Source organism: Nocardioides iriomotensis (genome assembly GCF_004168035.1).
GTDB lineage: Bacteria > Actinomycetota > Actinomycetes > Propionibacteriales > Nocardioidaceae > Nocardioides_B > Nocardioides_B iriomotensis.
Genome location: NZ_SDPU01000009.1, coordinates 1 through 186,524, shown reverse-complemented (window position 1 = coordinate 186,524; position 186,524 = coordinate 1). Strand labels below are relative to the sequence as shown.

Below are 186,524 nucleotides of genomic sequence, written 5' to 3'. Positions count from 1 at the left end.
CCACGGCGGCCGCCTCGGTGAATGCGACTCGTTGCACCGTCGTACCCGTCAGAAGAAGCCGAGGGCGTCGGGCGAGTACGACACCAGCAGGTTCTTCGTCTGCTGGTAGTGGTCGAGCATCATGGCGTGGTTCTCGCGGCCGATGCCGGACGACTTGTAGCCGCCGAACGCCGCGTGCGCCGGGTAGGCGTGGTAGCAGTTCGTCCAGACCCGGCCGGCCTGGATGTCGCGGCCCGCGCGGTACGCCGTGTTGGTGTCGCGCGACCACACGCCGGCGCCGAGGCCGTAGAGCGTGTCGTTGGCCGTCCTGATCGCGTCGTCGTAGTCGCTGAACGACGTCACGGCGACGACCGGGCCGAAGATCTCCTCCTGGAAGATCCGCATCTTGTTGTCGCCCTCGAAGATCGTCGGGGCGACGTAGTAGCCGCCCGAGAGGTCGCCGCCGAGGTCCACGCGCTCGCCGCCGGTGATGACGCGGGCGCCCTCCTCCACGCCGATCTGGATGTAGCTGAGGATCTTCTCGAGCTGGTCGTTGCTGGCCTGCGCGCCGATCATCGTGTCGGTGTCGAGCGGGTTGCCCTGCACGATCTTCTTGGTGCGCTCGGTCGCGGCGGACAGGAACGGCTCGTAGATGCCGTTCTGGATCAGCGCGCGGCTCGGGCAGGTGCACACCTCGCCCTGGTTGAGTGCGAACAGCGCGAAGCCCTCCAGCGCCTTGTCCTGGAACGCGTCGTCCTTGGCCATCACGTCGTCGAAGAAGATGTTCGGGCTCTTGCCGCCCAGCTCGAGCGTGACGGGGATGAGGTTCTGGCTGGCGTACTGCATGATCAGCCGGCCGGTCGTGGTCTCGCCGGTGAAGGCGATCTTGCGGATCCGGTTGGACGACGCGAGCGGCTTGCCCGCCTCGACGCCGAAGCCGTTGACCACGTTGAGCACGCCCGGGGGCAGCAGGTCCGCGACAAGCTCGACGAGCAGCATGATCGACGCCGGGGTCTGCTCGGCGGGCTTGATCACCACTGCGTTGCCGGCGGCCAGCGCGGGCGCGAGCTTCCACACGGCCATCAGCAGCGGGAAGTTCCAGGGGATGATCTGGCCGACCACGCCGAGCGGCTCGTGGAAGTGGTAGGCGACGGTGTCGTCGTCGATCTGCGAGAGGTGGCCCTCCTGCGCGCGGACGGCGCCGGCGAAGTAGCGGAAGTGGTCGACGGCCAGCGGCAGGTCGGCGGCCAGGGTCTCGCGGACGGGCTTGCCGTTGTCCCAGGTCTCGCCGACGGCCAGCAGCTCGAGGTTCTGCTCGATGCGGTCCGCGATCTTGTTCAGGATGTTGGCGCGCTCGGCGACCGAGGTCTTGCCCCAGGCCGGGGCGGCCGCGTGCGCGGCGTCGAGGGCCAGCTCGATGTCCTCGGCGGTCGAGCGGGCCACCTCGCAGAAGACCTTGCCGTTCACCGGCGACACGTTCTCGAAGTACTGGCCCTTGACCGGCGGCGTCCACTCGCCACCGATCCAGTTCTCGTAGCGGGGCTTGTAGGTGACCGGACTTCCCTCGTGTCCGGGCTGGGCGTAGACGGCCATGGGTCACTCCAACTCACTCACGTCCCGGCGCTCTGCTCGGGTCGGGTGTGACGGTAGGCACAGCCACGTTGCAGCAACGTTGCGCCGGCCGCGGGCTCAGTGCGGGCGGCCCAGCTCCCGCTCCAGCGCGTCCAGGTGTGCCTGGACGCCCGGCCAGCGCGACGACATCGGGTCGACGAGGCCGGCCGCCGCCTGCCAGACGTGCCAGTCGTCGCGGCCGTGCTCGGTGTCGCCGAAACGCAGCAGCGCGTCGGGGTCGCGGCTGCCCAGCACCGCGGCGCGCAGGTCCTCGTGCAGCCCGTCGCGGAGCCGGGCGACGCCGGGCGAGTCGGAGGCGGGGAGGAGGGGCCCCCGGTACGCCGCCACGGCCGAACCGACCATGCCGCGGGTGAGCAGCTCCTTCACGTGGTCGGCGTCGGTGCGCAGCGGGGCGTCGAGGCGGTACGGCCGGGCCAAAAGCCGGAGCGGGTCGAGCACGCCGCGCAGCCGGGACATCTCGGCGCGGACGGTGACCGGCGCCAGGTCGTGCTCGTCGAGGGCGACGGCGAGCTGCTCGCCGGTCAGGCCGTGCGGGTGGGCGGCAAGCAGGAGCAGCAGCTCGGTGTGCCGCAGGCTCAGCCGGACCGGTCCGCGCGGCGTCTCCAGCACGCCGGCGCCGCCGCCGAGCACCCGCAGGGTCGGCACGGCGGTGTCGTGGCCGGTGGCGAGGACGGCGCCGGCCGGTGTCATCAGGCGGTGCACGCGCAGCTGGCTCTCCACGGCGGCGACGGTCGCCCGGACGATCGACAGCGTGCGGGGCGCGGCGACGTCGTCGCCACCGGTCACGTCGAGGGCACCGAGGACCGCGCCGGTGTCGGGGTCGTGGATCGGCGCGGCCGTGCAGCTCCAGCCCGTGACCTGCCGGGACAGGTGCTCGGCGGCGAAGATCTGCACCGGCTGGTCGAGCGCGAGCGACGTACCGGGGGCGTTGGTCCCGGCCGCCGACTCCGACCACAGCGAGCCCTCCACGAAGTGGATCGACTCGGCCGCCGACCGCAGCCGCTGCTGGCCCTCGACCCACAGCAGGTGCCCCGCCGCGTCGCTGACCCCGACGAGCAGCCCGGTGTCGGTCGCGTCCTCGACGAGCAGCCGCCGGATCACCGGCATCATCGGCGCGAGCGGGTGGGCGTCGCGGTGCCGGCGCAGCGCGTCGTCCACGAGCGGCACGGGCGCGCTGCCGGCCTCGGGGTCGTGACCGCCCTCCAGCGCGCGCCGCCAGGACTGCTCCACCAGCGGTCGTACGCCGGACGTGGTGCGCCCGGTCGCCAGGAACTCGTCGTGCGCGGCGTGGAGCTGCCGGGCGCGCTCGAGCAGGCCGGAGGGCGCGCTCCACTGCTCCGACGACGGGGTCACCCGGTCACCGTACGGAGCCGCCGTCGCCCCCGGAACTCTCCGAACGGACGGGCGCGTACCCTGACGAACGATCGGCAACGGCGCCGGTCGACGCCACCTCCGGGAGGAACCGAAGTTGCTTCGTCAGCCCCTGCTGATGCTCGCGCGCAGCGACAAGGTCAAGAAGGCCGTCACCGCGATGCCCGTGTCCAGCGGCATCGTCCACCGCTACGTGCCCGGTGAGTCCACCGAGTCCGCGGTCGACGCCACGCGTGAGCTCATCGAGTCCGGTCTCCACGTCACGCTCGACTTCCTCGGCGAGGACACCTTCGACCGCGAGCAGGCCGACGCCACCGTGGCGGCGTACCTCGACCTGCTCCGCTCGCTGACCGAGAACGGCCTCTCCCGCAACGCCGAGGTGTCGGTGAAGCTGTCGGCCGTGGGGCAGGCGCTCCCCGACCAGGGTGAGAAGGTCGCGCTCGACAACGCCCGCAGCATCTGCCAGGCCGCGCGCAACGCCGGCACGACGGTGACCCTCGACATGGAGGACCACACCACCACCGACTCCACGCTCGGCATCCTGCGCGAGCTGCGCAAGGACTTCCCCGAGACCGGTGCCGTGCTGCAGGCCTACCTGCACCGCACCGAGGCGGACTGCCGCGACCTCGCCTACGAAGGCTCGCGGGTGCGGCTGTGCAAGGGCGCCTACAACGAGCCCGAGTCCGTGGCGTTCCAGGACAAGCACGAGGTCGACAAGGCCTACGTCCGGGCGCTGAAGGTCCTGATGGCCGGCCAGGGCTACCCGATGATCGCGTCGCACGACCCGCGGATGATCGACATCGCCGGCGCGCTCGCCACCCGCAACGGCCGCGCGCAGGGCAGCTACGAGTACCAGATGCTCTACGGCATCCGCCCCGACGAGCAGCGCCGCCTGGCCGAGGCCGGCGAGAAGATGCGCGTCTACCTGCCCTACGGCCAGGAGTGGTACGGCTACCTCATGAGACGTCTCGCCGAGCGTCCGAGCAACCTGACATTCTTCCTGCACTCGCTCGTGTCCAAGAAGTAACCACCAGACAGCACAGGGGGTCTCCCCATGACCGTCGCGATCATCGGAGCCGGCGTGATGGGGGAGACCCTGCTCTCCGGGCTCCTCCGCGCGGGCCGGCGCGTCGACGACCTCCTCGTCGGCGAGAAGCGGCGCGAGCGCGCGATCGAGCTCACCGAGCGGTACGGCGTCACCGTGGTGAGCAACGTCGAGGCGGCCGACAAGGCCGACACCGTCGCGCTCGTCGTCAAGCCGCAGGACATGCACGACGTGCTCACCGAGATCGCGCCGCACCTGCGGCCCGGACAGCTCGTCGTGTCGCTGGCGGCGGGCATCACCACGTCGTTCATCGAGTCGCGGCTGCCCGAGGGCGTCGCGGTCGTCCGCGTCATGCCCAACACGCCCGCGCTGGTCGACGAGGGGATGGCGGCGATCTCCCGCGGCTCGCACTGCGACGAGTCGCACCTGCAGGAGGCCGAGAGCCTGATGGCCTCGACCGGGCGGGTGCTGCGCGTGCCCGAGCGGCAGCAGGACGCCGTCACCGCGATCAGCGGCTCCGGCCCGGCGTACCTCTTCTTCGTCGTCGAGTCGATGATCGAGGCCGGCGTCCACCTCGGCCTGCCCCGCGGCACCGCGTCCGAGCTCGTCCTGCAGACCGTGGTCGGCTCCGCGAAGCTGCTGCGCGAGACCGGGGAGCACCCGACCGTGCTGCGCGAGCGGGTCACGTCTCCGGGCGGGACGACCGCCGCGGCCGTGCGCGAGCTCGAGGACCACAAGGTGCGCGCGGCCTTCCTCAGCGCGATCGAGGCCGCCCGCGACCGCTCCCGCGCCCTCGCCGAAGGTCTCGACTGAGAGGGCGCGTCCTCAGCTCAACCCGATGGCGGCGCGCGCTGCCGCCAGCACCGGCGCCGTCACCTCGCGGCAGCGCGCCGACCCCGCCTCGAACACCTCCTCGACCTGCCCCGGGTCGGCGGCGAGCTCGGCGTACCGCCGCTGCAACGGCTCCAGCACCGCCAGCACTGCGTCGGTCGCCACCTTCTTCAGCGCGCCGTAGGTCGGCACTCCCTCGGCGGCGTCCTCGACCGTCGTCCCGGTGCAGGCCGCGACCAGCTCCAGCAGGTTGCTGACGCCTGGTTTCGCCGTCCGGTCGAACCGCACCGCCGCGGGACCGGTGTCGGAGTCGGTGACGGCCCGGGCGATCTTGCGGCGGACCAGGTCCGGGTCGTCGAGCAGGCGGACCACCCCGGCGGCGTCCGCCTCGGCCGACTTGCTCATCTTCCGCGCGGGGTCGGCGAGGTCCATCAGCCGGGCACCGACCGGCGGCACCGTGATCTCCGGGACGGTGAACACCGGCCCGTAGGCGAGGTTGAACCGCTGCGCCACGTCGCGGGCGAGCTCGACGTGCTGGCGCTGGTCGTCACCGACCGGCACGTGTGTCGGCCGGTACAGCAGGATGTCCGCCGCCATCAGGACCGGGTACGTGTAGAGAGACGTCCGGGTCCCGCTGATGACACCGCCGGCCGTCCGTCGCTTTTCCTTGAACTGGATCATCCGGTTCAGCTCGCCCACGTACGTCGTGCACTCGAGCAGGTACGCCAGCTCGGTGTGGGCCGGCACCCGGCTCTGCTGGAAGACCGTCGCCCGCCCCGGGTCGATCCCCGCGGCGAGCACGAGCGTCCGGAACTCGCCGGTGAGCGCGCGCAGCCTCGCCGGGTCGTGGGTGGTCGTCATCGCGTGCAGGTCCGAGATGCCGTAGAAGCAGGTCGCGGCGTCCTGCGCCGCCGCCATCGGGCGCAGCGCGCCGAGGTAGTTGCCGAGGGTGAGGTGGCCGCTCGGCGTGAGCAGGCTGAGCCGGGTGTCGTTCATCGTCGTCCTCCTGGGGTGAGTGGGTGCTCGCCTTCGAGGGGGACCCGCGCCGGAACGCGGAACGGCCGCCCGAAGGCGGCCGTGGTCAGTGCTGGGAGCGCGCTGGAGGGTCCGCCTAGGAGGCGGGCCACCAGAGGTTGCGGGTCGTCAGCACGCGTCGAGTGTACGGCGAAACCCGGGTGCGCGGCAGCGGCCGTTGTGCGACCGTCGTCGCGTGGACCTGTCGTCGGTGCTCACCTTCGTGGTGGCCGTGCTGCTGATCTCCGCCTCGCCCGGTCCGGCGATGGCGCTGATCCTGCGACGCGGCGCCCTGCGCGGCTTCCGCAGCGCGACCGGCACCGTGCTCGGGCTCGAGCTCGGCCTGTACCTCTGGGCGCTCGCCGCGGCGGCCGGGTTCGCCGCGCTGGTGGCCGCGTCGGAGGCGGCGTACCTCGTGCTGAAGGTCGTCGGCGCCGGCGTGCTGCTCTGGCTCGGCGTGAAGGCCTGGCGCACCGCCTGGCGCGAGCGTGGCGCCGGGCCGGCGCCCGCGGCGGCGCACGAGCCGGACGGGACCGGCTGGTGGAAGGCGTTCGGCGAGGGCGTCGTCGTGCAGCTGGCCAACCCCAAGGCGGCCGTGTTCATGCTCGCCTTCTACCCGCAGTTCGTGCCGGCCGACCGCCCGCTGTTCGCGACCACGGCGTGGCTCGCGCTCGTGCAGGTCGCGATCGAGACGCTTTTCTACCTGGCGCTCGCGGCCGGGGTCGCCCGCGCGGGTGCGTGGTTCCGCACCCCGGCGGTGCGCCGCCGGATCGAGGCCGTGAGCGGCACCGTCCTGGTCGGGCTCGGCATCCGAGTGGCCGCCTCCGGACAGTAGGACGGGCGGTAGTGTCCGTCACATGACCGGTGCGGCGTGCGTGGTGTTCGACCCCAGCCTCACCCAGTACGACTTCGGCCCGACCCACCCGATGTCGCCGATCCGCGTCGACCTGACGATGCGGCTCGTGCAGGAGCTCGGGCTGCTCGACAAGACCCTCGTGACCGTGCCGGCGCCGATGGCCTCCGACGAGCTCGTCGGGCTGGTGCACACGCCCGAGTTCATGGCCGCCGTACGCCGGGTGGGGGCCGACCCCTACGACATCGACGAGACGTTCGGTCTCGGCACGACCGACAACCCGGCCTTCGTGGGCATGCACGAGGCGTCCGCGCACGTGGTCGGCGCGACCGTCGAGGCCTGTCGCCAGGTCTGGTCCGGCGAGCGCACCCACGCCGCCAACATCTCGGGCGGACTGCACCACGCGCTGAGGGACCGGGCCAGCGGCTTCTGCGTCTACAACGACGTGGCGGTCGGCATCCAGTGGCTGCTCGACCAGGGCGCCGAGCGGATCGCCTACGTCGACGTCGACGTGCACCACGGCGACGGCGTGGAGGCGATCTTCTACGACGACCCGCGCGTGCTGACGATCTCGCTGCACGAGACCGGCCAGATGCTCTTCCCCGGCACCGGCTTCCCCAAGGACACCGGCGGCCCGGGCGCGGAGGGCTCGGCGGCCAACCTGGCGCTGCCGCCCGGCACGTCGGACGCCGGCTGGCTGCGGGGCTTCCACGCGTTCGTGCCGCCGCTGCTGCGGGAGTTCAAGCCCGACGTCCTGGTCACCCAGCACGGCTGCGACTCCCACATCGAGGACCCGCTCGCGCACCTGATGCTCACGGTCGACGGGCAGCGGGCCAGCTACCTGGCGCTGCACGAGCTGGCCCACGAGGTGTGCGACGGCCGCTGGGTGGCGACCGGCGGGGGCGGGTACGCCGTCGTCGACGTCGTGCCCCGGGCCTGGGCGCACCTGCTGGCCATCGTCGCCGGCGAGCCGCTCGACCCGCAGACCCCGACGCCCGACGGGTGGCGCGCGCACGTGCAGACCCTCCTCGGCCGTACGGCGCCGTTCCGGATGACCGACGGCCGCACCCCGGCGTACCGCGACTGGAGCCAGGGCTACGACCCCGAGACCTGGCTGGACCGGTCCATCAATGCCGCCCGGGAGGCGGTCTTCCCGCTCAACGGGCTTGATCCGCTGCCCTGATTCGGCGACCGTGGCCGTAAGGCCGGAGAGACCGGCCGTAGGGCCGGTCCAGGCGACACGCGGGGTCCAAAGTTAAAACTGGACAAAGGGCAACCCCTTCCCCATTCGTCACACTAGGCTCTATTCTCACGAGAAGCACATACGCATGGTCTCCGGTGGGGAAGCCGGAGGCGGAATGTGCTGCGAGAGAGCGGTGCATGATGGCCTCAACCCCCTCCTCCGGGGACATCTCGGAGGTGAAGTTCCTGACGGTCGCCGAGGTGGCGACGGTCATGCGCGTGTCCAAGATGACGGTCTACCGTCTGGTCCACTCGGGCGAGCTGCCCGCCGTCCGCGTCGGCCGCTCGTTCCGCGTCCCCGAGGACGCCGTCAACGAGTACCTCAGGAAGAGCTTCTTCCAGACCGGCTGAGGCCACGCGCGCAACTCAGCAGGACTCAGCGGAGCCGCCCCTGTGGATCGGGGGCGGCTCCGCTGTCGTTGTGGCTCGTCGCTGCAGGGCCGGCCCCGGAACGCAGGAAGAGCCGCCCTCGTGGATCGAGGGCGGCTCTTCGACGTCCGGGGAGTGCCCCGGGTGCGTCGAGGCCGGACGTCGGGTGCGTCGGGGTTCGGCGCCGGTGCTGCTCAGAACTTGGTGAAGTTGGCGGCGGTCACCCAGGACCCGCTGCCGTCCATGTAGGCGCCGACGCCGATCCGCTTGGCGTACTTGCTCAGCAGCACGTGGCGGTGGGCCGGGGAGTGCATCCACAGGTAGACCAGGCGGTGCGGGCTGATCGCGCCCTTGCCCAGGGTCTCGCCCGCGTAGTAGGCGCGGCAGCGGTCGAGGATGTTGCCCATGCTCTGGTGGTAGAACTCGTTCGAGGCGGCCAGCTTCTGCGCCCACCGCTCGGCGGTGCCGTCGGTGCACGACTCGAAGGCCAGCTTCGGCAGGCCGTGCTCGGCGCGGCGCTTGTTGATGAAGTACTGGACCTTGGCTTCGTAGGTCTCGCTGCTCATCGACATCACGCGGCTGCTCGCGCCCTTGGCGTGGGCCGGGGCGGCCATCACGCTCAGGCCGGCGACGGCCATCAGGGCCACCAGGCCGGCGGCGACGGCGTGGACCAGGGGTCGCACGACAATGCTCGTAACGTTCATGTCCAAGACCCCTCCCAAGGCCTCGAAACCGTGACCGCCTCGTTCCTCCCAGAACTCCGGCGGCGGCCACCGAATATTGATGACATCCTGTCGCCGGGTCCTCCCACGGGTGCGGGTGACAGAAGCCGACACAGGGAGCATCGGTGGGCCGGGCGGCGGACTTGAGGCCCGATTTCGTCCTTTTTGCCTCGGGTTTGCCGCCTGCGGTCCGAACGGGCGGTCCCGAGTCGTCCGTCCGGGCACCGGCGGTTAGGCTGGTCCTTCCGCGCCGGGGGCGTCCATGCCCGTCCGGTCGGTGTCCGTCGTCCGGAGAGAACAGGTAGACCGTGGGTTCCGTCATCAAGAAGCGCCGCAAGCGCATGGCCAAGAAGAAGCACCGCAAGCTGCTGAAGAAGACGCGGATCCAGCGTCGCCGTCAGGGCAAGTAGGCCCGGATCAGGCAGGTCGCTGTGGGGCGCGTCGTGCTCGTCACCGGGGTCTCGTCCGACCTCGGTGGCCGCTTCGCGCGCCGCCTCAGCTCCGACCCCGCCGTCGAGCGGGTCATCGGCGTCGACGTCGTCCCGCCCCCGGGTGACCTGGGGAGCGTGGCCTTCGTGCGCGCCGACATCCGCAACCCGGTCATCGCCAAGGTGATCGCGGGCCAGGAGGTCGACACCGTCGTCCACCTGAGCGTCCGCCCCGGCGGCACCGGCGGCCGCTCCTCCGTCAAGGAGCACAACGTCATCGGCACGATGCAGCTGCTCGCTGCGTGCCAGAAGGCGCCGAGCCTCGAACGGCTGGTGGTGCGGTCCTCCGCCGCCGTCTACGGCTCGTCGAGCCGCGACCCCGCCATGTTCACCGAGGACATGGCGGCCAAGCGCATGCCCCGAAGCGGGTTCGCCAAGGACGTCCTGGAGGTCGAGGGCTACGTCCGCGGCTTCGCCCGTCGCCGTCCCGACGTGTCGGTGACGATGCTGCGCCCGGCCAACCTGGTCGGCCGTCGCGAGCGGTCGCCGCTGCTCGACTACTTCCGGCTGCCGGTGGTGCCGACGCCGCTCGGGTTCGACGCCCGGCTGCAGTTCCTCGACGAGGAAGACTTCCTGAGCGCCCTCGGCCACGCCACCGTCGGCGGCGTGCACGGCACCTTCAACCTCGCGGGGGACGGCGTGCTGACGCTGTCCCAGGCGGTACGCCGCCTCGGCCGGCCGAGCCTGCCGGTGCCCACCATGGCGCTCGGCTCCCTCGGCGGCGTGCTCAAGCAGGCGGGCGTCCCGGCGCCGTCGCGCGAGCTGACCGAGTTCCTGTGCTTCGGCCGCGGCCTCGACACCGACCGGATGCGGCGCGTGCTCGGCTTCGAGCCGCGGCACACGTCCGAGTCGGCCTTCGCCGAGTTCGCCGCCACGGTCACGCCGGGTGTGCTCACGCTGCCGCGACCGGTCACCCCGGTCGCCGGTACCGTCGGGACCGTGGGGAGTGGTGGACATGGCTGACGCCGAGGTGATCCCGCTGGGCACGCGCGGGAGGCCCGGGCGCGGTAGCGGCAGCCGCAACCCGTCGTCCGCCGCGCGCAGCCTGGCCGGCCCGTCCGCCGCCCGCCGTACCTCCGCGGAGCCGCCGTCCGACCCGAAGCCCGAGCACGCCGACGCGGCGACCGAGCCCACGACCGAGGCCTCCACCGAGGCGGCGACGGAGCAGGCAGCGCAAGCCGGGCAGACGGAGCCGCGCGAGGACGCCGGCACGGACGCTCCGCGCGTCGACGTGCGCGAGTCCGGAGCCGGCGCGCCGGGCGACGGCATCCCGGTGTCCGACTGGCTGGCGGCGTTCACGTCGGCCGCGGCCGAGGTGTTCGGCGACCGCTACGAGCAGCGGCTGGCGGAGTTCCTGGCGTTCCTGCGGCGACGGGTGACCGGCGACTACGCCGTCGACGAGTACGGCTTCGACGCCGAGGTCACCGAGCGGTTCCTACTGGCCGCCCTGCGCCCGATCGCCCAGAAGTGGTTCCGGGTCGAGGTGCGCGGCGCCGAGAACATCCCCACCGACGGCGGCGCGCTGGTCGTCTCCAACCACTCCGGCACGATCCCTGTGGACGGCCTGATGACCATGGTGTCGGTGCACGACAGCACCGGGCGGCACCTGCGCCCGCTGGGTGCCGACCTGGTGTTCAAGATGCCGGTGGTCGGCGAGATCGCGCGCAAGGCCGGCGCCACGCTCGCCTGCAACGAGGACGCCGAGCGGATGCTCCGCGGCGGCGAGCTCGTCGGCGTCTGGCCCGAGGGGTTCAAGGGCATCGGCAAGCCCTACTCCGAGCGCTACCGGCTGCAGCGGTTCGGCCGCGGCGGATTCGTGTCGGCCGCGATGCGCACCGGCGTGCCGATCGTGCCGTGCTCGGTGGTCGGCGCCGAGGAGATCTACCCGCTCGTCGGCAACGTGCCGTCGCTCGCCCGGCTGCTCGGCGTGCCCTACATCCCGATCACGCCGTTCTTCCCGCTGCTCGGCCCGCTGGGCCTGGTGCCGCTGCCGTCGAAGTGGCTGATCGAGTTCGGCGAGCCGATCCGCACCGACTCCTACGACGAGGGTGCCGCCGACGACCCAATGCTGGTCTTCAACGTCACCGACCAGGTGCGCGAGACCGTCCAGCAGACGCTGTACACGCTGCTGATGCAGCGTCGCTCGGTCTTCGCCTGACCGTCGGCGGGCCCGTCAGGCCCGTAAGCCCGTCAGGGCAGCAGACCGCCCGTGGAACCGCCGGTGGTGGGGTCGGGCAGGACCGTCTCGACCACGCCGGTGAGCCCGTCGGTGATCGAGCCGACGGTGTCGTCCAGGGTGCCGCCGACGCCGTCGACGGTGTCCTGCAGCGCGCCGCCGGGGCTGGTCACGTCACCGCCGCCGGTGCCGCCACCACCGCCGCCGCCACTGCCGCCGCCACCGGGGAGGCTCGGCGTGCCGGGCAGGGGGACTCCCGTGTCGCCGGCGTCGCCGGTGCCACCGCCGCCGTCGTCGCCGGCCGCGGGCTTCTTCCCGTCGTCACCCCGGCCGGCGGGCACGAGCGACTTCGGCACCACGAAAGGGTGGCTGTTGTCGAGCGCGCCGGCGTCCACGCCGTCGAGCGCCCGGTCGGCCTCGGCGGCGGCCAGGAAGACCGGCGGGAGGTCGAGCGTCGGGGTGCCGGCGGCGCAGGTGTCGCACAGCTGGCCGGCGCGGACGTCGATGTCGCGCAGCGCGAGCGCCGCGTTGCGCAGGTCGGGCTGGACCGACGCGGGTGCGGTGGTCGCGAGGTCGGCGAGGTCGTCGAGGGCGTCGGCGGTGAAGGTGCGTACGTCGGCGACGCGGGCGGGGTCGCGGTCGTCGCGGAACGAGTCCATGAGCAGCGCGGCGCCCTGCTGCGACTGGGCGACGAAGTCGTCGAGCGCCAGCGGCACGCGGGGCTCGCCTCCGAGCCGGTCGGCCGCGAGCAGGCCGCGCACCTCGGTGAGGCGGCCGCTGGCCTGGGCCAGCAGGTCGCGGCCCTTGCCGGCCTTGCTGACCGAGAGGCCGGCCTCGGCGCGCTCGATGCCGCGCTTGACGGGGTACAGGGCGTCGCCGGGCAGTGCGCCGGACGACGCGGCGGCCATGCCCGCCGTACCGCCGACGAGGAGGACGGCCGCGGCGGCCGCCACCAGGCGGCGCTCGCGCCGCCCGACCGGGCGGGGCGGCAGGACCAGGGGTGAGCCGGGCTCGAGCACGTCGACGGCCTCGGCCATCAGCCGCGCCCGCAGGTCGGCGGCGAAGTCGGCGCGCGGCGTCGCGAAGGGGTCGTCGTCGACCGCCCGGCGCAGGGTGCCCACGACACCGACCAGCTCGCGCAGCTCGGCGTCGACGTCCCGGTGCGGGTTGTCGAGCGCGGAGGCGAGCTCGTCGGCGCGCCGGCGCGCGCTGAACAGGGCGGTCATCGGTCTCTTCCGTTCGGCTGTGTGAACTGCATCGTCGCCAGCGTCAACGAGGCGAACCGCACGGAAGTTACGGGCGTGACCGGGCTCTCCTGGGGGCTCATCGCAGCCCCTCCGGCAGGAGCTTGGCCAGGTTGCGGACGCCGCGCAGCTGGAGCTGCTTGACGGCGCCGTCGCTGCGGCCGAGCACCTTGGCGGTCTCGGCGATCGAGAGCCCCTGCAGGAAGCGCATCACCAGGCAGTCCTGCTGCTCGGTGGGCAGCTGGGTGAGCGCCTGCAGGAGGGCCTCGTTGGTGAGCGAGGCGAGCACGGAGGTCTCGGGGCCCTCGGTGGGTGCGTCGTGGGCGCCCATGTCCTCGGTGGCCGTCTCGAGGCGGGTGCGTCCGGCCTTGAAGTGGTCGGCGGTGAGGTTGCGGGCGATGGTCATCAGCCAGGCGCCGAAGTCCTTGCCCTGCCAGCGGAACGAGCCCATGCTGCGCAGCGCCCGGAAGAACGTCTCGGAGGTCAGGTCCTCGGCGAGCGCCACCTGACCGACCCGGTAGTAGAGGAACCGGTACACCGACACGTGGTAGTGGTCGTAGAGCTGCCCGAACGCCTCGGTGTCGCCCGCGCGGGCCAGCTCGACGAGCGCGATCACGCGGGTGGCCTCGGCCTCGTCCTCCTCGGACGAGACGGCCGGGCCGTCGTCGCCGGGTCCGCTGCCGCCCGGGACGACCGACAGGCCCCCGCGGGTCTCGTCGAGCCCGACCGCCTCGCTCAGCAGCCAGGAGTACGACGGAGCAGAGCCGGCGGCGGGACCGGCCGCGATGAGCGCGGGAGCAGGGTCGAGGGCGTGCAGCACCGCCCGGCGCAAGGCCTCCAGGCCACGCCGGTACTGCGCGTCACGCGTCACCACTGCTTCGGACTCCCTCCCCGAACCACACGATCCGGGCTCCGTGATCCCCCTCAGGACCTTCCTGGCAGCGTAGGTAACCCGAGCCGGTTTGTGAACCGGTGAGTAACTACGAGTTGCAATATGAGCGGTGTGGATCGTGTCACAGGATCATCCCAATCGCCCCGGATCGTGAAACCTCGGGGGCGGGCCGGTGCAGACCGTTCGCTGACCGGTCAGCGCACCCGGCGCCGGATCGCGACGGCCGCCGCGGCGGACCCGGTCGCGGCGCCGGCCAGGCCGGCCACCAGGAGCCCGGCGCGGGCGGCCTTGCGGCCGGTGCGGTAGTCGCGGATCCGCCAGCCGTGCGCCTTGGCGTGGTCGCGCAGCTTGGCGTCCGGGTTGATCGCGCACGGGTCGCCGACCAGGCTCAGCATCGGCAGGTCGTTGGAGGAGTCGGAGTACGCCGAGCAACGGCTGAGGTCGAGCCCCTCCCGCTCCGCGAGCGCCTTGACCGCCTCGGCCTTCGCCGGGCCGTGCAGCATGTCGCCGACGAGCCGGCCGGTGTAGACGCCGTCCTCGTGCTCCGAGACCGTGCCGAGCGCGCCGGTCAGGCCCAGCCGTCGCGCGATGATCGTCGCGATCTCGATCGGGGCGGCGGTGACCAGCCAGACGCGCTGGCCCTGGTCGAGGTGCAGCTGGGCGAGGGCGCGGGTGCCGGGCCAGATCCGGTGCGCCATCGCCTCGTCGAAGATCTCCTCCCCCAGCGCCTCGAGCTCGGCGACCTCGTGGCCCTGGATGAAGGCGAGCGCCGACGCCCGGGCCTCCGCGACGTGCTCGGGGTCCTCGACGCCGACCAGCCGGAAGTACGCCTGCTTCCAAGCCGCGCCGAGGATGTCGCGGGTGGTGAAGAACCTGCGCCGGTACAGCCCGCGCGCCAGGTGGAAGATCGACGCGCCCTGCATGACGGTGTTGTCGACGTCGAAGAACGCCGCCGCCGTCGGGTCGGGCGGGGTGAGCAGCGAGGTCTCGACCTCGGCCGCCGCGGCCGACGCCTCGCCGGCCAGCACGGAGCGGCTGCGCAGGTCGAGGGGCGGTCGGTCGGCCCGGGACGTACGGCGTCCACTCCTGCGGTCGGCGCTCACGGAGCCACCCTAGTGCCGTCGTCCGGGCACTTGGCGAGAGCCAGGCGGGAGGGCGCCTGTGCCAGACTCCGGGTCGTGACCGCCCTGCTGCCGGACCTGCTGCGGCGCGCCGCCGAGGCCTCGCCCGACCGCACCGCGCTCGTCGAGGCCGGCGGCCGACGGGTCACCTGGGCCGAGCTCGACGCCGAGGTCGACGCCGTCGCCCACGGCCTCAACGCGCTCGGGCTCGTCGCCGGCTACCGCGTCGTCATCGCGATGGGCAACCGGGTCGAGCTCGTCGCCGCCTACCTCGGCACGCTGCGGGCCCGGCTGGTCGCGGTCCCGGTGAACCCGCGCTCCGCCACCGGGGAGATGGTCCGGGTGGTCGCCGACTGCGGCGCCCGGCTCGTGCTGGCCGACGCCGACACCGTCACCACGGTGCGGCAGGCCGTCGCTGGGCTCGAGGACGCGCTGGTCGGCGCCGACGAGGAGCTGCGCAGCCGGGCGTTCGTGCCCCGTGTGGTCGTGACGGGCGCGCCGACGCTGCCGGGCGAGACGTCGTACGCCGACCTGCTGAAGGCGCCCGCCGCCGCCCTGCCCGAGGTGGCCGACCCCGAGGCGCTGGCCGTCCTCCTCTACACCAGCGGTACGTCGGGCCGTCCCCGCGCCGCGATGCTCACCCACCGCGCTCTGACGGCCAACATCGAGCAGGCGGCCGCCGTCGAGCCGCCGATGATCCACGGCGACGACGTGGTGCTGGGCGTGCTGCCGTTGTTCCACGTCTACGGCCTCAACGCCGTGCTCGGGCAGGTGCTGCACCAGACCGCGCGGCTCGTGCTGGTCGACGGCTTCGACGTCGAGGGGTCGCTGGCCCTGATCGAGGACGAGGCGGTCTCGGTCGTGCCGGTGGCGCCGCCGGTGTTCGCGCACTGGCTGCCGGTCCCCGACCTGCGCGAGCGGCTGGCGGCCGTCCGGCTCGTGCTGTCCGGCTCCGCGCCGCTGTCGCCCGAGCTCGTCGCCCGGTTCACCGAGCTGACCGGGATCCCCGTGCACCAGGGCTACGGCCTCACTGAGGCGGCCCCGGTCGTCACCTCGACGCTGCGCAGCCAGACGCCCAAGCCCGGCTCGGTCGGCGGCGCCCTGCCCGGTGTCGAGCTGCGGCTCGTCGACGAGCATGGACGCGCGCCCGAGCAGGGCGATCCCGGCGAGATCCAGGTCCGCGGCGCCAACCTGTTCAGCGGCTACTGGCCCGACGGGGCCGACGGGCCGGGTGCGGAGGGCTGGTACGCCACGGGCGACGTCGGCATCCTCGACCCCGACGGCGACCTGTTCCTGGTCGACCGGCTCAAGGAGCTCGTCATCGTCTCCGGCTTCAACGTCTACCCGGTCGAGGTCGAGGAGGTCGTGGTCGAGCTCGACGAGGTGGCGGAGGCCGCGGTGATCGGTGCCGCCGACGAGCAGACCGGCGAGACGGTCGTCGCCTACGTCCGCCGTACCCCTGGTTCGTCGCTCTCCGATGCCGAGCTGGCCGACCGGGTGCGCGAGCACTGCGCCACCCGGCTCGCCCGGTTCAAGCGGCCGACCCGGGTGCACGTCGTCGACGAGCTGCCGCACACCGTCACCGGCAAGGTCGCCAAGGGTCGGCTGCGTTCCGCCCTGCGTCGCAACGCCAACCTCCTCGAGGGGCCGGCATGACCGCCCGCGTCACCCTCTACTCCAAGCCGGGCTGCCACCTCTGCGACGACGCCCGCGCGGTGATCGAGGCGGTCTGCGCCGACCTCGGGGAGTCCTTCGACGAGGTCGACATCACCGGCTCGCCCGACCTGATGACGAGGTACGGCGAGGAGATCCCGGTGACGCTCGTCGATGGGAAGCAGCACGACTACTGGCGGGTCGACGAGGCCCGGCTGCGGAGCGCGCTGACCGCTTCCTGACGGCTGGTCTGGTCCGCATACCACACAGTTGGCCCGCCGTTTCCCGTGGGGCAGGTCACAGCGGCGGGCGGTCGTTACCGCTCGGTTTGTTCCCACGTTCACAAACTCCTACAGTGAGCCCTGGTCGTCCCCCCGGAGCGGTTCCGCCCGGCGGTTCCGACGACCTGCCGACGACATCGTGAAGACGGCCAGGAGGAGACGCGTGACCTCTCGCGGCAAGCGGTTCGGAGCCCCCCACGACGGGGCGTCCCGGCCGACCGCCGACAAGAGCGAGCGCGGGATCCCCGAGGCCACGGTCGCCCGGCTGCCGGTCTACCTGCGGGCGCTGGTGACGCTGTCCGACCGCGGCATCGCCACCTGCTCGAGCGAGGAGCTCGCCACCGCGGCGGGGGTCAACAGCGCCAAGCTGCGCAAGGACCTGTCGTACCTCGGCTCCTACGGCACCCGCGGCGTCGGCTACGACGTGGAGTACCTCCGCTACCAGATCGCCCGCGAGATCGGCGTGACCCAGGACTGGCCGGTCGTTATCGTCGGCATCGGAAACCTCGGCCACGCGCTCGCCAATTACAGCGGGTTCAGCTCGCGCGGCTTCAGGATCGCGGCGCTGCTCGACGCGGACCCCGGACGCCAGGGCGAGGTCGTCGGCGACCTGCCGATCCTGGCGTTCGACCGGATCGAGGAGCTCGTCGCCGAGCACGGCGTCGCGATCGGCGTGATCGCCACCCCGGCCCCCGCCGCGCAGGCGGTCTGCGACCGGCTCGTCGCCGCCGGCATCACCAGCATCCTGAACTTCGCGCCGACCGTCCTGGCGGTGCCCGAGGGTGTCGACGTGCGCAAGGTCGACCTGTCGATCGAGCTGCAGATCCTCGCCTACCACGAGCAGCGCAAGGCCGGCCTCCTCGACCGGATCGACCCGGGCCTGCCCGACACCACCCCCGCGATGCCGGGGAAGACCACGACCGCCAAGGCGGTGGGCTGATGAGCGTCCTCGTCGTGGGCGTCTCCCACCGCACCGCGCCCGTCTCCGTGCTCGAGCGCCTCGCCCTCGACAGGGAGGGCGCCGGCAAGCTCGTGCACGACGTCGCCGCGTCAGAGCACGTCACCGAGGCGACGGTCATCTCGACCTGCAACCGGGTCGAGATCTACGCCGAGGTCGACCGCTTCCACGGCAGCGTCGAGGCGGTGTCGCGGATGCTCTGCGACCTCGCCGACGAGCGCCCCGAGGACGTCGTCCCGCACCTCTACGTCCACTACGACGACGGCGCGGTGTCGCACCTCTTCCAGGTCGCCGCCGGCCTCGACTCCATGGTCGTCGGCGAGGGCCAGATCCTCGGCCAGACCCGCGAGGCGCTGCGCATCGGCCAGGAGGGCGGCACGATCGGGCCGGCCCTCAACACCCTCTTCCAGCAGGCGCTGCGCGTCGGCAAGCGCGTGCACGCGGAGACCGACATCGACCGCGCGGCGCCGTCGCTCGTGTCCGTGTCGCTCGACCGCGCCACCGCGCACGTCGGCCCGCTCGACGGCAAGCGCGTGCTCGTCGTCGGCGCGGGTGCGATGGCCGGGCTGGCCGTCGCGACCGTGACCCGCGCCGGCGCCGGCCAGGTGGTCGTCGCCAGCCGCACCCACGCCCACGCCGTACGCCTGGCGGAGCAGTACGACGGGCGCGCGGTCCCCCTCGCCGAGGTCGAGGCCGAGCTCGCGGCCGCCGACGTGCTCGTCTCGTGCACCGGCGCGACCGGCGTCGTCCTCCCGCTCGCCACGGTCGCCGCCGCCCGCGCCGACGCCGGCGGGCCGCTCGCGATCATCGACCTCGCCCTCCCGCACGACGTCGACCCGACCGTCGCCGACCTGCCGGGCGTCGCGCTCATCGACCTGACCCGGCTCGCCGCCGAGCTCCAGGAAGGCGCGATCTCCGACGACGTGGACGCGGTCCGGGCCGTCGTGGCCGAGGAGGTCACCGCCTTCGTCGCCGCCCGCCGGTCCTCCGCGGTGACGCCGACCGTGGTCGCCCTGCGCACCATGGCCACCGGCGTCGTCGAGGCGGAGATGGCCCGGCTCGCCAGCCGGCTGCCCGGGCTCGACCCGGTGGTGCGTGCCGAGGTCGAGCACGCCGTGCGCCGCGTCGCCGACAAGCTGCTCCACCAGCCCACCGTGCGGGTCAAGGAGCTCGCCGACGAGGCCGGAGCCGTGTCCTACGCCACCGCCCTCGCCGAGCTGTTCGCCCTCGACCCCGATGCCGTCGAGGCCGTGACCCGACCCGTGGTCACCGAGGAGCCGAGGCTCGACCCGACCCGACGGGAGGAGTCGTCGTGACCGCTCCCTCTGTCATCCGGGTGGGCACCCGGGCCTCCCGGCTCGCCCGCACCCAGTCCGGCCACGTCGCCGACGCGCTGGCGGCCGCGCTCGGCCGCGAGGTGGTGCTCGTCGACGTGAGCACCGAGGGCGACACGTCCAGCGCGCCGCTGGCGTCGTTCGGCGGGGTCGGCGTCTTCGTCAGCGCGCTGCGCGAGGCGCTGCTGCGCGGCGAGGTCGACGTGGCCGTGCACTCCCTCAAGGACCTGCCGACCGCGCCGCACGACGGGATCGCGCTGGCCGCCGTACCTACCCGCGAGGACCCGCGCGACGTGGTGATCGCCCGCGACGGGCTGACCCTCGGCGAGCTCCCCACGGGCTCGCGCCTGGGGACCGGCTCGCCCCGCCGCGCCTCGCAGCTGCACGCGCTCGGTCTCGGTTTCGTCGTCGAGGGGATCCGTGGCAACGTGGACACCCGGATCCGCAAGGTGACCGACGGTGAGCTCGACGCGGTCGTGCTGGCCCGGGCCGGGATCGCCCGGCTCGGTCGGCTCGACGAGGTCACCGAGGTGCTCGACCCGCTCCAGATGCTCCCGGCCCCCGGCCAGGGTGCGCTCGCGGTCGAGTGCCGGGCCACCGACGCGGACCTGGTCGAGAAGGTGCGCGCCGCCCTCGACGACCCGCGCACCCGGGCGGCCGTGACGGCCGAGCGGACGGTGCTCGCCGACCTGGAGGCCGGCTGCTCCGCCCCGGTCGGGGCGCTGGCCGAGGTGGCCGAGGGAGACGACGGCGACGAGCTGTGGCTGCGGGCCGTGGCGCTGTCACCGGACGGCGGCCTGTCGGTGCGCCGCTCGGCGACGGGTACACCGGGGGATGCGAGCGAGGTCGGGCACCGGCTCGCGAAGGAGATGTTGGCCGACGGAGCGGGCTCGCTCATCGAGGAGAAGGTGTCGTGACGACTCCGAAGAAGACCACGCAGGCGACGACGGGTACGCGGCGGACCGCGCCCCTCAACCAGAAGAGCAAGAAGGCTGTGACCAAGACGGTGACCAAGACGGCGACCAAGACCCCCACCCGCACGCCCGCCAAGGCGCGCACGAAGGCGGCCCCCCCGGAGCCGACCCCGGCTGCCCCCTCCGCGCCGGCCGGGTTCGTGTCCTTCGTCGGCAGCGGCCCGGGCGACCCGGAGCTGCTCACGGTGCGCGCCGCCGACCTGCTCCGCGAGGCCGAGATCGTCGTCACCGAGGCCCCCGAGCACGCCGCGCTCGTCGCCCGGCTCGCCCCGGAGGCGGAGGTCGTCGACGGCGGCTTCGGCACCGATGGCCAGCCGCTGACCCACGCCGGCCGCGCCAAGGTCGTGGTCAAGCAGGCCAAGTCCGGCCGCCGGGTCGTGCGCCTGATGGCCGGCGACCCCTTCGTCTACGCGTCCGGTCCCGAGGAGGCGCAGGCCTGCGTCAAGGCGGGCGTCGCGTTCGAGATCGTGCCGGGCGTCAGCTCCGTCACCGCCGTCCCGGCGTACGCCGGCGTGCCGCTGACCGACAAGAAGCACCGCGAGGTCGCGGTCGTCAACTGCTCCGAGGCCAAGATCGACTGGGCCGCCTACGCCGACGACCGCACCCTGGTGCTGCTCTCCGCCGTCTCCGCGATCAGCGACGTGGCGAAGGCCCTCATCGAGGCCGGTCGCGCCCCCGAGACCCCGGTCGCGATGACCCGGGTCGGCACCACCACCGAGCAGGAGACGGTCGTCTCCACGCTCGACCGGATCGCCGCCGACGCGCGCGCCGCCCGGATGGCCCCGCCGGCCGTCACGGTCGTCGGCGACGTCGTCGACCTGCGCACCACGCTGTCGTGGTTCGAGACCAAGCCGCTGTTCGGCTGGCGCGTGCTGGTGCCGCGCACCAAGGAGCAGGCCGGCTCGCTGTCCGCGCGGCTGCGCGGCTTCGGCGCGGTGCCCGAGGAGGTCCCCACGATCTCGGTCGAGCCGCCGCGCAACCCGCAGCAGATGGACAAGGCGATCCGCGGTCTCGTCGAGGGCCGCTACGAGTGGATCGCGTTCACCTCGGTCAACGCGGTGAGGGCGGTGCGCGAGAAGTTCGACGAGTACGGCCTCGACGCCCGTGCCTTCTCCGGCCTCAAGATCGCCGCCGTCGGTGACAAGACCGCCGCGGCCATCGAGGCCTGGGGCCTCCGCGCCGACCTCGTGCCGTCCGGAGAGCAGTCCGCCCGCGGCCTGCTCGAGGACTGGCCGCCGTACGACGACCTGCTCGACCCGATCAACCGGGTCTTCCTGCCGCGCGCCGACATCGCCACCGAGACGCTCGTCGCCGGCCTGCTCGAGCTCGGCTGGGAGGTCGACGACGTCACCGCCTACCGCACCGTGCGCGCGACGCCGCCGCCGGCGCCGACCCGCGAGGCGATCAAGACCGGCAAGTTCGACGCGGTCGTGTTCACGTCGTCCTCCACCGTGCGCAACCTGGTCGGCATCGCCGGCAAGCCGCACGCCTCGACGGTCATCGCCGTGATCGGCCCGGCCACTGCCAAGACGGCCGAGGAGCACGGCCTCCGGGTCGACGTGCTCGCGTCCGAGCCGTCGGTGGAGGTCCTGGTCGACGCGCTGGCCGACTTCGGCGCCGCCCGCCGGGCGTCGCTGATCGAGGCCGGCCAGCCGGTGACCAAGCCGTCGGAGCGCCGCCCGTCGGCGCGCCGCAAGGCCACCTGAGCCGGCCGCGATGACGACCGAGCCCGGCTTCCCGACCACGCGGCTGCGTCGGCTCCGGCGCACCAGGGCGCTGCGCGACCTCGTCGCGGAGACCACCCTGGAGCCGCGGCAGCTCGTGCTGCCGGCGTTCGTCCGTGAGGGCCTCGCCGAGCCGGCCGCGATCGTCAGCATGCCGGGCGTCGTCCAGCACACGCGGGACACCCTGCGGAAGGCCGCCGCCGAGGCGGCCGACCTCGGGCTCGGCGGGATCATGCTGTTCGGCATCCCCGAGGAGAAGGACGCCCGCGGCAGCGGCGGCATCGACCCCGACGGCATCCTCAACGTGGCGATCGCCGACGTGGTCGCCGAGGTCGGCGACGCGCTGCCGGTGATGGCCGACCTGTGCCTCGACGAGTTCACCGACCACGGCCACTGCGGCGTGCTGACGCCGTCGGGCGAGGTCGACAACGACGCCACCCTCGAGCTGTACGCCGAGATGGCGCTCGCACAGGCGGCGGCCGGTGTCCACGTCGTCGCTCCCAGCGGGATGATGGACGGCCAGGTCGGCGTGGTCCGCGCGGCGCTCGACGGGGCGTCGCGGCAGGACGTCGCGATCCTGGCCTACTCCACGAAGTACGCCTCCGCGTTCTACGGCCCGTTCCGCGAGGCCGTCGCCTCCTCGCTGCAGGGCGACCGGCGCACCTACCAGCAGGACGGCCGCAACGTCGTCGAGGGCGTCCGGGAGGCGCTGCTCGACGTCGCCGAGGGCGCCGACCTGGTGATGGTGAAGCCGGCCCTGGCCTATCTCGATGTGCTGCGCGCCGTGCGCGAGGCGGTCGACGTGCCGGTGGCGGCGTACAACATCTCCGGCGAGTACGCCATGGTCGAGGCCGCCGCGGCCAACGGCTGGATCGACCGCGAGCCGGCCATCCTCGAGACGCTCACGTCCATCCGGCGGGCGGGCGCCGACGTGGTGCTGACCTACTGGGCGTCCGAGGCCGCCCGGTTGCTGCGCCGCTGACCGTCCGGATCAGCCGAGCAGGCCGCCGCCACCGCCCAGGCCAGGCAGACCGAGCCAGCTGAGCACGGCGGCGAGCGTGTCGGGGATCAGCGCCGCGGCTTCCTCGTTGGTCTTGCCGACCACGCGCTGGGCGCAGGCGTTGATCACCGTGGAGTCGCTGGTGATCCCGGCGAGCTGGTTGGCGCAGAACGTCGTCGCCTCGGCCAGGGTCTCGAGCGTCTCGACGGCCGGCTGGGCCGGGGGAGGCGGTGCCGGGGTCGGGGTGGGTGCCGCGGTCGGCAGGCCACCGCCGCCGCCACCCGTGCCGCCACCGTCGCCGGTGCCGCCACCACCGCCACCACCGCCGGCCGGGGCCGGGGCCGGGGCCGGGGCCGTCGTGGGGGTCGGGGTGCCGGCGCCACCGCCACCACCGCCGTTGCCGCCTCCGCCACCGTTGCCACCGGTGCTGCCGCCACCGCCGTTGCCGCCCTTGCCGCCGCGCGGGCCCTGGGCGCCCTGGCCCGGCGCGCCGGCGTCCTTGGGCGAGAAGACGGCGGGCGCGGCGCTGCCGTTGGGCACCGACGAGAAGTCGCCGTCGGCGTAGGCGCGCATGATCGAGAGGACGAGGTCGACGTACTGCTGGCTGTGGTTGTAGCGGTAGACCGCGGCCTGCTGCCCCGCGGCCGTGGAGAGGTCCTCGTCGCCGGAGCACAGGTAGACGGCCGTGGCCAGCGCGGCGTCGTCGATGTCCTGGGGGTTGCGCACGCCGTCGCCGTCGCCGTCGACGCCCACGACCGACCAGGTCGAGGGGATGAACTGCATCGGACCCACGGCGCGGTCGAAGACCGGGTCGTCGTCGAGCTCGCCGGCGTCGGTGTCGCCGATCCGGCTCGTGCCGCTGCTGCCGTCGAGCGGGATGCCGTAGATGCCGGGCCTGCTGACGCCCTTGTCGGTCAGGGTGTTGTTGCCGTAGCGGCCGTGGTCGGACTCGACCCGGCCGATCGCCGCGAGCAGGGTCCAGTCGACCCGGCAGCCCTTGTCGGCGGTGTCGATCACCTGGGCGGCGCGCTGGTAGGCGGCGAGGGCCGCGGCGGGGATGCCGTTGGCGGACGCGCCCGCGACGACCGCGGCAGCGGCGCCCTTCGGCACGCCCGGGGCGATGACGCCGGGCCGGGTGACGCTGGCCGGGGCCTCGATCGGGTCGCTGGGGAGCGCGGTCCCGTCAGGGAGCCTCGCCCCGTCGGCCGCGGCGGACGCCGTGGACGGCACGGTGAGACTCGCGGTCCAGCCGGCGGACAGCAGGGCGAGCGGGACCAGCGCGGTCGCGCGCTGCCACGTCATCAAGCCCTTCGAGCCCTGAGAATCGTCTGTTCTCGACACTTCCCTCTCCCGGTGTCGTAACCCCCCGTGCGCGGCCCGGGTCTGGCTCCCGTCATACCCGTGCCGCTCTCTCGTGACACCTTCAACGAGCGTGGGCGCCCCCAGGTTACGCACCGGTAGGCGACACCGGGTAAAGAGTTGCCGGATCAGCGGGCTGTCCCGGTGGGCAGCCTCACACGGTCCCCGTTCGATCCCTCAGGGGCGGTTCGACAGAATGGGGCGGTGACCCCAGACGACACCCGGCCAGAGACGGCGGAGTCCGCCGCGCTGTTCGCACGGGCGCTCGCGGTGACGCCGGGAGGCGTGAACTCCCCGGTCCGGGCGTTCAACGCCGTCGGCGGCACCCCGCGGTTCGTGCAGCGGGCCTCCGGCGCGTTCCTGTACGACGCCGACGGGCGCGAGTACGTCGACCTGATCTGCAGCTGGGGCCCGATGCTGCTCGGCCACGCCCACCCCGGGGTGCAGGCGGCCGTGCAGGAGGCGGTGAGCCGGGGCACCTCGTACGGCACGCCCACCGTCCCGGAGGTCGAGCTCGCCGAGGAGATCGTCGTGCGCACCCCGGTGGAGAAGGTCCGGTTCGTGTCCTCCGGCACCGAGGCGACCATGTCGGCCATCCGGCTCGCCCGGGGCTTCACCGGCCGGGAGCTGGTCGTGAAGTTCGCCGGCTGCTACCACGGCCACGTCGACGCGCTGCTGGCCGCCGCCGGCTCCGGACTGGCCACCCTGTCCGTCCCGGGCACGCCGGGCGTCCCCGTCGCGTCGACCGCCGCCACGCTGGTCCTGCCCTACAACGACCCCGCCGCCGTCGAGCGCGCCTTCGCCGAGCACGGCGACGAGATCGCCTGCGTCATCACCGAGGCCTCGCCCGGCAACATGGGTGTGGTCCCGCCGTTGCCCGGCTTCAACAAGATGCTCGCCGAGACCTGCGCCCGGCACGGCGCGCTCTTCGTGAGCGACGAGGTGATGACCGGCTTCCGGGTCAGCCGCTCCGGCCAGTGGGGCCTCGACGGCGCCCGCGAGGGCTGGACGCCCGACCTGGTGACGTTCGGCAAGGTGATGGGCGGTGGCTTCCCGGCCGCGGCCTTCGGTGGCCGTGCCGACGTGATGGCGATGCTCTCGCCCGAGGGCCCCGTCTACCAGGCCGGCACGCTCTCCGGGAACCCCGTCGCCACCACCGCCGGCCTCGCCACGCTGCGGCTCGCCACCGAGGAGGTGTACGCCGGGCTCGACCGCGCCGCCGGCCTGCTCGCCGACGAGGTCGACAAGGCGCTCACCGAGGCCGGCGTCGCCCACGTCGTGCAGGCGGGCGGCAACATGTTCAGCGCGTTCCTCCTCGACGAGCCGCCGACCACCGACTCGGTGCGCGACTTCGCCGCCGCCTCGGCGCAGAACGTCGCGCGCTACAGGGCGTTCTTCCACGCGATGCTGGACCAGGGCGTGTACCTCCCGCCCAGCGCCTTCGAGGCGTGGTTCCTCTCCTCCGCCCACGACGACGCCGTGCTCGACCGGGTCGTCTCGGCCCTCCCCGCCGCCGCGCGGGCCGCGGCCGCCGTACCTCCGGTGGAGAAGGAGGCCGGCGCGTGAGCGACACCCGGACCACCGTCCACCTGCTGCGGCACGGCGAGGTGCACAACCCCAACGGCGTGCTCTACGGCCGCATGGACGGCTACCACCTGTCCGACCTCGGCCGGCAGATGGCACAGCGGGTCGCCGACGCCCTCGCCGACCACGACGTCGCACACGTCGTCGCGTCGCCGCTCGAGCGCGCCCAGGAGACGGCCGCGCCGGTCGCGCGGTCGCACGGCCTGGAGGTCGGCCAGGACTCGCGGGTCATCGAGTCGACCAACTCGTTCCAGGGCAAGCGGTTCGGCATGGGCGACCACGTGCTGTGGAAGCCCAACGCGTGGCGCCACCTGTGGAACCCGTTCCGCCCGTCGTGGGGCGAGCCCTACGTCCAGGTGGTCGCCCGGATGAAGGCCGCGGTCGCGGACGCGCGCGACGTCGCGTTCGGGCGCGAGGCGGTCGTCGTCTCCCACCAGCTGCCGATCTGGATCACGCGGCTGCACGCCGAGGGCCGCCCTTACGTCCACCTCCCCACCCGGCGGCAGTGCACGCTGTGCAGCCTCACGTCGCTCACGTTCGAGGGCGACCGGCTCGTCACCGTGCGCTACTCCGAGCCGGCTGCCGACCTGATCCCGGTCAAGGACCGCGGCAAGCCGTACTCCTCGGGCGGCAGCCCCGGCCAGACCGACGAACCCACCTCCTGACCCGATGAACCACGCCCGCCGTACCGCTGTCTCCCTGCTCGCCCTCGCCGCGCTGGGCGGCACGGCCGCGTGCAGCAACGAGGTCGGCAGCTCCGGCGACCAGGGGTTCGTGTCCGGCAGCGGCATCATCACCGCCGTCGACCCGGCCGACCGCGAGGAGCCCGGCGAGGTTGCGGGGGAGACCCTCGACGGCGACCAGGTGTCGCTGGCCGACTACGCCGGCAAGGTCGTCGTGGTCAACGTGTGGGGGTCGTGGTGCGGGCCGTGCCGCAAGGAGGCCCCGATGCTCGCCGAGGCGTCGCGCGACCTCGCGAAGGACGACGTGGTGTTCCTCGGCATCAACACGCGCGACCAGAGCCAGGCCGCCGCCCAGGCGTTCGTGCGCCGCTTCGACATCCCCTACCCGAGCCTCTACGACCCCGACGGCCGCACCCTCCTGTCGTTCCGCGACTCGCTCGCGATGAGCTCGATCCCGAGCACGGTCGTCGTGGACGCCGAGGGTCGGGCCGCGGGCCGGGTGCTCGGCGAGCTGAGCCGTGGCACCCTCGACGGGCTGGTCGAGGAGGCGCAGGCGCGTGGGTGACTGGTTCGAGAGCACGGTGCTGTCCGGCTCGCTGCTGCTGGCACTGCCGGTCGCGGCGGTCGCCGGGCTGGTGTCGTTCTTCTCGCCGTGCGTCGTGCCGCTGCTGCCCGGCTACCTCTCGTACGCCACCGGCCTGTCCGGCGCCGACCTCGAGCGCGCCCGGCGCGGCCGCATGGTGCTCGGCAGCCTGCTCTTCGTGCTGGGCTTCACGTTCGTCTTCGTCGCCCTCGGCACCCTGTCGGGCGCGCTCGGCGACCTGCTGTGGGAGTACATGACCCCGATCACCCGCGTGCTCGGCGTCGTCACGATCCTCGTCGGGCTGGCCTTCCTGGGCCTGGTGCCGTGGCTGCAGCGTGACGTGCGCGTGCACCGGGTGCCGGCCGTCGGCCTCGCTGCCGCGCCCCTCCTCGGTGTGCTGTTCGGGCTGGGCTGGACGCCGTGCATCGGCCCGACGCTGGCCGCGGTGCAGACGCTCGCGCTGACCGAGGGCACGGCCGCCCGCGGCGCGCTGCTCAGCGTCGCCTACTCGCTCGGTCTCGGCATCCCGTTCGTCCTGGCCGGTCTCGCCTTCCGCCGGATGCTCGGCGCGGTCGCGTGGGTGCGCCGCCACCAGGTCTGGGTCACCCGCGCCGGCGGCGTGATGCTCGTGGCCGTCGGCGTCCTGCTCGTCACCGGCGTGTGGGACGTCTGGGTCGGCGACCTGCGCAACTGGGTCGGCGGTTTCGAGGTGGCCGTGTGACCTCCACCCAGACCGATCCGGTTGCCGGCGCCGGCGGCGCCGCGCCCAACCCGACGCCGCCGTCGCAGCCCCCGGCGCTGGCGCCGCTCGAGCTCGCGCGCTGGACCTGGCGCCAGCTCACGTCCATGCGCACCGCGCTCGTGCTGCTCTTCCTGCTCGCGCTGGCGGCCGTGCCCGGCTCGGTCGTGCCGCAGCGCGACATCGACCAGGTCGCGGTCGCCGACTGGGAGCGTGACCACCCCACGCTGGCGCGGGTGTACGACGCCCTCGGACTGTTCTCGGTCTACGACTCGGTGTGGTTCTCCGCGATCTACATCCTGCTGATGGTCTCGCTCGTCGGCTGCGTCGTGCCGCGGCTGCGGATCTACTGGCGGGGCATGCGGGCCCGCCCGCCGCGCGCCCCGCGCAACCTCGGGCGCCTCCCCGAGTCGCGCCGCTGGGTCGTCGACGCTCCGCCGGACGCCGTACTGCAGGAGGCGGCGGGGGTCCTCCGCAAGCGCCGCTACCGCGTCGACTCCGACCTCGCCGGGGACGGCGCGGTCGCCGCCGAGCGTGGCTACCTCCGCGAGGCCGGCAACCTGCTGTTCCACGCGTCCGTGCTGCTGGTGCTGGTCGCGTTCGCGTTCGGCCAGCTCTACGGCTACAAGGGCGGCGTCATCACCGTGGTGGGGCAGGGCTTCTCCAACGCGCTGAGCCAGTACGACGACTTCTCGCCCGGCTCGCTGTTCGCGCCCGACGACCTGTCCCCGCTGAGCTTCACCGTCGAGGACTTCGACGTCTCGTTCCTCACCTCCGGTCCCAACATGGGCCAGCCCGAGGACTTCTCGGCCAAGGTCAGGTACGCCGCGGAGCCCGGCGACGAGCCGCAGGACTACGACCTGAAGGTCAACCACCCGCTCACCCTCGACGGGGTCAACGTGTTCCTCGTCGGGCACGGCTACGCGCCGGTCGTGACGGTGCGCGACGGCAACGGCGACGTCGCCTACGAGGGCCCGGTGACCTTCCTGCCGCAGGACGCGTCGTTCGCGTCGTTCGGGGTGCTGAAGGTCCCCGACGCGGCGCCGGACCAGCTCGGCTTCGAGGGGCTGTTCCTGCCGACGTACGGCTTCACGATGGCGCGCGGACCGTTCTCGCAGTTCCCCGACGACCTCGACCCCGTGCTGTCGCTGGTCCCCTACCGCGGCGACCTCGGACTGGACGAGGGCAGCCCGCAGTCGGTCTACCAGCTCGACAAGGACGACCTGAGGACGTTCAAGAGCACCGACGCCTCGCGTGGCTCGGCGGCCCGGCTGAAGCTGTCGCCCGGCGACACCGTCGAGCTGCCCGACGGCGCGGGCTCGATCACCTTCGACCGCGTCGACCGGTGGGTCAAGCTGCAGGTGTCCGACACCCCCGGCAAGGGGCTCGCGCTGCTCGGCGTGCTGCTCGGCATCCTCGGGCTGATGGGATCGCTGTTCATCCGGCCGCGTCGCGCCTGGGTCCGGGCGTCGGCCGACCCCGAGGACGGACGCCGTACCGTGGTCGAGCTGGCCGGGCTCGACCGCAGCTCGGGCGGGGACCTGGCCGGCGAGATCGACGAGCTGGAGCGACAGCTCCGATCGGATCAGGAGGATTCATGACCACGGCCGACTTCGCGGCGTTCTCCAACAACGCCGTCATGTTCGCCTCGATCGTCTACGTGCTCGCGTTCGTCGCGCACGTGACGGAGTGGGCCACCGGGCGGGCCGTCACGGTCACCGAGGTCACCGAGGTCGCCGAGCCGGAGGCCGCGCTCGTCGGCGGCTCCCCGTCGCCCGCGCAGGCTGCCCCTCGACCGGTCGACGAGGACCACGAGGAGCGGGTCGACAAGTGGGGCCGGATCGGTCTCGCGCTCACCGTCGTCGCCGTGCTCCTGCACGGTGCCGCGCTGGTCACCCGGGGTCTCGGCGCGGACCCGATCCGGGTGCCGTGGGGCAACATGTACGAGTTCACGCTGGCCGGCTCCTTCGGCGTCGGCCTGATGTACCTCCTGCTCGGCCGCCGCTACCACCTGCGCTGGATGGGCCTGCCCGTCACGGCGTTCGAGGTCGTCGTGCTGATGCTGGCCGGGCTGCTGCTCTACGTGCCCGCCGGCCCGCTCGTGCCCGCGCTGCACTCCTACTGGCTGGTGATCCACGTCGCCGCGGCGGTCGTCGCCTCGGGCGCCTTCGCCGTCGGCGCGATCGCGGCCGTGCTGTTCCTCGTCAAGGACCGCGCCGGCCGTCGCGGCTCGCTGCGCCCCGGCGGCTACCTCGACCGGCTGCCCGAGCTGAACGCGCTCGACCGGCTGTCCTACCGGCTGCACGCCTTCGGCTTCCCGATCTGGACCTTCGCCGCCCTCGTCGCCGGGCCGATCTGGGCGGAGTACGCCTGGGGCCGCTACTGGAACTGGGACCCCAAGGAGGTCTGGGCGTTCATCACCTGGGTCGTCTACGCGGCGTACCTGCACGCCCGGGCCACCGCCGGCTGGCGCGGCAAGGCCGCGGCGGTGATCGCGCTGGTCGGCTTCGCGACCCTGCTGTTCAACTTCGTCGGTATCAACTTCTTCTTCGGCGGCGGCAGCCTGCACTCGTACGCCGGCTGACGCCGGATCGCCGAGTCGGCACGTCTTGCCCTCCCACGAGGGTCGAGTCGGCGCGTCTTGCCCTCTCGGACCCGTCGAGTCGGCGCGTCTTGCCCCTCAGGCCCCGGGGGCGTTCGCCGTACTTCCCCAGGCACGTGGACGCTTTCCCTAGGCGCATACGCCTTGTGAAGCGTGCATAACCCCGCGTCACAACCGGCGCCGGGGCCTCGCTGACAGCGGGCGGAGCGGGTCGAGGCGGGTCAGCCGTCGGTGTCGGGGCGCGGCTCGTCGTCGGGTTGGGACTTCTGGCGTCGGCGGCGCTTGCGCTCGAGGTCGCGGAGGAAGTCGGGGTCGTCGTCGGGTGCGACCACCCGGCGCGTCGGCGGCGGCGGGAACTGCGACGAGGGGGAGGGGCGCCGGCTGGCCCGGCGGCGCTCCCACAGACGGAGCAGGCCGTAGATGATGAGCGCCAGCAGCGCGATGATGAGAACGGCCTTGCCCATGTCCCCAGGGTAGGACGGCCCGCCAACTCCGTCAGCGTGTCTCACAACTACCCTGGAGGCGTGAAGGAGTTCGTCGTCTACACGCTCTCGCGCATCGGGATCTTCGTGGCGTCGTACGCCGTGATCGCGGGCGTCTACCTCGCCGTGACCGGTGGCGACTCGATCCCGCTGCTCTGGCCCCTTCTGCTCGCGGCGGTGGTGTCGGCGGTGGCGTCGTACTACCTGCTGCGCGGGCAGCGCGAGCGGTTCGCGGCCGTCGTGCAGCGGCGTGCCGAGCGGGCCACGGCGGCCTTCGAGGAGCGCAAGGCCCGGGAGGACGCGGAGTAGTGCACGTCAGGGCCGGCCGGCACGACCGCGCCTGGGTGCACGACGCGGTCCGCAAGGTCGAGGCCGACGCGAACCGCTCCGCCGACACCCACCTGCACGTCTTCCCGCTGCCCGCTCCGGTGGGCGACGCGGGGATCGACCTGTACCTCAAGGACGAGTCGGTGCACCCGACCGGCTCGCTGAAGCACCGCCTCGCCCGGTCGCTGGTGCTCTACGGCCTCTGCAACGGCTGGATCCGCGAGGGCACGACGCTCACCGAGGCGTCGTCGGGCTCGACGGCGGTCTCGGAGGCGTACTTCGCCCGGCTGCTCGGCCTCCCGTTCGTCGCGGTGATGCCGCGCTCGACGTCCACGGAGAAGATCGAGCTGATCGAGCTCCAGGGCGGCACCTGCCACCTCGTCGACGACCCGTCGGCGGTGTACGACGAGGCGCGGCGGATCGCCGAGGACACCGGTGGCCACTACCTCGACCAGTTCACCTACGCCGAGCGGGCGACCGACTGGCGCGGCAACAACAACATCGCCGAGTCGATCTTCCACCAGCTCTCGCAGGAGCGGCACCCGGTGCCGGAGTGGGTCGTCGTCGGCGCGGGCACGGGCGGCACGTCGGCGACGATCGGCCGCTACGTCCGCTACCAGCGGCACGCGACCCGCGTCTGCGTCGTCGACCCGGAGAACTCTGCCTTCCTCCCGGCCTGGTCCGGCGCCGAGCCCGACTGCACCCGCGAGGGCGGCTCCCGCATCGAGGGAATCGGCCGTCCGCGGGTCGAGCCGTCCTTCGTCCCGACGATCGTCGACGCGATGGTCGGCGTCCCCGACGCCGCGTCCATCGCCGCCGCGCGCTGGTGCAGCGCGGTGACCGGTCGCAAGGTCGGCGGCTCCACCGGTACGGCGCTGTGGGGAGCGCTGCAGCTCGTGGCGGGCATGCGCGACGAGGGCCGGGCCGGCAGCGTGGTGACGCTGCTCTGCGACGGCGGCGAGCGCTACGCCAACACCTACTACGACGACGCGTGGCTGGCCGCGCGCGGGATCGACATCGCGCCGTACACCGCCGCGCTCGAGGAGTTCTCGCGCAGCGGCGACCTCGTCACGCCGTGACGAGCGCCAGGAAGATGCCGGCGCCGTAGACGAGCTCGCTCACGCCGACGGCCTGCAGCACCGGGACCAGGTCGCGTCCCCGCGCGCCGCCGAGCACCGCACGCACGCCCGGGGCGACGGGGATCACGAACGCGAACGCGACCAGCACCCACGCGCTCGTCTCGAGCGCCAGGCCGAGCAGGAAGATGGCGGCGACCCCGATCAGGAACGCGAAGAAGTAGCGCGTCTGCGTGTCCCCGAGCGCGACCGCCAGCGTCCGCTTGCCGTGCTCGCGGTCCGTCGGCAGGTCGCGCAGGTTGTTGGCGACCAGGACGGCGCAGGGCAGCGCACCCACGCCGGCGCCGGCGAACCAGGCGGCGAGCGGCACCGTGCCGGTCTGCACGTAGGTCGTGCCCACGACGGCCACCAGCCCGAAGAACACGAACACCATGACCTCGCCGAGCGCGTGGTAGCCGTAGGGCCGTTTCCCGCCCGTGTAGAACCACGCCGCCGCCACGCAGGCCGCGCCGACCACCACCAGCCACACCGACGTGGCGAGCGCGAGGACCAGCCCCGCCAGGCAGGCGACGCCGAAGCTCAGGAACGCCGCCCGCTTCACCTCCGCCGGCTGCGCGGCGCCCGAGCCGACCAGCCGCATCGGGCCCACCCGGTCCGCGTCGGTGCCGCGAACCCCGTCGCTGTAGTCGTTGGCGTAGTTCACGCCGACCTGCAGCGCGACGGCGACGACCAGGGCGAGCAGGGCCTTCCACCACACGAGGCCGTCGTAGAAGGCCGCGACGCCGGTGCCGGCGAGCACGGGGGCCACGGCGGCGGGGAGGGTGCGCGGGCGGGCGCCGGCCAGCCACTGCTCAGGGGTTGCCACGAGCGGGGATTCTCGCACCACCTAGGTTGTTGAGCGTGAGCAGCCTCCGCCCGGTCTCCGGCACCGCCGACGAGCTGCTCGCCCTGCTGCGCGACTTCGAAGCCGCACGGGACCCGGCGCCGTTGGTCGTCGCGACGTCCGGGTCGACGGGCGAGCCGAAGCGCGTCGTGCTGTCGCGCGGCGCGCTCCGCGCCTCCGCCGACGCGACCTCCGCCCGCCTCGGCGGGCCCGGCCAGTGGCTGCTCAACCTCCCGCCGTCGTACGTCGCCGGGCTGCAGGTGCTGTTCCGCTCGGTCCGCGCCGGCACGACCCCGGTCGTGCAGGACGGCACGTTCGCGGACGCGGCAACGGCGATGACGGGGGAGCGCCGGTACGTTTCGCTCGTGCCGACCCAGCTGCACCGGATGCTCGACGACGAGGAGAACACGGCGGCACTGCGCACCTTCTCGACCGTGCTCGTCGGCGGGGCCGCGGTGCCGCCGGCGCTGCGCGAACGGGCCGCCGACGCAGGTGTGCGCGTGGTGGCGACCTACGGCATGAGCGAGACCTGCGGCGGCTGCGTGTACGACGGCGTCCCCCTCGACGGCGTCGCGGTCGCGCTGAGCGCGGAGGGCCGGGTGCGACTGACCGGGCCGGTGCTCTTCGACGGCTACGAGGGCCGCGACGACCTGACGGCCGAGGTGATGCGCGACGGCTGGTTCGTCACCAGCGACGCCGGCCGGCTCGACGAGGACGGCCGGCTGCAGGTGCTGGGCCGCGTCGACGACGTGCTGCTCTCCGGTGGCGTCAACGTGCCCGCCCCCGCGGTCGCCGCCCGGCTCCGCGAGCACCCCGCCGTGCGCGACGCCGAGGTGGTCGGCGTACCCGACGACGAGTGGGGCCAGCGCGTCGTCGCGCTCGTCGTGCTGGACGAGGGCAGGGACCTGGACCTCGACGCCGCGCGCGACTGGGTCGCGGCCGTGCACCCGCGCTCGTGGGCGCCCCGCGGGCTGCGCCAGGTCGACGCGATCCCCCTGCTGCACAACGGGAAGGTCGACCGTCTCGCCCTCCAGGACGCCGCCCGGTGACCTGGCACGTGTGGTCGGTGCCGATGCGCACGAAGTTCCGCGGCATCACCGTCCGCGAGGGCATGCTGCTGCGCGGCGACGCGGGCTGGGGTGAGTTCAGCCCCTTCCTGGAGTACGACGCCGTGGTGGCCGCGCCCTGGCTGCGCGCGGCCCGCGAGTCCGCCGACGAGGGCTGGCCCGCAGCCGTGCGCGACAGCGTGCCGGTCAACGTCACGGTCCCGGCCGTCGGCCCGGAGCGGGCCGCCGAGATCGTGCGCGCGTCGCAGGGCTGCCGCACCGCCAAGGTCAAGGTCGCCGAGCCCGGCCAGACCCGCGCCGAGGAGGAGGCCCGGCTCGAGGCCGTCCGCGACGCGCTCGGGCCCGACGGCCACATCCGCGTCGACGCCAACGGGCTCTGGGACGTCGACGAGGCCGTCGCCGCCATCGGAGCGCTCGACCGGGCGGCCGGGGGGCTGGAGTACGTGGAGCAGCCCGTCGCCGCGGTCGAGGACCTCGCGCTCGTGCGCCGCAAGGTCGACGTCCCCGTCGCCGCCGACGAGTCCATCCGCCGGGCCGAGGACCCCTACCGGGTGCGCGACCTGGAGGCCGCCGACGTCGCAGTGCTCAAGGTGCAACCGCTGGGTGGCGTCCGGGCCTGCCTGCGGATCGCCGAGGACATCGGCCTGCCCGTCGTCGTGTCCAGCGCGTTGGAGACCTCTGTCGGCATCGCGGCCGGCGTCGCCCTCGCGGCCGCCCTGCCCGAGCTGCACCACGCCAGCGGGCTCGCGACCGTGCAGCTGCTCACCGACGACGTCGCCGCGCACCCGCTGCTGCCGGTCGACGGAGCGCTCCCCGTCGGGCCGGTCACCGTCGACCCGGCCGCGCTCGACCGGCTCCGGGCCGCGCCCGCGCGCGAGGAGCACTGGCGTCGGCGCCTGGCCGACGTGGAGGATCTCCTCTCGTGAGTGCCCCCGCCAACGCCTCGACCGCGATGGCGCGCGCCGTCGTCGACGCGCTCGTCGCACACGGCACCACGCACGCCGTACTCGCACCGGGGTCGCGGTCGGCCGCACTGGCCTTCGCGCTGCACGCCGCGGCGGCCGGCGGACGGCTCACCCTGCACACCCGCATCGACGAGCGCTCCGCCGGCTTCCTCGCGCTCGGCCTCGCGGTCACCAGCCGCACGCCCGTCCCGGTCGTCACCACGTCGGGCACCGCGGTGGCCAACCTGCACCCGGCGGTGCTCGAGGCCGCGCACAAGGGCGTGCCGCTCGTCGTGGTCTCCGCCGACCGGCCCGCCCACCTGCGCGGCACCCAGGCCAACCAGACCACCGAGCACCAGCACGCGATGTTCGGCGACGCGCCCCTCGTCACGAGGGACGTACCGCCCGGCGACAGCGGCGCCGACCAGCAGGCCCAGGTGGCCGGCTGGCACCGGCTGGTCGCCGAGGCCCTGGCGGGGTCCGGTCGACGGGGCCCGGTCCACCTCAACCTGCAGATGGCCGAGCCGCTCGTGCCGGACGACCCCGACGGCTGGACCACCGACCTCCCGCCGGTGGAAGTCACCACCCCTGACGACAACGGACACGGACACGACCACTTCGACCAGTCCAAGCCGACCGTGGTGGTCGCCGGCGACGACGCCGGCCCCCCCGCCCGGGTGCTCGCCGAGGAGGCCGGCTGGCCGCTGCTCGCCGAGCCGACCAGCGGCTCCCGCACCGGGGCGCACGCGATCCGCACCTACCGCCTCCTGCTCGGCGACAGCGGCCCCGGCAACCTCCGCGGTCGGATCGAGCGCGTCGTGGTCGCGGGCCACCCCACGCTGTCGCGCCCGGTGACCCGGCTGATCAGCGACCCCGCCGTCGAGGTCGTCGCGATGCGCAACCGCACCGGCTGGACCGACCCCGGTCACGTCGTCTCCCGCGTCCTCGACGGGCCGGTCACCGTGGACCCGCCCACCGACGGCGCCTGGCTCCAGGAGTGGCTGGCCGCCGACGCCGCCCGCGGCCGCGACCTCGACGCGCTGCTGGCCGGGCGCGGCGCCCTCACCCCGCACCAGGTCGCCGGCGCCGTGGCCCGCGCCCTGCCGGCCCGCGGGCTGCTCTTCGTCGGCGCCTCAAACCCGGTGCGCGACCTCGACCTGATGGTGCCGCGCTACCGCGTCGGCGACCGGCGCATGGTGATCGGCAACCGCGGCCTCGCCGGCATCGACGGCTCGGTCTCGACCGCCGTCGGCGCCGCCCTCGGCCGGCCGCACAGCAGCCGGTCGCTGGCGCTGCTCGGCGACGTGACCTTCCTGCACGACAGCAACGGACTGGTGCTCGGACCCGAGGAGCCGTGGCCGGACCTGACGATCGTGGTCGTCAACGACGACGGCGGCTCGATCTTCGCGTCGCTCGAGCAGGGCGGTCCGGCGTACGCCGACTCGTTCGAGCGCGTCTTCGGCACGCCGCACCGCGTCGACCTCGCCTCCCTCTGCGCTGCCACGCGCACGCCGCACTGGAAGGTCGACTCGCTCCCCGAGCTCGAGCACGCCCTCGCCAACCCGGCCGGTGGCATCGAGGTGGTCGAGGCCGTCGTGCAGCGTGACGACCGGCGCGCCCTCGACGCGGCGATCCGGGCGCTCGGGTCATCGGCACAGGGCTCTTGACCCTGACACCGTGTCCGGCCGGACGTTGACGACGTCACGAATGCACCTCGGCTCGATGGCCGCGATCGGCGGCTGCAGCAGCCGGTGAGCTCACGGCCCCGGACGTGACCGACGCCCGGCAGGCGGGGGTTCCTGTCGGGCGCCGGAGTCTCGGGGTGCTGCCTCCATCGTTCCACCTGACCGGCCGGTTCGGCGTCCCGAGCGGCCGACGCTTCGGACAGAACTGGACGCCCCGCAGGGCTAGGGTCACGCCCATGTGGGTCAGGGGGTGCGTGGAGCGGCTGGGTCACCTTGCCGTGCCCCGTCCCGATCTCGCAACACGACGCGACGTCGCGCGGCCGGCGGCTGCACAAAATCGATCAGGCGCCGCGGGTCCGGAACGGGTGGACTGAACCCATGAGCGCCGCCGCCGACCACTTCACCGGCTTCCTCGACGCGCTGGCCGACCTCCTCGACGAGGACGCGGGCCACGACGCCGGGGACGTCGACGGAGCGTCGATGGCGGGGCGGCTCCACCTGTCGCGGTTCCACCTCGACCGGATCGTGTCGTCGGTCGCCGGCGAGCCCCCGGCCCGGTTCCGCCGCCGGATCCTGCTCGAGCGCGCGGCGTACCGCCTCCTCACCACCCGCAGGACCGTCCTCGACGTCGCCGTCGAGGCCGGCTACGGGTCGCACGAGGCGTTCACGCGTGCGTTCCAGCGGGCGTACGGCGTCGGGCCCCAGGCCTGGCGCGGGCGACCGACGCAGATCCGGATCGAGGCGCCCAGCGACGTCCACTTCCACCCACCCGGGAGCCTGCGGCTCCCTGCCCAGAAGAAGGTGACCTCCATGGACCTGCTCACCTCGATGGTCGAGCACCACGTCTGGCTGACCGGCGAGATGATCGAGTGCGCGTCGCGCCTGTCCGACGACCAGCTCGACCAGGTGATCCGTCTCGACGTCGACGACGACCAGCAGACGATCCGCTCGCTGCTCTCCCGGCTCGTCGGCCAGATGGGCATGTGGAACGCCGCCCTCGACGACCGTGAGTACGACTGGTCGGTCGAGGACCACGAGTCCCTCGACTCGCTCCGGTCGCGGCTCGCCGTGGAGGGGCCGACGTACCTCGGCCACGTCCGCGACGTCGTCGCCCGGGGGCGCCTCGACGACACCTTCGTCGACGCGCTCTGCGAACCCGCCGAGATCTTCACGTACGGCGGGATGATCGCCCATGTCCTGACGTTCGCCGCGCACCGGCGCACCCTCGTCGCGCTGGCGCTCGACGCGCACGGCATCACCGACCTCGGCTGGGGCGATCCCATGCGCTGGGTGGCCGAGCCGCGGGTGTGACCGGCGCGGCAGACTTGCCGCGTGCACCTCGTCCTCACCGTCGCGACCCTGGTCGCCGTCGTGGTCGCGGTCAGCGCGTCCTGCCGCCGCTACGACCTGTCGGCCCCGCTCGTGCTCGTCGCGGTCGGGATGGCCGCGTCGTTCACGCCATGGATCCCTGACGTCGAGCTCACCGCCGAGCTCGCCCTGGTCGGCTTCCTCCCGCCGCTGCTCTACACCGCCGCGCTGCAGACCTCACTGGTCGACTTCAACGCCAACCGGCGGCCGATCCTGCTGCTGTCCATCGGGCTCGTCGCGTTCACGACCGTCGTCGTGGGCGCGGTGGTGCACCTGGTCATCCCGGGCGTCAGCTGGCCGGCGGCGTTCGCCCTCGGCGCGGTCGTGGCCCCGCCCGACGCCGTCGCGGCGACCGCGATCGCCCGCCGGATCGGCCTGCCACGCCGGATCGTGACGATCCTCGAGGGCGAGTCGCTGCTCAACGACGCCACCGCACTGGTGGCGCTGCGCACCGCCATCGGCGTCGCCGGCGGAGCGGTCACCGTGCTGGACGTCGCGGGTGACTTCCTGCTCGCCGCCGGCGGCGGGGTGCTCGTCGGCATCGTCGTCTTCGTCGTCATCGGCAAGGTGCGCCGGCTGGTCACCGAGCCGGTCCTCGACACGAGCGTGTCCCTGGTCACCCCGTTCGTCGCCTACGTCGCCGCTGAGCAGGTCCACGCCAGCGGCGTGCTCGCGGTGGTCGTCGCCGGGCTGCTCCTCGGCCACAAGGCGCCGGTCCTGCAGTCCCCCTCGTCACGCATCTCCGAGCAGCTCAACTGGCGCACGGCCTCCTTCATCCTCGAGAACGTCGTCTTCCTGATGATCGGGCTCCAGGCCCGCGGCATCGTCGACGCGGTGGCCCAGGGCGACCTCGGACCGGGCGTGGTGATCTTCGCCTGTGTCGCGACGTTCGCGGCCGTGATCCTGAGCCGCATCCTCTGGGTCTTCCCGGCCCGGTTCCTCCTCGTCGGGCCGGGCGCGGGCGGGAGGTCCGGGGCGCACCCCTCCTGGGCCTCCACGGCTGTCCTCGGCTGGGCCGGGATGCGGGGCGTGGTGACGCTCGCGGCGGCGTTCGTCATCCCGGTGACCTTCGAGGAGCGCGACGTGCTGATCCTGATCGCGCTCGTCGTGACAGCCGGCACGCTCTTCCTGCAGGGCACGACCCTGCCCTGGCTGGTCCGGCGGCTCCGGCTGCCCGGCCCCGACCCGCGCGAGGACGCCCTCGCCCGGGCCTCGCTGTTCCAGGAGGCGTCGGCCGCCGGCCGGGCCTGGCTCGACGAGCACGCGCACGACGAGGACCCGCACGGCACGATGGACGCGCTTCGCCGCCGGGCCGAGCAGCGCGACAACGCCGCCTGGGAGCGGATCGGCGCCAACGACCCCGAGGTCGAGACGCCCAGCGAGGCGTACACGCGGCTGCGCCGCAAGATGCTGCGCGCCGAGCGCGGCCGGGTCCTCGAGGTGCGCAGCACCGGGCGGATCCCGCACGAGGTCGTGGCCGACGTGCTCGCCGCACTGGACGTCGAGGAGTCGATGCTCGACGATCTGAGCAGCCGTCGTGAGGAGCTGCGCGACGCGACGACCGGCGACCCGGGCAAGGTCACGGGAAGGGTGGGCACCATCGAGCTCTGCGAGCACCTCGAGCAGGCGCGGCCGCACGCACCGCGCGTCGACGGCGTGTGCGAGGACTGCGTCGCGATGGGCGAGCGGGCCTGGGTGCACCTGCGCACCTGCCTGACCTGCGGCCACGTGGGCTGCTGCGACTCCTCCCCGCGCCGGCACGCGTCCGGCCACTTCCGCGAGTCCACGCACCCGGTCGCGCAGTCCGCGGAGCCCGGCGAGCACTGGCGCTGGTGCTTCGTCGACGAGAAGGTCGGCTGAGCCGGGTAACTAGTCCCGAACGTCGGGACGGGGACTAGCCGAACAGGGACCGAGGATGACCGTTCGGGCGAGACCCATGACCGCCATTGGCTACAGACACGACGCGCCGGTGGGGGCAAGGATGGGTCCCGCACCGGAAACCGGGGGTGTGCGACCACGAGTTCTGCCGTGGGCGACGGGTGACCCAAGGGTCCGTTGCCCGCGGCAGTACCCCGGAGGGACCACACCCTCCTCGGGTGCGCACGGCGTGGCTGACCCCGCGGGGGAGGGTCAGCGACCCGCCAGCGCGTCTCGCACCGGGACGAACTTCGCCTGTGCCTCCGCCAGCTCGGCCGCCGGGTCGGAGTCCGCGACGATCCCGCAGCCGGCGAACAGCCGCACCCGCGCGCCGTCGATCTCCGCCGAGCGCAGCGCGATGCCCCACTCGCCGTCGCCCGCCGCGTCCATCCAGCCGACCGGCCCGGCGTAGCGGCCGCGGTCCATGCCCTCGATCTCGCTGATCAGCTCGCGCGCCACGCTGGTGGGCGTCCCGCCGACCGCGGCCGAGGGGTGCAGCGCCTCGGCGAGCGTGAGCGACGAGGCCACGTCGTCGGTCTCGTGGGTCACGCCGGCGACATCGGTCGCCAGGTGCATGACGTTGGGCAGGTGCAGCACGAACGGCGCCTCGGGCACGTTCATCGACGTGCAGTGCGGGGCGAGCGCGTCGGCGACCGAGCGCACGGCGTACTCGTGCTCCTCGAGGTCCTTCGAGGACCGCGCCAGGGTCGCGGCCAGGGCCAGGTCCCGCTCGTCGTCTCCGGTACGGCGGATCGTCCCGGCGAGCACCCGCGAGGTCACCAGGCCGCGCTCGCGGCGCACGAGCATCTCGGGCGTGGCGCCGAACAGCCCGTCCACGTGGAACGTCCAGCACATCGGGTAGCTCTCGGACAGCCGGTGCAGCGGCCACCGCACGTCGACGTCCTCGGACGCGGTGGCCACAAGGTCCCGTGCGAGCACGACCTTCTCGAGGTCGCCGGCGTTGATCCGGCGGACCGCCTCGGCGACCACCGACTCCCAGCCGGCTCCGCTCATCGCGCCGTCGGAGAACGTCACGTTGCTCGGCGGCGCGGGAGGCTCCACCGGCGCGACCTCCGGCGTCGTGGTCAGCGCCCCGGCGCTGGTCGTGGTCACCCACGCGCGGCCACCGCGCCGCCCGACGACGACCTCCGGGACCACCAGCACGCTGTCGCCGGTCTCGTCGGCGAACGCGAACGACCCGAAGCACACCAGGCCCGTGCCCGGCAGCCGCACCTCGTCGCGGACGACCGCCGTACCGACCTGGTCGACCCACCACGCGCGGGCCTGCGCGAACCGGTCCGCGCCGGCCGGGCGCAGCACGGCCGCCGCGCCCCAGCCCACGAGCCCGTCGCCGTTGCGGACCCAGGCCGTCACGTCCGGGGTGGTCGCGGAACCGGGAAGCAGCGCCAGCAGGTCGCCCGGGTCGTCGAGGGGGACGGTGCGCACGACCAGCGGGTCGGCACTCACCTGGGGCTGCGTCACGAGGCGTCAGCCTACGACCGTCTTCCAGCCCTTCCCACATCGAGCCCTAGGCTTCCCCCCGTGACCCGCGCCGACCTGGAGAAGAAGCCCGCCGAGGTGCAGGCGATGTTCGACGACGTCGCGCGCCGCTACGACCTGACCAACGACGTGCTGTCGCTGGGGCAGGACCGCCGCTGGCGCAGGCTGGTCGTCGAGGCGATCGACCCGCGCCCTGGCGAGAAGGTGCTCGACCTCGCCGCCGGCACCGGCACCTCCAGCCAGCCGTTCGCCGACCGCGGCGCGCAGGTCGTGCCGTGCGACTTCTCGATCGGCATGCTGCAGGTCGGCAAGCAGCACCGTCCGCACCTCGGCTTCACCGCCGGCGACGCGACCCGGCTGCCGTTCGCCGACGCGACCTTCGACGCGGTGACCATCTCGTTCGGGCTGCGCAACGTCGTCGACCCGGACGCCGGGCTGCGCGAGATGCGCCGGGTGACCAGGCCCGGCGGCCGGCTCGTGGTGTGCGAGTTCAGCCACCCGACCAACAAGGCCTTCCGCACGGTGTACGTCGAGTACCTCATGCGCGCGCTGCCGCCGGTCGCCCGCGCCGTGTCGTCGAGCCCCGACGCCTACGTGTACCTCGCCGAGTCCATACGCGCCTGGCCCGACCAGCCCGCCCTGGCCGAGCGGATCACCGCCGCCGGCTGGCGCGACGCCGAGTGGCGCAACCTCTCCGGCGGCATCGTCACGCTGCACCGCGCCACCGCCGGCTGACCCGGCTCGAACCTCCCGCGCCGTCCCGCCGACCCGGCTCGAACCTCCTGCGCCGATCCGCCGACCCGGCTCGAACCTCCCGCTGGGAGCGCGAGTCGGCGCGTCTTGCCCTTGCGAGGCGGTCGAGTCGGCGCGTCCTGCCCTGGTCGCCGGCGCCGCCGACCGCCGTACCGGCGGCTCTTCCCCAGGCATGTGGACGCTTCCCCAGGCGCATGCGCCTTGTGAAGCGTCCATAACCCCGCGTTACAGCTGCGGAGACGTTAATAACGCAACATGGACGTTGCGGAAATGGCCAGGTCAGACCCCGTTTTCCGGGGCGGCCGCACGGGCAGGGGGCCGGGTCGCGGGATGTGACCACGGCCTCTAGACTGAGCGACGGTCGGCATTAGTGAAGCAATTCACATAGTCACAAATGCCGCCCGGATACCGAGCTGAGGAGATCCCCCGCATGACCCGGACGCCCGCGGACACGCAGGCCGCCGACGTCATCGTCGTCGGGGCCGGACCGGCCGGATCGTCCGCCGCCTTCCACCTCGCGCAGGCCGGCGTCGACGTGCTCCTGCTCGAGAAGGCGGCGTTCCCCCGCGACAAGATCTGCGGCGACGGGCTCACCCCGCGCGCCGTCCGCCAGCTCGTCGCGATGGGCATCGACCTCGACGCGCCCGGCTGGGCGCGCAACCAGGGCCTGCGGATCGTCGGGGCCGGGCACCGGCTCGAGCTGCCCTGGCCCGAGCTGGCGAGCTTCCCGCCCTACGGCATGGTCCGCACCCGGATGGACTTCGACGAGCTGCTCGCGCGGCACGCCGAGAAGTCCGGCGCGCGGCTGATGGAGCGAACCGCCGTCACCGGTCCCGTCATCGACGAGGCCTCCGGCCGGGTCGTCGGCGTCACCGCCCGCCCGGTCGACGACCGCGGCCGCAAGGTCGGCGACGAGACGACCTACCGCGCCCCGGTCGTGATCGCCGCCGACGGCGTCTCGGCCCGCATCGCGATCGCGCTCGGCCTCGAGCGCCGCGAGAACCGCCCGATGGGCGTCGCGGTCCGCGCCTACTACGAGACCCCGCGCCACGACGACCCGTGGATGGAGTCCTGGCTCGAGCTGTGGGACGGCGCTCCCGGCCGCAGCAACCTGCTCCCCGGCTACGGCTGGATCTTCGGTGTCGGCGACGGTACGGCGAACGTCGGCCTCGGCATCCTCAACACCTCCAAGGCGTTCCAGAACGTCGACTACAAGGACGTCCTCCAGCGCTGGCTGTCCAACACGCCCGAGGAGTGGGGCTTCCGCGACGACGCCCACCGCGTCGGCCGGATCGGCTCCGCCGCGCTGCCGATGGGCTTCAACCGCAAGCCGCACTACACCCGCGGCGTGCTGCTCTGCGGCGACTCCGGCGGCATGGTCAACCCGTTCAACGGCGAGGGCATCGACTACGCCCTCGAGTCCGGCCACATCGCGGCCGAGACGATCGTCCAGGCACTCGCGACGCCGGCCGGCCCGGCGCGCGAGCGCGTCCTGGAGGGGTACGCCGCCGAGCTCGAGTCGGTCTACGGCGGCTACTTCACGCTCGGCCGGATCTTCGCCAAGATGATCGGCAACCCCACGTTCATGAAGCAGGCCACCAAGTACGGCCTGCCTCGCACCGCGCTGATGAAGTTCACGCTGAAGCTCATGGCCAACCTGACCGATCCCCGCGACGGGGACGTGTCGGACCGGATCATCAACGCGCTGAGCAAGGTCGCACCGGCGGCCTAGCCGTCCGGGACAGAGACGCACGAGAGGGAGACGACACGCATGGAGCTCTACGCACCGATCATCGGGCTGGGCCTGATCGCGTTCGGGTTCGCGGCGTTCTCGGTCGTGATGAGCGCCGTGGTCGGGCCGAAGCGCTACAACCGCGCCAAGCTCGACTCCTACGAGTGCGGCATCGAGCCGACCCCGCAGGCGCTCGGCGGCGGCAAGTTCCCGGTGAAGTACTACATCACCGCGATGATGTTCATCGTCTTCGACATCGAGATCGTGTTCCTGTACCCGTGGGCCGTGTACTTCGACGCGATGGGCCTGTTCGGCCTCGTCGAGATGGTGCTGTTCATCCTCACGGTGTTCGTCGCCTACGCCTACGTCTGGAAGCGCGGTGGGCTCGAGTGGGACTGACGACCGGACCGACCACCCAGAGCAAGGAGGCCTGACGTGGGCATCGAGGAGAAGCTCCCCAGCGGAGTCCTGCTGACGACCGTCGAGGGCGTCGCCGGCTACATGCGCAAGGCGTCGTTCTGGCCCGCGACGTTCGGCCTCGCCTGCTGCGCCATCGAGATGATGACGTCGGGCGGCCCCCGCTACGACCTGTCCCGCTTCGGCATGGAGGTCTTCCGGGCCTCGCCGCGCCAGGCCGACCTGATGATCGTGGCCGGTCGCGTGAGCCAGAAGATGGCCCCGGTGCTCCGCCAGATCTACGACCAGATGGCCGAGCCCAAGTACGTTCTCGCGATGGGCGTGTGCGCCAGCTCCGGCGGCATGTTCAACAACTACGCGATCGTCCAGGGCGTCGACCACGTCGTCCCGGTCGACATGTACCTCCCCGGCTGCCCGCCGCGGCCCGAGATGCTCATCGACGCGATCCTCAAGCTGCACAAGCAGGTGCAGACCAGCAAGCTCGGCTCCAACCGCCGCGACCAGATCGAGGCGCTGGAGACCGAGGCGCTCAACGCGCTGCCCACCTCCGAGATGAAGGGCCTCCTTCGGTGAGCGACGAGATCACTCCCGGCACCGACCCCGACGCGACGGACAACGCGCCCGAGAACACGCTTCCCGCCGAGCCGGAGCAGCTCCAGCCCGAGGTGGTCGGCGTGCGCACCGGCATGTTCGGCGTCCGCGGCAGCGGCGACACCTCCGGGTACGGCGGTCTCGTCCGGCCGGTGCTGATGCCGGGCGGCACGCAGCGGCCCTACGGCGGCTGGTTCGACGAGCTCGCCGACTCGCTGGAGGCCGCGACCTCCTCGCAGGGCCTCGACACCGCGATCGAGAAGGTGGTCGTCCACCGCGGCGAGATCACCCTGTTCGTGCGCCGCGACCACCTGCTCGCGGTCGCCCAGCTGCTGCGCGACGAGGCGTCGCTGCGGTTCGAGTTCTGCTCGGGCGTCAGCGGCGTGCACTACCCCGACGACACCGGCCGCGAGCTGCACGCCGTCTACCACCTGCTGTCGATGACCCACAACCGCAGGATCCGGCTCGAGGTCACCTGCCCCGACGCCGACCCGCACATCCCCTCGATCGTGCCGGTCTACCCGACCAACGACTGGCACGAGCGCGAGACGTTCGACTTCTTCGGGATCGTCTTCGACGGCCACCCGTCGCTCACGCGGATCCAGATGCCCGACGACTGGCCCGGCCACCCGCAGCGCAAGGACTACCCGTTGGGCGGAATCCCCGTCGAGTACAAGGGCGCCACCATCCCGCCGCCGGACACGCGGAGGAGCTACTCATGACAACCGACCAGGACCTCTACGCCGGATCCAGCGAGACCTCGCAGGGCCGCGTCTTCACCGTGACCGGCCAGGACTGGGACACGGTCGTGTCCGGCATCGCCGACGAGGGCGACGACCACGTCGTCGTCAACATGGGCCCGCAGCACCCGTCCACCCACGGCGTGCTCCGGCTCATCCTCGAGCTCGAGGGCGAGACGGTGACCGAGGCCCGCTGCGGCATCGGCTACCTGCACACCGGCATCGAGAAGAACATGGAGTTCCGCTCCTGGACGCAGGGCGTCACGTTCTGCACCCGGATGGACTACCTCTCGCCGTTCTACAACGAGGCGACGTACGTACTCGGCGTGGAGCGCCTGCTCGGCATCGAGGACGAGATCCCCGAGAAGGCCGAGGTCATGCGCGTGCTCCTGATGGAGCTCAACCGCATCTCCAGCCACCTCGTCTGCATCGCGACCGGTGGCATGGAGATCGGCGCGCTGACCGTCATGACCATCGGCTTCCGCGAGCGCGAGCTGGTGCTCGACCTGTTCGAGCTGATCACCGGCCTGCGCATGAACCACGCGTTCATCCGCCCCGGCGGCGTCGCGCAGGACCTGCCGCCCGGCGCGCTCGACCAGATCCGCGACTTCATCGCGCTGATGAAGAAGCGGCTTCCCGAGTACGCCGACCTCTGCAACGCCAACCCGATCTTCAAGGGCCGGCTGCAGGACGTCGGCCACCTCGACCTCGCCGGCTGCCTCGCGCTCGGACTGTCCGGGCCGGTGCTGCGCTCGACCGGCTACCCCTGGGACCTGCGCAAGACGCAGCCCTACTCCGGCTACGAGGACTACGACTTCGACGTCGTCACCTGGGACACCGCCGACGCCTACGGCCGGTTCCGCGTGCGCCTCGACGAGATGTGGGAGTCGCTGCGGATCGTCGAGCAGTGCGCCGACCGGCTCAGCGGCCTGGAGGGAGCCCCGGTGATGATCGGCGACAAGAAGATCGCCTGGCCGAGCCAGCTCGCGATCGGCGCCGACGGCATGGGCAACAGCCTCGACCACATCCGGCACATCATGGGCGAGTCCATGGAGGCCCTGATCCACCACTTCAAGCTGGTGACCGAGGGCTTCCGGGTGCCGGCCGGCCAGGCCTACGTGCCGGTCGAGTCGCCGCGCGGCGAGCTCGGCGCGCACGTCGTCTCCGACGGCGGCACGCGTCCGTTCCGCGCGCACTTCCGCGACCCGTCGTTCACCAACCTGCAGGCGACCTCGGTGATGAGCGAGGGCGGCATGGTCGCCGACGTCATCGTCGCCATCGCCTCGATCGACCCCGTGATGGGAGGCGTTGACCGGTGACCGAGCTCCACGAGGGCACCACGCTCGACGACACGACGCTCGCCGAGCTCCGCGAGATCGCCGGCCGCTACCCCCAGGCCCGCTCCGGTCTGCTGCCGATGCTGCACCTGGTGCAGAGCATCGAGGGCCGGATCACCCCGCGCGGGATCGAGGCGTGCGCCGACATCCTCGGCATCTCGGCCGCCGAGGTCTCCGGCGTCGCGACGTTCTACACGATGTACAAGCGCCGTCCCGTCGGCGACTACCACGTCGGCGTCTGCACCAACACGCTCTGCGCGGTGATGGGCGGCGACGCGATCTTCGAGCGTCTCAAGGATCACCTCGACGTCGGCAACGACGAGACGACGGACGACGGGAAAATCACGCTCGAGCACGTCGAGTGCAACGCCGCGTGCGACTTCGCCCCGGTCGTGATGGTCAACTGGGAGTTCATGGACAACCAGACCCCGGAGTCCGCCACGCAGCTCGTCGACGACCTGCGCGAGGGCAAGGAGGTCCGCTCCACCCGCGGCCCGCGCATCTGCACCTGGCGCGAGGCCGAGCGCGTGCTCGCCGGCTTCCCCGACGACCTCGCCGACGAGGGCCCGGCCGCCGGCCCGGCCAGCCTCGTCGGTCTCGAGATCGCGCGCGAGAAGGGCTGGAAGGCCCCCGCGTCCGGCCGCAAGCAGGTGGGCGGCCGCAAGGCCGACACCCCCGTCGAGGCGGCCAAGCAGGCCGACTCCCCGCGCGCCGAGTCCGAGACCCGCGTGGCGGAGTCCGACGCGAAGACCGTCGGCGAGGACGCCGGCGGCAAGAACGAGGAGGGCGGCGCATGACCGACACCCTGACCCCGGTCCTCTCCGACAACTGGGACGCCGAGCGTTCCTGGACGCTCGACTCCTACGCCGACGGCGGCGGGTACGACGCGCTGAAGACGGCGCTGGGCATGGAGCCCGGCGCGCTGATCGACCTGGTGAAGGACTCCGGCCTGCGCGGCCGCGGCGGCGCCGGCTTCCCCACCGGCATGAAGTGGGGCTTCATCCCGCAGGACAACCCCAACCCGAAGTACCTCGTCGTCAACGCCGACGAGTCGGAGCCGGGCACCTGCAAGGACATCCCGCTGATGATGGCCAGCCCGCACACCCTCGTCGAGGGCGTGATCATCTCGGCCTACGCCATCCGCGCGAACCACGCGTTCATCTACGTCCGCGGCGAGGTCCTGCACGTGATCCGCCGCCTCCAGCGCGCGGTCCAGGAGGCCTACCTCGCCGGCCACCTCGGCAAGGACATCCACGGGTCGGGCTACGACCTCGAGCTGGTCGTGCACGCCGGCGCCGGCGCCTACATCTGCGGTGAGGAGACCGCGCTCCTCGACTCGCTGGAGGGCCGGCGCGGCCAACCCCGCCTGCGCCCGCCGTTCCCTGCGGTCGCCGGTCTCTACGCCTCCCCGACCGTGATCAACAACGTCGAGAGCATCGCCTCGGTGCCGTCGATCGTGCGCAACGGCGCGAGCTGGTTCGGCTCGATGGGCACCGAGAAGAGCAAGGGCATGACGCTCTACTCGCTGTCCGGCCACGTCACCCGGCCGGGCCAGTACGAAGCCCCGCTCGGCATCACGTTGCGCCAACTGCTCGACCTCGCCGGTGGTGTCCGCGAGGGCCACGAGCTGAAGTTCTGGACGCCCGGCGGCTCCTCCACCCCCATCCTGACCGCCGAGCACCTCGACGTACCCCTCGACTACGAAGGGGTCGGCGCCGCCGGCTCGATGCTCGGCACCAAGGCGCTGCAGGTCTTCGACGAGACGACCTGCGTCGTCCGCGCGGTGCTGCGCTGGACCGAGTTCTACAAGCACGAGTCCTGCGGCAAGTGCACCCCGTGCCGCGAGGGCACCTGGTGGCTGGTGCAGACGCTGGCCCGGCTCGAGAAGGGCCAGGGCACCGAGGCCGACCTCGAGACCCTGCTCGACCAGTGCGACAACATCCTCGGCCGGTCGTTCTGCGCGCTCGGCGACGGAGCCACCAGCCCGATCACCTCGTCGATCCAGTACTTCCGCGACGAGTACGTCGCCCACTTCGAGCACGGCGGCTGCCCGTTCGACCCGGCCAAGTCCACCCTCTTCGCACCCGCGGGAGCGCACGCATGACGGTCACCAGCAAGGAGGGCCAGGAGGTCGCCAAGGCCGACCTGGTCACCCTCACCATCGACGGCGTCGAGGTCAGCGTGCCCAAGGGCACCCTGGTCATCCGCGCCGCCGAGCAGATCGGGGTGCAGATCCCGCGGTTCTGCGACCACCCGCTGCTCGCGCCCGTCGGCGCCTGCCGGCAGTGCCTGGTCGAGGTCGCGCTGCCCGGCCCCGACGGCGAGCCGCGCACGATGATGGGTCCGCCCGGACGGGTGAAGCCGCAGGCCTCCTGCACGCTCACCGCCTCCGAGGGCATGGTGGTCAACACCCAGATCTCCTCGCCCATCGCCGACAAGGCGCAGCAGGGCGTCATGGAGGCGCTGCTGATCAACCACCCGCTCGACTGCCCGGTCTGCGACAAGGGCGGCGAGTGCCCGCTGCAGAACCAGGCGATGAGCAACGGCCGCGGCGAGACCCGCTTCGTCGAGACCAAGCGCACCTTTCCGAAGCCGATCAACATCTCGGCGCAGGTGCTCCTCGACCGCGAGCGCTGCGTGCTGTGCGCGCGCTGCACCCGCTTCTCCGAGCAGATCGCCGGTGACCCGTTCATCGCGCTGATCGAGCGCGGCGCGCTCCAGCAGGTCGGCATCTACGAGAAGGAGCCCTTCGAGAGCTACTTCTCCGGCAACACGATCCAGATCTGTCCCGTCGGTGCGCTGACCTCGGCGGCGTACCGCTTCCGGGCCCGCCCGTTCGACCTGGTCTCCACCCCGTCGGTCGCGGAGCACGACGCCTGCGGCTCCGCCATCCGCGTCGACCACCGCCGCGGCAAGGTCGTCCGCCGGCTCTCCGGCGAGGACCCCGCGGTCAACGAGGAGTGGATCACCGACAAGGACCGGTTCGGCTTCACCTACGCCCGCCAGGACGACCGGCTCACCCACCCGATGGTGCGGGACGAGGAGACCGGCGAGCTGCGTACGGCGTCGTGGCCCGAGGCGTTCGTCGTGGCCGCCCGCGGCCTGCAGGCAGCCGGCGCGACCGGCGTCCTCACCGGTGGCCGGCTCACCCTCGAGGACGCCTACGCGTACTCCAAGTTCGCCCGCGTCGCGCTCGGCACCAACGACGTCGACTTCCGCGCCCGGGCGCACTCGGCGGAGGAGGAGGCGTTCCTCGCCTCGACCGTCGCCGGCACCGGCCTCGGTGTCACCTTCGAGGACCTCGAGAAGGTCGGCACCGTCGTGCTGGCCGGGCTCGAGCCCGAGGACGAAGCCGGCACGCTGTTCCTCCGGCTGCGCAAGGCGGCCCGCAAGGGACTCAAGGTGGTCAGCATCGCGCCGTTCACCTCGCGCGGCCTGGCCAAGATGCACGGCACCCTGATCCGCACCGCCCCGGGCGACGAGGCGGCCGCGCTCGAGGCGCTCGCCCACGACGGCGAGGTCGCGCTCGACGCGGGCGGGATCCTGCTCATCGGCGAGCGTCTCGCCGCCGTTCCCGGTGCGCTGTCCGCCGCGGCTGCGCTGGCCGGCACCACCGGTGCCCGGCTCGCCTGGGTGCCGCGTCGCGCGGGCGACCGCGGTGCGGTCGACGCCGGCCTGCTGCCGTCGCTGCTGCCGGGCGGCCGCCCGGTGGACGACGCCGCCGCGCGCGTCGACCTCGGCACGGTGTGGGGCACCACGGTGGGGCACGAGCCCGGCCGTGACGCCGCCGGCATCGTCGCCGCCGCGATCGCCGGGGAGATCGGTGGCCTCGTCGTCGGAGGCGTCGACCCCGACGACACCGCCGACCCGGCCGCGACCCGCGCCGCGATCGGGGCCGCGTCGTTCGTGGTGAGCCTCGAGCTGCGTGCGACCGACGTGACCCAGGCCGCCGACGTCGTCCTCCCGGTGGCCGCGGCCGCCGAGAAGGCCGGCACGTTCGTCACCTGGGAGGGTCGCCAGCGGCCCTTCGGCAAGGTGCTGGTCGAGTCCCACGCGCTGCCCGACCTGCGGGTCCTCGCCGGCATCGCCGACGAGCTCGGCACCCCGCTCGGCTTCAAGACCGTCGAGGCCGCCCGCGCCGAGCTGTCCGAGCTCGGCGGCTGGGACGGTGACCGGGTCGCTGCGCCGACGGTCTCGACCGGCTCGACCACCCGGGAGAGCTCGACCACCGACGGGGACGGGCTGCGGCTCGCCACCTGGAAGCAGATGATCGACGACGCCTCGATGCTCGACGGCGACGACTACCTCAGGGCCACCGGCCGGGCTGCGGTCGCGCTCGTGTCGGCCGGTACGCTCGCCGGGCTCGGCGTCGAGGCCGGCGCCAACGTCACGGTCACCGGACCGGGAGGCTCGGCCACGCTGCCGGTCGGTGTCGCCGACCTCGCCGACGGGGTCGTGTGGCTCCCGGCCGGCTCCGACGGCATCAACGTCAACCGCGACCTCGGCGCGACCGCCGGGGCGACCGTCTCCGTCGAGGGAGGTGCCGCATGAACGCGACCCACACCGTCGTGCTGGCGGCCGACGACCTGTCCGTCTTCGGGCAGGACCCGTGGTGGCTGGTCGTCATCAAGTCGGTCCTGATCTTCGCGATCCTCGTCGTGTTCACGCTCTTCAACATCTGGTTCGAGCGTCGCGTCGTGGCCCGCATGCAGCACCGCGTCGGGCCCAACGTGCACGGCCCCTTCGGCCTGCTCCAGTCGCTCGCCGACGGCGTGAAGCTGGCGCTCAAGGAGGACATCGTCCCCAAGGCGGCCGACAAGGTCGTCTTCCTGCTCGCACCGATCATGTCCACGGTGCCGGCGTTCGTCGCCTTCGCGGTGATCCCGTTCGGCCCCGAGGTCACGGTCCCCTTCACCGACATCACCACGCCGCTGCAGCTGACCGACATGCCGGTCGGCGTGCTGTTCATCCTGGCTGTGGCCTCGATCGGCATCTACGGCATCGTGCTCGGTGGCTGGTCCTCCGGCTCGACGTACTCCCTGCTCGGCGGTCTTCGCAGCTCGGCCCAGATGATCTCCTACGAGGTCGCGATGGGCCTCTCGCTGGTCGCGGTCTTCCTGTACGCCGGCTCGATGTCCACCTCCGAGATCGTCGCGGCGCAGGAGCGGCTCTGGTTCGGCCTCATCCTGATCCCGTCGTTCGTCATCTACGTCATCTCGATGGTCGGCGAGACCAACCGTGCGCCGTTCGACCTCCCGGAGGCCGAGGGCGAGCTGGTCGGCGGCTTCCACACCGAGTACTCCTCGCTGAAGTTCGCCCTGTTCTTCCTCGCCGAGTACGTCAACATGGTCACCGTCTCGGCGCTCGCCACCACCCTGTTCCTCGGTGGCTGGCGCGCCCCGTGGCCGCTGTCGCTGTGGGACGGCGCCAACGAGGGCTACTGGCCGGTGCTGTGGTTCTTCGCCAAGGTCCTCCTCTTCATCTTCATGTTCATCTGGCTGCGCGGCACCCTGCCGCGGCTGCGCTACGACCAGTTCATGAAGTTCGGCTGGAAGCGGCTCATCCCGGTCTCGCTGGTCTGGATCGTGGCCGTCGCCACGATCCGGGCGATCAGCCTGGAGGGCGGCATCGACCGCACCTACCTGCTGGCGGCGATCGGCGTGGTGGCCGTCCTCTTCCTGGTGCTGTTCTTCGTCGGCGGCGCCGAGGAGGAAGCGGCGGAGGCCGAGCCCGAGGACCAGCGCCACGGCGACTTCGACGCGTTCGCGGGCGGCTACCCCGTGCCTCCGATGCCCGGCAAGGCCGTCCAGGGCCGCACGTCCGTCTCGCTCTACGAGTCGAGCCCGACCCTCAGCAAGGAGCAGAGCTGATGCCCACGCTCAAGGAGCAGTTCTGGGACCCGGTCGCGGGTTTCGGGGTGACCTTCCGGACGATGTTCAAGAAGGTCGTCACCGAGCAGTACCCGTTCGAGAAGAAGCCGACCGCGCCCCGCTTCCACGGCCGTCACCAGCTCAACCGCTGGCCCGACGGGCTGGAGAAGTGCATCGGCTGCGAGCTGTGCGCGTGGGCCTGCCCGGCCGACGCGATCTACGTCGAGGGCGCCTCCAACACCGAGGACGAGCGCTACTCGCCCGGTGAGCGCTACGGCCGCGTCTACCAGATCAACTACCTGCGCTGCATCCTGTGCGGCCTGTGCATCGAGGCGTGCCCGACCCGCGCGCTGACGATGACCAACGAGTACGAGCTGGCCGACGACAACCGCGCCGACCTCATCTACGAGAAGCAGGACCTGCTGGCGCCGCTTCTCCCGGGCATGGAGCAGCCGCCGCACGCGATGCTGCTCGGCGACGACGAGGGCGACTACTACCGCGGCTCGTTCCGCCCGGCGAAGAACGAGAGCGAGGCCTGAACCCCGTGGTCCTCTTCTGGATGCTCGCGCCCGTCATGGTGCTCGCGGCGCTCGGACTCCTGTTCGTGCGCAAGGCGGTGCACGCCGCGCTGCTGCTCGCCGTGGTGATGGTCTGCCTGGCGATCATGTACGCCATGCAGGACGCGCCGTTCCTGTTCGCGGTCCAGGTGATCGTCTACACCGGCGCGATCCTGATGCTGTTCCTGTTCGTGCTGATGCTCGTCGGCGTCGACGCCTCCGACTCCGTGATCGAGACGATCAAGGGCCAGCGCCTCGCCGCGGCAGTGGTCGGCCTGCTGTTCGGCGTGGTGCTCGTCGTCGGCGTCGCCCAGGTCACGATCACCACCGTGACCGGGCTCGACGTCGCCAACAAGGACGGCAACGTCCAGGGTCTGGCCCAGCTGCTGTTCTCCAAGTACGTCTTCGCGTTCGAGGCGACCAGCGCCCTGCTGATCACCGCGGCCGTCGGCGCGATGGTGCTCGCCCACCGCGAGCGCCTCACCCCCAAGCGGACGCAGGCCGACATCGCCGCCGAGCGGATGCGCGACTACGTCGCGCACGGCAAGCCGCTCGGCCCGCTGCCGTCGCCCGGTGTCTTCGCGCGGCACAACGCCGTCGACACCCCGGCCCTGCTGCCCGACGGGACGCCGGCCGAGACGTCGGTCTCCCGCGTGCTCACCGCCCGCGGCACGATCCGGTCCGCGCCGGACCTGGCCGACGACATCGACGAGCTGACCCGCGGCATGCGCGCGGACGGCGAGGTCCGTCCCGGCGCTCCCGGCGAGGCCGCCGCGCCCGCCGAGAACGACGACGTGAACCCGAAGGAGAAGTGATGGACCCGACACCCTTCATCGGGCTCTCCGCGATCCTGTTCACGATCGGCTGCATCGGTGTGCTCGTGCGCCGCAACGCGATCGTGATCTTCATGTGCGTGGAGCTCATGCTCAACGCCAGCAACCTCGCGCTCGTCACCTTCGCGCGCGTGCACGGCAACCTCGACGGGCAGGTCGCGGCCTTCTTCGTCATGGTCGTCGCCGCCGCGGAGGTCGTCGTCGGCCTCGCGATCATCATGACCATCTTCCGGACGCGCCGGTCGGCCTCGGTCGACGACGCCAGCCTGCTGAAGTACTGAGGAGCGGTCGGTGACCTCCAGCTCTGCCTCCCTGTTCCCACGCCTCGCCGAGGAGGGTGGGCACGCCGTGCCCGTCATCCACCAGGTCCCGGCCGACGGCGTGTTCGCGCTGCTGTGGGTGATCATCGCCCTGCCCGCGCTGGGTGCGGCGATCATCCTGCTCGGTGGGGGCAACCGCACCAAGGGCTTCGCGCACCTGCTCGGCTGCGCGACCGTGCTCGGCTCGTTCGCGATCAGCCTCGTGTCCTTCTTCGCGCTCCTCGGCCGGGACGAGACCGACCGCAGCGTCGGCCAGTTCCTGTGGACCTGGGTCGACGCGGGCTCGTTCCGCGCCGACATGGCGCTGCTCTACGACCCGCTGTCGGCGCTGTTCCTGCTGCTGATCACCGGTGTCGGCTCGCTGATCCACCTCTACTCGATCGGCTACATGGAGCACGACGAGCGCCGGGCTCGCTTCTTCGGCTACCTCAACCTCTTCGTGGCCGCGATGCTGATGCTGGTCCTCAGCGACAACTACCTCGGCGTCTTCCTGGGCTGGGAGGGCGTGGGGCTCGCGTCGTACCTCCTCATCGGCTTCTGGCAGCACAAGCCGTCCGCGGCCGTCGCCGCCAAGAAGGCGTTCGTCGTGAACCGTGTCGGTGACATCGGCATGGCGCTCGGCACGATGCTGGTCTTCGCCACGTTCGGCACGGTCGCCTTCGCGCCGGTCTCCGAGGTCGCCGGCGAGGCGCCCACCGCCACGATGACCGCCCTCGGCCTGCTGTTCCTGCTCGCCGCGTGCGGCAAGTCCGCCCAGGTGCCGCTGCAGTCCTGGCTCCTCGATGCGATGGAGGGCCCGACCCCGGTGTCGGCGCTGATCCACGCGGCAACCATGGTCACCGCCGGCGTGTACCTCGTGGTCCGCTCGAACTTCATCTACGACTACACCGAGGTCGCGCAGACCGCGGTGGTCGTCGTCGGCACCGTCACGCTCCTCTGGGGCGCGATCATCGGTTGCGCCAAGGACGACATCAAGAAGGCGCTCGCCGGGTCGACCATGAGCCAGATCGGCTACATGATGCTGGCCGCCGGCCTCGGCCCCTACGGCTACGCGTTCGCGATCTTCCACCTGCTCACGCACGGCTTCTTCAAGGCCAACATGTTCCTGGGCGCCGGCTCCGTCATGCACGCCATGAACGACGACGTCGACATGCGCCACTACGGCGCGCTGCAGAAGGCCGTGCCGGTCACCTTCCTGACCTTCGCCATGGGCTACCTCGCGATCATCGGCTTCCCGGGCTTCTCGGGCTTCTGGTCCAAGGACAAGATCATCGAGGCGTCCTTCGGCGAGAGCACGCTCGTCGGGCTGTGCGCCCTGGTGGGTGCCGGGATCACCGCCTTCTACATGACCCGCGTGATGCTGATGACCTTCTTCGGCCAGAAGCGCTGGGAGGAGGGCGTGCACCCGCACGAGTCGCCCAAGATCATGACCGTGCCGCTGATCGTGCTCGCCGCGCTGTCCGTGCTCGGTGGCCTGCTGCTGTTCGGTGACTTCGTCACCGACTGGCTGACGCCCGCCGTCGGTGCGGTCGCCCACCACGAGCTGGCGTTCGCGCCCTGGGTCTTCAGCCTCATCGTCACCGTCGTCGTCGCCGTCGGCGTGACGATCGCCTGGCTCACCGTCGGGCGCAACGAGGTCCCGCGCACGGCGCCTCAGAACGTCTCGTTCGTGACCCGGGCGGCGCGCGCCGACCTCTACGGCGACGCGCTCAACGAGGAGCTGCTGATGCGGCCCGGCGACCGGTTCGTCACCGGCCTGGTCGGCTTCGACGACAAGGGTGTCGACGGCGTGGTCAACGGCACCGGCACCGCCTTCGCGGGCATGTCCGGCACCTTCCGCAAGCTGCAGACCGGCTACGTTCGGTCCTACGCCCTCTCCGTGCTGAGCGGCGCCGTGCTGGTCGTGGTCGCCCTGCTGGCGGTGAACCTGACATGAGTGGTTTTCGTGGTCTCGACAGGCTCGACCACCCGGAACTGACCAGAAGGCTGGTGTCCTGAGTGTTTCCCTGGTTGACCGCAGCGCTGCTGCTGCCGATCCTCGGTGCGGTCGTCGTCGCCCTGCTGCCCTCGCCGTCGGGCGACCAGCCGCGTACGGACCTCCCGCAGAAGGTCGCGCTCGGGTTCTCGCTGCTGACGCTGCTCCTGGTCGCGGTCATCGGCGTCGGGTTCGACGTCGGCGGCGAGCGCTACCAGTTCACCGAGACCTACACCTGGATCGAGTCGTTCGGCGCCCACTACGCCCTGGGCGTGGACGGCATCGGCCTGACCCTCGTGATCCTCACCGCGATCCTCACCCCGGTCGTGATCCTCGCGTCGTGGCGCGACGGTGACAACGGCCGCTGGGGCGTGAACTCCTTCTTCGCCTGGATGCTCGCCCTCGAAGGCCTCGCCATCGGCGTCTTCGCCGCGATGGACGTGTTCCTCTTCTACGTGCTGTTCGAGGCGACGCTGATCCCGATCTACTTCCTGATCGGCGGTTTCGGCGGTGCCCGCCGCTCCTACGCCGCGGTGAAGTTCCTGCTGTTCTCGCTGCTCGGCGGTCTGCTCATGCTGGCCTCGGTGGTCGGCCTGTACGTCGTGTCCGCGAGCAGCGAGGGCGGCCCGACGTACCTCCTGACCGAGCTTGCGCCCATCACCGCGTCCATCGACACCGTCACCGGTCGCTGGCTGTTCCTCGGCTTCTTCATCGCGTTCGCGATCAAGGCGCCGATGTTCCCGGTGCACACCTGGCTGCCCGACGTGGCGCAGGAGTCCACGCCCGGCACGTCGGTGCTGCTGGTCAGCATCCTCGACAAGATCGGCACCTTCGGCATGCTGCGCTTCTGCCTCGGGCTGTTCCCGGAGGCGTCGCAGTGGGCCACCCCGGTCGTGCTCGTGCTGGCGGTGGCCAGCGTGCTGTACGGCGGCCTGGTCGCGATCGGCCAGAAGTCCATCCCCCGCCTGATCGCCTACACCTCGGTGTCGCACTTCGGCTTCATCGTGATGGGCATCTTCGTGCTCAACAGCTACGGCCAGATCGGCTCGACGCTCTACATGTTCAACCACGGCCTCTCCACGGCCGCGCTGTTCCTGGTGACCGGCTTCCTGATCAACCGCCGCGGCTCGCAGCTCATCGGCGACTTCGGCGGCGTCGAGAAGGTCGCGCCGGTCCTCGCCGGCACCTTCCTCGTGGCCGGCCTGTCCTCGCTGTCGCTGCCGGGCCTGTCGCCGTTCATCTCGGAGTTCCTGGTGCTGGTCGGCACGTTCACGCACAACTGGTGGTACGCCGTGTTCGCGGTGCTCGGCATCGTGCTCGCCGCGCTCTACATCCTGCTCACCTACCAGCGCACGATGACCGGCCCGACCGTCGAGGCGGTGCGCGGCATGCGCGACCTCAACCTGCGCGAGGTCGGCGCCCTCGCGCCGCTGCTGCTGCTCATCGTCGTGCTCGGCTTCTTCCCGAAGCCGCTGACGGCGATCATCGACCCGGCCGTCGGCCACACGCTCGAGCAGGTCGGGGTCAGCGACCCGCAGCCCGACGTCCCCGCGCCCACCGCGGCCGAAGAGGAGATCAACCAGTGACCACCCTCGCCGTGTCCCCGCTCCTCTCGGAGTCCGTCGGCGACTTCACCAAGCCGAGCATCGAGTACTTCGACCTCTCGCCGCTGCTGATCATCATCGGCGTCGCGCTCGCCGGCGTCATCGTCGAGGCCTTCGTGCCGCGCCGGCTGCGCTACGTGGTGCAGACGCTGGTCGCGGTCGTCGGCACCATCGCCGCCCTCGTGATGACGGTGTTCGTCGCGCTGGGTCTCGAGCCGCGCGGCGACAACGCCGGCTTCGGCGCGATCGCCGCCGAGGGCGCGATCGCCGTCGACGGACCGACCGTCTTCCTGTGGGGCACGATCCTCGTGCTCACGCTGATCAGCGTGTTCCTGTTCGCCGAGCGGCACCTCGAGGGCGGCGTTACCGCGTTCGCCGGCCAGGCGGCCGCGCTGCCGGGCACCGAGGCCGAGCGCGAGGCGTCGACCAAGGGCCTCGAGCACACCGAGGTCTTCCCGCTGATGATGTTCGCGGTCGCGGGCATGCTGCTGTTCCCGGCGTCCAACGACCTGATCACGATGTTCGTCGCGCTCGAGATCCTGTCGCTGCCGCTCTACCTGCTCTGCGGCCTGGCCCGCCGGCGCCGGCTGCTCAGCCAGGAGGCGGCGCTGAAGTACTTCATGCTCGGCGCGTTCTCGTCCGGCTTCTTCCTCTACGGCATCGCCCTGGTCTACGGGTACGCCGGCTCGATGAACCTCGGCGACATCGCCGAGGCCGTCTCCGGCACCATCGGCGCCGACCCCTTGCTGCTCGGCGGCATCGGCCTGCTCGCGGTCGGCCTGCTGTTCAAGGTCGGCGCGGCCCCGTTCCACGCCTGGACGCCCGACGTCTACCAGGGCGCCCCGACCGCGGTCACCGCCTTCATGGCGGCCTGCACCAAGGTCGCGGCGTTCGGTGCGCTGCTGCGGCTGTTCTACGTCGGCTTCGGCGCCGCGCGCTGGGACTGGACGCCGATGATCTGGGTCGTCGCGATCCTGACCATGGCGACCGGCTGCGTCCTGGCGCTGACCCAGTCCGACATCAAGCGGATGCTCGCCTACTCCTCGATCGCGCACGCCGGCTTCATCCTCACCGGCTTCGTCGGCCTGAACGCCGTGGCGACGCCCGGCACGGCCGAGCTCACGTCGCTGCAGGCGGTGCTGTTCTACCTGGTCACCTACGGCTTCATGACGATCGGCGCGTTCGCGGTCGTCACGGTCGTGCGCGACTCGAGTGGCGAGGCGACGCACCTCTCGCGCTGGTCGGGGCTCGGCAAGGAGTCCCCGTTCGTCGCGGGTGTGTTCGCGTTCTTCCTGCTCGGCATGGCCGGCATCCCGCTGACCAGCGGCTTCACCGGCAAGTGGGCCGTGTTCACCTCCGCCTGGCAGGGTGGTGCCTGGCCGCTGGTCGTGGTCGCGGCGCTGCTGTCGGCGGTAGCGGCGTTCTTCTACATCCGGGTCATCGTCCTCATGTACTTCTCCGACCCGGTCGGTGAGGGACCCACCGTGGTGATGCCGTCCGTGCTCACGACTATCGTGATCGCCGTGGGCTTCGCGGCCACGGTCGCGCTCGGCGTCGTACCCGGGCCGGTCCTGGACCTCGCGGCCCACGCCGGACAGTTCGTCCGCTGACCCGAGATCGCAGGAGCACGACGTGACCACCCCCGCCCCGGCCGCGCTGGCGCTGCCGATCCTCGACCCCGAGCTCGAGGACCGTCTCCGGCGCCGGCTGGAGGAGGTGGAGGCGGCCCTCGAGGACTCCGTGCAGAGCGAGGTGCCCTTCGTCACCGAGGCGGCACGTCACCTGCTGCACGCGGGAGGCAAGCGGTTCCGGCCGCTGCTCGTGCTGCTCGCCGCGGAGTGCGGTGACCCTGCGTCCGACGACATCGTCACCGCGGCCTGCGTGGTCGAGCTGACCCACCTCGGGTCGCTCTACCACGACGACGTCATGGACGAGGCCGCGCTGCGCCGCGGCGCCGACTCCGCCAATGCCCGCTGGGACAACACCGTCGCGATCCTGACCGGCGACTGGCTCTTCGCCAAGTCCTCGGAGCTGACCGCCCGGCTCGGCGCCGACGCCGTCCGCATCCAGGCCGAGACGTTCGGCCGGCTCGTGGAGGGCCAGATCCTCGAGACCGTCGGGCCGCGCGACTTCGACCCGCTCGACCACTACCTCCGGGTCGTGGCCGGCAAGACGGGGTCGCTGATCGCCACCTCCGCGCAGTACGGCGCGCGCTTCTCCGGTGCCTCGCGTGAGGTCGAGGAGGCGCTGCGCCAGTACGGCGAGATGATCGGCGCGGCCTTCCAGCTCTCCGACGACATCCTCGACATCGCGAGCGAGTCCGACGAGTCGGGCAAGACACCGGGCACCGACCTCCGCGAGGGCGTGGACACCCTGCCGGTGCTCCTCGCCAAGCGGTCCGGCGACCCCGGCGACGCCCGGCTGCTCGAGCTGCTCGACGGCGACCTCGCCGACGACGCCCTGCACGCCGAGACGCTCGACCTGCTGCGCCGGCACCCCGCGATGGACGAGGCGCGCGCCTACGTCCTCGACCGGGCGCGTGAGGCCCGGCAGCTGCTCACCGTGCTGCCGGAGGGCTCTCCGGTGCGGGCGGCACTCGACGCGTTCGCCGAGATCGTCGCGACCCGCACCGCCTGACGGCTCAGCCCAGCACCAGCGAGACGTCGTCCGCGTCGAAGGACTTGCCCTTCGCAGCGCCCTTGACCGTGGCCGACACCTGGAGTGCCGTCGCTCCGGGGCGGGTGATCTTGAGCGCCACGGACACCTTGGACCACTTCTTGGTGAGCTTCACCGGGCTGACCTTCGTGGCGAGGGTCTTGCCGCTCTGCAGCTCGCGCAGCCGGAGCTTGAGGGTCGACTTCGTGTCGGTCGAGCGCACCCACATCGTCGCCGTGTAGGTGCCGGTCGCGGTCGTGGTCACCCAGCCCGGGACGTCCTTCAGCTGGATCTTCCCCTTGCCCTTGGTGCGCTCGACGCGGGCCGCCCGCTTCCCGCTGTGCCCGCCCTTCACCCGGTCCAGGTCGGACTTGGGACCGGAGTCCCAGCCCTTCAGCGACTTCTCGAACCCGTTGTTGGCGACCAGGTTCTTGCCGCGCGGCTGGTCGGTCGGGGGCGGCGGCGTCGGGGACGGTCCCGTCGGCGGTGTCGTGCTGCCGTCGAGCGAGAAGATGAAGACCGCGTGGGCCAGCGGGTCGCCGGCTGCACGGGCGTCGTACCCGTCCGAGATCCACAGCCGGTCGTCGACCACCTCGGCCCCGCGAGCGTCCAGCACGCCCTGGGAGGACAGGTCGAGCGTCCAGCCGGGGACAACGGTGCGGCTCGGGAAATCGACCCGGGTGATCCTGGCCGGCGGGCTGGTGACGAACAGGTCCCGGCCGTCGGGGGTGAAGCCGAGTCCGTAGATGTTGTTGACGCCCACGCCGAACGCCGGACCAAGCGTGTTGGTGGCGTAGCTGTAGCTGTAGAGGCTGCTGTCGGCGCCGATGTACAGCTGTCCGTCGGCCGGGTCCCAGGCCGCGGCGGCGACCTGCACCTGCGGCGGCAGCGGCTGCCACGAGTCGAGCTCGAGCCGGCCACCGGACCGGGTCAGCCGGTACGCCGTCGGCTGCAGCTCCGGCGCGCAGCAACGGCCGGAGAACACGTAGAGGACGTCCCGGGCCCGGTCGTAGGCGACGGCCTGCAGGTCGTCCGTGCGGGTCAGCCCCGCGGTCTGGGCCCCGCCGAGCTGGGGCGTCGCCGCGATCACCGAGCCGCGGATCCTGCGCCTCAGCTGGCCCGTGGTGGCGTCGACCTCGTAGATCGAGCGGCCGTCGTCGTCGACCAGCCACACGGCGTTGTCCCGCGCGACGTGGACGAGGCCCTCGTGGTCGCGCATGGACACGTCGGAGCCTGGGAAGGGGGACGTGCGCATGGTCTTGACGAGTGTCGGCACCGGCGTCGCCGGCAGTGCCGCCCACGCCGGAGCCACCAGCAGCGGCAGCACCCCCGTGAGCACCGCCAGCCCCCACACCGCGGCCCGCCGGATCCGCCCGCTGCCGCTTCTCGACTCGTCCATATGCACGACCCCCTTCTCACCCCCGAGACAGACTGCTGTGCCCGTATGTCCGGACACGCCCCCCCTGGGGATTAGGTTCCCTACGCCGAACGGAGGACACGGCCGACGTCAGGGTTCGCCGAGCTCCCGGCGAAACGCTCGCTCGAAGCCGATTCCCATCGTCCCCATGACCGCGCGCATGGCCGTCCGGACGGCCGGGCCGGAGGCGCGCGGGAGCGGCAGGTCGGCGGACACCCGCAGCTCGATCAGGAGGTGCGTGCCGCCGCCGCGCTCGGTGAGCCGGTAGCAGCCCTCGACCCCGGCCTGCTCCGGCCGGTCCTCGGGCGGGGCGTGGGTGTAGTCGATCCGGGTCGGCCGGTCGAAGACCATCAGCTCGGTGAAGGACGGCGTGAACGCGCGCCCGAGCACCGGCACGCTGGTCATCTCCCACCGCCAGTGGTCGCCCTCGGCCGTGATCGAGCGGACGAACGGCGTGAGGCGGGCGACGGTGCCGGGGTCGGTCAGCACCGCCCAGACGTCCTCGCGCGAGGCGGACACGACTCCGTCGGACGTCGTCGACGCGGTGAACCAGGCCATGCCCGACCGGGTGCCCAGTTGCGACGCACGTGAAACGGGGACAGCAGGAGGGCCCGCGGGGAGCGTGTCCCCGCGGGCCCGTGCGTCGGATGGCTCGGTGGGTGCGGTTCAGGCGCGGTACGCCGCCACGACCGAGGGCCGCGGGAAGGCGTCGGTGTGCGGCCAGGTGCTGGCCGGCGTCTCGAAGGTCGAGCCGCCCTTCTCGCCCGGGTGCTGCACCGCGACGAACGCGGTGAGCTGGTCCTCGCTGATGAGCGGCCCGCAGGTCTCGGCGCCGGTCGGCATCGAGAGGAACTGCTGGACCTGGCCGCGCTTGGCGCCCGTGAGCGGGACCCGGAACAGGCCGTCGTGGTAGCCGAGCGCGTTGCCGTCGGTCGAGATCCACAGGTTGCCCTGGCGGTCGAAGGCGACGTTGTCGGGGCAGCTGATCGGGCTGACCTGGTCCTTGGGGAACCCGCCGAAGTAGGTGGCCGCGTCGTTCGGGTCGCCGCAGACCAGCAGCAGCAGCCAGGTGAACGCGGTGCCGGTGTGGTCGCCGGCGTTCTCCGTGATCTCCAGGACGTAGCCGTGCTTGTTGCCGGCGACCGGGTTGGCCTCGTCGACCGGTATCGCGCTGTTGCCGCGGTTGGTGTTGTTGGTCAGCGCGGCGTAGATCTTGCCGCTCACCGGGTTGGGCTCGACGTCCTCGGGGCGGTCCATCTTGGTCGGCGCCACCTTGTCGGCGGCCAGGCGGGTGTCGATCAGCACGTCGACGACCGACATGCCCGGCACGAACGACTCCGTGTCGGTGGTGAGCCTGATCCACTCGCCGGTGCCGTCGTGGACGCCGTCCGCGGCGCCGTCGCCGGTGAGGCGGGCGACGTACAGCGTGCCCTTGGTCAGCAGCGTCATGTTGTGCTTCTTGGCCTGCTGGGTCTCGGTGGGGTCGAACCGCTCCGCCGACACGAACTTGTACAGGTAGTCGCCGCGCTCGTCGTCGCCCATGTACGCGACGGCGTGACCGCCCCGGGAGATCGTGACGTTGGCGCCCTCGTGCTTGAAGCGGCCGAGCATCGTGTGCTTGACCGGCGTCGAGGTCGGGTCGTACGGGTCGACCTCGACGACCCAGCCGAACCGGAAGACCTCGTGCGGCTCGGTGGTTAGGTCGAAGCGCGGGTCGGAGAGCCGCCACTTCCGCGAGGAGTCGCCGGTCCGGGAGATGCCCAGCCGGGCGTACGACGCCGTGTAGCGGGTGTCGAGCGCGCCGTCGGTCCCGAAGTACTGGTTGAAGTTCTCCTCGCCCGACAGCACGGTGCCCCACGGCGTGGTGCCGCCGGCGCAGTTGTTGAAGGTGCCGAGGACCTTCTTGCCGGTCGGGTCCGCGGCGGTCCTGAGGCGCGCGTCGCCCGCGGCCGGGCCGTCCACGGTGAACGGGGTGGTGCCGGTGATCCGCCGGTTGTAGGGCGCCTTGCCCACCGGGCGCACGGTGTAGCCGCCCGGCTCGGGGTCGCGCACGATCTCGACGACGGACAGCCCGTGCGACTGGATCGCGATCTTGCGCTTCGCGTCGTCGCTGTAGCGCCCGGCGGGGAACATCAGCTCCTCGTTGGTGTACTCGTGGTTCGTCACGAGCAGGTGCCGGCGGCCGGCCAGCGGCAGCACGCCGACGTAGTCGTTGTTGTAGCCGAACTGCTTGGCGGCCGACTCCGGGGTCTGGTTGTCGGCGTCGAAGCCCGGTGCGCCCGCGACGACGGGGTCGCCCCAGCGGATGACGACGTCGCTCGTGAACCCGTCGGCGGTGGTCACGTCGTCGTGCGTGTTGGGTGGGACCGGCGAGAACTGGGTCGCGCCGAGGTTGCGGCTCAGGCCGGCGCCGGCCGGCGCACCGTTGCCCTTGGCGGCCGCGGGCGCGAAGGAGGAGACGGCGCTCAGGGCGAGCGCGCCGCCACCGACCTTGAGCACCGAACGGCGCGCGAGGGCGGTCGTGATGACGTCTTGGACGTGCTGGTTGGCGGAGGTGTTGGGGACCGGCTGGTCGCACGCGTTGCCGCACTTGTACCGGCAGGTCATGTGGCTTCGGCTGCCGTGCGGGCCGTCCGGCCCGGTCGTGACGAGGGGGAGATGACGGATGGTCACCTGGGCACTCCTAGTGTCGAATGTGCGCTCCGGGAGGAAATGTCTCTTCGCGCGCGACGCTAGGGAGGTACGGCGAGCCCGGCGGGTGCGGCGGGTGAACCCCCGGTGAAAACCAGCGGTCCAGGTGGTCGAGCTGGTCCGGGTGGTCGAGCCTGGTCCGGGTGGTCGAGCCTGTCGAGACCACGGCTCGCCGGCGGGCGGGCTACGGCGCGACGGTCTCCGCGACGAGGCGCAGCGAGCGCCGGCGGTGGTGCAGCGACTCGACCGTGAAGATGACGAGGGCGACCCAGACCAGGGCGAAGCCGACCCACCGGGTCGCGGGCATCGGCTCGCGGAACACCAGCACCCCCAGCGCGAACTGCATCGTCGGCGTGACGTACTGCAGCAGGCCGAGCGTGGTCATCGACACCCGTGTGGCCGCACCGCCGAAGCAGAGCAGCGGTACCGCGGTGAGCACGCCCATCCCGAGCAGCAGCACGACGTGCAGCGGTCCCTCGGTGGTGAAGGTGGACGTGCCGGTCACGGAGAGGAGGACGAGGTAGCCGAAGGCCACGGGGGCGATGACCAGCGTCTCGAACGTGAGGCTCTCGACGGCGCCGGCGTTCGCCTTCTTCTTGGCCAGGCCGTAGCTGCCGAACGAGAACGCCAGGACCAGCGCCACCCAGGGTGGCCGGCCGTACTCGACGGTCAGCCCGACGACGGCGGCGCCGGCGATGCCGAGGGCCACCCACTGCAGCGGCCGGAGCCGCTCGCCGAGGATCACCACGCCCATGAGCACGGTGACCAGCGGGTTGATGAAGTAGCCCAGCGACGTCTCGATCACGTGGCCGTTGTTGACGCCCCAGATGTAGGTGCCCCAGTTGACCGCGATCAGCGCTGCGGCCAGCGTGAGGATCCGCACCTTGCGGCCGTCGACCAGCATCCGGCGCAGCTGCGTCCACCGGCGGACCGCCACCACCAGGACGAGCATCGTGATCAGCGACCAGAACACCCGGTGCGCCAGGATCTCCGTGGCGCCGGCGGGCTCGAGCAGCGGGAAGTAGAGCGGGAACAGGCCCCACATCAGGTAGGCGGCCGCTCCCAGCAGGAAGCCGCGGCTGCTCTCGGACACACCGGCAGGCTACCCCGGCGTCAGGACCAAATGCCCGGTTTACCCGTGACGTGAGACGGGGTCGACGGTCAGGCGACGGTCCACGTGTCGCCGCTGCCGAGCAGCCCCGCGAGCGCCTCGCGGCTCTCCAGCCCGTCGCCGCCGCGGGCGGTACGGACCTGCTCGCGGGCGAGGTCGTCGTACGTCGGGTGCTGGACCTGCCGGAAGATCCCGATCGGGGCGCGGTGCAGGACGCCGGCGTCGGTGAGCCGGGACAGGGCGAAGGCCGTGGTCGGGTCGTTGGCGTGGGCGTCGTGGACCAGCAGGTCGGACTCGTCGACGTCGGCGACCTCGACGGCGAACACCGAGCCGGTGTCCTTGTCGCGCACGACGCCGTACTGCAGCTCCGCTCCGAACCGGATCTGCTCGCCGTGCACCAGCGGGATGATCGCGTCGGACCGGGTCTGGTTGTCCTTGATCGCGTCGAAGGCGCCGTCGTTGAAGATCGGGCAGTTCTGGTAGATCTCGACCAGGGCGGTGCCCCGGTGCGCGGCCGCGGCGGACAGCACCGACGTCAGGTGCTTGCGGTCGGAGTCGATGGTGCGCGCCACGAACGTGCCCTCGGCGCCCAGCGCGAGCGAGACCGGGTTGAACGGGTTGTCCAGCGAGCCCATCGGGGTGGACTTGGTGACCTTGCCGAGCTCGGACGTCGGGGAGTACTGGCCCTTGGTCAGGCCGTAGATCCGGTTGTTGAAGAGCAGGATCTTGAGGTTCACGTTGCGGCGCAGCGCGTGGATGAGGTGGTTGCCGCCGATCGACAGCGCGTCGCCGTCGCCCGTCACGACCCACACCGACAGGTCCTCGCGGGCCGTGGCCAGCCCGGTGGCGATCGCCGGCGCGCGGCCGTGGATCGAGTGCATGCCGTAGGTGTCGAGGTAGTAGGGGAACCGCGACGAGCAGCCGATGCCGGAGACGAACACGATGTTCTCGCGCTTGAGGCCGAGCTCGGGCAGGAAGCCCTGCACCGCGGCGAGCACGGCGTAGTCGCCGCAGCCCGGGCACCAGCGGACCTCCTGGTCGGAGGTGTACTCCTTGCGGTTCTGCGGCTCGTCGTTGGTCGGGACGCCGCGCAGACCCGGGAAGGGCAGCTCGGTCGTGCTCATCGGACGACCTCCTCGGTCTCGATGTCGGTGTCGACCGCGTCGCTGGTGGACTCGATCAGGTGGGTGACGGCCTCGGCGAGCTCGGCGGCGCGCAGCGGCAGACCGCGGACGTGGTTGTAGCCGACCACGTCGACGAGGTACTTCGCGCGCAGCAGCATCGAGAGCTGGCCGAGGTTCATCTCGGGGACCATGACGGCGTCGTACCGCTTGAGCACGTCGCCGAGGTCCTTGGGGAACGGGTTGAGGTGGCGCAGGTGCGCCTGAGCGACGCGCAGGCCGGCGTCGCGGACCTGCCGGACGGCGGCGCCGATGGGGCCATAAGTCGACCCCCAGCCCAGCACCAGGACCCGGGCACCGTCGCCCGTCTCGGCACCGGGGTCGTCGACCTCGAGCGGCGGGATGGTGTCGGCGATCCGCTCGACCTTGGCGGCACGGGTGCGGACCATCAGGTCGTGGTTGGCCGGGTCGTAGGAGATGTTGCCGTGCCCGTCGCCCTTCTCCAGCCCGCCGATCCGGTGCTCGAGGCCAGCGGTGCCGGGGACCGCCCACGGCCGGGCGAGGGTCTCGGGGTCGCGCAGGTAGGGCCAGAAGTCCTCGCCGGTGACGTTGCCGTCCTTGTCGCGGACCTCGTGGTTGGGGCCGGTCGCGAACGACGGGTCGATGGTCGGCAGCTCGTCGACGGCCGGGATCGCCCACGGCTCGGAGCCGTTGGCGAGGTAGCCGTCGGAGAGCAGCATCACCGGGGTGCGGTAGGTGATCGCGATGCGGGCCGCCTCGAGGGCGGCATCGAAGCAGTCGGCCGGCGACTGGGGCGCCACGATCGGCACCGGCGCCTCGCCGTTGCGGCCGAACATCGCCTGCAGCAGGTCGGCCTGCTCGGTCTTCGTCGGGAGGCCGGTGGACGGGCCGCCGCGCTGCACGTCGATGACGAGCAGCGGAAGCTCCATCATCACGCCCAGGCCGATGGTCTCGGACTTCAGCGCGATGCCCGGCCCGGACGTGGTGGTCACACCGAGCGAGCCGGCGAACGCAGCACCGAGGGCGGCGCCGATGCCGGCGATCTCGTCCTCGGCCTGGAACGTCGTGACGCCGAACCGCTTGTGCTTGCTGAGCTCGTGCAGGATGTCGCTGGCCGGGGTGATCGGGTAGGAGCCGAGGAACAGCGGCAGGCCGGACTGGGTCGCCCCGGCGATCAGGCCGTAGGCCAGCGCCAGGTTGCCGGTGATGTTGCGGTAGGTGCCGCTGCGCATCGGCGCGGGCTTGATCTCGTACTGGACGACGAACGTCTCGGTGGTCTCGCCGAAGTTCCAGCCGGCCTTGAACGCCGTGACGTTGGCGTCGCGGATGTCGGCCGCCTTGGCGAAGCGGCGCTCCAGGAACGTGATCGTCGGCTCGGTCGGACGGCCGTACATCCAGGAGAGCAGTCCCAGGGCGAACATGTTCTTGGCGCGGGCGGCGTCCTTGCGGGACAGCCCGAACTCCTTGACCGCCTCGACGGTCATCCCGGTCAGGTCGACCGGCTGCACGTCGTACTCCGCGAGCGAGTCGTTCTCGAGGGGGTTCTCCGCGTAGCCGGCCTTGGTCAGGTTGCGGGCGGTGAAGTCGTGGGAGTCCACGATCACCGTGCCGCCCTTCTTCAGGTCGCCGAGGTTGGCCCTCAGCGCGGCCGGGTTCATCGCGACCAGCACGTCCGGCTGGTCGCCCGGGGTGAGGATGTCGTGGTCGGCGAAGTGCACCTGGAACGACGAGACGCCCGGCAGGGTGCCCTGCGGCGCCCGGATCTCGGCGGGGAAGTTGGGCAGCGTCGACAGGTCGTTGCCGAACGTCGCCGTCTCCTGGGTGAAACGGTCGCCCGTCAGCTGCATGCCGTCGCCGGAGTCCCCGGCGAAACGGATGATCACGCGGTCGAGCTGCTTGACCTGCTTGGTCACGCCGATCCCTCCGACTGAGGTGAGCCTTACCCGGTTCACTCTACGACCGCGACACGCCGCGTTCACGCTCATCCCACATGCCCGACCCGGCCCTGTGGGCTGCCTCACGCCGTCCCGGTGGGCGAAACACGCCGACCAATAACCTTCTTTTCACTAAAGTCGAGTAAGTTACTCGCCAACAGTCCTTCCTGGGTGGGAGGGACGGAGCACAGAAGAGGGTGCAATGAGCATCAAGAAGAAGACCGCTGTCGCGGCGTCCGTCGTCAGCCTCCTGGCCCTCGCCGCGTGCGGTGGTACGTCGGCCGGTGGCAGCGAGGCCGGCGACGGCGAGACCATCGACCTGGTGGCCTACTCCACCCCGGAGACCGCCTTCAACGACATCGAGGCCGCCTTCCAGGCGACCGAGGCCGGCAAGGACGTCGACTTCAGCGCGTCCTACGGCCCGTCCGGCGACCAGAGCCGCGCCGTCGAGGCCGGCCAGCCGGCCGACTTCGTGAACTTCTCGCTCGAGAGCGACGTGACCCGCCTGGTCGACGCGGGCCTGGTGGCCGACGACTGGAACGCCGGCGAGCACGGCGGCATCGTCGCCGACTCGGTCGTCGTGATCGCGGTGCGCCCCGGCAACCCCAAGAACATCCAGGGCTGGGACGACATCGTGAAGCCCGGCGTCGAGATCGTCTCGCCGAACCCCGGCTCGTCCGGCGGTGCGCGCTGGAACCTGCTGGCGGCGTACGGCCACGTGATCGCCAACGGCGGCACCGAGGAGGAGGCCAAGGAGTACGTCACCAAGTTCTTCGAGAACGCCGTGGCGCTCCCGGGCTCGGCGCGCGACGCCCTGACCAGCTTCACCAGCGGCAACGGCGACGTGCTGATCTCCTACGAGAACGAGGCGATCCTGGCCCGGCAGAACGGCGAGGAGCTCGACTACATCGTCCCGGACGAGACGCTGCTCATCGAGACGCCGGCCGCCGTCACCGAGGACGCCCCGGCCGTGGCGCAGGACTGGCTCGACTACCTGTACACGCCGGAGGCGCAGGAGGTCTTCCTGAAGAGCGGCTACCGCCCGGTGGTCGACGGGGTGACCGGCGAGGTCGAGGGCGCCAACGACCCGGCCGACCCGTTCCCCGCTCCGAAGACCCTCCTCACCGTCGCCGACGACTTCGGCGGCTGGCCGGCCGCGACCGAGAAGTTCTTCGAGGAGGAGACCGGCATCGTCCCGCAGATCCAGACCGAGACAGGGAAGCTCGGCGAGTGACCTCGACCGCAACGGTCGGTCAGGGAGGGGTGGCGCGACGGCGCCGCCCCTCTCGGGCTGTCGGGACCCTGAACGGACCCAGCGCGCTCGGCCTCGGGGTCGCGCTCATCTGGTTCTCGTTGCTCGTGCTGATTCCCCTCGCCGCGGTCGTGTCGACGGCCGCAGCCGGCGGGTGGGACAACTTCGTGACGACCCTGACCAACGACCAGACGCAGGCCGCGATCCGGCTCACCGTGGTCCAGTCGCTTCTCGTCACCGCGGTCAACGTGGTGATGGGGACGACGATCGCGTGGGTGCTGGTGCGCGACCGGTTCTGGGGGCGCGGTGCGCTGAACGTCGTCATCGACATCCCGTTCGCCCTGCCGACGATCGTCGCCGGGCTGGTGCTCCTCGCGCTCTACGGCAAGCAGAGCCCGCTCGGCGTCGACTTCGCCAACACCGAGACCGCGGTGTTCCTGGCGCTGGCGTTCGTCACGCTGCCCTTCGTCGTGCGGACCGTGCAGCCGGTGCTCGAGGAGCTCGAGCTCGACGTGGAGGAGGCGGCCGCCTCGCTCGGCGCCAGCCGGCTCACGACGTTCCGCCGGGTCATCCTGCCGAGCCTCGTGCCGGCGATCGCGGCCGGTGCGGCGCTGTCGTTCGCGCGTGGCATCAGCGAGTACGGCTCGCTGGTGCTGCTCAGCGGCAACCTGCCGTTCCGCACCGAGGTGGCGTCGGTCCGCGTGCTGACCTACATCGAGAACGGCAACCCCGCCGCGGCGTCGGCGGTCGCGACCGTGATGCTCGTCGTGGCGCTGCTCGTGATCGTGCTGCTCGACGTGATCCAGAGGCGGGTGTCGCGCCGTGGCTAGGTCGTCGCGTGTCCGCGAGCCGCTGTGGGTGCGGCTCATCCTCCGCACGGTGGTCGTCACCTACCTCGTGCTGCTCGTCGCCTGGCCGGTGGCCCTGGTCGTGCTCAACACCTTCCAGGACGGCTTCGTGCACATGGCCGAGGCCCTGGCCGACCCCGTCGTCCAGAACGCCCTGCGGCTCACGGCGGTCGTCGCGGTCAGCGCGGTGGTCATCAACCTGCTGTTCGGCGTGACCATCTCGCTGCTGCTCGTCCGCTACGAGTTCCCGGGCAAGCGTGCGCTGTCCGCGATGATCGACGTACCGCTGTCGGTGTCGCCGGTCGTGGTCGGTCTCGCGCTGCTGCTCGTCTACGGCTCGCGCACCGGCTGGTTCGGGCCCGCCCTCGCCGACGCCGGGATCCAGATGGTGTTCGCGACGCCGGCCATGGTGATGGCCACGGCGTTCGTCGCGCTGCCCCTGGTGATCCGCGAGGTCGTGCCGGTGCTCGAGGAGGTCGGTGACGAGCAGGAGCAGGCCGCCCGGAGCCTGGGGGCCGGCGGCGCCCAGACGTTCTGGCGGATCACCCTCCCGAGCATCAAGTGGGCCGTGGTCTACGGCGTGGTGCTCAGCCTGGCCCGTTCGCTCGGAGAGTTCGGTGCCGTCAAGGTCGTGTCCGGCAACATCGTCGGGCGGACCCAGACCGCGACCCTGGTCGTGGAGCAGAAGTACCAGAACTTCGAGCAGACGACGGCGTACTCCGTCGCGTTCCTCCTGGCCTTCGCCTCGGTGGTGTGCATCGTCGTCGTCTCGATCCTCCGTCCGAAGGAAGAGTCATGAGTATCGAGGTCCGCAACGTCGACAAGAGGTTCGGCGACTTCGTCGCCCTCGACGACGTCTCCGTGTCCATCCCGACCGGCCAGCTCACGGCACTGCTCGGTCCCAGCGGCGGCGGCAAGTCCACGCTGCTGCGGATCATCGCCGGTCTCGAGAACGCCGACGACGGCACGATCGAGATCGAGGGTGTCGAGGCGACGCACCTGCCGCCGCAGAAGCGCAACGTCGGCTTCGTGTTCCAGCACTACGCCGCCTTCAAGCACATGAACGTCGCGAAGAACGTCGCCTTCGGGCTGGAGATCCGCAAGCGGCCCAAGGCGGACGTCGAGAGACGGGTCGACGAGCTGCTCCGGCTCGTGCACCTGCAGCAGTTCGCGCACCGGCTGCCGGCACAGCTCTCGGGCGGCCAGCGGCAACGGATGGCGCTCGCCCGCGCGCTCGCCGTCGAGCCGACGGTCCTGCTGCTCGACGAGCCGTTCGGTGCGCTCGACGCCAAGGTGCGCAAGGAGCTGCGCGACTGGCTGCGCCGGCTGCACGACGAGGTGCACGTCACGACGGTGTTCGTGACGCACGACCAGGAGGAGGCCCTCGAGGTCGCCGACGAGATCGTGGTCATCAACGACGGCCGGATCGAGCAGGTCGGCACGCCGGACCAGCTGTACGACGAGCCCGCGAACGACTTCGTGATGTCGTTCCTCGGCGACGTCACGCGGCTGAACGGCGTGATGATCCGGCCGCACGACGTGGACGTCAACAGCACGCCCGTCGACGGCGCGGTCGTCGGCACCGTGACGCGGCTGCTGCGCGTCGGCTTCGAGGTGCGCGTGACCGTGACGGCCGAGGACGGTCACGACGTCGCAGTGGTGCTCAGCCGCGCCGAGGCGCGCGGTTCCGGGCTCGCGGAGGGCGCGACGGTGTGGCTGACCCCGCACCGAGGCGCCCTGACGGTCGACGCCAGGCCGGCAGCGGGGGTGTCGGCCTGACGTTCTCGGGGCCCGAGAGGCCACTTTCCCACCCGACACGCGGGGAATGTGGTGGGAAGGTGGCCTCTCGCCGTCAGGACCAGTAGATGACGACCTTGGTCCCGAGGGGGACCTGGTCGAACAGGCTGGCGATGGCGCCGTAGTCGCGGACGTTCACGCAGCCGTGGGAGGCGCCGGCGTAGCCGTTGGCGGCGAAGTCGGGGGAGTAGTGCACGGCCTGGCCGCCGGAGAAGAACATCGCGAACGGCATGGACGTGTGGTACAGCGACGACACGTGGTCGCGGGACTTCCGGTAGACGGAGAACACCCCCTCGCGCGTCGGCAGCTCCGACGAGCCGAACCGGACGTCGACGGTGACCTGGGTCTTGCCGTCGACGACCCAGCGCAGGCTGCTCGACGTCTTGTCGATGCACAGCACCCGGCCGGTCTTGCAGCGCGGGTCGAGCGGCTGGCCGTCGGCCGGGTCGGGCGGCCGGTTGGCGAGCTCGTCCTTGGTCGGCGTGCGGGTCATCCCGACGAGCAGCTCGAGGGTACGGCGGTCGACCTTGCCGGTCTGCGGGACTCCGCGCTTGCCCTGGAAGCCGAGCACGGCCTGCCGGGTGAGCGGCCCGTAACGGTCGGTGACGTCGCCGAAGTACCACGCGATCTGGCGCAGGCGGGCCTGGATCACCCGCACCTCGCGGCCGGTGTCGCCGGGCTCGAAGAGCGGCGGGCCGGCGCGGTTGAACAGCACGTCGCCGGTGGGCTTCCGGGTCATGGCGACCAGGCGGCGCCAGGTGCGGGCGTCGACCACGCCGGTCCTGTCGAACCCGCGCTTGCCCTGGAAGCCGCGCACGGCAGTCCGGGTCGTTCGGTCGTAGTCGCCGGTCATCGGCGGGGTGAACCAGAGCAGCTGGGCGAGCCGCGCCTGGAGGGCGCGCACCTTCCGGCCGTGGTCGCCGGGCTCGAGGACCGGCTCGGGCTTCGCCGACGTCGGGTCGGCGGGTACCGGCTCGGCGTCGGTGCTCGGGTCCGCCTCGGCGCGGGCGTCCGGGGCGAGCGACTCGACCCCGGCGACCTCGGCGGTGACCGGCGCGCGCGGCACCTCCCGGGCGCGCAGGGCGGCGTCGGTGGCGCGGCTCAGCCCGAGGACGCCGTACGACGCCCCCGTGGCGGTCACCAGCACGGCCAGGGTCGCGGTCGTCGCGACGAGTGCGCGGCGCAGCCTGTGCCGGCCGGTCTTCTCCACAGTGCTCACGTCTCCTCAGACGCCGTTCGGGGCGTGGAGGTTGCCTCCCCGGTGGCCCCACTTTTTACCTTCGGCAGATTATCCGCGCGGACGACGCGAACGGTGCAGGCGCGACACGCCCGCCCGATGTGCGTCGAACCGGGTCGACGTGGTTACCTAGAGTCATCAAGTCAAGTAATTCGCTTGTATTACCTGGGTGAGCAGCGGGGACGAGGAGGCCTGGATGGTGCAGAGACCCGTGAGGGTGCTGGTCGTCGGCGGTGGGGCGGCGGGCGTGATCACCGCGGCGACCCTGCTGCGGGAGGCGGCCGACGGTGTGGGGGCGACCCCGCTCGACATCGAGATCGTGGAGCGCGACGTCACCGTCGGCCCCGGTCTCGCCTACGGCACCAGCGAGCGCGTGCACCTGCTCAACAACTACGCCGGCCGCATGAGCGCGTTCGAGGACGACCCCGGGCACCTGGTGCGGTGGTGTCGCGAGCGCGACGAGGTCGTCGGCGCGGAGACGTTCCTGCCGCGGCAGGTGTACGGCGAGTACCTCTCGGGACTGCTCGACGGCCTGCCCGGCGGGGCGGCTGTACGCCGTACCCGGGACGAGGTGGTCGGCCTCGACGACAGCGGCACCGACTACGTCGCCACGCTCGCGTCCGGACGCCGGACGTCCGCCGACCTCGTCGTGCTGGCCCTGGGCAACCCGCCGCCGCGCGACCTGCCCGAGATCCGCGAGGCTGCCCGCAGCTACGCCGCCGACCCGTGGGCCGGCGACCTGACCGACCGGATCGGGCGCGGCTCGCGCGTGCTGCTCGTCGGCACCGGCCTCACCACGGTCGACGTGGCCGCGCAGCTCACCAACGCCCACCAGGACGTCGAGCTCGTGGCCGTCTCGCGGCACGGCCTGCTGCCGCTGCGCCACCACGAGCACCCGCCCGTCGCCACCGGCCGGCCGGTCGCGACCGGCCGCACCCTCGCCGAGGTGCTGTCCGCGGTCCGCGCCGCCAACGCCACCGACCCCGCGGCCTGGCGGAGCCTGGTCGAGACCGTCAAGGCGGGCTTCAACGCCCAGTGGCAGGCGCTGCCGTACGGCGAGCAGCAGCGCTTCGTCCGGCACACCGCCCGCTACTGGGAGGTCGCCCGGCACCGGATGGCGCCCGCGATGGCCGACCTGGTCGAGGGTCTGGTGCTCGACGGCCGGCTCCGGCTGGCTGGGCCCGCCGACGTCGACGTGTCCGGGTTCGACCTCGTCGTCAACTGCACCGGCCCGGCGCCGGCCGCGACGCCCGGCTGGAACCCGCTCGTCGACGGCCTCGCCGCGCGCGGCCTGCTCCGCCCCGGCCCGCACGGCCTCGGCCTCGACGTCGCCAGTGACGGGCGGCTGCTCGACGAGGCCGGTGTGCCGGCGCGGGCCCTCCATGTCGTCGGCGCGGCCCGTCGCGGCGTCGAGTGGGAGGTCGCGGCCGTCCCGGACATCCGGCGTCAGGCAAAGTCTGTCGCGGGGACGCTCTCCGTCGTACCTTCGGACATAGGCAGCCTGGTCGGCTGAGCGGAGGCGGACATGACCATGACGACACCCGGCATCCCGACGCAGCCCGGGATCCCGACCCAGCTGTGTGCCCCGTTGCAGGACCTCGTGACCGGCGTCCGGGCCGTGGTGGCCGAGCGCCTCCCGGAGCAGGAGACGGCCGACCGCGTCGCGGCGCTGCTGGCCCCGGCCCTGCGCCACCCCGGCCTGCTCCAGGAGCACCAGTGCCACGGCGACGAGGAGTGCTACACCCAGCACATCCTGCACGTGGAGCCCGACGGCTCGTTCTCGATCGTCGCGCTGGTCTGGCTGCCCGGCCAGACGACCCCGGTGCACGACCACGTCTCGTGGTGCACGGTCGGCGTCTACCAGGGCCAGGAGACCGAGACGCTGTACCGCGTGGACCACGTCGACGGCGAGGACGACGAGCGCCACCTGGTCGTGCGCGGCGGTGGCGTCAACCCGCAGGGCAGCGTCACCGGCATCGCCCCGCCCGGCGACATCCACGCGGTCTCCAACAGCGGCGGCGACACCGCCATCTCGCTGCACGTGTACGGCGCGGACATCGGCAAGCTGGGCAGCAGCATCCGCCGCACGTACGACCTGGCGCACGCCTGACCTCGGTCCGGGGGACGAGCGGAGATTCGGTCCGCGGGCCGATCCGGTTGAGGCGTGGCGCCGGAAGTCTGGACGAGTCAGATCAACCACTCGTTCCAGGAGCTCCGCATGACCACCATCCCCACCACCCGCCCGGCCCTGCACCGCACCACGACCACCGTCGAGGACGCCGTACGACGTGCCCAGGTGCTGCTCGACCGGCACAGCATCACGCTGCTGAGGTGGAGCCTCGGCTTCGTCTTCCTCCTCTTCGGCGCGCTGAAGTTCGTCCCGGGCCTGAGCCCCGCGGCCGACCTGGCGACGCGCACCGTGGAGGCGCTCACGTTCGGTCTCGTGACCGGCCCGTCGGCGCTGCTGATGACCGCGACCCTCGAGACGTTCATCGGGATCACGCTGCTCAGCGGCCGCTTCCTCAAGGCCGGACTGGCCGTCCTCGGGATGTCGCTGGTCGGCATCATGTCGCCGCTCGTGCTGTTCCCCGGCGAGCTGTTCCCGGCCGGCCCGACCAGCGTCGGCCAGTACGTCATCAAGGACGTCGTGCTCGTCGCCGGCGGCCTCGTCGTGGCCGCACACGCGCTGGGCGCTCGGCTCACTCGACGCGAGGACGTGCGCCACTAGAGTGACCCCGTGGCGGGTTCGAGCACGACACTGCAGACGGCCTATTTCGGGTCGTACGTCCCGCTGCTCGCCATCATCGTCGTCGGCGTCCTGCTCGTGTTCGCCATGTTCGGCGGCAACGCGCTGCTGCGCCCGTCCCACGCCACGCCGGAGAAGCTCCTCACCTACGAGTGCGGAGTGGACCCGGTCGGCGAGGGATGGGCGCAGACGCACGTCCGCTACTACGTCTACGCCTACCTGTACGTCGTCTTCGCCGTCGACGCCGTCTTCCTCTTCCCCTGGGCCACGGTGTTCGCCGGCCTCGGCTGGGTCAGCGTCGCGGAGATGGGCGTGTTCATCGGCTTCATCGCGGTCGGCCTCGTCTACGCCTGGCGCAAGGGGGTGCTGACGTGGACGTAGACCTCGGCATGCCCACCGTCGGCCCGCTGCAGCGGCTGGCACCGAAGCCCGCGCGCTACATCCTCAACTGGGGTCGCAAGTACTCCCTCTGGGTGTTCAACTTCGGCCTCGCCTGCTGCGCGATCGAGTTCATCGCCACGTCGATGGCCCGCCACGACTTCATCCGCCTCGGCGTCATCCCGTTCGCCCCCGGCCCCCGGCAGGCCGACCTGATGGTCGTGTCCGGCACCGTCACCGACAAGATGGCGCCGGCGATCAAGCGCCTCTACGAGCAGATGCCCGAGCCGAAGTACGTCATCTCGTTCGGCTCCTGCTCCAACTCCGGCGGTCCCTACTGGGACTCCTACTGCGTCACCAAGGGCGTCGACCAGATCATCCCCGTCGACGTCTACGTGCCCGGCTGCCCGCCCCGCCCCGAGGCGCTGCTGCAGGGAATCCTCAAGCTGCAGGAGAAGATCGACGGCGAGCGCCTCGCCGACCGCTACCGCGCGACCGACGCCGCCTCCGTGCAGCGCGGGCTGGTCCTGCCTCCAGGAGGGGAGCGGTGAGCGCCGGATCCGAGCTCTGGCCCGGACGCGTCCGGGCCGCCTTCGCCGGGGCGTTCGGGGACGCCGCCACCGTCGACGAGGGCTTCGGCCCGCTGTCCGTCGACGTCCCCACCGAGCACTGGGTCGACGCGCTGCGCCTCGCGCGTGACGGCCTCGACTGCGCGTTCTTCGACTTCCTCACCGCCGTCGACGAGCTGGACGAGGGGTTCCGCGTGGTCTGCCACGTCGCCGACCACCACGCGCCCGGCGCCGGCGGCGTGCGCCACGTCCTCGTGCGCACCCTCGTCCCACGCGACGCCGCCACGCTCCCGTCGGTCGCAGCCGTGTACGCCGGCGCCCGGTGGCACGAGCGCGAGACCCACGAGATGTTCGGCGTCGACTTCACCGACGACGCCGGCGCTGTGCTCGCCCTCGACAAGCTGCTCCTGCCCGAGCAGTTCGAGGGGCACCCGCTGCGCAAGGAGTTCGTCCTCGCCTCCCGGGTCGCCAAGCCCTGGCCGGGCGCCAAGGAGCCGGGGGAGAGCGACCACGACACCGGGGACACCGGACGGGCCGCGCCCGCCACCCGTCGCCGGGTGAAGCCGCCCGGCGTACCCGACGACTGGCGCCACGCACCGTCCGACGGGTCCGACGGTGACGCCGATGAGTGAGACGCTCGAGACCGTCCTCCGCCTCGCCGGGGTGCTGGTCGCGTTCCTGCTCGTGCCCCTGCTCGTCGGGCAGGTCGAGCACAAGGCGATGGCCCACATGCAGGGCCGGGTCGGCCCGATGTACGCCGGCGCCTTCCACGGCTGGGCGCAGCTCGTCGCCGACGGCGTGAAGTTCGTGCAGAAGGAGGACGTCGTCCCGGCGGCCGCCGACCGCATGGTCTTCAAGATCGCGCCGGCCGTCGCGCTGGTGCCCTACCTCGTCGCGATGCTCGTCATCCCGATCGGGCCCGGCCTGGTCGGTCAGGACCTCGACGTCGGATTGTTCTTCGTCATCGCCGTGATGGGTGTCGGCGTCGTCGGCAGCCTGATGGGCGGCTGGTCGAGCGCCAACAAGTTCAGCCTGCTCGGCGGCATCCGCGTCGCCGCCCAGCTGATGGCCTACGAGCTGCCGTTCGTGCTCGCTGCCGCCTCCGTCGCCATGGCGGCCGGCACCCTGTCGCTCACCGGCATCGTGGAGGCCTGGAACCCCTGGTGGCTGCTCTGGCAGGCGATCGCCGCGGTCGTGTTCTTCGTCTCCGGCCTCGCCGAGGTGCAGCGCCCGCCGTTCGACATGCCGGTCGCCGACGCCGAGATCGTCTTCGGCCCCTACACGGAGTACGGCGGCCTGCGGTTCGCGCTGTTCATCCTCGCCGAGTACGCCGGCATCGTCGTGCTGTCCGCGCTGACGGCCGTGCTGTTCCTGGGCGGCTGGCGGGGCCCGTTCGAGGACCAGCTCGGCTGGCTGTGGACGCTGCTGAAGACCATGGCGGTCGCCTTCGTCGTGATCTGGGTGCGGGTGGCCTACCCGCGGCTGCGCGAGGACCAGCTCCAGCGCCTCGCCTGGCAGGGACTCGTGCCGCTCGCCCTGCTCCAGCTCGCGATCACGGCCGTCGGGGCGGTGATGACCGCGTGAGAAACACCCCACGAAACCGCTCTCTGCGCTCGCTGCGCTCACTCCGTTCGCGCTTCCGCGGGGGCCCCGAATGAACTGGCCCGGCAAGGGCCTCGCCAAGGGCCTCGCCGTGACCTTCCGGCAGATGACGCGCCGGTCGGTGACCGCGCACTACCCCGACGCGCTCCCGGAGCTGCCGCCGCGCACCCGCGGCGTGATCGCTCTGATCGAGGAGAACTGCACCTCCTGCATGCTCTGCGCCCGCGAGTGCCCCGCCTGGTGCATCTACATCGACTCCCACAAGGACGTCATCCCGGCCACCACCGAGGGCGGCAAGGACAAGACCCGCAACGTCCTCGACCGGTTCGCGATCGACTTCTCGCTGTGCATGTACTGCTCCATCTGCGTCGAGGCCTGCCCCTTCGACGCGCTGCACTGGAGCCCGGAGTTCGAGTACGCCGAGCTCGACATCCGCGAGCTCACCCACGAGAAGGACCGCCTGCGCGACTGGATGTGGACCGTCCCCGCGCCGGTGGCGCTCGACCCCGGCGCCGAGGAGGCCAAGGAGATCGGCGTCGCCGAGAAGGCGGCCGAACGGGCCGCGGCGGCACAACGGGTGGTCGAGCCTGTCGAGACCACGACGGGTGATCTCGACAAGCTCGATCAGCCGAAGGAGGGCGACACGTGACCGCTGTCCAGGTCGTGTTCGTGCTGCTCTCGCTCGTCGCCGTGGTGTCGGCGCTGCTCGTCGTCACCACGCCGCACCTCGTGCACTCCGCGCTCTGGCTGGTCGTCACGCTCGGCGCGATCGCCGGCGTCTTCCTCGTCCTCGCCGCCGAGTTCGTGGCGTGGGTGCAGGTGCTGATCTACGTCGGCGCGGTGGTCGTGCTGCTGCTGTTCGCGCTGATGCTCACCCGTGCGCCCACCGGGCCGCAACCGGACCTCACCGTGCGGCGCTGGGCGCCCGCGGCCTTCGTCGCGCTGCTCGTCGCGGTGCTTCTCGGCGCGACGCTGGTGGCCGGCTTCCAGGACGTCCGGCTCGACCTCGACCAGGCCGTCGTCGGCTCCGCCGAGGTGACCGGCGAGACCGTGTTCCGGCGCTGGGTGCTGCCGTTCGAGGTGCTCAGCGTGCTGCTGCTCGCCGCCCTCGTCGGCGCGATCGTGCTGTCCCGGCTGCGCTCCGAGGACGGTGACGACTGATGCCGCTCTGGTGGCCGCTGCTGCTCTCGACCCTGCTCTTCGCGATCGGCGTGTACGGCGTGCTTGCCCGCCGCAACGCCGTGCTGGTGCTGATGGGCGTCGAGCTGATGCTCAACGCGGTCAACATCAACCTGGTCGCGTTCGACGCGGCGTTCCGCGACGTCCTGCACGGCGGCCAGACCCTCGCCCTGTTCACGATCGTCATCGCCGCCGCCGAGATCGGCCTCGCGCTGGCGATCGTGCTGCTGGTGTTCCGGCACCACGGCCACATCGACCTCGACCGGCTGCGCAGCCTGGCGGACAGGGACGCCTCATGAGCTGGCTCGTGCTGACCCTGCTGGTCGTCCCGTTCGTCTCGGCGGTCGCGACGCTGGGCTTCGGCCACCGCGCGGAAGGTGCCGGGCGCGGCATCGCCGTCGGCGGGTCGCTCCTCACGCTCGGGCTCGCCACCGCGGTCGCCGTACCCCATCTGGGGGCGGCGGCGCCGCTCACCCACGTCTACGCCGAGACGGCCGCCACGCTGCCGCCCTTCCAGCTCGCGGTGCTCGTCGACCCGCTCTCGGCGGTGCTGCTGCTGCTGGCCGGCACCGTCGCCGCGCTCGTGCAGGTGTACTCCCTCGGCTACCTGCGCGGCGACTCCCGCTACCCGTCGTACGCCGCCCTCGTCTCGATCTTCACCGGCGCCATGTGCACCGTCGTCGTGGCCGACGACCTGTGGGTGCTGCTGGTCGGCTGGGAGCTGATGGGCGCCTGCTCCTACTTCCTCATCTCGCACCACTGGGAGCTCGCCGAGGCGCGGGCCGGCGCGGTGAAGGCGTTCCTGATGACGCGCACCGCCGACCTCGGCCTGCTCTTCGCGATCCTGCTGCTCGGCGAGCGGTTCGGCAGCTACCGGATCAGCACGATCCTCGAGGCCGTCGCCGGTCAGGCGCTGCAGCGCGACGAGCTGTGGCTCCCGGCGGTCCTGGTGGCCGTGTCCGTGATGGGCAAGTCGGCGCAGTTCCCGTTCCACACCTGGCTCCCCGACGCGATGCCCGGCCCGACGCCGATCTCCGCGCTGATCCACGCGGCCACGATGGTGGCGGCCGGTGTCTTCCTCGTCGCCCGCCTGTACCCGCTGTTCGTCTCCGCCCCGGCCGCGCTCACTCTGCTCGCGCTGACCGCCGCCGCCACCATGTTCCTTGCCGCCCTCTACGCCCTCGTCACCGACGACCTCAAGCGCGTGCTCGCCTGGTCGACGGTCAGCCAGCTCGCCTACATGTTCGGCGCGCTCGCGCTCGGCGCCTGGTCGGCCGGCGTGATGCACCTGCTGTCGCACGGCGCGTTCAAGGCGCTGCTGTTCCTCGCCGCCGGCTCGGTCATGCACGCGGTCGGCTCGACGTCGATGGACCGGATGGGCGGCCTGCGCACCAAGCTGCCCGACACCTTCGCGACGATGACGATCGGCTTCGCGGCGCTCGCCGGCGTCGTGCCGTTCGTCGGCTTCTTCAGCAAGGACGCGGTGATCGCCGGCGCCTACGAAGGCGCGGTGCACGGACGCCTGGTCTGGCCGTGGGTGGCGTGGGTGCTCGTCGGGTCGATGGTGCTCACGGCGGTGCTGACGGTCGCCTACTCCCTGCGCGCCTGGCTGCTCACCTTCTTCGGTCCCGAGCAGGAGCACGCCGACGAGCTCGACCTGCACGAGGCGCCGCCCTCGATGCGGGTCCCGCTCTGGCTGCTCGTGGTGCCGACCACGATCGGCGGTTTCGTCGTGCTCAACCCGGCCGCGGTGCTCGGCCCCGAGCACGTCGAGCAGATGTTCCACGTCGGCGAGTCGATCCTGATGACCGCGCTGGTGGCGGTGACGTCGCTGGTGGTGCTGGCGCTCTGGCGCTCCCGCGGCCGCGAGCTGTGGCCCCGGGTCGTCGTACCCCACCCGCCCGTCGACCGGCTGTACGACGCCGCGCTGGTGCGCCCCGTGCGCTGGCTGGCGCGGCTGGTCGTGGCCGCCGACCGGGACGTCGTGGACGGCTACGCCGACGGCGCCGGCGGCACCGCCAGGGGGGTGGGCGGCCTGCTCCGCCTGGCCCAGAACGGCAATGTGCAGTCCTACCTCATGGTCGTCGTCGTGGGTGCCGCCGCGGTCGCGGTCGTGGCCGGGGCGGTGACGACGTGAACCTGTCCGCCCTCGTGCTCAACGGGATGGTCGCCGCGCCCGTCGTGCTCGTCGTGCTCGTCCTGCTGGTGGCTCGCCTGAGCGAGGCCGCGGCCGTCCGGGTCGCCGCGTTCGGCGGCCTCGTCGTGCTCGGCTGGTCGGTCTGGCTGGCCGCGCTGTCGCAGACGCGCCTCGACGGCACCGCCGTGGACGTGCCATGGCTGGCGGCGATCGACGTGCGCTGGCACCTCGGCGTCGACGGCATCTCGCTGCCGCTGCTGCTCATGAGCACCGTCGTCTTCGCCTGCACGCTCCTGGCGTTGGTGCGCAACGCACCCGACTGCGGTGGCACCGCCTGGCTCGCCGCGCTGCTGCTCCTCATCGAGGCGGGCGTGCTCGGGTCGTTCCTGGCGCTCGACCTCGTGCTGTTCTTCGCGTTCTTCGAGGTCGCGCTGATCCCGATGTGGTTCGTGATCGACCAGTGGGGCGACGCCCACGGCCCGCGCGGCCTGCAGCAGCGGCGGCGCGCCGCCACCCGCTTCCTGGTCTTCACCGTGCTCGGCTCGGCGCTGATGCTGGTCGGCTTCGTCGTGGTCCGGTCCGAGACCGGCACCTTCGACATCGTGCGGATCGCGGCTTCGTACGACCCGGTCGGCCCCGTCGCGCTGACCGCTGCCGCCCTCGTCGCGCTGGGCCTCGCGGTCAAGACCCCGCTGTGGCCGCTGCACATCTGGCTGCCGGACGCGCACTCCAAGGCACCGACCGTCGGCTCCGTGGTTCTGGCGGCCGTGCTGCTGAAGCTCGGCACCTACGGCTTCCTGCGCTTCTGGCTGCCACTGGTCGACCCGGGCTGGGACTGGTTGCTGCCGGTCGTCGGCGGCGTCGCCGTGGTCGGGATCGTCTACGGCGCGCTGGCCTGCCTCGCGCAGACCGACCTCAAGCGGCTGATCGCCTACTCCTCCGTCGGGCACATGGGCTTCGTCGTCCTCGCCGCCGCGACCTACACCATCGGCGGCGTGCAGGGCGCCGTCTACGCCAGCGTCGCGCACGGCGTGGTCACCGGCCTGCTGTTCTTCCTGGCCGGTGCGGTCAAGGACCGCTACGGCACCGGCGACCTCCGCGAGCTGCGCGGTCTCTACGGCCGGGTGCCGCGGCTCGGCGGTCTGGTCGCGTTCGGGGCGATGGCCTCGCTCGGACTGCCCGGGCTCGCCGGCTTCTGGGGCGAGATGCTGGCCGTCCGGGCCGCGCTGTTCCCCGCGGGCGTGCTGCCTCGGGTCACGTTCGTCGGGTTCGCCGTGGTCGCCGCGCTCGGCGTGATCCTGGCGTCCGCCTACTTCCTCGCGCTGCTGCGCTCGGCGTTCCAGGCCGGCGAGACCGGCGCCTCGCCGCCGCCCGCCGTCGTCGCCGGTGACGTGAGCCGGTGGGAGTGGCTCGTCTGGTCGCCGCTGGTCGCCGCCATCGTCGTCCTCGGCGTCGCGCCCGGCTTGCTGCTGACGCCGGTGGCCGAGGCGACCGTCGCGTTCCTCGGGGGTGGCCGGTGAACCTCGTCCAGAGCATCGACTGGCTCGCGATCGCCGCGCCGACGGTCCTGGCCGTCGCCGCCGTCGTCGTCCTGCTCGTCGATGCGTTCCTGCCGCGACCCCTGCTCCCCGCGACGCTCACGCTCCTCGCCGTGCTGGCGGCCGCCGTACCGACCTGGGTGCTGTGGGGCGACCCCGCCCAGAGCACGTTCTGCACCGGCGACGCGCTCGAGGGTCCCGAGCTGTGCTCGTTCTCGACCGACGCGTTCACCCTGGTCGTGTGGGGGATCGTGCTGTTCGGCACCGCCGTCGTGACGCTGATCGGCACCGCCGCCGTCGCCGACGGCCGCACGCCCGCGGGGGAGTGGCACTTCCTGCTGCTCTGCTCCGCCGCCGGCGCCGTCACGCTGGCGGCCTCCCGTGATCTCGTCACCCTGCTGGTCGCGCTCGAGGTGGTCTCGCTGCCCGCGTTCGCGCTCGCGGGCCTGCGCCGCGGCGACCCGCGCGCGGCCGAGGCCGCGGTGAAGTTCTTCCTCGTCTCCGTCGTCGCCACCGCGATCACGCTGATGGGCATCTCGCTGCTGTACGGCGTCACGGGCTCGGTGTTCCTCGACGGGATCGCCGCCGGCGTGGCGACCGGCAGCGAGCCGTGGTCGGTGCTCGTCGTGGGCGCGCTGCTCACCGTCGTGGGGCTGGCGTTCAAGGTCGCCGCGGTGCCGTTCCACATGTGGGTGCCCGACACGTACGTCGGCGCGCCCGTCGCGGTCGCCGCCTATCTCTCGGTCGTCTCCAAGGCCGCCGGCTTCGTCGGGCTGATGCTCGTGCTCGGCCGCGGGCTGCCCGGCCTCGCCGACACCTGGGCGCCGGTCGTGGCGATCCTCGCGGCGCTGACGATGACCGCCGGCAACGTGCTGGCGCTGCGGCAGACCCACGCCGTCCGGCTGCTCGCCTGGTCGTCGGTCGCGCAGGCCGGCTACATCCTCGTCCCGTTCGGTGCGGTCACCCCCGACGACGTGGGCCCGGCGCTGTCGGGGAGCCTCGGCTACCTCGCGGTCTACGCGATCGTGAACCTCACTGCCTTCGCTGTGGCCGCCGTGGTCGGCACCCGCCACCCCGCGCAGCGGCTCGCCGACTACCGCGGGTTGGTCAAGGAGGAGCCCGGCGCCGGCTGGCCGCTGGCGTTCGCGCTCGTCGCGCTCGCCGGCCTGCCGCCCGGCGTGATCGGCCTGCTCGCCAAGGTCCTCGTGTTCGACGCGGCCTCCCGCGTCACCTGGCTCGTCGTGGTCATGGCGGTGAACGTCGCGATCGGGCTCGTCTACTACGCCGCCTGGCTGCGTGAGCTCTTCCGGCCGGCCGCCGAGCCCGGCGACTCGACGTACGACGTGCCCAACGGGGTCGGCGTCGCCATCGGCATGACGTTCGTGGCCGGCGTGCTGTTCTCGGTGCTGCCCGGCTGGCTGCTCGACCCGGTCCTGGCCGCGCTCGGGTGAGCGACGACGAGCGCTACCTCGTCGTCGACGGGCGGCGCTGGCGTCGCCAGGACCCGTCGCTCCCGGACGAGGTGGCTGCGCGGCTGCGCTCGCACCTGGGTCGTGGGCGCTCCGGTGTCGCCGGCGCCCGCCGCGCCGGCGACGACCCGGCACCGTACCGGCGGCGCGTCGACCTCGCCAAGCACGGCCTCGGCGAGCGCGGCACGCCCTGGTGGAGCAGTCCGCCTCGGAGCGGGAGGCACGCTGGCGCCGGGCGCTCGAGCAGCTCGACGCACTCGACCAGGACTGATCACCAGTCCGACGGCACCTCACCGCGGAGGTCCTCGGGGGTCAGCGACGCCATCGCCCGGCGCACCCCGGCGACGATCGTGCCGGCGGCGAACAGGTCGTGGTCGGTGCGCACCCGCTCGTCGCGGATCTCGCCCGCCAGCTTGACGACGGAGGCGTCGGTCTCGCGGAGCTCCTTCTCCGCGGCGGTCTCGCCCTCGACCGAGCGGAGCGCCTGGGCAAGGTCCTGGACCACGTGCGCGGCGTGCGGGCGCAGCCGGGGCCCGAGCGCGACGAGCTGCCGGTCGGCGTGCTCCTGGTCGACCACGAGTGCGGTGAGGTCCTCGATGAGGAACGCCACCTGCTGCAGCGCCCTGGCCTGCTGGTAGCGCTGCTCGGCGGTCTCGCTCCACCTCTTGGCTCGCCAGTTGGCACGCCGGCTGTCGGTGGCGTGGCCGACGACGCGTTGCAGGTCCTCGGTGCCGGGCCGGATGGCCCGCTGCCGCTTGGACCACTCGTCCCGGGTCAGCACCTCCTCGCTGAGCAGACCCGCGGCAAGGTCGTCGAGCTGGTCGGCCAGCACCTCGCGCAGACGCCGTACCGAGTCGGTCATCGGCGTCAGCGCGAGCGGGGGGAAGGCGACGTTGAGCGCGATGCCCACGGCCGCGCCGAGGGAGACCAGCCCGACGTACGCCAGCGACATCCCCATCGGGTCCTCCTGGCCGAGGATCAGCACGAAGACACCGGAGACCGGCACGAACGACGCCTGGCTGCCGAGCCGCCGCCAGGCCGACAGCAGGCTCGCCACGAGCACCACGACGACGATGTCGACCACGACCGGGAAGTCCGTCACGGTCATCGCCGTCACCGCGATCACCGCACCGAGCGCGATCCCCAGGACCGCTTGCAGCGACTCGCGCACGGAGCCGGCCACCGTGGTGGACACGGCGATGACCGCACCCAGGGGTGCGTAGTAGGGGTACTCGGCCGCGGCCCCGCCCAGAGGCAGCACCAGCAGCCAGGACAGCCCCGCCGCCGTCGCTGCCTTGAGCGACCGGAGCGTGTGCGCGCGCCAGTCCATGAGCCTCCCTTCCCGGGAGGTCGCTTACCCGTGAGGGCGCGCCGGCACGCCTCAGCGGTAGTTGGTGAACTGCACCGCGAAGTCGTAGTCCTGGCCCTTGACCAGCGCGATCACGGCCTGGAGGTCGTCGCGCTTCTTCGACGACACGCGCAGCTCGTCGCCCTGGACCTGGACCTTGACGCCCTTGGGTCCCTCGTCGCGGATCAGCTTCGAGACCTTCTTGGCGTTCTCCTGGCTGATCCCCTCCTTGAGCCCGACGGTGATCTTGGACTCGCGGCCGGACTGCCGCGGGTCGCCCGCCTCGAGGATCTTCAGCGACTGGTTGCGCTTGATCAGCTTGTCCTTGAACACGTCGAGCACGGCGGTGGCCCGGTCGTCGGCGTTCGCCGAGATCTCGAGGGCGTTGTCGCCCGAACGGCTGATCGTCGCGCCGGTGTTCTTGAAGTCGAACCGCTGCGCGATCTCACGCTGGGCCTGGTTGATCGCGTTGTCGATCTCCTGCTGGTCCAGCTTGCTGACGATGTCGAACGACGAGTCGGCCACGGCGGCATCCCCTTGATTTAGTGCGTCGGTCGGGCTGCGCTATTCTTTCGTGTCGCTGCGCCGGGGACCAACCCGGGGCTCGTACGGCAGGTTGCCCGAGCGGCCAATGGGAGCGGACTGTAAATCCGTCGGCTTACGCCTACGCAGGTTCGAATCCTGCACCTGCCACACACAGAGAAGGGCCTCTGACCTGGGACTTTCCCGGCTCGGGGGTCCTTCTCGCATGTCCGGCTGGTTGCGGCTGTGAACGGTCGTTTGCGGGCAGTTGGAAGGAATATGGAAGGAACTTTGCGCAGTGGGCGCGGTCGGAGCCTCATCTGAGCGCCCCCTCGATGCGCCCGAGGGCGATCTCATCGTCCCCTTCGACGCAGTTCGCGTAGACACGCAGGAGGACGTCGACGCCGTGTCCGGCCCATTCCGCGACCCGTGCGGGCGGGACGCCGGCGTTTAGCCAGGTCGACAGGCAGGCGTGGCGCAGGTCATACGGCCGACGAGCCAGCATGGAGTCGAACTCCCGCGCGGTTAGGGCAGCAGCCCGCGCGCGGTGCCAGGCGCGGTAGATCGTCCCCGTGTCGACGGGATTGGCGTACGGGGGTGAGATCGGGACCCCGGCCCGCCCGGTACGGGCAACGAACAGCTGCCCAGAGGCGCCCGCCTGGAAGTGGTCGAGGTGGCGTCGGAGCGCCGCGACGAGCTCGGGATGAGCCGGGACCAATCGAGTGTCCCGAGTGCTGCGGTGCTTTAGTCCTCGCTCCTCGGTAGGGGTCGCTCCGTCTGTCCAGGCTGACCCCGAGGTCTGTTGACTACCGACCAGCGTGAGCTGACCCCAGCCGGAGTCGGGCAGGGAACAGTCATGGATCGTCAGCGCACGCACCTCAGCGGGGCGCGGGCCGGCGTAATAGATGCAAGCGAAGAAGGCGGCGACCGCGGGATCCTGCTGCCACACGGCCTCGAGTAGTGCCCTCGCTTTGGCCGGATTGACGACGACACGACGGTCCACCACGTCAGTGGCCTTGGGCGCCCTCCACTTCACTTTCTTAAGTGGGTTGCTGTCGAAGTGTTCGAGCTCCACCGCGTACTCCAGGACGTTGTGAAGGGTGGCACGCTTGCGAGCCACCGTCGCGGGGGCAGCGGGCTTGCCGTCCTGCCTCCGGGCGTACCGATCCAATACAGCGCGAAGCCGAGTCGCATCCGCCATGACGGCGAGTGACGGGGAGCTCCGCTCCGCCCATGCGGCGGCCGCCTCAAGCCCCGGAGGCAGCGGACCCGTTCGGGCCTGCGAGTTGAACGCCCAACGATACAGGGCGGATCGCAACTGAGTCGCATCTACACCCGTCGGGTTCACACCTAGAAGGACCACGGTCGCGTCGGTCAACGCCTCCGCGATGCCCTTTCGGTGCCTCGCTGAGGCTGTCGGCCATTTGGCGTCGACGTAAGCCATCGCGTGCTGCAGCCAGGATTGTTCGGGCTGCTTCGCTCGTAGGTTCGCGGGCAGCCCATCGTCGACAAAGAAGGGCATCCCCTCGCGGGTGGCGACCAAAAGACTCGTGCGGAAGGCTTCGGCCAGCTTCGCCGTGGCGAACGTCCGTTGGTGCTTGACACCGCCAACTCGCCACTTGGCCGTGTAGGTCGTCCTGCGCGCACCCTTGTACTGGTGGATGGTCCAGATGCGCACGTCGTAAGTTGTCTCGCTCACGCCGGCTCTTCGCACTCACTCAGCCAGCGCTCGAGGTCGGCACGGCGGACTCGCAGCGAACCATTGGGTAAGCGGATGCAGCACGGTGCCTTGTGGGCTGCGCGCCAGTCGTAGAACGTCGACTTCGATATTCCGAGTTCATCGCAAACATCCGCGACAGTCAGGTGACTCCGAGGACGCCCCGCCGCAGCCGCTGGACGGACATACTGGTGATGTCTGAGCGGACTTTCTTGATCACTGACGGCCGACTCGTTCGCCTGCTGGCTCTGAAAGGGCGCGCGGCTGACTGTGGCCTCACTCATGCTGGCCACCGAGCGCTGCCAGTTCCCGCTGGCTCGGAGTTACCCAGCTGAGGTCTTCCAGGTGCTGTTCACAAACCGGAAGGCAGCGACCGTCGAGATGAGTCATCCCCGACACGGCGTCCGCGCGGCACTCCAGCTTGAAGCAGGTCGGACGTGACAACTCTTTCTCGACGACCAGTCGCTTTTGTGGCGATGCGCGGCGCTCTTGCCAGTGCAGAGGGCAGAGGTCGATTGAGTCATCGCCGAGATGAACTCGCACGGTTGCCAACTCGAAGCAGCCCACACCCCTGCATGCGCTCGCCTGCACGCGATCCCGATTCTTCCTCGTATGCATCACGCCCTCCTCTGACAGCGACGCAGATCCACGCATCCAGAGGATCACCACGAGGTCGATCGCAACAGTTGTCGAGGGTTGTCACGTCGAAGCAACAGGCCTATCGGGTCTCGCGCGGTGTTGGATCACCGTCGTCGCAGCTCCACGCCCATCTCGCCCACTAAGACGCAGGGCCGAGGACGATCCCTACACGGCCGTCTGCCGCGCGGGTGAGTCGCCTAGGACGCTTGCCGAACGCGAGACTGGCGGGAGCACGGCCCGATAGCGTTGGGTCATGGTCGCCCGCGTCGTCCCCGAGTACTCGAAGAGCGCGGTCGGCCGTGCGAGCAAACTTGTCGGCAAGGGCAAGGGCACGCCTGAGCAACTGGCTGAGGCCCGCGCCGTCCTGAGCAACTTTCGAAGCGCGCACGCCTTCCCACTGAACGCGGTGACGGTAACCGTCCGTCAGAAAGCCTTGGCCGTCAACCCGAACGCGGTTGTCGCCCAGCGGCTCAAGCGACTTCCGACCATCCTCGACAAGTTGGTCCGCATCCCGACGATGAGCGTGACCACCATGCATGACCTAGGGGGCTGCAGGGTCGTCTTCGAGTCGGTGAAGGAGGTCGAGCAGCTCGTCGAAGTACTGCGAGACCTCCCGCGCTCGCGCAATCGGGTCACCCGCGTGTACGACTACCTCCACGACGACCCGGGACCGAAGCGCTCGGGTTACCGAGGCGTGCATCTCGCTTATGAGTACGGCGCCTCCAAGCCCGAGTATCACGGACTCAGGATTGAACTGCAGGTCCGTACCCAGTTGCAGCACGCCTGGGCGACCGCCGTCGAGACGATGGACCTGTTCTCAGGCAGTGAGTTGAAGTACAGCAAGGGTGAGGACGACGTCATCCGCTTCTTCGCCCTGGTTAGCTCGCTCATGGCCATCGAGGAGGGCACCGCCCCGGTGCCCGGCGCGGAGTCGCCCGTACCCGAACTGCTAGAGGAGTTGGCGGGTCTAGAAGAGCGGCTGGGCATCGTCGGCCGCTTGCGCGGCTACGCGGCCATCGTGGGCGACCACGCGACAAGCGACCGGCGCAACGCCCTGACGCTGGAGCTTCGCCGCGCGGCCGGGGAACTGACGGTCTCTGTGCACGAGACCATGGCCGAGGCGGAGGCACGCCTGACGGAGTTGGAGGCGCTAAACGACGACGACCTCGACGCCGTCCTCGTGAATATCGCCCGGATCAGCCAACTTCAGGCCGCATACCCGAACTACTACGCCGACACGTCGATGTTCACCGACTTCGTTGAGTCCCGGCTGAACGCCAGAGTGCCCGCCTGATCGGTGCTGTTTGAAGCGACGAGCCCGGCGCCTGCGCCGGTGCGAAGATTGCGTCACTCCCCGCGAGACGACCGATGCTCGGCCCGCCCTCGCGTACCTGGGCGCCAGTTCCCGTGAATGCCAAACACTGGCGGCGTCGAGCGCCGCCCCGAAACCAAGGGGCTCTGAGGTGGCACTATGTGCGGGTGCACCCATGACAACGGTGCAGGATACGTGCGTGAGGTTCTTCGTGCCTGGCGCCGCCGACATCGAGCAAGCGGAACACCTGTGGAACGCCACCCGAACGTTCGCCCAGGATCAGCTCGCTTGGCAGGTGACGGATAGACGCATTTTCCAGCTCAATTACCACCATGAGGGCAAGCCCTTCGTGGCAGAGGTCGGCAAGCCGGACCCCCGGACCGGGGAGACCGTCCTGGTCATCCTGGAGTCGAACGCCTTCCTCGTCTGCACCCGTAATCGCGGAGTCGTGCGCGGGGAGCCGATTCTTGTTGGCGATGAAGAGGTGCGAACCATTACGGAGTTCTCTCGATGAGCGTTCCACGTGCATCGGGACTCATGCTCGTCAACTGGCGACACCTCCTATGACGGTGCTCCATGGGGTCCGAGCGCGGACTTCATCGACAGACATGCCAGGACGACGGACGACTTCCACCGCCGCCTGGTAGCGGATAATGAACCGCGCGATCATCCGAGCGCCCGGAGGTTAGCGAGCGCCTCGATCATTCCGCCGCCAGCGGGTTCACTCACGGACGACAGCTCGCTCTAGATCAAGTGCCCTCGTTGGACAACATCCTCAGCTTTCCAGACAAGTGGATCGTGGCTCGCGCCGTGATGCAGGGACCACTTCAAAAGGACTTCGTCTACGTTGGAGAGCGGTGGCAGCGATTGGGAGACCCGTTGAAAAAGCCTTGCACAAGCGAGAACGGGATCAAATGGCAAGCGAACGTCGACCACGTGATCGATACCGGCCGCGGCCATCACAACTGCCTTGTTGACGGGCGCGCTGAGAAGGACGAGTTCCTCCACGGGTAGTCCGAAAATCCACGATTTCGCAGCGACATCGGATCCATAGCTGTGTGCAAACACGGTTCGTAGGCCATAAGGAGCTAGGTCGGCCGCCCAGTCGAGCAGGTCGCGGGCCGCCAGGGTGCGGTGGGTGTCCCTTAGATACCCGTTCCAGCCAAACCGTGCGCCCCCACGGTAAAGATCTCGTCGCAACTCCGACAACACGAAATGGTGGAACGTCCCTTTCCCTGGTCGCCACCAATCGCCTTGCCACGCGTTGGTTCCATGTATCAGTAGCGAGACGTTTGGAACGGCATGACCGTCCTCAAGTTCTTCCGTCTCGATGTCAGTTGTGTCGTCGGTCAAGAACAAGGCATGGACGAGCGATCGTGTGACTGGGTCGGCAGATCGCAACGCAAGGCGCAGCCGAAGCTCCACCAGCACTTGAGCCCAAAGGAGTGGTTGTCCTGCGAAGGTGCCGCGAACTTGCTCCAGCGTCGAGTTCCATGCGACATCGTCCCACTCGAAATAGTCCCGTAGCAGTTCTGGGTCCGGTAGCTGCCACGGATCCCAATCAGGAAGCGCAAGGTTCAGCCATCCGGACCAAATCAGCCCATCGCCTCCTTGATCGTGGAGGTCCCTCGCGATCGCGACCGCCGCCGCCGCTGACTCGCGTTCAAGCGGGCTCTGAAGCACGGAGAGGAGGAAGTCATAGACCGATGCAACATCGGCGGCCTGGTTGATTGCGGCCCATTGTTCAACGCGTTGCTCCTCGCGGGAGCGGAACGACCTGCCGGCACTCTCCCGCAGTTCCTCAACAGCGGCGTGCCGGAAGGGCACCTCACCCGTGGCAAGCCTCTCGGCAAACCCAAGCGCACTGAGCTCCGGTTGGAGGCCCCTCAGGGGGTCCTCGTCGGCGGCCAGCATGCTCGACAGCGCGGCCACCCGGCAAACGTTGGTCGGCTCATTCGATGACGAAGTTGCGGCGGATTCGGCATCGCGATTCGGTTCGAACCACAGATCGGGATCAAAGTCGTCCGGTCGTTCTGTCATGACGTCCCCCCTCGTTGCCGAGCAACCTAGCGGCTAGCTGGGCTAGTGCGTTGACTCCCTCATCTTGTGTGACCTCCGCCCCGCTGATCGTGAGCGGCGGCCGTCACGGTTCCTCGGCTAACGCTTCTCGATAGGGATCTTGTGATCACCGGTCGAACCGTCGCTCGAGCTCATTCTGAACCCTCCACCGTGGCGAGGCAGTCGTCGTCCTTCGCTGTCAAGACCTTCAGTGCATGGTTCAAGCGAGCGATCGTGCGGTAGTTACGTCACTGTCGAACTCCGCGGCAATTTCTCTCGGCCGTGTGCCTCGTCCTCACGTGCACACACTTTGTGCATGGCCACTTGTGGTGCGTCTTACCGCCGCTAGGCGGGCATGCCTGATTTCCGTCTCGCTAAGGAGACCGAATCGGCGACCCGCGGTATTCCTAGTACGCCGTGTCGCAGAGAAACTGTGGCGTGCCGATCGCTGGGTAGGAACGGACACCATCCAGCGACAAGTTGCGCCCTTGTATGGCGAATCGGTACGGCGCGCTGAGCGGTACCTCAAACACGTGGGCTGCGCCGGGCGTCAGAACGGGCGACTGATAGACGACTGTGGTCTCGTCGGCGATCAGCGTCACTTGACCCGAGGATCCGTCGGCCGATTGATCGGTAACACCCGCCACTCCGCGGAAGGCCTTGCAGTTCCGGCCAGGGGTGAATCGTGTTTCCCACGAGCCGTACCCGCCCATGGTGAGCCAACCCCGGTACTGCGTACCTGCCAGCCCGAACTGGAAGTACTCGTGGTTGACTCCGGACGTGGCGTAGTAGGCAGGGATTCGGGCAAGGTCGGTCCACGCCCAGACCGTCACACCCCGTGCAGTCGATCGAGCCTTCCCAGAGCCGCGATAGGCGACCAACGCGCGAAACCGCTGCTTGCCCACCCCTGTCGCGACGAGTTTGAACGTGTGACGAGCCGTCGACGCAACCCTCCTCGACCTGACGGTGGTCCAGCTCGCGTTGCCGAGAACGTCGACGACCCGCAGTTGCAGCGACAGCGTCTTGGCATTGGCCGGCGAACCCACTCGGACCTTGACCTTGAAGCGCTCGCCCTCCGTCACATCGGACGGCGCGTGGCCAATAGAAACCCCGGTCAGGGCACGTTCCGCTGACCTTGTGCCGGACTCCGCGGCTGCTACGTTTGCCCCCGCCACGATGGGCGAAGCGCCGACAACAATGCTCAGTGTTGCGGCCAATCGGCGCAGGCGTGACTCCATCTAGCATTCCCCCGTTCATGTAACTGCGTTGGCCGAAGATATCCCGTAGCTGAGGCTTCTCGGCGCGAACGTGCACGATTCCCCGGCCGTGGCGAGTCGCTGTTCCCCCGTTTCTGCCGATGACAGTCGCAGTGACCGCACGCTTGGGCCAGTCGCGCCGAACGCAGCGCCACATGCGGCATTTCGCCGCCCACGGGTAGTCACGTTTCCTTGATGCCCGGACAGGCGACGCCAATCCCGGCTAGCCTGCGTGCGCGCGCCGTCGGGAGGCGCATTAAAACGGGGGTGGGGAGTTGCGGGGAATCGCGACCATTGACCGGCAGCCTGGAAGCAACACGATCGCGATCTGGGTGACCAGTGCGTCGGAGGGGCAGCCGCGGCACGTCAACGCGGTAGTGATCGACACCGCAACCGACACGGACGCCGTAGAGAACGTGCGCTCCCTGACTCGCTGCTGCAGTGTCCTTGTCACGAAGGGCACGGACCTCGACGGGCTGCCCATACAAGGGGCGCCGCTCGATGAGTCCGACATCGCTGGCCTGGTGACCGAGACCGAAACCCAGCAGGAAGTGATCGCGGCGGCGGTTGCTGAGCACAAGCGCAGAACGCGCTCCTCTTCATTGAAGGCCCCCAGCTTCCCGACCACGCCCAACCCGGCCGACCACGTGCCGGTGGAGGACACCGCGTCTGGACGGGCCTTCGCCGCTGCGAACTACCTCGCCGCGGCGTGGACGGCCTGGCTTCAGACCGACGAGGAGCGTCGCCGCCGCACGACGCGTCCGCAGACCGGCGAGACGCCATGGATCATGCCCGAGCACATGAACTCCCCGCAGCTCGCAAGGTTCCCGGAGTCTTTCGCGGCACGCGTCCATGAGCAGCCTCTGGTGTGACGGTGCTCGACTACACCGCCATCGACTTCGAGACCGCCAACTCCTACCGGGGCTCGCCCTGCGCCGTCGGGCTGGTTCGTGTCCGCGACGGCCGGCCCGTCGACGAGCAGCGCTGGCTGATCAGGCCACCCGAGCAAGTGGACTATTTCGACGGCTTCAACACCGCTCTCCACGGCATCGACGCAGAAACGGTGCAGGGAGCAGCCCGATGGCGCGCCGTGCTGCCGGCACTCATGGAGTACGTCGCAGACGACGTCGTGGTGACTCACAACGCGGGCTTCGACATCGGCGTCATCCGCTACGCCTGCGCCGTGGACAACATCGAATGGCCCGAGATGCGTTTCCTCTGCACCATGGCCATGTCCCGCCGGGCGCTCAGCCTGCCGTCCTACCGGCTGCCCTACGTGGCGGAATCCTTGGGCTTCGCGATGGGCGATCACCATGACCCCCTGGCGGACGCGCACGGTGTCGTCGGCATCGTCACGGCCTTGGCCGACGCGGCGGGCGTGCAAGACCTGGCTGACCTCGCGGCCGCCCACAGCATGTCCATTGGATGCATGAGCAGCGGCCCCTACCAAGGCAGCGTTGCGACTGGCACCGGCAGTCGTGGCTTCACGCCCATCGAGGTCAACCCGGACGCCGACCCGGACGGCTACCTCTACGGACGCGTCGTGGTGTTCACCGGAACCCTTATGTCGATGACTCGCGACATCGCTCGGCAAGAATGCGCCCGCGTCGGCGCGATTCCCGAGCAGAACACAACGAAGAAGACCAACGTCCTCGTCATCGGCGACATCAACCCGGCCGTCCTGCGCCCCGGCTCCAACCTGACCGGCAAAGCGCGCAAGGCCTTCGAACTGCAGGACAACGGCCAAGCGATCGAGGTCATGACGGAGGACGACTTCCTGCGGTGTCTCGACGGCAAGGCACTCACCGTCATCGAAGACCTCCTGCTCGAAGAGCCGGTTCCCAGCGCTGCGCCGAACCGCAATCCGTTGCGCTCAGTACCCCTCGATCGACGCCCGATCCCAGTACCGCCGAAGCCGCCGAAGCCGCCGAAGCCGCTACGGCGCGAACGAAAGCCCGTGGGCCAGGTCTGTTCGGTTGAAGGGTGCGGGGACACTGCCGCATTCAGGACATGGAGCAGGCCGACGTACTGCGATGCCCACATCGCGGCCATCCTCGATGTCGGTGGCCTTGAGGCGCTGGAGTCGTTCACTCACCCCCAAGACTTCCTGCTGACCCGGTGCAAGGCCTGCAGCAACGTCGCCCACTACCGCTTCGAGTACGTCCTCGAGAAGAACGGTTGTAGCGAGGCAACGTGTCGGGCGTGCTACTGGCGAGCGTGGGCCGAGCAATCGCGGGCACTGGCGGGGCGGTTCGCCCGGTTCGAGCCCGTGCCCTTCGAGCATGCGCAGACCATCGCGAGCGAGAACGGATTCATCTACCTCGGACCGCTCACAAGCCCCTCGCTGCCCGACGACCCGCACCGCACGGAATGCGGCCGATGCGGTCGGATCAGCGCCGAGCGCCTAGGCGACATCGCGTTCGGCTGCCCGTGTCGGCCCGGCAAATAACTCGTCACGCGGTGGCCCTCCGCCCCCACTCGCTGCAGCCAGTAAGAGGCGGAGCAGCGGCATTCGGCTCGGTGCGTGTGGACGGCTGCGGTGACCGCGTCTTACCGCCGCGTGCGCCGCTTCATGGGCGACCATCGGTGAGGACGCCGTAGAGGTCGCGGGCGGTGGGGGTCGGGTCGTCCGACCGAGTGACCGCGCAGACCTCGGACCAGGCACGGTCGTCGCGGAGGCGGAGGTAGTGGACACCGTCACGTCGGAGATGTCGCACCGACGACGGAACCACCGCAACTCCGACCTCCGCCGCGACTAGCGCGAGCAGGGTCGAGAACTGGTTGGCTTCCTGGACGAAGGTCGGGCGCATGCCGCTGGAGTCGGCGAGGATGATGAGCCTGTCCCAGGCTCGCGGAACCCGCTGGCGGGGGAGCGTGACGAAGTCGGAGCCGGCCAGGTCTGACATCTCGATGGTGCGCCGGCGTTGCAGCGGATGTCCCGTGGGAACGACCGCCAGCAGAGGCTCCCGCAGCAGGGCCGTGACCTCGACGCCTTCGCTGGGCTCGAGGTCGCGACTTAGGCCGACGTCCACGTGGCCGTCGTGCAGGGCAGCCATCTGCTCCTCGGTGGTCATCTCGCGCAACGAGAGTCTGACCGCGGGACGGGCGCTGCGATAACGGCGAACCACTCCGGGCAGGATCTCGATGGCTGCCGAGGCCACGAAGCCGAGCGTGACCTGTCCCTGGACACCGCGAGCTGCGTCCAGTGCAGCCGTGCGGCTCACATCGACGGCTCGGAGGGCCAGGCGCGCTGATTCGACGAAGGCGGCTCCGGCGGCGGTGAGGTCCACCCTGCGGCTGGTCCGGTCGAAGAGGGTGACCCCGAGATCCCGCTCGAGGTCGCGGATCTGGCGAGACAGTGACGGCTGCGCGACGAGCAGGTGTTCCGCTGCGCGCCCGAAGTGCAGCTCGTCGGCCACGGCCACGGCGTACCGGATCTGGCGGAGGTCCATGAGGCCTTCTATCACTGATGACGAATCTGAATCAATCAGTGCCAAACAGGTCTTGGACTGAATAGGTACCTCGTTCCTACCGTCAGGTGTGAAGGGCGTCACGGCGCCCGCTGACCTGGGCAACACTGTCCCTAGGAGAGAAGGCACGCATGACCACACCAACCACTGAGGCGGCCGCTTCCGACGTCCGAGGGGGCGTCGACAGGATCGTCGCGGGCGTCAGCGCGGGTGCCCTGACCGCGTTCGTCGTCGCCGCGGTCGCGGGACCCGACACCGTCGGCGGCTGGGTCTCGACCGGATTCACCAAGAGCGCGTCCTGGTTCGGCTTCTACTGGCAGATCCTCATGTTCGCGACGTTCCTCGTCGCGATCGGTCTCGCCCTGACCCCGTGGGCGCGTGCCCGATTCGGCACCAAGGCGCCCGAGTTCGGTCGGTTCAAGTGGGTCGCCATGATCATGTGCACCCTGCTCGCCGGCGGAGGCGTCTTCTGGGCAGCGGCGGAGCCGATGTACCACTACCTCAATGCGCCGCCCTTCTTCGGCGACGTCGAGGTCGGCAGCAACGAAGCGGCACACGTGGCCCTCGCCCAGAGCTTCGTGCACTGGGGATTCCTCGCCTGGGCCATCCTTGGCTCCCTGGCCGCCATCGTCATCATGCACGCCGTCGACAAGGGGATGCCGTTGCGGCCGCGCAGCCTTCTCTACCCCGTGCTCGGCAAGCGCGTCGTGACGAGCCCGGTCGGAGCCGCGGCCGACATCGTCTGCATCATCGCCGTCGTGGCCGGGACCGTTGGTCCGATCGGCTTCCTCGGTCTCCAGGTCTCCTACGGACTCTCCTCGGTGTTCGGCCTGCCCGACGTCTACGGCGTCCAGCTGGCGGTCATCGCCGTGCTGACGGCGGTCGCTGCTGTGTCGGTCGTCTCGGGTGTCAACCGCGGCATCCAGTTCCTCAGCCGCGTTAACGTGTGGCTGGCCCTGGCACTGATGGCGGCCGTGCTCGTGCTCGGCTCCGCCTGGTACGTCCTGCGGGCGTTCGTGGGTGGGTTCGGCGTCTACGTGACTGACTTCGTCGGCACCAGCCTCTACCGCGGCGACCCGGCCTGGCTGTCGGGTTGGACCGTCTTCTTCTTCGGCTGGTTCCTCGGGTACGCCCCGCTGATGGCCATCTTCATCGCCCGCATCTCGCGGGGCCGCACCGTTCGCGACCTGATCGTCAGCACCGCCGTGCTCCCGCCGGTCGCCACCTGCCTCTGGTTCTCCGTGCTCGGCGGCACCGGCATCATGCTCGAGCAGGAGCGACCCGGAGCAGTCTCGGGACCGCTCAACGAGTCGGGGCTGCCGGCCGCCGTGATGTCGATCGCGGAGGGGCTGCCCCTGTCGACGCTCGTCGGTCTCGGATTCCTCGTCCTCACTATCCTGTTCGTGGCCACCACGACCGACTCGATGTCCTACGCCATCGCACAGTCCTGCACCTCCGAGGACCACGCGGGCACCAAGCTGCGCGCGGTCTGGGCGCTCCTCATGGGGGCGGCGGCCGCGGTGCTCATCAGCATCGGCGACGGAGGCATCTCCGCCCTCCAGTCGTTCATCGTCATCACCGCCGTCCCGGTCGGCCTGATCCTGCTCCCGTCGGTGTTCGCTGCCCCTGTCATCGTGCGCAGGATGGCCGCCGAGCAGGGGATCACCGGTTGGCGGCAGTCGGGCGCGACCGCCGAGACTACGACGTCCAGCAGCGCGCCGACCACCGCGGTTGCGGCGAGCACCGCTGCCACCGACCCCGCAGAAGGAGTCTCTGCATGACCACCCACACGATCGCCCTGCGTCACCTGGTCGGCGGCGTCTGGACCGAAGGCCTCGGATCCGCAGCGCACAGTGAGAACCCCGCCGACCCCGACGGTGCCGCCGTCGCGGACTACACCACCGCCACCTCCGAGCAGCTCGAGCAGGCGATGGCCGCCGCCGCAGCCGCGGCTCGCGGCTGGGACCAGCAGGGACTGCTGGGGCGCGGCCAGGTGCTGCGACGCGCAGCCCAGCTCATGGAGCAGCGGTCGGAAGGCCTCGCGATCCTCATGACCCGGGAGCAGGGCAAGTCGCTCGCCGACTCGCGCGGCGAGGTGGGAGCCACGGTCGAGACGCTGTACTACCACGCGGCTGCCGCCCGCCGGCCCGACGGCGCGACCTACCCCTCGGCCCACCCGGACGAGCTGATCCGCACGGTGCGCCGGCCCGTGGGCACGGTCGCGGTGATCACGCCGTGGAACTTCCCGCTCCAGATCCCGGTCTGGAAGATCGCCCCGGCACTGCTGTGGGGCAACCCGGTCGTCTGGAAGCCCGCCAGCGACACCCCCGCGATGGCGGTCGCCCTGGCGGAGATCCTCGTCGAGGCAGGCGTGCCCGACGGCGTGCTCAACCTGCTCCTCGGCCCGGGGCACCTCGGCGCGGAGCTCGTCGCCCACCCGCAGGCCGCGGCCGTGACCTTCACGGGGTCGGTGCCGGTGGGTCGTGCGATTCGCGACGCCGCGCTGCCTCGTGGCGCGAAGCTCCAGATGGAGCTCGGCGGCCACAATGCCGCACTCGTCCTGCCCGACGCCGACCTGGCGGCGGCAGCGGACGCGATCGTAGCGGCAGCGATGGGCAGCACCGGTCAGAAGTGCACGGCCACCCGGCGGGTGATCGCCGTCGGTGACTGCTACGACCGGCTCGTCGACGAGCTCGTCACGCGGGTGGAGAAGCTGTCCGTGGGCAACGGTCTCGAACCCGGGGCCGCACTCGGGCCGGTCGTGTCGGCCAGGGCTCGTGACCAGGTCGTCGCGGCCGTCCAGCTCGCGGTTGACGAAGGCGCCGAGGTGCTGGCGACCGGGACGGTCCCGGCTGGCCCGGGTCACTGGGTGGCGCCCACCCTGCTGGCAGGGGTCTCGGACCTCACGATCTGTCGGGAGGAGGTGTTCGGCCCGGTCACGACCATGCTCCGGGCCGACGACCTGGACGCCGCCATCAGCCTGGCCAACGCCACGGACTTCGGCCTCACCGCCGCGGTCTTCACCCGTGACGAGCGGTCGGCACGCCGTTGCGTGGACGAGCTGGTCGCCGGCCTGGTCAAGGTCAATGCCCCGTCGACCGGGTCAGAGCTGCACGCCCCCTTCGGCGGGCTTCGCGACTCCTCGTTTCCCGCCCCGCGGGAGCAGGCCAGCGACTCCGCGGCTGAGTTCTTCACCATCAGCAAGACCGCCTACCTGCGGCTCTCGCCCAAGGACCCCTCGTGAGCGTCGAAGCGCCGATCGACGCCCGCGTGCTGGAGCTGCGGTCACCCGACACCGTGCTGAGGCCCGAGGACCTCGCCGGCGCACGTGCCACTCGCCACAGCTTCGCCCGGTCGGTCATCAGGCGAGCCAGCGCCGACGGGTGGGATATCGCCCTCGGCCGAGTCGACCTGGACGGCGAGGGACGCGGCGTCGTCGTCTTCGACGTCCTCGCGGGTGCCCACCGCTGGAGCTTCGTGGCCTTCAGCAAGACGATTGCCGACGCCGACCGCGAGGATCGGGTGGTGGCGGCGTCGTGGGACGTGACGGCCGCTCTCGTCGAGGGCGGCGTCGACGACGAGGACGTCGAGCGGCTGCGACCGCAGGTCACCCGTCAGGAACAGGGCCGCGCAGACGAGCGCACGATCATCTGGACGCGCGCCAACCGCAGCGGGCGCTTCTTCGACCAGGTCGTCGACCGTCTGGCTCGGGGCCAGCAGCCCGACCCTCACATGTTCGGCCTGTCCCCCTACCTGTTGCGGAGCACCGCGTTCTACAGCAATGGCAAGTTCGGACTCGCCGACTTCGAGCGGTTCGCGGACGACCACCCCTTTGCGGTGCCGTACCGCGCTCACATGCTCTCTGCGTGGCTGCTTCGGGAGCTGGGCTACCTGCTGGTCGAGACGTGCGCAATCGCCCGCACCCCTGACGCCGCACGGCTGACGGGGAAGTGGCGCCGCTACTTCGGCCTGGGCAATGCCACCGGTCTCGGGATGGTCCCCTACGTGGTCAACCACCCCGAGGTGCTCGACGCGTGGATGAGGCTGCGGGAGCTGCCGCTCGCTGCGGTCGTCGCTCGCACCGCGGAACCCGGCAGTCCCGACGTACGCCGTGTGCGCGAGCTGCTCGACCGCGCCGCCACCTTCCTCCACGAACAGGGTCTTGAGCAGCCGACTCCCTACACCTCCGGCGCAGAGCTCGCGGCCCGGCTGTCCCCGCTGACCCAGCTGGTCGACGAGTACGACGAGCACGGCACCATGCGCGGCCAGCCGACGAACTACCCGTGGCGGTTGCTGCACGACGTCGCGGCACAGGTCGACGCGGAGGTCCGCGGCGTCGTCGCCTCCGTCCTGATCGAGCTGACCGAAGACCTCGACAGCTGGGTCGAGGGGCTTCTCCGCTGCCGCGAGAGCCGCACGGTGCGCGCCCGTGCGCGGGTCCGGGATCTCCTCGAGCTGATCTATGAGCGGTACGACTGGCTCGCGGACTTCGACTTCACCGATCCCCAGCAGTCGGAGAAGTTCTGGTTCTCGTCCGCCAACAACGAGGAGCCCCGTCGGGCGCTGGCGGGCGTCGACCCCGGCGAGCGGGTCCAGCACGCCATCGACGTTGCCCGCGCCATCAGCGCGCTACGCGAGGAACTGGCTGGGACCGAGCCCACGATGAGCATCGGGGAGTTCCTCCTCGGCAATCCGCGTCATCGGGGTGCGGTCATGCGCATCCAGGCCGTGGCTGAACTCGACTATGCCGAGCTGAGGGCCAACCTGCTCGCCAGTGACTTCATGCCCCTGCACGTCCAGCGGCTCCAGCTCGCCGTCTACGGGATGGACAACTTCAACCCGCAGTCGACCGACTGGTTGCGCGTCACTCTCTTCTCCGGCGCGCCGCGCATCGACGACCTCGCTAGAGGGACCGCCGACGACGACTGGTGCTTCACCCCGAGGCCGACGGCCGACAGCGGGAGGACCACACGATGACCCCCCACGCCTCCGACGCCCGCCGGCTCCACGACGACGCCGTCATCGTCGACGGCCTCCAGATCAACAACTGGAACCGCGAGGTCATCCAGGAGCTCCGCACGGGAGGGGTGACCGGCGTCAACGCCACCGCCGCCGTGTGGGAAGGCACCGAGCAGACGCTCCGAGCCGTCGGCGAGTGGTACCAGCTGACACGCAACAACCAGGACATCGTCGTGCTGGCGGAGACCGCGGACGACATCCGCAAGGCCAAGGACGAGGGCCGGGTCGCAGTGGTGCTTGGCTTCCAGAACACCAGCCCGTTCGGCGACGACTACCGCATGGTGGAAGTGTTCCACCGCCTCGGTGTCCGGGTTGCCCAGCTGACCTACAACAACCAGAACGCGGTGGGCGGCTCCTGCTACGAGCCCGAGGACAGCGGCCTGACGCGATTCGGCAGGGTGATCGTGTCCGAGATGAACCGCGTCGGCATGCTCGTCGACCTGTCGCACGTCGGCAACCGGACCTCGCTGGAGGCCGTCGAGGCGTCGTCGGCGCCGGTGGCCATCACCCACGCCAACCCGACGTGGTTCGTGGACAACCCTCGCAACAAGCCCGACGAGGTGATCCGCGCCGTCGCGACGGCCGGAGGCGTGGTCGGCTGCTGCCTCTACCCCATCGTCCTCGGCGGTGCCGCCACCACCGTCGCCGAGTTCTGCGCGATGGTGGCCAGGCTGGTTGACGATCTCGGGCCTGACCAGGTGGCGCTCGGCAGCGACTGCACCCGCAACTGGGGAGACGACTACGTCGAGTGGCTCCGCAGCGGGCACTGGCGCCCGCGCGGGGAGACCGCGGCACAGTGGCCCGAGTGGCCCTACTGGTTCCGGGGACCGGAGGACTTTCCTCGCGTCACCGACGGCCTGATCGACGCGGGGCTTGACGAGAAGACCGTGCGCGGCGTGCTGGGCGAGAACTGGCTTCGCCTCTTCGACGACGTGTTTGCCGGAGGGAGGTCGTCATGAGTACCACGGTCCCGATGACCCACACACCGTTCGATGTCGAGGAGACCGCGATGGACCAGTCGGCGCATCGCGTGCGCATCGCCATCCGTGAAGTGCGCGAGTACGCGTACCGCGCTTTGGTCGTTGCGGGCGCCAGCCCGGGCGAAGCGATGTCGGCGGCCGAGCAGGTGGTGCACGCCGAGCTCCACGAAGGGGACGGGCTCGCCGGGCTCGCCCGGACGCTCACGCGCGGCCCTTGGCCTACCCAGCCCCTGACCATGGTGCGGGTGGCCACCGGTGTGCTCGACGTACGCTGCGGTGACGTCGCAGACGAGCTTCAACTCAGCACGGTGCTCACTGACCTGGCGGCTGGCGAAGCCGGCCGGGTGTGCGTGTCCACCGACAGCAGCATGGACGTGAACGGGCTGTGGGACTCGGCGCTAGTCGCGGCGGCTGTCTCGACGGCGGCAGACGTGGTTGTGATCGGGTACGGCGACCTCGGCCGCGCGGAGGTGCGGCTGGCGACGGCCGCCGGAGACCTGGTCGTCGGTCGCATGCCCGAAGTGCATGGCAGCCCTCGTGCGGCGCGGGTGGAGGTGCGGGTTGGCCCGAGCTCACGGCCGCGGGACCTCGCGGTCCTGTCCCGTTCGACAGTCGCCGAGCGTGCCACGCGCCGCCGTCAGGCTGCCCAGCGCGGCGTCTCTGTCGACTCCTCCACCTGGGCCGTGGTCGCCGACCACGCCAAGCGGTTCCTCGTTCCGGAGGTGGACGCATGACCGGCGCGCAGGTCGACGGTGCGCCAACCCTGACCCGGCTCGACCACGCCGACGGCGTCCCCCGGCCCTACACGGCGTCGGCGTCCTACGGGGGCCTGGTGTGGGCGTGCGGGCAGGTGCCGCGCCGCAGCGACGGGACCACGCCGACGTCGATCGAGGACCAGGTCGCCGTCGCGCTGGACAGCCTCGAGGCCGTGCTCCTGCGGGCCGGGTCGTCGCTCGGTCACCTCCTGAAAGTGACCGTGTTCCTCGCCGACCTCGACGAGTTCGACGCCTACGACGCGGCCTACCAAGCCCGGCTCTCGGGGGTGACGCTCCCACCCCGGACCACGGTCGAGGTGGCCCGCTTCCGCGGCGACAAGCGCATCGAGATCGACGCAGTCGGCGCCGTGGAAGTCACTGATCGCGACGGCACGAGCCGCTGAGGCCGTCGTTTTCGAATTCTAGTCGCGACGTGAGAAGCCACGCTGACCCAGCCATCGGTATGGATATGCCTGCGGCGGCGTCGTCGTAGTTCGATCGCTGGTCGGAAATAGATCAACTGCTTCAATCCGCCGCGAGCCGGGTCTCATCTCTGCGGCCCGTGATGCGCTGGATCGCCGGATGTTCCTGCCCGAGAATCCCTTCATGGCCGACTCTGACGAAGTCTGGACCCGCATTGATCGGCATGCCGGTGAGACGCTTGCTGCCGCTACCGGGCTCCCGTTCACGTATCGGGTGCCCGGCGACTACATCAAGGTGTCCCGCGAAGGGCGCGAGATCAACCGTTCGCTGTCACGTACCAACTTCATGAAAGCGGCTGCCGCCATGCCGGCATCCAGACCGAGCGACATCAAGGAGAGCCAGGGGTCGGCGTACACCTGGGCCATCTTGATGGATCAACGTGTCCGAGGGGACGCCTGGTAGCGGAGCATGACAAGGGTGGTGGCAGGGTCTTTCCGCCGCGTTGAAGCGCGCGACGAACGTAGGCATCGACGGCACGGCGGCAGTTGCGCCCCAGACCGTCCATGCTCTGACACGCTGTCGGCGTGACTGAGAGGGCTCGAGACCGCTGGGAAGAGGCAGCCGAGTGGCCGCTGACCGCGGCCGCGGTGCTGTTCCTCGTGGCCTACGCCTGGCCGATCCTGGACCCGGACTTGGCGCCTGGGGCTGTGCTTGCCTGCACCATCGTGACCTGGGCGGCTTGGCCGGGTTCGCTCTCGACTACACCGTCCGCCTCATCCTCAGCAGAGATCGGTCACGCTTCGTCAGTTCGAATGTGCTCGACCTGCTTGTGGTCGCCTTGCCGATCCTGCGTCCGCTACGACTCCTCCGACTGGTCAGCCTGCTCTCGGTACTCAACCGGCACGCCGGAGCCTCGCTGCGCGGCCGAGTGGCCGTGTACGTCATCGGCTCCACCGCCCTGATCCTCTTCGTCGCCGCCCTGGCTGTACTAGATGCCGAGCGAGATTCGAAGGGAGCGAACATCGTCGACTTCGGCGACGCCCTCTGGTGGGCCATGACCACGGTGACGACCGTCGGCTACGGCGACCGCTTTCCCGTGACTGGGACCGGTCGCTTCGTGGCGGCCGGCCTGATGCTGTCGGGCATCGCGCTGCTCGGCGTGGTCACGGCATCGTTGGCCTCCTGGCTTATCGAACGAGTGACGGAGGTCGAGGAGGAGGGGCAGGCCGCGACGAGCCGAGACCTTAGGGCCCTGACCAAGGAGGTGGCTGCTCTCCGCGAGATGGTTGCCCAGCTGGGCGACGAGAATAGTGCCGGTGAGCTGAACGCGCGCCTCGAGTAGAAGCGCAGGTCTCCCCATCCAGGGGACGTCTTTTCGCCGCGAGGCGCGCGGCTGCCATATCCCGACCTCGCCGCGGGCACCGAATCGGCGACGCACAGGCTTCCTCAGACACCGTGTCGCGGAGAGGCTGCGGCGTGACGGCTTGATGCGCGCCTCACCGCCATCGCCGATCCGTGACCCAGCGGACCTGTCTCGCTGCGGCCAGGCTGCGGTGCTCGCGCCCTTGCTCGAGAGGCCACGGCAGGGAGGGGGCTTCGCCGGGAGCCTGGCACGTCGCGACCAGCTCAGGACCAATCCGGGCATCGGGTCGGGCACGAACACGCACAAGAGGCATAAATCACCATCACTCACTCGGGTGAGAACGGAGAAGGCCATGCAGATGACCACACCGAAGCAGCGCGCAGTTGGCGGAGCAACCCTCCTGGTCGCCGCCGGACTCCTCGGCACGCTGGGAGGGTCGGCGAGCGGTGCCGTGGCTTCCAACGCCGAGGCGGGGACTGCGGTGACGCACGCCGATCTCAGTCCCCTCAACAATGCTGCCGCACACGGGACCGCGGATGTGACGGTCAACGGCCGGCAGATCAATGTCAGTCTCGACGCCAACCGGCTGCTCAAGGGCATGCCGCACGCTCAGCACATCCACTTCGGTGCCAAGGCGCGTCATGAGTGCCCCAGTGTCCGCGATGACGACAACGCCGACCATCGCCTCAACACCGTCGAAGGTACGCCGGCGTACGGGCCCGTGCGGGTCTCACTGACAAAGCGCGGTGATACCTCGTCGAAGAGCACGCTGGCCGTGAATCGGTTCCCGAAGGCTCACCACCGGGAGGTCCACTACGACCGGGACGGCATCCACGTGTCGCGGAAGGTCGCCGACGCGATCCGCGCTGGCAACGCCGTCGTGGTCATCCACGGCATCGACTACAACGGCAACGGCAAGTACGACTTCCGCGGCGCCGGCAAGAGCGAGCTCGACCCGAGCCTGCCCGCCGAGGCCACCGACCCGGTGACCTGCGGTGTGCTGAACCTCGTCTCGTCGAACGACAGCGGCCCCGAGAGTGGCGGCGGCGACGGCGGCACCCTCCCGCTCCCGCTTCCGCTGCCGTGACCCGCGGTAGTTCCCACAGAGGTTGTTGAACGGAAGTCATAGACGCACAGCGAGGACCTCCAGTACGGAGGGGTAAGTCACACCGACCCTTCTACTGGAGGTCCTCGTGACTCACGTTCACGCTCAGCTGACACCGGAAGGCGTGGCGCCGGCCGTCGGTACGGATCGTCGATGGCGGGTTCCGATCCGTCGAGCAGCGGAGCGATCCCGGGTCTTACCCGCGCGGTGAGCCCGCCGCTACCTCGACTGTCTCCGATGACGGACCGCTCGTCTCGGCCGAGGTCTCATCACGGCGGAGCGCTCGCCGACGATTCGCACTCGTGCGATCCCCCAGCGGGGCCGCGTCTCGACCCCGTCAGGCCGAGGCCTTGCCCGCCGGTCGGGGGATGATCCAGCGGGCAAGGCGGACCAATTTTACGTGGAGGTTTGTTCTGCCCCGCCGCACGGGGTACTGCTCAAACACGTCCCGATCTGCCCACCCCACGCCATCGCCAGATGGGGACGCTCCCTGCTTTTCGACGATGGATCGCTGGCCCCGCCGATACGCCGGCGTCCTACCGCCGCGATCCGGACCGGGTATCGCCGCGCCAGGACACCTACACAGCGTCGTCGAGACGCCTTGTTCGAGCGGACGCGGAGTACGCCCAGCAGACTGGTGTGCACGAAGGTCGTCAGCAGCTAGAGGATCTGCCCGAACGGCTCGCCGCTGGCATCGATCTTGTAGCCATGGGAGTCGCCGCAGTCCAAGTAGCCGACATCGGCCGGCCGATAGACAGCCGTGCTCGGCAGTAAGTGCGTTGCACCTGCGAAGTCATCGACGAGAACTTCGTCATCCGGCAGAGCCAGTACTGCGACCACAGTGCCGTAACCACCGAGAAGTTCCTCAATCACGATCGCTCGGTCACCGAGCTCCAAGGGTTTGCCTGCCGGCTTGACGCCTGAAGCGGGCGCAATGGACAGCGGAGCAGCCAGCTCTTCGCGATGCCTGCGTCTCAACAGTGCCTCGCGGAGGCGATTCCACCCATTCACGCCAGCAGTATCGCCATAAGCGCCGCCCCCGAGGCAGCGACATTCCGCCGCGGTCGACCTGAGCTGTGCGAGCGTCGTGTGCTGCGCACCTCTACGGACGAAGTGCGTCGCCGCCTTGACTTCGTAGTTGTCCGGCACGAATTTTTCCTGCCCACAGACGGGCGCGCTGCACGGTCGACGCGAGAGTCGACCAGGTTCGGGATCTCCTGACGCGGACGCCGCGGCTTGCGGCCGGCCCTGGCACGTTCGCGCTATTGCTCCTCCCCGCGACCCAAGGCGACGATGCCAAGCAAGTGCTGAGGAGGGCGGCAGCGGTGGGGACTGTGCGGGTGGCGGCGGTACAGGCGGCGTACGTGCTCATGGACCGCGACGCGAACATCGACCGGATCCGCGCGCTGACGGCGGAAGCGGCGGCGCAGGGCGCCGAGCTCGTGGTGTTCCCGGAGGCGTTCGTGCCCGGTACGCCGATCTGGATCGACACTCGGCCGATCTGGAACGGCGACGACGAGTGGTTTCGGCTGCTCCACGACAACGCGATCGTCGTGGGCAGTACGGCGTGTGACCTGCTCGCCGACGTGGCGTCGTCGTACGGGGTCTGGCTCGTCGTGGGCGTTCAGGAGCGGGAGGCTTCGGGATCGTCGATCTACGGGACCGTCATGTACTTCTCCCCTGAGGGTGAGCTAGCGGAGCGGCACCGCAAGCTGATGCCGACCGGGTCGGAACGCACTGTGTGGGGGCTCGGCGACGGCTCGACCCTCAACGTCGTTCCGACCCCGTTCGGTCGCCTGGGTGGGCTCATCTGCTGGGAGAACTACATGCCGTTGGCCCGATTCCACCTGTACGCGCAAGGCGTTGACGTGTGGCTCGCGCCGACGCTCGCGCCGGGCGATGAGTGGGTCGCGACCATGCAGCACCTAGCGCGCGAGAACCGCATGTACGTCATAGGTGTGAACCCCGTGCAGCACGTCGACATGCTCCCTGCCAATTTCCCGAACCGCGAGGACCTCTACCCGGCCGAGTTCGTAGAAGAGTCCGGGCCTTGGATCGAGCCGGGGAACACCGTCGTCGTAGCCCCGACCGGGAAGATCATCGCGGGCCCGGTTCGGGAGCGTGAGGAGACCGTCATCGTGGACCTCGACCTGAACAAGGTGGCGGCGACGCGGCGTTTCATGGACCCTGTCGGCCACTACAACCGACCTGACGTGTTCCAGCTTCGCGTCAACACCGCCCGCCAGGCACCGGTCGAGGTCATCGGCGAAGCCTGACCCCCTTCCGGGGAGTCGCAACCTGGTAATGGTCGAGCCCCAAGGTTTGGAGGCGACCCGCGTCATCGACGCCGCCCGTGCGAGCACACCCACAGGCGGACCGCGCCTTAGCAGTTATCTCACCAGCCCCCGGTCCGGTCTGCGTCGATCCGCCGCGACGGGGCGCAGACATTCGCTGTCATAGCAGCCGATGAGCGATTGAGCAGCGTGAGTGGGACCTGCTCCCCGGGTCAGCCTTCCGTGTGACGTTCGTGCATCGTCGACGCGTCACATGGGGTGTGGCACCCATGTGACGGGTGTGACTCGCTCGATAAGGTCGAGCTTTCGAGTCTCGATTCAGGGGGAGACCCTTCGATGCAAGCAAGACGCCGATTCGGCGCATCCGCCGCCATGGTCTTTGCCGTCGGCGTGGTCGGCGTGGCCACACCGAGCGCGTCCGCCGGCGACAACGACCGGAGCGACTGGTCCGGCAAGAGAGCGCTCAAGGCGGGCGTGGACGAGGCCGCCCTGCAACTCGCCACCGGACGGTCGGCGTGGGCGCTCATGGCCCGCGAGCTCGGCCGCGACGCCGACGACTCGCAGACCTGGCGGCTGCGGGAACGCAGCAATGACGGCGTGTGGCGCAACCCGGCGAATCTGCCGGCGGCTGTCACAGACCTGACGTACGAAACGGGCAGCACCGGGCACACGTTCGGCGCCTACGTCTCCAACGGGCGCCTTCACGGCTTCACGCACCCGGCGCGTGCGTCGACGGCCAGCGACACCGACCTGGGCGCAGCCGCTGCCGGGGTCCAGCCGAAGGTCACGGTGATGACCGGCGGGTCCGGCACCGGCGGCTTTCTCGGTGTGATCCGCTACGCCGGCAACGTCTACGAGTGGGTCAACGGGCAGACCGGCAACGACGGCTGGCACGCGGGCTGGCGCGCCAACCCGGAGTCGGCGTACGACGTGTCGAAGGGCGCCCCGATCGCATCCGGCCCGTTCTACGAGTACGACAACGACGGCCGCATGCTCGCCTTCTACACCGAGCAGGGCACCGGCGACCTCATGGCGGCCCGCCGCGACAAGCGGACCGGGATCATCGGCTCGAACCCGGGCGCGCAACTCGACTGGTCGGACCCGCAGAAGGTCGCGGACGACGAGCGGTTCGCGGACTTCGCGTCCACGACCAAGGGTGAGCGGATCGTCACTCAGACCGACGACCAGAGCGTGGTTCTGCACGACCTCTCGACCGACGACGCGACCGACACGTTCGCCACCGGCAACCGCCGGGTGCTCGCTGGCCCGCTGCCCCAGCAGGCAGGCGTGACCACGCTCGACGCGCCACGAGTCGTGGTCGACGGCCGCGGTGACCTGACGATCGGGTGGCGCGAGAGGATCGCGGACGACGGCGCCGGTCTGGTGCTGTGGCAGGAGAACCGGCCGCAGGGCAAGTACCTCGAACGGCCGACGTTCATCGGCGGCACCCGCGACTCGCAGATCCACTGGGCGGTCGCGCCGTCCGGGACGATCACCATCGCCACACAGCCGCGCACCGACCGCTGGTCGTCGCCGCGCATAAAGCACCTGGCAGCTGGAAAGTCCGGCTGGACGAAGTGGCTCACGGTCGCCCCCGCGGTCACGGCCGACTCCTGGTCCGACTCCACGCTGGGCGTGCCGCGGGGAAACGGCGACCTGACGCTGGTCACCAACGACGGCCGCGGCGTCTACGCGACCACGTTCGACGCCCCGCGGGCAGTCACGAAGATGACGCGACCGACGAACCGGAAGGTCGGCCCGTCCTACACGATCGCCTTCAACACCACGTGGGCGTACGCCTCCGACTGGCAGGTCCGGGCCCGCGTCGACAACGGAAAGCGGTCCGGCGCCTGGAAGACCGTCGCGGTCAGGGACGGCCAGCGGTTCAAGGACGTGACCCGCAAGCGCGGCGAGAAGCGGTGCTACCAGGCGCGCGGTGAGACCCCAGGCGGCTGGACGAAGTGGTCCAAGCAGAGGTGCGTGACCGTGCGGCGCTGACGTTCACCCCATGGCGCGTCGCTCGTAGCGGCAGACGGCCTGGCACCCCTCACTCGGATGAGGTGCCGGGCCGTCTCGTGTCGGGGGCGCAGAGGTGTCGGTGTGCGCCGGCCTTGCTCGGCGCGGCAAGAAACCCGATCTGCCCATGCGAGTGGGTTTCGACGGCGCATCTTTCCGCCGCATCCGGACCATTTCGTTTGGGTGATCGCTAGCCGCCCACGCTCAGGAACGCCGCATGAGTCCACTCTTCACTCGACAAGGTCTTGCGGTGCTCTCGGCATGCGCGCTGGAGTGCCTCGGCGGGATCTACCTGAGCGAGCAACTCCACGGTGCGCGTCATCAGTGCGCGCGTCCGCTCGTCGTCCACCGCCCATTGGGCGGCAATCACTGACCGCGCCCCGGCCTCCAGCAGCGCCGGGACGAGGCCGTACGGTTCATCGCCTCGGCCAACGCGATAGGCACCACCGTCACAAACGCTCAGGACGACGCAGGACACGCCAGAAAGATCCAGCCGCCTGAGTGCATCGGCGGTGACGGGGCCGGGGTGCTCCAGGTTGGGCGAGAGCAGCAGCTGGTGGTCGAAGAGGGCCGCATCACCAGGGAACGAGCCGTGCGCCGCGATGACTAGGACGTCGCTGGCTGCGCCGGCGTTCGCGAGCGCCTTGTATGTTGCGTCTTCCTGGGGGAACTCCTCGACGTGGAGGCCACGCGACCGCCAGGCCAGCGCGACCGCGGACATCTCGCTCATGGCTCCGGGGAGCTGCGGCAGACCCGCGTAGCCAACCAAGGGGTCTGCGAGAAATCCCAACCTGCCAGTTGACCGTCGGGCGCGTTGTCGCAGTGTTGCCCATACTGATGCGCTAGGAGCCACGGTCACCTTGGCTTCGTCCAGCAGCCAGTGTCCATTGCGGTCGACCAGGGCCATCCACGGGACGAGATGCAAGGACCGCTGCGGGACGAGTACCCAGCGGTCGCAGCCCTCGGCAAGACCTGTTGCGCGCACCGGCGCTAGCAACAAGTCATCGAGCACGGTGAGAAGCTCGTGTGCCTCTGCACCGCGTCCTGAGACACCGGAGACCGCACCGCGCGCGTCGAACAACGCGTCGACAAAGGGACTGACGTCTAGCGGGCTACGGCCGCCGATGACGAACTTGCCGGTCACATCGCCACTCCCCAGCTCAGGCAGCCGCACGAAGACGGCGTCCTCGCGCGTGGCCACAACAACGCCGGGTCGGTAGGCCGGGTGTGACCAGCGGTAGGGCAGCACGTACCGCACCATCAGCTCCCCGGGCGACAGCAGCGCCTGCACGTCGTTAAGGGCGGCCGTTTCCGCGGTGCCGATGAACCCAGCGTCCAGCTGGGCGTAACGGTCCTCCAGTTGGGCGAGAACGTCCGTGGACGCGACCGGCAGCTCGCTCAGTAGACGCATCTCGCGGCGCAGCAGGTCGTCGTGTTCGGGTTGTTCAAAATCGGTGGCGGCGCGCTCCAGGGTTCGACACAGCTCATCGTCAGGAGTCGTTAACAGCCCGTGGAGCCCGTCGAGCAGCGTGCGGGCGGCAGCCGTCTCGGCGAGATTGAAGATCTGCTCCACATCCGGAACCTCGGCGTCGACGAGGTTGCTGAGGTCGGCACCGACGAGCTCATCGAACGATGCTGCACCCGCGAGCCGCCCTAGCCGGCTGCGGAACCGGCCGCGATGGTCCTGGGAACGGTAGAACCGTCCACGCAGTGCAGTTAGCTTGCCCGGGTCGAACGCGTCCCCCACGTCCTGAAGGATTGCTTGGCAGACGATCGCCCATGCGTCGTCTTGGCCGTCCTGCTCGGCGAGGTCGAGCGCCACGCGCAGCCGGTCGACGAGCGTGCCGTCCGGGTTCTCGGTGTCCTTCGTGAGGTCCAGGCCGAGCCTGACGGCAGCCCGAGCGAGACGAGCCGCGATTACGGAGCGGCCCTCGGCGCCGTCTGGGCGATCGAAGACGTCCAGGGGCAGGTACGCGTGCGTAGCCAAGACTATGCGTCCAGCCAGGTCTCGTGGTTCCTCGTCGTAGAGCAGCTCGACACGTTCGAGCCACACGTTCAGGCACTCCACGCTCAAGGACCCGAGGCGTTCCAACTGCATCGACTCAAGAACGTCCCCACCTGTCCACGCGGTCGCAACATCCTTGAGCAGCTGGTGAGCCAGCCGGTCCTTCTCCGGGTCGGGTGACGGCAACGCGTTGAGCGCCCAGTACGAACAGTCCGCCGCGGTGACTCGCGCTTCGGCACTCAAGGTGGGGTAACCGGCACGTTCGGTCACGTCCGCCAGGTTTAGAAGGGCGTCTCGCACGCGGCCGTACTGCTGCGGGTTCTGCGCCGCTGCGTACAGGACCGAGAACCGCAGGAGGGTGGCACTGAGCGACGCCTCGGTGTTGCCGATGAGGTGATACAGGTTCTCCGCGACCAGCGCCCACAGGGTCGCTGTCTGGGGGTCGCCGTGCCCGACCGCGGCTTCGGCGTGCGCCCTGGCATCGTCGGCGTTCGCGCTGGTTGCCAACTGTGGTCGCGCGGCGAGGAGCGCGTCACCGTTGTCACGTGCGAACGCGGCGTACAGCTCTTCGAGGACTGTCATCAGCCGTGACCATTGCCGGGCGCGGCGACGAGTGGTGCGGCGAGCCAGTTGTCGAGTGCCTCCCCTGTGGGCGCCTGGGAGAACATGGCGCAGTGCCACGAGGCCTCCGACTGTCCGAGCGCCACGTGCCGGGCCGGTTCGACGGTGAAGTCGGAGCGGTTGCGGACGCGGGTGACGCCGTTGGTGGGGACCACGATGTCGTTCGGTTCGTCGTCGAAGACGGTGTCAACGAGGCCATCGACACCGCGGACGAGGCGCAGGAGGCGACCCTTTGGTTCGAACTCGACGTCGACGGCGTACTCGGTCGCCCCGAGGCTGCCGAGGAACGGCAGCTCGTTCAGTCGGGGGTTGTCGGGTCGCATCACGGCGAGGCCGGGAAGTTCCTGCACGACACCGGCGAGGAGGGACCGGATGACGGTCAGCAGTCCCGAGAGGGTGTCTGTGACGACGGACCAGGGTCCGTCCGGGACCAGGTTGAGCATGGTGGTGACGCGGTCGAGGTAGGCGCGGATGTGCTCTGGATCAGCGAGCGGGGTGCCGTCGTTGGGGGTGGCGACGTAGACGAGGCTGCGGACGTCCAGCGGCGCGTCACCCTTAGTCATCGCGGCGGCGATGGCGCGCCCGACGAGTCCGCCGCGGCTGTGGGAGATGACGTCGACCGGGATGCGGCGCCCGGTCGGCAGGTGGGTAAGGAGTTCGGTGAGGTTGTCGTCGAGGTCGGCGGACAGAGTGTGGTGGTCGAATGCGAGGACGCGGCCCCCGTAGGCGGTGTGCAGCCGTTGGAAGGTTGCGTCAGGCAGACCTTGGAAGGCGCCGTGGCTCGAGCTGGCCGTTCCGTGCAGGAAGAGCAGGGTGCGTCCTTCGGCAAGCAGGGACCAGTCATGGACGGGGTCGCTGCCGGCGGTTCTGAATCCTGTCGGGGTCATCCACCGCATCCCTTGGGGACGGTTCTTGTCTTCGTAGGCCTTGATGGCTGCCTTGCCGGCGAGGCCGACGGCCTTCTCGAGGATTGGGACCACCAGCACCGTCAGGAGCTTGGAACCGATCTTGGCGACGAGTCCACGGTCGGTGGTCTCGGCGCCACCCGCGCCAACTGCGCCACCCTCAACGTCGGGGAGCGCAGAGTTCTCCGCGACGGTCCGGTCGACGGTGAACGCGATCTGGCCGGGGTGAGCTTCCTCGGTTTCAGGCAGGTGCCACGTTACGACGCCGGCTTCGTCGACCATCATCAAGACCTGCGGCTGGGTGCTGCCAAGGTCCGGTACGCGCAGCACCATTGCTGGGGCGCCGCTGCGGGTGCGGAGCACATCGGTGGGGAACGCGTCCTCTTGGGAGCGCACCTCGACGGCGTGTAGCTGGTAGAAATCCTGCTCCCTCAGGGCAGCCTCGAAGCCTGGGGTGGCGTTCGGTTCGTCCGTGGAGCGTCCGCCGAGGAGGCCGGGCTGTAGTTCAGCGGTGCCGGTGAGACCAGGCGCCTCGAGAGTGACTCCGTCGCCGAGCGGGACAGGCACCGGTTGCAGCGGGACAGCCATCTACTACTCCTTGGGGTCGGTGAGCTCCGGAGCCTCTGGGTCCTGCTTCGGCTCGGTGGTTTCCTGCGGCCTTGCTCGTTTCCTGGGCCGGCGCAGGACGAGGTTCGGGTGGCCGTAGAACGTGTACGCCAACGGCGTCGCGGATGCGGTCGCGTCCGGGTCGGTGAGGAAGCTCGCTCTCATCTGTCGGACCGCCTCGCCCACGCTCACTCCGTCATCGAGCACCTGCTCGTAGAACCGCAGGCTGAGGTCACGGGCCACGTCGTCGTCGACGTTCCACAACGGTGCAAGGAACCCGCGGCAGCCGGACACCAGGAACGCGGCCGCGAGTCCGCCGTACGTGTTCAACACCGTGCTGGCGGTACCAACCTGGCAGGCGTTGAGGAACACGAACGGGCGCGACTCGCGACCGAGCTTGGAGCCCTTGATGACCCACGGGTCGAGGACGCGCTTGTTGCCGAGAACGATGCCGGTGTACTGCTGAGCAGTCAGTCCGACCTTGCCGTGCGCTGCCATGTGCACCACCGCTGGCCGATACGGGACCTCGTCTCGGGTGAGCTGGTCGTCCATGAGGGTGAGCACTTCGCCCTCGTCGATGCCGACCGAGACGGCGTCGTAGATCAGCGTCAGCGCATTGCCCTCGTCGACGGCGTGCACGAGCTTCTCGACGCCCGGGCCCTGGTAGTCACCGATGACGACCGCCATCGTCGTGGCGTCGATGGTCGGCTCGGGAGGTGTGACCGGTCGCGCGGGACCCATCGGTTGCGGCGCCGGCGTTATCCACCGGCCGATCGACCACAACACGCCCAGCTGCCGATGCTCCTCCGAGCCAACATCGGGCAGAAGACTCGACGGAACATGCTGGTCGCCGACAACCCAGGCGAGCTCCCACGGCACGAACGGTTCGCTCGTGATGAACATGAGAGTCGGCACCCGGCCCGGCGACTCCTGCCGCACGCGTACCCACACGTCAGCGAGAACGTGCCAGAACTCCAGCGGGAACACCCCGGACACGTCGAGCCCCAAGCCGCGCACTGCGTTGTCGAGCATGCCGGAACCCTTGAGCGCGGGCAGCTGACCCATCAGCTGGTCAGCGAACGCCTGCGCGTTCGCAGCCGGCAATGCGTTGGTGACCTGGCCATCGGGGCGATCGACGGAATACGGCGTGTGGAACTGCCAGTGAATCTCCGGGCTCCCTTGGCTGGTCAGGATGGTCACGGTGAGGTCGGCGGGTTCACCAGCTGTGCCGATGGCGGTGCCGCCGCCGCTGCCGGTAGCTACCGGCTTCGAAGGAGCAGCATCCGCCGGCGGCTCAAGGGAGGGACCTGGCGCGGTCGGGTGCTGAGCGGGGTGCACGGTCAGGTCACACCAGGCGAAGCCGACAACGCCGCCGCCAATGGAGAACATCACCTCGACGCTCCGATCGACTGGAACTGGCACGTCGTCTGCAACGACGTTGATGGCGACCTTGGCGGTCGTGGGGTTGTCCCGCTCGACGGTGAGCGACAAGCGGATACCGTCGGGAAAATGGAACCCGAACCCATCGGCCTGAACCTCGAAGGTCAGCTCGGGTGCCGCGTTCGCGCGCACAACAGGCTTCGCCCCCGCCGAGGTCGCCTGAGTGGTGAAGCCGACACTGACGGTGAATAACTCTCCCGCTTGAACCTCAGCGGGTCCCGTCGCGCTCGGGAACGCACGGAACCGGGCCCGGTCTTCGGGTTCCCGGTCCGTGCCGGTGTTCCCGTCGCCAACCGGGGCGGGCATCGGGTGGGGGTCAGGTCCGCCGGTAGGCGGCGGGGACATCGGAGCGGGCATGGGCGGTGCGGGTGGGGCGGGCCGCGGTAACCCAGCGCCGGGGGTGTAGCCATATCCGCCAGGGCGCCCACGACTACCTCCACCGCGGTCTGCACCACCGCCTTCCGCGCGGCGGCCGCTACCGCCACCACCTGGCCCGCTGCCGCCCCAGCCGGCGTCACCGTCGACATCGACACCGTCGAGGCCGTCCCAGGGCTGTCCCTCGTCATACTCAAGGTCGTCAGCGCCACCGTCGGCCCCCAAGCCGCCAGCAGTGGCGTCCAGCGGCGAGCCCACAGGTGCCGGTGGTTCGGGCGGCGGGGGCGTGACAGGCACTCCGCGCGTGCCGCCGGCTGCTATCGCCACCCCGAGCACCTGCCGACCCTCGAGCACGACCGTCCCCGGCTCCGCGCTCGCCCAACCATTAGGGGTCGTGAGAACGTCGAGCGTCGGGGCCGCGCGCACACTGCCGAGATTCAGGGCGTGCCGCACGTCGGACAAGTTCTCGTCCCGTTCAAGCGCTCGCCGAACGATTCCTGCCTGAAACTTCAGGAAGCGCGGAGGACGGTGGTCGTGGTCGACGAAAACGACGTGGGCGGCAGGGTCGAGCGCGTTGATTGCCGCTCCGACCACGTCGACGCTCAGGTCGGCGTTGAACACCACCGCCGCGACAATTCCCCCGTTGTCCCCCATGTCCTCATGCTCCGCGGATGAGGTGGTATCGGCAATGGCACTACCGAGTCATGTGCGTGTGACGCCCACGGCTCATCGACGGCACCCCGTCACGTACGCGTTTACCAACTGGGGGCCGCACCAGCAACAAGGTCGGTACCTCGGCGGCTCGGCTGAATTGCCTGGACTTCGTCCGAGCGACTGCATTTCCGGCAAGGCGAATGCGGATCCGCCGATCATCAAAGTCACCGGAGACGATCCCGATCCGGGACGAGGTCGATGTATTTGTCGTCCGCGGTGTGGCCTGCATAGTGACTTGTAGCTGTGACAGATGGTCGCAAGCCCATGGGCTGGAGTCCAAGCAGAGCAGCCCAAGATGACCGTCCAGCCGCGGATAGGCCAGGTTTACTTCCCAAGCTCTTCTCCCACCCTTCAGTGGAACCGGTCTCTGTTTCTTATCTGCTGGATGGTCGACGCCCGAATGGAAGAACTCTCCACACATCCTGATCTATCGCGATGCGCGCGTTGAAAACTGCGTCAATCCGCCGCGATCACTCCTCAGGAGTAGGGCCATCCCTGGTGTCGGGCCCGCCAAAGATCGGTTCTCCTGTGAACTCGGCTGGTCCTCCCGCCATCCGCATGGTCACGGGGTTGGGCTCTGGCAATTCAGCGGGCACGAAGCTCTCGTCGTCGGGGTGGTGGTAGACCCAGAGGCTTGCGGAGCCGATGGTGGTCTGATTGAAGAACTGCTCCATCCTGGCTGTACCGGCTTCTGCGTGGTCAAAGGTGCCGGCGTGCACTTCCTCTACGGGTACATCGTTCTGCGCCAGGAGCATCGGGTCGCTCATGAGTAGGCCGAGTTTCCGCGTGAGCGGGAAGGTGACGCCCCAAGCGGTTCCGAAGCCCACGCCGGACCAAGGCGGGCTATCGCTGTGTGGCACAAGACCAACCGGTGTGTCGCTTGTGACCAATGAGCGTCTGCCGAATCGAATGAGCGTCCATGGGCGCCCAGCGACATAGGGCAGCAGCGCCTCAGAGAGTTCTGCCATCTGCTCGATGTGCGCGATGGCGCCTATCTTGATGGGCGGTCCCTCCGGGCGCGTGGCCTGGTCCCAAATCGATTCCGCTTGCTCCTCTGAGATCGAGATCCCCCTATTGCGTGCCACCCAGTCCCGCACGCTCGCACGCCCGCCGTAGCCAATCTCCATTCGGGCGACTTGCGCGGCGAGGTGTTCCATGTTGCGTCGTTGTTCGGGTCCGCGGACGGTCTGAACAGCAATGAAGTGAGCAAGCGTCCAACGGTCTTCCAGTTCTAGGGGCCAAGTGCCGCTGGAAATACGGGTAAAGACCCGCGAAGCGTCACCTTCAATCGAAGACAACAGTTTCTCGAAGACATCCGGTCCGTCCTCATGGCCAGCCACGGCGTAGAAGTTCGTTTCGCTGGCGGCTTTGCGCACGGACTGCACGAAGCGCTGATCTCCAGGCAGGCGAACGGTCGCGATCCTTTCTCCATTCGCGAACCCACGCAGGTAGAACTGCGGCACGGTGTGGTGTCGCTTGGCCACTGACACTCATGAGCTCCTCGCTGTGAACGGTCCGCGATCCTAGTACCGGGCACTCGCACGCCCCTGGCGATGAGGACGTTCGGGTCGATTCGCGATCTCAGACTTGAGCGGCGCACGTCTGTTCACCGACTCTGGCGCTCGGGCGGCTGTCTGTCCAAGCAAAGGCGCAGAAACCCGCGTCACTCCGCCGCTTGGGCGCGACTTCGGAGCTGCGCCCAGCCGTGGTCAGGCTTTACACAAGTCCTGGAGACGCGCTGCCAGATCCTCCGACACCTGAGCCTTGCTGCCGGTGGCGTAGTCGAAGGTGACGATCAGCGATTCGCCGTCTGCAGCGACCGCACCATGCTGGTGGCTCACAGCCCGGTACCGCATGACGAACCGGTCGTCGCCAACCTCCCCGATCTGCGCGCCCACCGTCACGGTGTCGGGATGAGTCAGCGGGATCCGGAACCGGCAGCTGGCCGAGTGCAGAATTGGTCCGACGCCGTCCGACTGCTCGATCGAGCCCAGGCCGAGCTCCGCGAAGCACTTGATCCGAGCGGTCTCGAAGTAGCGGAAGTAGACGGCGTTGTTCACGTGGCCCATGGCATCCATGTCGCCCCATGCAACGGGAATCTCCACCGTCACAGGGAAGTCGGCGAGCAGCTCGCCGATCCGATCTTCGTCAGTCACCGGCACAGGCTAGCGATGCGCGATGTCCACTCAGCGTCGGCCCTGACGCCTTGCTGAGGCTGATCGCGGACCGCGGCGCGCCCCGCCCCCTTGGGGCGAATCCCGGTCGATTCAAGGGGCCGGCGCGCCAGCTGAGTCTTTCCGCCGCGGTGTTGCCACGGGTGCGCGCCGCGAGCCGCGCGTCCCCGAACGATGCATGTCACGCTGCAGTCGTGTATCGACGTCCCACAGAACCCCACAGACGACTGCAGCTTGCGCCGGTACTGGAGAGTTGGAACGCCCACGACCATCCGGACCAACTCCGTTTGGCTACTTTCCTCGACGAGGTCGAGACCCTTGTCGAACTGGTTCCCGAGGTGGGACATCTGGCCCTCGCCCTGCAAGTCGGGTTGCCCGACACGAAGTCCCTAACTTCGGGGGGCGGGGATCTGGACAACTACCTTTTCCCGATTGCACGCCGCCTTGGAGCCGCGAGGTTCGATGCCGTGTTCGGCGCCAAGACCCACGCGGCCAGCTCGGCGCTGATCGTTGGCCCAGCGGAACGCACGCCCAGTCCTCGAGAACCCGACATGAAGGTCCGAACGACGGCCTCCGCAAGTACCAGGGCCTGGAAAGAACAGGTTCGCGCCGCGTGCGTGGCGGCGGCGCCAGGATCTCGCTAGCTGGCGCAATCAGCATGGATCTCGAGTTTCACGTGAGCTCAGGCCGCAACTGGTCCACTCTCTGGAAACCGGCCGTCGACTCATTGGGCCCGCTGCTGGGCGAGCCGGACCCTCGGCGTCCGTTCATGCCTAACGATGATCGGATCGTCCAGCTGGGTCTGCACCGATCGCTCGACGAATCTCTTGGATGGGACATCCTGGTTAGCATCTGGTGGGATGCCGCCAACAGCTGATGCGCGAAGAGCACCCGCGCCTTTCCGCCGCGTGCCGGGCTTGCTGCTCGGTGATACCGCCCGGACAGCTCAGCTGCGGCTCCTCGGTAGGTAGCCTCGGCGTATGACCAGGCGAGACCTGTACTTGATCGTCGGATGGTCATTAGCCCTGTTCGTGGCCGGGGTGGGATTCCTGCTCATGGCTCGAGCGATCTTCGAGACCTGAGCCCCCGACAGTCGTCGCAGTAAAGCTCGATGCTGAGTGCAAAGCGCAGGTCACGAACGCCGACCCGAGTGCCGGTGCTCTGGCGGTCCTGAGTCATTCCGCCGCTCTCTCGGACGGGCTCACCGCGGGTCCCAGACCACCTCACCACGTCGCTCGGGTGGGTCAACCAGGATGACGGCCTTCTGCCGAAGATGCCATGGAGAACTTCCTGGCTTCCTCACGCCGGACGCAAGCCAGGTTCGTATCGCGTCGGCTGGGTCGTCCTCAGGATCACAGGCAAGTCCGCGCATCATCAAGTCGACCCGACGGCCCACGTGTTCGTTCGACCACCGCGCCATGAGTGCTTTCTGGCGAGGCGATTTCGCCAACTTCAGTTCGTACCGTTGCCGGCCGAGGTCTGAGGGGCCGAAGTCCACGTGCTTCTTGCGCTGATCCTCAGGGAACCGATTTTGTTCGACCGGCAGCGCGAAGAACGACCAGACATCGAGGTCCTTCACTCCGTTGGATCGGTCCAGGTAGTGCAGAGCCGCCCCTTGGGCCAGCACCACCGCTATCAGGCGGCCCTGATACTCCGGTCGGCGAGCGTAGAAACTCTCGTGATCTTCCGCCGCGATCTTCGAGAGCCGAGCAAGATGCCGCTTGTTGAGCGGCACCTTGCTTCTCTTCGAGCGGGTGCTCGTCACAGGCACTCATTGAACCTAGCCAGTCGCGCGGCGCGAGGTCCACTGGCACTCCCTGCCCGGGGACGGCCCCACGACATCCACAGCGTCTTTCCGCCGCGACGATGTCATTTCTAAGCGGTCGTCCCTACAGTTTCCCAGGGTCGAGACCTGAGGACAGCGCGAAGCGTTCGAGATGAGGGCAAGGGGTGGTCATTTCACGGTGACGCAGCGCGCGCGTGACCAAGGGGTCCAATTCCCGCTTGTGGAGATGCGGGCACGAGCTTGGTAGCAACGTTTCTCTCCGCGGGGCCGCGTCACTGTCTGCGAGCGGGACGACGGATCTATGTCGAGCCGGCGCCACCGTGTGTAGCCGCCGGCCTTGTCTGTTCGGAAGTGCACCTGCCACCGGTCCCCGTTTGCCCATGTGGTGTTCCAGGCCAACCGGTACTCGCGTGTCGCGACGCGGTGACGGACCGGTCGCGTCACCTTGGTCACCGGCGCCGGGACTCTGGTGTCGAAGGCCAACACGCCCGCGCGGTCCGACATCGCCGCGACGATGTCCCCGTCGGACGCCGGCGGACCGAGCACGAGCGGTTCGCCGCGGTCGGTCGGCTTCGGGCTGATGACCCGGTGCGTCCGCGTCCACGCGGACTTGCCTGCCGGCAAGTGACGCGTCCTGGCCGGACGCGGCAGCGCATTGTCGAGGTCCTCGTAGGAGATGCTCAGGTTTCCCATCGGGTCGGTCACCAGTGACCATTCGCCCACCGACCGGGTCCCGGGCACCAGCGTCGGATATTCCAGGTGCTGCCCGCTCGGGCGGTCCTCCTGGAAGACCATGACACCGCCGCGCGGCATCGGCTCTCGCCAGGCGACCGTCAGGGTGCCGTCGTCATCGGTTAGCACCACCGGTGAGTGGAACCTCGTCGTCGCGGGCGTTTCCGGGGAAGACCGGGGCAGCTCGCGCAGCAGCGTGAACGCCGGCCGCCCCGCGGCGTCGGTGGACTCGTAGCGGTAGAGCCGGATCGCGTGCCCGGTGTCATCACGCGTGACCAGCCGTTCGCCCAGAGCGGTGGCGGCTAGCTGGGCTGTCCCGGCTGGGCCGACCCTGGTCGGCTCCGACCACGTCGCGCCCGCCGAGTCCACCTTGCGCGAGACCATCAAACTCGGCGCGGAAGGTCCCCAGGACGAGAAGAACACGAGAAGGTCGCCGGCGCGCGTGAAGCCGTGACCGCGTAGGTAGGTGAACTGCTGATCGATGGACGGGGTCCGGTAGGAGGACCACGTCCCGTCGCGCGAGCGTTCATACCACGTCTCCCCGAAGGTCACCAGGACCCGACCACCGGTACCGACCTCGACGGTCGGCGTCGTCTCCCACGACGGCGATACCCGGCCGCGCGCCAGCACGACGGGCTCACGCAGCCGGCGACCCCGCGGCGTGTGCTGGGTTGCCACCAGCCCTTCGCCGGAGTAGTACGCCACCCACGTGGTGCCCTTCGCGTTGCTGCCGGTCGCCAACTTGGACACGCGAGCCGGCACGTTGCGGGGCTTTCCCCAGCCCATGCCCGGTGTCCGCTCACGCAGGACGTGCACCGTCGAGCACTCTTCGCAGGTCGCACGTTGTCGCGCCACTAGCGCCCAACCGTTGCGGCCGGTCGAGACGCGCACACTGGTGTCGCGGTCGTCCTGCTTCAGGATCCGCTGAGCGCCCCACCCGTCCCGTTTGGTCTCCGCGGCCACACCCGGTGTCGTGATGGCTGGCGCGACCGCCAACAACGCGAGAGTGCAAGCAGCAGCAGCAACCTGGGCAATGATCTTCCTGAAAGTCATGTGTCTCCCCCGAGAGCCGACGTCACGGAACTGGCCACCATACGGCACCAGGAAACGCGCTCGCGAGGTCCCGGCGGCAGGGTGTAAGCCCCGCCGACCTGGGGATGTCTTGCCTGAGAACAACATCTGGTTCGCCGTACGCCGAGTCGCTTCCTTCGCGCTCCAGGCGTTCGTGGGCTGTGTCATTCGGCGCCGTCGCACGCCGGCGCCGCTGCTGTCCGTGGACAAACCGCTGCCTCCAGCGGAACTCTCGAGACACGGTCTGTGTGACGTCCTGGGGCGACCAAGGCGTCAGATGGAGAGTGACACCTATGTGACAGGTGTGACCTGCTCGATAACGTCAAGGTTTCCAATCTCAACCACGGGGAGACTTCAGCATGCGAACAAGACGCCTACTCGGCGCGTCACTCACCACCGTGCTCGCGGTCGGCCTGGTCGGCGCAGCCACACCGACCGCCACCGCAGGCGACAACGACAAGGCCGACTGGTCCGGCACGCGCGCACTCCGAATCGCCGGTGACGACGAGGCAGGCAAGACGCTCGTCACCGCCCGCAACCGGTGGGCCCTGCTCGCCCAGGACTACGGCAACGAGATCGAAGAGACCGGCGCAGCGCGGCTCCGCGAGCGCGGCCGCGACGGCGTGTGGCGCAACCCAGAGAACCTGCCCGCCTACGTCAACTGGTTCCGCCACGACACCAACGCGAACGGCTGGACAATCGGCGCCTACGTCAAGGACGGCGCCCTGTTCGGCGTGCTGCACACACCGCGCGGTCGTGTCGCCAGCACGAGCGAGCTCGCGCGCGCGGTCGCCAGCGAGGTGCCGCGCGTGGTCGCGGCCGATCGCCTCAACGGGTTAGGTCTGATCGAGTACGGCGACCGGCTCATCCAGCGCGTGCCCGCCCGCAAGGGCAACACCGACCCCCGCCCGGCGTACTGGACCGACGTGACCGACGCCGACGCCGACGGTGACCCGTCCACCGACCACGACTACTTCCTAGTCAGCGGCGGCGTCCTGGCAGTCAACCCCTCCGCCGACGGACAGAGCCTCGTGCTGCGCAAGCAGGTTCCGACCGCCGACGGCACGGGCACGACCTGGACCGACCCACAGTCCGTCCCGATGCTCTCCGGCATCGACATCGTGCACCGGGCGCCGGGTGTCCAGTCCCTGATCGGGGCGGGCTCCGACGGCGTGACGATGTACGACCTCACGACCCCGGATGTGACCAACCCCGGCGTCTGGACGGTTGGGGAGAAGAGGGTGCTGCACCCGTCGAATGCGACGCCGACGGCGGTCATCGACGGCCGCGGCGACCTCACCGTCTACTGGCGGGAAGACACCGCAGCGGGCGCCGGGACGATCGTGTGGCAGGCCGACCGGCCGCAGGGCAAGTACCTCGAGCGGCCGACGTTCATCGGCGGCACGCGGTCGACCGAGACCAAGGTCACGGTGTCGCCGGCGGGCACCATCACGGTCCTGGCGCAGCCACTCACGGGCCGCTGGTCGCCGTTGAAGGTGAAGCACCTGCCCGCGGGCAAGTCCAGCTGGACGCGCTGGCAGAGCCTGGCGGCCCCGGCGCCGCAGGCATCCACGATCGAGCACAACGCGCTCGGCACCGCGCAGCCCAACGGCGACCTGACCACGATCGTGGGTGACGCGCGCGGCGTCTACGCGTTCATGTTTGACGCACCGAGGCAGGTTTCGAAGATGACACGGCCGGTGAACCGGACGCAGAAGGTCCGCACCTACACGATCGCGTGGAACACGACCTGGGCGTACGCGAGCGATTGGCAGGTTCGGGCGCGGGTCGACAAGGGCAAGCGGTACGGCGCATGGCGCAACGTCGCCGTGCCGGAGGGACAGCGGTTCAAGGACGTGACCAGGCCGCGCGGCGAGAAGCGATGCTACGCGGCCCGTGGGCTCACCCCTGACGGCTGGACAGTTTGGTCGAACCAGAGGTGCGTGACCGTGCGGCGCTGACACTCCCCGTGAGGCGTCGCGCGTAACGGCAGGCGGCCCGGTCCCTCCCTGTCGAGGGCTGCCGGGCCGTCGTGCGTCCGGGTGAGTCTGGTGAGGCGCTGGCGTCACTTGCGGCGGCTACCAGATCTGCCGCTCCGAGTGCGTTTTGACGGCGCGTCTTTCCGCCGCGTTGAGGCGCGCGACGAACGTCCGCAACGGCCGGGCCCGCGGTCTCCATGGTCGGCTCCTTGTCGGAGTGCCACCCATGCTCGTCAAGCTCGAGAACGACGGGATCGCTGTCCGCGACCTGGAAGCGATCGCCTTCGTCGCCGACCCTCGGGCTCACATCCTTCGACCGTGACGCGGCAGTGGAGTGTGGACCGGCACTCGGTCGACGACATCGACGAGGTCCTCGAAATTGCCGCGAAACGCGGCTGCCACCCGATGCGCGGCGTGGCGACCTATCGGGACGTGTCCAAGCCCACCTGTGTTCGCGGCCGGCGGCATCTTGGTGCTACTCGCCGAGGAGCTGACGACGAGCCAACGCTCGCGAACACGGGCACCGACGCGGGCGCTCGGTGTGCGACACGGCTTGAGATCCCGCAGCACGCGCGTGGTTCCGGGACGTCGGGCCCGGAGCTGACCGCGTGACAAGGTCGGCAGGCCGGGCGGATAGTTGTGCGTGGCCTCCTCGACGCGTTACGCCGACAGCGACGGGGTCAGCATCGCCTATCAGGTCCACGGCGACGGGCCGGTCGACCTGGTGTTCGTCGCCGGCTTCGTCTTCCACGTCGAGGCCGTGTGGGAGCACCCACGGGTGGCGCGAATGCTCAACCGGCTGGCCTCGTTCTCGCGGCTGATCCTGTTCGACAAGCGGGGACAGGGCCTCTCCGACCGCCCTGGGCGCCCACCGACGCTCGAGGAGTCGATGGCGGATGTGCGCTCGGTCATCGACGACGTCGGCAGCGATCAGGTAGCGCTGTTCGGCGTCGACATGGGAGGACCCATGTCGACTCTGTTCGCCGCCGCCCACCCTGAGCGGGTGTCGGCCCTGATCCTCTACGGCACATACGCACGGCTTTTGCGCGCGCCGGACTTCCCGCACGCCCTGCCCGAGCAGGTGTTCGACCGGTGGGGCGACCGGGTCCGGGCGGGGTGGGGCGGTGCGGTGGGGATCGACCAATGGGCGCCGAGCGCCCGTGACGACGTCGCCTTCGCCGACTGGTGGGCACGGATGCTCCGCCAGGGGATCGGCCCGCGCGGCGCGATCGAGCTGCTCGACCTCTACCGGGAGATCGACGTACGCGCGATCCTGCCCTCGATTCACGTCCCCACGCTCGTCCTCCACCGTCGCGGCGACCTGATGATCCGCGCCGACCAGGGACGCTACCTCGCCGAGCGCATCCCCGGTGCCCGCTATGTGGAACTCCCCGGTCAGGACCACATGCTGATGGCCGGCGACTACGACGCCGTACTCGACGAGATCGAGGAGATGCTCGTCGGCGGTCACGGGACCAGGGACGCCGATCGGGTGCTGGCGACCGTGCTCTTCACCGACATCGTCGACTCGACCAGGAGCCGGGCCGAGATGGGCGACCGTCGGTACGGCGACGTGGTCGAGAGTCATGACCGCGAGATCCGCCGTCTGCTCGGCGTCCACCAGGGGCGCGAGGTCAAGACGCTCGGGGACGGCTTTCTGGTGACGTTCGACGGTCCCGCCCGCGCGATGCGATGCGCCCTTGCCGCCACTGCCGCGGTGCGACGGCTGGGCATCCAGATCCGCGCCGGCGTGCATACCGGGGAGCTGGCCGTGCACGACGGCGACGTTGCCGGCATGGCGGTCAACATCGGCGCTCGCATCAGTGCTCTCGCTGGTCCGGGCGAGGTGCTTGCGTCGAGCACGGTCAAGGAGCTGGTCGTGGGCTCGGGGCTGCGGTTCGACGACCGCGGCAGCCACCACCTGAAGGGAGTCCCCGGCCGGTGGCGGCTCTTCGCGGTCCACCAGTAGCCGTCTGGGCTGTCGAGCACCTCGTAGAGGGTGCTCCCCAGGAATGCTCGACAGCCCGGCCGCCCTGTGGGGTAGGTGCGTCACTTCGCCGCGTCCGACCTTCGGTCAAACACGTTGGGTCCGTCGGGCTGCTTCACCCCACGAGGCCGTAACGCTTGAGTGTTCCGATCATGTGTTTGCCGTCGGTGACCATCGGGTCCGACTCGCCCAAACGCAGACCCCCGCGAAGCCGAGGAGCCTCACGACGTCGGCGTAGACGCCCCGGCGGGCGGCCGCGAGCTCGTCGAGCTAATCGCGGGTGGGGAATGGCCCCGCGCGGCGGACGTGTCCGGCGGCTGGAGCACGGACCGACGCCGCAGCGTACGTCGTTCCGCAGCCCAGAATGATGCAGCCGGCAACGTCGGGCACAGAGGATGCCGCTCGATCCACCTGCTACCGCTTCGAGCACCGACCGAGTCCGGTGTGTGACTAGGGTGTGGTGGTGGACCCACAGATTGAGTCCGCCCTGAGGTTGTCGAACCTTCGTGACGTGCCACCGGAGGTCCTTGGGTCCATCTTGAGCACCGCCATTGAAGTGAGGCTTCCTGCGGGCTCGGTGAGCACACGAGAGGGCGAGCGCGCGCGCCACGTCGAGCTGGTGATCACGGGCGCCTTGCGACTGTTCGTCGTCGCGTCCGATGGCCGCACCATGACGGTCCGGTACTGCCGCGCCGGCGCGATCATCGGAGCGGTCTCTCTGTTCGCGCCTGAATATGCGACGCCGGTCACCACCCAGGCGTTGGTGGACTCACGGCTGCTGAAGATGCCCGCCGCGGCGGTGACACGGGCGGCCTCTCGAGACGTGCGCGTCGCGGGTGCCTTCCTTAGCGAACTCGGAGAACGGGTGATGAGCTTCATCTACGAGATCCCCGGCAACGCGTTCGCCACGGTCAGGCAGCGCGTCGCCCGGCATCTGCTCGACCTGTCCCTTGGACTGGAAGTCGGCCGGCTGCCCGACCTTCAGCGGCCAGGCGAGCTGGCCGTGAGCCAGAGCCAGCAGGACCTGGCAGACGCGGTAGGAACGGCCCGTGAGGTGGTCGTCCGGGTTCTTCGGGAACTGCGAGAGGAAGGCGTCATCCGGACGGGACGGAATCGGATCGTCATCGCCGATCCCGTCCGTCTTGCTCGCGAGGCCGAATGGAACAGAAGTTCCTGACGGGAGGGGCCAGAGGGAGCGAGTGTTGACACACCCCAAGCAGGCCTGAGTCCAAGGAGGGCACCATGACCGCAGAAGCAGCCGAACTCGTTCGCAAGGCCTACGACGCGCTGGCCCATGGGGATGTGCAGCCGATCCTCGGGCTGCTGGATGACGAGGTCGAATGGCACGAGGCCGAGCACGTGGCCTACTGGCCCGGAGGTCCTTTCACCGGCCCTCAAGCGGTGTTGAAGGGCGTCTTCTCACGGATCGGGGACGACTTCGAGGGCTTTCTCGTCGACGTGGAGCGCATCAGCGAGCTCGGAGAGACCCTCTTGGTGGAGGGTCGTTACCGGGCGACTGCGAAGTCGACCGGGAAGCCCCTGGACGCGCAGGTGGCCCACGTGTGGGACTTCCGCGACGGCAAGGCCATTCGTTGGCAGCAATACACCGACACCTGGCAGTTCGCGGATGTGACGCATGGCGAGCCCGAGGCCTGAGCGCTGCACGTGGCGTTACGCTCCGGGAATCCCGAGGGCTGGTTTCGCGAACGACAGGTCCGCGTCGACACGGCGCCCGATCACCCGGCCTTCTATGGTCTGTCGTCCGTCGGCCATGCGTCACCCAGTGCCGCAGGGCAGCAGCGGATTGGGTGGCCTTGGCCGGCAACCACGTGACAGTCGAAGCGAGCCGCGGCCCGGTGGTTGCGGTGTGCCACCGCCTAGGCCAACGCGCCTTGTCGTGCGTCGTACCGCCGCGAGTTGGTCGCGCTGGAGTGGCGTCCAGCCAACGTCCCGGTCGGGCCGAACGACGCGGCAGCGCACCGCGTCCGGCTGACTAGGCTTCGGCCCAGATGCCGATGCCGCGCCCCGCTGGCCCACGTCCCACGCCCCAGGCGAGGCCCATTGCGTTCAGCGCGCGGATGCTGGAGTCACGGGAGTTCGGCCGGAGCACGTGTGCGGGTGGGATCGGGCCGTCGTCCTGCACGGTGACGCGGGTCGTCTCGGACGTCGGCAGGTCCACCATCACCGACAGGGCGCCGCGTTGGTTACGGATCGCGTAGTTGACGAGTTGGCTGGTCGCGTCGAGCAGCGTGACGTTTGTGGTCCTGCCGAATGCCTGCAGGCAGTCGGCCACGTATTCGCGCGCCACAGTGGGCCTGTCCTGGGCGTCGCCGAGGTGCAGTCGTTCCCAAAGCAGTCGAGTCATCTGTCCCCCTTGCGCACCGTTTCGTCGGGGCCGATACCCACGACCAGGGCTCGTAATCATCATTCAGCGTCCAGCGGGCTCAGTGGAGGGTTGGGAGCCGTGGGTTCCCTGTTGGTACCGGTTTCGGCATGATTGGGGTGATACGTCATGCGTCAGCCGTGCCGCTGCGGTGACGACGGGTTCGGCTCCGCTCGTGGAGGCCTTGGAAGGGCGTTCGTGATGAGGTTCGACCGCTGGTCAGTTCTTCTGGTTGCCGTTGGGGTCCTCGACGTCACGCTCACCGTGATGCTGGCGATGGACGAGTTCGCCGGCCTCAGGCATGGCCGGTGGTGGAGCGCTCCGGTTCTGCTGGCGATCTCCGGCGCCGGCACGGGTGTCGTGCTCATCGCCGGCGTCATGCTCGTCGGGCGTTGGCTCAGCCTCTCCAATCATGAGCTGCAGCGGCGAGGCGAGGAGCTGGACGCCACGGCACGCACCACCGAGGACTGGTTGTGGGAGAGCGACACCAACGGTGTCATCACGTACTCGAGCCCCGGCGTCGAAGCCTTGCTCGGCTACTCACCCAGCGAACTCGTGGGTCGCCAGTCGATGGACCTGCTGGTCGATGAGGACGCGCGCCAACTGGCGGCGGGCGGGCTCGGCGCGGCTGCGGGCGTGGCGAGGGACGACGCGGCACCGTGGGGCCGACTCGAACTGCGGTGGCGCCACCGCGACGGCCATGCGGTGTGGCTGTCCGGTGCCGGGGTGCCGATGCGCGACAGGCGTGGACGCGTCTTTGGATTCCGCGGCACTAGACGCCGCGTGGACACTTCTTCGGCAGGGCACGACGGCGCGCTGAGGGCACGCGGCCGGGTGTTGGATCTGCTGTCCCACGGACGGGTCAGGGTGGCCCTCCAGCCGATCATTGACCTTGAGTCCCGCCGGATGGTCGGCGCCGAAGGACTGGCGCGCTTCGGCGACGGTCGGGGTCCGCGACTTTGGTTTCAAGACGCCGAGGCCGCCGGGCTGACCCGCGAGCTCGACGAACTGACTTTCTTCGCCGCGGTGGACGTGCTGCGCACGATGCGCGGGACCGGCTACCTCTCGGTCAACGCGAGCCCCGCGCTACTCCTCGACGCAACATTTCGCGCCCGTCTGCTCCGCACCCGGGTCGACCTGACTCGGCTGGTGATCGAACTGACCGAACACGACCGGGTCGCGGACTACGCGGAATTGAACACCGCTCTGACCCAACTACGAACAAGAGGAGTGCGGTTCGCCATTGATGACACCGGAGCGGGGTACTCGTCGCTGAACCACGTCTTGAACCTGCGTCCCGACATCATCAAGCTCGACCGAGATCTCATCGTGGACCTCGAGTCCGATCGGGCGCGCAGAGCCCTGGTCACGGCGCTGGTCCTCGTCGCACTCGAAACCGGGTCCGTCGTCCTCGGCGAAGGCACCGAGACAGCCGCTCAGCTCGACCTCCTCAGCACCCTCGGGGTGGACCAGGCCCAGGGCTATGCAATCGCGCACCCCTCGATCAACCCAGCCGAATGGCATGACTGGCTGAACCGACGCTGGTTACCCGACCCGGCGCCCGCAGTCGGGCAACTCGAAACGCGACCCACCCCCGCAGACACCTGAATCGGCGTCGGCCAGTCCTTGGATGCGGAGTCACGGCTCGACCAGGCATGGTCCTGAATCCTTGGCAGAGAGCCGCGGACGCTGCCCCTCAGTCAGTGCGTGTAACCGCCGCGAGCCGGAGCAAGGATCAGCCGCTGAACTACGGGTGCCGACCGGCCGGTGCAGCGCAGTCTCATCCCTTGTGGGATTTGCTTCTTCAGTTGGCGACGTCACCACCATTTCGAGACTTACGAGAACGCTGCACCCGTTCCCAGAAACCAGGACAGAGCCGCGACCGTCTGCCTAACGTGAGTAGATCGTGCATTGGCAGTCAATAGACCCATCGGGGGGAGCCATGAACACCAAGACCAAGTTGAGCGCCGCCGTTCTCGCCATCACCGCCACGACCACACTCTCCATCAGCGGACCGGCCGAGGCGGACCACCAGGGCCAGGACCGTACGTACCCGTCGTGCAAGTCCCTCAACAGGGACTTCAAGCATGGCGTTGGTCGGCGTGGCGCAGTCGATAAGACGTCGTCAGAGCGCGTCACCAACTTCACGCGCAATACCAGGGTCTACCTCCTGAACGATGGTCCACGTACGCCTGGCGCGGCTATGGGCCAGGGTCAGTACGACCTTGACCGCGACAACGACGGCATCGCTTGCGAGAAGCTCTGACCCTGGTACCGCCAGCCAACCGCCGCACAGGACCGTGACACGTCTGGGACGACCACCGGCCATGGCCGGCGTCGCGGTCGGTGACGGGTCGCTTCGCGTGGAGCCGCCGACCGAGATGGTTCTAACTGACTATCAAGATCGACCGTCTGTTCAGAGCTCGGCGTATCCCCGCGTCGATCGCTAAGGCGGCGGTCAAAGCTGCCTATGGTCTCGTCGACCTGACAACCACTCTGCACTTCGGGGGAACCATGACGCGCTCGCGCGCCCTCTTTGCCATGCCCATCCTTGCCCTGTTCGCGGGCATCCTCAGCGTCCTGACGATGGCGCCGGCCCAGGCCTACGACCGGGACTGCGGCGACTTCGCTACCCAGCGCGCCGCCCAGATCTTCTTTCTGAACAACGGCGGCCCCAGCAGCGACCCGCACGGCCTCGACGCCGAGGGCGACGGGATCGCCTGCGAGTCCAACCCATGCCCCTGCCTGTACAAGAGGTCGACCGGCGGCGGAGGCCAGCCCAGCACCGACCCGAAGTCCGGGAGCGGCGGCGGCTCGACCCTGACCCAGTCGGCCATCGTGATCAAGGTGACCGACGGCGACACCATCAAGGTCCGCCTCGCGACCGGCGGCACGCCCGACGTCCGACTGATCGGCATCGACACCCCCGAGGTCTACGGCGGCACCGAGTGCGGCGGCCCCGAGGCGTCGGCGAGTCTGAAGAGGATCCTGCCCATCGGCACCAAGGTCGTCATGTACTCCGACCCGACGCAGGACCTCAAGGACCGGTACGGGCGTCTGCTGCGCTACGTGCACAAGAAGTCGACCGGGAAGGACGTGAACCGTCAGCAGGTCTACTTCGGCCACGCCACGGTCTACGTCTACAACAACAACCCCTTCAAGCGGACCAGCGGCTACAAGAAGGCCGCCACCATGGCCAAGGGCGCCCACCGCGGCATCTGGGGCACGTGCTGAGCGAGAACGTGCACGAATCCACGGACGCGTAAGCGCACCGTCGGGTTCAATTGATCCCGGACGGCCGCTGGTGACCCGAGACGCCAGCGGCCGTCCACTTTTCGTGAGAGAACCCCCGGGGGAGGGCACATGACAAAGTCCGGCGGAGCCGTCAGTACCGGAGCGGCGACCCGACTCGTCTACGTGATCGGACTGCTGAAGTGGATCGCACTAGCCGTCATCGCGGTCGGCGTCCTCGGCGCGACAGCACTCAGCCTGGCGGGCCAGAACCCCTTCGGAGACGCGATCTCCCTAATCATCAGCGTCTACGGCGTGGTCGCAGCAATCTCCGTCTACGTCACCATGGGCTGGCTGCAACAGACACTCCTGATGCTCATCGGCATCGCGAAGAACACCGCGAAGGAAGACATCCTCAGTCGCTTCTAGGCAGGAGCTGAACCAGGGCACATGTTCCGTGCCCTCCGAGAGCCGACCGAGAGTCAGCAGCGCCTGGGGTTCCCGCGCATTCGCGATCCGTGCGGCTGCGTCAATCCGCCGCGAGCGAGGACGTCCCAAGGTAATGACTACGGACGGGGCGGAGTCGGCCCAGTGAGTGTGTCAGCTCGATCGTTGGCGAGCTTTTCCACGGCCTTCTATATTCCTTGACGGGCTCTGCGAGGTTGATGACTGAGGCGAGGCTCTCAAGCAGAGTGTCTGCGTGTCCGAGTGTTTGGCTGAGCCTCTTGAGGGCCCACTTCATCCAACGCGGCCGCCGAGGCGGCAGCGCCGGATCCAGCACGACGGCATGCGCCACCCCCGGGAGCGGGTTGGGCATCGGAGAGGCAGTCAAGGCGCCGACGTCGTAGCCCTCCTCAAACGCCAGCAGAAGCCCTGTTCGTGACTCCCGCCAGGCTGCGACACTGAAGCGGAGTTGCCCGCCCACGAGTCCGGCGTCCGGAAGCCGGCCATCGCCGGGTCGGGGAGACCTCACGGCTTCGATGAGATCCGGAACGAGTGTCCGAACCTCCTCCCATGCCTCACCCATCGCAGGAATCACTTGGTCTCGATCGGACCGATCCGGCGCAAACAGAGGACCCCGCATCCAGGTCACGGTGTTGAGGTCGTCACACACCCTATAGACGAACGAGGCCAGCACCTCCCGGTCTGGGCTGTCGTCGTCGAACTGAGAAGTCGTCATTGGCACTCCTGCACGGAAAAGCCGGTCTAGCTCGCATAGACGTTGATGGTGCCTCGGCAGCTGTTCCGTCGCCACCCTGAAGTGGCCAGGGGCTGATGTTCGAGTGCACAGGCCAAAGTGATGCTGCCGCTTGGCGCGGAACACCCGAAGGCACGGCGATCCGAGTTTGTGTCGTCAGCCATGACGACTTTCGGGCCCAGATCGCCAATCGCAAGGCCTGCGACTGGCCCACTCGGGTCATTGCGTGCGTGTCTTGCCGCCGCGAACCTGAACGTAGAAGCCGCTGTACTTCATCGGACGGGGGAGCCATGGCGCAGCCACGAGTGCGTTTGACCGTTGATGTTCGGCTGAAGCAGGGGGTCCAGGCAGCGCAGGCTGTTGGCGTCGCCATCGAACTGAATTACGTCGCCCACATCGAAGCAGCAGGCGGGGGTAACGGCGGCGAAGATCAGGTCCGTGCTGTGACCCGGACTGGCGGTGCCGAAACGTCGACGATTTCCAGCACCGTTCGAGGTGAGCTCGATGCCAATGGTCGCGGATCGATCATTGTCGAGGACGCGGCCCCGGGGTCCGCCGCAGCCCTCAATGTGTTGGACCGAACTGGACGTGTTGCAGCATCTAAGCCCGTGGGAACGCCCACGGCCGACGGCTCTATCCTGGTTGACCTGGACGCGAATGACCTCGCTGCTGCCACTTCCAGCCTTCCCCAGCCGGCCGCCGGGCCGGACACGATGGAACGAGTTGGTGTGTTCGCCGCGACGAGTGACCTCGCCTACCCGTTCTCACTCGCGACCTTGGTGCTTGCGCCGGTGAAGGATGCCGCCACCTGGAGCGCGCTTGGCTTGGACAAGCTGTTCCAGTCGAACACCGCCCGCACCACCACGATCGTGTGGGTCAACACCGACCAGACGCAGGCGCCCGCTGCCGCCGCATGGGAGGGCGCCACTGTGGGTGTCGATGGCCGGTTCCGCCACCGCTTCATGTCCGAGACGACCTCCGGCTGGCTGTGGTGGCTCATCGGAACACGCGGCGCCATCGGTTTCGTGACCGATGATCTCTCCAAGCCACTCCGCACGCCGCTCATCGTCACGCTGCCTGTCTTCCCTGAACCAGCCACAACCAGCGGCACAGACACAGTTACTGCTCCAGGGCGCACACCGACCGCCACCGACGACGCCGAACTCGCCGACAACCCACAGGTCTTCACCGAAGACCCCGGTGAGTACTGCCGACCGTTCTCCAACCCGGAACGCATTCTCAGCGAGCGAGCGTTCTTTACCATCCTTCGCACCGAACAACCGGCCATTGGCGCCGAGGGCACGGTCCGAACGGGTGCCCTGCCCGTCGTTGACGTCATCCATCCAGTTGCAGTGCCGCCGCGGCCCCGTAACCCACGCGGCCCGCGCGGCATCGTCAGCCGCATCGCACGAGTGGCAACCTCGGCGCGCAGCCGCCTGAGCGCGCTACCGGAGCCCAGCCTCCTATCAACCCTCACCCCCGAGTTCGGCATTCACTCGCTGCCCAAGCCGTACCTCGACTTCCTCTCCAAGTTCAGCCGAGGACGATCCGCGCTGGACGGCGACCACCCACTCGACTGGGAGGGGGACGCGGCCCGCTACCAAGCCGTCACCGTGGCGCGCGGGCACATCATCGAGTTCCGCGTGCGATGGCGGTCCAACGGCTACTCCCTCGGGAATGTCGCCAAGACCCTCACGCTCACACCCCGACAGGTCAAGCGCATCCAGAAGATCGAATGGGAACGACTCGAACGCAGCCGCCGCACCGAGGTCACCGAGGTCACCGAACGGGTCTCTGACGCCACGAGTCGAGAAAGAGACTACGAGAACGCGGTCCGCGGCAGCCTCTCCGAGTGGGCGCGCGGAGAGAGCCATTCCGACGTCACGGCCGCCGCTGGTGGCGCCGGGTTTGCACTCCCCGGTTTCGTCATCGGCGGAGGCGCCGCCCACAGCAACGCGAGCAGCTCATCTGAGCAGCAGGGCGGCAGGCGCACGTCTGCCAGCGAAGAGCAACGACTCCGCGACAGCATCCGGCGCTTCGGAGACTCCCTGCGACGCCAGGAGAGCACCGTCGTCAACGAAGTCGCACAGGAAGAGACGGTAACCGGCACGACCGAAGTCGTGCGCAACCCGAACTACGCGCACTCGCTCACTGTCATCTACCACCAAATCCTCCGGCACCTGAAGGTCACCACCGAGTTCGCGGCGGTCAGGGAGTGCGTGTTTGTCCCGCTGGCCGTCAAACCGTTCACCATCCCGCGCGCCTACCGCTGGCGCGACACACTCGCTACCGGGCTTCAGGACCGCCGGCTCCAGCCGGCCCTCGACAACCTAGGTGACGTCTTCACTGGCTTCGCCTACTCCAGCATCGTGGCCGGGCGCCGCTCCGACCAGCCCGTCCGGCACGTCCACGGGTCGCTGTACGTCGACCTCGCCGTCGAACGCCCCAAGGACAAGGAAGACGACAAATTCGACGATGAAGCCTGGGCAGTCCTCCGCGTCTTCCTGCCGCTGCCCGCCATCGCCATTCACGCGCGGCTGCTCGAACAGGCGCGGGCCGTCCGGGACCGCCTGTTCCAGACCGAACACGCCCCCGGAATTGCGGCCAACTGGGCGAATACTCTCACCCTCAAAGTCGGCAACCAGCCGCTGTTCGCGGACTTCACGCTGGCTAGCCGCTACTCGTTCAACCGCACCGTTCGCATCGACTTCTCCGCACCCATCCCTCCCGGCACAACGCTGACGCGTGAAAGCCTCGCCACCTTGCGCGTCGACGCCACCCAAGGCCTCACGCCCGGCTCCGTCGCCAACCTTGTCCGTATCTCCTTCACCTACCAGACCGACACCTTCGAGCGCACCGTCGCCGTTCAACAAGGCGCCCTGGACCTTATCCAGCCCCTCACCGGCGCCGTCGACGCGAGTGGCGCGACGGTCAGCGCCCCGCCGACAGCCTGGGAACGTGTCGACCTGCGGGCCCAGATCACACGCTCCGTGCAAGAACTCGTCCAGCACCTTAACGAGCACCGCGAGTACTACCACAAGCTCATCTGGTGGACGATGGACCGCGACCTGCTCTACATGATGCTCGACGGCTACTACGTGCCTGGCACCAACGGCGTAAGCCTGGCATCCGTTGTCGAACGCGAGCCAATCGCAATCATGGGAAACGCCCTGGTGTATCGAGTTTCCGCCGGGTCGTTCCTTGGCATGCCCGGTGTCGACACCCCCGCCAACCTGCACAACTACTACGCACAGCAACAAGCCGTCAGCGAACCCCTTTACCTTTCCCTGCCCACCGACGGCCTCTACGCGCAAACCGTCATGGACGAGTGTGAGGCGCTCGAGGAGCACTACGGGTCGACCGACTGGGTCCTCGCGGACCCCGACCCCGCCCTTGCCGACCTCCCACCTGAATTGCTCACGTCGCGGCGTGCCGAACCCCAAGGAACCACGCCAACCGCGTTCCCGGCGACCCTCATCAACCTGCAGAACGCCCCCGAGGCTCCCGCCCCAGCCGGCCTGTCCGAGGTGCTCGGGGCGCTCACCAACGCCAACGCGTTCCGTGACATGGCCGGTCTCGCCGGTACCCAGGCAAACGCACGCGCGGGCCTCGAAACTGCGGCGTCCCTGGCGACCACGTTCGGGAACAAGGCAGCAGAGCTCAAGCTCGCAGAACTGGCCGCACAAGAACACGCCACCAAGACCGCAGACCAGAAGCTCGCGTCCATCGACCGGGCCAAGCAGAAGCAGCTCGTCACACCCGAGCAGGCCACCGAGCAAGCCCAGCACGTCCTCGAAGAGATGCACACCACGCCCCGGCCGACACGACCGCACCAAGAAGAAGCCATCGTCGACGCGATCCACGCCGCCCGCATGCAACCGGGCAGCACCATCGAAGCCAGCACTGCTGAAGGTGAGGTTCGTGTCGCGTTCGGTGACGGCGAGCCACTCGACGAGGCCGCCGGTCCGGCCTTCGGCGACGCCGACATCATCCTCGCCAGCGGAGGAGGCGGCCGGAAGCCGGTGGAACACATCATCGTCGCCGGCGGTCCCAGCAACTTCTACAACGGATTCGGCAAAGACATCGAAACACCGGCGGGCAGCGGGTCATTCACCTTCACGCTGAACACGGCCCCAACCAACATCGCCGGAGTCGCGGCCTTCTGCAACCCCAACCAGGGCAACATCACCCACGACCTGTACTGGGCGAACTTCATCGAATCGATCCCGCGCCTGTACAGCAACAAGATCGCCAGGCTCGCCGACGGCGACATCCTCACCATCCTCGTCTACTACCCGCCCTACGCGGCGCGCTCGGAACGAGACTGGGCTGCGTCCCCATGGAACACGATGAAGTGGCTCGGCTCCCCGTGGGTGGCAAACAAGGACCCCTACGACCCGATGGTGCGGCGCACCGAACAAGGCAACATCCCGGTCATCGCACGTCCAACACCTGCCAGCGCACCCAAACGGCCGTCCACGGCCTTCGTCAGCCAAGCGGTCAATGAGGAACGCATCGACCACGAGATTCTCATGCGCACCACGACGGAAGCGCTTCGCCCCGGGCAAACCTACGAGGCACGCCCGCACGACCCAGACATGTGGCTCACCCGCCTCCACGACCTGCCCCGCCTCATCGTGCACGGCAAGACCCTCGGCGGACCCGCAAAGGTTCCCAACGTCCTCGTCAAGCTGCTCATGGTCACCGACCCTGGCCAGATCCTGTCCTACCTGACCCTCGGCCAGTTCACCGGTGAACACTGGCGGCACCTGCTCGACAAGCACGACGAGGAAGACATGGGCGGGGGAGGACCGACCGCCACCGACCGCACCGGCACTTGGTACGACTGGTACACCCGCATGCCCTCTCGCAAGGCCCCCTCGCAATGGCAGATGCCCCAGATAGACCGCGCCCAAGTCAAGGTCAAGCGGCTCGACTACTTCGGACACTCCAACGACGACAGCTGGTTCCTCCAGTACGGCTGGGAGAACAAGAAGGGCGACGCGAACGAACCAGCCGGCGAAGTCGTCATCACTACCGCCGACCTCGACGCGGCCCTCTCCGCCGCACCCTCAGCGGTGTTCTCCGCGAACGGGAAAGCGCACCTGTGGGGCTGCTCACTGGGACTCGCCATGGCCCCGACGCTGCGCAAGTATGTGGACGTCGAAGCATCCGAAGAACTCACCGACTACGAAAGCCTCGTCCTGAACCCCATCAACATGCCAACGCCCGTGGCCGGAGGCTGGAAGCAATACGCCAAGCCACCCACGCCCGTCCGTATCTGAACGGCCCCGGACTCAATCGCAGGCCTGGTTCCACACCGCGCCCCCGCGCGTCCGTAGCCAGTCGCGCATAGCTTCGGTGCGCCGACCAATGCGGCAATGAGGTGGTCCCCTTTGGGCGCATGACATTGAGTGACGGCCTGCGTTCATCCGCCGCGTCGGGACACGCAGGTTTTCACTCTCATGCCGCTCTCCGGGCGGTCACCGGTTGGGCGGTTGCTGAGGAAGCTCACTCGTTGCATCAATTAAGCCGGCGCCCTGCCCCTGACCGGTTGCTGTCGATCTCAACGACCGTCTCGTGCGCGGAAGGGCTGAATCGTCGGTACGGCAAGTGGCTCTAATAGTATCGAGATTGTTGACTTACCCAGATGGTCACTCTTAGTGTCTTGCTGCCCTACGGAGGAGGTTGGCATGAGCGATCGGCGAGTGAGCCAGGTCAGCAGGCGGACGGTGCTGGCCGGTGGGATAGCCGGGGTCGGGGCGCTAGCCGCGACGAGGCCGATGATGGAGGCGGCTGCCGCCGCAGCATCGCGGCCGAACATCGTGGTTTTCCTGACCGACAATCACAACGCCGAGTCGGTGCGCGTGATGCAGACGGTGCAACGCGAGCTGGCGGACCGCGGCACCACCTTCGCGAACAGCTTCTGCACCACGCCCTGGTGTGCGCCGTCGCGGGCCACGCTGCTGACCGGGCAGTACGCACACAACCATGGCGTCGAGGGCGTCTACGAGGACAACTACGGCCAGCTGGACCACACCAACACCCTCCCGGTGTGGCTGCAGCGGGCCGGATACCACACCGCCCATCTCGGCAAGTACGTCAACCACTACGAGGAGGTCGGCAGGGCCGACCCGTCGCAGATCCCGCCCGGCTGGTCGGACTGGAACGCCTCGGTCAACACCTACAACTACTTCAACACGACCCTGAACGAGAACGGCGCGCTGGTGAACTACCAGGGTCGCTACCAGACCGACGTGTACGCCGAGAAGGGCGCCGACATCGTCCGTCGGGCCGCGGCGACGGGCAAGCCGTTCTTCACTTGGATCTGCTTCACCGCCACGCATGCCGAGCAGGGGGCGGGTGCCTACCGCGAGCCCGACGACCCGGGCACCAGCGGGCCGGGGGTGACGCCGACGGTGGCACCCCGGCACCGGGATGCGTTCGCCTCCGAGCCGCTGCCGGACGACCCGTCGTTCAATGAGCCGGACTTCTCCGACAAGCCCCGTTTCAAGCAGGACGTGCCGCTGCTCCCACCGGAGCGGCAGGCCAACGTTCGGGAGCGCTACCAGCAGCAGTTGGAGGCGCTGCTGTCGGTGGACGAGGCCGTCGGCAACGTACTCCGCGCGCTGGACGAGACCGGGCAGAGCGACAACACCCTGGTGATCTTCACCTGCGACAACGGCTTCCTCAACGGCGAGCACCGGCTCGCCGCCTGGATGAGCCAGTTTTACGAGCCGTCGGTGCGGGTCCCACTGATAGTGCGGGGGCCGGGCGTCCCGGCGGGCGTCACCCGCGGCCAGCAGGTCGCCAACATCGACCTCGCTCCCACGATCGTGCAGGCGGCCGGGGCCACGGCAGGGCTCGACATGGACGGGCGACCGCTGCAGCAGCTGGCCCGCGACCCGCGGGTCGCGCAGGGCCGTCCGATCCTGCTCGAGGTCGAACGCGTGGGGCACTCCAACACCTCGATCCACCCGCGCGGCGCCGCCGTGCGAACACGGCGGTACCTCTACGCCGAGTACGACTACGCGGACGGTGGCCGCGACGTCGAGCTGTACGACCTGGCCAGCGATCCGTACCAGCTGGACAGCCGCCACGACGACGCTGCCTACGCCGGACGGCGAACCGAGCTCGCTGCGCTGCTCCAGGACCTCAAGAGCGCTTGAGGCGCCCGGCCCGCAGCGGCCGCACCCACTCGTTGACGCTCTAGGAGACAGGTGACCGCCGAGACCCAGCCACGTCCTGGGGCAGCTCGCACCGCCGCCTCTCCGGACCGGACCGACCCGGTGGGCGAGGGTGCCTCGGCGTGCTGTGCGCCCGCGCAGGCGGTGAGCACCGCCGCCGGCGACCGGCCCCGCCTTGCCGTCGCGGGCCCGCGGTCGCTGCGCGGGCAAGTGCGACTGCCCGGCGGCAGCTTCGCGATGGGCGACGCGTTCGGCGAGGGCTATCCAGGCGACGGTGAGCTCCCCGTCCACGAGGTCCGGCTGCCGCCGTACCACCTCGACGCCATCGCGGTCACCAACGCCCAGTTCGCGACCTTCGTGAAGGCCACCGGCTACGTCACCGATGCCGAGCGGTACGGCTCCTCGGCGGTCTTCCACCTGCTGCTCGAGGCGCCCGCCGCCGACGTCCTCGGCCGGGTGGCCGCAACCCCGTGGTGGCTGGACGTCCGCCATGCTGACTGGCGTCGTCCCGGCGGTGCCGACTCGACGATCGGGGGCAAGCAGAACCACCCCGTGGTGCACGTGTCCTGGCACGACGCCCAGGCCTACTGCACGTGGGCCGGCAAGCGACTGCCGACCGAGGCGGAGTGGGAGTTCGGCGCCCGGGGCGGCCTCCAGGGGGCGCGCTACGCCTGGGGCGACGACCTGGCCACCGGTGGGCGCTGGATGTGCAACATCTGGCAGGGCGACTTCCCCCACCGCAACACCGAGGACGACGGCTTCCTCGGCACCGCCCCGGTCAAGCGGTACCGGCCCAACGGCCACGGACTGTGGAACATGGCGGGCAACGTCTGGGAGTGGTGCCGGGACTGGTTCTCCGCCGACTACTACGCCACCTCGCCCCGCGAGGCACCCACCGGCCCCGAGCACGGCGAGGCCAAGGTGATGCGCGGCGGCTCCTACCTGTGCCACCACTCCTACTGCAACCGCTACCGGGTCGCCGCGCGCTCGCAGAACACGCCCGAATCCTCAGCCGGCAACATCGGGTTCCGCTGCGCGAACGACTGACGTCCCCCGTCCGCTGGCGCGCTCACAAGCGAAACCTCGTGGCCCGATGCTGGCTTGCGTGTCCGCTGACCGATCCTGGCATAGCAACGACGCCCAAAACGGATGCAGCCGAAGCTGCCGCAGAAGACGTACCCGGCGACAAGCGGGGAATACGGGACGCGCACGGGCCGAGGCAACCGTGCGTGAGGCTGATGAATCGGTCACCGGCAGCCACGCCGCGTGGGACTGCACGGCCACAACCAGCACGACCGCCGACTTCCCGGCCAACTCGACGACTGGACCCGACCGCTACTAGGACCGGGGCGTAGGGCGGGCGTGTTGATCGACAGCCGGTACCGCCTAGGGACGGGGCACTCGTTCCATCCCAGGGGGGGCCGCGTGTCGAGACCGCATCGCCCGAGGCCTTGCCCGCCGGTCGGGGGATGATCCAGCGGGCAAGGCGGACCGATTTATCGTGCTGGTTTCGTTACGCCCCCGCCGCAACGGGGTGTTGCTCAAACGCGTCCCCATCTGCCCACCCCACAGCCATCGCCAGGTGGGTACGCCAATGCCGTTCGAAGCAGGATCGCGGGCCTCGCTGCGCCTGCGTCCTGCCGCCGCATCGAGCGCAGGCTTTCACTCTCACGCCGATGTCTGGAGAACCGGAGCGGCCGCGCTAGTCCTTCAGCCACCAGGCGAGCGACGGAAAGTTCGCGATCGAGAGGTCGCCGTCCTGGGGCAGTTGACCGGGGTAGCGGTCGTCGACCAGTACCTTGCCAAGCCGGTCGTAGAAGACGACCCGCTGCGCGCCCGGAACCTCACCGTGTGCGAGGTCGGCCGCGACTTCGGGCGTCATCTTGCTTCGGTAGGTCCACGACAGATAGCCGTGCGTTACGTCGGCCCAGGACGACACGCCGTCCGGAGCGATGATCCGGACGGCGGCCACGTTGGCCGGACGTCGGTCGTTCCAGTACATCGTGAACTCCGGGCACGCGGCGTGCTCGGCGTACCGCGCAGGCGTCTCCTCGGGCTCGCTGGCGGGGCAGTCGACCTCGAGCTGGGGCACCGGGGGGTCCGCGGTGGCGACCAGCCGGGGGTCGGACGCGCTGTCCGGTTGGTACGCCTCGACCCCGGCCACCGTCGCTGTCGGGAATGCGACTTTGGTCGAGAAGACGTTCATCATGTTCTTGACGTTGGCGTGCGGCTGGTTCCTGAACTGGCACGAGCCCCAGTACTTGCCGTCCGCGGAGAGCAGCGTCGCTACGGTCCGGTCGGCGTCGGACGACGAGCTCATCAGCCGCGGCTCGCGGCCCATCAGCCGCAGTGAGGCCGCCTCGGTCATGTAGTCGTCGCCCTCGACGTGCAGCACGTTCTCCTTGCGCAGGCACGTCGCGACGGTTTCCTCGGCGGAGACGGGGCGCGTCACGCTCTCGCCGTCCGCGGCCGGGCCCACGGTCCGGTTCACACCCAGGGTGGGCAGCATGGTGGTGCCGCCGGCGATGACCGCGATCGCTGCCACGGCCGTCAGCGAGGTGCTGGTCCGGTGGCGGAGCAGCCGGCGGCGCCCGCGCCGCAGGTCGGCGGCCGGGTCTGCAGGCGGCGGCTCCGCACCGAACGAGCGGTTCAGCAGCTCGGAGAAGTCGGTCGGGTCCAGCTCGGTCATCGGGTTCTCCTCAGGGCGGACGCGTCGACGTTCAGCGCCGAGTGCAGGTTGGCCAGACCGCGGGACGTGTGGGCCTTGACGGTGCCGGTTGAGACGCCGAGCTCGGCCGCGGTCTGCTCGACCGACAGGTCCAGCCAGTGCCGCAGCACGACCGCTCTTCGCTGCATCGGGGTCAGCTGCTGCAGCGCGGCGACCAGCTCGCTGCGGTCCTCGACCGAGATATCGGCTGCGACCGGCCGGTCGTGCTGCTCGGCGCAAGCCCGCTCGCGTCGCCACGGACGGCGGGACTCGTCGATGTTGGCGCGGACGATCACCTGACGCGCGTAGGCCTCCTCGGCCCCGGCCTTGTGGATTCGCGGCCACGCGACGTAGAGCTTGGCCAGCGCTGTCTGGACGAGGTCCTCGGCCTGGTGCCAGTCGCCGCAGAGGGCGTAGGCGACCCGTCTCAGGTGCGGGCGGCGAGCCGCGACGAAGGCGGCGAACTCCGCCTCGTTCCTGCGCATGTGTGTCCTCCTGGGTGCGACTCGACAGTCTCACCCGGAAGACGGAGCCACTCCGCTTCCGCGTTGACGTGTCCGACCGGAATCTCCAGACCCGTGTGCTGGACTGTGTCCACAGCGACCACTCGTTCAGAGCCGAGGACGAGCGGTGCTGGTTCCGGGGTCGTGCGGGCTTGACTCGGAGGCGCGTGAGCGTTGAGGACGATCACCAGGGGGCACGCACCGCTACGTGCGAGTCCTACCCATCATGGGTTCACGGAGTGCGTTCGAGGGCTTCCCGTCCGGGTCCCACCGCTCGACGGCGCCGGCAAAGTCGAGTCTTGGGTCGGCACTCAATCGGTCAGGCATGACATGGATCAACCGAGGCGGGCGAGCTCCGTGACAAGCTCCTCCCGGAGGTCGTCGTGCTCGGCCCCCAAACTGGTGGCCGGGTCGGACCAGCGGCCGGCGTCGTACTGCCCGACCGGCCCGTGCGCGAACTCGCCCTCCCAGGAGTAACGCGGCCAGACGTGGGCGTGCAGGAACGCGTCGTGGTTGCCCTGGATCTCCAGGTTGATGCGCCGGAAGTCCGCGTCGCGCCGCCCGCAGACGTTCTCCACCGCCTCGGCGAGCCGCTCCGCGCCGGCCAGGAACGCGAGGCGCCGGTCCCGGGGAAGGTCGGTGAGCCGGTCCGCTCCGGGGGCGTCGCTGATGAAGACGCAGTAGCCCGGCAGGAACTGCACGTCGCCGATCACCGCGAACCCGGCGTCGAGCCGAGCCAGCACGGTGGGGTTCCCGCCACGCAGCGCGGAGCCAACGCGGTCACGCTTCCAGTCCTCAGGCTCAGTCACGGGAGAGGATCCTGCCAGGACGGCCTCAGTCCCCGACATCCGGCTCGAGGAACGCCCGGAGCCCGCGACCCACTGCCAGAGCGCCGCATGCTCATGCCTCGGGCGGGAGGTTCGTCAGGGAGTGCTGGACGCGCTGGACTGGAATCTGGGCATTGCGGACGAGGGGACCGCTGAGTAGTCGAGCAGGATGGCCCGGTGGCCTGGTGTCGGCCGCAGAACCACGTCGTTGTCCCGAACCGTGGCGCTCAACGCGCGGTGGGCCGCGGCGAGACCTGTCCTCGCGATTGCTGCGATCAGGCCGCTGGCGCCGATCACGGGAAAGCGGCGGTCGGCGACGCGGTGGATGTGGCCGAGTGACTGGGTCAGGGTGCGGTCATCGACTGCGGCGATGGCTGGGCGCAGGACGATCGCACCAAAGACGTCGGTGCCGTATACGACAGCGTTGGCGAGGATCGCGAGACCGGCGAGGCTCTCGATGAGCATGGGCATCAGTTGGTCTCCTTGCGAGTAAGCATGCGGTGGACGAGGTCCAGCCGAGCTTGCGCCTGGGCAGGGCGGAGGCGTCCGCCGGCTTGGAGGGTGGCCAGGCCGTGCATCGCCGACCAGGCGACCTCAGCTCGGGTGCCGTCGGCGTCGGGAAATGCTTCGCGAAGACGCGAGAACGCATCGTGGAGTGCGTCTGGTGTGTCTTCGGCCGCGAAGTGCAGTCCTGTGGGTAGCGAGAACATCGCCTCGTACACTCCGGGGTTTGCGGCCGCGAACTCGAGGTAGGCGCGCATCCGCGGCATGGGCGAAGCGTCCACCTTCGCAAGAGCCGCGGCCATGTCCGCGAAGCCGTTGATTGCTACCGCGTCGACAATTGTCTGTCGACTGGCGAAGGCCGAGTAGAGCACGGGTTGGGTGACGCCGAGCTCTCCGGCGAGGCGGCGCATCGTGACAGCGGCCCAGCCATCGGCTTCGGCGATGTCTCGGGCGGTGCGGATGACCTGCTCGCGTCTGGCGTTGAGGTCTGGGGCTGGGCGGGGTGCCATGAGCCTAGGTTAGCATTGTTAGATAACAATGCTAACTTTCGATCATCGAAAGGTGCTCCCATGGAAATCGCAGCACTGTTCGTCGCAGTCATCGGCTGTGTCGCCATCATGGTCCTCGGCATCCGCTTCCTCTTGACGCCTGAGCGTGCGACCCTCGACTTCGGCGTCGCGGCTGACAACTTCCGCGCGCTCACCTCGATCAAGGGCGTCCGCGATGTTGCCTCCGGCGTCGTGGTGCTTGTGGCCTGGGCAGCCGGCGACCGCGAGGTGCTCGGCTGGGCGCTCATCGCCGCAGCCATCACTCCGATCGGCGACGCCATCATCGTGCGCACCAACGGCGGGAGACTCGCCACCGCACTTGGCATCCACGGGCTCACGGCCGCGCTGCTAATCGCAGCAGGCTTCGTTCTGGCGTCGGGCTAAACAACCCCAGCGATCGAGCACGAGCGTGGACCTTGGAGCCGGCGCGTCGTCGCGCCGGTGGCGATTCAACTCACGACAACAGAACCCGCGGAGGCGGGGCCCCTGGTCGGGCTCCGCAGTCAAAGCACGAACTTTGGGGCGCGCCGCGCAAAGCAGCGGCACACGCTCCATGAGCAGCGCGGACGCCTCCGGGTCGTACAAATCCTTCGGATGAACCTTGAGCGGTCCAGCGCGGAAACCGGAAACCGTCGGGTCCGGGTTGTGGCGGCAAGCCCAAGTGGGTTTGCTGGAAGGTCCCCCCAACCCGTCTTCCAGAAGGAGGATCGATGGATTACTCCGCGCAGTTCGAGGAGCTTGAGAAGAGGGCTGCCGAAGGGCTGGCGTCGGTGAAGAGCGCGGCGACCGAGTCGCGCGCCCAGCTCCGACAGCGCATCGACGAGGCTCAGGTCCAACTGGACCTCGCCGGGAAGGACGCCCACGACAAGGCCACCGCGGCCGGTGACAAGGCCCAGAGCAAGTGGGCCCAGATGCGGGCCGACGCATCGGCCAAGATGGACGACGTCAGGTCCAAGGTTGACAAGCGGTCTGACCAGTTGGACGCCAAGATGGCCAAGCACGACGCCGAGTGGGCCGAGATGGAGGCTGAAGACGCGGTGAGTTGGGCCGTGTGGTCGATCGACAACGCCCGGCTTGCCGTCCTCGACGCCATTGACGCACGCGTGTACGCCGATCAGCGCATCGCAGCCACCAAGGCCTGAAGCGCGCATCCGACCATTCCTCACGCGCCGCCCGAGCCGATCGGGCGGCGCTCCGCTAAGGCCGCAGATGGCGTGCGACGCTGCGACTGTCCGCTCATACCGCAGACAGTGTGCGCGTGCAGTACAGCTAACCGAGGGACTGAGTCGTCGCGCGGGTGCGCGCGACGCGTCAAGGGAGCGATTACGTCGAGCGTTCGTTAGTCAACAGACAAGGCCGCGAGACCATGTGACCGCCGCCGCGCGGTCCTTGGCGAAACGTGGGCCGTTCTCCACAGATTCGCAGTGACACCTTGCGCCTCGGCCAGTGTTGGGATGACGTGGTGCATGCCTTCCATCCTGTCGGCGCACTGCGGCAGTCTGCAGGATGTCTCGGGAACGGGGAAGCCACATGAATCGAATTAGGACGGCAAGAGCGGAGCGAGGTTGGTCGCAGTCGCGATTGATCTTCGAGCTCGAGCAGGCGGCAGCTCGTCGGTCGCTTTCCATCCCAAACCGTCAGACGATGAAATCGAGGATCTCGCGGTGGGAGAACGGCCACGCCGCGCCGGACGAGTTCTATCGGCAGCTATTGCGCGAGGCATTCGGACTGGACGACCGCGAGCTCGGGCTAGAGGAGCGGTCGGACGACGAACCGACTGCGGCGGATGACCTGCGTATGCGCCTGCTGTCGGCCCTGGAGTCAGATGGCTGCCTGATCGAGGCACTCAGGTCTCAGACCGATGCCATCCGGATCCAGGATCGCCAGTTCGGTGCCGGCCTGCTGCTCGAGGTGGTTCGCGGGCACGTCGCCAGCATCGACCAGCATCTAGGTCATGCCGTGTTCGAGGTGAATCGCCGCGCTCTCGCCGAGCAGCTGGCCGACGCGGGTGCGCTGGCGGGATGGCAGGCCCTCGATGTGGGAGGTCTTGATCAGGCATGGCGGTTCTTCGAGCTCGCGAGCGCGGCGGCGCTGCGCGCAAACGACTTCTCTATGTTTGCCTTCGCGCGGCTCGAGCAGGCGCACATCGTCCACGAGCTGGCGGGGGCGCACGTAGCGGCCAGGCTGGCTGAGTCGATCTGGACCGAGACCCGGCGACGCGTAAGTGAGCCGGTCCGGTGTTGGATGGCCGCCGCAGTCGCAGAACTGCAGGCGGAGGAGGCCCCGGCCTCGAGTCGGCGCATGCTGGCAAAGGCCGAGTCGCTGGTCGACGCCACCGACAGCGCGCCGGCGTACGTCGTGCTTGACCGTGCGCACCTCTCGCGGTGGCGGGGCCACACCCTCGTCCAGATGCGCGACCCTGCTGCCGAAGCCGTGCTGCTCGAGGCTGAGTCGGAGATGCATCCCAGCTTCATCCGCGCGGCTGCATCTCTTAATCTTGACCTAGCCGCTGCGCAGCTCCAGCGGGGAGGCAAGGACGAGGCCGCGGAGCGCTCGCAGCGAGCGACAGAGCTCGCTCGGCGCGTCGGCTCTCGGCGGATCCTGGCCAGGCTGGAAGCGTTACGCGTCGCGTCGTAACACCAGCAGGTGAAGCAGCGCCACCAGGGTGGCGCCGTCGCGGATCTGACCGTCGCTGATCAACGGCAACAGCGCCGACAGCTGGATCCAGTCGACCTCGGCCGCCTCCGTTCGGTCGGTCGGCGCACCGATCAGGTCAGCGCCTCGTCCCGACAGGACGTCGTGCGGGCTGTCGGCGATGCCGATCGCTGGCTGAAACGAGAGCGACAGCTCGAGACCGCGAGGTCGCCACCCTGTCTCCTCCTCGACCTCGCGCAACCCGGTGTCGATCGACCGCTCGCCGGGCTCGACGATGCCCACCGGGACCTCCCACCCCCAGCTGTCGTCGATGAACCGATGTCGCCGGATCATGAGGACTCGCTCGCCGACCTCGTCGAGCACTACGGAGACTGCGACGCGCTGCATCCGGACAACGTGGTGCTCGAAGGCCTCGCCGCCCGGCGGCGTCACCTGCACCAGCTGCAGGTCGAGCCAGCGACTGCTGTAGAGGGACCTGCTTGTGCCGGTGACCCACTCGGCGTCCGTCTCGCCGCGATCACTCATGCTGCGAACGTACCCCGACCGAAGGCGTCGTGATGGGTTGCTGCGGGTGGCCCGGGCGACGACAACCGCAGACGGCTACCAGACGAGACCTCCGCGGTCGAGCGTGAGCCCATGACAGCACCTACCGACAACAGAACGCTGAACCCGCTTCAGGAAGCCCGCGGCCTGCTCGCGGACCTGGCCGAGCAAGCCCCCGGACTGCTGACACCGGATGACCACATGTCGGTCCTCCTGGCGATGGACCACTTGGAGCGAGCGGGACTCGATGTCTGGGGGCCTCCTCCTCCGCCAACGCGCATCCGTTGCGCGGCGTCCACGCTCGGCACCGTCGCCGCCGACCTCGAGGTCGTGCTCGAGGACGTGACCCGGTTCCGGGTGCTGAGCTTGCCAGTCGGGTTCGCCGCTCACTTCGTGGCACGAGCGAGGGCCGACTCATGACGTACGGCGAGCATCGGGATCGGACCTACTCGGCGCTGAGCTGGCTGCTGAGCAACGGCGCGCCCACCAGCGACAGTGACAGGGCGGAGCTCCTCGCCTACCGAGGCGCAGTCGTGGCCGCGGCACACCAGCTGAGCTACAGGGCGGTGCACGGTGCCGACCCGTTGCTCCGCAGCTACCCCCCGCGACAGCGGGTCGACCTACGTCGGGTGGTGATCAGTGCACCGATCGTCCTGGTGGGAGAGCTCGCCGGCTACCCACGGCTGACGCCGGAGGCTTCAGCGCTGATGGATGCCCTCAGTCGAACGACGACCTCGCCACACCTGCGCGCCTGGGCGGAAGCAGCGAGGCATTGGACGGTTGCAGCTGAGACCCTGCTCGATCGAAGCGAGTGGACGGGCAACCCGAGTCAGGCCTGGTCGGTGATCGCGGACGTTGCCGACGTCTCCGAGGCCCTCTCGCTCCTTGACCGTGACCTGGTTCCGCTCGCAAGCCGCGAGGCATCCTCCAGCGTCGACTTCTGGGAACGCAATGACCGGCTGAGGCTCATGTCTCGCTACGTGGCGACGCTCGCGGAGAGCGGGCAGAACGACGACGCCGTCGCCCACCTCGACCGCCGTTCCCGGTCGACGCGCACGCTCGCAGTGAGCCGTCCACGTGACCTGGAAGCGGCATTAGAACGGCTGGTCGAGGTCGTCGAGCGGCGACCCTTCAGCGCCGCCGAGCTCCGCTCGTTCGCCCTGGCTCAGGCCGTCTTCGCCCGGAGGTGTGGGGACCTCGTCAACCCAACCCACGAGACACTCGTGGAGTCCCTGAGTCGCCGGTTCGACGCCTACCGAATGCTGGCGGCGAGTACCGCCCGCGTGGGCAGCATCAACCGGCCCGGAGGCATGGCTGCTCTCGCCCAGCTCAACGAGATCGCGCTGGGCGTCAGCCGCTTCGCGCGCACCGAGCCGCTGGCAGTCACCGGCCAGATCGCGGCGCTCGAACCCCACCAGGCAGCGATCGGGCGGGCGCTGGGTCGGTCCGTCGTCCATGCGGTCGCGAACGGTAGCTATCTCGTTCTCGACGAGAGCGCCACTGAGGTCGCGTGGCGCCGCGTCAGCCCGACCGAGTCACCCCGGATCGTGAGCGCCTCATCTGATCTCGCCCAGAAGAGCGCCATGGATCTCGGCTTCGCATCTAAGCGCGTCGAGGCGGTCGGCGGTGTGGAACCTGACCCCATGTCGACTGCTGCAGAGCGGCAGACATCCGTGTTGAGACGACGTCTGAATGAACAGGGCTTCCGTCGCTCGTCGGCACCCAACAGGACACTGCGCGCCTGACGGGTCCGTGGCCGTCCCATCGCCCGACGAGGGCGGTGGGGCGGCCTTGTACGTCCCACCGTGCGGTAGTTCGGGCTGGGAGGGGACACAGCGGCAGAGCATCTGCAAGAGGTGTGTGCCTCCGGGTCGTTCACCGTTTCGCAGCGGCGACTTCCCGATGCCTTCTTGCTGTGGTTCTCTGGGGGCAGGAGGCGAAGACCCATGGCTCGGGACCAAGGTGACGCAGTGAGGCGACCTGATCGGGTCGTGATCGTTGACGCGGACGATCCCCTCACCGAGATCCAAGGCGAGTTCGTCTGGCTCGAGGAACACCAGCGCGCCATCTCGGCTGCGAGGGAGAGCGCCTATGCCGAGGGGTACGCCGCCGGCCGCGCGACCATTGACGATGTACGGATGTACGTCGTGCACCGCGGACGTCGCCGCAGTCTCTTGACGATCGCCATGGTCTCGGCACTGGCCCTCATCGTCCTTCTCATGCTGCCTGTTGTCCTTCGCTGACGGGCTCTGCGAGCCGCTCCCGTAGCGCGAGGTTGTCGCGTGCCCCGCAACCCGCGGCACCTTCCTGCGCCGCGTGAACCCGGGTTGCCTGGAGGCGGATGCCAGGCCGGGGCCGGCCCGAGCTGCACCGGGATCGCCGAGCCGGGTTATCCACAGTCGCCGAATTGGTGGTCGGCACAAAGCCGATGAGGCGGCATGGTCGATACCAGTCCCAGGTCCACGAACGGGAGCCAAGCATGACTCGGGTTGATGCTGCAGCAGAGCACATGGTGCTCAGCGCCCGAGCCATGGTCGGCCATCTGCGACGGACCTTCCACACGCAGAGGAGAACCGCCATGGCACCGATCCCCCTTGTCGACATCCGCCCCGACCCCGGGAAGCTCCCCGGCAATAACGTCATCCAACAACTCGCCGACGGTCTCGCCGGCTGGGCACTCTGGGGCTCGCTCTTCGCGCTGTTGATCAGCGCTCTGGTCTGGGGCCTCGGGTCGCACAGCGGCAACTACCACGCAGCAGGCCGCGGCAAGACCGGCGTGCTCATCGCAGGGGTCACGGCCCTGCTCGTCGGCGCGGCACCGGCTCTCATCAACTTCTTCAACGAGCTCGGTCAGAGGGTTTGACCGCGATGCTCCTCGCGCTCGAGCCGGTCCCCTTGCCAGAACAGCCGACCGCAAGAGGCTGCTCATGGTGGGACCTCGTCTGCCAGGGTGGCGAGCAGCTCGCCGACAGCGGTCTCTCCGCCATCACCAGCAGCATGAGCAACGGCCTGGTCGCGTTGTTTGGGCAGATCACGAAGATCGTCGATGAGTCGACGAGGGTCCCTCTCGCCGATCCCACCTATCGCGACACCTACTACGGGTTCGCCGCGCTGGCGGTTCCGGTGGTGAGCGTCGTGTTCCTCGCGGCCCTCATCTCGTCGGCGCTGCGGCGAGACGTCCGAGCGCTGAGCCGCGCCGTCGTCGGGACCGGCGTGGCTGTCATCGGCGGGTCGGTGTACGTCGTCTTCGCCCAATTCCTGATCGCGCTGGACGACTGGCTGGCACACGGGATCGTCGCGGTCACGGGCGCCGACTTCGGAGTCCAGATGGCCGACCTGAACTCCAAGTTCGAGTCGATGGGTGCGAGCGGCTCTATCGCCGCGAACGCCCTGATGCTCATCCTCATGGGCGTTGCACTTGTGGCAGGCGTCGTTCTCTGGATTGTCCTCCTGCTACGGAAGATGGCGATCCTCGTCGTCGTTGCGTTCGCGCCGTTGCTGATCGTGGGATGGCTGTGGGCGCCGACGCGGCCCTGGTCGAGGAAGGCGACGGAGGTCCTCGTCGCCCTGGTCTTCGCCAAGACTGTCATCTACATGATCTTCGCGATCGGGATGAGCATGCTGATCCGTGGCGACCAAACGCTCTCCGACTTCGTCGGGGTGATCGTCCTGCTGTGCGGGGCGTGCTTCGCACCGTTGGTCACGCTTAAGCTCGTCCACTTCGCGGCCGACTCACACCTGGCGAGCGACATGGTCGGCACCATGCGCGCCGGGGCAATGCCGACTGCGCGCAGGGTTGTCGGCAGCACCGGGTCATCGCCGGCTCAACGCCATGTGATGGCGCGTGACTACGCGTCCACGGCACGAAGGTCTACCGCCACGGGTGCAGGATCACGGATGCCCGGACTCGGCGGCCATGCCGCCACCCCGACCGCGGCGGGTGCGTCACCCGCGGCTGCCGGTTCATCGACCGGCGCGGCAGGGGGAGCGGTCGCCGGCGGAGTGGGGGTGGCCGTGGTCGCTGGCGCGAAGCTGGCCCGCTCGGCAGCTTCCGTTCCGACACGTGTCGCCAAGTCGATCGCCACGTCGGGCGCTGGGGACAACACGGCGGCACCTCCGACCGTCCACGGTCCCAGCAGCCAGGAAGGAGCCCATCGTGAGCGGCACGACGGACAGTGAACCGACGTACCTCTTCGGCCCACGCGATCGGCGAACACTTCTGCTGGGGCTGCGGCTGTCGCAGATCCTGCTGCTGGCCATGGGCGCAGCGACGATGCTGACCGGACTGCTGCGGGGTGGTTCTGTCTGGACGGCGCTGGGTGTGAGCGCCCTGGTCATCTCTGCCATGCTCGCATTTCTGCCAGTCCAGGAACGTCCCCTCGTCGATTGGCTCCGCCCCGTTCTGAACCATGCCTACGGGCGGATCACGGGACAGGCGACATATCTGGGAGGCCCGTGGGCCCTGCATGCGCCGACGGGCGGCCTCCGGCAACTGCGTCTGCCCGGGATCGCTGCGCGGTGCTTGGTCCGATGCTTCGACGTCGGACGAGGCGAGGTCGCGATCATTCGGCAAGGCTCCCGATGGACAGCGGTCCTACAGGTCACGGCGCCCGCCTTCCCTCTGGCGGACCGGGGCACTCAGGAAGGACGGGTGCAGGCCTGGGGTTCTCTGCTCGCCCAACTGGGCCAGGAGGGTTCACGGATTGCCTCGTTCCAGTGGCTGGAGCGCACGATCCCCGACACGGGCAAGGGACTCACGGACTGGTGGAGTCGGCACGGCGACCCCGACGCACCAAGCGCTCGCTCGTACGAGCAGCTCATCGCGAACGCCGGGCCGGCCGCAACCAAGCACGAGACGTTCGTCGCCGTCACGATCGACGAGCGTCGCGCTCGACGAGCAATCCGCTCCTCCGGTGGCGGGCCAGATGGCACTGCACGCGTCCTGGCACAGGAGCTCGCGTGGGTCGAGTCGGGCCTGCAACGCAGCGATGTCGAGGTTCAGGCCTGGCTCGGTGCCGCCGAGCTAGGTCGACTCATCCGGACGCAGTACGACCCCCAGGCCAGCCATCACATCGACCGCCGAGGCGCCGACGGGTTGGGCACAGGAGTCCACCTGCGCGCAGCCGGGCCGATGGCCGCCCGCGCGGAGTTCAGCCACTACCGAACTGACTCCGGGTTCCATGCCGTCTACTGGGTGGCGTCATGGCCGCGCATGCAAGTCCAAGCGGCCTGGCTCTATCCGCTCCTGGTCCTTGGAGGTGTCCGGCGCACGATCTCGGTAACCGCTGAGCCAGTCCCGCAGTCCAAGTCGTTTCGCGAGGTTCGGAGCGCCAAGGTGCAGAAGCTGACGGACGAGGCGCAACGCGACCGATTCGGCCAGGTCGACTCCGCTCTCGACCACGAGGAGCACCAATCCCTGCTGAGGCGTGAGCGCGAGCTCGTCCAGGGCCACGTCGAGTATCGGTTCACGGGGTACGTGACTGTCTCGGCAGTCACGCGCAGCGAACTCGAAGACGCTTGCGCCCAGGTCGAGCAGGCAGCCGTCCGCAGTGTCCTCGAGGTTCGCCGCATCTACGGCGAGCAAGACCAGGCATTCGCCGTGGCGGCGCTGCCACTCGGACGGGGATCTGATGAACGACCGGCCCTTGCCGCAGCTCACTACGCGGCACGTGCGACACACAGAAGCGCCACCACCCTGGGTGCGCGAGAAGCCAGTGAATCCAGGTGCAAGACGACGCGCCGACTCCCGCGAGACCCGTGCGGCCCGTCGCCTCTCGCGACAGAGGCGCCACAGGGAACACCTTGGGATCTCACTCTCCGTTTGCGGGGAGCCTCGTGCGAACGCCGGCCGTGTCCTTCTTCCCATGCAGCTCCCGGTCCACCGCGCCACCACGGCCAACCTGCAGGCCCTGTACCCGTTCGTCGTGGAGACCGGTCTCGGGTCCGAGGGATGCTACGTAGGACGCGAGACAGGATCGGGCGCCTCCTTCGTCTATGACCCGTGGCGCCTCTACAACACGCAGGCCATCACCAACGCCAACATCCTGCTCGCGGGCGTCCTGGGGCGAGGGAAGTCAGCTCTCGCCAAGACCATGGCATTCCGGCTCGCCGCCTTCGGGGTCCGCACCTACGTGCCCAGCGACCCGAAGGGGGAGTGGGGCCCCGTCGCCGAAGCCCTGGGAGCGCGACCGCTCGTCCTCGGTCGAGGAATGGCCACACGGATCAACCCGCTTGACCCGGGGCGACGGCCATCGGGCATCGACGAGCCGACGTGGGACCGCGAGGTGCGCGCACGCCGGATCTCACTGCTGCAGGCCCTGACTGAGACTGGGTTGGGACGGCCGCTCCGCCCCGTCGAGCGCAACGCGCTGTACCTCGCGCTGGATCGGGTCGCCCAGTCGGAGGCTGACCTCGAGCGCCGACGTACGCCCGTCCTCCCCGACGTCGTTGACGCCCTCATGAATCCCACGGCCGAGATGGCCAGGGCGATCGGCATCAGGTCCGGCGCCGAGCTGGCGGCTCAGGCGCGCGATGCTGCTCTCGAGCTGCGCCGCCTGGTCGTGGGGGACCTGGCCGGACTCTTCGACGGACCGACGACACACCCGCTCGAATTCGACGCGGCGATGCAGGTAGTGGACACCTCACGCCTCGCGGGTGACGACACTGCCGTGGCCCTGCTCATGACCTGCGCCTCGGCCTGGATGGAGGCGGCGATCGCGGATCCCTCGTCCGGGCGTCGCCTGGTCGTGTACGACGAGGCGTGGCGGATGATGAGACTGCCCGCATTGGTACGACGCATGCAGGCGCACTGGAAGCTGTCACGTGCGTGGGGCATCTCGAACGTCGCGGTCATCCACCGGCTGAGCGACCTCGGAGCCGTCGGCGACGCCAACAGCGAAGCCGTCGCGCTGGCGCGGGGCCTCCTGGCTGACTGCTCTACCCGGATCGTCTACGCGCAGGAGACAGATCAGCTCGCCTCGACCGCGTCGCAGCTGGGGCTGACGGATGTCGAGGCCAGCCTCCTGCCCAACCTGCCGATCGGCCGAGGACTCTGGAAGGTGGGTCGCCGCTCCTTCGTAGTCGATCACCTGCGGTCCCCAGAGGAAGCCGACCTCGTCGACACCGATATGCGCATGCGATGACCGCAGCACATGACCGGAACCGATCGAGCGGCACAGACATGGGCCTGTTGGCCGTCGTCACGTGCCTGGCGCTCGCGTTCGTCGGCGCCGCGCAGATCTGGGCCACCTCGGTCCTCGCGGGCAGAGAAGTGACGGTGACGGCTCGCACGGCCCTCGCCTTCTGGGCCGAACTCCTCGCGGGCGGCTCAGCCAACTCGGCCTGGGAGGCGAGCTTCCACCGTCCGGCTCCACCCAGCTGGCTGTTCACAACGACTGCCTTGGTGGCGATTTCGCTCTGCATTGCGCTCGCTTGGGTAGGCCTCAAGGTTGCGAGCGAGCGTCAGACCGGCACCTCTGAGGGGGCCAACTGGGCGACCCGACGCGAGGAGTCCGCGCTCGTCGTTACCCGTGACACGGACGCTCGCCACTACCGCCTGGTCGCAGGCATCAGCACCTTGTCACGGCGTCTCCTTGCCGGGGAGGACTGCGTCTCGGCCGTGGTCTTCGGACCGAACGGATCAGGGAAGACCGCCGGGCTCGTCGTCCCGAACACGCTTGAGTGGTCGGGAAGCGTCGTCATGACCACCGCAAAACCCCAGGACCTCGACGCTGTCGTCGCGGCAAGAGCAAGGATCGGCCCGGTCTGGATCATTGCTCCCGGCGGCGCGCCGGGACGGCCCACAGCGTCGTGGTCCCCGGTCGACTATGCGACAGACGCCGATGCGGCTGACCGCATGGCCGGGTGGCTGGTCGACTCGTCGGGCATGACCGGCGATCCTCGAGCGCGACCGTGGAACGCCCAGGCACGTAAGTACCTGAAAGGTCTCCTTCTGGCCGCCCGGTTGTCGGGCCGAGGGATGGCGGGCTTCGTTGAGTGGGCCTACGACGGTGAGTTGGCCAGCGAGCACGTCAGCCAGATCCTCGCCGAGCACGGCTACGTCGATGTCCTGCGTGAGTACCGATCCACGTGGCGCATCCACGAAGAGGGGAAGGGGTCCGTCATGTTCACGGCCTTCGGTCTCGCCGACACCTACAACCGCCCCGGCGTCATGCAAGCCACGACGCGAAGCGACTTCAGCGCGGACGACTTCTTCGGGTCAGCGCCCGCGACCCTGTTGCTGGTCACGCCGCAGTCGGACGTCGAACGCTTCACGCCGTACTTCACGTCACTGATCTCCTCGATCGTCCACGCGGCTGAGCAGCACGCGGCTGCGCTCGGCGGACCTGTGAACCCCCGTCTGCTGCTCGCCCTGGACGAGGCCGGCAACGTCTTTCGCTACCCGCGGCTTCCGCACCTCCTCACGACGGCGCGGGGCAACGGCGTGCAGCTCCTGCTTGCGTACCACGACATCGCGCAGATCGAACACCTCTTCGGCGGCCGCGATGTGGCCCGCACGATTCTGTCCAACGCCAAGCTGCGGATGCTGCTGCCCGGTGTCGGAGACGTCGAGACGCTGCGCTACTTCAGCGATCTCCTCGGGCAGACGGCGGTGGCCGTGACGTCCCACCAGACCGGCCCGGACGGACGACGCTCGAGCGCCCAGTCGGAGCACCACGAGCCACTCGCGCCCATCCATCGCCTGCAGCAGCTGCCGCGCGGGCAGGCCCTGCTGCTCTACGAGAACCTGCCGCCAGCGAAGGTGAGGCTGCGCTTCTGGTTCAAGGACCGCGGACTGCGTGACCTGCACCAAGACGCCTCCCAAGGCCGAGGAGACGTCGCGTGATTGAGATCGTTAACCGAGCCACCGGGCAGCTCCTCGATGCCGACTCGATACCGGGACTGGCTGAGATCGCGGCACTTCACGACGAGCAGATCCTCGAGCTGCGGGACCTGATCGAGGGTGACAGTGCCGGAGGCTCCGCGCCTCGCGGACCCGGCTCCCGGCCCGTGGTCTGGGCCCAGCTGTCTGCACGCGAGAGTGCGCAGACCTGGGAGGCACTCGCTGCCTGGGTGGGCTGGCTGAGAGGTCGCTATCCGTTGGCTCAGAAGGTGCCACCGTGTTGGTGGCGACACCCGGAGCTCGTCGAGGAGCTGACCGCGCTCTGGCTCTCCTGGCGTGAGGCGTACGTCGAGAAGGGTGCACCGCTGAGCGCTGGCGCCGACTGGCACGGGAGGTGGCTACCCGAGGCGGTCCGACGCATACGTGCCGGCGGCTGGAACATCGGCTGCGAGGGCGAGCACCGACCTGTCGTGGAGAACCTTTACGACGGCCGCTCCGTCGACGACCGTCCCGCATTTCAAGCAGCAATCACAGGGACGACGCAGACCCATGGAGGAGACAACATGCCTACCGATGACCTCGCGCGCGCTCTCGCCGAGGGTCGCGCGAAGCGGCTCGGCGAACTGCCCGGGACGCCGGTTGAGCTCGACGGCGCCTTCTGGGTGGAAACCGAATCGGGGTGGACGCAAGTCGAGGACGACGAGACCGTCATCTTCCTGCGCGACGCGCAACAGAGGTTGAAGCTCGCCACGGGGGATAGACGAGACGAGGACGGGCGATGAACCTCCAACAGGCGGCGGAACGAGCTGTCGTCGGAGGTCTCCTGAACGAGCCCGCCCGCTACGACGAGGTCGCCTCCTGGCTCGAGGCCACGGACTTCGACGGCGTTGCTGAGTTCCAGGCATTTGGGGCGATTACCCGGCTGCGGCGACGTGCGGCGGACATCTCGGCCGAGACCGTCGAGGCGGAGGTCCGGGAGGACGTCAGCCCGGGTACTCAGGTTGCCGACGCCGCGCACCTCGTCAGCGTCATGCAAGAGACGCCGGAGGCATCGCGGGTCGCCGTCTACGGTCGCATGGTGCTCGAGATGTCGATCCGACGTCGGGTCTCGACGGAAGCGATCGGCCTGCGCCAACGTGCCGAGAAGGCCGACACCACAAACGAGTTGAACCTCGTCTTCGCACACGTGGACAGTCTCCGGCGGGGTGTTGAGGATCTGCACAAGCGGGAGACGGAGGCAGCGCGGTCCCACAGTGTCGCGCCCGCCGTGCTCGAAGGGCTCACGACCCTGACTCGCTTCCCTCGCTACGAGCACAGCATCGTCGAACGCGACGCGATCCTCGCCCTTGTGGATCATCCCGCTGCGATCGGCAACGTGGCCAAGTGGCTGCGGTCAGGTGACTTCGGAGACGAAGAGGCCGGCAGCCTTTTCGGAGAGCTCGTCGTACTTCACGACGCCGGCAACCCCGTCGACCGCATCACGCTGGCGTGGCGGGCCGCCAAGGTCGGGATCGAGGGCCCCATCTCGGACGGCCTCGTCGCTCGCCCGGTTGCGCCGACGGTCGGTCGGGCGGAGTTGGTGGCGCGGCGTGTGCTCGAGCAGTCCGTAAAGAGTGCTGTCATCGCGACCTCCGAAGAGCTCGAACGCGCAGCCGATGACCCGTCGCTCAACACGACGAGCCATGCGTACGCTCGGCTCAACGCGCTCTGGCCACAACAGCGCCGCCTGGTCAAGGCCCGCGTGTCCCTCGCGGAGTAGGTCATGAGACGGGGGAGTGGTGCGCTGGTCGTCGGGTTCGTGGCGTTCCTCGGGGTCTTCGCGCTCCTGGGCACGCTGCTCGGACTTCCGCTGTTCATCAACGATGACGTGGAGTCGTGCAACGGACCCGATGTCAGCCTGGCGTCACCGAGTCAGGTTGAGTCACTGCGCGAGCTTTCGGAGCCACAGCTAGCCAACGCGGCGACAATCATCGGTGTCGGTTACCGCCTAGGTGTCTCGCGCAAGGGCATCGTGGTCGCGCTCGCGGTGGCGCACCAGGAGTCGGGGTTCCTCAACTACGCCAACGACGGCCGCGGAGGGGACCTGATCTTCCTGCAGGCCGGCATCGAGGACTCCCTGGGCCTGCCGCACCAGGCGGTCGGTTCTGACCACGGCTCCCTCGGGGTGTTCCAGCAGCAGTGGCCGTGGTGGGGCTCGATGGAGGAGCTGATGGATCCAGCCAAGGCGGCGGAGAAGTTCTACCGCGCCCTGCTCAAGGTCAGGGGCTGGGAGTCGATGCGGGAGACGGCCGCCGGTCAGGCGGTGCAGATTTCCGCCTACCCGGACGCGTACGCCGACGACGTGCCCCTCGCGGAAGCACTCCTCGCCGACCCTGCGACCGCGGGCGCAGCCGAAGTCACGTCCGCCTCGCTCGAGTCAGTCTCCGGGGGCTGCCTCCTCGGGGACATGCCCCCGGGCACGGTCACCTACCCGCTTCCGGCGTCGTCCGGGTACATCGACGCGCACAACTTCGGCTCAGCCGGCGCGAACTGGTCCAAGGGCCACACCGGCACCGACTTCTCCGCCTCCTGCGGCACCCCGGTCGTAGCGTCGACCGCCGGGACGGTCGTGATCCGCACCGACCAGCCCTGGTCCGGCCGCTGGCTGGTCCAGGTCTCCACCGGCATCGGACGCCTGACCACCTGGTACGGCCACATGCAGTCCCTGACCGTCGAAGACGGCGACCAGGTCCAGCCCGATGACCAGATCGGCACCGTCGGCAGCGAGGGCAACTCCACCGGCTGCCACCTGCACTTCGAGGTCCACTCCCGGGGCGGTTCGATCTACGAGGACGGCATCGACCCCTCCCAGTGGCTCCGCGAGAACGCCGGCCACGAACTCGAGGACCCCGGTCTCGATCCCGACGTCGACCAGGCCGGCGCGTACACCCTCGCGACCTTCAACGTGCTCGGCCACTCCCACACCAAGCCGGGCGGGAACAAGCCCGGCTGGGCCTCGAGCCAGGAGCGCATGCGCGCCACCGTGCAGCTGCTCGACGAGCACGCCATCGACGTCATCGGCTTCCAAGAGCTCCAGCCGATCCAGGCCGAGGAGTTCCGGCGCCTCGCGGGATCCACCTACGAGCTGCACTCCCCGCCCGGCGACACCGAGAACTCCATCGCCTTCCGCACCGCCCGGTTCGAGTTCGTCGCCGCCGACACCGTCGCCATCCCCTACTTCAACGGCCGCATCCGCCAGATGCCGATCGTTCGGCTTCGCGACCGCACGACGAACCAGGACAGCATCTTCATCAACGTCCACAACCCAGCGAATACAAGTCGCTTCCCCAACCAGGCAGCCCACCGTGCCGAGGCGGTCCGCCGCCAGGTCGAACTTGTCCGTTCGCTGCGGCAGCGGTACGCCATTCCTACGTTCCTCACAGGCGATCTCAACGACCGGCGCGACGCCTTCTGCGGCCTGACCGCGGGAGGGGTTCTCGCAGCATCTGCTGGCGGGAACGGTGGATCGTCATGCTCCCCTCCAGCCGATGCCGGCATCGACTGGATCCTCGGTTCACCGGACGTCCGACTCATCGGGCACGAATCCCTGAGTGCTGGGATCCGCGGCGAAGTCAGCGATCATCCCCTTGTCACGACGTCCGTGATTCCGACGGGAGGAGTCCGATGACCAAGCAGGCAAGGTATCCGTACTTCTGAATCACGCCCGCTCGCCAACCACGCTCGGCCGCGGATGAGCCTTCGCTCACCGGCAGTCGATGACGACCATCGAGGGTGTCTCCTCGGCCCTCCCATCCGCCTGGCGCGGCCGCGTGCGGGGCCCGTCGCCCAGGTGCCGTTGCGCGACCAGCGTCGGAACTGCGAACAGACCCGAGTCCATGGTCCGAACGACGCGCCGGGGTAGCGCCACCGACAAGCAATGTTCCGTTTGCGGAGCATTCTGCATACCGACCCCCGGAGGTCGTCCGGCGCTCCTAGATTCCTGCTCGGAAGTTGCCGGGTGCAACTTTCTGGCTGGCACCTTCTCGGGATCCTGGAGCCCCCATGCATCCGTTCGATGCCGTGCGTGCGCGCAGTGTCGTCAAGACCTTCGGCGACGTCATTGCGCTCGACGGTGTCGACCTTGACGTAGCCGCCGGGCAGATCCACGGGCTCGTGGGCCCCAACGGGGCGGGGAAGACCACACTGCTGGGTCTCGTGCTTGGCCTTGCGGCGGCTGACGCCGGCACGCTCGAGATCCTCGGCATGCCCATGGGGCGCGCGCTGTCCGTGGCCGACGGTGTCGCCGGATTCGTCGACGGCCCCGGCCTCTATCCCACGTTGACTGCTCGCCAGAACCTCATGACGCTGCTTGCCCTGCGCGGTGAGCGGACCAGCCGCTCGCGCGAGGTCGACGAGCTGCTCGGACGGGTCGGCCTCGCAGAAGTGTCAGGTGACGCCGTGCGTGGCTTCTCCCTCGGGATGAGGCAACGGCTCGGTCTCGCGGCCGCTCTCCTCGGCGGACCCCGTTTGCTGGTGCTTGATGAGCCGGCCAACGGGCTCGACCCAGCTGGAAGGCGGCAGGTCCACGACGTTCTGACCGATCTCGCGGACTCGGGTGCGACCGTCGTTCTCTCCAGCCATCGGATGGATGACCTGGCCTCGCTGTGCGACGAGGTCACGCTGCTGTCAGCCGGCCGCGTTGTGTTCTCCGGGCCCGTGCACAAGCTGGCCGCGGAGAGCGGCGAGCTCGACTACCGGCTCATCACCTCCGACCCCGAGGGCGCCCGCGGCGTCGCCGACGGGACGCCGTCGCTCCGTCGAGTCACCGCCCGCAACGGATCTCGGCAAGGCGATGAGCAGGCGCTGGTCGTACGGGGACCCGAGGCGGCGCTCGACCGCCTGGTCGCGCAGCTGATCGGCGCGGGGATCGCGATTCGGGAGCTCGGACCGGTTGTGCCACCGCTGGAGGCTGCGTTCCTGGCGCTGACCGGCACTGAAGCCGACATCAATGCCGAGGAGACCACACGATGACCGCCATCGTCGGCGTTCCTCTCGTCCGCACGAACCCGGTGGCGCTCAGCCGCGGCTACCGGTTCGAGATGGTCAAGCTGGTCTCGCAGTGGCGCATCCGGCTGCTCATGGTCGCTTGCCTGATCGCTCCGGCGGCCTACTCCGCGGTGGTCAGTCAGCAGACCTCACTGCCGACTGATGCCGTCTACGGCCGCCTGATGAACCAGTCCGGATGGGCCGGCTCGCTGGCCATCCTCGTCTTCCTGGGCACGCTTCTGTTGCCGCTGCTCACCAGCGTCGTCGCCGGCGACATCTTCGCCGTCGAGGACCGGCTGGGCACATGGCGACACCTGCTGGTCGCCGTACGCTCCCCACGCCGCATCTTCGTCTCGAAGGCGCTGGCCGCGCTCACCGTGATCCTGGTGCTCCTCGTCTGCCTCATGGTGTCGTCAACGACCGGTGGCCTTGTCTCGGTAGGGAGCCATCCACTCCCCGGCCTCGACGGGCACCTGATCGGCTCCGCCGAGCTCGCGCGAACAGTCGTGCTGGCTTGGCTGACGGTCGTCCCACCCACACTCGCTTTCTCCGCGGTCGGACTGCTGGGGTCGGTTGCCCTGGGTCGCTCGCCGTTGGGCCTGCTGGCGCCGGTGGCTCTCGCGCTGGTGCTCATGGGCGTCCAGGTCATGCCGGTGCCGGTCGCGCTCCGGGTCGCGCTGCCGACGAACGCCTTCATCGCCTACCGCGGTCTGTTCACCGATCCCGCCCAGCTCGGGCCGTTCTGGGTTGGGCTCGTCGTCAGCCTGTCCTGGACCGTGCTCGCCACGCTCCTGGCCTACCGCCTCTTCGTGCGCAGGGACTTCACCGACCTGGCCAACGACGGGTCCAGCCGCCTCGTCCTCCGGGGGTTCGCTCCCCTGGCCGTGCTCGTGGTGGTGACGACCGTCGTCGTGGCCGCCACGACCGGCGCCACCGGTTCGGGAATCGAGAAGGCGAAGGTCGAGGCGGCGCTGTCGACGTCGTTCTCGAACCTCTACGTGCTCCAGACCGACCAGCTGAACCGGCCGCCGGTCACCGTCAGCCAGCTGGGCACCACGACGAGCTGCGAGAAGGGCGGCTCCCGGGTGACGGACGAGGGCGCGGGCGCTGGCTGGCGTTGCACGGTCACGTGGACCCTGCCCGGCACGACGGCGGTTGGCACCGCGATCTACCAGCTCGAGATCGCGCCGGAGGGCCGGTACGTCGCCGACGGCGACGGCCCCAAGGAGGTCAACGGGTTCTTCCAGGTGCGCACCCCCGCGGGCGACGCGCCGAACCCGCTGTGGCAGTTCGACGGCGTCGTCGACCTGCTTGGTTCATGACGAAAGGACAGCGATGAATGTCACGCGCAACCGCGTGGTGAAGCCCGCTTCTCGGGGCCTCGTCAGCACACGCGCCGTCGGTGTGATCGCCGGCGGCCTGGCCCTTGCGGTCACCGGAGGCGTCGCCTGGGGCACGACGGTCGGGTTCGGCTCCCAGCAGGTCGGCCAGGAGTACGCCGCCGGCCTGCAGATTTCCTCCAACCAGGTCATCAAGCCCCTCGGCGAGCGGCTCATGACGCCGTACGGAAAGTTCATGGGCTCCACGGTCAGCCCGGACGGCCGCTTCCTGGCCGCGACGTCCAACGACCGCTCGGTCTCGTTGCAGATCTTCGACCTCTCGACCTACCAGTTGATCTGGCGAGGCGGTACCGCCGCTGGCGTCAACATGCGCCTGTCGGACAACACCGTCGGCCAGGAGAGCCCGCTCTACTCTCCTGACGGCAAGTTCCTCTTCATGCCGAACGCGACCGGTATCACCCGGTTCCCGGTCAACGCCGACGGCAGCCTTGCGGCCGGCACCAAGATTCCGATCCCGGACGTGAACGGCCGTCGGGCGCTGACCGCGGGGATGACGTTCTCCGCGGACGGGTCGACCCTGTACGCCGCCGTCAACGGCCAGGACGCGGTCGTCGCGATCGACCCGACTCTCGGGGTGGTCAGGCAGACCTGGAGCGTCGGCATCGCTCCCCGCCAGGTGGAGCTCGTGGGTGACGAGCTCTACGTCAGCGATGAGGGCGGCCGGCAGGCCAAGCCGGGCGAGGACACCATCCCGTCGTACGGCAGCCAGGTCCCGGCCGACCACGAGCTCGGCACGTCGACCACCGGCGTGCTCAGCGTCATCGACACCGCCGACCCCGCCGCTCCGGTAGGCCAGATCGACGTCGGGCTGCACCCCACGGCCATGCACCTCGAGGGCGATGCCCTGTACGTCGCCAACACCAACAACGACACGGTCTCCGTGGTCGACACGAAAACCGACCAGGTCGTGCAGACCATCGAGACCAAGCCGTGGCAGGGCTCCGAGGTCGGCTACGCGCCCGACGCCGTCACCGTGCACCAGGGTCGGCTCCTGGTCAGCCTCGGCCGGGCCAACGCGATCGCCGTCTACAAGCTCGGCGAGAGCGCGCTCGACCCGGTCAGCTACATCGGCCTCGTCCCGACCGACTTCTACCCGGAGGACGTCTTCCCGGTCGGTGACCGGCTCGTCGTGGCCAACCGCCGCGGCATCGACGCTCGCGGGCCAAAGATCACCTTCAACGCGGGCTACGGCACCACGCCGGCCACCGGGTACGGCACCCACGGCACAACCGCCTCGCTGACCCGGTTCGCGCTCCCGACCGACCTCGAGATCAGGGAGAACCACACAGCGACCGTGTTCGCCCAGAACGGCTGGGGCGACGCGAACACTGACGTCAAGCACGCCAGCGGTCAGAAGGCGAACCCCGTCCCCGTGCCGAAGCGGATCGGCGACCCGTCGACCATCAAGCACGTGTTCATGCTGGTCAAGGAGAACCGCACCTACGACCAGGTCCACGGCGACATGCCCGAGGGTAACGGCGACCCCTCTCTGGCGCAGTTCGGGGAGTCGGTGACCCCCAACATCCACGCCTTGTCCCGCCAGTTCGGTCTCTACGACAACACCTACGACACCGGCACCAACTCCGCCGAGGGTCACAACTGGATCATGCAGGGCGACAACCCGGAGTACACGGAGTCCAGCGCGGGCGAGTACGTCCGCAGCTACGACACCGAGGAGGACGTGCTGGGCCACCAGCGCTCGGGGTTCCTGTGGACCGCCGTCCAAGACGCCGGCCACTCGGCCCGGAACTTCGGCGAGTTCGTCTACTCCTCGAGCGGCAAGCCGGTCGGCTCGACCTGGCAGCAGTACTACTGCGCAGCCACCTCCGTCGAGGACGGCGGTGACCCTGCACAGCTGACCACGCCCGAACTCAAGGGCAACTACGGCTCGCCGATCCCGTCGCTCAACGAGATCACCGTGCCCGAGGCACCGCCGTTCGAGATGCAGATCCCGGACCTCTACCGCTACCAGATCTGGAAGCAGGACTTCGAGAAGAACGGTCCGGCCGACTTCAACATGATGTGGCTCTCCGACGACCACACCGGTGGTCCGGTGACGCCACGGTCGAACGTCGCCGGCGGCGACCTCGCACTCGGCAAGATCGTGGACACGATCTCGCACAGCAAGTACTGGAAGGACTCCGCGATCTTCGTGGTCCAGGACGACAGCCAGAACGGTCCCGACCACGTCGACGGCCACCGCGCGCCGATCCAGGTCATCAGCCCCTGGGCCGCGCACGGCAAGACGATCTCGACGTACTACTCGCAGATCAGCATGGTCCGCACCATCGAGCAGATCCTCGGTGCCGAGCCGCTCAACCAGAAGGTGGCCGCGGCGACGCCGATGTACGGCGCCTTCCAGTCGAAGCCGGACCTCACGCCGTACAAGGCTGTGCCGAACCGGGTGTCGCTCACCGAGAACATCGCGGTCCCGCCCGCGTGTGGCCTCGACACCCCGACCGGGGCGAAGGCGGTGGCGCCGGCGCCCGAGACGCCGAGGGAGTACGTCTCCTACTCCTGGGCGTGGGAGAAGTGGGCCGCGAAGAAGCACCTCACCGGCAAGAAGGCGCAGGCCGACTTCGCGAACCCAGAGCAGTTCAACCGGTGGACCTGGTACCAGACCCACCACTGGGACCTGCCGTACCCGGGCGACTCGAGGATCTACCTGCCGAGCGAGGTTCCCGGCGCGGCGCTGCCGGGCTCGGAGGTCGAATGACCTCGTCCTGACGGCTGAGCCTTCACAGGACTCAAGGCCCCACCGGGAGATCCCCGGTGGGGCCTTTCCTTAGCCGCGTTGGCAGCATCTTCTTCCGGGACGTGATGGCGTGCGTCGAGCGCGTCGAGCATGTGAACCCATGACTCGCAGTGTCACGAATGGTGGCCGGCCGCCCGTTGTGCAGGTCGCAGATAGGGAGATCACCGCGCGGGCCGCCGGCATCGTTGGCGGGCGGGCCGGGGTGGGATGTGGGATCAGCGTCAAGAGTCGTACGCCACGCGCCGCCACGAGAGGACGGAAGGGGCGCCGGGTCGACTCACGGTGACTTCGAGGAAGTTGGTGTTGTTGGCCTCGCCGTCGACTGTGACCCGGGTGAGGTTGTCTGCGCTGCCGTCGACGTCGTAGATATCGAGCCAGCGAGAGCCCGCGGAGACGGGCCGGTCGACGTTGTAGACGTGGCTGTCGCCGTCGAACAAGTAGATCTCGCCTTCGAAGGTCGACGCCTCGTCGATGAGCTTCTGCACCAGAGGCCGGAAGGCGCTGACGTCCCAGGCGGGCTGGTAGGACGGGTCGAACATGTCGGCCTGCTGGAAGATCGCCACGGCGCGGGCGTTGGTCTGGCGGGCGCGGGTGAAGGTGTCCGCAACGAGGTCGAGGGTGGCGGTCATGCGGTCGCGCTCCTCGGCGAGCTGCTCCGTTGTCGGCGCCGTGAAGCCGAGGCCGGTCCATGGTGCGCGGTCGTTGTTGCTTCCGACGACGTGAAGGGTGGCCATCTCGACGCCCCGCACGCGGAGGCTCTGGTTCTCGGGGAAGCCAAGATCGGCCTGGCTGTCGACCTTGATCGGGTCGGCGCCGAGGGTGCGTCCCGGCATCGCGAAGAAGGTGTTGCGTACGGCGTCGAGTCGCTCGAGCGGGTCGTACGTGCCGGCGGCTGGGCGGTGGCAGTCGGTCCACTCGTTGTCGCCGGGCGTGTAGAGGAGCGGCATCTGAATGCGTTCGAACTGCTCGCGGATCATGGCGTTGTACTCGTCGGTGCACGGTGACGAGCCGTTCTTGATGTCGCCGACGTGGACGGTGAGGTCGAGGCCGGGCTCGGCGTTGATGCGGTCGATCCAGCCTGGGAAGGCCGCGATCTGCGCAGCGCCGTAGGGCACGTCGCCGATGACGGCGAAGCTCGTTCTCGTGGGCTGGTCCTGGCCGGGTGCGGCGGAGGACGGCGCAGCCGCGAGCGGGGCTGAGACGAGCGTGACTGCGCCGAGGCCAGCGAGGAGAGCGCGGGTAGAGGTCATGGGGACTTCCTCTCGCGGGACGGTGGCCGGCGCTGCGCGGCGTGCGTGAACGGCGGATGCACATCGTGTGTCCGGTGTCGCCATCTTCGGTGCTGGGCGTCCCCCGTGTTCGTGCCCAGTCGGCCAGACCGTGTCGCACGCCCCTCGGCACGGGATCAGCGTTGCGCGCGGTGCCATCCGGGCGTCACCCCGGAGGTAGTCGTGGTCGGTGCACGTCGCCGGCGCGATGGTGCGAGGTCAGCTCAGGGCTGCCGTAGACGTGCTGGATCCCGGGCGCTTGCTCTTCGTCGACATCGGTTCGGGTCAACGAACCATCGGGTGCGCACGGCTCCAGTCTGTCCACGTCACCGCCGAAGATCGTGTCGCCGCGGTCGGAGTAAGCCGCCATGAGGGAGGCGAGCTGAGCGCACTGCTCGTCGTTCGCGCGCTGAACCTCGGTGCCACTGCGCTGCTCAAGTGCGCCGAGCACCCGTCACGTCACGGGCGGTCGTCGCGCAGATCCACCGTCCTTCCTCCACACCTGCCTGCGAGGCGAACGCCTGGTCCTCCGAGTCACGATCCGCTCCGTGGTGAGCACGGCGTTTCCGACAGGCCACGACCGTCCGGCTTGGCGCAGGAGAGTGGAGCGCCTCGGTAGATCACCGTCGCGAACCGGACGTGGTACCCGGTGCGCTCCGCGATCTCGTCCGCGTCGCCGCTGCACGCTTCGTTGACTGACACCGCCTCGGTGTCCTGCGCCTGGATGGTCGCGACCGCGTCGCCCACGACCGCTGGGGCGGATGCGGTCACGTTTCGTCGAGTGCCCCACCTGACCTCGCCCTCCGCCTCCCCTTGACGCAGCGACCCGGTCAGGTGGGGCGCCCTTGCCGTCCTGTCCCCGGCACGGGACCGCAAGCCCGAAACGACGCTAGAGCCGTAACAGGATGCCCGACATAGCCCGTTTGGGCTGGGAACCCGATGAACGGCGCCCGTCCCCGCCGGGTGCCGCGTCATCGTTCATCGGACGTCGCCAGAGTGTTCATCCTTCGGAAGGTTTGTGCTGACGGCCCGTTCCTAGCATCGGGGCCATGTCGTCGATCACCGTGTGGTCGTTGTACCAAGAGTTGTCCGGGGTCGATCCCAAGACGCTGACCCCCGCTCTGCGTGAGCTGGTCCTCATGTGCGACCTGTTCCAGGAGGTCAGCTTCGACGGCTTGGGTGGGTACTTCGGGTCCAGGCGCGGCAACTCGGCGGAGGCCGCACTCCGTGTCCTTCCTGACCTGCTGGGCGAGGAGTGGGCGGAGATGCTCGAGGCGGCGATGCGGCTCCTGGGCGAGGAGTACCCAGCGTCCCCCGAGGATCGGGCCGCCATCATCGAGAAGCGCGGGCTGGCGCGCGCTTGTGGAGCTCGACCAGGTCTATTTCGCACTCGAGTGCGTCACCGACGTCACCGGTGCCCTTGCCAGGCACGTGGGACTGGCGCCTCATGAGGGGATGCGGCGTGCGTTGAGGAAAACTCACCCGGCCGTGGACGGTCCGGGCTCGGCACGCCGTACGCGAGTGCGATGGCGGCCTCAGGCCGCATCAGGGTGGCGAGCGCGCTGACGAACGAGACCAGTGAGCCCGAGGGCGCGTGTCGATCGTTCCGGGACGACCGTGGCCTGATAGTGGGCATGTTCGAGGTGGTCGGCTCCGTCGTGATGGTGTCTGAGTTCTTCACGTTCAGTTGCATGATGTGCCTCCTGTTGTGCCATTGCCTACGACGTAAAGGTGCCGCGTCCTGGTGGGAGTCGCACCCGTGTGCGCCACTGGCCCTGGCCCTGGCGCGAGCCGCAGGTACACCAAGCACATCGACCCGGAGACCGCGGTAATCTGGACCGCGATGCTCGCCTGGTCGTCGGCGCGCTCCTACAGCCCGGCCAGGTCCACCGGATGATGTCGCGGATTGGACGTGGACAGGCGCCGCGCGGCGGTGGCCGCGCGGCGCCCGTCCTCCTGGGTGGTCAACGTTGGGCGCCGATCGGGGCGAGATGTTGGGTGGGCTCCGTCCCGGCCTGCTCGGTCAGGTCGTCGAAGCGGGCGGGTAGGTTCCTGACCTCGAACGCCGCGACGGTCTCCAGGGCGCCGTACAGCATGGTCGCGAACCCGATCGCCAGCACCGTCGCGTTGAGTGTGATGTCCGGCCGGGTCAGCAGGATGAGAGCCACCACGGCCTCGAGGACGCCGGTCACCAGGACCAGACCCCAGTACGGCAGGTACTCGCGGCTGCTGATCGAGCCGGCGGCGGCCAGACTGCCGCGGAACAGCAGCATCCACGCAATCGAGTAGGCCACCACCACCAGCAGCGCGGGCCCGGGCCAGCCCGCGGCGCGGACAGGGCTCGGCGCCGATGAGGGCCATGGATCACGCGGAGTGGCAGCGGCGACGGTGCGGTCGATGTCAGGCGGTTGGTACGACGACCCCGCATGCTCCGCCCTGCAGCGGTCGGAGGTCAGACCCTCCCGGGGATGCGTTCGGTGACTTCCTGGAGGACCCACTGGTTGCCGTCGGGGTCTGAGAAGGCCGCCTGGCTGGAGTAGGACTGACCCCTCGGATCACGGCCCGGCTCCGGGGGCTGTCCGGGTGCAGCGTGCCAGATCTCGCCTACGTCGATGCCGCGGTCGATCAGCTCGTTGCGGGCGGCCTCGATGTCATCGACGACCAGCAGCAGGCGCTGCAGGGGCTTCGGGCCGGCCGGCGCGAATTGGATCGAGGCCGGTGAGCCGGGTGGGGTGAACTGCACACCGCGGATCTGCTCGGTGAACTGAAGGTCGATGTCCAAGCGCCATCCGAGGCGCTGGTAGAAGGCCTTGGCGCGGTCGAAGTCGGCGACCGGGATCGGCGTGGCCTCGAACTTCATCGGGACGTTGGCCAGGTCCTGGCCCGCCGGCGGGGACGGGATCGTGGTGGTGGTGTTCATGGCTACTCCTTGTGACGTTGTCTGGCGGCTTTCTGGCACTCGAGTGGGGTCGTGGCTGGTCCGGCCGAGCCGGAAGTCCATGCCAACACCGGACCCTTCCCAGAGGGCTAGACGCGGCACCGCGCGGTGGGCTTCACCAAGGAGCAGTTCCACTCTGCGTTTGCCAACAGTGGCCACGCTGGAACTGCCAGACTCGCAAACGTCGACGCACGCAGCGCCCACACTCCATCTCCACAGCGGACACCACCGGAGAGGTGAGGCCGCATGAGCAGCACACCGATCGGCGACCACGCCCTGCTGTCGGACTGCCATTCCAGTGCCCTCGTCGACGTCGCCGGGTCGATCGAGTGGCTCCCTTTCCCGCGCTTCGACAGCCCGACGGTGACGGCTCCGTGTTCGAGCGAGCCATCCGGTACGTGAAGGAGGTCGGCCTGCTCGCCGAGGATGTCGACCCCGAAACCGGGGAGCTGCTCAGGGAACTTCCCCCAGGCGTTCAGCCACATCGGCCTGGTGAACGCCGCTTGGGCCATAAGCCGAGCCGACCAGCAAGCGGCCAGCGCCATCCCTCCGACGGGCTGAACTACCGGGCAGTCGGTGGTCAGTCGTCGTCGCGACCACCAGGGCCTGGCCGGGCTGGGACCAGGCGCCCGTGGATGGACCCGTAGGACTCACTGGTGTGACGCGGCGCTCTTCGCGCGAGGTTCGTCCTGTCAGCAACACCCACCAAGGAGGAATCTCGAATGAACAGCACAGAAGTTCGCACCACGCTGGTGAGCAACGCGACCGCGGGTGAGGTCGATCTCAAGCTCGAAGCCGTGGTCATCCCGGTCACCGACGTCGACCGGTCGAAGTCGTTCTACGGCAGCCTCGGCTGGCGGCTCGACGCCGACTTCGCTTTCGACAACGGCTTCCGGGTGGTCCAGTTCACCCCGCCGGGTTCGCCCGCTTCGATCCAGTTCGGCACGAACATCACCACGGCGGAACCCGGCTCGGCCCAGGGCATCTACCTGGTCGCCTCCGACGTCCAGGCGGCCCGGGACGAGCTCGCCGCGCTCGGTGTCGACGTCAGCGACGTCTTCCATGCCCAGGCGCCGGGTGCGCAGTTCCAGGTCGCCTCCAGCGCCGGACGAGTCGACGGACCGGCCGACGACCGAGCCAGCTACGGCTCCTTCGCCACGTTCCGCGACCCAGACGGCAACGGCTACCTGCTCCAGGAGGTCACCACTCGACTGCCCGGCCGCATCGACACCGCCGAGACCGCGTTCGCCTCGGTCAACGACCTGATGGAGGCGCTGATCCGCGCGGCCGTCGCGCACGGCGAGCACGAGAAGCGAAACGGCGGCGAGTACGACGAGCAGTGGCCGGCCTGGTACGCCGCCTACATGGTCGCCGAGCGCTCCGGCTCCGAGCTGCCGCTTTGACACCCACCCGTCCGGGACAACCACCCCCAACACGACTAGCCCCGCCTGGTCGACGGCGACCGCGTGACGCTCCCTGTCCGGTGCGGACCGGCACGATCCGCCGGCCGCACCGGACATCGGCGTCCGGCTCGTGGTGTCGCTGCACCCGGCTCCGGTTCTACTGTGACGAGATGGCGGAACAGGGCCCGACGACCCTGTGGGGGCGTTCAGGCGAGCGCCGACGCCTTGACGACGCGCTGGCGGCTGTCCGTCGCGGTGAGAGCGCGGTGCTGGTCGTGCGTGGCGAGGCCGGGGTCGGGAAGACTGCGCTGCTGCAGTACGCCGCCGGGCAGGCGACCGACTGTCGCGTGGCCCGGATCGCCGGCGTCGAGTCCGAGCTGGAGCTGCCGTTCGCGGCGTTGCACCAGCTCTGTGCACCCATGCTCGGAGGTCTGGCTGCGCTCCCGGAACCACAGGAGCACGCGCTCCAGGTGACCTTCGGGCTCGCCTCGGGTGATGTCCCGGACCGCTTCCTCGTAGGACTGGCGGTACTCAGCCTGCTCGCCGAGGAAGCCGCCAAGCAACCCTTGGTGTGCCTGGTCGACGACACCCAGTGGCTGGACCAGGCGACCCGCCAGGTTCTGGGAATCGTCGCACGACGCTTGCTCGCCGAGTCGGTGCTGCTGTTGTTCGGGGTCCGGGAGACCGATGACGAGCGGCTGCTCCCCGGGCTGTCGGAGCTCACGCTCCAGGGGCTCGAGGCGGAGGATGCTCGGCTGCTGCTCGCCGCTGCCGTCACGGGCCCGGTGGACGACCGCGTGGGTGATCGGCTGGTCGCCGAGACCGGTGGGAACCCCCTGGCCCTGCTGGAGCTCGTGAAAGGAACCAGTGAGGCGGAGCTGGCCGGCGGGTTCGCCATCCCGTCCACCGCGTCATCCGTTCCCGACCAGCTGCACGACCGCTACCTGCAGCGAGTGCGTGCGTTGCCGGAACCGGCTCGCCGGCTGCTGCTGTTGGCGGCCGCCGATCCCACCGGGGACCCGGCGCTCCTGTGGCGGGCGGCGCAGATCCTTGGCGTGGGACGCGACGCGGTCGGCTCCGGGGAGGTGCGGCAGCTGCTCGAGGTCGGTTCGGCGGTGCGCTTCCGCCATCCTCTGATGAGGGCGGCCGCGTACGCCGCCGGTTCGTCGGAGGACCGCCGCGCCGCGCACCTGGCAGTCGCGACCGCCACCGACGCCAAGACCGACCCGGACCGTCGCGCCTGGCACTTCGCGACCGCGGCAACCGCGCCGGACGAAGACCTGGCCACCGAGCTCGAGAGATCAGCGGAGCGGGCGCACGCGCGAGCAGGTCTCGCCGGCTGCGCGGCTTTCCTGGAGCGCTCGGTCGCGCTGACACCCGAGGCCGAGCGTCGTACGGACCGGGCGCTGGCCGCCGCGCACGCGCACCTGCACGCCGGCACGTTGGAGGCCGGGCTCGGGCTGCTGGCGGTGGCCGAGGCCGACGCCGTCACCGACCTCCAGCGCGCCCGCGTGGAGCAGCTGCGCGGGGAGATCAGCCGGGCGTCCACGTCGGGCAGTCAAGCCCCCGTTCTGCTCCTCCAAGCAGCCAGACGGTTGGAGACGCTGGAACCCCGGCTCGCGCGCGAGACCTACCTCGATGCCTGGGGCGCAGCACTCGTCGCGGGCCACCTCGCCGCACCCGGTGGCACGCTGCGTGACGTGTCCGCAGCCGCACGACCAGCCTCGTCGGCATCGGGCCCGGTCGAGCCCGGTGACCTGCTCCTCGACGGGCTTGCGACGGTGATCCTCGAGGGTCCGGAGAGCGCCGAGCCGAGCCTGCGACAGGCGGTGGACGCATTCGTCGGTGACCAGCTGCCGGGTGAGCACTGGCTGCACTGGGGCACCCTGGCCTCGAACGCGGCACTGGCTCTGTGGGACGTCGACTGCTGGGACCGGGTGAGCGCCCGCCACGTCGAGCTGGCCCGCACGTCGGGCGCGCTGGCCCCACTGGCAGCCGCCTTGAACGTCCGCCGGGTCGTGGCCATCTGGTGTGGCGACTTCGAGACCGCGATCACGCTGGGCTTGGAGGAACAGGTCGTGAAGGAAGTGACCGGCGCCCGCCGCGCGTCCTACGGGGGCCTCTTCCTCGCCGCATACCAAGGTCAGCCGGACCAGGCGACGCCTCTGATCACGGCCACCGCCGACGAGGCGCTCGTCCGCGGTGAGGGACTCGGCCAGCAGATCGCCGACCGGGCCACCGCGCTGCTGCAGATCGGGCTGGGGCACTATGCGGAGGGCATGGCGGCCGCGGACCGAGCCGCGACCGGGAACTTCGGACCCTTCACCTGGCAGGCGCTGCCCGACCTTGTCGAGGCCGCCACCCGAGCCGGCCAACCCGACGTCGCGGCCGATGCGATGCGGCGCCTGCAGGCCGCGACCGCCATCACCGGCTCGGACTGGGCCGTCGGCCTCGAGGCACGCTCACGGGCGTTGCTGGCCGAGGGAGAGGCCGCAGAGCAGGCGTACGCCGAGGCACTGGAGCGACTCGGCCGGACCCCCCTGCGACCTGAGCTCGCGCGGGCCCGGCTGCTGTACGGCGAGTGGCTGCGTCGTGAGGGCAGGCGTGTGGACGCCCGAGATTACCTGCATGCCGCGTTCGACGCGTTCTCAGCGCTGGGCGCCGAGGCATTCGCCGAGCGGGCGCGCCGCGAGCTGCTTGCCACCGGCGAGAAGGTCCGCAAACGCCGGCCGGACACGCTTCACGACCTGACCCCCCAGGAGGACCACATCGCCCGGCTGGCCCGCGACGGCCGCACCAACCCGGAGATCGCAGCCGAGCTCTACATCAGCACTCGCACCGTCGAATGGCACCTGCGCAAGGTGTTCGGCAAGCTCGGCATCCGCTCGCGCAAGGAGCTGCGGGGCGCCCTCCCGGCGGGACGCCGATACGGGCACGGAGCTGGCTAGACCGACGGTGGGGTCCGCGGTGTGTCTTGACAGTCATTGACCCCGGTCCTTGGCTGAAATGGCCGCGCCTGGCTGGTGGGCCGCTGAGGAGGCGAAGCCGATGAACAGCACATCGAACGACTTCGACGTGATCGTGATCGGCGGCGGGTCGCCCGGCGAACACTGCGCCGGTGCGCTCGCCGCCGGCGGACTCCGGGTCGCCGTGGTCGAGCGCGAGCTGGTCGGCGGGGAGTGCTCCTACTACGCCTGCATCCCCTCGAAGACCTTGCTGCGCCCGGGCGAGGCGGTGCAAGGCGCACGCGAGGCGCTGGCGAGTGCCGAGGTCGATGTCGACGCGGCGCTGGCCTGGCGAGACTTCATGGTCTCCGACTACTCCGACGTCGGGCAGGAGAAGTGGCTGGCTGACAGCGGCATCACCCTGCTGCGCGGCAGCGGCCGCCTGGCCGGGCCGGGGGCCGTCGAGGTCGACGGAGTGCGTCACACCGCCGACGACGTCGTACTCGCTAACGGCGCCGACGCGGTGATCCCACCCATTCCCGGGCTGCGCGAGCTCGAGGGGGTCTGGACCAACCGCGAGGTGACCGCGATGAAGGCGGTGCCGCGTCGCCTGCTGATCCTGGGCGGTGGGCCGGTCGGCGTGGAGATGGCGCAAGCGGTGCAGCGCCTCGGCGGCGAGGCGGTCCTGATCAACCGGGGCGATCATGTGCTCGCCCGGGAGCCGGCCCCGCTCGGTCGGGCGCTCGGCGAGGTGCTGCGCCGAGACGGTGTCGAGCTCGTCCTGTCCGCCGACACCACACAGGCGCGTCGGGACGACGAGGAGTACGTCCTCGAGCTCGCGGACGGCCGCGAGCTGCGCGGAGACCGGCTCCTCGTCGCCACCGGCCGTCGCCCCCGAGTCGACGGGATCGGCTTGGAGACCGTCGGGATCGAGCCCGACGCACGGGGGGTACCCGTCGACGCGCGGTTGCGTGTGGCCGACCGGCTGTGGGCCGTCGGGGACGTCACGGGAATCTGGCCGCTCACCCACGTCGGCAAGTACCAAGGCCGCGTCGTCGCCGCCAACATCCTGGGCGAGGAACGGACCGCCACCTACGAGGCGGTGCCGCGCGTGGTCTACACGGATCCGCAGGCCGCCTCGGTCGGGGCGGACACCGGGGCGTACCGCAGCACCGTCCCGATCTCCGGCGTCGCGAAGACCGCGACCTACACCCGCTCGTACGCCGAGCACAACGGATTCCTGACCCTGCTGAGTGACGGAGCGCGGCTGACCGGCGCCTACGCACTCGGCCCGGAGGCCGGCGAATGGCTGCAGCAGGCCACTCTCGCCATCCGCGCACGCGTCCCGCTCGAGACCTTGCTCGACACGATCCAGCCCTTCCCCACCTTCAGCGAGATCTACCTCGAAGGGCTCAAGGCGCTCCGTTCCGAGATCGCGGCCGGGGCGGTCGCGGCCGACGCTGGAGCGACCCGCGGAACGTGAGGCGACTCCCGACAGCCGGAGCTCGCGGCTGGGTGTAGGCGCAGGTCGATGCGCCGGCCCAGTTGCCCGGACCGGCGCGCGGCCTGCTTCGGTGTTGCGGGTCGGGATCGCCCGGTCAGCTGGTGCTCAGTACCGGGCTCACGTGGCCAGCGCGGCGACGACGACGGGCGAGCAGCCAGGCCTGCACGGCGAAGTCCACGCCACCGGTGGCCGCGTAGATGACGAGCATGCTCAGCATCGGGGTGCCGACGAGTCCCGCGATCACGAATGCGATGCCTCCGATAGTGGACAAGCTGCCGGCGAGCAGCATCGGCCACTGGTTGCCCAGCTGCGCACGGCGCCGGACGGCGACCACGACCTGGGCTGCACCGGTGACGAACGCCCAGGCGCCGAAGACCGCGAAGGCTTGGGAGACGCCGGCAGTCGAGGCCACGCCGAGGGCGACGGCGGTGGCGGCGCTGACCGCGGCATTCGCTACCAGCAGCTGCCGGACCGAGCCGTGCTGGCTCCGCGCGTCGAACAGGGAGAAGACGACGTCGATCAGCGGATACAGCACGAGGAGGATCCCCGCTCCTACGGTCACGGCAGTCGTGAGCGATCCCGAGACGGCCGCGAAGACGGCCGCCCAGGTGATGGCGACGACGCCACGGACCAGGAAGAGGCGCAGGGTTTCCTTGCTGTGGGATGACGTTGTTGTGGTGGTGCTCATGTCAACCTCCTCAGGTTGTGTTGGTTGCCATCACCATCACTCCGTGGGGTGACCGTCGAACCCGTGTGACGCCCTAGTCACACGCGGGGATACCCGGTCGCCGTGCCGCCTCCGGGCGCCGTCCGACCGGCCGAGGGTCCGCGTGAGCACCCGGAACCGGGCGGTCAGGTGCCGGGCCCGCTCGACGAACAAGTGTGCTGCGTCAAAGACCGCGGCCGCTCATGGAGGTGTCGTTGGCGCGCCCCGGGTTAGCCCTGGACTCGCGACTTGATGGAGTCGAGCCACTGCTGGAGTGTGCCGTCGAAGTGCCATTCGCCGGTGGTGAACCGCGCGGCGATAGTCGAGATGCCCGACCACGCTCCACGCACGACATCGTGGGGGTAGCCCATGGTGCGGCCTGATCGTGGAACTCGGTCTCGTCGTGCAGCAGCAGCTCGTCCCCCTGGACCTCGAAGTCCAGGGCGAGGTCGACCCAGGTGATCTCGAGCGGATTGACCGGCGGATCGAACGGCGCCGCGGCGTGGACCAGGTAGCCGGTCAGGGACCCGGCTGAATCCGTGTGCGCGCAAAGCACCCACCAGGCGCCGGGAACCGTGACCCAGAGTTCGTCACTTCCGATGAGGTCGGTCCTGCCCGAGGCAGGTCGTTCCCTGCGAGTTCCAGCGGCGACCAGCCACGCCCAGCTGTGGCCCGGCACATCCAGCATGCGCGCTACGTCGACGCTGAGACGCGCCCGTTCCACTTGGACTTCACGACTCGGACACTGGTCATGGCCGACCCCGGACGAGGTGACGAAACGGCGCTCCAAGAGGACTGCTCGGGCCACCCTTCGAGTGTGCCGCGGTCGGGTCGTGCCGAACAATGGCCCGGGACGCGTGAGCGCCGTGATCGCCAACCTCGGTACCCGCCGCTGACTCGCCTCAGGTTGCGTCCCGTCGATCGCTGCGCGGGTCCTCGTCCCAACGTTGTCCGCAGCGGGTGCACTCGTAGCCACAGGGACATGGCCCGCTGGGGCAGTCGGGAACGTTGATCGCCCAGATGGTGCCCTCGTGGTCGCAACCCACGTCGACGCGTCTCCATCCACCCCCGAGTGCTGGTGGGCGCTCCGGCTCGTCGGCGCGGGGGACGTCGAGGAGCCGGAGCGGTGCCGTCGGTGCGCGCGCATGGGAGGCGATGCCCCGAGGCGGCACCAAGTATAGGAAGTCCGCCGATCGGGCGCGCGGGAAACGTCGCGTTTGGGGCAAAGTCACTGGCCTGTCCTGGTTCCCTGCGCGCCCGCCGGGGCTCAGTGCCCAACAAGCACGGGAGCGGGGCGTGCGGCCGACCGGGCTGACGCGGGGGCGGCCGGCTGCCTGGCGCGGAGGAAGGCCTCGAGGCCGGCGAGGTCATCGGTGTTGAGGTGGTCGACGCCGGCGTCGAGCAGCTCGTTCCAGACCGCGTCCCGCGCGGCGCCGGGGGTGTCCGGGGTCGCCCAGAACCGAACCCGGTAGCCCGCCGCGTGCGCGCGGCTGACGATGTCGTGGAGCTTGGCCCGCTGGTCGGCGGGCATCGGGCCGACGCCCTGCCACGTGAAGTGCTTGGTCCAGTTGTCGCTCAGGAGGGGCAGGACCGACCCCGGCAGTCCGGATGAGAGGTCGGCCATCCGGCCGTCGTAGCCGGCGTACCTGACGCGCTGCTCCTGCATGGCAGCGAGGTCGCGGTTGCCACTGATGACGGCGGTGACCGCGTCCTGCTCGACCCGTCCGGACTCGAACGTGGTCATGATGCGCCTGTGCTCGGCCAGAGCCTCGTCCACGGCGGCGTAGGTGGGACCGGCCTCGCTCTTGACGTCGATGAGCAGCTGGAACACGCCGCGGTACCCGCTGTAGACCTCGCCACCTTCGCGGCGTACCCGCTCGACGAGCGGATCGAGGTACAGCGACTCCAGGGTGCGACCCGGGACGACTTGGTCGCGGTCGTGCGCGACGAGCAGCTCACCGTCGACCAGCCAGACGTCGGCCTCGACGCTGGTGAACCCGTGCGACAGCGCGTCGTGGAGCGGACGGTCGTGCTCGTAGTCGTTGTGGGCGTGGGCCTGTGGGAGCGGCTCGACGCTGGCCCGCCGGGGCTCGCGGTACGCGCGCGGGAGCTGGTAGCCGCGGTCGGCCATCAGCTCGCGCAGCCGATCCGGGTAGTCGGTGATCAGGCCGTCGACGCCCTTGTCCATGAGCGAGGCCATGGTCGGCTTGTCGTCCACGGTCCACGGGACGACCGCCAGGCCGGCGGCGTGCGCCTCGTCGACCATCGACGTGGTGACGTAGGGCTGGTAGCCGGCGTCGGTGACCTTGCCGTCCTCCGGGAAGCCGTGCACAGGTGAGATCGCGTCGGCGCCGAACGATGCGGCGGCGTCGACGAGCGAGTCGTCGTAGTCGTCGATGTCGATGCCGCCCAGCCACGGCGACGCGCCGGGCTGGTCGACCTGGAGGAAGTCCCGGTTCGTGAGTGCGATCAGCGGGAAGCGGGGCTCGACCTCGGCCATGCGCATGAGTGCGCCCCAGTCGAAGGACTGGATCGTCACCTGGTCGACCAGGCCGGCGGCGCGCACGTCGGCCACGACCTCCTGGACGAACTGCTCGCGGGGAGCCGTCTCCGCCGGCGCGCCCGCCTCCACCTTCGTCTCGATGTTGAGGTCGACGTCACGGGCCCGGTAGTGGTTGACGAGGTCGAGCACCTGGGTAAGCGTCGGCATCCGCTCCCCGGGGTGCAGCTCCTGCTGCGGGTGCGCGGAGAGCCGCTGGCTGCCACAGTCGAGCGTCTTGACCTGGGCGAGGGTCAGGGTGTTGAGGTACTTCCCGACGTAGGGGAACTCCGGGTCGTCAGGGCTGGCCGGAGAGGTGTCGCGACACTTCTGGCCGCTGACTCGTCGGTCGTGCGTGACGACGGCGGCCTGGTCCTCGGTGATCTGCACATCGAGCTCGAGGGTGCTGACGCCGAGCTCGAGCGCCTTGGCGAACGCCGGCAGCGTGCTCTCGACCGTCAGGCCGAGTCCGCCCCGGTGGGCTTGCAGGTCGAAGGCCGGCTTCGGCGCGGCGTGGGCCGGGCCGGCGGTCGCGCCGGCGAGCGGGAGCAGCAGGAGGGTGAGGAGGGGCGCGACGCGCGCCCGGAGGGTCCGAGACATGCGCCCACCCCAACCGGCATCGCCGAACACCGGGTGACGGCCCGGTGAGAACCGGCGCCCGGTTCGGATGAACAACTGGGGGACGGATCGGGCGGCGCCGCCTGGCGTGCGTCATTCGAGCCCGGGCCGGTGGGCCCGACGCTCGGCCCGGCGTCGCCGGGAGACGTGCTACTGGCGGGAATGTTCGAGCAGTACGTCGCGGGCGCGCTTCTCGACGAGGATCGGCACGAAGTCGCGGACGGATGCGCCATCCAGGGCGCGGTGAGCCTCGTCGACGGCCCGGGTGATGAGGTCCTCATCGAGGTCGGGGAAGCGCTCGCGGAGTCGGGCCCGCACATCAGCCACGCGGGTCTCCTCGTCGGGAGCGACCTGGGAGGCGAGGGTCATGTCTTGATGGTGGGTCCGGCGCGCCGTGACCCTCAAGTGAACATTGCGTGAACGAGGCGCCGCCGTCGTGCACTCCGCGCTTGTTGTCCGCTCTGTTCCGGTTTGTCGTCGCCTCAGGACGTTCCTGGGAACTCGTCGTCGCCGCCCCGTTGTCGAGGGGCGCTCGTCAGCGCCTCCCGAGCACCGACGGCGCGAGGTCGATGTCGGGGACGAGGTCGACCACGAGCCGGCGTACGCGGACGTCGAGGTCGCCGACGATCCGGAGGACGGTGGCGTCGTCCTGGCCGCCGGGATCGTCGACGGGCCAGTCGACGTACGTCACGCCCGGGACGTACGGACACTCCTCACCGCATCCGAGCGTGATCGCCATGTCGCTGGCGGCGATGGTGTCGGCGGTCAGCAGCTCCGGTCGCTCCTTGCTGGTGTCGAGGCCGAGGGCTTCCAGGGCCCGTGCGACCTCCGGGTGGATGTGCTCACCGGGCTGGGTGCCGGCCGACACGGCGCGGATGCGGCCCCGGGCGTAGTGCTCGGTGAGCACGCGGCTGATGACGGAGCGGCCGCCGTTGCGGACGCAGGCAAAGACCACCTGAGGGATCGGCGTGGGTGTCGTGGTCATCCGGACTTCCTCTCGGTCCCGCTGGGCGCCGTGGCATGGGGAACGACGGCGCGGGCGGCGGTGTCGGCACCAGGTGTGTCGGGGGTGTCGATGTCGGGGTGGAACCAGCGCACCAGCGCGACGCCGAGGAAGGCACCGACGACCTGGGCTGCGACGAAGCCGGGGACCGACCCCGGCTCGATGCCGGCGAAGGTGTCGCTGAAGACGCGGCCCACGGTGACGGCGGGGTTGGCGAAGCTGGTGCTGGAGGTGAACCAGTAGGCGGCCCCGATGTACGCACCCACCGCGGGTGCGGCCAGGGCGCCACGGCCGGTGCGGGCCAGGGTGAAGATCAGCGCGACGAGCCCGGTGGTCGCAACCACCTCTGCGAGCCAGAGATCGCTCCCCGTGCGCGCCGTGGTCGAGATCTCGACGGCCGGCAGGCCGAACATGAGGTTGGCCAGCACAGCGCCGGCGATGCCGCCAGCGACCTGGGCGAGCGTGTAGGCGCCGACCTCGGACAGGGTGAGCCCGTTGTGGGTGCGGCGGCCGAGGAACCAGCCGGCCAGCGAGACGACGGGGTTGAAGTGCGCTCCCGACGTCGGCCCGAACAGCAGGATCAGAACGGTCAGGCCGAGCACCGTCGCGGTCGAGTTCTCCAGCAGCTGCAGCCCGACGTCGCCGGGAGATAGTCGTTGGGCGGCGATGCCGGAGCCGACGACGACGGTGACGAGCAGCAGGGTGCCGAGTGCCTCGGCGCTGAGTCGCCGGGCCATCGTGGGAGGTGCTGCGGCCGTGTGGGTCACTCGGTTCCTTCGCGGCTCGGGGTCGGCGTGAGAGCAGCACCGGCGCCGAGCTGCATCTCGGCGACGAGCCGCTGGACGCGGCGTTCGAGGTCGTCGCGGATGGGACGCACGGATTCGACGTCGAGGCCAGCGGGGTCTTCGATGGTCCACTCCTCGTAGCGCTTGCCGGGAAAGACGGGGCAGGTGTCGCCGCAGCCCATCGTGATGACGACGTCGGCTGCGCGCACGACCTCGTCGGTCCACGGCTTGGGGTACTCGCCCGAGATGTCGATGCCGCGCTCCGCCATCGCGGCGATCGCCGCGGGGTTGGTGCTGACCGCGGGTTCGGACCCTCCCGACCAGGCGACGGCGGTGTCGCCGGCGTGGCGGGCGAAGAAGCCCAGCGCCATCTGGGAGCGGCCGGCGTTGTGGGTGCACAGGAACAGCACCACGGGCTTGCCGTCGTGGTGGAGGCTCTCGACGCGAGCGAGGGCGTGCAGGCGTTGCCGGGCGAAGCGTTCAGCCAGGAGCGGGACGAAGTTGGTGACGGTGGCGCGGTCGGCGAGCTCGTCGTACGAGCTGACGAGGAACCGCTCGATGGTCTCGGGCTCGAAGATGCCGTGGAACTCGTCGGCGAGGCGGGCCGTCGCGGCCTTGAGGGCGACCTGCTCCTCGAGAGCGACGATCGGTCGCGCGGCTTCCGGGTGGTCGGGCAGGCGCGGCGTTCCGTAGATGGACGACATGGACGGGTCCTGTTCAGCTGGCGGGCTCGAGGCCCGGGATGAGGCGTGGGGAGAGGTGGGCGACTCGGCCGGCGAGATCGTCGTAGGCGACATCGAACGCCGCCGGCGTGTCGGCGGCGACGGGGTCCGGAACGGACCAGTGCGCGTCCGCCGGGCGGGTGCGATCGAGGGCGAGCTCCTCGTGCGCGTGGTCGCAGACCGTGACCAGGTAGTCGGTGTCGGTGACCGGCTGGTCGAGCTGGTCCAGGGAGCGCGGGCGTGCCTGCTCGAGCGGCATCCCGTGGCGACGCGCGACGTCCAGGGCTCCTGGCGCGATGCGGTCCGCGGGATGCGTCCCGGCCGAGGTCGCCGGGACGGGGCTCGCGAGTGTCCAGAGTGACGCGGCGAGCTGGGAGCGGGCCGTGTTGGCGGTGCAGACGAAGACCACCCTGGTCACGGCTCCACGATCGAGGCCCGAGTCGACCGGGGTGAGGTCGGTCAGCGCGGAGGCGGCGAGGGTCAGGTAGGTGCGGCGTCGATCGCCGGACGAGCGGTGCCGGGTCAGGACGCCGGCCGTCTCGAGCGTGCGCAGGTGATGGGCGAGCAGGTTGGACGCCAGCCCGAGGCGGTCTCCGAGCTCGGCGGGCGAGAGGTCGCTCGCGAACAGCGCGTCGACGATGCGGAGCCGGTGCGGGTCGGCGAGGGCGGCGTGGACGCGGGCCCGCTGCTCGACAGTCATGTGGACGGCGGTCACCTGGCTCCCTTCGCTCAGCAAGAATTGACTCAAGCCTGACTGAGTCAATCGAAGGAGTCAAGGAGCGCCGGCTGGACGACGTCCTGGACCAGCACGACCACCGCCGTTGTCCCCGACTTCGTCCGCTGTTCGCCCATTCGTCCCCCGGACGACGGGTATGGGTCGGTATCCGTGGCTTGGCTCGGAACCTCAACACATCTGAAGTGGAGGCGTCCCCATGGATCCACAACTTTCCCGTCGCCAGATGCTGCGTGCCGGGGCTCTC

164 protein-coding genes and 1 tRNA gene are annotated in these 186,524 nt (G+C 69.9%); 111 read left to right on the top strand and 54 right to left on the bottom strand.

The window, feature by feature from the left end; translation table 11 throughout:
• Window positions 1–48 precede the first annotated feature (48 nt).
• Together adh and ETU37_RS02775 are read right to left on the bottom strand one after the other, a co-directional pair.
• Window positions 49–1,572: an aldehyde dehydrogenase gene (adh, locus tag ETU37_RS02780; RefSeq protein ID WP_129985338.1), complete on the bottom strand. Its 1,524-nt coding sequence runs from the start codon at window positions 1,570–1,572 to the stop codon at window positions 49–51.
• 96 nt (window positions 1,573–1,668) lie between these two features.
• Window positions 1,669–2,964 (bottom strand): sigma-54-dependent transcriptional regulator family protein, encoded by a 1,296-nt coding sequence (locus ETU37_RS02775; RefSeq protein ID WP_129985337.1) that lies wholly within the window; start codon window positions 2,962–2,964, stop codon window positions 1,669–1,671.
• A gap of 115 nt (window positions 2,965–3,079) precedes the next feature.
• On the opposite strand from ETU37_RS02775, the gene ETU37_RS02770 reads away from it, so the two are divergent.
• Together ETU37_RS02770 and proC are read left to right on the top strand one after the other, a co-directional pair.
• On the top strand, window positions 3,080–4,009 hold the full coding sequence (locus tag ETU37_RS02770; protein ID WP_129985336.1) for a proline dehydrogenase family protein: 930 nt from the start codon (window positions 3,080–3,082) through the stop codon (window positions 4,007–4,009).
• A gap of 27 nt (window positions 4,010–4,036) precedes the next feature.
• The gene (gene proC, locus ETU37_RS02765; RefSeq protein WP_129985335.1) at window positions 4,037–4,840 is read left to right on the top strand and encodes a pyrroline-5-carboxylate reductase; all 804 of its coding nucleotides are present in this window, start codon (window positions 4,037–4,039) and stop codon (window positions 4,838–4,840) included.
• A gap of 12 nt (window positions 4,841–4,852) precedes the next feature.
• Here the strand turns inward: proC and trpS are convergent, their stop codons facing one another.
• Complete coding sequence (gene trpS, locus ETU37_RS02760; RefSeq protein ID WP_129985334.1) at window positions 4,853–5,854, bottom strand: tryptophan--tRNA ligase; 1,002 nt, start codon at window positions 5,852–5,854, stop codon at window positions 4,853–4,855.
• 214 nt (window positions 5,855–6,068) lie between these two features.
• On the opposite strand from trpS, the gene ETU37_RS02755 reads away from it, so the two are divergent.
• From ETU37_RS02755 to ETU37_RS02745, 3 genes are all read left to right on the top strand, one after another.
• Window positions 6,069–6,707 (top strand): LysE family translocator, encoded by a 639-nt coding sequence (locus ETU37_RS02755; RefSeq protein WP_129985333.1) that lies wholly within the window; start codon window positions 6,069–6,071, stop codon window positions 6,705–6,707.
• A gap of 22 nt (window positions 6,708–6,729) precedes the next feature.
• Window positions 6,730–7,908, top strand: a complete 1,179-nt coding sequence (locus tag ETU37_RS02750) for an acetoin utilization protein AcuC (RefSeq protein WP_129985332.1) — start codon at window positions 6,730–6,732, stop codon at window positions 7,906–7,908.
• 200 nt (window positions 7,909–8,108) lie between these two features.
• Window positions 8,109–8,318 carry a helix-turn-helix domain-containing protein gene (locus ETU37_RS02745; protein WP_129985359.1) on the top strand — a complete coding sequence of 70 codons (210 nt, stop codon included), beginning with the start codon at window positions 8,109–8,111 and terminating at the stop codon, window positions 8,316–8,318.
• 212 nt (window positions 8,319–8,530) lie between these two features.
• Here the strand turns inward: ETU37_RS02745 and ETU37_RS02740 are convergent, their stop codons facing one another.
• A complete protein-coding gene (locus ETU37_RS02740; protein ID WP_165372373.1) occupies window positions 8,531–9,019 on the bottom strand; it encodes a CAP domain-containing protein in 489 nt (162 codons plus the stop codon).
• Window positions 9,020–9,366: 347 nt separating this feature from the next.
• On the opposite strand from ETU37_RS02740, the gene ETU37_RS02735 reads away from it, so the two are divergent.
• Genes ETU37_RS02735 through ETU37_RS02725 form a run of 3 tightly spaced genes read left to right on the top strand, consistent with a single transcriptional unit; the run spans window position 9,367 to window position 11,704 of the window.
• Window positions 9,367–9,468 (top strand): 30S ribosomal protein bS22, encoded by a 102-nt coding sequence (locus ETU37_RS02735; protein WP_013161846.1) that lies wholly within the window; start codon window positions 9,367–9,369, stop codon window positions 9,466–9,468.
• A 21-nt stretch (window positions 9,469–9,489) separates the two neighbouring features.
• On the top strand, window positions 9,490–10,509 hold the full coding sequence (locus ETU37_RS02730; protein ID WP_129985330.1) for an NAD-dependent epimerase/dehydratase family protein: 1,020 nt from the start codon (window positions 9,490–9,492) through the stop codon (window positions 10,507–10,509).
• A complete protein-coding gene (locus tag ETU37_RS02725; protein WP_129985329.1) occupies window positions 10,502–11,704 on the top strand; it encodes a 1-acyl-sn-glycerol-3-phosphate acyltransferase in 1,203 nt (400 codons plus the stop codon). The genes ETU37_RS02730 and ETU37_RS02725 overlap by 8 nt, the downstream gene beginning before the upstream one ends.
• A 32-nt stretch (window positions 11,705–11,736) precedes the next feature.
• Here ETU37_RS02725 and ETU37_RS02720 read toward each other — a convergent pair whose 3' ends face one another.
• From ETU37_RS02720 to ETU37_RS02710, 3 genes are all read right to left on the bottom strand, one after another.
• Entirely contained in the window at window positions 11,737–12,948 is a 1,212-nt protein-coding gene (locus ETU37_RS02720; protein WP_129985328.1) for a DUF5667 domain-containing protein, read from the bottom strand.
• A 97-nt stretch (window positions 12,949–13,045) separates the two neighbouring features.
• Window positions 13,046–13,840 (bottom strand): sigma-70 family RNA polymerase sigma factor, encoded by a 795-nt coding sequence (locus ETU37_RS02715; RefSeq protein WP_129985327.1) that lies wholly within the window; start codon window positions 13,838–13,840, stop codon window positions 13,046–13,048.
• A 212-nt stretch (window positions 13,841–14,052) separates the two neighbouring features.
• Entirely contained in the window at window positions 14,053–14,961 is a 909-nt protein-coding gene (locus ETU37_RS02710; RefSeq protein ID WP_129985326.1) for an HAD family hydrolase, read from the bottom strand.
• A 75-nt stretch (window positions 14,962–15,036) separates the two neighbouring features.
• Here ETU37_RS02710 and ETU37_RS02705 point away from each other — a divergent pair, with 75 nt between their 5' ends.
• From ETU37_RS02705 to hemB, 7 genes are all read left to right on the top strand, one after another.
• On the top strand, window positions 15,037–16,635 hold the full coding sequence (locus ETU37_RS02705; RefSeq protein ID WP_129985325.1) for a class I adenylate-forming enzyme family protein: 1,599 nt from the start codon (window positions 15,037–15,039) through the stop codon (window positions 16,633–16,635).
• Window positions 16,632–16,874, top strand: a complete 243-nt coding sequence (locus ETU37_RS02700) for a glutaredoxin family protein (RefSeq protein ID WP_129985324.1) — start codon at window positions 16,632–16,634, stop codon at window positions 16,872–16,874. Before ETU37_RS02705 ends, ETU37_RS02700 begins: the two co-directional genes overlap by 4 nt.
• A 202-nt stretch (window positions 16,875–17,076) precedes the next feature.
• Window positions 17,077–17,853: a redox-sensing transcriptional repressor Rex gene (locus ETU37_RS02695; RefSeq protein ID WP_129985323.1), complete on the top strand. Its 777-nt coding sequence runs from the start codon at window positions 17,077–17,079 to the stop codon at window positions 17,851–17,853.
• On the top strand, window positions 17,853–19,187 hold the full coding sequence (locus ETU37_RS02690; RefSeq protein WP_129985322.1) for a glutamyl-tRNA reductase: 1,335 nt from the start codon (window positions 17,853–17,855) through the stop codon (window positions 19,185–19,187). Before ETU37_RS02695 ends, ETU37_RS02690 begins: the two co-directional genes overlap by 1 nt.
• Window positions 19,184–20,122 (top strand): hydroxymethylbilane synthase, encoded by a 939-nt coding sequence (hemC, locus tag ETU37_RS02685; RefSeq protein WP_129985321.1) that lies wholly within the window; start codon window positions 19,184–19,186, stop codon window positions 20,120–20,122. Before ETU37_RS02690 ends, hemC begins: the two co-directional genes overlap by 4 nt.
• A gap of 197 nt (window positions 20,123–20,319) precedes the next feature.
• Window positions 20,320–21,885 (top strand): uroporphyrinogen-III C-methyltransferase, encoded by a 1,566-nt coding sequence (gene cobA, locus ETU37_RS02680; RefSeq protein ID WP_240755501.1) that lies wholly within the window; start codon window positions 20,320–20,322, stop codon window positions 21,883–21,885.
• A gap of 10 nt (window positions 21,886–21,895) precedes the next feature.
• On the top strand, window positions 21,896–22,885 hold the full coding sequence (gene hemB, locus ETU37_RS02675; RefSeq protein WP_129985320.1) for a porphobilinogen synthase: 990 nt from the start codon (window positions 21,896–21,898) through the stop codon (window positions 22,883–22,885).
• 9 nt (window positions 22,886–22,894) lie between these two features.
• On the opposite strand, the gene ETU37_RS23790 is transcribed toward hemB, so the two are convergent.
• Window positions 22,895–24,205, bottom strand: coding sequence for a lytic murein transglycosylase (locus ETU37_RS23790; RefSeq protein ID WP_129985319.1), 1,311 nt, complete (start codon window positions 24,203–24,205; stop codon window positions 22,895–22,897).
• A gap of 261 nt (window positions 24,206–24,466) precedes the next feature.
• On the opposite strand from ETU37_RS23790, the gene hemL reads away from it, so the two are divergent.
• The 6 genes from hemL to ccsB are packed head-to-tail and all read left to right on the top strand — an operon-like array spanning window position 24,467 to window position 30,435.
• A complete protein-coding gene (gene hemL, locus ETU37_RS02665) occupies window positions 24,467–25,828 on the top strand; it encodes a glutamate-1-semialdehyde 2,1-aminomutase (protein WP_129985318.1) in 1,362 nt (453 codons plus the stop codon).
• Complete coding sequence (locus tag ETU37_RS02660) at window positions 25,825–26,511, top strand: histidine phosphatase family protein (RefSeq protein ID WP_129985317.1); 687 nt, start codon at window positions 25,825–25,827, stop codon at window positions 26,509–26,511. Before hemL ends, ETU37_RS02660 begins: the two co-directional genes overlap by 4 nt.
• A gap of 4 nt (window positions 26,512–26,515) precedes the next feature.
• A complete protein-coding gene (locus ETU37_RS02655) occupies window positions 26,516–27,094 on the top strand; it encodes a TlpA disulfide reductase family protein (RefSeq protein ID WP_129985316.1) in 579 nt (192 codons plus the stop codon).
• Complete coding sequence (locus tag ETU37_RS02650) at window positions 27,087–27,833, top strand: cytochrome c biogenesis CcdA family protein (RefSeq protein ID WP_129985315.1); 747 nt, start codon at window positions 27,087–27,089, stop codon at window positions 27,831–27,833. The genes ETU37_RS02655 and ETU37_RS02650 overlap by 8 nt, the downstream gene beginning before the upstream one ends.
• Window positions 27,830–29,452, top strand: coding sequence for a cytochrome c biogenesis protein ResB (gene resB / locus ETU37_RS02645; RefSeq protein WP_240755498.1), 1,623 nt, complete (start codon window positions 27,830–27,832; stop codon window positions 29,450–29,452). Before ETU37_RS02650 ends, resB begins: the two co-directional genes overlap by 4 nt.
• Window positions 29,449–30,435: a c-type cytochrome biogenesis protein CcsB gene (gene ccsB / locus ETU37_RS02640; RefSeq protein WP_129985314.1), complete on the top strand. Its 987-nt coding sequence runs from the start codon at window positions 29,449–29,451 to the stop codon at window positions 30,433–30,435. Before resB ends, ccsB begins: the two co-directional genes overlap by 4 nt.
• A gap of 239 nt (window positions 30,436–30,674) precedes the next feature.
• Here ccsB and ETU37_RS02635 read toward each other — a convergent pair whose 3' ends face one another.
• Complete coding sequence (locus tag ETU37_RS02635) at window positions 30,675–30,917, bottom strand: hypothetical protein (RefSeq protein WP_129985313.1); 243 nt, start codon at window positions 30,915–30,917, stop codon at window positions 30,675–30,677.
• Between the two features lie 60 nt (window positions 30,918–30,977).
• Between ETU37_RS02635 and ETU37_RS02630 the strand changes: the two genes are divergently transcribed.
• Window positions 30,978–31,244, top strand: a complete 267-nt coding sequence (locus tag ETU37_RS02630) for a DUF4229 domain-containing protein (protein ID WP_129985312.1) — start codon at window positions 30,978–30,980, stop codon at window positions 31,242–31,244.
• Window positions 31,244–32,341 (top strand): L-cysteine desulfhydrase Cds1, encoded by a 1,098-nt coding sequence (gene cds1 / locus ETU37_RS02625; RefSeq protein WP_240755496.1) that lies wholly within the window; start codon window positions 31,244–31,246, stop codon window positions 32,339–32,341. Before ETU37_RS02630 ends, cds1 begins: the two co-directional genes overlap by 1 nt.
• Here cds1 and ETU37_RS02620 read toward each other — a convergent pair.
• Complete coding sequence (locus tag ETU37_RS02620) at window positions 32,331–33,203, bottom strand: 1,4-dihydroxy-2-naphthoate polyprenyltransferase (RefSeq protein ID WP_129985311.1); 873 nt, start codon at window positions 33,201–33,203, stop codon at window positions 32,331–32,333. The genes cds1 and ETU37_RS02620 overlap by 11 nt on opposite strands.
• A gap of 35 nt (window positions 33,204–33,238) precedes the next feature.
• On the opposite strand from ETU37_RS02620, the gene menE reads away from it, so the two are divergent.
• The 5 genes from menE to ETU37_RS02595 all read left to right on the top strand — a co-directional run bounded on the left by menE (window position 33,239) and on the right by ETU37_RS02595 (window position 40,145).
• Complete coding sequence (menE, locus tag ETU37_RS02615) at window positions 33,239–34,270, top strand: o-succinylbenzoate--CoA ligase (RefSeq protein WP_129985310.1); 1,032 nt, start codon at window positions 33,239–33,241, stop codon at window positions 34,268–34,270.
• The gene (locus ETU37_RS02610; protein ID WP_129985309.1) at window positions 34,267–35,214 is read left to right on the top strand and encodes an o-succinylbenzoate synthase; all 948 of its coding nucleotides are present in this window, start codon (window positions 34,267–34,269) and stop codon (window positions 35,212–35,214) included. The genes menE and ETU37_RS02610 overlap by 4 nt, the downstream gene beginning before the upstream one ends.
• Complete coding sequence (gene menD, locus ETU37_RS02605; RefSeq protein ID WP_129985308.1) at window positions 35,211–36,899, top strand: 2-succinyl-5-enolpyruvyl-6-hydroxy-3-cyclohexene-1-carboxylic-acid synthase; 1,689 nt, start codon at window positions 35,211–35,213, stop codon at window positions 36,897–36,899. Before ETU37_RS02610 ends, menD begins: the two co-directional genes overlap by 4 nt.
• Before the next feature lie 396 nt (window positions 36,900–37,295).
• Window positions 37,296–38,228: a helix-turn-helix transcriptional regulator gene (locus tag ETU37_RS02600; protein WP_129985307.1), complete on the top strand. Its 933-nt coding sequence runs from the start codon at window positions 37,296–37,298 to the stop codon at window positions 38,226–38,228.
• A gap of 21 nt (window positions 38,229–38,249) precedes the next feature.
• Complete coding sequence (locus tag ETU37_RS02595) at window positions 38,250–40,145, top strand: Na+/H+ antiporter (protein WP_129985306.1); 1,896 nt, start codon at window positions 38,250–38,252, stop codon at window positions 40,143–40,145.
• Between the two features lie 270 nt (window positions 40,146–40,415).
• Here the strand turns inward: ETU37_RS02595 and ETU37_RS02590 are convergent, their stop codons facing one another.
• Window positions 40,416–41,684: an isochorismate synthase gene (locus ETU37_RS02590; protein WP_129985305.1), complete on the bottom strand. Its 1,269-nt coding sequence runs from the start codon at window positions 41,682–41,684 to the stop codon at window positions 40,416–40,418.
• Window positions 41,685–41,744: 60 nt separating this feature from the next.
• Between ETU37_RS02590 and ETU37_RS02585 the strand changes: the two genes are divergently transcribed.
• The 17 genes from ETU37_RS02585 (at window position 41,745) to ETU37_RS02505 (ending at window position 61,068) form a co-directional block, all read left to right on the top strand.
• Window positions 41,745–42,437 carry a demethylmenaquinone methyltransferase gene (locus tag ETU37_RS02585; RefSeq protein WP_129985304.1) on the top strand — a complete coding sequence of 231 codons (693 nt, stop codon included), beginning with the start codon at window positions 41,745–41,747 and terminating at the stop codon, window positions 42,435–42,437.
• Window positions 42,438–42,885: 448 nt separating this feature from the next.
• The gene (locus tag ETU37_RS02580) at window positions 42,886–44,187 is read left to right on the top strand and encodes a geranylgeranyl reductase family protein (RefSeq protein WP_129985303.1); all 1,302 of its coding nucleotides are present in this window, start codon (window positions 42,886–42,888) and stop codon (window positions 44,185–44,187) included.
• Between the two features lie 39 nt (window positions 44,188–44,226).
• Entirely contained in the window at window positions 44,227–44,586 is a 360-nt protein-coding gene (locus ETU37_RS02575; protein WP_129985302.1) for an NADH-quinone oxidoreductase subunit A, read from the top strand.
• A gap of 36 nt (window positions 44,587–44,622) precedes the next feature.
• Window positions 44,623–45,177: a NuoB/complex I 20 kDa subunit family protein gene (locus tag ETU37_RS02570; RefSeq protein WP_129985301.1), complete on the top strand. Its 555-nt coding sequence runs from the start codon at window positions 44,623–44,625 to the stop codon at window positions 45,175–45,177.
• Complete coding sequence (locus ETU37_RS02565) at window positions 45,174–45,917, top strand: NADH-quinone oxidoreductase subunit C (RefSeq protein WP_206053655.1); 744 nt, start codon at window positions 45,174–45,176, stop codon at window positions 45,915–45,917. The genes ETU37_RS02570 and ETU37_RS02565 overlap by 4 nt, the downstream gene beginning before the upstream one ends.
• Entirely contained in the window at window positions 45,914–47,254 is a 1,341-nt protein-coding gene (locus ETU37_RS02560) for an NADH-quinone oxidoreductase subunit D (protein WP_129985300.1), read from the top strand. The genes ETU37_RS02565 and ETU37_RS02560 overlap by 4 nt, the downstream gene beginning before the upstream one ends.
• Complete coding sequence (gene nuoE, locus ETU37_RS02555; RefSeq protein WP_129985299.1) at window positions 47,251–48,069, top strand: NADH-quinone oxidoreductase subunit NuoE; 819 nt, start codon at window positions 47,251–47,253, stop codon at window positions 48,067–48,069. Before ETU37_RS02560 ends, nuoE begins: the two co-directional genes overlap by 4 nt.
• Entirely contained in the window at window positions 48,066–49,376 is a 1,311-nt protein-coding gene (nuoF, locus tag ETU37_RS02550) for an NADH-quinone oxidoreductase subunit NuoF (RefSeq protein ID WP_129985298.1), read from the top strand. The genes nuoE and nuoF overlap by 4 nt, the downstream gene beginning before the upstream one ends.
• Window positions 49,373–51,823: an NADH-quinone oxidoreductase subunit G gene (locus ETU37_RS02545; RefSeq protein WP_129985297.1), complete on the top strand. Its 2,451-nt coding sequence runs from the start codon at window positions 49,373–49,375 to the stop codon at window positions 51,821–51,823. The genes nuoF and ETU37_RS02545 overlap by 4 nt, the downstream gene beginning before the upstream one ends.
• Complete coding sequence (gene nuoH / locus ETU37_RS02540) at window positions 51,820–53,142, top strand: NADH-quinone oxidoreductase subunit NuoH (RefSeq protein ID WP_129985296.1); 1,323 nt, start codon at window positions 51,820–51,822, stop codon at window positions 53,140–53,142. The genes ETU37_RS02545 and nuoH (ETU37_RS02540) overlap by 4 nt, the downstream gene beginning before the upstream one ends.
• Complete coding sequence (gene nuoI, locus ETU37_RS02535) at window positions 53,142–53,681, top strand: NADH-quinone oxidoreductase subunit NuoI (protein ID WP_129985295.1); 540 nt, start codon at window positions 53,142–53,144, stop codon at window positions 53,679–53,681. The genes nuoH (ETU37_RS02540) and nuoI overlap by 1 nt, the downstream gene beginning before the upstream one ends.
• A gap of 5 nt (window positions 53,682–53,686) precedes the next feature.
• A complete protein-coding gene (locus tag ETU37_RS02530; protein WP_240755495.1) occupies window positions 53,687–54,514 on the top strand; it encodes an NADH-quinone oxidoreductase subunit J in 828 nt (275 codons plus the stop codon).
• Window positions 54,514–54,813 (top strand): NADH-quinone oxidoreductase subunit NuoK, encoded by a 300-nt coding sequence (gene nuoK / locus ETU37_RS02525; RefSeq protein ID WP_129985294.1) that lies wholly within the window; start codon window positions 54,514–54,516, stop codon window positions 54,811–54,813. The genes ETU37_RS02530 and nuoK (ETU37_RS02525) overlap by 1 nt, the downstream gene beginning before the upstream one ends.
• Window positions 54,814–54,880: 67 nt before the next feature.
• Window positions 54,881–56,788 (top strand): NADH-quinone oxidoreductase subunit L, encoded by a 1,908-nt coding sequence (nuoL, locus tag ETU37_RS02520; RefSeq protein WP_420819094.1) that lies wholly within the window; start codon window positions 54,881–54,883, stop codon window positions 56,786–56,788.
• A gap of 62 nt (window positions 56,789–56,850) precedes the next feature.
• Window positions 56,851–58,413: an NADH-quinone oxidoreductase subunit M gene (locus ETU37_RS02515; protein WP_129985293.1), complete on the top strand. Its 1,563-nt coding sequence runs from the start codon at window positions 56,851–56,853 to the stop codon at window positions 58,411–58,413.
• Entirely contained in the window at window positions 58,410–60,041 is a 1,632-nt protein-coding gene (gene nuoN, locus ETU37_RS02510) for an NADH-quinone oxidoreductase subunit NuoN (protein WP_165372372.1), read from the top strand. Before ETU37_RS02515 ends, nuoN begins: the two co-directional genes overlap by 4 nt.
• 22 nt (window positions 60,042–60,063) lie before the next feature.
• A complete protein-coding gene (locus tag ETU37_RS02505; RefSeq protein WP_129985292.1) occupies window positions 60,064–61,068 on the top strand; it encodes a polyprenyl synthetase family protein in 1,005 nt (334 codons plus the stop codon).
• A 4-nt stretch (window positions 61,069–61,072) separates the two neighbouring features.
• Here ETU37_RS02505 and ETU37_RS02500 read toward each other — a convergent pair whose 3' ends face one another.
• From ETU37_RS02500 to ETU37_RS02475, 6 genes are all read right to left on the bottom strand, one after another.
• The gene (locus tag ETU37_RS02500) at window positions 61,073–62,485 is read right to left on the bottom strand and encodes an SMP-30/gluconolactonase/LRE family protein (RefSeq protein WP_129985291.1); all 1,413 of its coding nucleotides are present in this window, start codon (window positions 62,483–62,485) and stop codon (window positions 61,073–61,075) included.
• 108 nt (window positions 62,486–62,593) lie between these two features.
• Complete coding sequence (locus ETU37_RS02495; protein WP_129985290.1) at window positions 62,594–63,061, bottom strand: SRPBCC family protein; 468 nt, start codon at window positions 63,059–63,061, stop codon at window positions 62,594–62,596.
• 108 nt (window positions 63,062–63,169) lie between these two features.
• Complete coding sequence (locus ETU37_RS02490) at window positions 63,170–65,176, bottom strand: PhoX family protein (RefSeq protein ID WP_240755493.1); 2,007 nt, start codon at window positions 65,174–65,176, stop codon at window positions 63,170–63,172.
• Between the two features lie 202 nt (window positions 65,177–65,378).
• Window positions 65,379–66,287, bottom strand: coding sequence for an EamA family transporter RarD (rarD, locus tag ETU37_RS02485; RefSeq protein WP_129985289.1), 909 nt, complete (start codon window positions 66,285–66,287; stop codon window positions 65,379–65,381).
• A gap of 68 nt (window positions 66,288–66,355) precedes the next feature.
• Window positions 66,356–67,429, bottom strand: coding sequence for a 2-oxoacid:ferredoxin oxidoreductase subunit beta (locus ETU37_RS02480; protein ID WP_129985288.1), 1,074 nt, complete (start codon window positions 67,427–67,429; stop codon window positions 66,356–66,358).
• Window positions 67,426–69,360: a 2-oxoacid:acceptor oxidoreductase subunit alpha gene (locus ETU37_RS02475; RefSeq protein WP_240755492.1), complete on the bottom strand. Its 1,935-nt coding sequence runs from the start codon at window positions 69,358–69,360 to the stop codon at window positions 67,426–67,428. Before ETU37_RS02475 ends, ETU37_RS02480 begins: the two co-directional genes overlap by 4 nt.
• A gap of 223 nt (window positions 69,361–69,583) precedes the next feature.
• Here ETU37_RS02475 and ETU37_RS02470 point away from each other — a divergent pair, with 223 nt between their 5' ends.
• From ETU37_RS02470 to ETU37_RS02455, 4 genes are read left to right on the top strand one after another with little or no spacing between them, the layout of a single operon-like run.
• Entirely contained in the window at window positions 69,584–70,615 is a 1,032-nt protein-coding gene (locus ETU37_RS02470; RefSeq protein ID WP_129985286.1) for a sulfate ABC transporter substrate-binding protein, read from the top strand.
• Complete coding sequence (cysT, locus tag ETU37_RS02465) at window positions 70,612–71,463, top strand: sulfate ABC transporter permease subunit CysT (protein ID WP_129985285.1); 852 nt, start codon at window positions 70,612–70,614, stop codon at window positions 71,461–71,463. The genes ETU37_RS02470 and cysT overlap by 4 nt, the downstream gene beginning before the upstream one ends.
• Complete coding sequence (locus ETU37_RS02460; protein WP_129985284.1) at window positions 71,456–72,280, top strand: sulfate ABC transporter permease subunit; 825 nt, start codon at window positions 71,456–71,458, stop codon at window positions 72,278–72,280. The genes cysT and ETU37_RS02460 overlap by 8 nt, the downstream gene beginning before the upstream one ends.
• Window positions 72,277–73,260: a sulfate/molybdate ABC transporter ATP-binding protein gene (locus ETU37_RS02455; RefSeq protein ID WP_129985283.1), complete on the top strand. Its 984-nt coding sequence runs from the start codon at window positions 72,277–72,279 to the stop codon at window positions 73,258–73,260. Before ETU37_RS02460 ends, ETU37_RS02455 begins: the two co-directional genes overlap by 4 nt.
• Before the next feature lie 73 nt (window positions 73,261–73,333).
• On the opposite strand, the gene ETU37_RS02450 is transcribed toward ETU37_RS02455, so the two are convergent.
• Window positions 73,334–74,497 (bottom strand): L,D-transpeptidase family protein, encoded by a 1,164-nt coding sequence (locus ETU37_RS02450; protein ID WP_240755490.1) that lies wholly within the window; start codon window positions 74,495–74,497, stop codon window positions 73,334–73,336.
• Between the two features lie 214 nt (window positions 74,498–74,711).
• On the opposite strand from ETU37_RS02450, the gene ETU37_RS02445 reads away from it, so the two are divergent.
• The 13 genes from ETU37_RS02445 to ETU37_RS02385 all read left to right on the top strand — a co-directional run bounded on the left by ETU37_RS02445 (window position 74,712) and on the right by ETU37_RS02385 (window position 86,115).
• Complete coding sequence (locus tag ETU37_RS02445) at window positions 74,712–76,028, top strand: FAD/NAD(P)-binding protein (protein ID WP_129985282.1); 1,317 nt, start codon at window positions 74,712–74,714, stop codon at window positions 76,026–76,028.
• 12 nt (window positions 76,029–76,040) lie between these two features.
• On the top strand, window positions 76,041–76,625 hold the full coding sequence (locus ETU37_RS02440) for a cysteine dioxygenase family protein (RefSeq protein ID WP_206053654.1): 585 nt from the start codon (window positions 76,041–76,043) through the stop codon (window positions 76,623–76,625).
• Between the two features lie 108 nt (window positions 76,626–76,733).
• Window positions 76,734–77,243, top strand: a complete 510-nt coding sequence (locus tag ETU37_RS02435; protein WP_240755488.1) for a DoxX family protein — start codon at window positions 76,734–76,736, stop codon at window positions 77,241–77,243.
• Window positions 77,244–77,252: 9 nt separating this feature from the next.
• Window positions 77,253–77,642 (top strand): NADH-quinone oxidoreductase subunit A, encoded by a 390-nt coding sequence (locus ETU37_RS02430; RefSeq protein ID WP_240755487.1) that lies wholly within the window; start codon window positions 77,253–77,255, stop codon window positions 77,640–77,642.
• A complete protein-coding gene (locus ETU37_RS02425; RefSeq protein ID WP_338068599.1) occupies window positions 77,633–78,190 on the top strand; it encodes an NADH-quinone oxidoreductase subunit NuoB in 558 nt (185 codons plus the stop codon). Before ETU37_RS02430 ends, ETU37_RS02425 begins: the two co-directional genes overlap by 10 nt.
• Entirely contained in the window at window positions 78,187–78,840 is a 654-nt protein-coding gene (locus ETU37_RS02420; protein WP_129985281.1) for an NADH-quinone oxidoreductase subunit C, read from the top strand. Before ETU37_RS02425 ends, ETU37_RS02420 begins: the two co-directional genes overlap by 4 nt.
• A complete protein-coding gene (gene nuoH / locus ETU37_RS02415; RefSeq protein ID WP_129985280.1) occupies window positions 78,833–79,792 on the top strand; it encodes an NADH-quinone oxidoreductase subunit NuoH in 960 nt (319 codons plus the stop codon). Before ETU37_RS02420 ends, nuoH (ETU37_RS02415) begins: the two co-directional genes overlap by 8 nt.
• A gap of 70 nt (window positions 79,793–79,862) precedes the next feature.
• The gene (locus tag ETU37_RS02410; protein ID WP_129985279.1) at window positions 79,863–80,459 is read left to right on the top strand and encodes a NuoI/complex I 23 kDa subunit family protein; all 597 of its coding nucleotides are present in this window, start codon (window positions 79,863–79,865) and stop codon (window positions 80,457–80,459) included.
• Window positions 80,456–80,971: an NADH-quinone oxidoreductase subunit J family protein gene (locus tag ETU37_RS02405; protein WP_129985278.1), complete on the top strand. Its 516-nt coding sequence runs from the start codon at window positions 80,456–80,458 to the stop codon at window positions 80,969–80,971. The genes ETU37_RS02410 and ETU37_RS02405 overlap by 4 nt, the downstream gene beginning before the upstream one ends.
• Window positions 80,971–81,288 (top strand): NADH-quinone oxidoreductase subunit NuoK, encoded by a 318-nt coding sequence (gene nuoK, locus ETU37_RS02400; protein WP_129985277.1) that lies wholly within the window; start codon window positions 80,971–80,973, stop codon window positions 81,286–81,288. Before ETU37_RS02405 ends, nuoK (ETU37_RS02400) begins: the two co-directional genes overlap by 1 nt.
• A complete protein-coding gene (locus ETU37_RS02395) occupies window positions 81,285–83,126 on the top strand; it encodes an NADH-quinone oxidoreductase subunit 5 family protein (protein WP_129985276.1) in 1,842 nt (613 codons plus the stop codon). The genes nuoK (ETU37_RS02400) and ETU37_RS02395 overlap by 4 nt, the downstream gene beginning before the upstream one ends.
• Window positions 83,123–84,646, top strand: coding sequence for a complex I subunit 4 family protein (locus ETU37_RS02390; RefSeq protein ID WP_240755486.1), 1,524 nt, complete (start codon window positions 83,123–83,125; stop codon window positions 84,644–84,646). Before ETU37_RS02395 ends, ETU37_RS02390 begins: the two co-directional genes overlap by 4 nt.
• On the top strand, window positions 84,643–86,115 hold the full coding sequence (locus ETU37_RS02385) for an NADH-quinone oxidoreductase subunit N (RefSeq protein WP_129985275.1): 1,473 nt from the start codon (window positions 84,643–84,645) through the stop codon (window positions 86,113–86,115). The genes ETU37_RS02390 and ETU37_RS02385 overlap by 4 nt, the downstream gene beginning before the upstream one ends.
• A 289-nt stretch (window positions 86,116–86,404) precedes the next feature.
• On the opposite strand, the gene ETU37_RS02375 is transcribed toward ETU37_RS02385, so the two are convergent.
• Together ETU37_RS02375 and ETU37_RS02370 are read right to left on the bottom strand one after the other, a co-directional pair.
• Window positions 86,405–87,463, bottom strand: a complete 1,059-nt coding sequence (locus tag ETU37_RS02375) for an FUSC family protein (RefSeq protein WP_129985274.1) — start codon at window positions 87,461–87,463, stop codon at window positions 86,405–86,407.
• 51 nt (window positions 87,464–87,514) lie between these two features.
• On the bottom strand, window positions 87,515–88,006 hold the full coding sequence (locus tag ETU37_RS02370; protein WP_129985273.1) for a YajQ family cyclic di-GMP-binding protein: 492 nt from the start codon (window positions 88,004–88,006) through the stop codon (window positions 87,515–87,517).
• A gap of 85 nt (window positions 88,007–88,091) precedes the next feature.
• On the opposite strand from ETU37_RS02370, the gene ETU37_RS02365 reads away from it, so the two are divergent.
• Window positions 88,092–88,174: transfer RNA gene (locus ETU37_RS02365), tRNA-Tyr, on the top strand.
• 145 nt (window positions 88,175–88,319) lie between these two features.
• On the opposite strand, the gene ETU37_RS02360 is transcribed toward ETU37_RS02365, so the two are convergent.
• The 3 genes from ETU37_RS02360 to ETU37_RS02350 are packed head-to-tail and all read right to left on the bottom strand — an operon-like array spanning window position 88,320 to window position 90,389.
• Entirely contained in the window at window positions 88,320–89,702 is a 1,383-nt protein-coding gene (locus ETU37_RS02360) for a tyrosine-type recombinase/integrase (protein ID WP_129985272.1), read from the bottom strand.
• Window positions 89,699–90,004 carry a helix-turn-helix transcriptional regulator gene (locus ETU37_RS02355; RefSeq protein ID WP_129985271.1) on the bottom strand — a complete coding sequence of 102 codons (306 nt, stop codon included), beginning with the start codon at window positions 90,002–90,004 and terminating at the stop codon, window positions 89,699–89,701. Before ETU37_RS02355 ends, ETU37_RS02360 begins: the two co-directional genes overlap by 4 nt.
• The gene (locus tag ETU37_RS02350; RefSeq protein WP_129985270.1) at window positions 89,997–90,389 is read right to left on the bottom strand and encodes a hypothetical protein; all 393 of its coding nucleotides are present in this window, start codon (window positions 90,387–90,389) and stop codon (window positions 89,997–89,999) included. Before ETU37_RS02350 ends, ETU37_RS02355 begins: the two co-directional genes overlap by 8 nt.
• A 223-nt stretch (window positions 90,390–90,612) precedes the next feature.
• Between ETU37_RS02350 and ETU37_RS02345 the strand changes: the two genes are divergently transcribed.
• The gene (locus tag ETU37_RS02345) at window positions 90,613–91,653 is read left to right on the top strand and encodes a RelA/SpoT domain-containing protein (RefSeq protein ID WP_129985269.1); all 1,041 of its coding nucleotides are present in this window, start codon (window positions 90,613–90,615) and stop codon (window positions 91,651–91,653) included.
• A gap of 217 nt (window positions 91,654–91,870) precedes the next feature.
• Window positions 91,871–92,185: a hypothetical protein gene (locus ETU37_RS02340; RefSeq protein WP_129985268.1), complete on the top strand. Its 315-nt coding sequence runs from the start codon at window positions 91,871–91,873 to the stop codon at window positions 92,183–92,185.
• A gap of 230 nt (window positions 92,186–92,415) precedes the next feature.
• Here the strand turns inward: ETU37_RS02340 and ETU37_RS02335 are convergent, their stop codons facing one another.
• Both ETU37_RS02335 and ETU37_RS02330 read right to left on the bottom strand, forming a co-directional pair.
• On the bottom strand, window positions 92,416–93,711 hold the full coding sequence (locus tag ETU37_RS02335) for a hypothetical protein (protein ID WP_129985267.1): 1,296 nt from the start codon (window positions 93,709–93,711) through the stop codon (window positions 92,416–92,418).
• A gap of 425 nt (window positions 93,712–94,136) precedes the next feature.
• On the bottom strand, window positions 94,137–94,967 hold the full coding sequence (locus ETU37_RS02330) for a hypothetical protein (RefSeq protein ID WP_129985266.1): 831 nt from the start codon (window positions 94,965–94,967) through the stop codon (window positions 94,137–94,139).
• Window positions 94,968–95,317: 350 nt separating this feature from the next.
• Here ETU37_RS02330 and ETU37_RS02325 point away from each other — a divergent pair, with 350 nt between their 5' ends.
• Both ETU37_RS02325 and ETU37_RS02320 read left to right on the top strand, forming a co-directional pair.
• Window positions 95,318–95,857 carry a hypothetical protein gene (locus tag ETU37_RS02325; RefSeq protein ID WP_129985265.1) on the top strand — a complete coding sequence of 180 codons (540 nt, stop codon included), beginning with the start codon at window positions 95,318–95,320 and terminating at the stop codon, window positions 95,855–95,857.
• Window positions 95,854–97,434 carry an exonuclease domain-containing protein gene (locus tag ETU37_RS02320; protein ID WP_129985264.1) on the top strand — a complete coding sequence of 527 codons (1,581 nt, stop codon included), beginning with the start codon at window positions 95,854–95,856 and terminating at the stop codon, window positions 97,432–97,434. The genes ETU37_RS02325 and ETU37_RS02320 overlap by 4 nt, the downstream gene beginning before the upstream one ends.
• Before the next feature lie 121 nt (window positions 97,435–97,555).
• On the opposite strand, the gene ETU37_RS02315 is transcribed toward ETU37_RS02320, so the two are convergent.
• Window positions 97,556–98,437, bottom strand: coding sequence for a LysR substrate-binding domain-containing protein (locus ETU37_RS02315; RefSeq protein WP_129985263.1), 882 nt, complete (start codon window positions 98,435–98,437; stop codon window positions 97,556–97,558).
• 149 nt (window positions 98,438–98,586) lie between these two features.
• On the opposite strand from ETU37_RS02315, the gene ETU37_RS02310 reads away from it, so the two are divergent.
• The 9 genes from ETU37_RS02310 to ETU37_RS02270 all read left to right on the top strand — a co-directional run bounded on the left by ETU37_RS02310 (window position 98,587) and on the right by ETU37_RS02270 (window position 108,082).
• A complete protein-coding gene (locus ETU37_RS02310) occupies window positions 98,587–100,236 on the top strand; it encodes a BCCT family transporter (protein WP_129985262.1) in 1,650 nt (549 codons plus the stop codon).
• Window positions 100,233–101,699 carry an aldehyde dehydrogenase family protein gene (locus ETU37_RS02305; protein WP_129985261.1) on the top strand — a complete coding sequence of 489 codons (1,467 nt, stop codon included), beginning with the start codon at window positions 100,233–100,235 and terminating at the stop codon, window positions 101,697–101,699. The genes ETU37_RS02310 and ETU37_RS02305 overlap by 4 nt, the downstream gene beginning before the upstream one ends.
• Complete coding sequence (locus tag ETU37_RS02300) at window positions 101,696–103,432, top strand: hypothetical protein (RefSeq protein WP_206053652.1); 1,737 nt, start codon at window positions 101,696–101,698, stop codon at window positions 103,430–103,432. Before ETU37_RS02305 ends, ETU37_RS02300 begins: the two co-directional genes overlap by 4 nt.
• The gene (locus ETU37_RS02295; protein ID WP_129985260.1) at window positions 103,429–104,433 is read left to right on the top strand and encodes a membrane dipeptidase; all 1,005 of its coding nucleotides are present in this window, start codon (window positions 103,429–103,431) and stop codon (window positions 104,431–104,433) included. Before ETU37_RS02300 ends, ETU37_RS02295 begins: the two co-directional genes overlap by 4 nt.
• The gene (locus tag ETU37_RS02290; RefSeq protein ID WP_129985259.1) at window positions 104,430–105,188 is read left to right on the top strand and encodes a hypothetical protein; all 759 of its coding nucleotides are present in this window, start codon (window positions 104,430–104,432) and stop codon (window positions 105,186–105,188) included. Before ETU37_RS02295 ends, ETU37_RS02290 begins: the two co-directional genes overlap by 4 nt.
• A complete protein-coding gene (locus tag ETU37_RS02285; protein WP_129985258.1) occupies window positions 105,185–105,613 on the top strand; it encodes a RidA family protein in 429 nt (142 codons plus the stop codon). The genes ETU37_RS02290 and ETU37_RS02285 overlap by 4 nt, the downstream gene beginning before the upstream one ends.
• Before the next feature lie 178 nt (window positions 105,614–105,791).
• The gene (locus ETU37_RS02280; RefSeq protein ID WP_129985257.1) at window positions 105,792–106,094 is read left to right on the top strand and encodes a hypothetical protein; all 303 of its coding nucleotides are present in this window, start codon (window positions 105,792–105,794) and stop codon (window positions 106,092–106,094) included.
• A 277-nt stretch (window positions 106,095–106,371) separates the two neighbouring features.
• The gene (locus ETU37_RS02275) at window positions 106,372–106,974 is read left to right on the top strand and encodes a potassium channel family protein (RefSeq protein ID WP_206053650.1); all 603 of its coding nucleotides are present in this window, start codon (window positions 106,372–106,374) and stop codon (window positions 106,972–106,974) included.
• 379 nt (window positions 106,975–107,353) lie between these two features.
• Window positions 107,354–108,082 (top strand): hypothetical protein, encoded by a 729-nt coding sequence (locus tag ETU37_RS02270; protein ID WP_129985256.1) that lies wholly within the window; start codon window positions 107,354–107,356, stop codon window positions 108,080–108,082.
• Between the two features lie 678 nt (window positions 108,083–108,760).
• Here the strand turns inward: ETU37_RS02270 and ETU37_RS02265 are convergent.
• The gene (locus tag ETU37_RS02265; RefSeq protein ID WP_129985255.1) at window positions 108,761–109,249 is read right to left on the bottom strand and encodes a hypothetical protein; all 489 of its coding nucleotides are present in this window, start codon (window positions 109,247–109,249) and stop codon (window positions 108,761–108,763) included.
• Between the two features lie 116 nt (window positions 109,250–109,365).
• Here ETU37_RS02265 and ETU37_RS02260 point away from each other — a divergent pair, with 116 nt between their 5' ends.
• Window positions 109,366–110,376, top strand: coding sequence for a carbon-nitrogen hydrolase family protein (locus ETU37_RS02260; RefSeq protein WP_240755485.1), 1,011 nt, complete (start codon window positions 109,366–109,368; stop codon window positions 110,374–110,376).
• A 390-nt stretch (window positions 110,377–110,766) separates the two neighbouring features.
• Entirely contained in the window at window positions 110,767–112,392 is a 1,626-nt protein-coding gene (locus ETU37_RS02255; protein WP_129985254.1) for a hypothetical protein, read from the top strand.
• A gap of 208 nt (window positions 112,393–112,600) precedes the next feature.
• Here ETU37_RS02255 and ETU37_RS02250 read toward each other — a convergent pair whose 3' ends face one another.
• The 7 genes from ETU37_RS02250 to ETU37_RS02220 form a co-directional block, all read right to left on the bottom strand.
• The gene (locus ETU37_RS02250) at window positions 112,601–114,997 is read right to left on the bottom strand and encodes a CHAT domain-containing protein (RefSeq protein ID WP_129985253.1); all 2,397 of its coding nucleotides are present in this window, start codon (window positions 114,995–114,997) and stop codon (window positions 112,601–112,603) included.
• On the bottom strand, window positions 114,997–116,529 hold the full coding sequence (locus tag ETU37_RS02245; protein WP_129985252.1) for an esterase/lipase family protein: 1,533 nt from the start codon (window positions 116,527–116,529) through the stop codon (window positions 114,997–114,999). Before ETU37_RS02245 ends, ETU37_RS02250 begins: the two co-directional genes overlap by 1 nt.
• A gap of 3 nt (window positions 116,530–116,532) precedes the next feature.
• Window positions 116,533–119,016: a CHAT domain-containing protein gene (locus ETU37_RS02240; protein ID WP_129985251.1), complete on the bottom strand. Its 2,484-nt coding sequence runs from the start codon at window positions 119,014–119,016 to the stop codon at window positions 116,533–116,535.
• A 530-nt stretch (window positions 119,017–119,546) separates the two neighbouring features.
• A complete protein-coding gene (locus tag ETU37_RS02235) occupies window positions 119,547–120,566 on the bottom strand; it encodes a DUF4238 domain-containing protein (protein WP_129985250.1) in 1,020 nt (339 codons plus the stop codon).
• Between the two features lie 219 nt (window positions 120,567–120,785).
• A complete protein-coding gene (locus ETU37_RS02230; RefSeq protein ID WP_206053649.1) occupies window positions 120,786–121,232 on the bottom strand; it encodes an acyl-CoA thioesterase in 447 nt (148 codons plus the stop codon).
• A gap of 1,219 nt (window positions 121,233–122,451) precedes the next feature.
• On the bottom strand, window positions 122,452–123,015 hold the full coding sequence (locus ETU37_RS02225; RefSeq protein ID WP_129985249.1) for a hypothetical protein: 564 nt from the start codon (window positions 123,013–123,015) through the stop codon (window positions 122,452–122,454).
• Between the two features lie 189 nt (window positions 123,016–123,204).
• Window positions 123,205–124,821 carry a hypothetical protein gene (locus ETU37_RS02220; protein ID WP_129985248.1) on the bottom strand — a complete coding sequence of 539 codons (1,617 nt, stop codon included), beginning with the start codon at window positions 124,819–124,821 and terminating at the stop codon, window positions 123,205–123,207.
• Between the two features lie 377 nt (window positions 124,822–125,198).
• On the opposite strand from ETU37_RS02220, the gene ETU37_RS02215 reads away from it, so the two are divergent.
• The 4 genes from ETU37_RS02215 (at window position 125,199) to ETU37_RS02195 (ending at window position 130,461) form a co-directional block, all read left to right on the top strand.
• Entirely contained in the window at window positions 125,199–126,800 is a 1,602-nt protein-coding gene (locus ETU37_RS02215) for a hypothetical protein (protein ID WP_129985247.1), read from the top strand.
• A gap of 661 nt (window positions 126,801–127,461) precedes the next feature.
• Window positions 127,462–128,787: an adenylate/guanylate cyclase domain-containing protein gene (locus tag ETU37_RS02205; protein WP_129985246.1), complete on the top strand. Its 1,326-nt coding sequence runs from the start codon at window positions 127,462–127,464 to the stop codon at window positions 128,785–128,787.
• A 556-nt stretch (window positions 128,788–129,343) separates the two neighbouring features.
• Entirely contained in the window at window positions 129,344–129,982 is a 639-nt protein-coding gene (locus ETU37_RS02200; RefSeq protein ID WP_165372369.1) for a Crp/Fnr family transcriptional regulator, read from the top strand.
• A gap of 65 nt (window positions 129,983–130,047) precedes the next feature.
• The gene (locus tag ETU37_RS02195; protein ID WP_129985244.1) at window positions 130,048–130,461 is read left to right on the top strand and encodes a nuclear transport factor 2 family protein; all 414 of its coding nucleotides are present in this window, start codon (window positions 130,048–130,050) and stop codon (window positions 130,459–130,461) included.
• Window positions 130,462–130,798: 337 nt separating this feature from the next.
• Here the strand turns inward: ETU37_RS02195 and ETU37_RS02190 are convergent, their stop codons facing one another.
• Window positions 130,799–131,170 carry a hypothetical protein gene (locus ETU37_RS02190; RefSeq protein WP_129985243.1) on the bottom strand — a complete coding sequence of 124 codons (372 nt, stop codon included), beginning with the start codon at window positions 131,168–131,170 and terminating at the stop codon, window positions 130,799–130,801.
• A 219-nt stretch (window positions 131,171–131,389) separates the two neighbouring features.
• Between ETU37_RS02190 and ETU37_RS02185 the strand changes: the two genes are divergently transcribed.
• The 4 genes from ETU37_RS02185 (at window position 131,390) to ETU37_RS02170 (ending at window position 134,848) form a co-directional block, all read left to right on the top strand.
• A complete protein-coding gene (locus ETU37_RS02185) occupies window positions 131,390–132,796 on the top strand; it encodes a sensor domain-containing phosphodiesterase (protein ID WP_165372368.1) in 1,407 nt (468 codons plus the stop codon).
• A 334-nt stretch (window positions 132,797–133,130) separates the two neighbouring features.
• On the top strand, window positions 133,131–133,454 hold the full coding sequence (locus ETU37_RS02180; RefSeq protein ID WP_129985241.1) for an excalibur calcium-binding domain-containing protein: 324 nt from the start codon (window positions 133,131–133,133) through the stop codon (window positions 133,452–133,454).
• A 275-nt stretch (window positions 133,455–133,729) separates the two neighbouring features.
• The gene (locus ETU37_RS02175; RefSeq protein WP_165372367.1) at window positions 133,730–134,422 is read left to right on the top strand and encodes a thermonuclease family protein; all 693 of its coding nucleotides are present in this window, start codon (window positions 133,730–133,732) and stop codon (window positions 134,420–134,422) included.
• 129 nt (window positions 134,423–134,551) lie between these two features.
• Complete coding sequence (locus ETU37_RS02170) at window positions 134,552–134,848, top strand: hypothetical protein (RefSeq protein ID WP_129985239.1); 297 nt, start codon at window positions 134,552–134,554, stop codon at window positions 134,846–134,848.
• A 100-nt stretch (window positions 134,849–134,948) separates the two neighbouring features.
• Here the strand turns inward: ETU37_RS02170 and ETU37_RS02165 are convergent, their stop codons facing one another.
• A complete protein-coding gene (locus tag ETU37_RS02165) occupies window positions 134,949–135,599 on the bottom strand; it encodes a hypothetical protein (RefSeq protein ID WP_129985238.1) in 651 nt (216 codons plus the stop codon).
• Between the two features lie 308 nt (window positions 135,600–135,907).
• On the opposite strand from ETU37_RS02165, the gene ETU37_RS02160 reads away from it, so the two are divergent.
• From ETU37_RS02160 to ETU37_RS02150, 3 genes are all read left to right on the top strand, one after another.
• Window positions 135,908–140,902: a hypothetical protein gene (locus ETU37_RS02160; protein ID WP_129985237.1), complete on the top strand. Its 4,995-nt coding sequence runs from the start codon at window positions 135,908–135,910 to the stop codon at window positions 140,900–140,902.
• A 408-nt stretch (window positions 140,903–141,310) separates the two neighbouring features.
• A complete protein-coding gene (locus tag ETU37_RS02155; RefSeq protein WP_129985236.1) occupies window positions 141,311–142,786 on the top strand; it encodes a sulfatase family protein in 1,476 nt (491 codons plus the stop codon).
• A 162-nt stretch (window positions 142,787–142,948) separates the two neighbouring features.
• The gene (locus ETU37_RS02150) at window positions 142,949–143,851 is read left to right on the top strand and encodes a formylglycine-generating enzyme family protein (protein WP_240755483.1); all 903 of its coding nucleotides are present in this window, start codon (window positions 142,949–142,951) and stop codon (window positions 143,849–143,851) included.
• Window positions 143,852–144,506: 655 nt separating this feature from the next.
• Here the strand turns inward: ETU37_RS02150 and ETU37_RS02145 are convergent.
• The 5 genes from ETU37_RS02145 to ETU37_RS02125 all read right to left on the bottom strand — a co-directional run bounded on the left by ETU37_RS02145 (window position 144,507) and on the right by ETU37_RS02125 (window position 147,854).
• A complete protein-coding gene (locus ETU37_RS02145) occupies window positions 144,507–145,493 on the bottom strand; it encodes a hypothetical protein (protein WP_129985235.1) in 987 nt (328 codons plus the stop codon).
• A complete protein-coding gene (locus ETU37_RS02140; protein WP_129985234.1) occupies window positions 145,490–145,996 on the bottom strand; it encodes a SigE family RNA polymerase sigma factor in 507 nt (168 codons plus the stop codon). Before ETU37_RS02140 ends, ETU37_RS02145 begins: the two co-directional genes overlap by 4 nt.
• 353 nt (window positions 145,997–146,349) lie before the next feature.
• A complete protein-coding gene (locus ETU37_RS02135; protein WP_240755482.1) occupies window positions 146,350–146,823 on the bottom strand; it encodes an HIT family protein in 474 nt (157 codons plus the stop codon).
• A gap of 114 nt (window positions 146,824–146,937) precedes the next feature.
• Window positions 146,938–147,312 carry a hypothetical protein gene (locus tag ETU37_RS02130; protein WP_129985232.1) on the bottom strand — a complete coding sequence of 125 codons (375 nt, stop codon included), beginning with the start codon at window positions 147,310–147,312 and terminating at the stop codon, window positions 146,938–146,940.
• Entirely contained in the window at window positions 147,312–147,854 is a 543-nt protein-coding gene (locus ETU37_RS02125) for a TetR/AcrR family transcriptional regulator (protein WP_129985231.1), read from the bottom strand. The genes ETU37_RS02130 and ETU37_RS02125 overlap by 1 nt, the downstream gene beginning before the upstream one ends.
• Window positions 147,855–147,914: 60 nt before the next feature.
• Between ETU37_RS02125 and ETU37_RS02120 the strand changes: the two genes are divergently transcribed.
• The 3 genes from ETU37_RS02120 to ETU37_RS02110 all read left to right on the top strand — a co-directional run bounded on the left by ETU37_RS02120 (window position 147,915) and on the right by ETU37_RS02110 (window position 150,530).
• On the top strand, window positions 147,915–148,277 hold the full coding sequence (locus ETU37_RS02120) for a DUF4267 domain-containing protein (RefSeq protein ID WP_129985230.1): 363 nt from the start codon (window positions 147,915–147,917) through the stop codon (window positions 148,275–148,277).
• Between the two features lie 326 nt (window positions 148,278–148,603).
• Window positions 148,604–149,035: a hypothetical protein gene (locus ETU37_RS02115; protein WP_129985229.1), complete on the top strand. Its 432-nt coding sequence runs from the start codon at window positions 148,604–148,606 to the stop codon at window positions 149,033–149,035.
• 439 nt (window positions 149,036–149,474) lie between these two features.
• The gene (locus ETU37_RS02110) at window positions 149,475–150,530 is read left to right on the top strand and encodes an NsdA family TPR-like regulatory protein (RefSeq protein WP_129985228.1); all 1,056 of its coding nucleotides are present in this window, start codon (window positions 149,475–149,477) and stop codon (window positions 150,528–150,530) included.
• Here the strand turns inward: ETU37_RS02110 and ETU37_RS02105 are convergent.
• The gene (locus ETU37_RS02105; protein WP_129985227.1) at window positions 150,513–151,073 is read right to left on the bottom strand and encodes an NUDIX hydrolase; all 561 of its coding nucleotides are present in this window, start codon (window positions 151,071–151,073) and stop codon (window positions 150,513–150,515) included. The two genes, ETU37_RS02110 and ETU37_RS02105, sit on opposite strands and share 18 nt — an antisense overlap.
• Before the next feature lie 111 nt (window positions 151,074–151,184).
• On the opposite strand from ETU37_RS02105, the gene ETU37_RS02100 reads away from it, so the two are divergent.
• The 14 genes from ETU37_RS02100 to ETU37_RS02030 all read left to right on the top strand — a co-directional run bounded on the left by ETU37_RS02100 (window position 151,185) and on the right by ETU37_RS02030 (window position 169,074).
• A complete protein-coding gene (locus ETU37_RS02100) occupies window positions 151,185–151,511 on the top strand; it encodes a hypothetical protein (RefSeq protein WP_129985226.1) in 327 nt (108 codons plus the stop codon).
• Complete coding sequence (locus tag ETU37_RS02095; RefSeq protein WP_129985225.1) at window positions 151,508–152,836, top strand: hypothetical protein; 1,329 nt, start codon at window positions 151,508–151,510, stop codon at window positions 152,834–152,836. Before ETU37_RS02100 ends, ETU37_RS02095 begins: the two co-directional genes overlap by 4 nt.
• 246 nt (window positions 152,837–153,082) lie before the next feature.
• Window positions 153,083–153,334 carry a hypothetical protein gene (locus ETU37_RS02090; protein WP_129985224.1) on the top strand — a complete coding sequence of 84 codons (252 nt, stop codon included), beginning with the start codon at window positions 153,083–153,085 and terminating at the stop codon, window positions 153,332–153,334.
• Window positions 153,335–153,669: 335 nt separating this feature from the next.
• Window positions 153,670–153,954 carry a DUF6112 family protein gene (locus ETU37_RS02085; protein WP_129985223.1) on the top strand — a complete coding sequence of 95 codons (285 nt, stop codon included), beginning with the start codon at window positions 153,670–153,672 and terminating at the stop codon, window positions 153,952–153,954.
• A gap of 5 nt (window positions 153,955–153,959) precedes the next feature.
• Entirely contained in the window at window positions 153,960–155,270 is a 1,311-nt protein-coding gene (locus ETU37_RS02080; protein WP_129985222.1) for a TrbL/VirB6 family protein, read from the top strand.
• A complete protein-coding gene (locus tag ETU37_RS23930) occupies window positions 155,155–157,089 on the top strand; it encodes an SCO6880 family protein (protein WP_420819093.1) in 1,935 nt (644 codons plus the stop codon). Before ETU37_RS02080 ends, ETU37_RS23930 begins: the two co-directional genes overlap by 116 nt.
• Complete coding sequence (locus ETU37_RS02070) at window positions 157,016–158,233, top strand: ATP-binding protein (RefSeq protein WP_420819092.1); 1,218 nt, start codon at window positions 157,016–157,018, stop codon at window positions 158,231–158,233. The genes ETU37_RS23930 and ETU37_RS02070 overlap by 74 nt, the downstream gene beginning before the upstream one ends.
• Window positions 158,230–159,936, top strand: a complete 1,707-nt coding sequence (locus ETU37_RS02065) for a type IV secretory system conjugative DNA transfer family protein (RefSeq protein ID WP_129985219.1) — start codon at window positions 158,230–158,232, stop codon at window positions 159,934–159,936. The genes ETU37_RS02070 and ETU37_RS02065 overlap by 4 nt, the downstream gene beginning before the upstream one ends.
• Complete coding sequence (locus ETU37_RS02060; RefSeq protein WP_129985218.1) at window positions 159,933–160,715, top strand: DUF4913 domain-containing protein; 783 nt, start codon at window positions 159,933–159,935, stop codon at window positions 160,713–160,715. Before ETU37_RS02065 ends, ETU37_RS02060 begins: the two co-directional genes overlap by 4 nt.
• The gene (locus ETU37_RS02055; protein ID WP_129985217.1) at window positions 160,712–161,692 is read left to right on the top strand and encodes a DnaB-like helicase N-terminal domain-containing protein; all 981 of its coding nucleotides are present in this window, start codon (window positions 160,712–160,714) and stop codon (window positions 161,690–161,692) included. Before ETU37_RS02060 ends, ETU37_RS02055 begins: the two co-directional genes overlap by 4 nt.
• 3 nt (window positions 161,693–161,695) lie before the next feature.
• Complete coding sequence (locus tag ETU37_RS02050) at window positions 161,696–163,600, top strand: peptidoglycan DD-metalloendopeptidase family protein (protein WP_129985216.1); 1,905 nt, start codon at window positions 161,696–161,698, stop codon at window positions 163,598–163,600.
• Window positions 163,601–163,974: 374 nt separating this feature from the next.
• On the top strand, window positions 163,975–164,943 hold the full coding sequence (locus tag ETU37_RS02040; protein WP_129985214.1) for an ABC transporter ATP-binding protein: 969 nt from the start codon (window positions 163,975–163,977) through the stop codon (window positions 164,941–164,943).
• The gene (locus ETU37_RS02035; protein WP_129985213.1) at window positions 164,940–166,280 is read left to right on the top strand and encodes an ABC transporter permease; all 1,341 of its coding nucleotides are present in this window, start codon (window positions 164,940–164,942) and stop codon (window positions 166,278–166,280) included. The genes ETU37_RS02040 and ETU37_RS02035 overlap by 4 nt, the downstream gene beginning before the upstream one ends.
• 13 nt (window positions 166,281–166,293) lie before the next feature.
• Window positions 166,294–169,074 carry an alkaline phosphatase family protein gene (locus ETU37_RS02030; protein WP_129985212.1) on the top strand — a complete coding sequence of 927 codons (2,781 nt, stop codon included), beginning with the start codon at window positions 166,294–166,296 and terminating at the stop codon, window positions 169,072–169,074.
• Between the two features lie 260 nt (window positions 169,075–169,334).
• On the opposite strand, the gene ETU37_RS02025 is transcribed toward ETU37_RS02030, so the two are convergent.
• Window positions 169,335–170,363 (bottom strand): metallophosphoesterase family protein, encoded by a 1,029-nt coding sequence (locus ETU37_RS02025; RefSeq protein WP_129985211.1) that lies wholly within the window; start codon window positions 170,361–170,363, stop codon window positions 169,335–169,337.
• A 552-nt stretch (window positions 170,364–170,915) separates the two neighbouring features.
• Window positions 170,916–171,152 carry a hypothetical protein gene (locus tag ETU37_RS02020; protein ID WP_129985210.1) on the bottom strand — a complete coding sequence of 79 codons (237 nt, stop codon included), beginning with the start codon at window positions 171,150–171,152 and terminating at the stop codon, window positions 170,916–170,918.
• Window positions 171,153–171,430: 278 nt separating this feature from the next.
• Between ETU37_RS02020 and ETU37_RS23925 the strand changes: the two genes are divergently transcribed.
• On the top strand, window positions 171,431–171,832 hold the full coding sequence (locus ETU37_RS23925; protein ID WP_420819091.1) for a DMP19 family protein: 402 nt from the start codon (window positions 171,431–171,433) through the stop codon (window positions 171,830–171,832).
• Between the two features lie 513 nt (window positions 171,833–172,345).
• Here the strand turns inward: ETU37_RS23925 and ETU37_RS23785 are convergent.
• Window positions 172,346–172,879, bottom strand: coding sequence for an HdeD family acid-resistance protein (locus tag ETU37_RS23785; RefSeq protein ID WP_129985209.1), 534 nt, complete (start codon window positions 172,877–172,879; stop codon window positions 172,346–172,348).
• Window positions 172,834–173,301 (bottom strand): VOC family protein, encoded by a 468-nt coding sequence (locus ETU37_RS02010; RefSeq protein WP_129985208.1) that lies wholly within the window; start codon window positions 173,299–173,301, stop codon window positions 172,834–172,836. Before ETU37_RS02010 ends, ETU37_RS23785 begins: the two co-directional genes overlap by 46 nt.
• A 264-nt stretch (window positions 173,302–173,565) precedes the next feature.
• Here ETU37_RS02010 and ETU37_RS23025 point away from each other — a divergent pair, with 264 nt between their 5' ends.
• From ETU37_RS23025 to ETU37_RS01990, 4 genes are all read left to right on the top strand, one after another.
• A complete protein-coding gene (locus ETU37_RS23025) occupies window positions 173,566–173,721 on the top strand; it encodes a trehalase-like domain-containing protein (protein ID WP_165372363.1) in 156 nt (51 codons plus the stop codon).
• A gap of 320 nt (window positions 173,722–174,041) precedes the next feature.
• Window positions 174,042–174,722 (top strand): VOC family protein, encoded by a 681-nt coding sequence (locus tag ETU37_RS02000; protein WP_129985207.1) that lies wholly within the window; start codon window positions 174,042–174,044, stop codon window positions 174,720–174,722.
• A 170-nt stretch (window positions 174,723–174,892) separates the two neighbouring features.
• Entirely contained in the window at window positions 174,893–177,670 is a 2,778-nt protein-coding gene (locus ETU37_RS01995; protein ID WP_129985206.1) for an ATP-binding protein, read from the top strand.
• A 100-nt stretch (window positions 177,671–177,770) separates the two neighbouring features.
• Window positions 177,771–179,150, top strand: coding sequence for a dihydrolipoyl dehydrogenase family protein (locus ETU37_RS01990; RefSeq protein ID WP_129985205.1), 1,380 nt, complete (start codon window positions 177,771–177,773; stop codon window positions 179,148–179,150).
• A 115-nt stretch (window positions 179,151–179,265) separates the two neighbouring features.
• On the opposite strand, the gene ETU37_RS01985 is transcribed toward ETU37_RS01990, so the two are convergent.
• The 8 genes from ETU37_RS01985 to ETU37_RS01950 all read right to left on the bottom strand — a co-directional run bounded on the left by ETU37_RS01985 (window position 179,266) and on the right by ETU37_RS01950 (window position 186,259).
• On the bottom strand, window positions 179,266–179,859 hold the full coding sequence (locus ETU37_RS01985) for a DUF308 domain-containing protein (RefSeq protein WP_129985204.1): 594 nt from the start codon (window positions 179,857–179,859) through the stop codon (window positions 179,266–179,268).
• A 202-nt stretch (window positions 179,860–180,061) separates the two neighbouring features.
• Entirely contained in the window at window positions 180,062–180,685 is a 624-nt protein-coding gene (locus ETU37_RS01980; protein WP_165372364.1) for a hypothetical protein, read from the bottom strand.
• A gap of 459 nt (window positions 180,686–181,144) precedes the next feature.
• Window positions 181,145–183,016 carry a glycerophosphodiester phosphodiesterase family protein gene (locus tag ETU37_RS01975; RefSeq protein WP_129985202.1) on the bottom strand — a complete coding sequence of 624 codons (1,872 nt, stop codon included), beginning with the start codon at window positions 183,014–183,016 and terminating at the stop codon, window positions 181,145–181,147.
• A 168-nt stretch (window positions 183,017–183,184) separates the two neighbouring features.
• A complete protein-coding gene (locus ETU37_RS01970; RefSeq protein ID WP_129985201.1) occupies window positions 183,185–183,403 on the bottom strand; it encodes a three-helix bundle dimerization domain-containing protein in 219 nt (72 codons plus the stop codon).
• Window positions 183,404–183,569: 166 nt separating this feature from the next.
• On the bottom strand, window positions 183,570–184,019 hold the full coding sequence (locus ETU37_RS01965) for an arsenate-mycothiol transferase ArsC (RefSeq protein WP_129985200.1): 450 nt from the start codon (window positions 184,017–184,019) through the stop codon (window positions 183,570–183,572).
• Window positions 184,016–184,804: an aquaporin gene (locus ETU37_RS01960; RefSeq protein WP_276319662.1), complete on the bottom strand. Its 789-nt coding sequence runs from the start codon at window positions 184,802–184,804 to the stop codon at window positions 184,016–184,018. Before ETU37_RS01960 ends, ETU37_RS01965 begins: the two co-directional genes overlap by 4 nt.
• Window positions 184,801–185,526, bottom strand: a complete 726-nt coding sequence (locus ETU37_RS01955; RefSeq protein ID WP_129985199.1) for an arsenate reductase ArsC — start codon at window positions 185,524–185,526, stop codon at window positions 184,801–184,803. Before ETU37_RS01955 ends, ETU37_RS01960 begins: the two co-directional genes overlap by 4 nt.
• 13 nt (window positions 185,527–185,539) lie before the next feature.
• Complete coding sequence (locus ETU37_RS01950; RefSeq protein WP_240755478.1) at window positions 185,540–186,259, bottom strand: arsenate reductase/protein-tyrosine-phosphatase family protein; 720 nt, start codon at window positions 186,257–186,259, stop codon at window positions 185,540–185,542.
• Window positions 186,260–186,524: the final 265 nt, after the last annotated feature.

Excerpts from the sequence above, each read along its gene's own strand:
- adh (WP_129985338.1), bottom strand. The coding sequence starts at position 1,572 with ATGGCCGTCTACGCCCAGCCCGGACACGAGGGAAGTCCGGTCACCTAC.
- proC (WP_129985335.1), top strand. The coding sequence starts at position 4,037 with ATGACCGTCGCGATCATCGGAGCCGGCGTGATGGGGGAGACCCTGCTC.
- trpS (WP_129985334.1), bottom strand. The coding sequence starts at position 5,854 with ATGAACGACACCCGGCTCAGCCTGCTCACGCCGAGCGGCCACCTCACC.
- ETU37_RS02750 (WP_129985332.1), top strand. The coding sequence starts at position 6,730 with ATGACCGGTGCGGCGTGCGTGGTGTTCGACCCCAGCCTCACCCAGTAC.
- ETU37_RS02745 (WP_129985359.1), top strand. The coding sequence starts at position 8,109 with ATGGCCTCAACCCCCTCCTCCGGGGACATCTCGGAGGTGAAGTTCCTG.
- ETU37_RS02725 (WP_129985329.1), top strand. The coding sequence starts at position 10,502 with ATGGCTGACGCCGAGGTGATCCCGCTGGGCACGCGCGGGAGGCCCGGG.
- ETU37_RS02720 (WP_129985328.1), bottom strand. The coding sequence starts at position 12,948 with ATGACCGCCCTGTTCAGCGCGCGCCGGCGCGCCGACGAGCTCGCCTCC.
- ETU37_RS02700 (WP_129985324.1), top strand. The coding sequence starts at position 16,632 with ATGACCGCCCGCGTCACCCTCTACTCCAAGCCGGGCTGCCACCTCTGC.
- ETU37_RS02690 (WP_129985322.1), top strand. The coding sequence starts at position 17,853 with ATGAGCGTCCTCGTCGTGGGCGTCTCCCACCGCACCGCGCCCGTCTCC.
- hemB (WP_129985320.1), top strand. The coding sequence starts at position 21,896 with ATGACGACCGAGCCCGGCTTCCCGACCACGCGGCTGCGTCGGCTCCGG.
- ETU37_RS23790 (WP_129985319.1), bottom strand. The coding sequence starts at position 24,205 with ATGACGTGGCAGCGCGCGACCGCGCTGGTCCCGCTCGCCCTGCTGTCC.
- ETU37_RS02655 (WP_129985316.1), top strand. The coding sequence starts at position 26,516 with ATGAACCACGCCCGCCGTACCGCTGTCTCCCTGCTCGCCCTCGCCGCG.
- ccsB (WP_129985314.1), top strand. The coding sequence starts at position 29,449 with ATGACCACGGCCGACTTCGCGGCGTTCTCCAACAACGCCGTCATGTTC.
- ETU37_RS02635 (WP_129985313.1), bottom strand. The coding sequence starts at position 30,917 with ATGGGCAAGGCCGTTCTCATCATCGCGCTGCTGGCGCTCATCATCTAC.
- ETU37_RS02600 (WP_129985307.1), top strand. The coding sequence starts at position 37,296 with ATGAGCGCCGCCGCCGACCACTTCACCGGCTTCCTCGACGCGCTGGCC.
- ETU37_RS02580 (WP_129985303.1), top strand. The coding sequence starts at position 42,886 with ATGACCCGGACGCCCGCGGACACGCAGGCCGCCGACGTCATCGTCGTC.
- ETU37_RS02575 (WP_129985302.1), top strand. The coding sequence starts at position 44,227 with ATGGAGCTCTACGCACCGATCATCGGGCTGGGCCTGATCGCGTTCGGG.
- ETU37_RS02560 (WP_129985300.1), top strand. The coding sequence starts at position 45,914 with ATGACAACCGACCAGGACCTCTACGCCGGATCCAGCGAGACCTCGCAG.
- nuoF (WP_129985298.1), top strand. The coding sequence starts at position 48,066 with ATGACCGACACCCTGACCCCGGTCCTCTCCGACAACTGGGACGCCGAG.
- ETU37_RS02545 (WP_129985297.1), top strand. The coding sequence starts at position 49,373 with ATGACGGTCACCAGCAAGGAGGGCCAGGAGGTCGCCAAGGCCGACCTG.
- nuoH (WP_129985296.1), top strand. The coding sequence starts at position 51,820 with ATGAACGCGACCCACACCGTCGTGCTGGCGGCCGACGACCTGTCCGTC.
- nuoI (WP_129985295.1), top strand. The coding sequence starts at position 53,142 with ATGCCCACGCTCAAGGAGCAGTTCTGGGACCCGGTCGCGGGTTTCGGG.
- nuoK (WP_129985294.1), top strand. The coding sequence starts at position 54,514 with ATGGACCCGACACCCTTCATCGGGCTCTCCGCGATCCTGTTCACGATC.
- ETU37_RS02500 (WP_129985291.1), bottom strand. The coding sequence starts at position 62,485 with ATGGACGAGTCGAGAAGCGGCAGCGGGCGGATCCGGCGGGCCGCGGTG.
- ETU37_RS02495 (WP_129985290.1), bottom strand. The coding sequence starts at position 63,061 with ATGGCCTGGTTCACCGCGTCGACGACGTCCGACGGAGTCGTGTCCGCC.
- ETU37_RS02480 (WP_129985288.1), bottom strand. The coding sequence starts at position 67,429 with ATGAGCACGACCGAGCTGCCCTTCCCGGGTCTGCGCGGCGTCCCGACC.
- ETU37_RS02470 (WP_129985286.1), top strand. The coding sequence starts at position 69,584 with ATGAGCATCAAGAAGAAGACCGCTGTCGCGGCGTCCGTCGTCAGCCTC.
- ETU37_RS02455 (WP_129985283.1), top strand. The coding sequence starts at position 72,277 with ATGAGTATCGAGGTCCGCAACGTCGACAAGAGGTTCGGCGACTTCGTC.
- ETU37_RS02445 (WP_129985282.1), top strand. The coding sequence starts at position 74,712 with ATGGTGCAGAGACCCGTGAGGGTGCTGGTCGTCGGCGGTGGGGCGGCG.
- ETU37_RS02440 (WP_206053654.1), top strand. The coding sequence starts at position 76,041 with ATGACCATGACGACACCCGGCATCCCGACGCAGCCCGGGATCCCGACC.
- ETU37_RS02435 (WP_240755488.1), top strand. The coding sequence starts at position 76,734 with ATGACCACCATCCCCACCACCCGCCCGGCCCTGCACCGCACCACGACC.
- nuoH (WP_129985280.1), top strand. The coding sequence starts at position 78,833 with ATGAGTGAGACGCTCGAGACCGTCCTCCGCCTCGCCGGGGTGCTGGTC.
- ETU37_RS02410 (WP_129985279.1), top strand. The coding sequence starts at position 79,863 with ATGAACTGGCCCGGCAAGGGCCTCGCCAAGGGCCTCGCCGTGACCTTC.
- nuoK (WP_129985277.1), top strand. The coding sequence starts at position 80,971 with ATGCCGCTCTGGTGGCCGCTGCTGCTCTCGACCCTGCTCTTCGCGATC.
- ETU37_RS02395 (WP_129985276.1), top strand. The coding sequence starts at position 81,285 with ATGAGCTGGCTCGTGCTGACCCTGCTGGTCGTCCCGTTCGTCTCGGCG.
- ETU37_RS02375 (WP_129985274.1), bottom strand. The coding sequence starts at position 87,463 with ATGGACTGGCGCGCGCACACGCTCCGGTCGCTCAAGGCAGCGACGGCG.
- ETU37_RS02355 (WP_129985271.1), bottom strand. The coding sequence starts at position 90,004 with ATGAGTGAGGCCACAGTCAGCCGCGCGCCCTTTCAGAGCCAGCAGGCG.
- ETU37_RS02345 (WP_129985269.1), top strand. The coding sequence starts at position 90,613 with ATGGTCGCCCGCGTCGTCCCCGAGTACTCGAAGAGCGCGGTCGGCCGT.
- ETU37_RS02335 (WP_129985267.1), bottom strand. The coding sequence starts at position 93,711 with ATGACAGAACGACCGGACGACTTTGATCCCGATCTGTGGTTCGAACCG.
- ETU37_RS02330 (WP_129985266.1), bottom strand. The coding sequence starts at position 94,967 with ATGGAGTCACGCCTGCGCCGATTGGCCGCAACACTGAGCATTGTTGTC.
- ETU37_RS02315 (WP_129985263.1), bottom strand. The coding sequence starts at position 98,437 with ATGGACCTCCGCCAGATCCGGTACGCCGTGGCCGTGGCCGACGAGCTG.
- ETU37_RS02310 (WP_129985262.1), top strand. The coding sequence starts at position 98,587 with ATGACCACACCAACCACTGAGGCGGCCGCTTCCGACGTCCGAGGGGGC.
- ETU37_RS02305 (WP_129985261.1), top strand. The coding sequence starts at position 100,233 with ATGACCACCCACACGATCGCCCTGCGTCACCTGGTCGGCGGCGTCTGG.
- ETU37_RS02295 (WP_129985260.1), top strand. The coding sequence starts at position 103,429 with ATGACCCCCCACGCCTCCGACGCCCGCCGGCTCCACGACGACGCCGTC.
- ETU37_RS02290 (WP_129985259.1), top strand. The coding sequence starts at position 104,430 with ATGAGTACCACGGTCCCGATGACCCACACACCGTTCGATGTCGAGGAG.
- ETU37_RS02285 (WP_129985258.1), top strand. The coding sequence starts at position 105,185 with ATGACCGGCGCGCAGGTCGACGGTGCGCCAACCCTGACCCGGCTCGAC.
- ETU37_RS02280 (WP_129985257.1), top strand. The coding sequence starts at position 105,792 with ATGTTCCTGCCCGAGAATCCCTTCATGGCCGACTCTGACGAAGTCTGG.
- ETU37_RS02270 (WP_129985256.1), top strand. The coding sequence starts at position 107,354 with ATGACCACACCGAAGCAGCGCGCAGTTGGCGGAGCAACCCTCCTGGTC.
- ETU37_RS02255 (WP_129985254.1), top strand. The coding sequence starts at position 110,767 with ATGGTCTTTGCCGTCGGCGTGGTCGGCGTGGCCACACCGAGCGCGTCC.
- ETU37_RS02250 (WP_129985253.1), bottom strand. The coding sequence starts at position 114,997 with ATGACAGTCCTCGAAGAGCTGTACGCCGCGTTCGCACGTGACAACGGT.
- ETU37_RS02245 (WP_129985252.1), bottom strand. The coding sequence starts at position 116,529 with ATGGCTGTCCCGCTGCAACCGGTGCCTGTCCCGCTCGGCGACGGAGTC.
- ETU37_RS02240 (WP_129985251.1), bottom strand. The coding sequence starts at position 119,016 with ATGGGGGACAACGGGGGAATTGTCGCGGCGGTGGTGTTCAACGCCGAC.
- ETU37_RS02220 (WP_129985248.1), bottom strand. The coding sequence starts at position 124,821 with ATGACTTTCAGGAAGATCATTGCCCAGGTTGCTGCTGCTGCTTGCACT.
- ETU37_RS02215 (WP_129985247.1), top strand. The coding sequence starts at position 125,199 with ATGCGAACAAGACGCCTACTCGGCGCGTCACTCACCACCGTGCTCGCG.
- ETU37_RS02195 (WP_129985244.1), top strand. The coding sequence starts at position 130,048 with ATGACCGCAGAAGCAGCCGAACTCGTTCGCAAGGCCTACGACGCGCTG.
- ETU37_RS02190 (WP_129985243.1), bottom strand. The coding sequence starts at position 131,170 with ATGACTCGACTGCTTTGGGAACGACTGCACCTCGGCGACGCCCAGGAC.
- ETU37_RS02185 (WP_165372368.1), top strand. The coding sequence starts at position 131,390 with ATGAGGTTCGACCGCTGGTCAGTTCTTCTGGTTGCCGTTGGGGTCCTC.
- ETU37_RS02180 (WP_129985241.1), top strand. The coding sequence starts at position 133,131 with ATGAACACCAAGACCAAGTTGAGCGCCGCCGTTCTCGCCATCACCGCC.
- ETU37_RS02175 (WP_165372367.1), top strand. The coding sequence starts at position 133,730 with ATGCCCATCCTTGCCCTGTTCGCGGGCATCCTCAGCGTCCTGACGATG.
- ETU37_RS02170 (WP_129985239.1), top strand. The coding sequence starts at position 134,552 with ATGACAAAGTCCGGCGGAGCCGTCAGTACCGGAGCGGCGACCCGACTC.
- ETU37_RS02165 (WP_129985238.1), bottom strand. The coding sequence starts at position 135,599 with ATGACGACTTCTCAGTTCGACGACGACAGCCCAGACCGGGAGGTGCTG.
- ETU37_RS02160 (WP_129985237.1), top strand. The coding sequence starts at position 135,908 with ATGGCGCAGCCACGAGTGCGTTTGACCGTTGATGTTCGGCTGAAGCAG.
- ETU37_RS02155 (WP_129985236.1), top strand. The coding sequence starts at position 141,311 with ATGAGCGATCGGCGAGTGAGCCAGGTCAGCAGGCGGACGGTGCTGGCC.
- ETU37_RS02145 (WP_129985235.1), bottom strand. The coding sequence starts at position 145,493 with ATGACCGAGCTGGACCCGACCGACTTCTCCGAGCTGCTGAACCGCTCG.
- ETU37_RS02140 (WP_129985234.1), bottom strand. The coding sequence starts at position 145,996 with ATGCGCAGGAACGAGGCGGAGTTCGCCGCCTTCGTCGCGGCTCGCCGC.
- ETU37_RS02130 (WP_129985232.1), bottom strand. The coding sequence starts at position 147,312 with ATGCCCATGCTCATCGAGAGCCTCGCCGGTCTCGCGATCCTCGCCAAC.
- ETU37_RS02125 (WP_129985231.1), bottom strand. The coding sequence starts at position 147,854 with ATGGCACCCCGCCCAGCCCCAGACCTCAACGCCAGACGCGAGCAGGTC.
- ETU37_RS02120 (WP_129985230.1), top strand. The coding sequence starts at position 147,915 with ATGGAAATCGCAGCACTGTTCGTCGCAGTCATCGGCTGTGTCGCCATC.
- ETU37_RS02115 (WP_129985229.1), top strand. The coding sequence starts at position 148,604 with ATGGATTACTCCGCGCAGTTCGAGGAGCTTGAGAAGAGGGCTGCCGAA.
- ETU37_RS02105 (WP_129985227.1), bottom strand. The coding sequence starts at position 151,073 with ATGAGTGATCGCGGCGAGACGGACGCCGAGTGGGTCACCGGCACAAGC.
- ETU37_RS02100 (WP_129985226.1), top strand. The coding sequence starts at position 151,185 with ATGACAGCACCTACCGACAACAGAACGCTGAACCCGCTTCAGGAAGCC.
- ETU37_RS02095 (WP_129985225.1), top strand. The coding sequence starts at position 151,508 with ATGACGTACGGCGAGCATCGGGATCGGACCTACTCGGCGCTGAGCTGG.
- ETU37_RS02085 (WP_129985223.1), top strand. The coding sequence starts at position 153,670 with ATGGCACCGATCCCCCTTGTCGACATCCGCCCCGACCCCGGGAAGCTC.
- ETU37_RS02080 (WP_129985222.1), top strand. The coding sequence starts at position 153,960 with ATGCTCCTCGCGCTCGAGCCGGTCCCCTTGCCAGAACAGCCGACCGCA.
- ETU37_RS02065 (WP_129985219.1), top strand. The coding sequence starts at position 158,230 with ATGACCGCAGCACATGACCGGAACCGATCGAGCGGCACAGACATGGGC.
- ETU37_RS02055 (WP_129985217.1), top strand. The coding sequence starts at position 160,712 with ATGAACCTCCAACAGGCGGCGGAACGAGCTGTCGTCGGAGGTCTCCTG.
- ETU37_RS02050 (WP_129985216.1), top strand. The coding sequence starts at position 161,696 with ATGAGACGGGGGAGTGGTGCGCTGGTCGTCGGGTTCGTGGCGTTCCTC.
- ETU37_RS02040 (WP_129985214.1), top strand. The coding sequence starts at position 163,975 with ATGCATCCGTTCGATGCCGTGCGTGCGCGCAGTGTCGTCAAGACCTTC.
- ETU37_RS02035 (WP_129985213.1), top strand. The coding sequence starts at position 164,940 with ATGACCGCCATCGTCGGCGTTCCTCTCGTCCGCACGAACCCGGTGGCG.
- ETU37_RS02030 (WP_129985212.1), top strand. The coding sequence starts at position 166,294 with ATGAATGTCACGCGCAACCGCGTGGTGAAGCCCGCTTCTCGGGGCCTC.
- ETU37_RS02025 (WP_129985211.1), bottom strand. The coding sequence starts at position 170,363 with ATGACCTCTACCCGCGCTCTCCTCGCTGGCCTCGGCGCAGTCACGCTC.
- ETU37_RS23925 (WP_420819091.1), top strand. The coding sequence starts at position 171,431 with ATGTCGTCGATCACCGTGTGGTCGTTGTACCAAGAGTTGTCCGGGGTC.
- ETU37_RS02010 (WP_129985208.1), bottom strand. The coding sequence starts at position 173,301 with ATGAACACCACCACCACGATCCCGTCCCCGCCGGCGGGCCAGGACCTG.
- ETU37_RS23025 (WP_165372363.1), top strand. The coding sequence starts at position 173,566 with ATGAGCAGCACACCGATCGGCGACCACGCCCTGCTGTCGGACTGCCAT.
- ETU37_RS02000 (WP_129985207.1), top strand. The coding sequence starts at position 174,042 with ATGAACAGCACAGAAGTTCGCACCACGCTGGTGAGCAACGCGACCGCG.
- ETU37_RS01995 (WP_129985206.1), top strand. The coding sequence starts at position 174,893 with ATGGCGGAACAGGGCCCGACGACCCTGTGGGGGCGTTCAGGCGAGCGC.
- ETU37_RS01990 (WP_129985205.1), top strand. The coding sequence starts at position 177,771 with ATGAACAGCACATCGAACGACTTCGACGTGATCGTGATCGGCGGCGGG.
- ETU37_RS01985 (WP_129985204.1), bottom strand. The coding sequence starts at position 179,859 with ATGAGCACCACCACAACAACGTCATCCCACAGCAAGGAAACCCTGCGC.
- ETU37_RS01975 (WP_129985202.1), bottom strand. The coding sequence starts at position 183,016 with ATGTCTCGGACCCTCCGGGCGCGCGTCGCGCCCCTCCTCACCCTCCTG.
- ETU37_RS01970 (WP_129985201.1), bottom strand. The coding sequence starts at position 183,403 with ATGACCCTCGCCTCCCAGGTCGCTCCCGACGAGGAGACCCGCGTGGCT.
- ETU37_RS01965 (WP_129985200.1), bottom strand. The coding sequence starts at position 184,019 with ATGACCACGACACCCACGCCGATCCCTCAGGTGGTCTTTGCCTGCGTC.
- ETU37_RS01955 (WP_129985199.1), bottom strand. The coding sequence starts at position 185,526 with ATGTCGTCCATCTACGGAACGCCGCGCCTGCCCGACCACCCGGAAGCC.